The organism is Paracoccus sulfuroxidans, from assembly GCF_007830335.1.
Lineage (GTDB): Bacteria > Pseudomonadota > Alphaproteobacteria > Rhodobacterales > Rhodobacteraceae > Paracoccus > Paracoccus sulfuroxidans.
On record NZ_VLKU01000001.1, the window covers coordinates 335,567 to 515,726 of the forward strand.

Genomic DNA, 180,160 nt, shown 5'->3' on the forward strand with positions numbered 1-180,160 from the left:
GAAGGATATCCGTGTTCGGCAGGCGCTGTCCTATGCGGTCGACCGCGACATCATCGTCGACAAGGTCCTGCAAGGCGGTCAGCGCCCGGCCTATTGGTGGACCCATTGGGCGGTCGAGGGCTTCCAGCAGCCCGATATCGAGATGGCGGGCTGGACGCAGGCCGAGCGCGTCGAGAAAGCCAAGGCGCTGCTGGCCGAAGCGGGCTATGGCCCCGACAACCCGCTGAAGCTGACGATCCAGTACAACACCTCGGACGATCACAAGAAGCTGGCGGTGGCCGTGCAGCAGTTCTGGAAGCAGATCGGCGTTCAGGTGGAACTGGCGAATTATGAATGGAAGGTCCACACCGACCGCCTGCAGAACCAGGACTTCGAGGTCGCGCGCTATGCCTGGTGCGCCGACTATAACGAAGCCTCGACCTTCCTCGATTACTTCCGCACCGGCGGCTACAACAACGGCAAATGGTCGAATGCCGAATATGACAAGCTGCTGGAAGAGGCCAAGACCGCAGCCGACACCGGCCCGCTTTACAAGAAGGCTGAAGAGGTGCTGATCGGCGATATGGCGATGGTCCCGGTCTATCACTACGCCAAGCCCATGATGGTGAAGGCCGATCTGCGCGGCTGGCCCAAGGAAAACGTGATGAACGACTGGTACGCCAAGGACATGTACCGCGTCGCCCAGTAAATCACCCGGCTGGTCGCGCATTTGCGTGGCCAGCCTTCATCCCGTGGAACTTCCCTTGGCACCTGACGGGACCGGAACATGACAGGTTATATTCTTCGACGTATTGCGATTGCCATTCCGACATTGCTTTTGCTGATTGTCGTCTCATTCCTGCTGATGCATGCCGCGCCCGGCGGCCCCTTCACGCAGGAACGCCAGCTGCCCGCGCAGGTGCTGGCAAACCTCAACGCGAAATACGGGCTTGATGATCCGCTGTGGCGTCAGATCATCAACTATGTCTGGGGCATCGTTGCGCATTTCGACTTCGGGCCCAGCTTCGTCTATCCCGACAGGACGGTGAACCAGATCATCGCGGCCGGTTTTCCGGTCACCCTGACCTATGGCAGCATTGCCTTTGTCGTGGCCGTGGCGGTCGGCGTCTCGGGCGTGGCGGCTGCGATCCGGCACAACACCTGGCTGGATTATCTGGCCGTCGGCACCTCGATTGGCGCGCAGGTGCTGCCGAATTTCGTGATGGCCCCGATCCTTGTGCTGATCTTCACGCTGTGGCTGGGCTGGCTGCCGGGCGGAGGCTGGGGCGGCCCGATCTATTGGATCATGCCGACTGTGGCGCTGTCGACCAGCTTCATGGCCTCGATCGCGCGGATCATGCGCTCATCGATGCTGGAGGTGCTGGGCTCGAACCACATCCGGACCGCGCGCGCCAAGGGCCTGCCCGAGCGTGCGGTGATCCTGCGCCATGCGCTGAAGCCCGCGCTTCTGCCGGTGATCTCTTATCTGGGTCCGGCCTTCGTGACGATGATCACCGGCTCGGTGGTGATCGACATGTATTTCTCGACCGGAGGGATCGGCCGCAGCTTCGTCGATTCCGCGCTGAACCGCGACTATGCGGTGATGATGGGCATCACCATTCTGGTCGGCGCTTTGACCATTCTTTTCAGCCTTGTCGTCGACGTGCTTTACGCATGGATCGACCCCAAGATCAGGTACTAGGCCATGATCGATCAAATCAGCATGAAATCCCTTGCCGCCCGCCTCAGCGAGACCGAGGTCAAGGGCCGCAGCCCATGGGCCGACGCCCGCCACCGTTTCCGGCGCAACAAGGCCGCGATGGCCAGTCTGGCGGTGCTGCTGCTGGTGGGTCTGTTTGCGCTGTTCGGCCAGCAACTGGCCGTCTGGTCGAATGAGGAGATTGACTTCGGGATCATCGGGCAGGCCGCGCAGCTGGGGGGCCCGAGCCTTGAGAACGGGCATTATTTCGGCACCGACGATCTGGGGCGCGACCTCTTTTCACGCACAGTGCAGGGCACGCAGGTGTCGCTGCTGGTTGGGCTGATCGGTGCGGCCATCGCCGTCATCGTGGGCACGCTTTACGGCGCGACCGCCGGATATCTGGGCGGGCGCACCGATGCGATCATGATGCGGCTGGTCGATATCATGCTGGCGATCCCCTATATGTTCGTTCTGATCCTGCTCTTGGTGGTCTTTGGCCGCTCGATGATGATGCTTTTCATGGGCATCGGCCTGATCTCATGGCTGGAGATGAGCCGCGTCGTCCGGGGCCAGACGCTGAGCCTGAAGAACCACGAGTTCATCGAGGCCGCGCGCGCCACCGGCGTGTCCACCTGGAAGATCATCCTGCGCCATATCGTCCCGAACCTGCTGGGCGTGGTGGCGGTCTATGCGACGCTGCTGGTGCCGCTGATGATCCTGTCGGAAAGCTTCATCAGCTTTCTGGGTCTGGGCGTGCAGGAGCCCCTGACCTCATGGGGCGCGCTGATCGCCGAGGGCTCGGGCACGATGAACTATGGCACGCTCTGGCAACTGGCCTTCCCGCTTTTCTTCTTCTGCATCACGCTGTTCGCCTTCTTCTTCGTGGGCGACGGGCTGCGCGATGCCCTTGATCCGAAGGACCGCTGAGATGGACAAGAACAGCGAAGGGGATCGCGCATTGCTTCAGGTCTCGGACCTGAACGTCCGCTTCCACACAACCGACGGAGAAGTCAGCGCGGTGAACGGCGTCAGCCTGTCGCTGGCGCGGGGCGAGACGCTGGGGATCGTGGGCGAATCCGGCTCGGGCAAAAGCCAGCTGGCGTTTTCGATCATGGGGTTGCTGGCGCGCAATGGCCGCGCCAACGGATCGGTCCGCTTTGACGGGCAAGAGATCCTGAATGCGCCACCGAAGGTCCTGAACAAGATCCGCGCCGACAAGATCGCCATGGTCTTTCAGGACCCGATGACCAGCCTCAACCCCTATCTGCGGGTCTCGGACCAGATGGCCGAGGTTCTGATGCTGCACCGGGGCATGGGCAAGGCGCAGGCGGTCGCGGAATGTGCGCGGATGCTGGATGCGGTGAAGATCCCCGATGCCAAGGGCCGGATCCGGCTTTACCCGCATGAGTTCTCGGGCGGGATGCGGCAGCGGGTGATGATCGCCATGGCGCTGCTGTGCAAGCCCGACGTGCTGATCGCGGATGAGCCGACGACCGCACTGGACGTCACCGTGCAGGCGCAGATCATGCAGCTTCTGGACGATCTGCAGACCGAATTCGGCATGGCGATGATCCTGATCACCCATGATCTGGGCGTGGTCGCTGGCGCGTGTGAGCGGGTGATGGTCATGTATGGCGGCCGCGTGATGGAGCGCGCCGCCACCGATCCGCTGTTCGCTGATCCGAGCCATCCCTATACGCAGGGTCTGTTGCAGGCGATCCCGCGCGTCGACCAGCGCGGGGATGAGTTGTCGGCCATTCCCGGCAGCCCGCCCAACATGACCTTCCCGCCGCCGGGCTGTCCGTTCCAGCCGCGCTGCGCCTATGCCATGCCCATCTGCGAAGCGCAGATGCCGCCGCTCGATGATTTCGCGCCGGGCCGGGCGCGGGCCTGCCATGCCTCGGTGATGACGGTGCGCGCGGGCCACGCGCCGCAACCCCTGTTACCGGAAGCGGCGGCTGAGGATCAGGCCATCGCCGCCGCATCGGCCGAGGCGCATGCCGCAGGAGGGACAAGATGACCAACGCTCAAGAGCCGCTGCTGCGGGTGCGCGACCTGAAGGTCACCTTCGACATCCGGGGCGCGGGTGCGATGCCCTGGTCCCCACCCCGCCTGCTGCAGGCCGTCAGCGGCGTCGACTTCAACCTGATGCCCGGGCAGACGCTGGGCATCGTGGGCGAATCCGGCTCGGGCAAGTCAACGCTGGCGCGCGCGCTGATCGGACTGGTGCCTGCGACGGGCGAGGCGCGCTGGCAGGACGGGACCAACCTGATCGGCCTGTCACCGCGGAAGATGATGAAATACCGCAATGACATCCAGATGATCTTTCAGGACCCGCTGGCCAGCCTGAACCCAAGGATGACCGTGGGCCAGATCATCGCCGAGCCGCTGGTTACCCATCACCCCGGACTGAGCCGGGATGAGGTGCGCGGACGGGTCAAAGAGATGATGGACCGGGTGGGCCTGCTGCCCAACCAGATCAACCGCTATCCGCATGAATTCTCGGGCGGGCAATGCCAGCGCATCGGCATCGCGCGCGCGCTGATCGTGCGGCCGAAGCTGGTGATCTGCGATGAGCCGGTTTCGGCGCTGGATGTCTCGATCCAGGCGCAGGTCATCAACCTGCTGGCAGAATTGCAGCGGGATCTGGGGCTGGCGCTGATCTTCATCGCGCATGATCTATCGGTGGTGAAGCACATCAGCGACCGGGTGCTGGTGATGTATCTGGGCCGCGTGATGGAACTGGCCGAGGCCGAGGCGCTTTATGCCGACCCGCGCCATCCCTATACGCAGGCGCTGCTGTCGGCGGTGCCGATCCCCGACCCCGCGCTTGAGCGCGCCAAGCGCATCATCCCGCTGGGGGGGGAGCTTCCCTCACCCATGAAGCCGCCCTCGGGCTGCGTCTTCCGCACCCGCTGCGCCCGTGCAGCACCAATCTGTGCCGACGAACGGCCCGAACTGCTGGGCGTCGAGCATCTGACGGCCTGTCACTTCCCGGGCAAATTGACGGATGAGGAAATCGAGCGGGCGATCAGCGTCGCCTGACGCGCATTGGGCCCGGCTTAGCTGGCCGGGTCCAGAAGCCGCGCCATCTCATCGCGGAGCTCGGAAAGTTCGAAGGGTTTGGCGATGAAGCCGTCGGCCCCAAGGGCCAGTGCCTTCTTGCGCTCGACGACGGAACCGCGGGCGGTCATCATCAGCACATGGACGCGGGCCAGATCGCGCTCGGCGCGCAGCGTCCGAAGAATGTCGTAGCCCGAAACGTCGGGCAGCATGATGTCCAGAAGGATCAGGTCGGGGCGGGTGGCACGGACCTCGGCCAGAGCGTTCGCCCCACCGCTGAGGCGCTTGTGGCTGTGCCCGGCGCGGGTCAGCAGGAACTCCAGCGCGACCGCGATATTGTCTTCGTCTTCGACGATCAGGATATGGGCCAAGACACTCACCTCTGTATCGCCTTGGGGTGCCGGGCCCGCGATAAGCAGGCCCGGCGCGAGTTCGATCAATCTGCGAAGATGTCTTTCTTATGCGTGCCGCCCGGAACCAGCAGCGTCCCGATTACCACGGTCGCGCCCGCGATGATGACGGCGTACCACAGACCGGCGTAGATGTTGCCGCTTTGGGCCGAGATCGCGAAGGCGGTCGCGGGCAGCAGGCCCCCGAACCAGCCGTTGCCGATGTGATAGGGCAGCGACAGGCCAGAGTAGCGGATCCGCGTCGGGAACAGCTCGACCAGCATGGCCGCGATCGGGCCATAGACCATCGTCACCAGCAGGATCAGATAGGTCAGGATCGCGATGACCATCAGCTTCTGACCGGTGAAGATGTCAAAGAAGTTGTTGGCCTTGGCGACGGTCGTGTTGTTGGCAGCCACCAGCGGATAACCGGCCTTCTCCAGCGCGGCGTTCACGCTTTTCTCGAAGGTGGATTTGGTGGTGGCCAGCTCCTCGCCCGAAAGCGCCGCCGCGTCATAGGACGGGATCACGGTCTCGTCGATCTTGATGGTGGCGTTTTCGCCTGCCGGAGCATCCACCGTTTCATAATTCACCGACGAGCGTGCCAGCATCGCTTTGGCAATGTCGCAGGCCGAGGTGAACTTGGCCGTGCCGGTCGGGTTGAACTGGAACGAGCAGGTTGCCGGATCAGCCGACACCGTGACCTGATGCTCTTGTGCGGCGAACAGCGCCGGGTTGGCGGTTTTCGTCAGCAGGTGGAACACCGGGAAGTAGGTGATGGCGGCGATCAGACAGCCCGCCAGGATGATCGGCTTGCGGCCGATGCGATCCGAAAGCGAACCGAAGAACAGGAAGCCGCCGGTGCCCAGGATCAGCGACCAGGCGACAAAGACGTTCGCCGAGAAGCTGTCGACCTTGATGACGTTCTGGATGAAGAACAGCGCGTAGAACTGACCCGAGTACCAGACGACCGCCTGACCCATGACCAGACCGAAGAGCGCGATCAGGGCGATCTTGCCGTTCTTCCAGGTGCCGAAGGCCTCTTTCAGCGGTGCCTTGGACTGGGTGCCTTCCTCTTTCATCTTCTTGAAGGCCGGGCTTTCGTGCATCTGCAGACGGATGTAGAGCGAGATCAGCAGCAGGAAGATCGAGCCGAGGAACGGGATGCGCCAGCCCCAAAGGTCGAAGGCGGTGATCATCTTGGGCGAACCGTCAGCGTTCAGGACGGCCTGACCAGCGGCATCCATGACCGGGCTCGGATCCCAGTTCGCGTTGACGTAACCCTGCACCAGCAGGATGACGACCAGCGACAGAAGCAGACCCAGCGTCGCCGTCATCTGGATGAACGAGGTGAAATAGCCGCGACGACCCTGCGGAGCGTGCTCGGCCACATAGACGGCCGCGCCGCCATATTCACCACCAAGCGCCAGACCCTGCGCCATGCGCAGCGCGATCAGGATGATCGGAGCGGCCACGCCCCAGCTGGCATAACCCGGCAGCAGGCCGACCAGGAAGGTCGACAGACCCATGATCAGGATGGTGGCGAGGAAGGTGTATTTCCGGCCGATCAGGTCGCCCATGGCACCGAAGACCAGCGCGCCGAAGGGACGCACGATGAAGCCCGCCGCAAAGGCCAGCAGCGCGAAGACGTTGCGCGTGGCTTCCGGGAATGCGGTGAAATACTGCGCCCCGATGATCGCCGCCAGCGAGCCGTAAAGATAGAAATCGTACCATTCGAAAATCGTCCCGGCCGACGAGGCCAGAATGACTTTCTTTTCTTCGGCGGTCATCGGTCGCGAACGGACCGCTCCTGCCTCTGAGGGGGTATAGGCCATGTAAATCCTCCTGTCGTCGCCGGTTGGTGCAGTCATGGCCGGGCAAGCCGGGGTCGATGCTTCGGAACGCATCCGAAAGCCCATGCACGCATCCGCGGCGGTGTGGACATGTATCAGTGAACCGTCTGGTGACGGGGTCTCAATGACGCGCCCGAAGCCTCCCTAACCCCGGATGCGGTCTTGCTGATGGCGGCATCTTGCGGTGCCGCGTCCGCCGGTCCTTGGACCGGAAAGGGCAAGGCGGGTGGGCCGCCTTGCCCGCAATCTGTCAGGCCCGGTTCATCCGGTTCTGGATCAGCTCATCGACCACGGCGGGTTCGGCGAGCGTCGAGATATCGCCCAGGCTGGCGAAATCATCCTCGGCGATCTTGCGCAGGATGCGGCGCATGATCTTGCCCGAGCGGGTTTTCGGCAGACCGGGGGCCCATTGGATCAGGTCAGGCTTGGCAATCGGGCCGATCTCGGCGCGGACCCAGGTTTCCAGCTCCTTGCGCAGCTCCTCGGTCGGCTCGACGCCGTTCATCAGCGTGACATAGGCATAGATGCCCTGCCCCTTGACGTTATGCGGGTAGCCCACGACGGCCGCCTCGGCGACCTTCTCATGCGCGACCAGCGCCGATTCCACCTCGGCCGTGCCCATGCGGTGGCCCGAGACGTTGATGACATCATCCACGCGCCCGGTGATCCAGTAATAGCCGTCATCGTCGCGACGGCAGCCGTCACCGGTGAAGTAATAGCCGGGATACTGCTGGAAATAGGCCTCCATGAAGCGCTGGTGATCGCCCCAGAGCGTGCGCATCTGACCGGGCCAGCTGTCGGCGATGCAAAGCACGCCCTCCGCCGGATTGCCCTGCTGCACCTCACCGGTCGCGGCATCCAGAACCTCGGGCTTGACGCCGAAGAAGGGCAGCGTCGCGGCACCCGCCTTGGTCTCGATCGCGCCGGGGATCGAGGTGATCATGTGCCCCCCCGTCTCGGTCTGCCAGAAGGTGTCGACGATCGGGCAACGGCCCTGCCCGACATGCTTGTCGTACCAGTTCCACGCCTCGGGGTTGATCGGCTCACCGACCGAACCCAGCACGCGCAGGCTGGAGAGGTCATGCTTCTCGACCCATTCCGGCCCCTGCCCCATCAACGAGCGGATGGCGGTCGGCGCGGTATAGAACTGGTTGACCTTGTGCTTTTCGCACACCGCCCAGAAGCGCCCCGCGTCGGGGAAGGTCGGTACGCCCTCGAACATGATGGTGGTCGCGCCATTGGCCAGCGGGCCATAGACGATATAGCTGTGCCCGGTGACCCAGCCCACATCGGCGGTGCACCAGAAGATGTCGCCTTCCTGATAGTCGAAGACATATTGATGCGTCATCGAGGCATAAAGCAGGTAGCCGCCGGTGGTGTGGACGACGCCCTTCGGCTTGCCGGTCGAACCCGAGGTGTAAAGGATGAACAGCGGATCTTCGGCATTCATCGTGCGCGGCGGGCAGTCGGCACTGGCCTCTTCCATCAGCGCGAGCACGTCGAAATCGCGCCCTTCGGTCCATTTGGTCTGATCGCCGGTGTGCTTGACCACCAGACAGCGCACATCGTCGGCGCAGGCCTCCAGCGCGGCATCGGCGTTCGACTTCAGCCCGGTGCGACGGCCACCGCGCGGCGCGGTATCGGCGGTGATGATCACCTTGGCCCCCGAGTCGTTGATGCGGCTGGCCAGAGCGTCGGGCGAGAAGCCCGCGAAAACGATGGTATGGATCGCGCCGATGCGGGCGCAGGCCAGCATGGCATAGGCTGCCTCGGGGATCATCGGCAGATAGATGACGACGCGGTCGCCCGCCTGCACGCCCTGTGCCAGCAGCACGTTGGCGAAGCGGTTCACCCGGTCCGACAGCTGAGCATAGGTGATGTGGCGCGCAGGCGTCGCCGGATCATCGGGTTCGAAGATGATGGCGGTCTGGTTCGCCCGCTTCGGCAGATGCCGGTCGATGCAGTTCTGCGCGACGTTCAGCGCGCCGTCCTCGAACCATTTGATCGAGACCTGACCCATGGTGAAATCGGTGTTCTTCACCTTGGTATAGGGCGTGATCCAATCCAGCCGCTTGCCCTCACGGCCCCAGAACGCATCGGGGTCCGCAATCGATTCGGCATACATGCGGTGATAATCCGCAGGCTTCAGCAGCGCATTCTCGAACCCGGGGGGAATGGGATGTTTCGTAACGGTATCAATCGACAAAGCTGGCCTCCTCAACTCGCATCTCAATCACTGGGACCGCTGTCCGCGCCTCCTCCAGGCGATTATGACAGGCAGCGGATACCGCTTTCGCCAAAGGTTAATCCCAAATTGGTTTCTGCGTAAACCATTTTTTGAAAAGGATAATTTTGTAAATTTATTCACCGAGTGATGGCCAATTTTGTAAATACTTCACAAATTCGACAGCTCGGGAACCGATCTGTGACGGCTTGCAGGTCGAGGTGAAGCCTGTAATGTCGCCCCATGACCAAGGATCCCTTCAGACAAACCGATGATCACGCACGCGAAATCGCACGCGGCCTTCTGGCCCAGATGCGCCACGCCGTGCTGGGTACGCTCGACCCCGATACCGGCATCCCGCTGTTGACGCGCATTGCCGTGCAACTGGATGGGGACGGGACGCCGCTTGCGCTGCTTTCCGGGCTCGCCTCGCATACGCGGGCGCTGAAGGCCGATGATCGCGCAGGGCTGATGGTGACGGCGCTCGATCCCGGCAAGGGCGATACCATGACGCATGCCCGGCTTTCGGTGCAGGCGCGTGCGCGGCTGGCCCCGCCCGATCCGGAAAGGCGCGCGCGCTGGCTGCAGCAAGACCCGAAGGCCAAGGTCTATATCGACCTGCCGGACTTCAACTTCTGGCGGATCGAGCCGGTCAGCGGCCTGCTGAACGCAGGCTTTGCGCAGGCGTTCAAGCTGCTGCCCTCGGACATGCTGACGCCCCCGACCAGCTGACTCTGGCGGAGGCGCGCTTCCCGATCTTACGGGCTAGCTTAGTCGGGGCTGTCCATGCGTACGCGGATCGACACCGAGCCGCGCGTCGGCACGCCCCAGTTCAGCGCCACCTGCTTGCGGCTTGTGCCCTGCTGGGTCTGGACCCAGGGCATATCAGAGACGCGCCCGCCCGAGTTGTTGATGATCTGGCTTTCGGCAATGACCGATTCCACCTTCCGCGCCCAGCCGTTGAAGGGCAGCGCCACATCCACATTCACCATCCAGCGGTTCGAGCCGGTCGATTGCACATGCGGAATGTCGACGGGGTTCGCGACATAAGCCAGCACGCCGTTGAACATATTGCCCTGAAACTGGACGTTGCGCATGCGGCTGTAGTTCAGATCGGCAAAGGTCGTGTCCACCTTGTCGATGCGGTCGATCTTGTTGAAGAGCGATTTGAACACATTCCCCATGACGCTGAGACCATGGATGAAATGCCCGGTCCCATAGGGCTTCAGCGTCAGCCAGGAAAAGCCCAGCGTCGTATTCGACGCAAGGAAGGTGTTCCCGGTGATCGTCAGCCCGCCAAAGGAGTACTCCTCACCGGCGAAATTCGGGGTCGGGCTGTGCTCATTCGTCCACTCGATCGAGCAGTTGTCGATGTAGTTCCCCGTCACCGTCGTCTGCACATTGGCCTGCGTCAGCACCAGCCCGCCGAAGCGCACGCCCGCCTGCGCGGTGTCACCCTGAAACCAGTGGTTGCCCTGAATGATATGCCCGCCGCCATTCGCGACCAGAAAGTGCCCGAAGCGCATGAAGCGGTTGTGGCGGATCTTGGTGTCGTTGTTGTTGACGTTGATGGCGACCGAGCTGCGGTTCTGCGCCAGCATCGTCATCTCATTCGACAGGAATTCGCAGCGGTCGACCAGCATGCCCTGACAGCCCGTCCCGATCGAGGTCAGCCCCCGGTTTTTCGGCTGGGTGACATAGCTGTCGCGCAGGCAGAACAGCGCGCCGCTGGGGGCCAGCATGATGCCGCTCGCCAGCCCCTCCAGCAGGAATTCGACATCGTTGATGTTCAGCCGGTCGAGCTGCTGCATGCCCGAGAAATCAAGCGCATAGCGGTAGCGCTCAAACGTATAGCTGCGTGTGCCCGCACCCCCGTAAAGCGGCTGCGACAGCGTCAGCGTGCCCGCGCCGAGATTGCGCGCGTTCACATAGACCTCGCGCCCGACACCCGGCCCCGAGATGCGAGAGCCGACCTCGATATTCGCGACATTGCCGACGCCGGTCAACGTGACCGGGTTGCCGGGGTTGTAGGTCCCGGCCGAGGTGACCGTGCGCGTGGTCCACGCCGGACCGTCGACAATCCCGATCTGGCCATTGGCGATCACTCGGCGGTTCGAAAAGACCGATAGGTTCGGCGCGAAATCCGAGGCGGTGATCGGCGCCGTCAGATCGACGCGGCGACCGCAGAGGTCCAGCGTCGTGTGATCGGTATAGCCGAACAGCGCCTGAAGCGCGCGGCGGAAACCTTCGGTCTCATCGCCGAAAGCCTCGGCATAGATCGGATAGTTGAACCGCCCCAGCAGCGCCAGACGCGCCGCACGCGGCATGCGCAGGGTACCGACAAAGCGCACCGGCGCACGCAGGCTCAGGTCCGAGCCGATGAAATAGGTGCCCTCGGGAACCACGATCTCGGCCCCGCCCGCCGCATTGTCTGCGGCGATGAAGGCCGCGCGGTCATCGGTCACCCCGTTCCCGATCGCGCCGAAATCCCGCACATCGACCCAGTCGAGCATCCCCGGCAGGAAGGCCGAGGTCACGTCCTCGACCACGAAATTCTCGATCCGGACCGAGCCGTTATTGTCGCCCAGCAGGTCAAGGCCGAAATGACCAAAGCTCGCCAGCCGCCCCCAGGGCATGTTGACACCGTCGCGATTGCCGGTGCCCACGATGGCCGAAAGCTCAACAACCTCGCCATAGCCGCTGGGCGTGACGGTGGGACCAACCTGCACCACGCCGCCCAGGTTCACCCCCGCCGCATTGCCAGCCCAGGCCGCGATCCGCGCCCGCGGCAGGTTCCCGGCGATCACCTTGATGCGGGTAGAGATGCGCAGATACTGCCCCGGCTGGATAGGCGTCCGCCGCATATAGCGCAGCGAGGTCGTCGCCTGCTGCTTGACGATCTCAAGACAGCTGCCGAAATCCTCATCTGCGGGAACGATGGCGGCATTGGCCGCGCCTTGCCAGGTGGGCGTGCCCGGCAGCCCGGTCGTCTGCGACCAGAGGTTCAGCCCCAGCCGGAACTCGCGGGGCATCAACGCCAGATTGCCTATTGTCATGGAACACATCTCCTCAGCCATGGATGCGGCGCGGGGCCGTCTGATTGGGCAAGGAATGTGTCGGTCTTGGGTTAACCCCCTGTTAACCATGCGCGCGCTGCAACGGCGCGGCGGGCAACAGGGGGCCAGTAACAGCGAGTGTCACTTAGGCTACAAGCTCTCCGGCAAGGGCGCGCTCGATCAGGGCGCGGGTTTCGTCGATTCCGTAAAGCGCGATGAAACCGCCGAAACGCGGGCCCTGATCGGCACCGAGCAGTACTTGATAGAGCGCCTGGAACCAGTCCTTCATCGGCTCGAACTGGTGATCACGGCCGATGGCGAAGACCATGGTCTGCAGCGCCTCGGCATCCGCCGGCTGGTCCCATGCGGCCAGACGCCCGGCCAGATCCTCCATCGCGCGACGCTCTTGATCGGAGGGCGCCCGGAAGGTCCGGGTGGGCGCGACGAAGTCGTTGAAGTAGCGCACTGCGAACTCCGCCGCCGCATCCAGCGTCGGGTTCGTCTCGGGGCTGGCTTCCGGGGCATAGCGGTTGATGAAGCCCCAAAGCCCGCTTTTATCCGTCGCCCCCGCGACCGAGGCGAGGTTCAAGAGCATCTGGAACGGCACCACCATATCCGAGGCAGGCACCTTGCCGCCGTGAATATGCCAAACCGGGTTTGCGAGTTGCTGTTCCGGCGTCTGATCGGGATAGGCCCGCAGCTGCTGGTGGTATTCATCCACCGCTTTCGGGATCACGTCGAAATGCATCCGCTTGGCCGTCTTCGGCTTCTGATACATGAAATACGACAGGCTCTCGGTCGCGGCATAGGTCAGCCATTCGTCGATGGAAAGGCCGTTACCCTTTGATTTCGAAATCTTTTGCCCTTCCTGATCCAGGAACAGCTCATAGGTGAAATGCTCGGGCTTGCGACCGCCCAGAATCTCGCAAATGCCGTCATAGATCGGGGTGTTGGTCGAATGGTCCTTGCCATACATCTCGAAATCGACATCAAGGGCCGCCCAACGCGCGCCGAAATCGGGCTTCCATTGCAGCTTCACATTGCCGCCGGTGACCGGCAGCGTCATTTCCTCGCCGTCGTCATCGTCAAAGGTGATCGTGCCGTTCTTGGCATCGACATGCTTGATCGGCACGTACAGAACCCGGCCCGACTTGGGGCTGATCGGCAGGAAGCAGGAATAGGTCTGCTGACGCTCTTCGCGCAGGGATGCCAGCATGACCTCCATGATCCGGTCATAGCGCTCGGCCGCCAGAAGCAGCGTCGCGTCGAACTGGCCCGAGCGGTAGAATTCGGTCGCGCTGATGAATTCGTATTCGAACCCGAACGTGTCCAGAAAGCGGCGCAGCATGGCGTTGTTGTGGTCGCCAAAGCTCGGGTACTCCTCGAACGGGTCCGGGACCGAGGTCAGCGGCTTCTGGATATTGGCCTTCAGCAGCTCCTGGTTCGGCACGTTCTCCGGAACCTTGCGCATCCCGTCCAGATCGTCCGAGAAGCAGAAAAGCCGCGTCGGAATGTCCGAGATCATCTCGAAGGCGCGGCGGATCATCGTCGTGCGCGCGACCTCGCCGAAGGTGCCGATATGCGGCAGACCCGAGGGACCATAGCCCGTCTCGAACAGGACATAGCCCTTTTCGGGGTCCTTCTTCTCATAGCGTTTCAGCACGCGGCGGGCCTCTTCAAAGGGCCAGGCTTTCGAATTCATCGCGGCGTCACGCAAAGAGGTCATGTCAGTCTCCATCACTTGGACAGTTCCCCGTATTGAAACGCCGCAGAATGGTCAATAATGACCGAGAAAACGCACGGAGAAATGCAGATGTCGGATGACTTGCCCGCCCTTTCGCCCCATGACGCGCTGGTCGCCATCATGATTGCGGTTTCGGCGTCGGACCAGAACCCGCGCACCTCGGAGCTTGTGGCGATCGAGCGGACGCTGAATCACGCCCCGATCTTCGCGGAATATGACATCGACCGGCTGCGCGCCGTGTCGCAGACGGTCATGGCGCTTTTCGAGGAAGAGGACGGGGTCGACGCCCTGTTCGGGCTGGTGCGCCAGACCCTGCCGCAGCGGCTCTTCGACACGGCCTATGCGCTGGCCTGCGATGTCGCGGCTGCCGACGGGCGCCTGCATGATGCCGAGGCGATGTTTCTGGCCGAGCTGCGCCACCAGCTGGACATCGACCGCCTGCACGCCGCCGCGATCGAGCTCTCAGCCCGCGCCCGCCACCGCGTCCTCTAGGGGCTGCGGCGCGTCGGTCGGTTGCGGCGCGGCTGGGACAGCCAAAGCGGGCGCGCTGCGATCATATTGCGCGACCCATGCCTCGATGATCCCCTGCTGCAGACCCTTTGAGCGGCGCGTCCAGCCAATCACACCGTCCGGCAGCTCCTGTCCTTCGGTCGCGGCGCGGCGCTCTTCATCGCCGGTCAGGACGGCGAAGGCCAGCACCCGGCCCTGAGGGCCCTGCGCAAACCCTGAAAGATTCGAGACAAAATTCAGCGTCCCGGTTTTTGCATCAATGGTGATATCGCTGGGGATCTTCTTGCCATCGGCATTGCGCAGCGGGATCGGCTTCATCAGCCCGCGCAACCCCGCCGAACGTGCCGGTCCCGCCATCACCTCGGCCAGCATCCGGGCCGAGACGCGATTGCCCGCCGACAGGCCCGAGTGATCGCGGAAGAGGAATGCCCCCTGAACACCCTTGGCCTGCAGCCAGTCCTGCATCGCCTGCGCCGATGCGCCAATCGTCCCCGCGCCGCTGGCCGCCAGCCCGATGACCTCGGCGGTCAGGTTCGTCGAATAATCCAGCATATCGCGCGCAATCTCGGTCAGCGGCGGGCTCTCATGAGACGCGATCTCATCCCCCGCAGGCAGGTCGGTGATCACCTCGGGCTTCGGCAGCACCAGCCCCTGCGCGCGGCAAAGCGTCTGGAACACGTCACCGGCATAAAGCTCGGGCTTGCGCACCGGCAGCCAGCGGCTTTCCGATTTCCCCAAGGCGCGGCGCGAGATGGACCAGCCCTCGCCATTCTCGCGCGGGACATAGGCGAACAGAGGCGCGCCGCGATCCGTCACCTCGACCGCGACCGTATAGGCGCGCGGAGAGTTCCGTCGCGCCCGCGCCTCGACCGAGGCGCCGCCCTGCCGCCAGTCCAGATGCACGCGGTTGAAGTTCAAGTTGATGCCGGAAAATGCCGGGTTGTAAGGCAGATGCGCCGCCTGACCCGCCGTGATCTCATCATGATGCGGGATCGCGCCGCCCCAGATCGCGAAGCGTTGGGGGGCCGGACGGCCTGCGGTTTTCTCGGCTGCGGCGGTCGCCTTGGCAAGCTCGGCCAGCTGATCGGTGTCCAGCACCGGGTCGCCCCCGCCCGCAAGGATCAGCATATCGCCCGCACGCAGGACGCGCGTCCGAAAGCGGTGGTTCGGCCCCAGCCGGTCGATGGCGTAAAGAGCGGTGACCGCCTTCAGGGTACTCGCGGGCGCGCGCATCTCATCCGCTGCGCGGCTGGCGAGCAGCGTTCCATCCTGAGCATCAAGCACGGCGAAAGACACCGATCCGCCCAGACGCGCATTGGCGATCAGCGCCTCAATATCCGTGGGCACCGCCTTGGCAACCCCGACCCCCGCCCCTGCACCGGTCCGCACCGGACGGGCGCGCGGCCGTGGATCGGCCCGCAGCACCGAAGGCATCAGCGTCGCGGCCAGCAGCCCGGCCATAAGGTTTCTGCGCGTGATCATCTCTGGCCACCCTTCATCTTGGCCGCGCGCAAGCGTGCCGCCCTCAGCGCTGTCGAGGACAGCATGTTCAGCGGGCCGTTTATCATGCACCAGGCCGGAGGCGTAGCCCGTGCCAGTTCACTTGCGCGTTCCTCGGGCAGGCGCGCATCGCGCAGGATCCGTGCGGTGCGGGAACTGCGCGCCGCCATCATCCAGCCCGGGCGAGCGATGACGCCGATGGGCACGCGGGCCGCGATCTCTTGCCAGCGGTCCCAGCGATCAAACTGTGCCAGATTGTCAGCGCCCATCAGCCAGACGAAATTGACCAGTGGATAAAGGCGCTGAAGCGCCGCGATGGTGTCGGCGGTCATGCGGGTGTGCAACTGACCCTCGATCCCCGTCACGATCACGCGCGGATCTTGCATGATGCGGCGCGCCTCATCGATCCGCTCGGCCAGTGGCGCGGGACCGTGCTGCTTCAGCGGATTGCCCGGCGACACCAGCCACCAGACCCGGTCCAGCCGGAAGCGTCGCAACGCCATCTCGGTGATATGGACATGACCCGCATGCGCCGGATCGAACGAGCCGCCCAGCAGCCCGACGGTCATGCCCGGCAGGGCCAAGGGCAGATCATGGCGCATCATGGCCGCGTCATTCCCCGGCACAGGCAGGCGACGGATCGGGTCAGGTCGCGGGACATCCTCTCTCCTGCATGGTGGGACGCGGCGGTGTTGACCCGTTCTAGCCTCAATGCGGCGGCGCCCTCAACCGGCCTTGCGCCGGGGCAGCCATTCCTCACGCCGCAGCCATGCGGCCGACATCGCCCAGAGCGCGACGATCACCCACAGGTCAATGGCCAGTCGCACCGGCAGCCGCGCCGGAGAATCATTCGCCACCGTCATGTCCAGCGCATCCCCCCAGATCGACAGCAGCACGCAGGCGATGAAGGCCCAAAGCCCGCCGCGCCCGATCTCGGCCAGAGCCACGCCTAGCCGGGTGCTGGCCATGCGGTCGAAAATCGGGGCCAGAGGGGCCGCGACCAGCCAGCTCGCCGCAAGGATCGCCGCCAGCCGCACGCCGTCCAGCGACCATTTGTCGATGGGGCCGGTCCAGCTGGTCAGGAACTCATGCAAAGGTTTGCCGATCGGCCCGACGCGCCAGCTGAGCACGACCGCGCTGGACAGCAGCACCACGACCGCCGCCGCCACCGTCACCAGCGTCGCATGCGGTCGCAGACGCTCCATGATCTGGATGCGGAAAGCCCCCATGGCCACCCCGCAGAAGAACAGAAGCTGCCAGCCGAACGGGTTGAACAGCAGGCCCGGCCCCGGTCTCTGGTTCGGGATCAGCGCGTTCAGTTGCTCGGCAAAGATCCAGATCAGCACCGACACCGCCAGCGTCGGCAGCGGCCAGCGCAGCAGCGCCGGAACCATCAGCGGCGCGGTCGCGATCAGCAGCACGTAAAGCGCCAGCACATCCATCAGGTTCGGCTGCATCCACATCAGCGCCACCGTCGCGACATAGCCGAAGGGGTTATTGATGATCCATTTCGAATATTCGGACCAGACCGCCGTATGCTTCAGCTCGAACTGGAACAGCAGCCAGGACAGCAGCGCCAGCACGACCGCGCCGATGATCAGCGCCCGCCAGACCTGAAAGGCGCGCTTCAGAAAGCGCCATTGGGCGGCGCGCAGCCCCTGCCGCGCCTCGACCTTGATCCAGACGAGGCCCACCAGAAACCCCGAGAGCAGAACGAACAGCTCGGCCGCATCAAAGACGACGAAATTCGCCAGCGTGAAGTTCCGCAGGGGCGAGATCGGCATGTGATCCAGCATGATGCAAACCAGCGCGTAACCGCGCAGCATATCCAGCGAAGCGATGCGTTTCATGCAGGCAACTTTACGAAGCTGGCGATCAGGTCGCGATCTTCCAGCAGGGCCAGCTTTTCAGCCGGCGTCAGATAGGAAATCGCTTCGGCGCGATCGGTGGAATGGCGGATCTTGGCCTCGGCGGAGATCGCGTCCAGTCGCTCGGCCACCGGGCGGGCCTGCGTCTGGGCCAGAAGCTGGGTGTGGCGGGTCAACTGCGCCTCGCTGGTGGCGAATTCGGCCAGACCGTCCTCGGGCAGATGGCCCGCGATGCGGAAGCTCAGCGCATTGGCGGCGGTCAGGATTTCCGGTGGATCACGCTCTTCCGGGGTGACCAGCAGGCCCTGCCTGCGCGCCCAGCGACCGAAGACCGGGCTTGAGGACCAGCGCGAGGTAAAGGGCGACAGGATCAGCCCCGCCAGGATCGGCGACAGCCAGACCAGCTGCCAGGGCGAAAACACGGCCAGCACCAGAAGCGTGCCGATGCCCAGCGTCACATGCGGCCAGTGCCGACGGATCACGATGGACCAGGACGGCATTTGACCCGCGCGGACCTGCGCCTCCCAGCCGCTGTCGCGACCGCGCAGGATGTCGAAGATCTGGCGCGTCTGGATCAGCATCTGCACCGGGGCAATCAGCGCCGACAGCACGATCTCGAACAAGGCCGAGGCCAGAATGCGCACCTTCCCGCCCGAGTTCTGCGCCAGCGGACGCCGCCAGGCGCGGATGATCGAGATGAATTTTGGCACCAGCAAGAAGGACATGGCCGCGATGAACAGCCACAGCATCCGCACCGGATCAAAGACCGGCCATTCGGGGAAAAGCTGGTAGGTCTGCGGGAAATAATCCGGACGCGACAGCAGCACATTGGCCGAAAGCGTCAGGCCCACAAGGATCATCGCGAGCCAGATGGGCGACATCAGGAAGCCCAGAATGCCGACAAGGAAATGGATCCGGCTGATCGCCACCAGCCCCTTCGCGCCCAGAAGACGCGAGTGCTGCAGGTTGCCCTGCGCCCAGCGACGTTCGCGCACCGCCATATCCAGCAGCGTCGGAGGGCAGCCCTCATAGCTTCCCCGCAGGTCCCAATCCAGCCGCACCTTCCAACCGGCGCGGCGCAGCAGGGCCGCCTCGACGAAGTCATGGCTAAGGATCGCACCACCGAAAGGCGGGTTGCCCGGCAAGGTCGGCAGGCCGCAGCAGCTGGCAAAAGCCCGCACGCGGAAGATCGCGTTATGACCCCAGAAGTTGCCGCTGTCCCCCGACCATGCGGCAACGCCGCGCGCGATGGCCGGGCCATAGACGCGGCCCGCGAACTGGACCATGCGCGCAAAGATCGTCTGACCGCCCACCAGTATCGGCATGGTCTGCAACAGCCCGATCTTCGGATCGGCGTTCATCCGGTCCGAGAGCGCGCGGATCGTCTGCCCGCCCATGACACTGTCGGCGTCCAGCACCACCACCTGATCGTAGCGGTCGCCCCAGCGACGGATGAATTCGGCGATATTGCCCGCCTTGCGCCCCTCGTTCGAGGTGCGGCGGCGATACCAGACAGGAATTGGAGAAATGTCGCGCAACCTACTGACCGCGCTCATTTCTGCGAAAACCGAGTCCGGATCGCGACTGTCCGACAGCACGAAAATCTCGGTCCGCTCACCCAGACCCACGCGGTAGATGTCGCGCGCCAGTGCCGCCAGCAGCCCGGCCGTATCGGCGGCGTTTTCATGGTAGACCGGCATGGCGATGCAGATGCGGGCGTCATTCGGCCCCACCGCATTCTCGCGGTTCGGGGCCATGAAGCCCGCGATCATCGAGGTGAAGGAAAACCCGACCCAGGTGAAGGTCAGCCCGAACAGCACCAGCAGCACCGATTGCAGGAAGGTGCCGTGCTCGCCGAAGACCTTCTCCATCTCATAGGCGCCGATGGTGCCGATCAGCAGCGCGCCCCCAAAGGCCACCAGCCGCGCGGCAACCGTGCGGGCGGTGGGAAAGGTGAAGGCGGGGCCTTCAGGCACCGGGCCGCGCACACCCTGTTCGGGCATCCCAAGCGGGGCTTCGGGTGGCATGGCGGTGGACAGCGCCTCGGCCTGCCCCACGCCTTCCCACAGATGCTCGGCGTTCAGCGGCATCTGCGTCTCATTGCTGGAAACCTGCGTCGGCTTCTGGCTGGCGGTCTCGAAACCTGTCACGTCGCTTACTCGCGGGTCCAGCGGGCGATCCAGGTCTCGCTCAGCGAGCCTTCGGGGCCGTTCAGTACCGCCGACAGATCCGCTAGGCGTGCGTTTTCGGGGAAGAACTCGAAGGACAACCGCATCCGGCCCTGCTCGGGCAGGCGCACCAGATAGCTGTGGCCGATCTTGCCGGCCGAAGCGCGGATCTGCGCCTGCGGATCCTCGGTGCCAAACAGCGCCAGATCGAAATCGACGATATAGGTACGCGCATTCGCGTTGTTGATAGCCTTGCCTGAAAGCGTCTCGATCACGCGGGAAATCGGTGCACTATCAGGGGGTTCCGGCGCAAATGTCAGAACATACGAGAAGTCGTGACGTTCCCCCACCTTCAGCGGGTCCGAGGGCTGCCAATAGCTGACGATATTATCGTTGAACTCATTCTCGACCGGAATTTCGATCAGCGTGACCGTGCCCTTGCCCCAATTGTCCTGCGGCGCGATCCAAGCCGAGGGCCGCAGCTCATAGCGTGCTTCGGCGTCCTTGTAGGTCTCGAAATCGCGGGAACGCTGCGCAAGGCCAAAGCCCAGCGGGTCATTGTCCATGAAGGCCGACATTTGCAGCGTCGAGGGACCCGACAGCACGCGCCAAAGCCGCGTTTCAGCCCCGGTCAGCATCTGCAGCCCGTCGCTGTCATGCACGGCGGGGCGGTAATCGTCGATGTTCACGCGGTCGGCCGGGCCGAACCAATACATCGAGGTCAGCGGCGCGATACCGACTTTGCTGAGCTCATTGCGCGGGAACAGCGCGACACGCGTGTCGATGGTCGTTTCGGCCCCAGGCGTCACGCGGAATTCATAGGCACCCGAGACCGATTTGCTGTCCAGAAGCGCATGCACCAGAACCGAGCGGTCCTGCGGGCCGGGGCGATGGATCCAGAAGGACCGGAAGATCGGGAATTCCTCGCCCTCGGGGCTGCCGGTACCGATGGCAAGGCCCCGGGCCGACTGGCCGTAAAGCGTGCCGCGCGCCACGGCGCGGAAATAGCTGGCCCCCTGGAAGACTAGGAATTCATCCATCACATCGGGACGGTTCAGGGGCGCGCGCACGCGAAAGCCCGACCAGCCCATATCGCCGATGGTGTCATAGTCGACGCCATTCGGGAACTGCGCCGGGTCGAAATCGAACATATGCGGGTCGAATTTCAGCGGCCGGACGACGCCGTCATCGACCAGATTGATCTCGACCGGTTCGTGGAAGATCGCGCCGGGGGCCAGTAGATCCAGCCAGAAATCGCGACTGCCTGCCCATGGGTCGGCGTCACGGCGAAAGCGGATGCCGCGATACTGGTCATAGTTCAACTCACCAAAGGTGCCGATCAGCTCGGATCGCGGCGCGTCATATGCCTTGCTGGCGTAATCCTGCGCAATGGCGACCAGAGAGTCGAAATCGAACGGCTTCACTTCCTCGGGGACCGGCGGCGCTTCGGGGGCCGGAACCTCGGCAATAGCCGCATCCTGCGCATGGGCCGCGCCAGAGAGGGACGAAATGGTACCGGCTGCACTCATGGCCGCACTGGCAGAAAGAACAAAATCGCGACGCCGCATCAACGTTCCTATCGACAGCTCCAGAGGAGCGGAAACAACGACGGGGTGTGTCACTTAAGTGAAGCACAGGCAAGCCTTTTCAGGCCAGAACGGCCTGACCCCGCCGAAACGTGAGGCCAATATATAGCAAATCGGGCGAAAGCCGAAGCCTTCGCCCGCGCCGCTGTCATTTCGCGCTTATCGGTTGATTTCGCGCATCACCGTTCCCTGCCGATCAAGCTCGACCGTGACCGCTTCGCCCTGCGGGTTCACGGCCTCAGCCAGGGTGCGCGGACCGCGCTGCGTGATGCTGCCGGGCTGGGTATAACCTGCGCTTTCAAGCGCCTGCCGGACGGCACCCTCATCGACCGGAGCTGCCGCGCCCTGACGACCCGGCGCCGGAGGATGACCCTCGCCCCGCTTCCAGCCGTCATGGCCGTGCCCGTGGCCGTCCCGACCGGGGCCGCGATCACCGCGAGGCCCATGATCGCGCGGACCACGCTCATCATCGCCGCGACCAAAGCGCATCAGCGTGCCGTCATTGGCAAAAGCCGCGCGCAGTTTTTCGCCACTGCTGTCGGAGCCAGCCAGCATGACGCCCCGCTCTCCGGTCATCACGCCCTTGATGCTGGCGAACTGGCCGTAGACCGCCTGATCGCGGACGGATTGCGGCACAAGCTGATCGACCAGCGCCTGCGCCAGCACGGCGTCGCCCTTGACGAACATTCCGCGCAGCGCGCCTTTGTCGTCGACGAAGGCACGAAGTTCGCTGCCGTCAGCCTGCTTGCCTTCAACCTTCAGGCCACCGCGCTTGCCGGGCTCGGACCTCAGATCGGTCAGACCGGCGTCACGTAGCACCTGCGGGATTTCAGGGGCTGCCGTGGTCGCCGGTGCCGGAGCCTGCTCGGCAGGCGCACTCGCCTCGGGGGCCGGGGGCGTCGCGTCCTGCGCCAGCACCGCGCCGGGGGCCGCCAGCATCGCAAGAAGGGCAGACAGGGCAATCGTACTCGATAGGTTCTTCTTCATTATCGTTTCCTTTGCTCTCGGGGTCTTTCAACCCTGCACGAATCGCTTTTAGCTGTGCCCCGGCCAACGAAACTCCAACAGGCCATTGGGTTTTCGTTTGGCTTTCCCGCGCTAGCGTCGCCCTTGAACGGAGTAAACATGTCCCGAACCGCCGCCGCCATCCTCTTGTCAGCCGCTATGGGCCTGCCCGCGCAGGCGCAGGGCCCTGATGACTGGCGGTTTGAGATCCCCCCAGAGGCCGCCTTTCCAACCGACCGGAACTATCGCCTGATCCCGCTCAGCCAGGCGGCGGATCTGGTCGGCCAGCGTTTTAGGGGCCGTCTGGTCGCCGCCAAGCTGATGCCGCCCACACCGCCAGAGCTGGCACATGGGGTCGAACTGGTGCAAGAACTGCGGCTGTTGACGCCGAAAAAGGACATCATCCTGATCCGTCTGGACGCCCATACCGGCGATTTTCTTGAGGTCGCGGGCGCCGGGTTGACCGATGCGCGCCGCAAGGAGGCCGGACGATGAAATGCCTGATCGTCGAGGATGACCCGGTTCTGGCCGCGCAACTGGCCGAGGCCATGCAGGACGGCGGCTTCACCTGCGAACTGGCAGCGGACGGGGGTCAGGGCGAATTCCTCGGCGCGACCGAAAGTTATGATCTGTCGATTCTGGACCTGGGTCTGCCGGGAATGCCCGGGATCGAGGTTCTGACCCGCTGGCGCGACAGTGGCATCACCATGCCCGTCCTGATCCTGACAGCGCGCGGCGACTGGACCGACAAAGTCGCGGGTTTTCGCGCCGGGGCCGATGATTACGCGGTCAAACCCTTCCGCCTTGAGGAGGTCGTGATCCGCGCCCAGACTCTTGTGCGCCGCGCGGCAGGCCATGCGCAGGCGGTCATCAAGGCGGGGCCGCTGCATCTGGACAGCCAGCTTGGCATCATCACCCGCGACGGCATGGCGCTGAAACTGACAGGGTTCGAGACGCGGATCCTCTCCTATCTGATCCACCACCAGAACCGGATCGTCAGCCGCACCGAACTGTCCGAACATCTTTACGATTCGGCTGCCGACCGCGATTTCAAATCCATCGAGGTGGTCATCGGGCGTCTGCGCAAAAAGATCGGCGATGGCATGATCGAGACCCGGCGGGGTGAGGGCTATATCCTGCGAGGCCGCAGTTGAGCCTGTCGGAGGTGCCCGCGCCAAGGTCCGCCGGACGCAGCTCGATCCGGGGGCGGTTGCTCGCCTTCGGCGCGCTCTGGACGGGGATTGCGCTGGTCGCGGGCTATCTGGTCATTGTCTCGATCCTTGAAAACTTCATCACCAACCGCTTCGACGCCGAAATCGAGGCCGTGGGCGATGCGCTGATCGCGGGCGCGAGCGCCGATGCCGAGGGCAATCTGATCGCAGGCCCGCCCCCCCTTGATCCCCGCTTTTCCGAGCCGCTGTCGGGCTGGTTCTGGCAGTTGACGCAGGACGGTCGGGTGGTGGCGAAATCGGCGTCCCTGTTCGACAATGTGCTGAACCCGCCGGACACGGATTTTCAGGGCGGCAAGGGCCTTGGCCCCTCGGGCGAGCCGCTTCGTGTCACCCGCCACCGCTTCACCCTGCCCGATGGCAATGGCGATCTGGCCGTGACCATCACCGCCCCTGCGGGCGAGATCCTCGCCAATGTCTCAAACCTCCGTCGCCCTCTGGCAATATCTTTGTTTGTCCTTGGCTTAAGCCTGACTCTTGCTAACCTGCTTCAGGTTTCAGCGGGCCTGCGCAGCCTTGACGCCTTGGGTCGCGACATTCGCCGCATCCGGGCCGGAAAGGCCGAAACCGTGCCCCTGCCCCCGGAATCCGAAATTCGCCCGATTGCCAATGAAATCAACGACCTTCTGAACCAGAACCGCGCTGTTCTGGCGCGCAGCCGCGAACATGTCGGAAATCTGGCGCATTCGCTGAAGACGCCGCTGGCCGCGCTCGACAATACGCTTAGCGTCGATCACCCCGGGCACGCGCTGATCCAGCGCATGGACCGCCAGATCGGCTGGCATTTGCGCCGCGCGCGATCTTCCGCCGCGCCGCGTTTGCTGGGGCATCACACTCTTGTCGCGCAGGTCATCGACGACATTCTGCTGGTGCTGCGCCGCCCGCTGGCCGATGCTCAAATCAAGGTCCAGATCCACTGCCCTCCTGACATCTCCTTCGCCGGAGAGCGGCAGGACCTAGAAGAAATGATCGGTAACCTGACCGAGAATGCCGTGAAATGGACGGCCTCACAGATCCGCATCTCGGTCCGCCCTGCCGATGATCGCAACCTGCACATAGAGATCGAGGATGACGGGCCGGGCATGGATGAGGCCGAGCATGCGATGGCGCTCTCGCGCGGCATGCGGCTGGACGAATCCGGCCCCCCGGGCACCGGGCTGGGCTTGGCCATCGTCGCCGATATCGCGGCCATGCATGGCGGCAAGCTGGAACTGCAGCGCTCCGTTCTCGGTGGGCTTTCGGCGGCACTCACCCTGCCCGCCTGACCGCGCCTAAGGTCATAAAAGAATTTTCAGCCGCCGAAATTTTACTATTTGATAAAAAAACGGACCTGTGTCAGCCTGATTCCATAAGAACAAGCCAGCTCCAGGGAGGTCACCAGATGACCAACAGCCAGCTTACGCCCGGCGTTGCAGCCGGACGTCTGACTTCGCATGCCTACAGCAGTAACTTTGCCGATGTCGCCCCGCCTCTGGACGACAATGAGGCACGGATTGCGGCGGATCGTTGCTATTTCTGCTACGATGCGCCCTGCGTGACCGCCTGCCCGACCTCGATCGACATTCCGCTGTTCATTCGGCAGATCGCGACCGGGACACCGGATGCGGCAGCCATGACAATCCTGCACCAGAACATTCTGGGCGGCATCTGCGCCCGCGTCTGCCCGACCGAGAACCTCTGCGAAGGCAGCTGCGTGCGGGAGACCTCGGAAGGCAAGCCCGTCCAGATCGGCGCGCTGCAACGCTATGCCACCGACCATCTGATGGACGAAGGCGATCACCCGTTCAGCCGTGGCGCACCCACGGGCAAGCGCATCGCGGTGGTCGGCGCGGGTCCGGCGGGCCTTTCGGCCGCGCATCGGCTGGCCGCAAAGGGCCACGAGGTCGTGCTGTTTGACGCGCGCCCCAAGGCGGGCGGCCTCAATGAATACGGCATCGCCAGCTACAAGGCCGTGGGCGATTTCGCCGCGCGCGAGGTCGATTGGCTGCTGGGGATCGGTGGCATCACGCTGGAAACCGGCCGGTCGCTGGGTGCGGGAATGTCGCTTGAAGGTTTGCGCAAGGAATTCGATGCGGTGTTCCTTGGCATCGGCCTGCAAGGGGTGAACGCCCTGCGCGCCGAGGGGGAGGATCGAGGAAACGTCCTTGATGCCGTTGATTTCATTCGCGACCTCCGGCAGACGTCTGACCTGTCCTCACTGCCCGTAGGCCGTGACGTCGTGGTGATCGGCGGCGGCATGACGGCGGTCGATGCCGCTGTTCAGGCCCGGCTGCTGGGTGCCCAGAACGTCACCATCGTCTATCGTCGCGGTCAGGAACGCATGGGGGCCAGTCGCCACGAACAGGATCACGCGACCAGCTCGGGCGTGCGCATCATCTGCAACGCTGCACCCCTGCGTGTGCACGGCAACGGCACGGTCCGCGAAGTCGAGTTCATGCAGATGCAGGACGGCCCGGACGGGCTGACCGATACGGGCGAGCGGTTCCGCCTGCCTGCCGACCAGCTGCTGCGCGCCATCGGCCAGCGTCTTCACGACGCGCCTGCGGGGCTGGAGCTGACCGGCGGCAAGATCGCCGTCGACGCCAATGGCCGCAGTTCCCTGCCCGGCGTCTGGGCGGGCGGGGACTGTGCTGCCGGTGGCGATGACCTGACCGTCACCGCTGTCGCCGAGGGCCGCGATGCGGCCGAAGACATCCACGCGCAACTGATGGGGGCTGACCATGGCTGACCTGCGCTCGAATTTCGTGGGGATCAAATCCCCGAACCCGTTCTGGCTGGCCTCGGCCCCGCCGACCGACAAGGAGGTCAACGTCCGCCGCGCCTTTCAGGCCGGATGGGGTGGCGTCGTCTGGAAGACGCTGGGCAGCGAAGGCCCGCCGGTCGTCAACGTCAACGGCCCGCGCTATGGCGTCGTCTATGGCGCCGACCGCCGCGTGCTTGGCATCAACAACATCGAGCTGATCACCGACCGTCCGCTTGAGGTGAACCTGCGCGAGATCAAATCGGTCAAGCGCGATTACCCCGACCGCGCCCTGATCATCAGCCTGATGGTGCCTTGCGATGAGGAAAGCTGGAAAGCCATCCTCAAGCAGATCGAGGACACCGGCGCCGACGGGGTCGAGCTGAACTTCGGCTGCCCTCATGGCATGGCCGAGCGTGGCATGGGCTCGGCCGTGGGTCAGGTGCCCGAATACATCGAAATGGTGACCCGCTGGGTCAAGCAATATTCGCGCATGCCCTGCATCGTGAAGCTGACGCCCAATATCACCGATGTCCGCAAACCTGCCGAGGCCGCCAAGCGCGGCGGCGCCGATGCGGTCAGCCTGATCAACACGGTGAACTCGATCACCTCGGTCGACCTCGACCTTTTTGCCCCGCAGCCGACCATCGATGGCAAGGGCAGCCATGGCGGCTATTGCGGCCCGGCGGTCAAGCCGATCGCGCTGAATATGGTGGCCGAGATCGCGCGCAACTCGGCAACGGCGGGCCTGCCCATCAGCGGCATCGGCGGCGTGACCACCTGGCGCGATGCGGCCGAGTTCATGGCGCTTGGCGCAGGCAATGTGCAGGTCTGCACCGCCGCCATGACCTATGGCTTCAAGGTCGTGCAAGAGATGATCTCGGGCCTGCGCGAGTTTCTGGACGAAAAGCAGATCAGCATGTCCGACCTGATCGGCCGCGCCACGCCCAATGTCACCGACTGGCAGTATCTGAACCTGAACTATACCACCAAGGCGCAGATCGATCAGGATCTCTGCATCAAATGCGGGCGTTGCTATGCCGCCTGCGAGGACACCTCGCATCAGGCCATCGCCATGGGTCCGGGCCGGGTCTTCGAGGTCAAGGACGACGAATGCGTGGCCTGCAACCTCTGCGTCGACGTCTGCCCGGTCGAGAACTGCATCACCATGCGAGAGCTTGCCGTGGGTGAGATGGACGCGCGCACCGGACGCCCCGTCCAGCCCTATGCGAACTGGACCACGCATCCGAACAATCCGATGAGCCGGGCTGCCGAATAAGGATTTCAGCGGCGGCGCAGGCGTCGCCGCGGAATCCCCTTGCCAGATACGGCGCGCCGGGCTAACCCCACCGCACCGGAGGAGTGGCAGAGTGGTTTAATGCACCGGTCTTGAAAACCGACGTGGGGGTAACTCCACCGTGGGTTCGAATCCCACCTCCTCCGCCAACTTCCGCCTAATAAGTTGATGAAAAACAAAGATTTTTCAATCGGCGGTCATCTCCGTGACAAAATGTCCATAAGCCCCTCAAAACGAGGGTACTACATATAGTGTCAGGACACATCATTGACCGGGGCGGCCGCTTCGCGTGGCGGCGATCGATCCGAGGAATCACAATCCAGATTCCGTTGAGGACGGCGAATAAGAGGGAAGCGATCGAGATCGCCGCTGCCGCGACCGCCGCGTCTTATTCAGTCTTTCACGACATCCTCTCTTCGAGACTGGACCGGAACGCGGGAAAGGGCATTATTGAGCGTGCTGCCGCCGCCGCTTCCGCTCAAATCACTTTAAGAGGCTCATCGATGTTCTTCTTCCCGTTCCCGTTCGAGACTGTTCGCTCATATCGTGAGCAAGGGTTTAGCGATGAAGAGACACGTCGTTTCATCAAAGCACGACCAGAGCGGCCCACGGATGAAGATTTCCAGGGATGGTCAAAACATGACGTTGCCGAATACCTCATGTTTTTGGACGGAGAGGATCTTCCGGCCGCGACCCCGGATTCCGCCCCGGCGTCAGTCGTGATTCACAATCACTATCACGCCCCATCCCCGGATCCCTCTCCCGCCCCGACGACGCCACCGGCCACCGCAACGACGACGCCACCGGCCCCCGTCACCGCCGCGTCCCCGGATCCCGCCCCCGCCGCCTCACCGGCGTCAAAGACGCCCCTGATCCCTTACGCCGAGGATCTCAATGAGCGTCAACTCAAAGGCAATCACATCAACGACGGATCGGCCCGAGATTTCCTTCGTGCGTTGAACCTTTTCGCGGAACTCACGGGGATCGAGTTCGTCGAGGACATCACGCAAGTCAGTCTCACGAAGTTCGTTGACCTCATGCGTGAGATCCCGAAAGATTCACGGAGATCGGAGAAGCAACGCGAGATCCCGATGTTAGAGATCATCCGTGACGCGATCGAGAATGACACGCCGAGGGGCCTCTCCGTGACGACGATCAACAAGAACCTGGTCCACGTCGGGAAACTGATCCGTCACGCGAAAGCGGATGAGAGCGTGAATATCTCGCAACGGATCAACCCGTCGATCGTCCGGCCAAAGGACACGGAGAGCAAGAAGGACAAGCGGGTGATGTTTTCTGGTGATGACATCATCAAGATCTTCAAGCACCGTCTCTTGAACATGTCCGCCGAAAGAAATGAACTCTTCTGGATCGCTCATTGTGCGGCCCTGTCCGGAGCCCGGAAAGAAGAGATTTCTGGACTTGCTCATGACGAGGTCAGGCAAGATCCGGATTCCGGGATCTGGTTCTTCGACATAAAACCTAATGATTTTCGAGGGCTCAAAAACGGGCAATCGAAACGCCGGGTTCCGGTCCATGATGATCTCATCAAGATCGGCTTCATAGACTATGTGAAGAGCCGCCAGAGCAAGCCCGGGCTTCTTTTCGATGTCCGCAAAAAATCAAAGAATGCGGCATACGGAGATTTCTTCGATTATCGATGGAGAAAGGCGATGACCGAGTCGATCGGATCAGGTCACGGGAAAACGTTCCATTCGTTCCGACATTCAGCGACGCAACATCTTCTCGATCAAGAGGTCATCGAGGCGACCCGGGCCGCGATCTTCGGGCATGATTCCGGGATTGAGGGCGGCACATATGGCGGGGACTGGAATCTCGAAACTCTTCAAAGAGCGGTGAATCTTCTTCCATCCGTTCGCAATAAATGAAGAGCAATCAATAGGAGAATACGATGAACGAAAAATACATCAACGCGATACAAGAGGGCGTGAGGGACTCTGTGAATAATCCAAAAGAAGACATCACGAGCGACAAGTTTGAGAATGACTGGATTGATAGCGTCATCGATTCAATCCGCGACACGGGGATGTTCGATGATAACATGACCCATGAAAAATTCATTGACGAAATGGGAAAGGGCGTCAGTTTTGATCTAAAAAACAACAAAAACGTATCCGCTTATCTTCGCATAAGAAATGGCATTGCGACCTTTGGCGTTAACGATCTTCGCCTTCAAGTTCTCGGAGAGCATCATCAAGCGAGAATCGATAACGAAAATGAAGTAATCAAACTCATGAAGATCATCGGGCGTGAACTAAAAGGAATGGAATAGGCCCATTCCATCAGTGAGATAGTTAATCGACCCGGTTCACGGCGTCACCGACTGCTTTGAGCCGGGTCTTACAATCCGCATGAGCCTCATGAAGATCGACGATGTAAACGCCGACGTCTTTTTGAGTATAATCCCCATCCGGCTTCTTCGGAGAATCCTTACATGTAAGGAGATTTTCCGGGATCCGGATCGGTACGACGTTCGGATCTCGTGAGCACCCTGAAAACGCGAGGATGATCATCATCAATGCGATGAGTTTTAAGACGTGTTCAAGTCTCATTTCAGCCTCCCGATAGCGTCACGCAACGCGGGGGCGACCTCACCGTCACGCTCCGCCGGTTCGTTCCGGATCTCATCTCTCATCTCGTCATAAGCCCGGGCCCGATCCGCTTCCGCTTTCGCTACGGCCCGCCACGCCTCTTCGAGACGTGTTTCGATCTCAAACGCGTGTCTGCTCATCTCAAAGATCTGTTCTTCGAGATCATTGATCTTCATGTGCTGAACGAATGTGAAGCAAGCAAGTGCCGCTGAAACGATCAGTGAAATCCTTTGAATCATTGTTAATAGCATACCATAACCCTCCCGCCGCAAAAAATATAAAGACACCGACAAGAATAGTTCGTGCGAGTTCATCGAGATGCTTCATTGCGATTCGTGCTGCTTCACATTTACTCATCCTTGACCTCCCTCTCTTTCGTCTCTTTGAGCGATGCTCCAAGACGACCTTTCAGAAGATCAATGATCGTCCCTTGAAATGCGATCCCTGAAACGCCAATAAGAAACCCTCCGAGAGCCATAGCCGGATCTCCATCAACCCCGAATCCATTCGTCAAGATCGGGGCGATCATGATCGGCCCGAGGTAAACTGCGGAAATTGCTCCCACGACTAAACATAGCAATCCGTTTCGCCAGGAAAGTCGGTTCGTTACCCAGTGAATAATGCCTCCGAGAAGACCTGCTATCGCTGTCATCTCAGCACCCTCCGGAAAGAGTCTCATGCGATCACCGCCTTCTTAATGATAGTTTCATACTCGTCATAATATCCAGCGAGACTCTTTTGAAGTTTCGCGTCCTTATAATCGCCGTTCACGACCCGCCTCATGTCCGCCCTTGTCCTGAAATCCGCGAGTCGCTTGCCGGTGAAGATGCCCTTGATCATTCCGACCGCCGCGATCCGGCCCGCATTGTAAGGATCGAGAGCCTTCGCCGGATCCGAGACCAGATCCACCCCGATCTCTTTTCCAAGCCGATCGTAGTTATATTTGTGCGTGAGTTGTATCGCCCCACGTCCGAACCAGTATTTTCCGGCCGCGTCCTTTCTCCAATACGGGGTTTTCACCCAGGTCATAACGCCGCGGCGAAACGCCGAATCGAGGCGGGCCGCAACGGTTGAATCGGACGGGTTTTGATCAGCGTGAGACGCGAAAACGGTCTCTTTGATCGATGCGAGACGCCCGCCCGCCTCATGATGACATTGACCGAAAATCACGGAGACATGTTCGACACTCGTGACCTTCTGTTTCTCGACCTCATCGAGAATCCCGTTCGCGACATCGACCGTCATTTGATTTAGCCGACCGGCATTGAATTTCGACGCTCTCAATGCGTCAAAGAACTTCTTTCTGTCTATACGCATCAGGGGGCCCCGCGTTTCCATTCGCGGGGGTATTGAGGTCCGAGCATGCGTTTTCGTCAGTGATACGTTGTTTATTTCATTCTATACCGAATAACGAATCCAACGCTTCCGGCGTCATCCCGATGTGTTCAGCACACGCGAGGATGATCGGATCCATTCGAGAGATTGTCACGGCCCCGGCCCACCGGACGCGGTTCTCAAACCGCTCTTCTTCGCTCATCGCGTTGAAGACGGGCATGAAGCCCGGCGGGATCGCCCCGGCCGCCGCTCCGATAGCATCATCCTCACTGATGATTCCGGCCCTGGCACAAGCGACGCAAAACGCCGTCCGCGTCATCGATGTTTGAGACCTCACGAGATCGAGTTCAGTAATCGCATCATATGTGTCGATCCACCCCCACTCTTCATAGTCAAAAACAAATGATGGTCCCGGTGACGGCGGTAGATCAAAAACCGCCTCATTATCGTGATCGACATACTGAGAAGTGAAGTCATACCACCCTTCGACATAACCCTCATCATCACTGATGAGAGGGATTATATCGTCAATCGTCTCGCGAGAATATCGAGCCGTGATTTGACCGGTGCTTGTCTTATAAACCGTTACGTCCATTTCCTGCCTGCCATTATTTATATGATCTAAAAACAAACATATTGATGTTATCGATGTAGAAGTTCGCATTAACCGGAGTCGTGTTCGGCGGGACACCTGTCGTTCCATCGATACTCGTGTACATTACCCGGATCCGGTGAGTTCCGGCCGAGAGCCTTGCCGTCCTCATGAAATCAAGGCTTCTCACGTTCGATGATTGAATCGTGTCTCGCGACCGACTCAATTCAACGCCGTCAATCGTTACCCATGACACGAGCGTTGCTGATGTGTTATTTTTTCTCACTTCGAAATAGCCGCCAAAGATGATAGCCGCTTCTTGTGAGAGGGTGAAAACCATCTCATGTGCGATAGCCCCCGTTGCCCCTCTCACTAAGTTCTTCGTTGCGACTTCATCGATGATGTGATCAGTGATTGCCCGATCCTTAATGTTGATCGTGTCAACCGTGAGATTCGCGATCTTTGCTCCCGAAATCGTTGCGTTAGCGATCTTCGCATTCGTGATGACCGCGTCATTGATTTGAGCCGCACCCGTTATGATACCGGCCGCGGCCATCAGACCGCCGGTTATCGTGTTAGCGGTGATCTTGTCACCCGAGATTGATCCGTCCACGATGAGTTCACCCCGGCCCTTAATCCGGATAATCGGAGTACCCATGAATGAATAATCTCCGCCATACGATGACGGCGGGATGTTGAAATACATCCGGACTTGAGTAGTCCCAGAAGGGGCGAGCAATGATCCGGAGAGCGTTCTCCAGCCAGTCTGTGCTCCATTCGTTGCCGTGCTTGCCGCGACGAGTCCGCCGTCCCTATTGAGAAACTGAAGCACGATCCGGATCTCTGCGGCTCCCGCCGAAAAGACTTGACCCGAATAAAAATACTCCTCTCCCGCTTTTGCGGAAGACGGCTTCGATACGATAACGGTTGCTGTTGCTCCCGCGGCTTCAACGCGAAAGCACCCTTTCGATTGAAGAGCCGGAAGAGCCGGATTAGGAAGATGACTGATGTGAGCGGGAGCGACCCCGGTCCATGATGACGCGTCTTGAATCTGGTCATCCGGTACGAGGTTCGTGAAATCAGTTATCGCCATTTTTGATGCGACAACGGATCCGGCCGCGAGTTGGTCAACGCCTATCGCTCCGGCCGCGACCTTCCCGGCAACGACCGAATTCGCTCCGAGTTTGTCAGTCGTAATAGATCCGGATGCCAACTTCGGTGTCGTGATCGCGTTGTCAGTGATCTGCGTTGCGGTGATCTGCCCAGTCACATCGGAAGCCGATACGGCCGCCGTCCACGCCGTTCCTGTCCATCTGTAAAGTTTGCTATCAGATGAGAGTACGACAAGGCGTCCGATCGTGTTTCCAGACGTAGGCAATGCGGTCACGACGCGAGGTATGCTGATACCTTGAGCGAATGCTGTCTCATCAAGAGCACCCTGAAGATTATCTTGAACGAAGTTCACCCAGGCCGTTCCGGTCCACCTATACAATTTGTTATCTGTTGTGAGATAGACCATCCTTCCGATCGTGTTGCCCGTCATCGGAAGCGTGGACATGTACTCGATCGCCTTCATCCCTGCGTCTTCGAAGAGGCCCCTCACTCCGTCTTCAAAGTCGTCCTCACCGATAAAAACGGCGGGCGTCTTCGCGTATGCCCAATCGCTCCACGTCGAGTCCCGACCCTGAATCTTCGCGAGTGCTCTCACCTCATATTCAGTATCAGGAAGGATCGATGACGCTATGATCGCGTTAGATGTCGAGACGTCAGGCACTGATCCGTTCATGACGACCGTCAAGTTTGATACGAGCCTAACCTCATACGATATCGATGAGTACGGGGCACCCGATGACCAGGACAAACGCAAAGCCGGACGGCGTGCTTTGCCCGAAGAGTCTTTGATCGACGTTCCTTGTACTGACCACCCCCGGACTCCGGAAACGGCGGAAGGGTTGGGCCGCACCGAAGGCGTTGACGGGAGTACACCATCACTAACGGCGTCATAGTCGTAGTCAGCCGGGTCACGCTCACGCAACGCGAGCGTCACGTTCAATGAATCCGGTGAGATGATCATTGATGTGATCTCAAAGAGTTTCGAGATGTATCCGTTCTCGACACTCGTCCAGCCGATCGTTTGAAGCGGCATGAGCGAGAGGGCCCAGGGCCCCACTGTGATGATGTGTCGTCTCTGTCTTCTGTTGTCCGCCGCGTACTCGCGGATCAGTCTCCTCACCTGTTCGGGATATGGCACGGCCGAAAGTTTTAGGTCAGCGAGCAACTCACGCCCATCGTCCTGTGCGATCCATTCCGCTTTCTTGTAAGGCACCGCCTCACGCTCTTCCCATAGCCTGTCCGGATCCGGGTATGACGCGGTCACACCGTTAAAGATCTTCGCGAGACCCTCCGAAACGATAAACTCTCGATCGTCTGAAATGAGAACGTCATCATCTGTTATGCTTGCTGACGTGACGAGAGGAGCACCGACACTGATATTATAGACGCCGCCGCACTCCGCTATCTGTCCGCCGCAAGACTTAAGAATTTCGTCAATGACTTCGAGCGGCTCATCTTCAAATGAGAACTCAATGCCCGCCCGATAACGCTTGTTCCCGTTCGTGAGTTCGTCACACACGTTTGCCGCCGCTCTCCATACCGGGAGCGACACGGCTTCCGCTGGCACGTTAAGGCCCCACGTCCCCGAGCCGCCGGGTAATGGGATACCCTTAAGGATGTTCCAGACCATGTCGACCGGGTTTTCACGATACACGATTGCCGTGCTTCGTGTTCCGGCCATTCGCATTCCGAGAACCGTGAATTTACAATCCGGGAGTCCCGTGAATTTCTCTTGTCTAAACTTAAACGTCACGACTGCGTATGCGACACCAGTCATGATCATAGAAGAATCCCATGGTCTTGATGGATGAGTTCCAAACATCTCGACGAGTTTCGGATCCGCCGCTATCTGCGTCCCATCAAAGATTCTCACGAAGACATAACCATCGAGTTTACCGTCTTCATCGACGACGCGTCTTCCGTAGTTATCTTCTGCGATATATCCGGCCTGGCCCGGGACTCTTTGACGTTCAGCGATCGAGCACTGTCTCCCGTCAACGATCATCGACTCAACACCCTGAATCCTGGTGTCCGCAAGTGCGATGACGTAGACGAGATATTCACTGTCCATATCACCCTTAAAATCGAAAACGTATGGCGGGCATATAGCCGCCCCGCCGGTACAATATCTTCCGAAAATCGTTGTCTGTGATGTGCTCTCACCCGCGACTGTGACGCTTGTCCTCACACCGCCAGACTGAGTCGGCTTCTGGAGTTTTTGTGCGACTTTCGAGAGACCGACCGAAACGGCGGTCTTGAACATGAATGATGCCGCTCCTCCGAGCAAGCCTCCCCCGAATGCTGTTCCAGACCAGAGGGCCCCGATTGCTGCTCCGACCGCCGGCATTATTCACGCCCCCCTTCAATTGAAAAGGCACGTTGAATGTCGTCAAGGCTCACAAAGTAAATGCCTTCCTCTCCGACCGCCGCAACCCGATCACCGACGCAAAGTCCGAGCGGCCCCTCATTTAGAATGACGATGTCACCGACCTGCGTATAAACGACATCAGTGATCTCGTGAAACGTCTTCGCGACGAAGTCACGCTGATCATCAAAACCGGCCGCCCGGATCTTTCTCAAACCCCCGAGTTCGGTTGTGTAACGACCGCGAAAGTCCGATGCCGGATCTTCACCCGTTTGTGCTTCAACGCATGATGCTGTGAAGAGAGCACAATCCTGAACTCCGTACTGGAAAGGAATGTCTCTAACTGAATCTAAATATGAATAGAGACGCGATCTCCAATCTTCTCGACGCTTCATGTGACACTCCGAAATATCATTCGGTGTCTATTGAGGTCCGGGGCATTGTTTTCGTCAGCGTATCACAATAATTTAGCCCCTGCTCCCCATCCTGAATCCCGTCTCTGATTTTTGACCCCAGGCTACTTCGATCGTTCCCGCAATGCTTGCGTACTTCCGTCCGTTGTCGTTCGGGTTTCGGAGTTTCTGTGCTGCGTCCGATTTTTTCAGTGCGAGCGTTTTTGTTCCCGCTCTGTTCTGCGAAACGACAACGACCTCACATGATGCCGACTCACCGATTTGAATATTGATCGTGTCGATATTTCCTCGATATGCGATCGGGAATCGGCTTTCGAGCGGCTGTCCCGCCACAAAAATTCCTGTTATTGGATCAAAGAAAACGAGACGCATTTCGACTGGTGCGAGAGTTGCGTCGTAAGCACGAATGAGATTGATGACGTTCGCGTCAATGATCGATAGAGTGAGCCTCTGATTTTGAATCACGGTCCCCGATTCAAACGTGATCTCAGGAATGCCGACGATCGGCCCGGCTCCCGCGTACGTTCGAGTCTCTGATCCGATTGTGACTGTGAGATCATCTTCATGAGTAGTAATACCCACCGATTCGATAGCACCCGTTTCACGATTTTTCGCTTTAATCCAGATCAGCCATCGCGCTGATATAGCACCCTTTGCGAGATAAGTCCTTGCGTTGTCAGTTATGTCCATACCTTTACTCCTTGATAACTTGAATGAAATCGAATGACATGCCTTCGGCATGTGACGGATTGAAAACAAACTGAGACACGGATCCCGGAATGATCTGTGCGACGATTGAAGGGCGTTGAAAGATCACTGTTGCGTTGTTTAAAGGTGTTCCCGGGCCGCGGATCGGACACATGACCGGAAGAGCGACGAAACCACCGTTGATGGTTGCTATTTGTCTGTTCGTGACTTCGTTGTAATAACGCTTCCCGTTTATACGATACGCGAAACGGTCACCAGGATTCAGGACATAGCCCGGGCGAGCGGCTGTGAGTACGAATGTTGATCCGGACGTTGAGCCCGAAACTTTTGGAACATATCCTTGAGTAAGCGTGCCCTTCGGATCCTCAAGAGGATACTGATTCTTCTTGTCGATCACTTCGAATTTAGCACCGGCATTCATCATAGTATTGACGAGATTCGATTGAATGCGGGCATTCGCATGTGACATTGGAGCAAGTGTGATCCTGCCCTTCCAGAGCCGAGGTCCGTTTTCAGCGGTGAGGATGTCACCGCCGCCCGTTTGTGAAGTGATGAGACTCGCATCAGGATACATTGAGAAGTCTGCGATTTTCAGTTTATCAAAGAAATTGACAAGTGTTGTGTATGCCATTTTATTATCCTCTTGATCGCGGATCAGCACTGTTCCGATTAAACGTGCTTGATGTTTGTTTCTTGTCGTATGACGCGAGTCCGCCCTTCACGATCTGAACCGCGTTATCATTCGCTTGACTGATGATCCTTGCCTCAACACCGTCCGATATTGAGATCTCAACGCGAGAGACGCCGCCCGATCCTTCGACAAGGCGACGAGAGGCGGGGTTGCTCAAAATCTGTGAGCCCCGTGACAAGTTCACGAGTTCAGGCCCTCTCTCGCCGACCCAGGTGAGACCCCCCGCCCAGTTCGACGTCCCGTTCGCGTTCTGCCCGATCCCGCCGAACCATCCCGTAAGCATGTCTCCGATGCCGCCCCAAGACCCGGTCCCTTTCCAGAGCGTGTTCCACGCTGAGTTCGCGAGAAGGTTCCCGAGTTGAGAAAGCAAGTTCTTCGCCGCGTCACGGGCCGACGTTGCCCCGGTGATGAAACCCTTGAACATGTCACCGAAACCCTTATCGAGCGTGTCCACGACTTCACGGAGCCCGTCTTGGGCCCGCTTCAACGCGTCCGTTTCGATCACGAGTTGTCTCACCTGTGCGATCTTCGTCTCATCACCGATCGCCCCGGTCTCCTGTGCTGCCCGATAGATCCGTTCTTGCTGTTCGGTCATCCCGAGCGTTGCCCGATACCTGTCATGCTCTTCGATGAGTTTTGTCATCGCGTCACTTTGCCGATCGATAGTCCGAGCCTGCTCACGCTCTTCGTCAGTCAGTTTCGGTTTACCGACGGATCTCCCGCCACCGCCGGATCTTCCGCCACCGGATTTCTTGGACGAGCCGCCGCCGCCCGCCGCCTTCATGGCTTCACGCTCTTTCTTGCCCGCCTCATCGCGGGCCTTTCCCAGAGCATCCTGTGCCGCGGCCGCCGCGTTCGCCGCGGATTCCTCTTCTCCGAGCATCCGGATAGCGGTCTTATAGGCCGGGCTGTCATACTCACCGGCATATTGAGCGATGATCGCTTTCCGCTTCTCACCGTATTCCGCATTCCGTTGGGCTTGGAGCCCGGCCTTCGCGGCGTCAGCGAGTGACTTCCCTTGTGCGAGTGCCGTCGTCTCGACCTTTGCCGCGGCGGCTTGGATCTGGAAACCGGAGATAGCCGCGAGGCTTGCGTCGATTGCCCGAACCTGGGCGTTCACGGACGCCATGGCGTTCGCGAAAGCGTAGCCCGCGACTTCCGCGTCATACGTTGCGTTAGCGACGTTGATCGCGTGATCCACCGCCGCGGCGGCTTCCGCGTTTCCTTCGACCTGTGCGGCCAGGGCGTTGAGGGTTGCGAGTTCCTGATCCCGAGTTGCCGCCGCCACCGCCTCTTTATAGGTCAGTGACTCTGCCCCATATTGAAGGGCAATGGCGTCAAGATTGAGTTGAACCGTTTTGTTTGCCGTCTCTTCATTGAGACTCGCAACCCGATCTTTGATCGTCTTCGAATATGCGATCCCGGCCACCGCTGAATTATATTCTGCTTCAACCTGTGCTTGTGCGTGCTGAACCGCCTTTTCGGCTTCCGCATTTCCCGCAACTTGTGACGCGAGTAGATTTAGAGCCGACATCTCCCGATCACGATCCGCCGCGGCCACCGCCTCTTTGTAGATCCGAGACTCTTGACCGTATTGCGAGGCGAGGGCATCGAGACCCATCTGAATCTCTTTTTGTGCGGTTGCTTCTTTCAGTTTTTCGAGTTGTTCTGTCAGTTCTTTCGTGAGCACTTTTGACCCGGTAGCCGCGGCCGCGGCCGATCCGGATTCGGATAACGTGGATCCGAGATTCTGGATCATCCAGTTTGTCGAGATGATGTCATCTCTCACCGTCTTGAGTTCTTCTTTTAACTCACCAACCTTATTAGCGGCCCCGCGGTCCCCTATTTGTGCCATGATATTTTGACGGGGAATGTCGTTAAGGATTTGAGCCTCACGCTCAATGAGAAGATTAAGTTTCTCTTGTGCGGCAACACGCTTATCTTCGAGTGTCTCGACCGTCCTCTCCTTATTAGCCGCATCACGTGCGACCTCATAAGCCGCATATGCGTCTTTTAGATCCTGAACCGTTTTCCTCTGTTCTTCCGCTCTCTGCTTCGCTTTCATAAAGCCCATCGTCATGAGTCCGAGTCCGGTGACGATGATCCCTATCGGCCCGCCAAGTGCTGCGTACGCGACACGCAAAACACCGGCCGCGGCCGCCTGTGCTCTCATCGCGATAGCACCGGCCGTCATCCCCGCGATGAAGCGGAGTGAGGAGAGGTTCATGAGTGTCATTGATGCGGCTGTCCCGGCCAGAGATGCGGCAAGGCGTCCTGCTGCGACTGACGCGACTACCCCCATAACCGTTCCGACATTCGAGAGGATCGCGGTGAGTGCCGTTGCGGCCGCGGAAAGGGTTCCGCTCATGAGCCCGCCGATTACTTTCAAGCCCTCACTGTTCTTCACAAAGTCAGCCATTGCGGCCGCCCCATTCTCGATAGCCGGGGCGACGCTTGCGATCATGGACATCCCGATCCCGCCGAGGGCCGTCTTCATCTCTGTGATCGAGGCTTTCGCACGCAAGAGACTGTCCGACGTTGCTTGTGACATCACGGCCCCGGACGCCTTCGCCGCGTCCCCGAGCCTGGTCATTTCCGCCCCGCCGTTCCGGAGAAGAGGGACGAGGGCCGTTGCGTCGTTCGCGATCGCTTCGAGATAGAACGTCATCTCTGCTTGGCTCAATCCCGCTTTTTCGAGGGATGAGACATAGAGTTGAAGAGCCTGCGGGCCCGAGAGGTTGCGGAATGCGTCCGCCGTCACCCCGACCTTTGGAGCGATGTTCTCAAAGAAGTCAGCCATTTCGCCGCCGCCGGTTGACATGTAGTCACCGACCTTGTCGTTCACGTCCTTGAGAATGTCCGCCAGTTTTTCGGAACCGATCCCGACCGACTTCGCCCCCGCTTCCCATCTTTGAAACTCATCGAGTGACGCGTTCGCGACGGACGTGAAGTTCTTGAGTTCGGTTGCGGTTGCGATCGCCTTCGCCCCGAAAGCGGTGATAGCCGCCCCGGCCGAAACGGCGGAAGCCGCGGCCCCGGCGACCACGGTCTTCAACCGCTTTGAGGACGCTTCCGTCTTACCGACCCCGGATGAAAATTCCGCGGAATCGAGGGAGAGGTTGACGCGGAGAGCACCAATGACCGACGCAAGACTCATTTCTCAAACCTCTTCCTTAATGCCCTTAAATTCGCCGCAATCCTGGCGTCCTTCTGTTCCGCCGTCATTTCGGCCACGGCGTGCCTCTCGTCTTTGAGCAAGAAGTCCTCAATGTTCGGAAACTTCTCCGCTCTCTTAAACATTGCCCCGAGCCAGGCGATCTGGATTGCGGCGTTGTGTTCGTCCCGCTTTCTTTCCGCGTATGCCGTCATCCGGAGAAGATATTCCCGAGGCGTGAGCGACCAGAACGAGTCCGGGTCAAAGCCCGCCGCTATAAAAGCGGCGTGGCTCTTTTCGATATTTAGCCCGCCTTCTTTTGGCGGGCTTTCGCGTTTCCCGGTGACACCTCTTTCGGGGCGTCCGGTGACGCGGCCGCAACGACCCTCACCCACGCTTCGGGATCTTCCGAGACGATGTCCCCAGCGTCAAAAACTGAGAGATCCGGGTGATGACGACGCAAGCACGCGAGATAAAAAGCCCGGAGATCAGTCAGTGAGACCGATCCGTCATCGAGAGATTCAAGAACCTCTTGTGCCCTCTTCCCCGCGATGCTTTCGAGTTCAGCAAGAGCGTTGTAATCAAGAACCATCTTGTGTCCTGTCGCCGTTTCGATCTCGCCTTTGAATCTGTTCGCCATTCCTTATCCTTTCTTTTTGAATGTCATTAAGAGGGGCGGCCGGTGCCGCCCCGATTTCGTTACGGGGTTGCGGGGCCGGAGATCCGGAAGGTTGCTTCCGCGGTCAGTGCTTCGTTGACCGGAGCGTTTCGGGTGTAGCCCTTACAAAAACCGAAATACGCGTCACCCGTGCTTTCGCCGGGAAGGACAAACTCGATCGTGACGATTTCGCGAGTTGCGAAAATTTCGGTGAGAAGAGTGTCCGTTCCGGATCCGGGGATCCAGTTCATCGGGATCTTGACTTCACCGTTATCGATGAGCCCGCCGATATATTCTTTCGTGTTGCCCGAATCCATATTCGTGACGTCAATCTCATCAGCCTGAGATTCCGGCCAGGTGATGTCTTTGAGTTCTGCGAGTTTCGTTCGAGTCGCGCCGACGCCCGCTTTTGTGACGTAGACCGATGTTCCGATCCCGATCTGTGCTTGAGTAGCCATATATAATCCTCCAAAGTGAAGCCGCTTCGAAGTGTTATTGAGGTTTGATGGCCTATTTTCGTCAGGGACCGTTTTTATTTTCACGAGTGCCAGACAAAAAACGTTAGTCGTGATCTCTGCTTTTCGTTCTCGATCGTTTGAGACGCGTCACTGTAAAACACGCGATGAATCCGATCTCCCTGGTAACCATCGATTCCTGAAATGACTGAATCACGGGTTGAAGCCATTTCTCCGTATGTCGTTGCGTAAATATCGATCTGGACTCGTGACTGCGTGAGCCCGTCCCGCCCATCCATGTTGTGCGTGCCCGGCGACGAGATGACATTAAGGACGCAAGCCGGATAAGCCGACCCCGCGGGGTTGACACCGAAGTTCACGGGAAGACCCGGGTTCAATGCTTTGATCAAAGTTCGGATTTCTTGTTCCATCATTCGTCTCCCGAGTCCGGGAGATCAACCGCGATCCCGCGTTTCGTCAGAGAAGCGATCGTGTTCTCCCAAGATTTTTTCTTGATGTCTTCGAGCACTTGGCCCTTCATCGAGTCCCATGCCGGGCTCAAAAACGGATCCGGGGCGGTGTGTTCCGTCCCAAACTCGACGAGGTGAGCCTTCGCGGATCCGGCCCCGATAAACATCTCTGCGGCGTGTTTCCCATCGAGTTTCTTTTCGAGACGCCTCTGCGAGCGGGTAAGTTTCGTGCTCACCGTAATCGAGGCTTCCAGAGCCCCGGTGTCATGCGGAGCGTTCGCGGCCGCCGCTTCCGCGACCGGCTTCCCGGCTTCCCGGAGCGTCTTCCGGAGCACGTTCTTCGCGTGTGCTTTGTGAAGTTTTTTCAGGTTCTCTTCGAGGCCCTTGAATCCGGTGATCGTGATTTTACTCATTGACGAGCCCACCCGTGATTTCAGTGAAGACACGGCGGCCGATCTCCTTGACCGCGACGATGTTGAAGACCTTGCCCTCATAACGGACCCGGTCCTTCGTCGTCACATCCGCCCGAAAGCGGATCTTGAAACGGGCGGTGATGTCGGCTTGGACGGATCCCGCGGCCCATCTCTCACCGTCTGAAACGGCGGTGTATGACGACCAGAGCACCGCGACCGGGGCCCACGTCTCGACCTCTTGATAGCCGTCATCGACAAGCGTGCGGCGTTCAAGAGTGACGCGTCTGTCGAGATCACCCGCCCCGCTCATTAGATCAATCCTTCGGCTGGACGGTTGATATGGATGAGCATGTCGAATGCGAGTGGCACTTTTGAGAGAGGTTTATCACTCACGCCCTCTCTGTTTTGATACCAGTTTCCGATAAGCAAAAGAGCGGCGTGTCGGAGCGTGTCTGGATAACCGGGATCATGAGGAATGCCCGTCGTCTTCTCAATATATTCGACTGCGGCTGCGAGAAGCGTGAGGACGTATGCGTCCTCTTCCGTCCCGTCAATCCGAAGATGTGTCTTGATGTTTTCAAGGGTGATCATCGACTTGCCTCACTTTATTTCCGGAGCACCGGATTGTGCCTGATTTTCAGGAGCCTTCCTTGCTCTGCCATTACGAGCGGGGCCTGATAACCGATCAATCTTTCCGCAAGCCGCGGCGATCTCTGCGAGTTCTCCATCAACAGCCGTTCCAGCCGGGATCGTTTCAGGATAAATTTTACCCGGAACGACTACATAAAAATCTTCTTTCAGTTTTGGCATGGCGGAACCTTTCTTTTGAGATGAAAACGGGGGCCGGAGCCCCCGTCTTTTGGTTAGGCTGCGATCGAGAGAAGTTTGATCGCTGCGGTGTCACGAGGAGTTCCGCCCACCCTTTTTGCGGCAACGAATTTCACAAAACCGGGACGGGTGTACGGGTCAACAATCAGGCTCATCCCGGCGATGTCCGTGATCAGATAGCCTCTCGACAAGTCACCAAACGCAACCGGAGTAGCGTTCGCGGCGATGTTTGGCATGTCTTCCGCAATCACGACACGCTTCCCGTGAATCTTGTCAAACTCACCGGCAATCAGTGAAGGCTGATAGAGATACTGCCCGTTTGCGTCTTTGATCTTCGCAAGCGTTGCCAGAGTCCCGGAATTCATCAGCCAGGACCCGTCAGCACGGTATCCGCCGTTAATCCCATAGAAGAGATCCAAGAGCCTATCGTGTGGGTTTGTGCCAAGTCCGTCGGCAACACCGGTCTTGATCAGCCCGAAACCGTTCCCTGAGGACAAGAGTCCCTTGGGCTTGTTCGTGCCATTCCCGCTCACGAATGCCTTGCCTTCACCTTCCGCAAATTTCTTCACGAGAGAAGCGGTCAGCCAGGCTTCGAGTCCAAAGGTTGCGTCTTGGAGAGCGTGCGTTGAGACTTCAACAATCGCGTGCTGTTCACCAAAAGCGGGCGTGATGCGTGCGATGTCCGGAGATGTCGTAACGTCACGATCATCAGTCTCACCGACCCAGACGGTTCCGGCATTAGCTTTGTCGAGCAACTCAACGTAATCAGTGCTTGAAACGGTTACGACGGATGCGAATTCACGGATCGGGCTCACGCTGTTCAGCGTTTCAAGAATGCCGGATGCGATAACGCGAGGGATCGCGACCCCATCAGTACCGGCCACAGTGATCGCCGCGGCTTTCTGCTCACGCTCAACCCGGTCACGCGTAGTGTGAGCCTTCGGATCGCGAAGATAATCGATGAAGGCCGATTTGTGCTCATCAACTTCCGGCTGCGTGCCGAAGTTGCCAGGACGGTTCGCCTTCGTCTCAATCGCCGTCAGGCGGCTTTCAAGGGCGGCTTTCTCTTCGAGTGCCTTCGCCAAATCTGCTTCAATGCGTGAAACGGTAGCCGCGTCAGCTTTCGTCTCAACAGCGTCACGAGTTGCGGCAATCAGTTTGTTGCTGTTCTCGATAGCATTTTTAAGTTCAATATCCATTCCGATTTCCTTTCTGATTATCGGGATTTGAGGAGTTCAGCACGCTTGTTAAGCAATGCCAGAATTTCGCTCTTTGCTTCGTCAGCGTCCCGCTGCTCAGAAAGTGCGTTATAACCGCCAGAAATGAGTTTCTGCGCGTCGTTTCTTGAAAAACCTGAATCTCTCAGTTTTTTTTCAAGATCTCTCTTCGTCATTTCAGACGCTTTAATAGAGTCAATTTTCGCGAGTTCGTTCATAGGGAATGTGACGATGCTAATTTCCCAAAGTTCCGCTTTATGAATTTGCCTAGTGTCACCCTTCCATTCTGCGTCAACTGTGCGATAACCAATCGACAGAGAGTCGATAGCCCCGTCTTTCAATAGAGCGATGACGTCCTTTCCGCGTGCCGTCTCAGAGATAATGCCCGAGACTTTCAGGCCCCTTTCGTCTTCAACGATATCAGCCCAAACCCCGCAAGGCTCATCAGAGTTATGATTCCAAAGCATCTTGACTTTGCGTCCTGATTTCAAACTCTCAGAGAAAGCACCAGGCATCACGACGTCACCCCCGGAGTCCACATTTCCAGAAACAGATCCGTATCCGGAAATATTTCGCCCGGTGTTTTCACCGTTGTTATCAGACTTAAAAGAGATGCTTTTATGTTCCATAAAGTAACCCCGCGTTTCTATTCGCGGGGTTATTGCGGTTCGGGCTTCTCCTTTCGTCAGTCAATCAAACTTTTTTTTCTGGATCTGAAATGGAGTTCATCGCTCCGCGTGACGGTTTGCTGGTCCATTCCTCATTGACTGGATTTAAACCGACTTCACGTCTAACTTCATCGACAGACATCCATGCTGGTTGCCCGCCTGCTCCGAGTGCTTTCGTGAAGTATTCTGCTTGTGCTGCCTGGTCACCCCGCATCAGTTCGATCTCATCAAAGTCAAACCGCATCCCCGGAGTCTGTCCAAGAATATCCCGATCGAGAGCAAGTTCGATCCGCCGACACCAGGGCATGATCGTGTTAATCACATGAGCCCTGAACATCTGTTCAGCACTTGCGTACGTAGCGGCTTTGTCTGCTTGACCGAGCATGATTGGCTGAACACGAAAGACTCGTGCGATCTCTTCAACAAGAAACCGACGGCTCTCGATGTATTGTGAGTCAACGAGAGACAAGGTCATAGGAGTGTAAGACGCTTCTTGATCGAGCACTGCGACCCCACCCGGTCCACCAGGTCCGAAAAGTTTCTGCCACATCTCTCGAAGTGCCGTCCGAGTTTCCGATGTTACCTCACCCTTAAATGACAAGATCCCGGAAGGACGTCCGCCATTTTCAGCGAGAGTCGCTTGTTGGTTTTCGAGTGCTTGCGTGATTCCGATCGCCCTGCGTGCTTTTTGAAATGCGGGGATCCCGCTCACTCCATCAAGACTCACGCCTCTAAACGCAAAGACTTCTTCTTGTCCGAAATACTGAACCCTTCCATTTAGAAATGTCACGCGATAGCGGATGCCGTAATCGTCAGATTGTTCGATCTCCCATGCCCCGGGCGGCACCGGAATTAATTCACTCACTTGCTTTCTGTCATGTGACATGACTTTGATCGAGATTGCCCCTCTTCCGAGGACAGCACAAAAGGTCATCTGTTCGATAAATTCAAACGCGGTCATCCATGAGTTCGGGCGGCGGGTCAGAAGTTGATGAGCCCAATGATCGTGAACGACCCGTGTCCCGTCTTTCGTATCTTTTATAAGCCGAAGTGGCGTCTTTGCGACGTCTTCCGCGATCACGCGTGCGACTGAAAAAACGAGTGACGTTTCTAACGCGTCATCAAGATTAACCGGCCCGCCGGATCTTCCTTGCGTGACTCCGAAAACGGTAGAGAGTAGACCCCGTCCTCCACTGAATACCGTTGCTTTCTTCTTTTCGAATAGACCAAACATTGTGACCCCGCGTTTCAATTCGCGGGGTTATTGAGGTCCGGGCATGTGTTTTCGTCAGTCTTTTGAAATTTAATCTCTGGATATGCGTCGAATGTAGTTTCGGACGGAAAGGTAAACCAGATACCAGATGATAAACTTTAATATCCAAGGAACCGCGTCACCGATAGGAACATCGTAGTTTGTGTAGTTCGCGTCAATAATTAAATCAAAAATTCTCCACTGAAAAATCCAAACAACCCAAGTTGCGAATACACCGATAAGTATCCGTTTTCCAATTTGCTTTGAATGCGTTGATTTTTTTTTCATCTCGTCTCACAACACCAGTAACCCTGCCCCCTCAAGATATGACTTTTTGGAGGGTTCCCCGCCCCCTTCTTGAAGTGTTCCAATCGACATAGCAAGAGCAACGGCACCGTCAATCTTTCGTGTGCTTGTGCTCTTCGTGAGTTTTCGGTTTCCTGCTGGATCTCTCACAACGATCGCGTTCGCCATGCACATCGTGAGCAAAGGGTGATTTCCGTGCTTGATCTGATTTTGAAGAATCATTGTTTCAGTCGTCCGGAGTGCTGGGCTCATTGAAACGAAGCCTTGCCCAAATGGAACGAAGTGTTCCTCAATGAACGCTTCCGTGAAGCCCACATCAAGAAGCGATTTCTTCAAGTGACGGAAGTTGTATCTGTCGAAAGCGATCTTGCGTATGACGCAACGTGAGGAGAGATCCCAGAGATAGTGAGCGACGAAATCATAGTCGATCACACGACCTGGAACCGCTTGAAGATGCCCCTGCTCAGCCCATAGATCATAGGGCACCTTCTCCTTCCGTGCTTTCTCCGAAAGCCCTTCTTGAGGGAGCCAAAACGTGGGAAGAATGTTCAATCTATCATCCTGCGAGCCTGGCGTGCGATATGCCGCTACGAAAGCCGTGAGGTCCGATACTTCCGATAAGTCCAGCCCCCCGTAAATCTCTGCCCCATCGATCGGATCAGGCGTGGCCGCGTTCTCATCCCAGATTGGCTTCGCGATGAAAGGAGAGTTGATCTCGATCCTTTGGTTGAGGATGAGATTGCGGAAGGACGCTTGAAAGGACGGCATTCGCTTCGCATTGTCCGCGGTTGCCTGCGTCTCTTTCTCGTTTTGAAATATCCCGAATGCGGGGTTCGCGGCACGCAACGCGGATTCGCTGAACGGGTCCATCTCCGGGGGGGCGGTGTAGAGATGACATACTGTGTGAGGATCCTCTCCCGCTTTGTCGATCAGTTCGGAAAGGAGATCTCCGTCCTGCGCCGCTTGTGTAGAGATGATGATAGAAAGCGGGTTTGCGTGAGCACCGGATCCAGTCTCAACAGCATCATATAAGTCCGACCTTGGACCGCGAACTTGCCCGAGTTCGTCATGAACGGAGAATACCGGTGAAAGCCCGAGAGCCGTTTTGCTCTCTTTCGACAAAGCGAGATAACGCGTTCCGCGACGCGGGCATGCCATCTCTTTCGTTGACTCTTTAACGGTCACAAAAGCGTTGAGTCTTGGCGACATGTAGATCATCTTTGCTGCGAGTCGGAAGACGACGGAAGCCTGCTCTCGACTCTGTGCTGTTGAGTATAACTGTCCGCCCTGGACGCTTTCTGGCCCGCACAAATGAAGAAGGAGAAGCATAGCGGTGATCGCCGTCTTTCCATTTTTCCTTCCCATCGACAAGATCGCTGTGCGTGTCACATTCTTATTATCATAGACCGCAAGAATGAATTCTTTTTGAAAAGCCAAAAGCCTCACTGGCTTGCCTTGATGAGCCCCTTCGGGTATCCGGCACATCGTCTCAATCCATCGGATATTCCGTTCTCCGCGTGTCTCATTCCTCATCGCGAGACCTCTTATTCAAGCCTTCCTCTTCCCTTCTCTTTCTGTTCTCGTGACGCTTAATCAAACGAGCACGATCATTTATTCTGCGAGTAAGCACCGCTTTCGCATATACTGGGCTCATCCTATCGAGACCGCTCTTTATCGGTTCGACTTTATTCATGACCATGGCTCATCAGGTTCCGCGGGTTTTTGAATTTTTGCGTTAACAGTTGATTGCTGCGTGATACGAAGACGTGTTGCGAGAGATGACATCGCCCGCCCTTCACGCTCCTGAATTTTCAAGAGACGATCATATTGTTCGATCCATTTTTCTGATGTCTCCGGATCCGCTGTGTGTGCTCTAATGATCGCTGAAACTCTTCTGGCTTCACACGCATGACGGCAATATTGAGCGAGTAATTCGTAAGTCTCAGCAAGAAACCAGTCTGCCGGCATTCGATTGACAATCACCGACCAGACATCTTTTTGCTCACGCGTCATCCCGTTAAGTGGTTCGGGACGATCAGGAATGTAGTCGGCGGAAAGTCCCGCTTCTTCGATGCTCTTCTGATCTGATGATTTACGTGCCATGTTCAAAACCCAAAACTTTTTTTCTTCCCGCATTCCTTAAGGAGTGACCGGCCCGCGGTCAGGAACGAAACACCCCAGAGATCGAGACACCCCCGGCCCTGCCCGGCGGACGGCGGTGAGACCGGGTGGCGAACAAAAGGAGAAAAAAACCGCCACCCGATCCGGACTGTTATTGAGGTCCAAGGATCTCTTTTCGTCAGTGAGCCGCAAAAAATTCCGAGGGTTGAGGTCTCCGAGCCCGGCCGAGGGGTTTAGGTCTCCGAGCCCCGCCGTCTGATATCCGGCGTCCGGTCAAAAGGGGTTGAGGTCAACGACAACCTGAGCACGGGGCCAGCACACGGGATACGTGACGGCATAATCAGCAGCACAAACACAAGAGGGACGAGTGATCCTCAACCGTGACGGCGGCGGGATCCTCAACCGGGGACGGGGCGGCGGGCTACTCAACCGGGCGGCCCCTCATTTGTGAAACTTTTTCTCTTCCCAGACATGAAGAGGAGTGACCGGCCCGCGGTCAGGAGCGGAGAAACGAGTTAATACACTGTCCATCCGTCTATGCCGACAGGCTTCACATCTTTGCTGTGACGTTCACCTTGCGTCTTAAATGCGTGACAATCGTCACAAATACACTGAAGATTAACGAGATCATCCGTTCCGCCTTCATGGCGAGGTTTGATGTGATCAACAGCATCAAAAGCACGCGTCCGACCTTGCTTCAAGCATGGGACGCATAGCCCGCGATCCCTTAAGATCGCGAGCCGTCTCTTCTTCTGCCAGGCCCATCCGTAACCCCTGTCAGTTGATGATGTCTTGTGCCATGTCACGTCAAACACCGAAGAAGTCAGATGATGTTAAGCCTTTCCGAGCAAGTGACTCTTTCATCTCATTTATCGCGTGCTTCGACGTTCTGCTCACGTTTTTATATGTGATGCCCGCTGCCGCCCCGGCTTCATATACAGATGAAGGATCATCAAGCATGTGACGATGAGTGATGACCGCTCTTTTCTTTTCGTCGAGTTCGTCGATCGCATCCCACACCACGTTCTTGATCTCGCAATGTATAAAATGATCTGTGATATCAGTTTCATGATCGTAAGAGTGATGTCCTTCGATATACTCTGCCGCCGAAGTCCTCGAAGAAATTGCGAAATCAATATCCTTAACAGTGACGCCATAAATGCGTGCGAATTCCGACTTGGCTTTTCCTCTATCAATGCCCGCCGCTACTTCCGATTCAATATATTTCGTAGCCCTGTTTTGAATAAATCGAAACTTCTTATCGTGTGACTGCGAGACAAGAACGGACAGGGACTTCTCTTGTCTGATTTCTGCGATAACGAATGACATGACATAAGCGTCAAAACCGCCCTTTTCTATGTCATATGAAGTGAGTGCTGTTGCGATAGCGATAGCACCCGCCTGCTCCATGTCTTCTTTTTCCATGAGATTCCGGTCAGAGCCGGAGAGTCGGGAAATCATGGGCTTCAATCTCTTTTGTATTTCAAGGAAGATTCTCTGTGAGTTTGTCTCTTGATACTCTTTCGCGAGATCACTGATTGATTTGTCTTTCATGTCCGTTTTCCTTTTTGTTTCTCCGATTTTTCGGGTTTCGTTTCGTATCATCAACAAACGAAAAATCAACATAAATAGAATAAAAGCACGAAATCCCGATGCTTGATAAAAATGTGTTACATAAATGATACACTAAACAAAAAGGCCCGCCAGATATGGCGAGCCTCATTTTTTTCTTGCGTTTTTAACTATCAATGATATGATGTCTTCATTCATGTAGTCACTGTGTAGCCCGCCGATTTTTCGGCGGGCCTTTTCTTTTAGCGTCGTGCCGATTTTTTGAAAGGAATGACGTTAGCATTTTCGAGTTCGATTGCGTGTCCCGCCTTCACGATCTTGAAGACCTTCCCGCTTTCGGACGTGAAAGCATCACCGATCGACGCGTGCTCCGGTACTCGTGACAAGTCCTCATCGGACATCTCCGTGCCCGCGAGACGCTCACCGTCTTCCGCTTGTGCGATGAAATCGATCGCCCCTCTTGGATCGTTTCCTTCCGCGTATGCCCGCCCGATAACCGTGAAGCGGATCCCGGCCCGATAGACGACCCCGCCGATCTTCACGCTATCAAAGCCCTTCGCGTTCATCGCTTTTCCGAAAGCGGTCACGCTCATTGGCTCCGCCCCGTTCTCCGAGCAATACGTCACATAAGCCGCGTAGATCTCTTTTGACGTCACGCGAGCATTGTCACCCTTCGAGACGCAAGAGGACAAGAAGTCACCCACCGGATCCGCCTCTTCGCGTGTCTTCGAGAGCGAGTCCATCGCGTCGGCGTATTCGGGGAAGCCGTTCGTTGCGTATTCAACGGCTCCCTCGATGAGCCAAGACAAGATCCCGGACGCCTCTTTCTTCAAGCGATCGAGAAGGCCGGTGTCGAGTGCTTGCCAGTGCCCCTTTGGCTCTTGCCCCTCGCCGTTCCAGAAATAGTTCAGGAAACGGATCCGGCGGACGCGAGACCAGACCGCCTGATCGTTCTCCGAGATTTTCGGGAGATGGTTCGTCAGTAGCCAGGGAGTCGCCGTTGTGCGGATGCTCTTTGCGTTCGCGTGAAGACTGCGGACATACGTTTCGGATTCCCCGGTTACCGCCTTCATCGTTGCGGTGTCGAGAACGTCGGACGGGTTGAGTTCCGAGCAAAACGCGATCCGGGATCCGATTAGAGGAAGCCTGTCTGTTGCTTCCGGGGCCTTCCCGTTATGGCGGCAAAGCATCCGGGATTCAAAGCGGCGGACGTAGTCTGGCCCGATCGCCGCGGCGACCGCGTCCATGAGGACGGTCTTCCCGTTTCGTCCGTTCCGGGTCTCGTCCCGATCGTCACCCGTGATGAAGAAAAAGAGCGACCTCTCGTTGTGAGCAAAGAGCGAGTATCCCAGAGCGACTTTGAGGTACGCCTCTTTCGCCGGATCATGACGACCGTTCCGGTCTTTACAAATGTCAGTGATAAACGCTTCCCAGTCCGCCCGGGCGGCCTTCGGGTCATACGTCATCAACGTGACGCCGGTCAGCATGTCCTTCGGATCGTTCGGATAGACCCGGCCGTCCTTGAGGCAAACCGTCCCGTCGGGCGTGTTCAGGAGTTCAGGCTTTCGGTCAAAGTCGGCCTCATCAGCGATCAGCCCCGTTTCGGCGAGCGAGAGTGCCGACTTCATTGCGTTTTTCGACTGGCTCCGCCTTGCGTGCTTGGTCATTTCGGATTTCCATTCGTCACGCTTCTTGCGTCCGTCTTCATCATCAGCCGCCAGGAAGGGGTTATGAGCCTTCTCGACGTCGATCGCGTGGATCATGTCTTCGACACGCTTCATCGCTTCATGGTTCGAGTTACGTTGCCAAGCCACGCCGTTGTAAGCGATCCATGACGCGGATTCGCGGGAGAAGCGGAGAACGTCACCGTGCCGGATCTGGATCCGGTATGCGTTCCCGAGTTCGGTGTGCTCAAGCGTCGAACAAAAGCGATCAACCGTCATCGTGGGTTCGCGATCAAGTGCGTTCTCGAATTTTTCAAAGATATTCATGTGTAGTCTCCGTGTTGGATTTGAGTTTGTTGTTATCTTTGAGACGGGAGGATCACCGTGATGACGCCTGTCTCTTTGTCGTATGCCGAAACGAAAACCGTTTCCGCGTCATCGAAATCGTCGAGCGGGAAAGGGCCGGTATGAACCGCGACACGTCCCGAGATCCGGACGAGTTTCACGAAACCGCCCTTCACAATCGCCGCCGTCTCACGCCTCACGGCGTTCGAGACCTTGCTTGCGTCGAGCGTGCCGCCATTCAAAACGACCTTCTCCCGCGTAGCATCGGCGATCTCCCCGATGAAAACGGGGCGACGAATAACCTTTGAAACCATTTTTTGACCCTTGAACATCGTCACCCTCGCTTTCTTTCGATGATCAATAGATACCCGGGCCAATCGTCGAAATCAACGAAACAAGAAACGAAAGGCCACGATAGTTTATTTGACGAAAAACGAATGTGCGAAATATGTTACAAAAATATAAAGAATGAATCGAAAATATCCTTACGGGGTTGAATACTTTTGAAAATGCTTATGTTTTCGAAAGCGTTGCGAAACGGCCACTGTCAAGATAAAAGTTTGAGCGATTTTCGATGAAACCGGAAATCGGTTTCGCGTGAGCGGTCTCTTCCAGTTTTGAAAACGTCCCCGCACCCCTCAAAAATAATCAATGAGAACGAAGTGATTCGCGTTAGCACCGGATAGAAAGAATGGCGGGGCGGGCTGCAGGACTGTAGGACGGTTTGAAAAAACGTTCCTGGAAACGTTCCTGGTGATTTTATTCAATAAATACAATGATTTGAGCGAAAATCAGGACTGTAGGACTGTTTTTTCACATTTTTATTGATATAGAAAAAAAAGATTATCTTCATAGAACGATCATTTTTGCGGAAAAACGGTCCTACAGTCCTGATTTCTGTTTAAGTGATTGTTTATATTGATATATCTTGCCAGGACGGTTTGAAAATGAACGTTCCTGAACTGTCATGTTTTCGATGAACTGTCCTGCAGTCCGAGCCTACCCTTCTTCATCTTTTCCTTATTTCATTGAAAAAGCCGCCCGAAGGGGCGGCTCTCTTTCTTCTTCATCTTCATTGAGTGATCAGGGGCGGATCCTGAACTCTTCGATGTCTCCGCCCGCCTCTTTGACCTCTTTGAGCCAGGCGGGCATTCGACCGCGGCCGGTCCAAGTCATCGACGGATCTTTCGGATGCCTGAACCTCACGGGCTCACCCGTTCTTTGCGAGATCATCGTCTCCGCTTTCTTCGCGAGAAGTTCGTCAATGTTGAACCCGTGCTTCTTCGCGACCGCTTCGAGTTCTTCGATAGCGTGCTTCGCTTCTCTGTCTCTTGCTTTCGAGAGTGCGTCTTGTGCGAGACTAATGATCATTTCGAGATCAGCACTCGCAAGATCAGGAATCATCTCGACGACTTTTTCCATGAACTCTCCAGCCGCCTCTTCATCTTCCGTGATGTATAGATCATCCGGCGTGTTCGTCATCGTCTTTCTCCTTCGTTTCGTTGAGACTGTCAAAAAGATGATCGATCGTCAACGCTTCACTTTCGTTTCGCCCCGTCACCGTTTTCCGGCCCTTGCCGGATCCCGGGCAATCTCACACCGACGAAAGCCCGGAAGCCCACGAAACACGCTAACGTATAGCCCTTTTGAGACCCTTCCCGGATCCCCGTCATCCTCACAACCCGCCCCGATGAGACACGCTAAAAACACGCTAACGTATAGCCGTTTCACGACCCTTCCCGGATCCTTGATATCCTCAACCCCGGCCCGATGAGGCATCCTCAAAACACGCTAACGTATCGACGCTTTCCTCCCCCACCTGGCCTTCTTCGGCATCCTCACCCCATGCCGGGCGGGATCCTCTCAAACCGCCCCAACGTATCGACGCTTTCCGCCCCTCTCCGGATCCCCGGCATCCTGAACCCCGGCCAGGTGAGACGCCCTGAAAACACGCTAACGTATCGACGCTTTTCGCCCCTCTCCGGATCCCCGGCATCCTGAACCCCACCTGATCGGGAGCCCCTGAAAAACCGCTAACGTACGGGCATTCTATGACCCTTCCGGGGTCTTCGGCATCCTCAACCCCACCTGATCGAGAACCCCTGAAAACCCGCAACCGTATGGCCCTTTTACGGGCCTGGCGGATCCCCGGCATCCTCTCGACCCCGACTGATCGGGAGACCATGAAAACACGCTAACGTATGTGAGTTTTTCGGGCCTTGTCGGATCCCCGGCATCCTCAACCGCCCCGCACAATAGAAAAAGCCGCCCCGGGGGCGGCTCTCTCTCATCTTCATCGAAACTCATCACGACGCGAGAAGACGCTTGTTCGCTTGTTCCATCGCTTGCCGGATCGCGATGAACTCATCATCGACAACGATCCTTCCGCCTCTTTCTGCGACGTAAGCGTTGAAGGTGTCGGTTGTCCGGATCGTTTCGAGAGCACGCTCTTCGATCTTATCCGCGAACTTCGCGAGTTTCGACGCGTTCTTGATCCACGATTTGTTCTTCACGACATGAGCCGCTTGAACCGCGTTCGGGTGAGATCCGGAGAACTCGCTCTTGAACGTCTCGATGATCGCCTTCGCCTCACGCTTCTCTTCTTCCGCTTCCGCTTGACGCTGAAACTTGACTGCGAGAGTTTCGAGTTTCGATCGTGCGTCAATCCAGATCCTCGCGTCCATTTCCGTGTTCAGTGCCCGCTTGACGCCCGCTTCGTGCGTCTTTCCGAACTTCGCGACGAACTCGTTTCGGATGTCCTTCGCCCATTTGACCTGCTTCTCCGATCCCCGGATCAGGTCTTCCGTGATTTTTTCGGCGGGCTTTCTGCGATTCAGGAAACTCTGAAAATCGGATGACGCCGCGAGTCTCGCGTCGGAAGCACCCATGAGCCTTGCGTCCCAAAGTCCGTCTTCAACTTCATCTGCGAATGCTGCGATGTCTTGCGTGTTGTATCTCATGTCTTTTCTCCGTTGGTTTTTTTGTTTCCAGATTCGTTTCTGGCAAGACGCCCTTATGACGAGCAAAACGAAACTCAAACATAAAACGAAAAAGAGCGAAACTTTCTCCCGATAAACGAAAAACCGTGACATTTACGCCACGGTTTCATTTCGTTTCATTTCGTTTTTGAGATCTTCACAAACACGATCCGGATCTTTGCTTATGATATACACCCCGCCCGCCTTTTCGAATGCCGCCTGAAACCTCTTTTGCGTCTCACGTTGAGCACCCCGGGCGGCCTTACACTCGATCGCGACGGATCGCCCGTCGATCGTTCCCAGGATGTCCGCCGTTCCGGGCGGGGCCAACTGGATCCAGCGCCTATCTTCGTTCCGGATCTTCCCCGAGTTGATCCTCATGAAGAGAGATCGCCCCACGAAACCGGCACAAAGGGCGACCAGGATCCTCGACTGGATCTCACTCTCTCTCATGATCTCAAATCATAAACGAAAGGCGATGAGTGAAGATCTCTCAACGCGTCACGACGGCCCCTCTCGTATGCCTCATCCTCACGATCTGCCGCCTCCCATCTTTCAATGATCCGAGACGTCCTCTCTTGTTCGTGTGCTTCGATAGCCTCACGCTTTCCGTGCTCGTATGCCGCCTCTGTGAGTTCTTGCGTGTAAAGCCTGGCCTCCGCCATGAGAACGATGATCGCCCCGGCCATCGTAAGACCGTCTTCCCGGGCCAATCTCTTGACCGCCTTCTCGACGTCCTTTTCCCAGCCTTTTAGGCCGGTCTCTTCGTCAGCGATAAAGTTCAGTGCTGCGTGACCGAGTGTTTCTTCTGCTTTGTCTTTCAGTCTTCTCATGATGTTTCTCCCGTATTGATTACGGGTGTTTATTGAGGTATAACAGAAAATATTCGTCAGCGTTGAGAAATAAATGCTATCTTAAATTTAGTTTAACGTTAAACCAACAATACTTTAACGTTGAACATATAGTTTATTTCGGCCATCCGGAATATGACGTGGCCCTTACCCGACTTTGACGCAACTCCCATCTTTTTGCGGCCCATCCCGACGCAAACTTGTAGCCCCGTGACTTTCCGAGTTTCACAAAGTCTTCGAGAGACCGGCACTCACGCTCTTCCTGCTTTTTGCGATCGGAGAGGGCCCTCTTTGCCGCCTCGAGTTCTTCGGCTTTGATGCGTCGGAGTTCGCCCGCTTTCGCGACCGGGATCCGATCATCCTTCTCGTGCGTGTGTCCGCACAACGGGCAAACCGGAGCCGCTTTGTGAACTCCAAAACACATCTTACAAAGCCGCGTTTTCAGGGTGTCTCCATTCGTTGCTCTTGCGTTTTGATCATCTTTAACGCCGTCCAGGCTCCATTCTCGGATCTCTTCGACGAGCCCGTGACGCAACGTGTTTCCCGAAAGATCCAGGACGATAGCCTCATCCTTTCCGTCCGAGATCCGGAGAACCCGACCGACCATCTGTAAGTAAAGAGCAAGGCTCTTCGTTGGACGCATGAGAAGCACGACTTCGAGCCCCTCAAAATCGAAACCTTCGGTCAACGTCTCTATGCTTGCGACGATCTTCGTTTCACCCGACCTCAACCGGGCAAGGATCCCGGCTCTTTCGTCTTTCGGGGTGTCACCCGTCAGGACTTCCGCCTGGATCCCCGCCGCATTGAAGGCGTCAGCGGTGAGCCCGGCGTGTTTCACGCTCACGCAAAACGCGATGCCGGATCGGCCCGGTGTGATGCGTTGATACGATGAGACTGCGTCACCGCAAATCGTCGATCGTTCGAGTGCTTCCGCGAGTTGATCAGCCGCGTAATCACCGGCCCGTGTCTTGACCCCGGTGAGATCCGGAATGGACGCGGAGTACGCGATCGGCCGCATTAAGTATCCGCGACTGATCAGGTCTTCGATCGACGGCCCTTCAACGATCGTTGAGAACGATCCTTTGAGCCCTTTGCCGTCGAGGCGGCACGGCGTTGCGGTCAATCCCAGGACGCGGGCGTCAGGATACTCTTCAAGCACGCGAGCGTATGAGTCAGCGACGGCACGATGAGCCTCATCAACGATGATGAGATCAGGCTTTCCGACTTTCTCGAAACGACGCGTGAGAGTCTGGATTGATGCGACCTGAACAGGTGCGTCAGGGGTCATCTCTTCACCCGATATCACGAGACCCGTTTCCAATCCGAATCTTTTAAGACGCTCATTCGCCTGATCGATCAGTTCTCGACGATGAGCAAGCACGAGAACGGACTCCCCATCATTCACCGCGTCAGCCGCGACTTGCGAGAAGATCGTCGTCTTACCTCCGCCTGTTGGAAGCACGAATAACGCCCTCTTATTCGTCTTGAACGCCACTCCGATATTTGAAACGGCGGACTGCTGATAATCCCTCAACTTCATCTTTTACTCCGCGATTAACTCGCGAAGTTATTGAGGTTTTATCGGGGAAATTCGTCACCCGCCGACAGTGATCAATGTTGATTATTTAAGAATAAATCAGTGCTATAAGACGAAAGTAAATCACTAAACCTCAATACCTCACCGGATAACGGTGAGGGATTCTCCGGTGATTTACATAACTTATAAGACCACCAACTTAATAAATGGTCATTATTATTTCGGGCAACATTCGACAAATAATATCGATGATCGATATTTAGGATCCGGAATGAGAATCTTGGCGGCTTTGAAAAAATACGGACGCCGAAACTTCATCCGCGAAACATTGGGCATTTATGAAACTTGGGAAGAGATGAACGCGGCGGAGATCGCTTTGATCACACCAGAAGCCCTTGCCGACCCGGCATGTTACAATATCACAAAAGGCGGTCAGGGCTCATACACGAAAAGGACGCAACAAAGACGCCCGATGATCGTGACGATTATCAGTAAAGAAGGCGACGAGATCTCCGGATCTGTCGTTGAGATCTCAAAGAAGATCGGTGTCCCGACAAAGAAAATCTATGATCTCATTCACGGGCACCGCCGCGTCTATCGCGGCTTCACGATCGCGGGATCCTCACCCACCGCTTGCCAAGAATGAGCCGACCCCATAAGGTACGCGAGAGGGATGTCCATACAATATATGGTGTGGACATTTCGTCCATAAACGCAACATCTTGGGGTTGGACATACGGGGTTTAGGTGAGGTTTTTCGCGGCGGCATGGTGTCCCACCTCCTCCGCCAAACCCCTTCTTTTCAATAGTTTGCGCGCCAGAATGCCGCGACCGGATCACTTCGCGGCGGGGCTTGCGCCGAAGATGAAGGCCGCGAAGGTCGGCGAGCCTGCGGCCAGATCCTTGCCAGTCACATAGCCATCGCCGTCGGTATCGGAATTCTTGAACTCCTGCTCGGCATTGGCCATGACCTCGTCGGTGGTCGCGATCCCGTCATCGTCGCTGTCCCAATAGTCGAAGATATCCTCTTTCAGCTTGGTGAAGCTGTCGGCCTTGCCGCGCTCGGCCGCGACGAAGGAAAAGCCGGGGTCCCATTTCATGAACTCTTCCTTGTTCACGGCACCCTGCCCGTTCGTATCCATCGACCGCCAGGCGGTGCGGGTGAACTCGCGGAACTCATCCAGACTGATGCGGTCGTCGCCATCCTGGTCATAGACCTCGGCGATGCGATTCATCACGTCGATTTCCGGTGGCGAGGTCTCCTGCGCGAAGGCTGCACCCGAAAGGCCAAGAAGAACGGCCGCCGCAAGCCACGAAGGGCGCAATTGAAAGTCGTTTGACATCATTACTCTCCGATTTGTGGTGACGCTGGTGGTTCAGGCGGTCAACGCCATGTCCAGAGCCACGGTTCCGATTTGACCCCGCCCGGCAGAGCCGGAAGGGGAGGTTTCAGCCTGCAAAGTCACAGGAATTTTCCGGGCAGTTTCGGGCGGTACATGAACAGCGTGACCAGCGACATCGCGGCCATCAGCAGCCCGAGGATCAGAAACATGTCCGAATAGGCCAGCACGAAAGCCTCGCGCTGAACGATCCCGGCCAGTGTCGCACTTGCCTTGGCCGCAGCCGTCGCCGGATCGACACCCTGCGCCTGAAGCCCTGCGGCAGAGGCCTCCAGCCTCGCCTGCACCGCCGCGTCGCCGCCCTGAACATGCAGGCCGGTCAGCGCGGAATGGACCTGCTCCTGCTTGCGGGTGAAGGTTGCGACCAGCGCCAGCCCCACGGCCGAGCCGACCGTGCGCGTGATATGGACCAGCGAGGCGATCCACGGGATTTCGCGCACCGAGATTTCCTCGGTCATCAGCACCATCAGCGGCACGGCGACGAAGGGCGCTGCGACCGATTGCACCAGCAGCGCGGGCAAAAGCTGTTCGCCGATCCATTGATGCGTCAGGTTGGTCAGCATCAGCGTTCCCGCACCGAACAGGATCAGCCCGAAGGCCAGCAGGTTGCGCGGGTCCAGCCGATACAGCAGCCACGCGACCGGCGGCGTCAGCAGGATCTGCGGCAGCGCCGACAGCCAGAACACCTGTCCGCTTTCCAACGCGCGATAGCCCTGAATGCGGATCAGATATTGCGGGATCAGATATGCCGTCGTCATCAGCCCGATCCGCATCGTGAAGAGCACGAGCAGGCTCAGCCCGATATTGTCACGGGCGAGAAGGCGCGGGCTGACCACCGGATCATGGTGACGCAAAGCATGGACCAGATAGATCGACAGCAGGAACGCAGCCGAGGCCAGCAGCCCGACAATCAGCCCCGAGGCGAACCAGTCGAGCCGGTTCCCCTGATCCAGCGCCGTGACCAGCGCGGCCAGACCAAGGGACAGCGCGATCAGCCCGAAACCGTCATGGCGGCGAAACCGCAGGAACTTGATCGGATCATTCGCGAGACCATAAGCCCCGGCAAGCAGCGTCAGGCTGCCCGGAATGACGTTGATCCAGAACAGATATTCCCAGCTGAGATGCAGCATCAACCACCCCGCGACACTGGCCGCAATGCTGGGCGTCAGGGACGACACCAGCGCATAGAAGGCCAACCCGTAAAGGCGCAGCGGCTGCGGCATGTGGCGCATGACGACTGCATAGGCCATCGGCATCAGGATACCCGCGCTAAGGCCGCGCACCGCCTGCATGCCGATCAGGGTTTCCAGATTGGGGCTGAAGGGCGCGAGGAACGAGGCCACGGTGAAGATCAGCGACCCGATCAGCACACCCCGCGCTGGCGACAGGATCGAGCGCAGCCAGACCGCCGAAGGGATCGCCGCGACCTCGGCCACCACATAGGCGGTCGTCAGCCAGCTTGCCTCATCCATGCCAACCCCAAGCGCGCCGCGAATATCCGCCAAACCGATATCCAGCAACCGCGCGTTCAGCAGCGAGGTCAGCGTGCCCAGCAGCACCGCCCCCACCCCGATCAGGGCGCGCAGGTTCGGCAAAGCGATCTTGGCTGGGGCGGTTGCGGTCGCAGACATGGTGGGCTCCGTTGGTCGGATGGACCGACTGATTGGTTATCGGGCCGCCGCGAGTTGCGGCTGATCCTTGGCAAGCTGGTCGGTATGGACGGTCGCCTCGACCGACATGCCGGGGCGCAGCAGACCCTGAAGCTCGGGATCGGCATCCAGCGCAATGCGGACGGCGACACGCTGCGCGACCTTGGTGAAGTTGCCGGTCGCGTTATCGGCGGGCAGCAGGCTGAAGACCGCACCTGTTGCGGGCGACAGACGCTCAACCTCGCCGGTCAGAACCTTGCCGGGGAAGGTGTCGACCGTGATGCTGACCGCCTGCCCCGGACGGAACTGCGCGAGTTGGGTTTCGCGGAAGTTCGCGGTGACATAGAGTTCCGCCATCGGGACAACCGACAGAACCTGTGCGCCTGCGCGGACGAATTGCCCCTCACGCACGCCGCTGACGCCGACAACACCATCACTGGGCGCGGTGAGTTTTGTGCGGTCAAGCTGGATCGTCGCCAGATCAAGGCCCGCGCGCGCGCTGCTGAGTTCCGCATTGGCCTGCTGCGCTTCTGTCGAAAGGACGTTGATCCGTTCCCGCTCGGCCTCAACGGCGGCCTGCTGTTCGACGATCTGCGCATCGGCGCGCTTGATGTCGGCGACCGCCGCCTCAAGTTTCTGATCGGTGGTCCAGCCACGCTCCTTCAGCGTCAGCTGACGGCGGTTCTCGGCCTCCAGCCGATCACGGTCAGCTTCCAGCGCAGCAAGACCTGCGCGTGCACGATCAATAACCCGGTTCTGCAGCTGAATCTGGCTTTCGATATTATAAATTTGCGCCTCGGCCGCCAGCACAGCCGCACCGGCCTGCTGAACCTGCGCCTGATATTCAGTCGGTTCGATCTGCAGCAACAGGTCGCCCTTCTTCACCTCCTGAAAGTCCGAGACCAGAAGTCTGGTGACGCGACCCTCAACCTCGGCACTGACCGGAATGGTATCGGCATGCAGATAGGCGTTGTTTGTGCTTTGATTGGTCATGCCCGCGACCCAGCTTCCCCAGCCAAGCGGAACCACGACCGCAAGTCCGATCCCCGCCACGATGACTGAGGCCCGCGCCAGCGTCAGCCATGCCCGTTTGCGCGGCTTTTTCGCGACCGGAGCCGGCGCAACGGCGGGTTCTTCGGGTTTCGGTTTGAATTGGACGACTGGCTTGTTCATGGCGCGTTTCCCGGCGGCAATTGGACCGACGCGACACTTCGGGCCGCGACAGGATCGATATAGGCCCGACACTTGCATGACAAAAATGAATTGGTATCATTTGAAAAATGAGCAATATTCATAGCATCGATCTCAACCTGATCCGCGTGTTCGACGCCCTGCTGGAAGAGCAGAACACCACCCGCGCGGGCGAACGGCTTGGCCTCAGCCAGTCAGCGGTCAGCCATGCTTTGGCGAAGCTCCGCCGTGCCTTGGGGGACGAGCTTTTCATTCGCGGCCCGCAGGGGATGCATCCGACGCCCCGCGCGATGGAGCTAGCCGAGCCGCTGCGTTCGGCCCTGAACCAGATCACTACGGCGCTATCTGAACCACGCTTTGATCCGGCGACCAGCGACATGACCTTCGTCATCGCGACCTCGGATTTCTATATCCGGGGCCTCTTCGCGCGGGTGATGGCGCGGATCCAGCAAGAGGCCCCGCATATCCGCCTGTGGCTGCGGCAGTTCAACGATCTCAATCTGGTCGAGGAACTGGACCGAGGCGCGCTGCATCTGGCGATTGGCCGCTTTGGCCGCGTGCCCTCGCGCTTTCGGCGCGAGCCGCTGGAGATGGTTGAGATGGTCTGGATCATGTCGCGGACCCATCCCGCAGCCGGGCAGCCGCTTACGCTGGAGACTTTAGGCCATTACCCCCATGTCGACATCATGCTGTCGGGTCAGGCCTCGCAGGAGGCCGGGATCATGCAGGATCAGGAGGGGCTGGAGCGGAGCTTCGTCACCAGCAACCCGGTGGAACTCGACCGTCTGCTGCGCGATGCGGGCATGACCCGCCGCATCGGGGCGACGGTGCCGCTGATCTCGGCGGTGCCGCCGATCATCGCGCAGACGAATATGGTCGGGCTGGTGCCTAAGGCCCTGGCCGAGGCGGTGGGTGAAGGCCTTGATCTGGTCTGGTCACCCGGCCCTCTGCCGCTGCCGCCCGTCCAGATCGAGACGCTGTCGCACAACACCTATGGCGCGCATCCCTCGGTCGTCTGGCTGCGGGAGTTGCTAGGCGACATGACACAGGGCGGCGAGGACCAGATATAGAAAGACCCACGCCGGGATTGCTCCGGGGCGTGGGTCCAATGGGCTCGGTTTTAGGCGACGGCTTTCAGCAGATCGCCAAGATCGCTCGCCGAAATACCCGCCCCGAAGATCGGCGTGCCGATACCGAAATGGCGGGCGCTGGCCAAAGGTCCAGCATCGACCACGTCAAAGCCAAGCCGCCGGATCACGTCGCCGACGGCCTGCCGCGCGGCGGGATCATCCCCGGCCATGGTCATTGCCCGCCGGTCCGTCGCGCCTTCGGGCCGGGCATCCTGCTCGAATTCGTGATAGCCCATATGGTTGAAGCCGCGCACCAGATGCGCCCCTGCCAGATGGCGCTGAACGACTTCGCTGCTTGACTCCGCCCCGTCGAATTCGGGCAGATGCCCGTCCGTCTGCGGCCAGTAGTTCATTGCATCGACCACGATCTTGCCCTTGAACAAGGCCGGATCGAGGTCGCGATATTTCCTCAAGGGCAGCGCGAGGATGATGATATCGCTCGCCGTGATCAGATCGGCTGCGGTTTCCGCTTTCGCCCCTGGCGCGGTGAACTCCATCAGCAATGCGATTTCGGCGGGCGGTTTGGCGGTTGCGACGCGGACATCATAGCCCGCCTTGACCGCCAGCCGCGCCAGAGCCGTTCCGACACGGCCCGCGCCCAGAATGCCAATAATCGGTTCAGACATTGATATTCTCCTTCTTCTCTTGGCCTGCCAGTTCGGCATCGACCAGAGGTTTCACCCGTGTTCCCAAAAGCTCGATCGAGCGCAGGAAATCCTTATGCGGCATCTGGCCGACATCCATCTGGAAGAACTGGCGCATATCGCCCAGAGCCCCGTGCAGCTTCACAATCCGCTCGGCGATCTCCTCGGGGCCGCCTGCAAACAATGCGCCCGTCCCCTCGACCTCGCGGTCATAGGACCAGCGCGGCGGCGGGGCAAAGCCGCGGATCTTGCCCAGTTGCTCCATCGTGCGGTGCCAATGGGTCCAGAAGAAATCCTTCGCCTGCTGGCTGTCCGCGCCGATATAGCCAGGGCTCGCGACCGAGACCTTCAGCTGATTGGCAGCGATGCCGCTATGCGCCCCCGCCTTGCGATAAAGCTCGGCCAAGGGCGCGAAACGATCCGCCTGACCTCCGATGATCGCATAGGAAATCGGCAGGCCCAGCATGCCCGCGCGCACCGAGGATTGCGGGTTCCCGCCCGTCGCAAGCCAGATCGGCAGCTTGCCTTCGTCCGGGCGCGGCACCACCAGCGCATCATCCAAAGCGGCGCGGAAACGCCCTTCCCAGGTCACACGCGGGTTGTCGTTGATCTGCAAAAGCAGGTCCAGCTTCTCGGCGTAAAGTTCGTCATAGTCGCGCAGGCTGTGGCCAAACAGCGGGAAGGATTCCGTCGAAGATCCACGCCCCGCCGTAATCTCGGCCCGCCCGTTCGACACCGCATCCAGCGTCGCGAATTGCTGATAGACGCGCACCGGGTCGTCCGTGCTGAGCACGGTGACAGCGCTTCCAAGCTTGATCTTCTTGGTCGTCGAAGCCGCAGCCCCAAGGATCACCGTCGCGGCCGAAGCGGGCATTTCATGCGTGTGATGCTCGCCGATTCCGAAGTAATCGAGCCCGACCTGATCGGCCAGTTGAATGGCCTCCAGCAGGTTGCGCGTCGCCTGCGCGGTCGAGCCGAGCCCGCCGGTTGCGGGGTCGATCTGGACATCGCCGAAACTGTAAACGCCAAGTTCCATCTTTCTCTCCTTCCCGCGCCCATGCCTTGAACGGCGGGCCGTTAGCGGTATATTTTCGTAACTAAGGCCAATATTGGCACTGATGATTTTTCCGCAAGAAGGCACATCCATGATACCTGAAGGGCAATCCCTGCTGACCAGTTGCCTGCCCGTGCGCCAGCTTCTCGCGCGCATTGGCGACAAGTGGAGCGTGCTGATCGTCATGGCCCTTTGCGACGGGCCACGCCGCTTCAATGAGATCAAGCGCGACATCGGCACCATCTCGCAGCGGATGCTGACCCTGACCCTGCGCGGGATGGAGCGCGACGGGCTGGTCCTGCGCACCGTCACACCGACGAATCCGCCCCGCGTCGATTACGAGCTGACCGCGCTTGGCCAATCTTTGCGTGCGCCGCTGCAAGAGTTAGGCCAATGGGCGATTGACCATGAGGCGGCGATCAACCTTGCGCAGCAGGACTACGATCTGCGGCAGGGCTCTGCATGATTCCAAGCGTCGCCAGCAACTCACTGGCGACGGCCCGCCCGGCCCGGTTTGCCCCCACGGTCGAGGCCGAGGGGCCGTAGCCCGCCAGATGCACGCGCGGCTCTTTCGCCACTTGGGTCGCGAGCCGCCCCGCCATGATGATGCCGCCATTCTGCTCGCGCAGGTTCAGGGGCGCGAGATGGTCGAGCGCGCTGCGAAAGCCCGTCGCCCAGAGGATGACGTCGACCGCCTCATGCGTGCCATCGGCCCAGAGAAGCCCGGTTTCGGTGATCCGGTCAAACATCGAGCGCGGGTTCAACACGCCGCGCGCCTCGACCTCGCGCAGCGCAGGCGTCCAGGGGATGCCGGTCACAGACACGACCGAGCCGGGGACCAGCCCCTGCCGCACCCGATCCTCGACCATCGCCACGGCGGCGCGGCCCGCATCGGGGGTGAAGTCGCTGTCGCGAAAAACCGGCGGGCGGCGGGTGATCCAGAGGGTCTCGGCGACCTTCGATATCTCGGTCAGGTGCTGCACCGCCGAGATCCCCGCCCCGATGATCGCGACGCGCTTGCCTGCGAATTCCTCGGGGCCGCGATAGTCGCGGCTATGCAGGGTTTGGCCACGAAAACTGTCCGCGCCGGGAATATCGGGGATATTCGGGTTCTCCCAAGTGCCGGTCGCATTGACGATGCCACGGGCGGAAAAACTCGGGCCGTCGGTTTCGACGCGGAACCTCTCGCCCCTCGGGCAGACCACCTTCACCCGCACCGGGCGCAGCACCGGCAGGTCGAACTTTTCCTCATAGGTCCCGAAATACTGGGGCACCGCCTCGGCGGCCTTGGCCTCGGTCTGGCCAGGGTCGACGATATCGGCAAAGGCAAGGCCCGGCAGGTCATGGACCCCGTTCACCGTGCTGAGCGTCAGCGTCGGCCAGCGATGCTGCCACGCCCCGCCCGGCCCCGGATTGGCATCGAGCACGACAAAACCGGTCCCGGCGGGCAGGCCAAGGCGTTGCAGCCAATAGGCAGCCGCCAGCCCCGCCTGACCCGCGCCGATCACGACCACATCGGTCTTGTGGATGATCCGGGCGGGCGCGTTTTGCGTTGTCTGTTCCACAGCCATTCTGTCCTCGCCAGTCGAAAAGGGGGCCGCGTGACGGCCCCCTGAATGTTGGCTTCCCGCCGCCCCGGCGCAAGGCCGGGGCTATGGAAGGGCTTAGCCGTTATTCCGGCCAGCGGTGTTCGCCACATAGCTGGTGATCAGGTTGCGATAATCCGGGATGTGGTTCGAGAAGAGCGCGCCCAGACCATCGACGTCATTGCGCCAGTCGCGGTGCAGCTCACAAGCCGCGCCGAACCAGCTCATCAGCTGGGCACCGGCCTGCGACATGCGATCCCATGCGGCGTCGCGGGTGATCGGGTTGAAAGTGCCCGAGGCGTCGGTGATGACGAAGACCTCAAAGCCCTCTTCCAGCGCCGAGAGAACCGGGAAGGCCACACAGACCTCGGTCACGACACCGGCGACGATCAGTTGTTTCTTGCCGGTCGCCTTGATCGCCTTGACGAAATCCTCGTTGTCCCAGGCGTTGATCTGGCCGGGGCGCGCGATGAAGGGCGCGTCGGGGAACATCTCTTTCAGCTCGGGGACGATCGGGCCGTTCGGGCCATCTTCAAAGCTGGTGGTCAGGATCGTCGGCAGGTTGAAGTATTTCGCCATATCGGCCAGCGCCATGACGTTGTTCTTGAACTTGTCGGGGTCGATGTCGCGCACCAGCGACAGAAGTCCGGCCTGATGGTCCACCATCAGAACGGCGGCGTTGTCTTTGTCCAGTCTCACATAGGGCTTGTTCATGACTTGATCCTTTGACGCCCGGCAATGCGGGCAGGGTTGGCATTTTCCGTCGTGATTGCCGTTCGATATTCCGTCCGGCTGTCTGGGATTGAATTTACATGCAGGACAAATATTCTGTAGCCATCGATATCAGACATCACTGTCCCAAGAATGGCACAAATGACCGAGCCTGACCTCAACGACTTCCGCCTGTTTGTCCAAGTGGTTGATGAGGGCGGCTTTTCTGCCGCCGCCCGCGTGCTTGGGGTGCCACGTTCTCGCGTCAGTCGCCGCATCGCGTTGCTGGAGGATCAACTGGGGGTGCGGCTGATCCACCGTTCGACCCGCGCATTCTCGGTGACCGAGCTTGGGCGCGAGTTTCACCGCCACGCCTCGGCCATGCTGATCGAGGCCGAGGCCGCCCGCGCCATCATCGCCCGCGAACATCAGGAACCGCAGGGGCTGGTGCGCATCGCCTGCCCGCCCTCGATGATCCAGTTTCAGGTCGGACCGATGATCTCGCGCTTTTTGGCGCAATATCCCAAGGTCGAGGTGCATCTGGAAAGCACCAACCGCCGCGTCGACATCCTGCGCGAGGGGTTCGACCTAGCGATCCGGGTGCGGTTTCCACCGCTGGAGGACAGCGATCTGGTCGTGCGCCGCCTTGGCATCGACCACCAGCATCTGGTCGCCTGCCCCGCGTTGCTCGCCCGCGTTCAGGCGGATCTGGGCCGCAAGCTCGCGCCCGAGGATCTCGCGCACCTGCCAAGCCTTGCCTGGGACCAGTATCGCACGAGCCATGAATGGGATCTGATCGGCCCCGAGGGGCGCGAGGTCACCATCGCGCACAAGCCCCGCCTGATCACGCAGGATATGTCCGCGCTGCTGGATGCGGCCGCGAGCGGCGCGGGAGTCGTGCGCCTGCCTGCCGTGGTCGCGCAGAACCGTCTGCAGAGTGGCGATGTCGTCAACGTCCTGCCTGACTGGCAGCCGCGCCCCGGCATCATCCATGCGGTCTTTCCGACGCGGCGCGGCTTGATCCCCTCGGTGCGTGCCGTGCTTGACCATCTGGCCGCCTGCTTTGCCGAGGCCATCGCGCGGATCGAAAAGGCCGCTGATATGCACCATAATCAGGACAATCTGTCCTGAACTCAGCGGATACCGGGGAATCGCGCTGCAGAGTATAACAATGGCATCGCGCAACTGGCTGACGGAGCTTCATTGTCATGCGTACCTCCTCATCCGAAACCAATCTGATCATCCCGCAACTCGACAGCTTCTATCGCAGCTTCGCGGAACCTCTGGCCTTCCTCGCGCTGAGGGTCAGCGTGGGTGCGCTGATGGTGGTCGAGGGCTGGCCCAAGATCAACGACCCGACCGGCATGGCGGGCTTTGTCGAGGCGCTTGGCTTTCATCCCGGCTGGCTCTGGTCCAGCATTCTGGCCGTGCTGCAATTCGCGGGCGGCATCATGCTGATCCTTGGGCTTCTGACGCGGCCGATCGCGCTGGCGCTTGGCTTCATGCTGGCCTTCACGCTGTGGTTCCACCTGACGACCCCCTATGGCGCGACGATCCTGACGCCCGAGGGAATTGCCGCCGTGCAGGCCAATGCGCAACTGTTGACCGGCTCGGCGCAGGCTCCGCTTCTGAACCTGCCCGCTGATGGCGGCGCCTCCTTCCTGCATCAGGTGCAGTTCAAGGCCAACGGATTCTCGTTCCTCTGGACCATCGCGACCTTCGTCTTCGCGGCCTATGGCGCGGGCCGGATCTCGGTCGACCGGATGCTTGGGCGCGAGTTCTGAGGGCAAATCCGCGCTGTGAGATCAATCCTCATCCAGCGCCTGAAAACTGGTAGCCAGATGGTCGATCAGCAGGCGCACCGCCGGCAGTAGTCCGCGCCGGGACGGAAAGACGGCGTGGATGATCTCGCGGCGCGGTTGCCAATCGGGCAGCAAATGGATCAGCGCACCGCTGGCCAGTTCCTCGCGCACCATCAGGATCGGCAGTTGCAGCACGCCCAGCCCCGCCAGCGCCGCGTTGCGCAGCGCGATCATGTCGGTGGTGATCAGGCGCGGGCGATGTTCGATCACCGCCCGCTGGCCGTCCGGCCCGAACAGCTCCCATTCGTGAACCAGCGCGCTGCTGCCGACGCCAAGACTGGGCCAACCCGTCAGATCCTCGGGGCCGTCCGGCAACGCCTGCCCCGCAATCAGCGTGGGGCTTGCAACCAGACATTGGCCGCGATCGGCCAGCACGCGCATCACCGCCTCGCTATCCTCGATCGGTGGGCGGCGGACCCGGATCGCGATATCGACGCGCTCGCTTAGCACATCGACCCGCCGGTTCGTGGCCTCCAGCACCAGCGTCACCTGCGGATGGCGCTGCATGAACGCGTCCAGCATCCGGCTGACATGGGCCTGCAACAGCGCAACCGGGACCGAGATGCGGACAATGCCGCGCGGCTCGGCCTGCAAGCGATCAATCGAATCCTGTGCCGCCTCTGCCTCGACCAGCATGGCCTTGCAATGTTCGAAATAGACCTCGCCGATCTCGGTCAGGTCGAAATGGCGCGTCGTGCGCTGGATCAGCCGCACGCCCAACCGATCCTCGAGTTGCGCGATGCGGCGGCTGAGCAGTGATTTCGGTACGCCCAAAGCTCGCCCGGCAGGCGCGAAGCCGCCATGCTCGACCGCCTGCACGAAGTAATAGAGGTCGTTCAGATCCTGCATTCATCGTTCTATAAATATAACGATCAGTCGCGTAAAGGCAGGCTACAGCCCAACTGGCATCAAATCTAAGTTGTTTCGGGAAGGGCCAAGCCCCTGCAACACCAGATACGGAGATTTCAGATGTCCACCCCCGCGAACTTTAACGGCCAGCGTCCGGTCATTGACCCAAATGATGCCGCGATGCTGCTGATCGACCATCAGAGCGGCCTGTTCCAGACCGTCGGCGACATGCCGATGCCGGTCCTGCGCCGCCACGCCGCAGCACTGGCCAAGATCGCCACGCTGGCGAAACTGCCGGTGATCACCACGGCCTCGGTGCCCCAGGGCCCGAACGGCCCCCTGATCCCCGAGATCCACGAAAACGCCCCCCACGCCCAATATGTCGGCCGCAAGGGCGAGATCAACGCCTGGGACAACCCCGAATTCGTCGCCGCCGTGAAGGCCACCGGCAAGAAAACCCTGATCATCGCGGGCACCATCACCAGCGTCTGTATGGCGTTCCCGGCGATCTCGGCCATCGCTGACGGCTACAAGGTCTTCGTGGTGGTCGACGCCTCCGGCACCTATTCGAAGATGGCCGAGGAGATCACCCTGGCTCGCATGGTGCAGGCCGGTGCCGTTCCGATGGACATGGCTGCCGTGGCCTCGGAGCTGCAAAAGACCTGGAACCGCGACGACGCGCAGGAATGGGCGCAGGTCTATACCCAGATCTTCCCGAACTATCAGCTTCTGATCGAAAGCTACGTGAAGGCGCAGGAGGTTCAGAAGAACGGCGAGATCCTCGACTCGCAGCGCAAGTAACGCACACGGGCGGCAGAGCGATCTGCCGCCTTTCTCATATCGGAGAGTTTCAGATGATCACCTTCATCGCCCTGTTCATCGCGGGGATTGTTGGCGGTTTGCTTTTGGGCATGATCGGCGTCGGTATGGCGCTGGTCGCGGTGCCGGTTCTGACCTTCGCGCTGCCCCATCTTGGCGTCCCCGAGGCGCTGTCGCCCACGGTCGCGCTGGCGACCTCGATGGGGATTGTGACCATCGGCTCGATCAGTTCGGTCACCGCGCATCACAGGCTGGGCAATATCGACTGGCAGGCCTTCCGCCTGATCGTGCCCTTCAGCCTGATCGGGGTGTTCCTCGGCTCGCTTCTGGTGACGCGCCTGCCTGCGGATATGCTGCGGCTGATCTTTGCGGCCTTCCTGATCTTCGTCGCCCTGCGGATGCTACTGGCGCGCAAGGGGGGCGAGCAGCCGAAGCCGGTCTCGGTCCTGACCTATCGGCTTTCGGGTGCAGCCATCGGCTTTGCGGGGGCGCTGATCGGCGCGGGCGGTGGCGTCTTCATGGTTCCCTTCCTGACCGGGCGGGGCTGGAAGATGGTGCGCGCCGTCGCGACCTCGGCCACAATCGGCCTGCCGGTGACGGTCTTCGGCATGATCTTTCACGCGCTGCGCCCGCTTCAGGGGATCGACGCCCCGATGCTGGGCTCGGTCCATGTCGCGGCCCTGCTGGGCATCGGTTTCGGCAGCGTGATTGGCGCCCCTTTCGGTGCGCGGATCGCCAGCCGCCTGCCGGGCGACATCCTGAAGAAGGGCTTCGCGGTCGTCCTGCTGATCCTTGCGGTCGGGCTGATCCGGGGCTGAGCACTGGTGCCCGCAACCCACCCACGCCCGCACTTGATTTCACCTTTTTTCGCACGCCTAATGGTCGAAGGCAGAGCCCGCGCAAAGCGGGCCGCAGCACGGCAACAGGGGCGCAGCGATGACCGAATTCCCTCTCTGGATCACGAATGCCGCACGGGTCGAGGTGTCGACGTCATTCGGCGCGCTGACCGCCGTCGTGGCCGAGCCTGGCCCGCCCGCTGTCGGCACGGTGCTGCTAGTCCACGGCCGCAATGGCGCGCCGGGCCAGCCCCAGATCGCCGAGATCGCGCGGGCCTATCTTGCGCGCGGCTGGCGCGTCGTCGCGCCGGAACTGCCGAACTCATCCGCCACCGCAGGCTCGGGCCCGCCCGAGCAGGTGACTTTCACCCGGCACACGCGGGCCGCAGCCGAGGTCTGGGCATGGGTGGCGGAGGAGTGGCCGGATGCCCCGCGCGCGCTGGCGGGCCACAGCATCGGTGCCTTTGCTGTGGCGCAACTGGCGGGGGACAGCCCGGATGCGCATCATGTGCTGGCGGTCTCTCCACCGATGTCGGGGCGGGTCCTTTACCTCTCGCGCGAGGCCATGGGCGGGAATGCCATCGAGCTGGTCCGGCAAGAGGCCCCCGACTATTTCGCCGAAATGGCGACTGCCGATGCCGAACCCGCGCTGAAACGGACCCTCGCACCCCTTGCGGTGGTGACCGGGGCCTCGGACGGTCTGGTCCCCTTGCGCGACGCGCGCGCCTATTTCACCGCCGCGCCGAATGGCCGCTTCTTCGCCGCCCTGCCGGATGAGCATCATTGCCCGGCGGGGGAGGCTTGCGGGGGTATGCTGTCTGCCGCGCTCTCGGCCCTTGGTGCCTAGGGTGGCAGGACCCGATCCGGACTGGATCACGCGGCAGCGCCTCGCCTCGGCCCGCGCCATGCGCAACGCCTGTTCGGCCACCCATCTCAGCCGCCATCGACCGGGCTTTGGCTGGGTGGTGCGGCCCGCACCGGGCTCGGTTCTGGCTTCGCCACGTGTGGCGGAATGGAATCCGGAGCCTGACTATTTTCACCATTGGGTGCGCGATGCGGCCATCGTACTGAAGGCCGTGCCTTTGGCGATTGAGGCTGACCCGGCGGCACGCGGATTCTGGCTGCAATTCATCGCCGATTTCGTGAATTTCGCGCTGACCACCACCGATCCGAACCGCAAGGGCCCGGCATCGAACCCCTTGAACCTCTCAGCCCGGCCGGGGTTGCAGCAATATCTGCGCCCTGACGCCGAATTGGCCGCTTTGACCGGGGCCGCATGGCTGGAGGAGCCGCGATTCGCGCCTGACGGCGGTCCGGATCTTGAACGATGGAGCCGCCCTCAGGATGACGGCCCGGCGCTGCGGGCGTCGGCGCTGATGGCGGTTCTGGACGCCCTACCCGAGGCCGCATCGCCGCAGGCCGAGGCGCTGATTGCACGCGACATTGACCACACGCTGCGCACCGTCGGACGCGCCTCGATTGGACCGTGGGAGGAGGAGCCGCCGCGCCGCACCACCTTCACCCTGATCGCGCAATGGGATACGCTGTCGCGTGCGGCAGGGCGGTTGCAGCGCCGCGAGTTGCAAGACGCTGCGGATCGGCTGACGGAGCTGATCCAGACCGCTGCCGATACCACGACCGGCGGCTGGCGCGAAAGCCTTGAGGCACCCGAGGGGCGGCTCGACAGCAGCACCTGTCTGGCGATCCTGCATGCCGGGCGCAGCGACGGCCCCTTTGCACTGAATGCGCCCCGCACGCGTGCGACGATGGCGGCGCTCGAGGCACAGTTCGACGGCCTCTATCCGATCAACAGGACGACCACGGCCACGGCCATCGGGCGCTGGACCGAGGATGCCTATTTCGACGGAAATCCCTGGTTTCCGACGACGCTTGGCTTCGCCTCGATCTGCTATCTGATCGCTGCAGAGACGGGCGATATGCAGGCACTGGAAAAGGCGGAAGGCTGGATGGCGCTGATCGAACACGTCGCCCCCCACCCCGAAGGCCCCCTGCCCGAGCAATTTGATCGCAGCACCGGCGCGCCGACCTCCTGCCTTGATTTGACATGGTCGGCGGCGGCATTTCTTGAGGCGGCGGATGCCCGCGACCGCGCGCTTCAGGCGATGGCGGGAGCAAGATAGGGCGCGGTAAAGCCAAGGGCACGCAAGCCGCGCTGCACCTCGGGGCGCGAGGCCACGAGCCGCCAGAGCAGTCCCGAGCGGTGGTTTTCCAGCGCGATGACAATGGGGGCCTGATCGATGGCCAACCGGCTTTCCGCCGCCCAGTCATGCGCCAGACTGAAGGCATCGACAAATCCGGCCTCGCCCCAGATCCGCTCGCCCAAACCGTCATGCATGCGCCGCAGGACCGGCATGGCCTCACCCGGCGCGAAGGGGAATGAAGCCAGCGCCGCCGTGGGGGTGATGACCCCGGTGTCATCCGTCGGCGAATGGGCGACATAGCCCAGCGGATCGTCACTGGCCGTCAGCCCCCAGAGGTCGGGGCCATAGCCCTTCCAGCCATGCGGGTTCTGCAGACAGTGCTGGCGGTTGACCAGCGCATGCGCGCGAGCCTGCGCGCCGTAATCAGCATAGGCATCGCGAAGCCCGCGCGGATCAATGCCCAGAAACGGGTATTGCGACAGAAACAGCGGGCCGCCCCAATCCGGCCCCAAGGGCAGGACCGTGCCGCCATAGTCGCGCCCATTGCGGAAGGCGGGCGCCATGGCCCAGCTTTGGTGATAGGAGGCGGCGGGGATCGGATGGCGACGCGCGCCTGCGCCCAGAACGAAGACCGGAAAGGCCTCATTCCAGCCCCGGATCGGCAGCGCATCGGGACGCCAGGGACGGTCGGGATGGCGGTGCCACATGACCGCGCCATCCTCGCGCACATGGGACGCCCAGTTCACCTCATCGATCAGGGTCTGGATGCGAGCGACGAGCCAGGGCTCATCGCTGAAACAGGCGGCGGCACCCAGAAGGCCCAGGACCAGAAACGCCGTCTCGACCAGATCGCCCGCGTCGTCACCCGGCGAAAACGCCATGGCCTTGCCGGTGCTGCCGTTCATGAAATGGGCAAAAACGCCGTCGAAACGGTCGGCACGCTCAAGGAAACCCACCAGCCGCTCAAGCCGGTCGAGAATCTCGCGGCGCGGACGCCAGCCGCGTTCGACCGCGACGGTTTGTGCCAGCAGGCCAAAGCCGGTGCCGCCGGTGCAGACGGTCTCCCGCACGTCATAGCCCTGAGCGCCCGCGCTGCGTTCGCGCGCCATGCCGCTGACCGGATGGCTCCAGTCAAGGAAATAGCTGGCGGTCGCCTGTGCCACGCGGTCGCGCAGCGCCGCATCGTCCAGACCTCGGATCAGCTGAGCCATGTCACCTCGACCATCTGGGTATCGCGACTGTTGGGGCCGACGTGCAGCTGGATCAGCCCCGGATCCCGCACCCATTCGGCCGCCTCAAGCGAGGGGGCCAGCGGATAGTGGAACCTGTCAGCCGTCAGTCGGAAGGTCAGCGTCCGGCTTTCGCCGGGGGCCAGCGTCACTTGCGTGAAATCGATCAGCTTGCGCCCGGGCCGGGTCACGCGGGCGACAGGGTCGCTGGCGTAAAGCTGGACCGTCTCGATGGCCTTACGGCGGCTGGTGTTGGTGACGGTCACCGACAGTTCGACGGCCTGCGTGGCAGGAAGCGCATGTTGCGACAGCGTGGGCGCGCCATAGGCGACGGTCGCATAGCCCAGCCCGAAGCCGAAGGGGAAGCGCGGCAGATCATCGGGCATGTCCAGCCAGCCGGTCAGGAATTTGGCGAAACGGCCGGGATAGGGCCGCCCCGTCGGCTCGGCAGCATAGGTCAGCGGCACCTCTCCGGGGTGGCCGGGCAGCGAGATCGCCAGCCGCCCGGCAGGCTCGGCCGCGCCGAAGATCAGATCGACCACGCCTTCGGGACCGGCCACGCCGCCATGCCATGCATAAAGCAGGGCGTCGGCCTGTTCTGCCAGCCTGCCGATGGCCAGAGGTCGACCGGCGAAGACCACGACCAGCAGCGGCTTGCCCAACTGCGACAGCGCCTCGATCAGGCGGCATTGCGAGGCGGGAAGATCCGGCGAGAGCCGTGAGGAGGATTCTCCCGCATGCTCCTTGGCCTCACCGACTGCGGCGATGATGACATCGGCGCCCTCGGCCACCCGGATGGCCTCCACCAGCACCTCGGCCTCATCCCTTGGGTCGTCGGTGACCGTGACGCCGTGGACATTCAGGCGCTGGCGCAGCCATGGCTCATCGACGATATTCGCGCCCCATGCGACGGAGGGCGCGCGGCCGCTGACGGCGGTGACGGCCTCCTCCAGCGTGACCACATCCTCAGCGCGACCCGAGACGGCCCATGTCCCCAGCATATTCGCGCGATCCGCCGCGAAGGGCCCGATCAGCGCCACCCTTGTCTTGCGAGACAGCGGCAACAGGCCGTCGTTCTTCAACAGCACCGCCGAGCGTGCCGCCGCCCGCCGCGCAAGCTGGCGGCCCTTGTCCCGCGCCGGGGCCTGGGGCGCATCCGTGATGCCCGCATAGGGATCGTCCAGCAGGCCCAACTGTGCCTTGAAGGTCAGCACGCGGCGGCAGGAGGTGCGAACAAGCGCCTCAAGCTGTTGGGCCGTTAAGGCAAGCCCCGCGTCGGGCGCGTCGAGACCGTCGCGGAGCAGCGCGGGGAGTTCGCGCAGATAATCCTCACCCACCATATCCATGTCGACGCCCGCGTGCAGCGCGCGGGCCACGCAGATCGCCGCATCCCCAAGGCCATGCGCGACCAGTTCCCGCACGCCGGTATAATCCGAGACCACGAGCCCCTTGAAGCTCTGCCCCTGTCGCAGCCAACCCTCGATCATCGGGCGGTTCGCGTGCATCGGCAGCTTGTTCACGGCATTGAACGCCACCATGACGCTGGCGGCACCCGCCCTGACGCCAGCCGCGAAGGGCGGCAGATAGGTCTCCAGCAGATCCTCCCACGCGAGGCTGGCGTTGTCATAGTCGCGGCCGCTGTCGGGCGCGCCATAGGCCACGAAATGCTTCAGACAGGCCGCGACCCGGCCCGGAGTGCCAATGCCCGCCCCCTGAAAACCGCGCGTCATCGCCTCGGCAATGCGCGAGGCGACATGCGGGTCCTCGCCCGGGCCTTCCGCGACACGGCCCCAGCGGGCGTCGCGGGTGACGTCGATCATCGGGGCATAGACCTGATGCAGCCCCTCGGCTGCGGCCTCGGCCGCCGCGAAGGCCGCGCATTGCTGGATCAGCCGCATGTTCCAGCTGCAGGCCTGCGCGATCCCCAGTGGGAAGATGGTGCGATGGCCGTGAATGACATCCTCGGCAAAGAACAGCGGTATGCCAAGGCGCGAGCCCTTCAGCGCGCGTTCCTGCATCGCGCGGACAGTGGCCAGCGATTTCGTCCCGAAGATCGCCCCCACCTGCCCCGCATCCAGACGCCGCGACAGCGAGGTCGGCTGTTGCGCCCCGGTCACCAGCCCCTCGCCCGCGGGCAGCAGGTTCAGCTGTCCGATCATCTCATCCAGCGTCATCTGCGACATCAGCGCATCTACGGCAGGGTGACTGTCCAAGCGTCGCTCCTTGACGGATTGTTGTTAGTTATTCCGCCGCGTGGCGGGTCACGTCGAAGACGCCCGCCTGAACTGGCCTGAGCTGGCCCTGACCACCGCGAATATCCAGGATTGATGCATAGAACGGCACTCCTTCAGGGTCATGCGGCAGGCTTTCTCCGTGCAGGACGGCGATGGTAACGGCAGCGGGCAGGCATTCCCGCAGGACGGCATGAAATTCGGCCGCCGCCTCCGGGTCAAGCGCCGCCGTGGCCTCATCCAGCAGAAGGACCTGCGGCCGGGCCAGAAGGATGCGCGCCAGCACCAGCCGCTGCTTCTGCCCGCCCGAAAGGACATTGCGCCAGTTCTTGCCCTGATAAAGCTCATCCTCAAGGCAGGGGATGAAGGCCCCAAGGCCCGCCCGCGAAAGCGCGGCGGCGGCGGCGATGTCGCTATGCTCCTCGGGGTGGTCGGGATAGGTCGCCAGCGCCTTCAGAGACATGCGGTCGGGCAAATCAGGCTCTTGCCCGGCCATGAACATGCGCGCGCCCTGCTGCAGCGCCACCTCGCCCGAGCCATAGGGCCAGAGACCCGAGATCGCCTTCAAGAGGCTGCTTTTCCCGCAACCGCTAGCCCCGCTGAGACAGATCCGGTCGCCGGGATAAAGCCGCAGCCGCGCCACCGACAGAAACACCGGCGCATCATGGCCGCGATGATGCAGCCGCAGATCCTCCAGCGCCAGCACCGGCCCGCTTTGAATACGGCTGCGGCGGAACTGGCTGATCCCGGTTTCGGCATAGAATTCATGCCGCGCCCGCACCCGCTCGATGGCCGAGGCCAGCTCATTCAGGCGGCGGGAATTGGCCTTCAGCGTGGCAATGGCGGGCATCACGTTGATGAACCATGAGACATCGCCGATCAGTTCGGCCGTCAGCTCGCTGCTGGCGACGAAATCGCGGAAGCTGAGGGTGTTGGCCATATAGGCCGGCAGCGCGGGCAGATAGGCCAGCAGGCGCGCCGAGAGGAAATTGTAAAGGCTGCTGAACAGCATCATCCCGGAGGCCAACCAGTTCTGCTTGCCCCATGTCTGGTCAAGCTGAGCGTAAAGCTGGCGATTGATGCGGCTTTGCGCGCGCTCTCCGCGCGCCGTTGCAAGCTGGCTGACGCGGTTGAACATGCTGCCCCATTCGCCCCGCCATGCGCCGTCGCGGCGCTGGCGCTGGATGCTGAGCCGCTCGATGATCCGGCCGAGTTTCCAGGCGATGAAGGTGACGCAGGGCACATAGACCGCCACCAGCGCAAGGCTGAGAAGCGCCGAGCCATTGTCGCCCGGCACCAGATTGATGTGCCCCGAGAGCGCCGGGCCGAGGCTGTCGGCCAATGCTGCATTCGCCTGCGCGCCCCAGCGGTCGAGGAACGGCACCGGCTGGCTGCGCTCCATCAGCGCCGAGAAGACGAAATAGATCGAGGCAACCGCCCCCCAAAGCCCCATCGCCAGCCCGATGATCCCGCCGTAAAGCGCGCCCGTGCATTCGTCGACGCGCTGATCGATGGCGTCGGGCATGCGCGAATTGTCCCCGCTGGTCGAGCGGTCGCTGCTGAGGTCAAGGGCAATGCGTTCATCGGCCAGGATCGCGTCGTTGAACTGGCCCGCCAACCAGCCGCGCGCCCGCCGATGCAGGGTCGAGGACACGAAATGCCGCGCCGCGACGCCTGTCGTCCGGGCCAAAAACAGCGCCAGATATGTGGCCGCCGCCAGCAGGATCACCCGGCCGGGGTTCACGGCACTCTCCATCGTGTGAAAACCGGCCAGAGAGGCAAGGAAATCGGCGCTGGCCAAAGCGACCCAGACGCTGGCCTTGCTGAGGATCGTGGTCAGGCCAAGGACAATCGCCGTCAACAGCCACGCCTCGCGCCAACGCTCGGACGTCCAGTATGCGCTCAGAAGTCCCCAGAAACCAACGAAACGCTTCACCTGCCCTGCCTCATCAGTGTCAGGCGCAGACACGTCTTCCCCGGCAACGCGAGGTCATCCGCGAGCAGCAGTCCCGACATATTTCCGATTTTTTCCGGTCGGCCTGATCGTTCGTTGACGATCCGCGACCGGGTGACAATTCCAGCATGCTACAGAAAACATCGGCGGTAAATCGCCGCATGCGATTATGGGGCTGTACTATTCGTTAGGATCAGCTGTCGTGAGCGACCTGAATCCCCTTACAAGCGGTCAGGGTGATTCGGAAGCGCCTTTTGCCTTGGTCAGCGCTTGGCCTTGGCGGCACTGGGCAGAGCACAAAAACCGCCCCAAATACAGGGCGTTCCGGGAATTGGTCGCAGAATCTGATCCCGCGCCCGCGTTTGAAAACCGGCAGCCCAGACGCCCCTAAACGAGGCGCGGCCAGCAGCCCCGGATCGTTGCCCCGATGCCCCAGAGCAAACAGAAAGAGCCCCGAGACGGCCGATTTTCCGCGTGACGGTGCGTCACGACCGCTATCCGGGAATGATCTCGAATTTGCGCACGTCGATCATGCCGCGATCGGTGATCTTCAGGGCGGGGATGACCGGCAGGGCCAGAAAGCCCAGTTGCAGGAACGGCTCCTCCAGGACGACGCCAAGGCTTTGCGCCGCCTCGCGCAGCGCGGCCATGCGGTCGCGCACCTCCTCATAGGGGGCAGTGCTCATCAGCCCGGCAATCGGCAAGGCGATCTCGGCCAGAACCTGGCCGTCCAGAACGACGACGAGACCGCCCTCAAGCTCGGTCAACCGGTTCGCCGCGATGGCCATATCGGCGTAATTGGCACCGACGGCGATGATGTTGTGGTGGTCATGGCAGACGGTCGAGGCGATGGCCCCGCGCTGCATCCCGAAGCCGCGCACGAAGCCATTCGCGATATTGCCGTTCTTGCCGTGACGCTCGATCACGGTGATCCGCATCAGATCGCGCGCGACATCCGGGGCCTTGTCGCCATTCTCGATGGCGATGTCTTCCTGCAGATGCTCGGTGATGATCTTGCCTTCGACGATGCCGATGACATCGGTTGCGCTGCGATTGCCGGTGGTGCGGAAATCATCCGCCGTGACTCGCGGCGCCTTGACCGAGTTCCGTCCAATCGGCTGCTGATCGGGGCGTGCAGCGAAAGCCGCGTCATCGACAACCCGACCGCCAGCCAGCACCAGTTGCGCATGGCAGCCCTCAAGGCTGTCGATGGCGACAATGTCCGCCCGCAGGCCCGGCGCGATCAACCCGCGATCCTTCAGCCCGAAGGCCTCGGCCGCCGAAAGCGAGGCCGCGCGATAGGCGGCCAGCGGCGAGGTTCCAAGCTGGATCAAGGTGCGGATCATGTAATCCAGATGCCCGTATTCCGCGATATCCAGCGGGTTCCGGTCGTCGGTGCAGAGGCACATATAGGCGCTGGTCACGTCGTTCAGCACCGGCTGCAGCGCGTGCAGATCCTTCGACACCGAGCCCTCGCGGATCAGCACCCGCATCCCCTTGCGCAATTTCTCCAGCGCCTCTTCGGCGGTCGTCGCCTCATGTTCGGTGCGGATGCCGGCGGCGATATAGGCGTTGAGGTCCAGCCCGGTCACCTGCGGGCAATGCCCGTCGATATGCTGGCCCGCGAACAGATCGAGCTTCGCCATTGGCCCTGCGTCGCAATGGATGACGCCCGGATAGTTCATGAACTCGGCCAGCCCGATCCCTGAAGGGTGACCCATCAGGGGGCGCAGATCCTCGGCCTCGATCCGCGCGCCCGAGGTCTCCATATCGGTCGAGGGCACGCATGAGGACAACTGCACCCGCAGGTCCATCAGCAGATGGCGCGAGGCGTCCTGAAACCAGCGGATGCCGGGGGTGCCGATGACATTGGCGATCTCATGCGGGTCGCAGATCGCCGTGGTGATGCCGCGCGGCGTGACGCAGCGGTCGAACTCATGTGGCGTGACCAGACTGCTTTCGACATGCAGATGCGTGTCGATGAAACCCGGAACAAGGATCAGACCAGAGACGTCGATTTCGCGCTTGCCCTGATAGGTCGCGCAGGTGCCAACAATACAATCGCCGGTGATCGCGACGTCACCTTCCAGCAGCGCGCCGGTCACCAGATCGAAGACGCGCCCGCCCTTCAGCACGACATCCGCAGGCTCTCGCCCATGCGCGGTTGCGATACGTTTTTCAAGGGCTTCGGTCATGACGGGTCCTTTCGGGTGCTACGCCTGCTGCCCCGACAGCATTAGCGCATCCACCGCCGTGGTCCAGTGGCTCAGGCCCCGCGATCTCTTTCATTCTTGGCCCAGAGATAGCCGATAAAGCCGCCCTTGATCAGCCGCAGCAGAACCAGCGTCAGCACGGTTGAGATCACGCCAACCCAAAGCAGCAGCACCACCGGCTCGGGCCGGAACAGCACCCAGCCAAAGCCGATCATCGGGATCAGCAGCAGCATGACCACCGTCATGGTGAAGAAGGCCGGGCCGTCAGCGGCGCGGTATTCGCCGATCGGCTCGCCGCAGTTGCTGCACCGGGGCACGAGCTGAAGATATCCGGCAAAGACCTTGCCCTGCCCGCATTTTGGGCAGCGGTTCATCACGCCACGACGAATGGCCTGGCGGGAGTCGCGGATTTCCTCTGACATCTGGCGTCCTTTCGCGATTTTGACCGTTGTTTCGCGGCGCCTGACCCGACCGGTGCGGGTGCCACGGAGAATCAACGCCTTCGCCGCCACTTGGTTCGCTGGCAATCCGCATCCGACGCGGCTAATTTGCGCGCCATGAACGCTCCCCTCACGCTTGCCGCCTGCGCCGTCGACGTCCTGACGACGGCAGATCCACTGGAAAAGACCCGCCGTTCGCGCGCCCATGCGAAAGCCTGGTTTAATGCCCGCGCCGCCGGTCAGCCCATGCCCATCGGCAAGGCCAGCCCGCCGCTTCAGCCTGCGCGGCCCGCCAAGCCCGATCTGCTGGCGCCGCGCGACGTTCCGCGCCGGCGCCCCGGCACGCCGCAGGGCCGCATCGCGCTTCTGCACGCGGTCGCCCATATCGAGCTGAACGCCGTCGACCTGCATTGGGACATCATCGCCCGCTTCACCGACACGCCCATGCCGATGGGCTTCTATGATGATTGGGTCAAATCTGCCGATGAGGAATCGAAGCATTTCGGCCTGATGAGCGACTGCCTGATTGCTGAGGGCAGCTTCTATGGTGCACTGCCCGCCCATGCCGGGATGTGGCGCGCGGCCGAGGATACCGCCGACGATCTGATGGGCCGCCTCAGCGTCGTGCCGATGGTGCTGGAGGCGCGCGGGCTGGATGTCACGCCCGGCATGATCGAGATCTTCCGCAAGGCCGGTCAGACGGATGCCATCGCCGCACTTGAGACGATCTATGCCGAAGAGGTCGGGCATGTCGCCTATGGCTCGAAATGGTTTCATTTCCTTTGCGGACGGCATGAGCTTGATCCGAAAGAAACCTTCCACGCCCTGGTTCGCAAGTATTTCCACGGCGCGCTGAAGCCGCCCTTCAATGAGGAAAAGCGCGCCGAGGCGGGCCTGCCGCCCGATTTCTACTGGCCGCTGTCGGAAGACTTGACGGGCGCGTCCGAATGAGGTCGTGCGGCGTCACGCGCGGCTTGACGCTATGCGCCGACCTGCCCTAGTAACGAGCCGTGCTGGGGGCCTGTAGCTCAATGGTCAGAGCAGGGCGCTCATAACGCCTTGGTTGGGGGTTCAAGTCCCTCCGGGCCTACCACCCGCGCGAAATAATCAATTTATTTCAATGGACTTCCGGAAATATGGACCACGCCACCTTTGGGCATGGTCCACATTGGCATTTCTTGCTCTCGGTGTGCAGCGATGAGCCGCGGTATTACAGCTTCGTCTGAGTGCCAAACATCCCCCCTCTTGAGAAGACGCTGCCGCATCAAGGACACCAAGCGGTGCGCCGTCGAGCCCACTTCACTCACCCGAATACGCCATAACGTTGCTGTAAGGTGGCACGCCTATTGGGCCTAGCACTGGCAAACCGAAGAGGCCCCGCGTGTCGCCCCACAAACCCACTGAAGAATTGGCATATCAACTCGGCGTCGCTCTGGCATTCAGCTGCGCGATTGGGCTGTCAATGGCTTTTGTTGATGTTCCCGCCGCACATCTTGCTGCGACCCATGGCACATTTGCTCACTGGGTTATGCGTAAATTAACGCTTCTTGGCGATTCGGGCTGGTCGATCCCCATGGCGACAATCTCAACCTTTGCTGCGATAGCGGTGGGCGAGTCCGTGCCAAAGTGGCAGGTCCAGACTTGGCGCAATGCCAGCCTGTTTGTGTTGATCAATCTGTGCCTCTCGGGAATAGCCTGCATCGTCCTGAAGTCGCTTGTCGGCCGGTTGCGCCCAGATGCAGCCGATCTGGAAAGCAATCTGGTCTTCAGTCACTTTAGCCACTCGGCGCACTGGGCAAGCATGCCCTCGGGACACACAACCACTGCGATGACTGTGGCGTTCTCGCTGGCTGCATTCTTCCCACGCCTGCGTGCTCCCTTGATCACCATAGCTGCGCTGGTCGGTCTCAGCAGAGTGGTTCTGGGTGTCCACTGGGTTAGCGATGTCCTGGCTGGAACCTGGCTGGCTTATATCACTGTGACAGTGACCAGCCTGAAAAAGCCAAGATCGAGCCCTTTCCTTTCCGCGCGCAGCCGAGACTGACGGCCTGATGCGATCCGCTCGACTTGGGATAGCCCTGCCCGACGCCTCGGTCAGCAGGTCGAGGCCTGCCAATACGGGTTTGGCACCCCGCCGTCGCGCATAGAAAAAGGGGCGGTAAACCGCCCCTTTCTCATCATCTTGCAGTTCGAAACAATCAGGCTTTGCTGACGGTGTTCGAAGCAGCGGCGGTGGCTTTCTTCACCGCAGCCTGGGTCTCGCGGGTGGCTTTTTCGGCCACTTTCTGAGCGTCGGCGGCAATGTCCTTGCCAGCGGTCAGCATCAGGTCAACGGTGTCCATCTGGACTTTCTTCGCGACTTCAGCGAAGGCCGCGATGTGCTCGGCGGCCAGTTCGGCCGAAGCGCTGGTGAAGTCCTGAACGGCTTTCGCGTACTCAGCCGGGTCTTCTTTCGAAGCAGCCAGCTCGCCGAAGCGGGCGATGGTGTCTTTCGCCCACTGGGCGGTGATCTCGGTCGAACGCTCGGCGGCGGCCAGGCTGACCTTGGCCAGCTTTTCGCTCAGAGCGGACTGGGATTTGAAAGCTTCCTGGAAGGACGAGGTGTCAACCGGGAACTTCGCGAGGAATTCTTGGGCGGTCTTGGTGAAATCAGGGGTCTTGGCCATTTTGCTCTCCATTGTCAGCAGAGACTTGGGAGGATTGCTAGCTCTGCCATATCGCACATTTCGTAGCCCCTATCTACACGCTGCGGCGCAGCAATTCAAGTCCGAAATGCTGCGCCGCAGAAAATTTTTGTTCTTTTTGTCAGAGGACCGGTTTCAAGGCCGTTCGTGCACGTAAATGCCCGGTGCAGGCCCCATTCCCTCGCCCGGATCGCGCGCGGGAACCGTCGGACCGGAATATCCGGCCAGCCATTGACCCCAGCGGCCCCACCAGCTTCCATCATGCCGCACTGCAGCATTGCGCCATGCCTCATAGCCCTTCTCGAACCCAGCATCCGAAGTGTAGTGGCCGTATTTCTTCTTGCTGGGCGGGTTGATGATGCCCGCGATATGGCCGGATTCGGACAGGATGAAGGTCTTGTCGCGCGAAGCCATCATCGAGACGCCGCGCCAACTGTCGCGCGCCGGGGCGATATGGTCGGTCTCGCAGGCGATGGCACAGATCGGCAGGTCGAGATCGCGGATGTTCAGCTGCTTGCCAAACAGGGTGAAACCTTCGCCCACGAAGGCGTTCTGCTGACAGAGATTGCGCAGATATTCGCTGGCCATGCGCCCCGGCAGGTTCGTGCCGTCACCGTTCCAGAACAGCAGATCGAAGGCCGGAGGCGCCTCGCCCAGCATATAGCTGCGAATCGCCGGGCCCCAGACCAGATCATTCGCCCGCAGGAAACTGAAGGTCCGGGTCATCAGCTTCGACGAGAGTATCCCGGTATGCGAGATCTCTTCCTCGATCCCCGAGACGAAATCGTCCTGTAGATAGGCGGTGAATTCCCCCTGATCCGAGAAATCCGTCAGCGTGGTAAAGAAGGTCGCCGATTTCACCCGGTCGTCGCCGCGCTGCTTCAGCAAGGACAGCGTCAACGACAGCGTGGTCCCGGCGATGCAATAGCCGACGGCGTTCAGCTGATCCTCACCCGTGAGGTCCTGCATACGGTCCATGACTTCCAGATAGGCATTGACGTAATCGTCCATGCCCGTGTCGCCATAGCTGTCGTCGGGGTTCTTCCAGGCCACCACGAACAGCGTGAAGCCCTGATCGACAATCCATTTGATCAGGCTGTTCTGCGGCTTCAGGTCCATGATGTAGAATTTGTTGATCCACGGCGGAAAGATCACCAGCGGCGTCTTGTGCACGCTTTCCGTCGTCGGCGCGTATTGGATCAGCTCATAAAGCCGGGTCCGCGCGACCACGGTGCCCTTGGTGGTGCCGATGTTCTCGCCCACGCGGAAAGCATCGCGATCCGCCAGAGAGACGATCATCTCGCCGCCGTGCTGCTCAACGTCGCGGACCAGATTCTCAAGCCCCTGGACCAGGCTTTCGCCCTCGGTCTCCAGCGCCTTTTCCAGCGCGTCGGGATTGGTCGCCAGAAAGTTGGTCGGCGCCATCATGTCGATGATCTGACGGGTGAACCAGTCGACGCGGCGACGGTCGGTCAGGCTTTCAATGTCCAGCTCACGCGAGGCCTTCTCCATGGCGCTGGCATTGATCTGATACTGGCGCTTCACGAAGTTGAAGAACGGGTGATGCTCCCACAGCGGGTTGGCGAAGCGCCGGTCGCTGGGCCCCTCATCGGGCGGGCTGGTCAGGGTGCCGCGTACCATCGCCGATTGCGCATCGGCGAAATGGCGCAGCGTCTCGCCCCAATAGCTGACCTGCTGTTCGATGATGCGACCGGGCTGTTCGGCCAGCTGCTTCAACCAGGCATTGGTCGCGGTGGTAAACAGGTCCGGACCCGGCCCCTCGACGCCCGGCGCCTTCTGCTTGCGCTGCGCCATGGCGACGGCCAGCCGCTGGGTCAGCGATTCGATCCGGTCGATATTCGCCATCAGTTTTTCAGGCAGATGGCTGTTCACGCCAAAAGCGGCCTCAAGAAATGCGGCCGTGCTGCCGGTCGCCAGATCGGCGCGGTCTGCGTTCGCCTCATGGGGGCTGGGCGCAGGCTGTTGGGCGGGCAGAGGAGCCGCCGCTGCCTCGGCCGGGACAGGTTTCGGGGCTTCAGTTGCCGGGGCAGCCTTGTCAGCGGCAACAGGCTTGCGACGACCAGTCGTGCGCGTGTCGGCGCGGGCGGTGACGCGGGCACGGGCCGAGGTCGCGGATTTCGCGGAAGCGGCTGATTTTGCGGCGGCTCTTGCCGCAGGCTTTGCTGCAGCTGCATTCTTCGCAGGCGCAGCATTGGCCTTTGATGACCCGGCCGAAACCGTCTGCGCCTTCGCTCCTGCACGGGCCGAAGCCTTCGCTGCAGGCTTTCTTGCGGCCTTCGTCGGCGCAGTTTCCGGGCTTCCTTCCGAGGACTTTCCAGTACGGCGAGAGGCGCTCTTGGCGGGGGTTTTTACAGGCTCGGCCGAGGCGGCGGCTGTGACATTCTTCGCCCGGTTCGCCGCGCCTGCATTGTCTTCATTGCCCGACATAATTGACAATCCTCCCTAACCATAAAATCATTATGCTTACCCGGACACGCAGGTAAAGCGCTGTCCTGCGCGGCGAGCCAGTAAAATGAATAGGTATCCATGAAGACTTACAAGGGCGCGAAGGGCATCATCTCCTACGATGCGATGGAGACGATCCGCAACACCAGCGAATGGATGGGCGCCAGCGCTCGGGCCATGGCTTCCTATCCGGCATTCGCCTTGATCCCGCATCCGGTCTTCAAGCTGATGTCGGCCTGGGGACGGGTGACCGAGCGCAGCTTTGCGCGCATGGTCATCAAGCCGGACTGGGAAATCCCGCCGATCGTCTCCGAGGGCGGTCAGGACCATATCGTCTATGTCGAGACCGTGCTCAAACGCGATTTCGGCGATCTGATTCATTTCCGCGTTGCCCGCCGCGCCCCCATGCCGCGCAAGGTGCTGCTCGTCGCCCCGATGTCGGGGCATTATGCGACCCTGCTGCGCTCCACCGTCACCTCGCTACTGCCTGATTGTGAGGTTTATGTGACGGACTGGCACAACGCCCGCGACATCCCGGTCAGCTGCGGCAAGTTCGATGTCGAGGATTATACGAAATACCTCGTCGACTTCATCCGCCACATGGGCCCCGACACCAATGTAATCGCGATCTGCCAGCCCGCGCCGCTGGCGCTGGCCGCGACCGCGATCCTGGCCGAGCAGGACCCCAAGGCCCAGCCCAGCTCTCTGATCCTCATTGGCGGCCCCATCGACCCCGATGCCGCCGCGACCGAGGTCACCGATTTCGGCAACCGCGTCACCATGGGCGAGCTGGAGCATATGATGATCCAGCAGGTCGGCTTCAAATATCGCGGCTGTGGCCGGATGGTCTATCCGGGGCTCGCACAGCTCAGCTCGTTCATCGCCATGAATGCCGAAACCCATGCCAAGGCCTTCATCGACAAGATCTTTGCCGAGGCGCGGGGCGAGGGTTCGGAAAGCGACCGCCACAACGTCTTCTATGACGAATATCTGGCGGTCATGGACATGACGGCCGAATTCTACCTCTCGACGGTCGAGCGGATCTTCAAAGGGCTCGAGATCGCGCAGAACCGCTTCTCGGTCGATGGCAGGCCCGTGGACCTGACGCTCATCAAGGATGTGGCGGTGATGACGGTCGAAGGCGCGAATGACGACATCTCGGCGCCTGGCCAATGCGTCGCGGCGCTCGATCTCTGCACCGGCGTCCCGCCCGAGAAAAAGGTCCAGCACCTCGAGCCCGGCGCCGGGCATTACGGCATCTTTGCAGGCAAAAGCTGGCGTCTGAACATCCGCCCGCTGGTTCTGGACTTCATCGACGAACAGTCGCGCGACGCCAAGCCCGAAAGCCCGCGCCGCCGTCGCCGTGGAGGCGCCAGCCTGCCGCCCAGCGACCGCCATGACCCGGCCGAATCCGATCAGAAGATCGCGGTCTGACCGGCTCTTGCACTGAATGAAACGGCGGTCGCCTCGCAGCGGCCGCCGTCGCCATTTGTGCGAACGCTTCAGCGTCCGCTGACCTCGTCGATGGCTGTGACAATGGCCGCCAGACAGTCCGGCGTTGAGAAGCGGTGATCCGCCCCCTTGACCAGCAACAGCCGCATATCGGGCCCCTCCGCATGGTTCAGTAATGCCGTCGCCCAATCGACAGGCACGTCTTCATCGGCGGTGCCCTGCAGGAAACGCACCGGGAAGGGCAAGGACAGCGGCTGGTTCATCACCAGCTGGTCGCGCCCCTCTTCGATCAGACGGCGGGTGATGACATAGGGCTCATCGCCATACTCACTCGGCAACTCAAGCCGCCCGTCCCGCAGCAACCGCTCGCGCGCCTCGGCATCGAACCCCGCCCAGAAGCCTTGCTCGGTGAAATCCGGCGCAGCCGCAATGGTCACCAGCCCCGCAACGCGTTCAGACATCGCCCGCGCCACCAAAAGGCTGATCCAGCCCCCCATCGAGGACCCCACCAGAACCTGCGGCCCCTCGGTCAATTCCTCGATCACGGCACGCGCATCCAGAAACCAGTCGCCGATGGCGCCGTCCTCGAACGCGCCTTCCGACTCGCCATGACCCGAGTAATCAAAGCGCAAAAACGCCCGCCCCTCACGCCGGGCCCATTCCTCCAGAAAAACCGCCTTTGTCCCCTGCATGTCGGATTTGAACCCGCCCAGGAACACGACGCCCGGCCCCTGCCCCGGAACCCGGTTGAAGGCGATCCGCCGCCCCTCTCTTGTCTTCAGAACTTCCGTCATTCTTTCATGCCCAAATATCCTGCGGGGGAGTCGCGCCTGCGCGACGGGGGCGCAAAGCCCCCACTTCACGCAACCTCCCCTCATTGACATCCCCACGCAAGCGCGTCAAACCGCAGCCACCATAACCCGCAACCGGGCGTTCCGTGGGCGCCAAACTGACGAGGAGGACAGACATGTCCCAGATTTCCCTGACCTTTCCCGATGGCAATTCGCGTGACTATCCGGCTGGCGTGACCGCCGCTGAAGTCGCCGCGTCGATTGCGCCCAGCCTGGCGAAGAACGCGATTTCGGCTCAGGTCGATGGCAAGCATGTCGACCTGCAATGGCCGATCACGGCCAGCGGCACCATCTCGATCAACACGATGAAGGACGAAGGTCCGGCGCTGGAACTGATCCGCCACGACCTCGCCCATATCATGGCCCGCGCCGTGCAGGAAATCTGGCCCGATGTGAAGGTCACCATCGGCCCGGTCCGCGATGCCGGCTGGTTTTATGACTTCGACCGCGCCGAGCCCTTCACGCCCGAAGACCTCGGCCAGATCGAACAGAAGATGAAGCAGATCATCGCCGCCCGTGACGCGGTCAAGACCGAGGTCTGGAACCGCGACCGCGCGGTGAAATATTACGAAGACCGCAATGAGCCCTTCAAAGTCGAGCTGATCAACCGCATCCCCGAGGGTGAGGATCTGCGGATGTATTGGCACGGCGACTGGCAGGATCTCTGCCGCGGTCCGCACCTGCAGACAACGGGTCAGGTTCCGGCCGATGCCTTCAAGCTGACGCATGTCGCGGGCGCTTACTGGCTGGGCGACGCCTCGCGCCCCATGCTGCAGCGCATCTATGGCATCGCCTTCCGCAACCGCGATGACCTGAAGGCGCATCTGACCATGCTGGAAGAGGCCGCCAAGCGCGACCACCGCAAGCTTGGTCGGGAAATGGATCTCTTCCACATGCAGGAAGAGGCCCCCGGTCAGGTCTTCTGGCACCCGAACGGCTGGACGATCTACACCACGCTTCAGGACTATATGCGCCGCCAGCAGCGTCGCGGCGGCTATGTCGAGGTGAACACGCCGCAAGTGGTGAACCGCAAGCTGTGGGAAGCCTCGGGCCATTGGGAAAACTATCAGGAGCATATGTTCATCGTCGAAGTCGACGAGGATCACGCGCGCGAAAAGACCGTCAACGCGCTGAAGCCGATGAACTGCCCCTGCCACGTCCAGATCTTCAACGTCGGCCTGAAATCCTATCGTGACCTGCCGCTGCGCATGGCCGAATTCGGCTCGTGCAACCGCTATGAGCCCTCGGGCGCGCTGCATGGCATCATGCGCGTGCGCGGTTTCACGCAGGATGACGCGCATATCTTCTGCACCGAAGATCAGATCGAACCCGAGACGAAGAAATTCATCGAATTTCTGTCGATGATCTACAAGGATCTCGGCTTCGAGGAATTCCGCGTCAAGCTGTCCACGCGCCCCGATCACCGCATCGGCTCGGAAGAAAGCTGGGACATCGTCGAGGGCGCGCTGGCCGCCGCCGTGACCAAGGCGGGCTACAGCTATGAGCTCAGCCCCGGCGAAGGCGCGTTCTATGGCCCGAAGCTGGAATTCGTGCTGCGCGACGCCATCGGCCGCGACTGGCAATGCGGCACGTTGCAAGTCGACCCGAACCTGCCCGAGCGGCTGGATGCGAATTACATCGGCGAGGATGGCGCGAAACACCGCCCCTATATGCTGCACCGCGCGGTGCTGGGCTCGTTCGAGCGCTTCATCGGCATCCTGCTGGAAAGCTCGGCCGGCAAGCTTCCGCTGTGGCTGACGCCCCGGCAGGTGGTCGTCGCTTCGATCGTTTCGGATGCGGATGATTACGTCCATGAGGTCGTGCAGACCCTGCGCCAAGCGGGCCTTCGCGCCGAGGCCGATACGCGGAACGAGAAGATCAATTACAAGGTCCGCGAGCATTCCGTCGGCAAGGTTCCGGTCATCATGGCCATCGGCATGAAAGAGGTGGCCGAGCGTACGGTCTCGATCCGCAGGCTGGATCAGCAGGGCAGCCGCACCATCTCGCTTGACGAAGCCGTGGAAACCTTGTCGAAAGAGGCAACTGCACCGGACCAGCGATAATCTGCCTATCTTTTAGGATAGGTTGACGCTGCGTAAGTGCAATCCACGCATTCACGCTTGCGTTTTTAGGCGAATCGTTATCCTCTCTTACGCGTGAGCACTACTTTCTACCGCCTCGCCTCTCATGGGCAGCTGGACTTACTGGAAGGGGCTGCACGGCCCGGAGCAATCTCGCTTCGGGAACACTTGAAGGAGAGACGGTAATGGCTACCGGCACCGTAAAATGGTTCAACGCCACCAAGGGCTATGGTTTCATCGCGCCGGATGATGGCGGCAAAGATGTCTTCGTTCACATCTCGGCAGTCGAGCGCGCGGGCCTTACCGGCCTGAACGACAACCAGAAGATCGAATATGAGCTTCAGTCCGGCCGCGACGGCCGCAGCTCGGCTTCGGACCTGAAACTGCTCTGAGGCAGTTCACCCCCGGAATTTCATGGCGGCCCGTGCCAGCGGGCCGCCATTCAAACTTTGTTGCATCTGGACAGGTTCCTTTCAGCGCGTTTCATTGACGCCTGATTCCGGCAAGCCCCGGAGCAGAGGGACTGAAAGGACAGCAATGAATCTGGCCGAACACGTGCTCACCGCAGGGCTGGGAACCCCGGACAAACTGGCCATGTCCATCGTGGGTCTCAGCCGCGCGGATCGCTGGTCCTATGCGCGGCTGCGCCAGTCCGTGCTGGGAACCGCCACCGGCCTCTTGGAAGCGGGCCTGCGTCCCGGCGACCGGCTGCTGATGCGTCTTGGAAATACGCCCGCCTTTCCCGTGACTTATCTGGCAGCCATCGCCGCAGGGATCGTTCCGGTCCCGACCTCGGCCATGCTGACGGCGCGCGAGATCACCTCGCTGGCCCGCGTGGTCCGCCCCGCCGCCATCGTGGCCGACAGCGGGGTGGCGCTGCCGGACGACCCGGCCCCGGTCATCCCGGCTGAACAGCTTGGTGAATTCGCGTCCCTGCCCCCGGCCAGCTTCCAGCAGGGTGACCCGGACCGGCTGGCCTATATCGTCTTCACCTCGGGCACCTCGGGCAAGCCGCGCGCGGTCTGCCATGCCCATCGCGCCATTCTAGCGCGCCGGATGATGTTTCAGGGCTGGTATGGGCTTGAGCCCACGGACCGGCTGCTGCATGCGGGCGCGTTCAACTGGACCTTTACGCTCGGCACCGGCCTCATGGACCCCTGGACCAAGGGCGCGACGGCGCTGATCCCCGCCGATGGCACCACACCCGAGCAGATCCCGCTTCTGGCCTCGCGCCACGGGGCCACGCTGATCGCCGCGGCGCCGGGCGTTTTCCGGCGCATGCTGCGGGCCGATTGGACGCCCTGGCAGGGGCTGCGTCACGGGTTGACGGCGGGCGAGCGCCTCGACCCCGCGCTGCGGCAGGATTGGCAGCAGCGCACGGGCAGCGACCTGCATGAGGCGATGGGCATGTCCGAATGCTCGACCTTCCTGTCGGGCAGCCCGGACCGCCCCGCGCCCCACGGCACCGCAGGCTTTCCCCAACCCGGCCGCCGCATCGCCATCCTGACCGAAGAGGGCACCGAGGCCCCGGTCGGCGAGGCGGGGGAGCTGGCCGTCCACCGCTCGGATCCCGGGCTCTATCTGGGCTATCTGGACCAGCCCGAGGACACTGCCGCCCGCTTTCACGGCGACTGGTTCCTGACCGGCGATCTGGCGCAGGCCTCGGCGGACGGGGCCATCACCACGCTGGGCCGTGGCGATGACATGATGAATGCGGGCGGCTTCCGCCTCTCGCCCGGCGAGGTCGAGGATGCGCTGGCCCTCGTTCCTGGGGCCGGAGACATCGCCGCGACCGAGATCCCCGTGGCCAATGGCGCCAGCGTCATTGTCGCCTTCTGGACCGGCGAGGCCACGCGTGCGGTGATGGAAGCGGCGGGCGCGGCCAGCCTTGCGCGTTATAAACAGCCGCGCGAATACATCCATCTGGACGCCCTGCCCCGCACCGCAACCGGCAAGATCAACCGCCGCGCGCTGCGCGAGGCCCATCGCAAGGACCGCGTGGAATGACGAATGGCTGGGAAAGCTCGGCGGCCGCATGGATCGCCGATCAGGGCGAGACGGGCGATTTCTCGCGCCGCTTTGTGCTGGATGAGCCGATGCTGGCGCGGGTCCGCGGGCGCGGATTTGCCAATGCGCTGGACGTCGGCTGTGGCGAGGGGCGGTTCTGCCGCCTGCTGCGCGACGAAGGCGTCGCCACGACCGGGATCGACCCGACGCCATCGCTGCTGGCCGCCGCCCAAAGCCGCGACCCGAAGGGCGAATATCTCGAGGCCGGAGCCGAGGCGCTGCCCTTTCCCGACGACAGTTTTGATCTGGTGGTCAGCTACCTGACCCTTATCGACATTGAGGACAGCACGCGCGGCATTCAGGAAATGGCCCGCGTGCTGCGGCCGGGCGGCGCGCTGCTGATCGCCAATCTCAACAGCTTCAACACCGCAGGCGGCTGGATGCGCAGCGACGGTCCGGTGCAGGGGTTCCGGCTCGACCACTATCTTCAGCCGCGCGCCGAATGGGTCAGCTGGCGCGGCATCCATATTCGCAACTGGCATCGCCCGTTCCGCGACTATATGCAGCCGCTGCTGGCCACCGGCCTGCTGCTGCGTCATTTCGACGAGCCAGAACCCCATGGCGACACTGCGACCGCCAACCGCTTTCGCCGCGCGCCCTATTTCCACATCATGGAATGGGAAAAGCCCGCAGCCCGCGCCACGACAGGAGAGCCCCGATGACCGCCTCGGTCCGCCTTGATATCTTCGCCGATCCGGTCTGCCCCTGGTGCCTGATCGGCAAGGCCCAGCTGGATCGCGCGCTGGAAAGCCGCCCCGATCATCCCTTCGCGATCACCTGGCACCCCTATGAGCTGAACCCCGGCCTGCCGCCCGAGGGCGTGCCCTATGTCGATTACATGCTGGCGAAGTTCCGCAACGAAAAGGGCATCATCGAGGCCATGGGTCCAGTCATGCAGGCCTCTGAACGGCTAGGGCTTTGGATCAACCCCGCGCTGATCGAGCGGATGCCGAACACCCGCAACGCCCATCGGCTGATGCATTGGGCGGGGCTGGAGGGTGTGCAGACCCCGGTCATGTCCGCCCTGATGCGGGCGCATTGGCGCGAGGGGCGCAACATCTCGAACCCCGATGTGCTGGTCGAGATCGGAGAGAAGGCCGGGATGAAGCCCGAAATGATCCGCCGCCTTCTGGCCACCGATGCCGATCTTGATCAGGTCGCGATCCGCGAACGTCACGCGGCAGAACGCGGCATCACTGCAGTGCCTACCTTCATCATCGCCGATCAGCACGCCATCTCGGGCGCGCAACCGGTCGAATTGTGGCAGAATGTCATCGACGAACTGACGGGGCAGCCTCCGTCAAACTGACCGGCCGCGTCGAAGATTTGGCGCCGGATCGGGCGCCAATAGCTCTGGCTTTCTGGGTCAGGGAGGCTTATTTAGTATGCCTCCCCTGACCGCAGCCAAGGATATAGTCATGACCCGTTTTGCAGCCCCTATTGCCGAGCAGATCTGGGACATGAAGTATCGGCTGAAGGACGCCGAATCGAAGCCGGTCGATCTATCGATCGAAGATAGCTGGCGTCGCGTCGCCCGTGACCTCGCCTCGGTAGAAAAGAACCCCGAGCATTGGGAAGACCGCTTCTACACCGCTCTTGAGGATTTCAAATTTTTGCCCGCAGGCCGGATCCTTGCGGGCGCGGGCACCGGACGCTCGGTGACGCTGTTCAACTGCTTCGTCATGGGCACGATCCCCGACAGCATGGCCGGCATTTTCGAGATGCTGAAAGAGGCCGCGCTGACCATGCAGCAGGGCGGCGGCATCGGCTATGATTTCTCGACCATCCGCCCGCGCGGCGCGGTGGTGAAGGGCGTAGCGGCGGATGCCTCGGGTCCGCTGAGCTTCATGGATGTCTGGGACGCCATGTGCCGCACCATCATGTCCGCAGGCTCGCGTCGGGGGGCGATGATGGCGACGATGCGCTGCGACCACCCCGATATCGAACAGTTCATCGAGGCCAAGCAGGACAGCGCACGGCTGCGCATGTTCAACCTCTCGGTCCTTGTCACCGATGATTTCATGGATGCGGTCAAGGCCGACGGCCCCTGGGATCTGGTCTTTGACGGCAAGGTCTATCACACGGTGAGGGCGCTGGATCTGTGGAACCGGATCATGCGCGCGACCTATGATTTTGCCGAGCCGGGCGTCATCTTCATCGACCGGATCAACAAGGCCAACAACCTCAACTATGTCGAGACCATCGCGGCCACGAACCCCTGCGGTGAGCAGCCGCTGCCGCCCTATGGCGCCTGCCTGCTGGGCTCGGTCAACCTTGCGCGGCTGGTCGAAGCGCCGTTCACCGACAAGGCACGGCTGAACCCCGAGGCGCTGGACACGCTGGTGCGGACCGCCGTGCGGATGATGGACAATGTCGTCGACGCCTCGCGCTTCCCGCTGCCGCAGCAAGAGGCCGAGGCGCATGCCAAGCGCCGCATCGGTCTGGGCGTGACCGGCCTTGCCGACGCCCTGCTGATGCTGGGCCTGCGCTATGGCGCGAAAGATGCGGTCGAGCAGACGCGTGTCTGGATGAAAGCCATCGCACGCTCGGCCTATCTGGCCTCGGTCGATCTGGCCAAGGAGAAAGGGGCCTTCCCGCTCTTCGAGGCAGACGCCTATCTCACATCGGGCTTCATGCAGCGGATGGATGCGGATGTGCGTGACGCCGTGCGCGAACATGGCATCCGCAACGCCCTGCTGACCTCGATTGCCCCGACCGGCACGATCAGCCTTTACGCGGGTAACGTGAGCTCGGGGATCGAGCCGGTCTTTGCCTATGCCTATACGCGCAAGGTCCTGCAGAAGGACGGCTCGCGGACCGAGGAAGAGGTCGTCGATTACGCCGTGCAGATGTGGCGCGACCTGAAGGGCGACGCGCCCCTGCCCGACTATTTCGTCAACGCGCAGACGCTGGCTCCGCTGGATCACGTCGCCATGCAGGCGGCCGCGCAGGAATGGGTCGACAGCTCGATCTCGAAGACGATCAACTGCCCCGAGGACATCAGCTTCGAGGCGTTCAAGGACGTCTATATGGCCGCCTGGGATCAGGGCTGCAAAGGCTGCACGACCTATCGCCCGAACGACGTCACCGGCAGCGTCCTGTCGGTCAGCGAAACGAGCGAAAAGGCCCCCGAGGCCGATACCGGCGCCGATGTCGTCTATCTGACCGAGCCGCTGGACCGGCCCTCGGCGCTGGAAGGCGCGACCTACAAGCTGAAGTTCCCCGGCAGCGAGCATGCCATCTACATCACCATCAATGACGTGGTGCAGGCCGGACATCGCCGCCCGTTCGAGGTTTTCATCAACTCGAAGAACATGGAGCATTACGCCTGGACCGTCGCGCTGACGCGGATGATCTCGGCCGTGTTCCGGCGCGGTGGCGACGTGTCCTTCGTCGTCGAAGAGCTGAAAGCGGTGTTCGATCCGCGCGGCGGCGCATGGATCGAGGGGCGCTACGTGCCCTCAATCCTCGCGGCCATCGGCGGCGTCATCGAACGCCATCTGATCGCCACGGGCTTCATCGCGGGCGAAGGCATGGGGCTGAAATCCGACCCGAAAGCCAATGTCGTCGCCATCGGAGAGACGCCGCGCGGCCCCGCCTGCCCCTCCTGCGGACAGTTCGGGATGCGCATGATCGAGGGCTGCATGACCTGCCCCTCTTGCGGTCATTCGAAATGCGGCTGACCGCCGTTCGAGTTTGATTTCTGCCAGATCATCGCCACCTGCCCTCCGAGTGAAGGCAGGCGGCGAATCATTTTGACGCGCTGCAGGACGGGCCGATCGTGCTGCCGGATCATCCGGGCGACGAAACCGGGTTTAGCACAATTCAGACTGAACGCTTTTGTTTATGAATATCTTTCTGCACTTGCATAATAAATTTCAGGAACGAGGTTCTTTCATTTGGCAGGATCAGAGGGAAATCTTACCGCTCCTGTTCCGGTGTTACCAATAAGCGTCATCTATTCGTCGTAAATTCAAGGTGTTCCGCCGGGTTTTCGGACATTCCGATTTCGCCACCGAGTCGCGGCATTCAGCGCATCGAAAATGCTGCAACAGCAAAAAGCCGCTTAGGATCGCAAAACGCGCTTTTCGCGTTCACGCTACCTGTGCTAGAAAACGCCCATTAGAATATAATACCTTGATATATTAGTTGGTTCAAAATTTTTTGCTCACGGGGGTATTCCATGAGAGTCCTTGTTGTTTCAGGTCACCCTGACTTGAACAGATCGCGCGTGAATGCCGAATTCCTCGAACAATTGTCCGAGAGTTCTGCGACCATTCATCGCCTTTCAGAAAATCATCGTCACTACGAATTTGACATTGCTCGTGAGCAGGATCTTCTTCGCAGACATGATCGTATCGTGTTTCTGTTCCCTCTTTACTGGTATTCTGTCCCTGCATTGATGAAGAAATGGCTGGACGATGTGTTCCTGCCGGGCTTCGCCTATGCCAGGGGCGGCGACAAGCTTGCCGATAAAGAGTTTCTGGTGGTAACCGCCGTCGGCGCACCCGCCGAAGGCTATCGTGCAGGTGGTTTCAACAATTACACCATCGACGAATTGTTGCGCCCGATCCAGCAAACGGCATTCTATGTCAAAGCGCGCTATCTTCCTCCGATCTCGGTCTATGAATCCGTGTTCATCGAGGATGCCGCCATCAAGACCGAGGTCAAGAGCCTGCTGCCGCGCATCATCGGCGCGCAGGAACGCCCTGATGAGGTCTATGAAAAGCTGCTGCTCAAGGCGGAAGCTGCGCAGATCGAACTGATTTCAGCCTGACCGAAAGGGAATGTCATGACCAGCCGTTGCAACGAAACAGGTGCATTACTGGCTGATCAGCGTGACAGGCTGAATTTCTATCATCAGGATCAAACCTGGATCGACGCGCGTATGAACGCGCTTGATGCCTATCACGCATTGACCTCCTATAACCCTGCGCCGTTGCGGCTGTCATTCTGGCTTCGCGACGCCATCGGCAGGATATTCGGCCTGGAGCCAATTACGGGCTTCAAAGGGGCCGGTTCTTTTGCCGAGGGCAAGCCGGGGGACAAGATTGATTTCTTTGAGGTTCTTTACGCTTCAAAGGATGAACTCGCCGTGACCTCCCGCGACAAGCATTTGATTGTCGTGGTGTCGATTTGCCTTGATGCGCCAGTCGGTGATTTGCGCCGGTTGAGCCTCGTGACTTCGGTCAAGACCCATAACCTTCTGGGTCGGGCCTATATGCTTCCGGTCGGGCCGGCGCATGGGATTATTGTCCGCAAAATGCTCGGTCACATTTCGAATAAAAAGTTTGGTGGTTCAAATCATGACACAGCATCCGATTACTCCAAAGATTCTTCATAAAGACTGCACCGAAGACGTCCTGCTGAAGAATTTCGATCTGATCCTGCCTGCCCTCATCGGCCCCGAGGAAACGGTTGCGCTGAAATCCGGCCTCGCATTCGATGAGATCGGGCTTTTGAACAAGGCCTATCGGTCGCTCGGTGATCAGCTGTTCCTGCGCGCGGCCCCTACGCATATTCCGCTGGATGCGGTTGAAAGCGCCGACAGTTTCCAGTTCGATCTGTCGCAATTCTATGAGAATACCGGGCTGGAATGGCGCATTACGTCCAGCACTCTGCCCAGCAATATCGCGCAATATTTCGCGCGCTTTTCCGAGGCAGACAATCTGTCAACCGAACAGCGGATGCGGTTGGCAACCCTGATGGCCACGCGAATTGAAAACGGTATCTGCCCAATCAACCGCTATGACGTTCTGAACGATACGACGAATTACTTCTTCTATCGCAAATCGCATGAGCATGTTCCGGGGCTGATGCTGATCGAAATTGCCCGTCAGGCGATGTATCATTATTTCTACAATCACAGCGGTTATGCGCGCGGTGATGTCTCGATTTCGATCTCCAGCCTCGAGGTTGAGTTCTCGAGCTATGTCGAATCCGCCTATGATCTTGAGGTGGTCGTCACCCAGACGCAGATGCAGGCCCGCAAGCAGCCGCGTTTCGTCGACAAGACGGCGTCGTTTTACCAGAATGGCCGGCTCGTCTCGCGCGTGCGCCTGCAGGGCGGTGCGATGAAGATGAAGCTTTTCAAGCGGATGCGGACGCTGAAGTTCCCGTCCGGGCATTGGTTCCTGCCCTCGGCCCGGGTGCAGTCCAGCGCCTTCGTGACCGATGTCGCGGGCACCTTGCAGAACGTGCGGATCGAGGCGCTTTCGATGTCCGCCGTCCGTCTGGCCAGCGCGCCGAATGTGCAAGACGATCTGCGCAGTCTAACTTTCCACGTCGAGGGGCATGGCTTCCTGACCCTGCCTCTGGTGGGTCCGGGTCAGGACTGCGCCGATGGTCAACACGAGATCTCTTTCGCAAATCTCTCGGCCGAGCAGCGCTATGACCTGCAGGAAACCATCAAATGTCATTGTTTCTTCACCGAAGACGCCTCGGTCACGGTTGAGCCCGCCAAACTCGCCGCCACGGCCTGACGCGATGGGCCATGGTCGCTATCCCTTCGCCCTGTCTTCGCTCCGTCTGGGGCGGAGCATCCGGCTGCGGAACCGCATCTTCTTCGCGCCTATGGGGATCGATGTCGCGCATCCCGACGGCACCGCATCCGAAGAGATGGCGGCCTTCTATCGCGGCATCATCGGCGGCGGGCCGGGGATGGTGGTGCTTGGGAATGCCTCAGTCGATGCGGGCACACGCTTGCAGGAACGCGGCCTTTGCCTTCACGACCGGCGGCAAGCCCAGGCGCTGGCCCCGCTGCTGCGCTATGGTCAGGATCGCGACTGCCCGGTCGTCGTGCAGCTTCAGCATTACGGCGCGCAGGGCAGCGTGCGGATGGGCGGTGGCGCGCTCATGTCGCCCAGCGGCGTGCCCTGCCCGCGCATAGCCAAGGCCGATCCCGACTATCGCACCGTCGCCATGACGATGGACGACATCCGCGCCGTGCAGGCGCAGTTCGCCCGGGCGGCGGCGCTGGCCCAGCAGGCGGGGGCGCGGCTTATTTCGCTGCAGGCGTCGAACGGCTATCTGCTAAGCTCGTTCCTCTCGCCCCATACCAATCGGCGGCAGGACGAATATGGCGGCGATGCTGCGCGCCGCATGCGTTTCCTGCTGGAGGTGATCGCCGCAATCCGCACCGCCGCGCCGGGGATCGAGATTTCCGTCCGGCTTGGCATCGACGATTGCCTGCCCGAGGGCGGCCAGCGCCCCGATCTGCTGCTGCCCTGCCTTGTGATGCTGGAACAGGCAGGGGTCGCATCGCTTGAATGCTCGATGTCGATCGGCCAGACCTTTGCCTCGATGCTGAGCTATTCGCCCGAGGCCAGCCAGCGCCTGCAGGATGGCGTGGCGACAATCCGCAAGGGCACCGGTCTGAAGCTGGGATTTGCAGGCTTCGTCGGCAGCCTTGAGGCGGCTGAAGAGGCGATGCTCGCCACCGGCGCCGATCTGATCGGCATGACCCGCGCGCTATTCGCCGACAATGATCTGGTCGCGAAGGCGGCCGCCGGAGACCCGGGCATTCACCGCTGCCGCTTTGACGGCAACTGCTTTCGCGACAAGGGCAATCCCCGGCTGGACCGGGTCTATTGCTGCGTCAATCCGAAATATCTCCGCCCTGCGGAAATCGTTTATTCATAGGTTCTGCATGTCTTTCGCAAACAGGAACGCGCTGGTCACCGGCGGCACTCAGGGGATTGGCGAAACCATCGCGCATCAACTGGCGGCCTTGGGCGCCCGGGTGATCATCACCGGACGTGATGCCAAACGCGGCGCCGAGGCCGCCGAGCGCATCGGCGGACGCTGCCGCTTCATCGCCTGCGACATCGCCGACCCCGCCGAAGTCGAGCGCATGTTCTCGGACGTCGAGGCCGAGGGGCCGCTGCATGTCGCCGTGAACAACGCCGGCGTAACCGCGCCCCGCGCGCCGGTGCGCGATCTGGACCTCGACGCCTGGCGGCGCATCATCGACATCAACCTGACGGGCACGCTGCAATGCCTGCGCCACCAGCTTCGGCTGATCTCGCGCCAGCCGGGGGGCAGCATCGTCAATGTTTCCTCCTGCGCGGGTGTGCAGGTGATCGCCGATCAGGCCGCCTATTCGGTCAGCAAGGCCGGGATCAACAGCCTGACCCGCGTCGCTGCCATCGAGAACGCCACGCAGGAGGGCGACCGCCATCCGGTGCGCGTCAACGCCATTGCCCCCGGCCCGACGCTGGGCGGCATGAACTCGGCCGAGCGGCTGGCCGCCAACCCCGAGGCCACGCGCCGCAAGCTGGCCGTGACCGCGATGAAGCGCATGGCAGAGCCCGAGGAAGTCGCAGGCACCGCGCTGTTCCTGCTGAGCGATGCGGCCAGCTATATGACCGGTGCGGTCCTTGATGTTGACGGCGGCTTCAGCGCCGGGAAATTCTGATGCGCGGCATGCAGACGATCCTCATCACCGGCACCAGCAGCGGCATCGGCCATGCGCTGGCGCGGCTATACCTGCAACGCGGCCATACCGTCTGCGGTGTCTCGCGTCGCGGGCCGGGTGCGCTGGCGGATCATCCGCGCTTTCATCACGTCACGGCCGATCTGACGCAGTTCCAGACGGTCGCCCCCGCGCTGGTGCGTCTGGCGCAGATGGCGGGCACGCTGGGCTTTGACACGATCTTCGCGAATGCGGGCAGCTTCGGCCCGCCCCCGCGTCTGGCGCATCTGACGCGCGCCGACGCCTTCATGGAGGTGATGGCGCTGAACGTGGGCGGCGTGAAGGCCACCATTGACGCCTGCATCTCGCTGCCCTCAAGGCCGGGACGGATCGTCGCTTCGGCCTCGATTTCGGGCGTGCGGCAGCGTGCGGGAATGCTCAGCTATGCGACCTCGAAAGCGGCGCTGAACGCGCTCTTGAGGGTCTATCAACTGGAGAACCCCGACATCCAGTTTCTGCCCATCGGGCTTTGCAACGTCTCGACCCCGCTCAGCGCCGTGCTGGCCGAGGCCGGGCCGGAACTGGCCGAACTTTGCGCCCTGCGCGAGCGGGCCACTCAACCCGGCTATTTCGTTTCACCCGAAGAACGCGCGCAGGACATCGCCCGCGTCCTTGACCATGGCGCGGCGCTTGACCTTGCGCCCGCCGAATTCCGTGAAATCCGCGATCTGCTGGCAGAGCTGCAGCGCGCGCATCCAACAGAAGGACACCTGTCATGACCCCCGAGAGCTATGCCAAAATCGTCCGCGCAGGCGCGATCTATGACATCGTCGCGACGGCCGCGCTGGCCATTCCGCCGATGGCCTATATCGTCCTGCAGATCGTCCAGTGGCTGGACCTGCAACTGGGTTTCGGGACCGAGTTCCTGCCCGTCGACCCGACCTCGATGTTCTTTCTGAACCTGGCCGGATGTTTCGTCATCGTCTGGGCCGTGGCCAAACTGCGCAACCCGACGCCCGAGATGGGTCGCCTCGACGCGCTTTTGCGCTTTGCGCTGGTGGCGCTTCAGCTTTGGAACGTCGCGCAGGGTGCCACGCCGATCCTGCTGGGGATCGCAGCGGTGCTGCTGATCATCGGCATTCTGGAACTGCGCCAGCCCGCGCCCGAGCTGCCCCGCGCGACGCCCGTCACCTCAAGCTGACGGCCCTTGCGGCGGGACCAGCCGGTCCCGCCCCTTCGCCCTGAAAGGGATACGATGACCGTGCCTGCTGACAACACCGTCCCGCGCCGCCGCCTTCGGGGCTGGCCATTGCTGAGCCTCATTGCGCTGCCGGTGTTCGCCGCCGCTGGCGCTTTCGCGCTTCACGAGGCGCGCGGCGCCACCGACGCCCGCACGCCCGCCGCGCCGATTGCCTCGGTGATCACGGTCAGGGTCACGCCCGAGGCCGCGCAGCAGTCCCGCCGTCTGGTCGCCATCCTGCGCCCGATGAGCGAGACCCCCTATGCCTTTCAGGTCACCGGCCGGGTCGAGGCGCGGCTGGTCGATGTGGGCGACCGCGTCAGCCAGGGGCAAGAGATCGCGCGGCTGACGCGCACCGATTTCGACCTGATCGTCCAGCAGAACCGGGCCGAGGTGAATGCCGCGCGTCAGGCGCTGGAAACGGCGACCTCGGACGAAAAGCGCGCGACCTCGCTGCGCGAAAGCGGCGTCGCCTCGATTGCGCAACTCGACGCCGCGCGCAGCCAGCTGCAAGAGGCGCGCGCGCGTCTGGATCGGTCCGAGGCGCAACTGGACATCGCCACGAACTCGCTGGGCTACACCACCTTGCGCGCGGGGTTCGACGGCATCGTGACCGAACGCGCGATCGAGCCGGGGCAGATCGTCGCCGCAGGCCAGACCGTGCTGGGCGTCGCGCGCACCGAACGGCTGGAGGTCGAGGTGAACCTGCCCGAGCCGCTTTACGCCGCCCGCGACCGCATTCAGGGCAGCTTCACCCCCTGGGTCCGCCCTGCCGAGCAGCTGCCCGTCACCCTGCGCGAGGCAAGCCCCGCCGCCGATCCCACGACCCATACCCATCGCACCCGCTTTGCCCTGCCGCCGGGCGCGCTGGCGGATCTCTCTTTTGGCAATACCGGCTGGCTGACACTTGCCCTTCCCGATGAGGTGGAAGGCAGTCTGCTGCGCCTGCCCTCGGCCGCGCTGTTTGATCCGGGCACGGGCACAGGCCCCTCATTCTGGCAGGTGACGGATCAGCAGCGCACCGCCGCCATCCCCGCCGCCGTCCAGCGGATCGAAGGCGACACGACCCTCGTGCGCGCGCAGATCGACGGGCCGCTGAATGTGGTTGCCGTCGGTGCCAACCGGCTGGCCGAGGGGCAGCAGGTCCGCCCTGCGCCCCGCACGCCCCAGTAAGCCGGACAGATCGCGATGAGTTCTTTCAACCTTTCCGCATGGGCCGTCCGGCATGGCGCGCTGCTGGGCTTCTTTGTCGTTGTCCTGTGCCTTGCGGGGCTTGATTCCTACCTGCGCCTTGGCCGCTCGGAAGACCCCGATTACGCGATCAAGGTGGTCAATGTGGTGGCGACATGGCCGGGGGCCTCCGCGCAAGAGATGCGCGATCAGGTCGCCGACCCGGTCGAGGAAAAGCTGCAGACCATCCCCTATTTCGACCGCATCGACACCTATGCGACGCCCGGCTATGTCGCCATGCAGGTCTGGGTCAAGGACTATACCCCACCCGCTGAGGTGCCCGAATCCTTCTATCAGGTGCGCAAGAAGCTTCTTGACATGACCGGCACCCTGCCTGCGGGCGTGCAGGGTCCGGCGGTCGATGACGAATTCGGCGATGTCGATTCCATCCTACTGGCGATGAAGGGCGAAGGCGCCAGTTTCGAGGATCTGGAAAACGTCGCGGATGATCTGCAGATCGCCCTGCAGCGCCATAATGAGATCAGCAAGATCCGCACCTATGGCAAGCAGGAACGACAGATCTTCGTCGAATATGACGATGCGCGCCTCGCCACGCTGGGCGTCCCGCCCGAGGCGATTGCGGGCGCGCTGACCGACTTTTCGGTCATGCACAACCCGGGCACGCTGGACAACGGCCAGCAACGCCTGCGGCTGTCCTTCGCAGGGGCCGAGGGCTCGGTCAGCGTAATCCGCGCCCTGCCGATTGTCGTGGGCGATACAGTGTTGCGGCTGGATGACATCGCGACGGTGCGCGCGGGCACGCAGTCCCCGCCCCGGCAGATGGTGCGCCATGACGGCGAACCCAGCGTCGTTCTGGGCGTGGTGATGGCCAAGGGCCAGAACCTCAGCCGCATCGGCGGGATCGTCGATCAGACACTGTCTGAAACGCCCGTTCCCGCAGGCATCGAGATCACCCGCATCGCCGACCAGCCCAAGGTCGTCGATCACGCCATTCTTGAGTTCATGCGCGCCTTTTTCAAGGCGCTGCTGATCGTGCTGGCGGTCTGTTTTCTGGTCCTCGGCTGGCGCACCGGCATCGTGGTCGCGCTGTCCGTGCCGGTGGTTCTGGCCATCACCTTCATCGCCATGCGCGCCATGGGGATCGAGCTTCACCGGGTCTCTCTCGGCGCGCTGATCATCGCCTTGGGCTTGCTGGTCGATGATGCGGTCATCGCCATCGAAAGCATGCTGCGCGGGATCGAGGCCGGAAAGGCCCGGCTTGAGGCCGCCGCGATGGCCTGGACCTCGACCGCCTTTCCGATGCTGACCGGCACGCTGGTCACGGTGATCGGCTTCATGCCGGTTGGCTTCGCGCCCTCCTCGACCGGGGAATATCTACAGTCGATGTTCTGGGTCATCGCGATTGCGCTGATCGCCTCATGGGTGGTCGCGGTCACGGTCACGCCCTGGCTGGGCACGCTGATCCTCAGCCCCCATCACGCCCCGCCGGGCAAGGGCCGCATGGCCCGCATTCAGGAGCGCACGAATGACGCCCTGCGCCGCATCGTCAACTGGAGCGTCGATCATTCGCGCAAGGCGATCCTGACGATCCTTGCGCTGTTCGTGATCTCGGGTCTGGGCTTCGTGACGGTGCAAAAGCAGTTCTTCCCGATCTCGGAACGGGTCGAGCTGTTCGTGCAGTTGCGCCTGCCTCAGGGCAGTTCGATCAATGAAAGCCTTGAGGCCGCCGTCGAGGTCGAACGCTTCCTGAAAGATGACCCCGACGCCACATCCGTCGCGACCTATGTGGGCCAAGGCCCGCCCCGGTTCTGGCTGGCGCTGAACCCCGCCCTGCCGAACCCCGCCTATGCCGAATTGGTGGTGCTGGCCCGCGACCTAGAGGCCCGCGAACGCCTGAAGACGCGGCTGGAGGCCGCGATCAGCGACGGGCTGGCCGGTGCCGCGCGCGGACGTGTCATCCGCTTTTCCTTCGGACCGCCCGTGGCCTATCCGGTCGAATACCGCCTGTCGGGTCCAGACCCGCAAGAGCTGCGCCGCATCGGCGACGAAATCCGGCGCACCATGGCCGCCGATCCGCGGCTGGTCGACCCGCATATGAACTGGAACGAACTCGCGCCCGGGCTGCAGCTGCAGGTCGAACCCGACCGGATGCGCCTTCTGGGCCTGACCTTCGCCGAGCTGTCGAAGCGCGTCGGCATGGCGATCGAGGGTCACACCGTCGCCACCTTGCGGCAGGGCGATCAGTCGACCGGCATCGTCATGCGGGCCGAGGGCGCGCAGCACGACGACCCGGGCCGGCTTCAGGACATCATCGTCGCGACCGTCGACGGACGCCCGGTGTCGCTGTCGCAAGTGGGCCGCGTCATCGTCACGCAGGAAGAACCGATCATCTGGCAGCGATCCCGCGAAGAGACGCTGACCGTCGCCGCCGATGTGATCGACGGCGTGCAGGGCCCGGATGCCAGTTCCGCGATCTGGCGGCAACTGGCGCAGATCCGCGCCGATCTGCCGCCCGGCTACCGTCTGGTGCAGGGCGGCGCGTGGGAGGAGTCGATGAAGGCCAATGACTCCATCGCCAAGATCTTTCCCGGTGCGCTTCTGCTGATGATGGCGGTCATCATGGTGCAGGTGCAAAGCGCCTCGCGGCTGGCGCTGGTTCTGATGAGCGCGCCGCTGGGCATGATCGGCGCCTCGCTGGCGCTGAATGTCGCGGGTGCGCCCTTCGGTTTCGTGGCGCTTCTGGGGCTCTTGGCGCTGTCGGGAATGGACGTGCGCAACTCGGTCATTCTGGTCGATCAGGTGGACGCGAACCTGCGGCGCGGCATGGCTGTGCGCGCCGCCATTGTCGAGGCCACCATCCTGCGCGCCCGCCCGGTCGCGCTGACGGCGGCGGCGGCCGTGCTGGCGCTGATCCCGCTGTCACGCTCGCTTTTCTGGGGGCCGATGGCGCTGACGATCATGGGCGGGCTTTGCCTTGCCACCTTCATGACCATCGTCTTTCTGCCCGCGCTTTACGCCTTCTGGTTTCGCAAAAGCATCCGCCAGCAAGAGGCGGCCCCGCCGACCGGGACCGCCGTTCAGACCGCCTAAGCCGCGCTGACGCGCCAGATGATGTCGCCGACGTCATCGGCCATCAGCAGCGACTTCCTGTCGGGTCCGATGGTGACGCCCACCGGGCGGCCATAGGCCAGCTTTTCGTCCTCGGACAGGAAGCCCGTCAGGATGTCGCGCGGCAGGCCCGAGGGCTGGCCGTCGCGGAAGGGCACGAAAATCAGGCGATAGCCGCTCAGCACCGCGCGGTTCCAGGACCCGTGCTGGCCGATCACCATGCCATCGGGGAAGCCGGGCAGCGTCCCCTCGGGCATCCAGCACAGGCCAAGCGAGGCGGTATGCCCGCCAAGCGCATAATCCGGCGTGATCGCGCGGGCGACCAGTTCCGCGTCCTGCGGCACGCGGTCATCGACTGTCTGGCCCCAATAGCAATAGGGCCAGCCATAGAAGCCGCCGTCCTGCACCGAAGTCAGATAGTCGGGCGGCGTCTCATCCCCCAAGCCGTCCCGCTCATTCACCACGGTCCAAAGCGCGCCGGTGTCGGGCTGCCACGCCATGCCCACGGCATTCCTCAGCCCCGAAGCGAAGACGCGGCTCTCGCCGGTGGTCAGGTCGATCTCCCAGATGGTGGCGCGATCCTTTTCGGCCTCCATCCCGTGATCGCCGATATTGCTGAGCGAGCCCACGCCCACGTAAAGCCGCGTACCATCGGGGCTGGCCAGCAGGCTGCGCGTCCAATGCCCGCCGGTGCCAAAGCGGGTCAGGCGCTGGCCTTCGCCCACCGCCTTGCCATCCCGATAGGGGAAGGCCATGACGCCATCGGTATTGCCCAGATAGAAGGTGTCGCCGACCAGAGCCATGCCGATGGGCTGGCGCTGGCCCTGCAGGAAGGTCTCATGGATCTCGGCCACGCCATCGCCATCGGCGTCCCGCCACAGCGAGACGCGGTTCGCGCTGGTCCCGATGGCCTTGGCGCGTCGCATGGTGGCATGGGTCGCCCGAGCCAGCAGGCCGCGCGGTGGCGGCGGCTCTTCCTTCGACTCGGCCACCAGCACATCGCCATTCGGCAGCACCTCGATCCAGCGTGGGTGATCCAGCCCCGAGGCAAAGGCATTGACCCGCAGGCCCGGCGCGGCCTTGGGCAGATGCCCCGGCGCCCAGCCCCGCGCGGTCGGCATCTTCAGCGTCATGATGCCCTGCGCGCGCGCGGCGGGAATGCTGGGCGTCTGCCCCACGGCCTGCTGGTCCGGGGTCTCGGCCCTGCGGCGGCGGACCATCACGCCGCCCACCAGTTCGACCGCCTTGGCCATCAGATCCATGTGAGGCTCCTTCCTGTTTCTGTCTGTCGTCACGCCTGCGCCCCAAGGCGTCAGGCCACGCCCATCCCGCCGGGATGGTTCTGCAATATCACCATGGTCGAGGTTTCCGCGACCGAAGGAATGGCCTGCAGCACATCGCGGATGAAGCCGCCAAGTGCGTCGATGTCGCTGACCATGACCCGCAGCATGTAATCGGCATCGCCCGTCACCAGCAGGCATTCGGTCACCTCGGGGCGCGCCGTGACGACCGAAAGGAACTCATCCGCGCTTTCCGGCCCGTGCCGCGTCAACCGGACCGAGATCAGCACGCTGACCGTGCGCCCCAGAGCTGCCGGGTCGACCAGCGCCGCATAGCCCCGGATCACCCCGGCCTCTTCCAGCCGCTTGATCCGCCGCCCACAGGGCGTGGCCGACAGCCCGACCCGCGCGGCCAGCTCCATTACCGGGATGCGGCCATCGCGGGACAGGATCTCGACAATCCGGCGGTCAATGGCATCAAGCGCGATCAAGCAGCTTTCCTCTACACTACGGGTGAACTTCGCGTTATTCCTGCATATAATCCGGTCGCAGCGCAAGTCTTTGCAGGGACTTCATCGCAGACAAGGGCTAAAGTGCCGGGGCAGTTTCAACCTCCCCGAGTCGCCCATGTCCCGCCCCGCCTTCGCCAGCTGGCTTTCCCAGACCAATGACGTCACCCAGACCTTTCTGAACGCCGGTCAGATCCCCGATCTCATCAATCTGGCGGGCGGCTTGCCCGATCCGTCGATCTGGCCGGTCGAGGAGCTGGCGCAGCTGGCCCACAAGGCCGTTGCAGAGCACCCCGAGGCCGTGCTGGCCTATCCCCCGATCGAGGGCTTTGCCGAGCTGCGCCACCTGATCGCCCAACGCTTCAGCACGGGCGGGCTGACACTGACCCGGCAGAACGTGCTGATCACCACGGCGGGCATGCAGGGGCTTGATCTGGTGGGCAAGGCCCTGCTGGATCAGGGCGGGCTGATCGCGGCGCAAAGCCCCGCCTATCTGGGCGCGCTGGACGCATGGCGGCCGCGCCTGCCGAGCTACCGCCCGATCCGCCTGCAGGATGAGGGCTTCGATCCGGTCGCAGCACTTGACGGGGCGCAGTTCTGCTACTGCGTGCCGAACTTCTCGAACCCGACCGGCAGGCTGGTCGATCTGCCCATGCGGCAGGCGATGGTCGAGGCCGCGCAGCAGACCGGCACCTGGCTGGTCGAGGATGATCCCTACGGCATGCTTTACTATGACGGCGCGCCCCTGCCCCGCCTGCTGGAGCTTTCGGCGACCGGCAAGCCCGGACCCTATGACGGTCCGGTGATCTATCTGGGCACGCTCTCGAAGGGCCTCGCCCCCGGGCTGCGGCTGGGCTGGGTGATCGCCGCGCCCGAGATGATCACGGCGCTGATCACCGCGAAGCAAGGCTCGGACATGTGCACCACCGGCATCAGCCAGCAGATGGCCATCGACGCCTTCAAGACCGGCCTGCCCGAGCGCATCCTGCCGCATATCCTTGACCTTTACGGCAGTCGCCGGAACGCGCTTTGCGCAGCGATGGCGGAACATCTGACGCCCTGGTTCGACTGGCAGGTGCCGCAGGGCGGCATGTTCGTCTGGGCGCGCGCTAAGGACCCGGCGCTGGATACCGACAAGCTGCTGAAGGTGGCACTGTCGCATGGCGTCTGCGTCACCCCCAGCAGCGTCTTCGACCCCGAGGGGCAGGACCGCGGCGCGATCCGGGTGAACTTCACACTGAACCCCGCCGAGCGTCTGGCGGAAGGCACGCGCAGGCTGGCGCGCGCTGTCGATGCACTTTTGTCAGGGAAGGCCTGAGATGACCGTCACGATCCACACCCCCACCATCGCCCCGATCGACGACAGCCTGCTTCAACGCTGGCGCGAGGTTCCGGTGCCGGTCGCGGTCGATCTGTCGCCGGACGAATACCAGATCAGCCCCGAGCTGCGCCCGCTGCTGCCGCCGGGCCAGCAGCCCCGGCTGTTCGGCCGCGCCCTGACGGTGCGCTGCGCGCCGCCGGATTTCGGTGCGGTCCTGCATGCGGTCGGGATGATCGGCCCGGGCGAGGTGCTGGTGATCGAGGCCGCTGGCCAGGCCGAGCATGCGATGATCGGCGATGTGCTGGGCGGGCATCTGCACCGCATCGGCGCGGCGGGCATCGTCTGCGACGGCCCTGTCCGCGACGTCGGCAATCTGGCAAAGATGAAGGGGCTCTCGGTCTATTCCCGCTCGGTCACGCCGCGCGGCCCGACCGGTGCTGCGCTAGGAGAGGTGAACTGCCCCGTGAACATCGGCGGCGCGACGGTCAATCCCGGCGATCTGATCCTGGGCGATTGCGACGGGCTGATCGCCATTCCGGCCACAGCACTTGAGGGCCTGATCCGCCGCATGGAAGAGAAGGTCGCGCTGGAAGAGACCTGGGTTGCACGGCTGGCCTCGGATGAGCCGGTGACCAGTATTTTTGGACTGGTCTGAGCCGCGCAGCCCCTCCCCTCAAGCTTCGGGACTTTACAATTCAGTCGGCTACGTCCTTGTTAGGTAAGGGAGAGGAACCTGCCAAACATCATGAGTCGCCTGTCGAATATCCGTTATTGTGTCCAGTCGCGCCCGGCATTTGCCAAAGGGGCGCGCGAAAGGCTATGTCCTGTTCCGACAGCCACCCTTCGGATATCGCCGAACGTCTGAGCCGAGCAGTTGGGAGAATCGGATCATGGCGACGCCACTTGACACTTTCGCCCGCGAACGCGGCATCAAGAATTTCATGGTCTCGTTCACGGACCTTTACGGCGGGCAGCGCGCCAAGCTGGTGCCTGCCGGTGCGATCTCGGGCGTGCTGGAGCGTGGGGCCTCCTTCGCAGGCTATGCCACATGGCTGGACCTGACGCCCGCCCATCCCGACATGCTGGCCATTCCCGACCCGAATATGGTGATCCAGCTGCCTTGGAAGCCCGAGGTCGCCTGGATCGCGTCCGACTGCGCCATCGGCACAAGGGCGCTGGAGCAGGCCCCGCGCAATGTCCTCAAACGCATGGTGCAGCAGGCGGCAGAGGCCGGTCTGCGCGTGCGCACCGGCGTCGAGCCCGAGTTCTTCCTGCTGTCGCCCGAGGGCGACCGGATCGCCGATCCTTTGGACATCGGGGTGAAGCCCTGCTATGACCAGCAGGCCATCATGCGCCGCTATGACGTGATCGCCGAAGTCTCCGAGCATATGCTGAACCTCGGCTGGGAGCCCTATCAAAGCGACCATGAGGACGGCAGCGGCCAGTTCGAGATGAACTGGAAATACGACGACGCGCTCAGTACCGCCGACAAGTTCAGCTTCTTCAAGTTCATGCTGAAATCGGTCGCGGAAAAGCACGGGCTGCGTGCAACCTTCATGCCCAAACCCTTCCCCGGCATCACCGGCTCGGGCTGTCATGTGCATATCTCGTGTTGGTCGCAGGATGGCGAGACCAGCGCCTTCGCCAGCGCCAGCGATGAGCTGGGCCTGTCGCCGCTGGCCTATCATTTCATCGGCGGGCTGATCCGGCATGCGGGCGCGCTGACGGCGATCTGCAACCCGACGGTCAACAGCTACAAGCGCATCAATGCGCAGCGCTGCTCCTCGGGCGCGACCTGGGCGCCGCAGTCGATGACCTGGAGCGGGAACAACCGCACCCATATGATCCGCGTGCCGGGACCCGGCCGGATCGAGCTGCGCCTGCCCGATGGCGCCGCGAACCCCTATCTGTTGCAGGCGATCATCATCGCGGCGGGTCTCAGCGGCATCCGCGACAAGCTGGACCCCGGCCCCCGCAGCGATGTCGACATGTACCGCGACGCGCATGAGGTGCCCGACACCGAACCCTTGCCGCGCAACCTTCTGGACGCGCTGCGCGCCTATCGCGACGACGCGCCCATCCGCGCCCTGATGGGCGAAGAATTCTCGAAAGCCTATCTGAAGCTTCGGGAGGTCGAATGGAACTCCTACATGCAGCATTTCACCCGGTGGGAAATCCAGCACACTCTGGATGTCTGAGACTGGCCATTTCGCCAGCGTGATCAGCCGCGACGCAGGCCGATCCCCCTCCCCCAGGCCGGGCACGAACGGAGGATGACATGGCAAAAATTGACGACATCGGCGGCCCCGACGGCCTGCACGCGCTGGTCAACCGCTTCTATGACCTGGTCGAGACCGATCCGCGCGGTGCCGATCTGCTGAAGCTGCATTTTCGCGGCCATGGCGTCGCCCATGCCCGCGTCGAGCAGGTGGATTTCATGCTGGGTTTTCTGGGGGGACGGCGTATCTATCAAGAGCGTCACGGCCATATGAACCTGCGCGAGATCCATGACCATGTCGCGATCCGCAAGGAGGATGCCGAAAGCTGGCTGACCTTGATGGATCAGGCCCTGGACGATCTGGGCCATGGTGGGCCCGAGTTCGATACGTTGCGCGCGGCCCTGCGTCGGGCCGCGCTTGTTCTTGTCAACCGCGAGGATTAAGAGCGCGGCCGCGATTTGGTCGGGTCGTAATGCGACAGCGTCACGATCTCGGCCGGCAGGCGTTTCTGCAGGTGATCGAGCTTGCCGATCTCGACCGCCGTGCCGACCTCGGAATGCGCCACGTCGACCCGCGCCAGGGCGATGTTCTTGCCCAGAAGCGGCGAACGCATGGACGAGGTGACCTCACCGATCTGCGCGCGACCGATATGGACCGGATCGCCGTGGCCCACGTCGACATCGCTGTCGATGACCAGACCCACCATCTTGCGCGACGGGTGATCCTTGCGGCGCTGCAGGGCTTCGCGGCCGACGAAATCGTCCTGCTTGCCCTTCAGCGGCACGGTGAAGCTGATCCCGGCCTCGAACGGATCGGTCTGATCCGAGAAGTCGTAACCCGCAAAGATCAGACCCGCCTCGATGCGGACCATGTCCAGACCCTGCAGACCCATGGGCTTGATGCCCAGCGGCTGCCCGGCTTCCCAGACGGCGTCGAAGACCTCGCCTGCGACATCGGGGTGACAGAAGATCTCGTAGCCCAGCTCACCGGTGTAGCCGGTGCGCGACAGGACGACCGGAATGCCCAGCTCGCCACCGATCCGGCCGGCGGTGAAGTGGAACCATTGCAGGTCCTTCGCCGCGGTCTTGTGCGGTGCGGTCCAGATGATCTTCTCCATCAGCTCGCGCGAGTTCGGACCCTGCACGGCAATGTTGTGCAGCTGGTCCGTGGACGAGCGGATCATCACCTTCAGGCCAAGCTCTTCGGCCTTTTCGCGCAGCCAGTCGCCACCGACATCGGTGCCGCCGATCCAGCGGAAATTGTCGCGACCCATGCGATAGACGGTGCCGTCGTCGATCATGCCGCCGTGGGGATAGCACATCGCGGTATAGACGACCTGGCCTTCGGCCAGTTTGCGCATGTCGCGCGTCACGCAATAGTTCATCAGGGCTTCGGCATCGGGGCCGGTCACTTCGAACTTGCGCAGCGCCGAGAGGTCCATGACCACGACTTTCTCGCGGCAGGCCCAGTATTCGTTCTGAAGCCCGGTCGCGGGGAAGGAGTCAGGCAGCCAGAAGCCTTTGTATTCGACGAAGTTGTCGGTCAGCTTCGCGAAGCGATCGTGGAATCCGGTCTCTCTGGTCAATTTCGGCTCCGCAGAAGGGGAAGAACGCCAGGCAACGCCACGCTGGAAGGATTCGTTGCCCGAATAGGTCCGGACATGGATGTCCGACAGGTGCCAGCCATTGGCCGGCGAGGTGTCATCCGGGCAAGCCGAAGTGACGCAGAGGATGTCGGTCATCGCCTCCATCAGCACATAGTCGCCGGGGCGCGACCAGGGCTCATCGGCATACATGACGCCATGGTCGTCGATGCCGGTGTTGAAGAAGAAGTTGACGGCCATCCAGCCGGGGCGCTTTTCGATCCCGTAGGGGTCCAGCGCCCGGTTGAAGTTATCCGAGCAGTTCACATGGCCCGGATAGCCGATATCCTCGTAATACTTCGCATTGCAGGCCATGGCGAAGGCGTCATGGCGGCCGCAGGTGTCCTGGATGATGCGCACCAGCGGCTGCAGATCCTGGTCGAAGTATTTCGCATGCAGACCCGGGATCGGGTAGGCATGGCCCTGAACCGTGCGCGTCGTCGTCACGTCCAGAGGATGGGTCAGCCCGCGATCGACCTTGCGCAGATCGAAACACTGGAAGTCGGTGCACTGACGGCCGTCAACATCCATGATCTGGATGAATTCGCCCTTCTTGACGACATAGGACTGCGCCGTCGCCGAATGCACGCGGATATCCTGCAGCGGATCGGCCAGCGGATCGGGCAGATCGAACCCCAGGCGCGTGCCCGGAAGTGCGGCCTTCACCATGACCGTCAGCGGCGTCAGGGTATCTTGCGCGTCCGGCTCCATCCGGGGGCCGGGCGCGGCAATGATGACCAGTCCGTCACGTTCGGCGGTCAGCGTGACCGCGTCACCTGCGGGGCTGCTGCTGTCGAAGAATGCGGCCGAACGCAGTTGCTGCAGGTCGATCCCGCGCCGGGTCAGCCCGGTCGCAAGCCGCCGCAGACTGGGCGCACGCGAGCCCAGAAGCGCCTTGAGGCCCGCCGCCTCGCCCGTGGCCTTCAGGCCAAGAACGCCCGGGTCCACCTGACCATGCGGCGAGGTGGTCACCACCTCGGCCACCTGTCCCCCTTCCGGGTTCTGGATGGTCACCTGATCTCCGGTCGAGATGGGGAACAGGATCGCCCCGCCCCCCTCGACATGATAGCGCTGCATGCCCGGCCCCAGGGACAGAAGCCCCGGGGTCCGAATGCCGCTGGGCCTTGGTGGGCCGCCACCAAAACGCGACAGAATGGTCATTGCATCAACTCCAATGCATCAGTTCTTCAGATAGGCTTGAAGCGAGTCGTCCAGAGCGTCCTTCCACGGCGTATGGTGCGCGGGCGCCATCGTGCCGGTGATCACCGAGCGATACGAGTGGTTGCGGAAGCCCATGATGTCGTCTTTCTTGTGCTGCTTCCACTCATAGAAAGCTTCACAGGCACCGTCGACGTCGAAGCTGGGATAGTCGGTCAGCGCGATCAGTTCCTTGACGTAATCGCCCTGATACTTGATCGCATATTTGACGTCATCATCGGCTTCTTCACGCTCGACCCGCTCGACCACATCCGCCAGCAGGACGGATTTGTCGGTCGGAACCTCGATGCGGCCCATGATCACGTCACGGGCATACCATGCCTGCGCGTCGAACATGTTGAAGGTGAACCACTGGTCCTGCATGCCGACATAAAGCAGCTTCGGGTTATGCACATAGACGACGCCCTTGTAGAGGTCGTTCGTGGCCAGCCGGTTCGCCGTCTTCAGACGCAGATCGTCCGGCAGGAACGGGAAGTAGTGCTTGTAGCCGGTGCACAGGATGATCGCGTCGATTTCGCGCGAGGTGCCGTCCTTGAAGTAAGCGGTGCGGCCATCCACACGCTCAAGCAGCGGCACTTCCTGCCAGTTCGACGGCCATTTGAAGCCCATCGGTTCGGTGCGGTAGGACACGGTGATCGAACGCGCGCCATATTTCCAGCACTGCGAGCCGATGTCCTCGGACGAATAGCTGGTGCCGATCAGCAGCAGGTCCTTGTCCTTGAATTCGCGCGCGTCGCGGAAGTCATGGGCGTGGACGATGCGGCCGTTGAAGTTCTCGAAGCCGGGGAAGTAAGGCGTGTTCGGGGTCGAGAAGTGGCCGCTGGCGACGATGACCCAGTCGAACTCTTCCTTATAGACGCGGTCGTCCTGCATGTCGTGGACGGTGACCGTGAACTTATCGGTCGCGGCGTCGTAATCGACCCAGCGAATGACCGACGAGAAGCGGATCCATTTGCGAACGCCAGCCTTCTTCACGCGGCCTTCGATATAGTCGAACATGACGGCGCGCGGCGGATAGGACGCGATCTGGCGGCCGAAATGCTCCTCGAAGGAATAGTCGGCGAACTCCAGACCCTCTTTCGGGCCGTTCGACCAAAGATACCGGTACATCGAGCCATGCACCGGTTCCCCGTTTTCATCGACGCCCGTGCGCCAGGTATAGTTCCAGAGGCCACCCCAGTTGCTCTGCTTCTCGAAGCAGACGATTTCCGGGATCTCGGCACCCTTTTCCTTGGCGGACTGGAATGCACGAAGCTGAGCCAATCCCGAGGGGCCTGCGCCAATGATCGCAACACGTTTCTTCATCTATTTCTCCCTTGATCTGGACGCGGGGGCAGCTCCTCCTTCTGCCCGCCGCTCTGGTTGGAAACAGCGTATGGCTTCATTTACCTGCGGTAAATAAATATTCATACGGCCATTAAGTCTTACCCCATGCGCTGCGAAGCAAAGCTTCCCGGGCTGGCGGGGAACACCACGGTCTTGTCTTCATTCATGAATACGCGCTTGTTGATATGCGCATGGATCGCACGGGCCAGAACCTGGCTTTCCACATCACGACCAAGTGAAACATAGTCTTCCGGCGACTGTGCGTGGGTGACGCGAATGATGTCCTGTTCGATGATCGGACCTTCATCCAGATCCGCAGTCACATAGTGCGAGGTCGCGCCAATCAGCTTCACGCCGCGCTGGAAGGCCTGCTTGTAGGGGTTCGCGCCTTTGAAGGACGGCAGGAACGAGTGGTGGATGTTGATGATCCGGCCCGACATCTTGCGGCACATCTCATCCGAGAGGACCTGCATATAGCGCGCCAGGACGATCAGCTCGGCGCCGGTCTCTTCGACGATGCGCATCTGCTCGGCCTCGGCCTCGGCCTTGTTCTCTTTGGTGACGCGGATGTAGTGGAAGGGGATGTCGTTGTTCACGACGACCTTCTGATACTCCATGTGGTTCGAGATCACGCCGACGATGTCGATGTTCAGCGCGCCGATCCGCCAGCGGTACAGCAGGTCGTTCAGGCAGTGGCCAAAGCGCGAGACCATGATGATGACCTTGGTCGCGATGGCCTCGTCGATGAAGTTGTACTCCATCCCGAATTTCTCGGCGATCGGCTGGAACGCGTCCGTCAGGTCCTGGATCGAGGCGCCGTCTTCGCTGGCAAAGCTGATGCGGGTGAAGAACTGGTTGGTCTGGGCGTCGTCAAACTGGGCCGAGTCGGTGATGTTGCAGCCGTTGTCAGCCAGAAAGGTGCCGATCGAACCCACGATGCCGCGCGTCGTCGGACAGGTGACGGTCAAGGCGTAGTTTGTCATGAATTTGCTCCGGTAAGTTCAAGTCTTCAGGTCAGGTCAGCCGGCGCGGGCAGGCCGTTCATGCGGCAGCAGGCCGTCACGGTATTGGCCAGCAGGCAGGCAATGGTCATGGGTCCGACACCGCCGGGAACCGGGGTGATGGCGCCCGCACGGGCCGAGGCGCCCGCGAATTCGACGTCGCCGACAAGGCGGCCCTTGCCGTCTTTCTCGACGCGGTTGATGCCCACGTCGATCACCACGGCGCCGGGCTTGATCCATTCGCCGGGCACCATCTCGGGGCGGCCCACGGCGACGACCACGATATCGGCGCGGCTGCATTTCTCGGCCAGATCATCGGTGCGCGAATGTGCCACCGTCACGGTACAGCCGTCTTCCAGCAGCAGGCCCGCCATCGGCTTGCCCACAATGTTCGAACGGCCGATGACCAGCGCATTGCGGCCCGAAAGGCTGCCCAGCTGATCGCGCAGCAGCATCCGGCAGCCCAGCGGCGTGCAGGGCACCAGCGCATCCTGCCCGGTCCAGAGCAGGCCGACGTTGGTGGTGTGGAAACCATCGACGTCCTTTTCGGGGCTGATCGTGCGGATCACCAGATCCGAGTCGAGATGCTTCGGCAGCGGCAGCTGCACCAGAATGCCATGCACCGTCGGGTCGTCGTTCAGCTTCCTGATCAGCGCGACCAGATCGGCCTCGCTGGTGTCGGCGGGCAGGCGATGCTCAAAGGACTGCATGCCGACCTCGACGGTCTGCTGCGCCTTGTTGCGGACATAGACCGCCGATGCGGGGTCTTCACCGACCAGCACCACGGCAAGGCCGGGCTGCAGGTTGTGGTCCTGGCTCAATGCCGCGACATGTTTGGCGACCCGGGCACGCAGCCCCGCGGCGAAAGCCTTGCCGTCGATGATGCGTGCAGGCGATACGGCCTGGTCGATAGACGTGTCCATCCAATATGCTCCTTCGGATCAGGGCATGTGCTGTTTTCTGATAAGGACTGGCGGTTCTTCAGCCCCGCACCAGCTGGGCGCTGATGCTAATTGGTATCCCAAGCGACCAGCCGGTCGCATAAGGTGTTGAACGCAAACGGATGTTTGGGCTGCTTGCCGTCCCTGAAACCATCCCGGGCAAGGTGATTTCTGGGCGTGTTCTGCAAGTGATCATCCGCATCGTTTCGTCGATTTCATCAAACTTGCAGATTTCGACGGATTGTAATTGCCTGAAAATGACATTTTAACACCTGTTCATGACAAAATCCGCGCCGATCCTGCAAACAAGCCGCGCCCGGCGCATCGCCTTCATCCTGGTCGAGGGCTTTCCGCTGCTGCCCGCCACCGCCGCGATCGAGCCCTTCCGGGCGGCAAACACCATGTCGGGCGATCTGCTGTATTCGCTGCAATTCGTGTCGCTTTGGGGCAATCGCGCGACCTCGTCGCTGGGCGGCAGTTTCGAGACGAAGCCCTTCACCGAATCCCGTCAGGACATGGACATCGCCTTCGTGGTGGCGGGCGGAAACCCCCTGACTTTCTATCACCCCGAACTCAACGGCTGGCTGCGCCGGCTTGATTCGCGCGGCGTGGCGCTTGGCGGGATTTCCGGCGGCGCGGCGATTCTTGCGCGGGCTGGGCTGATGTCCAACCGCCGCTTCACCGTGCACTGGGAATTGTTCGACGCGCTGCGGGCCAGCGACGAATCGCTGCTGCTGGAGCAGCGCCTGTTTGTGATCGACCGCAACCGCTACAGTTGCGCCGGGGGCATCGCGCCCCTCGACATGGCGCATGCGATGATCGCCTCGGAGCACGGGGCGGAACTGGCGCAGCGCGTCAGCGACTGGTTCGTGCACACCCATGTCCGCATGGCCGAGGACCCGCAGCGCGTGGGTCTCGCGCAGCGCTACCGCACCAGCCACCCTGCCCTGCTGGCCGCGATCGAGTACATGCAAAGCCATGTCGCCGATCCGCTGAGCCTTGGGCAGATCGCCTCGCTGGCCGGAATTGGCGAGCGGCAGATGCAGCGCCTGTTCCAGACCGAGCTGAACATGCCCACGATCCGCTTCTATCGCCAGCTGCGGCTGAACAAGGCCGAGGAGCTTTTGCAGCGCACCACCCTGCCTATCGCCGAGATTGCGACGCTGACCGGATTTGCCAGCCCCGCCCATTTTTCGCGCTGTTTTGTCGAAGAGTTTGGCCATTCACCGCGCAAGGCGCGCAACCGATCTGGCCAAGAGGATTGATTCCGGCCAAAATCCAAGATCAAAGTATGATGCTGGTTTCGCCCGCCGTCAGGCAGGGCTTGATGCCGCGATCAAAATTATCCTGTAATATCACTCGTATGAATAATTTTTTCACAATTCTCTTGATCCGAGAAGTGAAAGCAAACAGGCTGTTACGCAACTTCAGTCATACTGGGAGGAATGACATGACGAACTCGTGGAGGTTTTCGGCTCTTGCGGATCGCCACCGGGCGATGGGCTCGGAGCTTGAGGACTGGAGCGGTATGGGCACCGCCTGGTCCTACAAGACCGGGGATGCGGAAGCCGATTACTTGGCGATCCGTACCAAAGCCGGGCTGATGGATGTTTCGGGCCTCAAGAAGGTCCACGTTGTCGGCCCGCACGCCAGCCACGTGATTGAACGCGCTACCACCCGCAACGTCGAAAAGATCATGCCAGGACGCTCGTCCTATGCGGCCATGCTCAACGACGCGGGTAAATTCGTCGATGACTGCGTTATCTATCGCACCGGTCCGGATGCCTTCATGGTGGTCCATGGCGCCGGTGCCGGGCACGAACAGCTGACCATGGCCGCAACGGGCCGCGACGTGGTCATCCTGTTTGACGATCACCTGCACGACCTGTCGCTGCAGGGGCCGCTGGCCGTGGACTATCTGGCCAAGCACGTTCCGGGCATCCGTGACCTCGCTTACTTCTCGCATATCCAGACCACGCTTTTCAAAAAGCCGGTCATGATCTCGCGCACCGGCTATACCGGCGAGCGCGGCTACGAGATCTTCTGCCGTGCGCAGGATGCGGGCGAAATCTGGGACACGATCGTCGCAGAGGGCAAGGAAATGGGGATCATCCCCGTCCGGTTCAGCACGCTGGACTTGCTGCGGGTGGAAAGCTACCTGCTGTTCTTCCCGGGCGACAACTCGGAAACCTTCCCCTTCGACAACGAAGCGGCAGGCGACACCCTGTGGGAGCTGGGCCTCGACTTCACCGTTTCGCCGGGCAAGACCGGCTTCCGCGGTGCGGAAGAGCACTATCGCCTGAAGGGCAAGGAACGCTTCAAGATCTGGGGTCTGAAGATCGACGGCACCAAACCGCCGGAAAACGGCGCGCCGGTGTTCCACGACGGCAAGCAAGTCGGCGTCGTGACTCAGGCTATGTATTCGTCGCTGAACAAGCACAACGTCGCCATCGCCCGCCTGCCGGTCAATCTGGCGGTGGAAGGCACCAAGGTGACGATCAAGTCGAGCGAGCTCGGAGATGTGGGCGCAGTGACCGCATCGATGCCGTTCTATGACGTCGAGAAGAAGCGTCGGACCGCCAAGGGCTGACACCATCTGACGAGGTAGGAAGATGAAGATGACAACGACGAAGTTTGAGCCTTCCATCACAACCCGCCCCGTCTATGGAATTCTGGAACCTCAGCAGGGTTCTGCACATCTGATGATCGCGGATGGCGAAGGGGCAGGAGCAATCCTTGATCTCTTTGCCAGGGCGGGGCAGCAGGGCATCGACCTGCGCCCCTCCACGCATCTCATCTATGTCACCGCTGCGAACGGCACCGATCTAAGCGACGAACTTTCCCGCCTTGGCGTGGCGAAGTTCTACCATGGACCGACGCTTGCAGCGGCGATGTCCCGCATCACGAAGGCTTTGACCGACGCGAGCATGGGACTGCAGATTTACCTTGCCGGAACCGAATCCCTGATCGGGGTCGCCCAAAGCGAGGCGATGAAGGCCGGTTTCCCGCATGACGGCATGCAGACCGAACATCGTGGGTCGCTGGCCCGCCGGGTTCAATGCGTGCATTGCAAGGGCATCACAGAAAACGTCAAGACAGACCCGTATGTCTGCAGCCATTGCGGACTGAGCCTTTACGTGCGCGACCACTATTCGCGCCGGATTGCGGCATTCCAGGGGGTCAATATCGACGCCGAGGATCCGGGTCAGGTCCCTGACATGGTGGAGAAATTTACATGAGCGCAGGAGCTACCAGATTTCCCGCCATCGTGGCGGAAGTGACCGAGATCAACAATCTGATCAAGACCTTCCGTTTCGTGCGCGAGGACGGCGCGGAAGTGCCGCCCTTCTCCGGGGGCAGCCATATCGTGGTCGAGATGGACGATGACGGCACCCGCCGCCTGAACCCCTACTCGCTGATGAGCGATCCGGCTGATACCGGCGGCTATTCGATCTCGGTGCGGCGCGAAGATGGCGGTCGCGGCGGCTCGCGCTTCATGCATACCCGCGTGAAGCCCGGCATGACCATGACTATCAGCTATCCGGTCAACCTGTTCCCGATCGACGGGCGCGCGAAGAAGCATCTGCTGCTTGCAGGCGGCATCGGCATCACGCCTTTCATGGCGCATATGGCGCAGCTCTCGGAACGCAACCAGATCTTTGAATTGCACTATGGCGCCGCCAGCCGGGCCGTCGGGCAGTTCGGGGACCGGCTGCGCAAGCATTACGGCGACCGCATTCATCTTTACTATGATGATGAAGGCACGATGATGGACCTGCCCTCGCTGCTGCGCGGTCAACCGGCGGGCACCCATCTTTATGTCTGCGGCCCCAAGGGCATGATCAACGCCGTCATGAAGATCGCCCGCGAGGCAGGCTGGCCGCGTGGTGCGCTGCATTCGGAAGAGTTTCTGGCTCCGCCCGTGGGTCTGCCCTTCGAGGTCGAGCTGGCCAATTCCGGCAAGACCGTCCAGGTCGGCGCGGCGCAATCCCTGCTGGAAGCAATCGAGGCGGCGGGCGTCAACGCGCCCTATCTGTGCCGTGGCGGTGCCTGCGGCCAATGCGAATGCGAAGTCGCGGCCGTCGACGGCGAGATCGAGCACAATGACCACTGGCTGACGCCCGAAGAAAAGGCATCGAACAGCAAGATCATGCCTTGCGTTTCGCGCTTCAAGGGCCAGCGGCTGGTTCTGAACCTGTAGGGGAGGAGAACCCATGGGAATTCAATTCAACGACGAGACTTTCCACAAGGACTACACCTACCGGAACTCTCCGGCAGGCATCAAACGCTTCCCGTTCCCCTTCCCCGAAGACGATTACATGTATTCGGTGAACATCGAGCCGCACGTCCCCGGACGTGAGGGCTCGGTCTTCGAACATACGTTCGACGTCGACGAGCATTACGTCTCCGAGATGCGGGACCGTGCTCGGGTTCTGGCGGATGACCCGCTGCGCTGCCAGTCGCTGCCCCATATGACGCTGGCAGGCTGGGACCTGCTTGAGCTGATCATGGAAAGCAAGGCGCGCGACTATCCGGACATGTTCCAGCTGACCAAGAATGGGGATCGCTGGCACTGGGTGAACAAGCCGCTGGGCATCGACGACACGTTCACCTTCCTGGATGAAACCACCCTTCCCTATGGGCCGATGGAATACATCACCCGTCAGGCGCAGGGCGATTTCACCCTGCAGGATCAGCGCGACGACAACCTGTGGATCGAGGCCGGCATGGTCACCAGCCAGGCCGACTGGTCGCTGGATTTCGACATCGGGATGAGCTTCCACGAATGGCACGCGCCGGTTCCGCTGGCGGGCGGCATGGGCATCTTCGACCGGGCGCTGAAATTCCTGCTGAAGCTGCAATATGGCGCGCCGGTTCGTCGCTTCAACTGGACGATGACGGTTGATCCCCTGCTGGATACCAGCCCGGAAAACTATCACAAATGGGGCCCCAGCAAGGCGACGCTGACGCCCGATACGGTCGGACGCCGCCAGCATCTGCGGGTCGAGCTGCAGACGCTCTATCGCCTGCCGCGCTCGAACGCGATCGTCTTCCCGATCCGCTGCTATCTGATCAGCTTCCAGGATCTGGTCACGGTGCCGAAATGGGGTCGCAGGCTGCACCGCGTTCTGCAAACGCTTCCGGAAGAACTGGCCGAATACAAGGGCTTCGCCCGCAATCGCCAGATGCTGACAGATTGGCTGGCGCAATATGACGACGGCAGCCCCACCTCGCCGGGCTGGTGGGCCGACTGATCGGCCCTAACCTCTCCCCAAAATGACAGCGCCCCCGAAATTCGGGGGCGCTTGCATTTTCAGGCTCTCTGTCAGGCCTGCTGGTAAGAGATCACCGACAGATAGCGGGCCGGAAGCTTCAGCAATTCCTCGGGTCCATGGCGTTCATCGGCATCGAAGAACAGGCTGTCGCCAGGACGCAGGTGAAACAGGTTGTCGCCGTGGCGATACAGAACCTCACCCTCGAGGATATAGAGAAGCTCGATCCCGTCATGCTGGAAGACCGGGAACACATCCGATTTCCCGGTCAGCGTGATCAGATAGGGCTCGACCACCACGCCTGAATTGTTCGCGCCGATATGGCCCAGAAGGTGATATTGGTGATTGGCGCGCGTGCCGCGCCGCTCGATCTCGACATGCTCGCCCGCGCGGACGTGCTGCACCTCGCGCCGTTCTTCATAAAGCCGGAAGAACGCGGTCAGCGGTGTCGAAAACGCATTCGCCAGCATCTGCAATGTCGTCAACGAAGGCGAGGTCACTCCGTTTTCGATCTTCGACAGCATTCCGATCGACAGCCCGGTGCTTTGCGAAAGCTCGGCCACGGTCATGTTGCGTTGCTGTCGAAAGCTTCTGACCTGGCGGCCGATTGCAACCTCAAGAATGCGTTCATTGATCTCGCGAACGCGATGAGGATCTTGCTGCAGCACGGCGTCTCCCTGGAAAGAACCGCCCAGCATGGTCGCCCCCCCATCGTTGTTTCTGATAGGTCAGCTTGACAGATAAGAACCCAGAATCAAATAAAAATGCGATAAAAACGGGGGGTGTCGCAGGGCCGTGACCGCTGTCCGGGCGATGTGCCAAAAAAAATGGCCGCCCCGTGATCGCAGGCCGCCATTCAATCGCAGGTCGATCACTTTGCGCAGCCTCAGACCGCGCGAAGTGTCGTGTCAGTTGCTCAGAACCTTGTCGAAAACCGTCTTCAGCCGTCCAACCGTCGCGTCGACATCCTTCAGCTTGTCGAGACCGAAGAGGCCCAGACGGAAGGTGCGGAAACCATCGCCCTCGCCGACCTGAAGCGGGACGCCCGCCGCGATCTGCATGCCTTCGGCAGCGAACTTCTTGCCGTTCTGGATCTCGGGGTCGTTGGTATAGCTGACCACGACGCCTGGCGCCTGGAAACCTTCCGCCGCGACTGAGCGGATGCCGCGCGCGGCCAGCTCCTCACGCACCGCGCGGCCGAGTTTCCACTGCGCGTCGCGCGCTTCTTCGATGCCCAGTTCGCGCAATTCGTCCATGGCATCGCGCATGCCGATCAGCGCATCGGTCGGCATGGTCGAGTGATAGGCATGCCCGCCATCCTCGTAAGCCTTCATGATTCCACGCCATTTTTTCAGGTCCAGCACGAAGCTGTCGCTGGTCGTCTGCTCCAGACGCTCGGCACCGCGCGCTGAAAGCATCACCATCCCGGCCGAGGGCGAGGCCGACCAGCCCTTTTGCGGGGCCGAGATCAGAACGTCGACGCCCGTCGCCTTCATGTCGACCCAGATCGTCCCCGAGGCGATGCAGTCCAGAACCATCAGCGCACCAACCTCATGCGCGGCATCGGCCATGGCCTTGATGTAGTCATCGGGCAGGATCATCCCGGCCGCAGTCTCGACATGGGGGGCGAAAACGGCATCGGGCTTGGTTTCGCGGATCTTGGCCACGACCTCTTCGATGCGGGCCGGCGCGAAGGGCGCATCGGCCTCATTGCCCGAACGCTTCGCCATCATCACCGTCGTTTCGCGAGCAAATCCGCCGGTCTCGAAAATCTGGCTCCAGCGGAAGCTGAAAAGCCCGTTGCGGATGATCAGCGCATGGGCGTCATTGCCGAACTGACGAGCCACCGACTCCATCGCGGCGGTGCCGCCACCGGCGACCAGAGCCACGGATTCGGCGTTGTAGATTTCCTTCAAAGTGCCAGAGATATCCCGCATAGCCTTTTGAAAGCGCTGCGACATATGGTTCAGAGAGCGGTCCGTGAAGACGACCGAAAACTCAAGCAGACCGTCGGGATCGACGTCAGGACGCAGTCCGGGCATGGGGTATTACCTTCCAGTTTTTGCAATTCGCTAGGCCGGAGGCTAGCCCAGCTTTTCTGCGCGTGCCAGTCGTTCAAATGGCTCAGAACGCTCAAGAACTCTTGCCCGAAAAGCGCTGCCACATTACCTTGGCAGGGAACAATCAACAGGCAACGCATGCGTATCGGCATCTTGAAATGCGGCCAGTCACCCGAAGCTCTTCGCGGTGAACTGGGCGATTATGACACCATGTTTGAAAGGCTTCTGGCAGGCCGCGATTTTCAGTTCGTCAGCTATCACGTCGAGGCCATGGAATTCCCCGAAAGCGTCCTTGATGCCGATGGCTGGCTGCTGACCGGCTCGCGCCACGGGGCCTATGAAAAGCACGGCTTCATCCCCCCGCTTGAGGATTTCATCCGCGCCGCTTACGCCGCGCATGTGCCGATGGTGGGCATCTGTTTCGGCCACCAGATCATTGCCCAGGCGCTTGGCGGCAAGGTCGTCAAGTTTCCCGGCGGCTGGGCGGTGGGCCCGCAGGATTACGAATTCGACGGCCAGAAGGTCGTGCTGAACGCCTGGCATCAGGATCAGGTGGTTGAGCGTCCGGCTGGCGCGCAAGTCATTGGCCAGAACGAATTTTGTGACAATGCCGCGCTGGTCTATGACGACCGCGCCTTCACCATTCAGGCCCATCCCGAATTCGACGACCGCTTCGTTCAGGGCCTGATTGACACCCGGGGCAAGGGCAATCTGCCCGACCAGCTGCTCAGCAGCGCCGAAACCCGCATGCAGGGCGGCGGCCAGTCGAGCCCGCTGGCCGACCGGATCGAGCAGTTCTTCAAGCAGCCCCGCGCCGCGCGCGCCTCGCAGGGTGCCGCATGAAGGATGGTTGGCTTGCCGCAACTCCGGCTGCGGCGCAGGACTATGTCGCCGGGCGTCGTCTGGACGAAATCGAATGCATCGTGGCCGATATCGCGGGCGTCGCCCGTGGCAAGGCCATGCCTGCATCGAAATTCGCCCATCAGGAACGCTTCTATCTGCCGAACTCGATCTTTCTGCAGACGATCACCGGCGAATGGGCCGACAACCCGACCGGCGCCTTCACCGAACCCGACATGATCCTGACACCGGATTTCTCGACCACGGCGGCCGCGCCCTGGACGGCGGATGTGACGCTGATGGTCATTCACGACGTCAGCGATCAGCAGGGACGCCCAGTCCCCGTCGCGCCGCGCAATGTGCTCAAGCACGTCGTCAGCCTTTATGAGGCGAAGGGCTGGCGGCCGATCGTCGCGCCCGAGATGGAGTTTTTTCTGGTCGCGAAGAACACCGACCCGAACCAGCCCATCATCCCGCCCATGGGCCGCACCGGCCGCAGAGCCGCCGCGAAACAGGCCTATTCCATGTCGGCGGTCGATGAATATGGCAAGGTCATCGACGACATCTATGACTTCGCCGAGGCGCAAGGCTTTGAAATCGATGGCATCCTTCAGGAAGGCGGCGCCGGTCAGATTGAGATCAACCTCAATCACGGCGATCCGGTGCATCTGGCCGACCAGATCTTCTTCTTCAAGCGCCTGATCCGCGAAGCGGCGCTGCGCCACGACTGTTTCGCCACCTTCATGGCCAAACCCATCGAGGATGAGCCGGGCAGCGCCATGCACATCCACCACTCGATCGTGGACATCAAGACCGGGCAGAACATCTTCTCGGACAAGAAGGGCCGCGAGACACCCGAGTTCCTGCACTTCATCGCAGGCATGCAGAAACACCTGCCCGCCGTGGTGGCGCTGCTGGCCCCCTATGTGAACAGCTATCGCCGCTATGTCCCTGATTTTGCAGCACCTATCAACCTCGAATGGGGCCGCGACAACCGCACGACGGGCCTGCGCGTGCCGATCTCGGGACCCGAAGCGCGGCGTCTGGAAAACCGGCTCGCCGGGATGGATTGCAACCCCTATCTGGGCCTGGCCGCCAGCCTCGCCTGCGGTTATCTGGGGCTGATCGAGAAGGAAAGCCCGCGCGCCGAATGCCTGGGCGACGCCTATATGTCCGAGGATGAGTTGCCCTATAATCTGGGCGATGCGCTCGATCTGATGGCCGACAGCCAGCCGATCCGCGACGTCCTTGGCGCAGAATTCATTGATGTTTATCAATCCGTTAAACGCAATGAGTTCAAGGAGTTTCTACAAGTCATCAGCCCTTGGGAACGTGAGCATCTGCTGTTGAACGTATGAACCTGCTGTTCTCGAACGACCGGCTGGGGGCCTATCCGCCCAGCCTCTACGCGGCGACCACGCCGACCCTGCCGCCATTCCCGCAGCAACGCGGGGAAGAGCGCGCGGATGTCGTGGTGGTCGGCGGCGGCTATACCGGTCTTTCGGCAGCCCTGCATCTGGCCGAGGCGGGCTTCAGCACCATGCTGCTGGAGGCGCATCGTGTGGGCTTCGGCGCCTCCGGGCGCAACGGCGGCCAGCTGGGTTCGGGCCAGCGGCTAGAGGTTGATGAGCTGGAAAAGATGGTCGGCAAGCCCGGCGCGCGTGCGCTTTGGGACATGGCCGAAGAGGCGAAGGCGCTGACCCGTGATCTGGCCGCGCGCTCGGGCGTCGCCGTGCATGATGGCGTGGCGCATGCCTATCGCAAGCCCTCCGAGATTGATCACTCGCGCCGCATGATCGAGCGCCTCGCCCGCGACTATACCTATGACCGGGTCGAGTCGCTCGACCGCGAGGCCTTCCGCGCCATTCTGCCATCGGATGCCTATATCGCCGGAGAGCTGGACCATGGTGCCGGGCACCTGAACCCGCTGGCGCTGGCGCTTGGCATTGCAAAATTGGCCGATCAGGCCGGGGCGCAGATCCGCGAACTCAGCCATGTCCATGCCATCCGCCACGCAACCCGCGCCGGTGAAAAATCCATCGTGCAGACCGCGAAGGGTCGCGTTCTTTGCGATCACGTCATTCTGGCGGGCAACGGCTATCTGGGTCATCTGGACATGCAGGTGGCCGCGCGGGTCATGCCGATCAACAATTTCATCGTCGCGACCGAGCCTCTGGGCGCGCGCACCGCTGAAGTCCTGCGCCGCAACATTGCCGTGCATGATACGAAATTCGTTGTGAATTATTGGAGACTGTCCGAGGATAATCGCCTGATTTTCGGTGGCGGAGAGAATGTCAGCTACCGCTTCCCCAAGGACATCGCGGCGAAGGTGCGCAAGCCCTTGCTGCAGATCTATCCGGGGCTCGCGGATGTGGCGCTGACCCATGCCTGGGGTGGCACGCTGGCAATCACCATGAATCGCATGCCCTGTTTCGCCCGGCCCGCGCCGAACTGCCTGTCGGCCAGCGGCTATTCCGGACATGGGCTGGCGCTGGCCAATCTGGCAGGCAAGCTGATGGCGCAGGCGATTGCGGGACAGGCGCAGGGTTTTGACGCCATGGCTGCGCTGCCCAGCCCTCCGTTTCCGGGCGGCACCATGCTGCGCTGGCCGATGCTGGTTGCCGGGATGAGCTGGTATTCCCTGCGTGACAGACTGGGGGCCTGAGCCCCCTTTACGTCAGGTCAGATGCGCGGACGGATCGCGGATGCGCGAGACCTGCGCCACGTCGGATTCCGCCTCAAGCGCGGTCAGCAGCGTGTGCAGATGTTCACGGTCGCGCAATTCGACCTCGATCCGCAGGCGATAGAAGTCGGGCTTGCGATCCACGAATTCCAGATCCGAGATATTCGCGCCCTGCAGCCCGATCAGCGTGCAGATGCGCCCCAGAACCCCCGCGTCATGGCGGATCGTCAGGGAAAGCTGCGTCGAATAGGCGGCCGGATGCTGGCCCTCGCGCCATTTGAGGTCAACCCAACGGTCGGGGCTGTCCTCGAATTCAGCCAGAACCGGGCAGTCGATGGCATGGATCACCACGCCCTTGCCGCGATAGGTGATGCCGATGATCCGCTCGCCCGGAAGCGGGTTACAGCAGGGCGCGCGAGTGAATTCCTGATCCGCCTCAAGCCCGGAGACAGACTTCTTGGCGTCAATTTCACTTTTCTTTTCAGCAAGTTCCGGATAAAGAATCGAAAGCACTTCATGTGCCGAAATCTCGGCGCTGCCGATGCGCGCCAGCAGTTCATCCGTGTCCGGAAGCGCCATGTTGCGCGCGGCGGTGCGCAACGCCTTGTCGCTGACCTTGCGGCCAGCATGTTCAAAGGCCACCCGCATCAGCTCAGACCCCAGCCGGATAAAGCGGCCGCGATCTTCCTCGCGCAGCGAGCGGCGGATGGCGGCCTTGGCCCGTCCGGTCACCACGATATCCAGCCAGGTGGGCTGCGGACGCTGGCCCGAGGCCGCAATGATATCGACGGACTGGCCGTTCTTCAGCCGCGTCCACAGCGGTACACGAATACCATCCACTTTGGCGCCGACACAGGAGTTCCCCAGCCGCGTATGGATCGCATAGGCGAAATCCAGCGGCGTCGCGCCCTTCGGCAGCGAGATCACATCGCCCTTCGGCGTGAAGCAGAAGACCTGATCGGAATACATCTCAAGCTTCACATGCTCGAGGAACTCGTCGTGATCCTCTTCGCCGAAACGCTCGGTCAGGCTGGCAATCCATTCGCCTGGGTCGACGGCGAAGGGGTTTTCCGTGCGCACGCCATCGCGATAGGCCCAATGGGCCGCGACACCGGCCTCGGCGACCTCGTGCATCTGCCGGGTGCGGATCTGCACCTCGACCCGCTTGCCATCACGCCCCGAGACCGTCGTATGGATCGAGCGATAGCCGTTGGCCTTGGGCTGGCTGATGTAATCCTTGAACCGGCCCGGCACGGCGCGCCAGCGGTGGTGGATCGCGCCCAGAGTGCGGTAGCAGTCACCCTCGGTCCGGGTGATGATGCGGAAGCCGTAGATGTCCGAAAGGCGCGAGAAGGACAGCTGTTTTTCCTGCATCTTGCGCCAGATGCTGAACGGACGCTTGGCCCGGCCATAAACGTCGGCCTCGATCCCCTCGCGCTCCAGTTCAATGCGGATGTCCGAGGTGATCTTGGAAATCACATCGCCCGAATCGCGCTGCAGCGAGACGAAGCGACGGATGATCGAGTTGCGCGCCTCGGGATTGATAACCTTGAAGGCCAGATCCTCAAGCTCTTCGCGCATCCATTGCATGCCCATGCGACCGGCCAGCGGCGCATAGATCTCCATCGTCTCGCGGGCCTTCTGGACCTGCTTTTCGGGACGCATGGACTTGATCGTCCGCATATTGTGCAAACGGTCGGCGAGCTTCACCAGAATGACGCGAAGATCGCGCGACATCGCCATGAAAAGCTTGCGGAAATTCTCGGCCTGCTTGGAATGTGCGCCAGAGAGCTGAAGGTTCGTCAGCTTGGTCACGCCATCGACCAGATCGGCCACCTCTTGCCCGAACTGATGCGAAATATCGGTCCAGGTCGAGCGTGTGTCCTCGATCGTGTCGTGCAGAAGCGCGGTGACGATGGTCGCATCATCCAGCCGCATCTCGGTCAGGATGGCGGCGACGGCGACGGGATGGGTGAAATAGGGCTCGCCCGAGTGGCGGAACTGCCCCTCATGCATGCGGCGCCCATATTCATAGGCTTCGCGGATCAACCGCGCATTGGTGCGCGGGTTGTAATTGCGGATCAGCGCAACAAGGTCTTCGACATCAATCATTTCCGCCGAAGACCTCGCGCGTTAGTTGCGGCCCTGGGCTTCCATCATCATGCGAAGCATCCGCTCTTCCGATTCTTCGTCGGCGGGCTTCGGACGATCAACCTCTGCACCCAGCAGAAGCGCCATTGCGTCTTCCTCGGGCTCATCGACCTCGATCTGGGTCTGGGTCGATTCGATCATGCGCTCGCGCAGCTCGTCGACCGGCTGGGTCTCATCCGCTATTTCGCGCAGCGCGACCACAGGGTTCTTGTCATTGTCGCGGTCGATGGTCAGCGGGCTGCCGGCCGCGATTTCACGGGCGCGATGCGCGGCAAGCATCACCACGTCAAAACGGTTCGGGATCTTGTCGACAACGTCTTCGACTGTAACGCGGGCCATCGGTCACCTTTGATTGGAATTTGACTGCGGGCGGAAGAGGATTATCTGTGCATTTTCCGGGGGAATGTCAAGGACGCTCGGGCAGCATCCCGGTAAATGCCCCCTCAGGCAGCTGATCGCGCATCTCCAGCACCGAAAGGCCAAGGCGCGGGTGGACCCAATCGGGCGCGATCTCGGCCAGAGGGCCCAGAACGAAGCCGCGGTCCTGCAGGCGCGGATGCGGCAGGATCAACTGTTCGGGCGCGGTACGGGTCTGCTCCTCGGGCGGCAGGGCGCGCCAGCGGTCCTGCGTGGCATCATCGGGGTGCACCTGATCGCCCACCGCCAAAAGGTCGATGTCGATCCCGCGCGAGGCCCAACGGCCACCGTCCCGGCTGCGGCCCAGATCGGCCTCGATCCGGTGGAATTCCTCCAGCAATTCCTGCGCCGGGCGGTCTGAACGCAGTGCCATCGCCGCGTTGACATAGTCGGGCCCGCTGCCCGCCGGATGCGCAGGCGTGTGCCAGAAGCGGCTGATCGCGGTCACCGTAACGCCCGGAAGTTGTGCGATTCGGGCGGCGGAGATCCGCAAACTCTCGTCCGGCGAACCTGCCGAACTTGGCAGGTTTGCACCTAGGGCGACGAGTACTAGATTTGTGGCTTGACTATACTTCTGGGACATTTGGAGGGAACGTGTTTTACAAGGACGACCGGCTGGCGCTCTTTATAGATGGCTCAAACCTATACGCCGCCGCAAAGTCATTGGGCTTTGATATCGATTACAAACTGCTTCGGCAAGAATTCGAACGCCGTGGCAAGCTGATCCGCGCATATTACTATACCGCATTGCTGGACAACGAAGATTACTCGCCCATCCGCCCTCTGGTGGACTGGCTGAACTACAACGGCTTCACCATGGTGACCAAAGCCGCGCGCGAGTACACGGACACGATGGGCCGCCGCAAGGTCAAGGGCAACATGGATGTCGAGCTGGTGGTCAACGCCATGGAACTGGCCCCGCGCCTGGACCATGCGGTGCTGTTCTCGGGCGACGGCGATTTCCGTCCGCTGGTCGAGGCATTGCAGCGTCAGGGCGTCCGCGTCTCGGTGGTGTCGACGCTGCGCAGCCAGCCGCCGATGATCGCCGATGAGCTTCGCCGTCAGGCCGACAACTTCATCGAGCTTGAGGCCCTGCGCGAAGTGATCGGGCGCCCGCCGCGCGAAGGCGGTCAGGCCCCCGAGGCGTAACGCAGGGGCCATCCGGCCCCTGCCGGTGGCATTTCTGCCACGCCCTCTTTTCCATCCGGTCACGGAGGGAACCCGAGGCCCATCAGGTCGGTTTTCCCGCTGCCAAGGCAAACGGAACCGATTGTGACTGCACAAGCCAGACTGTCGCCCGACTTCCACCCCATGCATGATACGGCGGTGGTCGTGGCGTGCGACGCCAACTATCTGCCCTATGCCGCCACGCCCGCGCTGGCGATGGCTGCACGTCCGGGGCGGGACTTCGACGTGCTGATCGGCGGTCCTGATCCGCTGGAACTGCCGCAATCGCTGCGCGACACCGGAATCGGCCATGTCGCGGCCAGCGATCCGACCCTGCGCGAGGCTTTGCCGCTGGATGCCCGCCGCTCTCTGGCGACCTATATGGAGCTGTTTCTGGGCAGCGGCCTTGCCGGGATCTATCGCCGCATTCTGGTTCTGGATGCCGATATTCTTTATGAGCGCGGCGATCCCGGACGTCTGATGCGGGCCAATATGCTGGGCTGCGCCGTCGCTGCCGTGCGCGACAACAAGCAATGGCGCACGCCCGGCCGCAAGGTGTCCGAGTTCCGTGCGCTTGGCGAACCGGCGCATCCCTATTTCAACGCGGGCGTCGTGATGATCGACACCGCCACCTTTCTGGCGGCCGACCTGCCCGCCCGCGCCGCCGATTTCGCCCGCAACCATCTGGCCGGACTGGGGCGCGATCAGGCGCTGATGAACGGTGTCCTGAAGGGCGACTGGGCCGAGATCAGCCCGCATTGGAACTGGCAATACACCAGCGCCTCCGCCCAACTGGCCGAGATTGCCGATCCCTGCCTCGTCCATTTCATCGGCACCCGCAAACCCTGGTCGGACGCCTCGATCGGGGTCGTGCCCATGCGGATGCGCGCGGCCTTCTCGGATGTGCTGCTGCGCCATTTCCCCGATGCCCCGCCGGTCACGCAGGCCGAGTTGCGGCACTGGCCCGAAGCCTCCACGCTGCGCAAGGCGCTGTTTCGGCAATGGCGCGCGGCGGGGGCGATGACGCGCTACCTCAACCGCTTCCCAGACGAATACACGCTGATTTCGGCGCGCGGTTAGCGCTCGGTCAGCTTCAGCTCGATCCGGCGGTTCTGGGCGCGGGCCTCGGGGCTGTCGCCTTCAGTCACCGGACGGGTGTCGGCAAAGCCCGTCGCCGCCAGACGGTTCGCCGGGAAGCCCAGATCATCGACCATATAGCGCACCACCGCCAAAGCGCGCGCCTGGCTGAGTTCCCAGTTGTCGCGGTAGCGCCCCTGCCCCGACAGCGGCTGGCTGTCGGTGTGGCCATCGACGCGGATGATCCAGTCGATCTCGGGCGGGATCTCGGTCGCGACATCGCGCAGCATCTGGGCCACGCGCGCGATCTGCGCCTGCCCTTCGGACGACAGCGTCGCCTCACCAGTCGGGAACAGCACCTCGGAGGAGAAGACGAAGCGGTCGCCCACGACCTTCACCCCTTCGCGTCCCTCAAGGATCTGCGACAGGCGTCCAAAGAACTCCGAGCGGTAGCGGGCCAGATCCTTGGCCTCCGCCTCGGCCTTCTCGCGGGCCTCGGTCTCCAGCGCCAGACGCTTGCGCTCTTCATCGGCGGCGCGCAGCAGGGCAGTGTTCAGCTGCCGCCCCAGATCCTCGACCTTCAGATCGGCCTCTTGCTGCTGCGTGTCGGCGGCATTCAGCACCGCCTGCAGGCTGCCAAGCTGGGTGTTCAGCTGCGCGACCTGCTGGTTCAGCAAGGCCACGCGGCGCTGATCCTCGGTCGAGAGCGCCTCCTGATCCTTCAACTGCCCCTGCGCCAGCGCCAGCAGCGCCGCCTGACGCTCGGCCTCGGTCGCCTGAGTGTCGGCGCGCTCGGCCAGTTCCTTTTTCGCGGCATCGGCTGCGGCCAGCAGGGTCAGGGTTTCTTCCGCCTTCTTGCGCTCTTCCTCCAGCCGCAGGTTCATCGCGGTGATCTCGGCATCGGACCGGCTCAGCCGGTCACGCAGCGCTTGCGCCGCGGCGGCATCGGCCAGACGGCGGACCTCGGCCTCGGAGAGCTGCGCGGTGCTGTCCTGCAGCTTGTCCTCGGTCGCCTTCAGCGCCTCGCCGGTCTCGGCATTGCGGCGGCGCAGATCAGCAATCATCGCCTCCAGCGCCTCGCGCCGGGCGGCGGCCAGCCGTGCAGCCTCGGTCTGGGCGTCGATCTCTTGCCGGGCACCCGCGATCTCTTGCTCCGAGGCGCGCAGACGCTCGCGTTCGGCCAGCAGATCACGGTCCAGCGTCTCCGCCCGCTCATCCGAGATCGCCAGCGCATCCGACAGCTGCGACACCTGCCCGCCCAGGCGGTCAAGCTCGCTGTCCTGCGTGGTAATCGTGTCGCGCATCACCGATTGCAGCACCATGAAGATCGTCAGCGCAAAGATCAGCACCATCAGCAGCGCGGACAAGGCGTCCACGAAGCCCGGCCAGACATTGCTGGAAAAGCGATCCCCACTGCCGCGGCTAAGCCCCATCGCGGCGCTCCATCCGCTGGATTGCCGCCGTCAGCGCCGCCAGATCCTGCCGCAGCTCGGCCACCATACGCGCATTGCTGGACGAGGATTCCTCGACCAGCCGGCCCAGCTGCACGTCGATGGAGCGCAGGCGCATCCGCGCCTCGCCCCCGTCATCGGCCTCGACCGGCTCGGCGCCCTGCGCAATCAACCGCTCCTGCCCGTCAGCCAGCCGATTGAGCGCCTTGGTCAGCGCGGCCGAGCGGGCCACCGTCGCCTCGCTGTCGGCCAGAATATGGTTCGTCAGCCGTTCAACCCCCTGCGCCATGGCCAGCGCGCGCGCGTCTGCGGCCTGCCCTTCAGCATCGCGACGTTCATCGCGGCGGGCATAGAATTCCTGCAACTGCCCCATCTGCATCGCGACCTGATCCAGAAAGCCCGCGATGGTCGCGTGATCGACACCGCTCTCGGAATCGCCGCCCGCCATGCCGATGCGGGTAAAGCTGGTCAGCCACTCCTCCAGCTCGCGATAGAAGCGGTTCTGGCCATGGGTCACGAACAGCTCCAAAAGGCCCACCACCAGCGAGCCCGCGAGGCCCAGAAGCGAACTGGAGAAAGCCGTCGCCATCCCGCCCAGCTGCGCCTCAAGCCCGTTCATCAGCTGGGCAAAAACGTCGATGCTGGTCTGGCCTTCTTTCGGGGCCAGATGGCGAATGGTCTCGACAATCGCCGGGATGGTCGTCGCCAGCCCGTAGAAGGTCCCCAAGAGGCCAAGGAAGATCAACAGGCTGGTCAGATAGCGGGTGATGTCGCGCGCCTCATCGACCCGCTGCCCCACGGAATCAAGGATCGAGCGCGCCGACCCGGTCGAGATCACCCCGCCAATCGGCCCCCGCGTCCCCAGAAGGGCCGCCAGCGGTGCCAGCAGGCGCGGCGCGTCGTCGGTCTCCACCTCGGGGCTGGCGGCAAGGCCGCTTTCCAACGCGTTGCGGCGGCGCTTGGCAAAGCGCTCGATCCAGCTGACCGAGGTGATCAGCTGCGCCACCTGCCACAGGCAGGTCAGCACGCCCAGCACGAAGACGCCCAGAATCAGCCCGTTCAGGAACCGGTTCGCCGAGAAGATCGACAGGATGCGGCCATAGGCCAGCCAGCCGCCGACGGCGACCAGCGCCATGACGATCAGCATCAGGACGATCTGCCTGACAGGTTGCGAGAATTCTGGCTGCGAGGGTCCCGCATCGGGCGCCGCTCTTCGGCTGGCTGCAAGGCGCTGGCGGCTCTTGCGTTGGAAGTCTTTGTTTTCGCCGTCGAAGGTTTCGGCGTCGTCTTGGGACACGGTTGCTCCCCCGCTCCGTCATTTCGCTGGCAGCTTATGCGGAGGAACGCGATCTGCCAAGCGCTGCGGTCCGCGCGGCGGCGCTCAGCCCCGCATCAGGTCGCGCACATGGCGCGCCAATTCGTCCAGATCGGGGTCCTGCATCCCCAGTTGGGTCAGGTGATCGGCGGTATTGAACAGATAATCGGCATTGGGCCCGCGCCCGCCCACCGCACGCGAAATGATCCGCGCCTGCTCATCAAGGCTCAGCGCGCCGATATATTGCTCGTGATCGCGGCGCATCACATAGGTGATCGCCTGCACCTGACGCCCGTCCGACAGCAGGATCGGCAGCACAAGTTCGTGATAGGCATTCGTCGCGAGTTCGCGGGCGCGCAGATCGGTATGGGTGGCCTGCCAATCCGCGCCGTCGACCCGCAGCGCCAGCCCCTGACAATGCGCCCCGGGCTTTTCATCCAGCGCCAGCACCAGCCCCGGCGCCTCCAGCGTGCCGCGAAACACCACCGAGGTCATGCAAAAGCTGCGCGCATAGCCGTCGATGCGCCCACCCACGGCCTCGGCCACCGGGAATCCCGGATCCCACATCAGCGAACCGTAAGCGAAAACCCAGTGTTCACTCGGCTTTAACGAAGCCATCCTACAACGTCCGCATGCCCTTTTCCTTGGGGGTAACTTAGGTCAGGATGGCCGACGTTCCAAGGCGGGAACCTTGCTGATGAGGCCCTGATGCGTCGATTGCTGCTGTTCGTGATCTTTCTTGCCGTGATTCTGGGCGGTCTGTGGCTGGGTGGTGAGACCCTGCTGGCCCGTATGATCCGGCAGAACATGCAGGATCAGGCGATGCTGCAGCTGCAGGATGTGACGCCGCTGCGTGATCCGGGGCGCTTCGGCGTGCGCGGAGCGCAACTGACGATTGATTCGGATGGTCGCAAAATCACCTTGCCAGAGCTGACGGTCTGGGCGCCCCTGAGCCGCCTCAACAGCCTTCACCTCAGCCTGCCGCCCCGCATCGAGCTGGCCGTTCTGGACCAGCCGCAAGAGATCGGCTTGGATGACGCCGGCGCCAGCGTGACGGTCGCGCCACTGAACGGCATGGCGATCCGGCAGGCGACGGCGCATTCCGGGCCGGTGACGCTCGGCGGTCAGCCGCTGGCCGAAGCCGCCGATCTGGACGTATCCCTGTCGCGGCTGGGCTATGCCGTCCCGCGCGGGGCCGCCACCAGCTATGACGTGAAGATTGACCTGCAGAAGGCCGACCCCCGTGTGCTCACCCCGGTCGAGATCCCCGAAGGCACGCTCTCCATCACGGGCGCGGGCCGGGTCTGGCTCGACCGCATCCTGACGCCCGAGACCCTGCAATCGGGCCGCCATCCGCTGCCCGTGGGCTTTCGCACCGATGGCATGCATATCAGTTTCGCGGATCTGGACCTGCGCCTGATGGGCCGCGTGCTGCGCGATGCCTCAGGCTATGCCGAGGGCGAGGTGATGATCTATACCGCAGACGCCCCGGCGATCCTTGATCTGGCGGTCCAGCAGAACCTGCTGAAGCCCGGCGCGGCCCAGATGATTGGCAAGGCGCTGCAACAGCTCTCCGATGACACGCCCGACACACAATCCGAGTCCGAGCGTACCCTTGCCGATACCGGCCTCAACGCCGGGCGCGTGGCGCAACCGGATCTCGACCCGATGCATTTCCCCAAACCGGCAGAGGGAGAGCTGCGTCTGCCGCTGACCTTCAAGGGCGGCAAGACAATGCTGGGCCCCCTGCCCCTTGGCCCCGCACCGCTCTTTGCGCAGGCAGAGGGTGCTTAGGTCTCAGAGCTGTCAGGCTTGGCCTGACGCCCGAAGTCCGCAGCAGAGGTGTCCTGCCCGGCCTCGATGATGCCGCGACGGATCGCCCGCGTGCGGGTGAAATAATCATGCAGATGCGGACCATCGCCCATGCGGATGGCACGTTGCAGAACGAACAGCTCCTCGGTGAAGCGGCCCAGAATGTCCAGAACCGCGTCCTTGTTCTGCAGGAACACATCGCGCCACATGGTCGGATCGCTGGCGGCGATGCGGGTGAAATCCCGAAACCCCGCCGCCGAGTATTTGATGACCTCGCCTTCAGTCACGCGCTTGATGTGATCGGCCACGCCCACCATCGTATAAGCGATCAGGTGGGGCGTATGGCTGGTCACGGCCAGCACCAGATCGTGATGCGCAGGCTCCATACGCTCGGTGTTCGCGCCAAAGCCGCGCACCAGATCCTCAAGCCGGGCAATGGCCGCCGCGTCAACCTCACCCTCGGGGGTCAGCAGCCACCAGCGGTTGCGGAACAGGCTCGCAAAGCCCGAACGCGGCCCGGAATGCTCGGTCCCCGCCAGCGGATGGCCAGGGATGAAATGCACGTTCTCGGGCAGATGCGGACCAACGGCGGTGATAACCGCCTGCTTGACCGAACCGACATCGGTCACCGTCGCGCCGGGCTTCAGATGCGGCGCAATCTCCTGCGCTACCTCGGCCATCGCGCCCACCGGCACGGCCAGCACAACCAGATCGGCACCCTGAACCGCTTCGGCAGCAGTGGCCACGACCCGGTCGACCAGCCCGATCTCCTCGGCGGTCGCGCGCGTCTCGGCGCTGCGGGCATAGCCCACAACCTCGCCCGCAAGCCCCGCCTCGCGCATCGCCAGCGACATGGATCCGGCGATCAGCCCCAGCCCGATCAGGGCCACCCGGTCATAGATCACGCTCATGCCTCGGTCCCGCCTGCGCGCTCGGCCATGAAGGCCCCGATGACATGGGCGATGCGACGGCAAGAGGCTTCATCGCCCACGGTGATGCGCAGACAATGCGGCAGACCATAGCTCGCCACGCGGCGCACGATCAGCCCCTCGGCCTTCAGGAATGCGTCGCAGGCCTCGGCGGTCGGAACATCGGCAAAGCGCGCCAGAATGAAATTCGCGCAGGAGGTGTCAGAGGGCACGCCCTTCTCCATCAGCGCCTCGGCCAGCCAGGCCCGCATGCGCGAATTCTCGGACTGGCTGCGCTGGAAATGTGCGCGGTCGCGCACAGCCGCCTCGGCCCCCTCCAACGCGGCGGTCGAGAGGTTGAAAGGCCCCCGGATCCGGTTCAGCACATCGACGATCTCGCGCGCGCCATAGCCCCAGCCGACCCGCAGCCCGCCCAGCCCATAGATCTTCGAGAAAGTCCGCGTCATGAACACATTCGGCAGCCGCGTCGCCAGTTCAGCCCCACCATCGTAATCGCCGCCGACATATTCCGCATAAGCAGCATCAATGACGATGATGGCCTGAGGGATCGCGCGGGCCAGCCGCTCGATCTCGGGCAGGCCGATCATCGTGCCGGTCGGATTGTTGGGATTGGCCAGAAACACCAGCCGCGTCCGCTCGCTCGCACCCGCGATCAGCGCATCGACATCCGTCACCCGATCCCGCTCGGCGACCTGAACAGGCGTCGCCCCCGCCGCATGAGCGCTGATCCGGTACATGAGGAACCCGTGCTCGGTGAACAGAACCTCGGTCCCCGGCCCTGCATAGGCCTGACACAGGAAATGGATGATCTCATCCGAGCCGACACCGCAGATGATCCGGTCTGGATCCAGCGCATGCACCTCGGCAATCGCCTGGCGCAGCGCAGCATGGTCGGTATTCGGATAGCGATGCATGGAATGCGCGGCACGAATGACCGCCTCACGCGCCTTTTCCGAGGGGCCGAACGGGTTCTCGTTCGAGCTCAGCTTGACGACATTCTCGATACCGGCCACCTTCGAAGCCCCGCCCTCGTAAAGTGCGATCTCCATGATGCCCGGCTGAGGTGCAATGTTCGTATCGGTGTTCTGCGACATGTCTGGCCCCTTGCAAGCCCGGTCGTATTAGCCAATGCCGCAGGCCTTGGAAAGAACCCGCAACACGCGCGGATAAGACCAAAGCCCCGACTTCTTCGTTGTCCAAATACCCAAAAATCCGACCGCACCCACAGGCGATGCCTGCGCCCGTCAGATCACTGGCCCTCGGCCTCCAGCGCCTTTTTCAGCTCGGGCAGGAAACGCCCGGTATAGTCCTCGCGGATCAGCGGCCCGGCAAAGCGGTAAAGGATCTGCCCCTCACCATTGACGATGAAGGTTTCCGGCGGCGCGGTGACGCCCCAGTCGATGGCCGAGCGCCCGCGCGGATCGGTGGCGATGGCGTGATAGGAATCGCCATGCTCGGTCAGAAACTGCAGCGCCTGCGCCTCGGGGTCCTTCAGGTCGATGCCATAGACCGGCAGATCCTTGGCCAGCTCGGCAATGGTCGGATGCTCGGCGCGGCAGGGCGGGCACCAGCTGGCCCAGAAATTCACCAGCTTCACGCCCGGCTGGCGCAGCATCTCATCGGTCAGCTGCGTCTTGCCCTCCAGCGTTGTCTGCGGCACCACAGGCGCCTCGCGCCCGACCAGAGCCGAGGGGCCGATGGCGGGATTGTCCCGTTCGGTTCCCCAAAGGAACATGGCGGCAAGCCCTGCAAACAGCAGCGGCGGAATGGCGATCATGGGCGAAAATCTAGCCACGCTTTTCCTGCTCCTCTAGGGCCCGGCGCGCGCGCGCATTGGCGGCGATGGTCTGCAAAATGATCCCGGCCAGCAGCAGGATGCCCGCGCCATAGGCGCTCAGCACTGTCACGGTGTATTTTCCAAGGTCGATCATGCACGGTTCTCCCGGGCCAGAAGGGCGGCCAGACGGCGGCGGCGGATCTCGGTCCGGGTGCGGATCAGAATCAGCGCCACGGTCAGAAGAAAGAAGCCCAGCATCGCCAGATAAAGGGGATAGCGATAGGTCGCCGACATCCGCTCACCCGAGGCGACCGAAAGCGACGCGCCCTGATGCAGGCCCTGATTCCAGAACAGCACCGCATAGCGCGACAGCAGCGCAAAGACCGAGCCCACCAGACACAGCACACCCGTCAGATCGGCGGCACTGTCGGGGTCCTCGACCGCCTCCCAAAGCGCGATATAGCCCAGATAGAACAGGAAGAGGATCAGGAACGAGGTCAGCCGCGGATCCCATTCCCACCAGGTTCCCCACATCGGCTGGCCCCAGACCGCGCCCGTGATCAGCGCGATCAGCGTCATCACCGCGCCGACCGGAGCGGCGGCCTTCGCGGCCAGCGCACTGACATGGTGGCGGCGCACGATCCAGATCAGCGAGGCCACCAGCATCATCATCCAGCAGTTGATCGCCATCAACGCGGCAGGCACGTGCAGAAACAGGATCTTGACGGTCGAGCCCTGCTTGAAATCGTCGGGCGTCAGGAACCCCCAGATCAACCCGCCGAGTGTACAGATGGCCGCCCCGCCCACGACCCAGGGCAGGACCGCGCCCGAGGCGCGCATGAACTTGACGGGGTTGGCGTATTCCCAGATCGACATGGCTCTTCCCTAGCTTGCGCCGCAGGGGCTCTCAAGCCCTCTCACCGCAGATTGACCCGAAGGGCCGAGGCGGCGGCGAATGGCACCAGCGCCAGCACAGCCAATGTGATTGCGGCCAGAAAGACCAGCGGCGTCCACGGGTCCAGCCCTGCGGCACCGCGTCGCACCGCCTCGGCCCCGAAGATCAGCGTCGGGATGTAAAGCGGCAGGACCAGCAGCGACAGAAGCAGCCCACCGCGCCGCAGGCCCACGGTGACCGCCGCGCCAAAGGCCCCCAACACCGAGAGCGCAGGCGTGCCAAGCGCCAGCGACAGCACCAGCCAGACATAGCCCGGCCCCGGCAGATGCAGAAGGATGCCGAAGACCGGCGCCGCCAGCACCAGCGGCAGACCGGTGGTCAGCCAATGCGCCAAGGCCTTGCTGGCGACGACGCCCTCAAGCGGCAGGGGCGCGGTGGCGAGCAGATCCAGACTGCCGTCCTCATGATCGAGCGCAAAGATGCGGTCCAGCGACAGAAGGCAGGACAGCAAGGCCCCCACCCAGAGGATCCCCGGCGCGATCAGCGCCAGCGTCCCGCCCTGCGGGCCGACACCGAAAGGGACCAGCGTGCAGACGATCAGAAAGAAGGCCAGCGCCAGCCCGAAGCCGCCTCCGGCGCGTGTCGCCAGCCTCAGGTCGCGGATCAGCAGGGCCTTCATCCGAAAGCCTCGTTGAACCCGGCGGCGCGGCCGGTCCCGCTGCGCGTGGCGGCAGCCTTGAAAGGGGTCAGGTCCAGCACGCGGGCCTCGGCCAGTCCCAGATCGATATGGGTCGCAATGACGGCCCCGCCACCTGCCGCCAGATGCCCACGCACCATCTGCACGAAAAGTCCGACAGAGGCTGCGTCCAGCGACACCGTCGGCTCATCCATCAGCCAGACCGCGCGTCCGGTGACCATCAGCCGCGCCAGCCCCAGCCTGCGTTTCTGCCCGGCAGAAAGCGCATGCGCGGGACGCGCCGCAAGCTCGGTCAGGTTCATCAGCGACAGGGCCTGATCGATGCCGTCGCCGCCAAAGACCTCGGCCCAGAAGCGAAGGTTCTCGGTCACCGTCAGAGCCGATTTCAGCCCGTCGGCATGGGCCGCATAGGCGGTGCTGTCGGGATCTGCCGCGATCTGCCCGTCGACGGCAGGCTGCAGCCCGGCCAGCGTGCGCAGCAGCGTCGTCTTGCCCAGACCGTTCGGCCCGCGCAGGATCAGCGCCTGCCCCGGCTCCAGCGTGAAATTCAGATTCTCAAGTGTGCGAAGCCCGCCCCGCGCGACCGCAAGCCCTGAAACGGACAGCAGCGTCATAGCAGCAGCAGGGCACAGCCGACCCGTCGGCCTTCCGAAAGCGTCACATTATAGCTGCGCGCGGCTGAGGGCGTGCTCATCGGCTCGACCATCACGCCCTGCGCCTCAAGCGCATCGACCAGATCGCGCGGCGGGAAGGCCACGTCCGCACCCATACCCAGAAACAACACGTCGATCTGGCCTGCCAGCGCCATCAGGGGCGCGCGGTCATCCAGCCCGCCCCAGGGAGTCAGCCCGGCGCCGGTCACGACCAGCGCCTGGCGATAGATCTGTCCGCCCACGCGGAAGAAGCCCGGCCCGTAACCATCGACCGGCAGGGCATCTCCGAACTCCGAGGGCGTCATCATGGCCATCAGGGGGTTTCCTCGAAGGGCGTGATGTCGCTGCCCTCTTTCGGTTTCGCCCAGTCACGCTTCACGCCCAGCCACAGAACGATGTTCTTGGCCATGTAGACGGTCGAGTAACAGCCCACGATCACCCCCCACAGCATCGCGAAGACGAAGCCGCGGATCACGTCGCCGCCCAGCCACATCAGCGCGCCAAGCGCCAGAAGCGTGGTCACGGCGGTCATCACCGTGCGCGACAGGGTCTCGTTGACCGTGAGGTTCATCACGTCGATCAGCGGCATGGTCTTGTGCTTGATCAGGTTCTCGCGCAGCCGGTCATAGACCACGACCGTATCGTTCAGCGAATAGCCGACGATGGTTAGCAGCGCCGCGATGGTGGTCAGGTCGAACCGCAGTTGGAACAGCGAGAAGATCCCGATGGTCAGCAGCACGTCGTGGATGATCGACAGCACCGCCCCCACCGCGAACTGCCATTCGAAGCGCAGCCAGATATAGATCATGATGCCCAGCGTCGCCGCCGAGACCGCCTTGATCGCGGTCCAGATCAGCTCGGACGAGACCTTCGGGCCCACCGACTCGACGGCGGTGAACTTGACCGAGGGGTCGACGTTCTTCAGCGCGGCCTCGATCTCGTTGAGCTGCTCAGGCGTGACCGAGCCTGCGTCATCCTCGACCCCGATGCGGACCATGGCAACGTGCTTGTCGGTCCCGAAGGACGGGTCGAAGACCTCGGTGATCGAGACATCGGCCAGATCAAGCCCGTTCAGCGCCTGTCGGTATTCGCCGACGTCGAAGCTTTGCGTGCTTTCGGTGCGGATCGTGGTGCCGCCCTTGAAGTCGATGCCGAAGTTCAGCCCCATGAACAGCACGACGATGACCGAGGCGATCATCAGCACAATCGAGATGCCGAAGGTCAGCCACTGCCAGCGGAAGAAGTTGATGTTCGTCTCATCAGGGACAAGTTTTAGACGGAATGCCATATGTGTTGCCCCTTACAGAATCAGTTCTTTCGGCCGACGCCACTGCACCCAGATCGCGATCATCAGGCGCGTCAGATAGATCGCGGTGAAGACCGAGGTCACGATGCCGATGGTCAGCGTGACGGCGAAGCCCTTGACCGGGCCCGAGCCCAGGAAGAACATCACGACCGCCGCGATGAAGGTGGTGACGTTGGCGTCGATGATCGCACTCATCGCCTCGTTGAAGCCATTGTCGATGGCGCGCACGACACGGCGGCCCCATCGCAATTCCTCGCGGATGCGCTCGAAGATGATGACGTTGGCGTCGACGGCCGTCCCCACGGTCAGCACGATCCCCGCGATGCCGGGCAGGGTCAGAGTCGCCCCCATCATCGACATGACCGCAAGGATCAGGATGACGTTCACGATCACCGCAATCGAGGCGAAGACGCCGAAGAGGCCATAGCTCGCGATCATGTAGATCACGACCGCGACAGTGCCCACGATCGAGGCGATGCGGCCAGCGTCAATCGAGTCCTGCCCCAGTTCCGGACCGATGGTCCGCTCCTCAAGGAAGTCCATCTTGGCGGGCAGCGCACCTGCACGCAGCAGCACCGCAAGCTGGGTCGAGCTGTCGATGTCCATCGAGCCCGAGATCTGCCCCGAACCCGCAGTGATCGCCTGCCGGATCACCGGCGCCGAGATCACCTGATTGTCCAGAACGATGGCGAAGGGCTGGCCGATATTGGCCGCCGTATAGGCCCCGAACCGCTTCGCACCCTGCGGGTTGAAGCGGAAATCGACGGCCGGCATGCCATTCTGGTCAAAGCTCGGACGCGCGTCGGTCAGGTCCTCACCGGTGACGACCGGCGATTCTTCCAGCGTGTAGAACACGCCCGGCTCATCCAGCGAGGGCACGACGATATTGCCGACGCCCGGACGGGCGTTCGGATCGGTCCCGCGCCCGACAACCGGGTTGAAGGTCAGCTTGGCGGTGGTGCCGATCAGCGATTTCAGCTCTTCAGCCGAGCCGATGCCCGGCACCTGGATCAGGATGCGATCCTTGCCTTCGCGCATGATGGTCGGTTCGCGCGTGCCGACCTCATCGACGCGGCGGCGCACGATCTCCAGCGTCTGCTGGATCGTGCGATCATCGGTCGCGGCTTTTTCGGCATCCGAAAGCTGGACCGTCAGGCGGTTGCCGTTGCCGGCCACGGTGATGTCGGTCTGGCCTGCACCGGTCAGCGAGGCCACCGGCGTCGCCAGTGCCCGCACCAGCTGGATGGCACGCGGCATTTGATCGGCATTGCCGATCTCGACGACCAACTGGCCCTCGGGCGCAGTGACGCGGCGAATCGAGCCGATGGTGGCGCGGTCTGCCGACAGCGCGTCGCGCACTTCCGGCCAGAGCCCGTCCATGCGGGCCTTGTAGACCTCCTGCACGCGGACTTCGCCCAGAAGATGCGCACCGCCCCGCAGGTCAAGGCCAAGATTGACCAGCCCCGAGGGCAGCCAGTTCGGCCAGCGCGCGATATCGGCGGTGTCTTCGGGCGTCTCGACGCCGTTGCGTTCTACCGCGGTGACGGCATCGTTATGCGCCTCGACCCGTTCATAGAAGAGGTTCGGCATGGCGTACAGCAGACCAAGGGCCACGACCCCCAGAATCAGCACACGCTTCCAGACGGGAATGTCCAGCATGTTTCAGGTCAGCCTCAGCTGTTGGCAGCGACGGGTGCGGTCCGGTTCACAAGGCCGGTCACGGTCGAGCGGATGACGCGCACGCGCACGCCCTGGGCGATCTCGACCTCAAGCTCGGCATCGCGCACGGCGGTGACCTTGCCGACCAACCCGCCCTGGGTGACGATTTCGTCGCCCTTCTTCAGCGCTTCCACCATGGCCCGGTGTTCCTTCATCCGCTTCTGCTGCGGCCGGATCATCAGGAAATACATGATCACGAAGATCAGAACCAGCGGAACGAACGAGGCAAGGCCAGCGGCCCCGGAGGACGCACCAGCGGCCTGCGCATAGGCGGGAGTGACGAGCATAAGGTTTTCCCTGTGCAGTTGGAGGTCCGGGCCAGCCGCCCGGCGAATTCGCGGCACCCTAAACGCGCGACGGGCCGAACGCAAGAAATCGGCGCGGTTGCGATTGCCGCAGCTTGTCGGGCTTCGTGGACAATCGCCCCATCCTGTGGCAAGCGCAAAGCCCGGCGCGGGACCCGAGGCGCCGACATGGCCCAGACGCCTTACCAGCCGGAGACATGACGCATGGCACAGGAAATTCCCCTCAAGCACGCCGAACGGGATGCGACCGGCATCGAGCGCCTGTTGAAGATCATGGCCGCGCTGCGCGACCCTGAGCAGGGCTGCCCCTGGGACATCGAACAGGATTTCGCCTCGATCGCGCCCTACACCATCGAAGAGGCGCATGAGGTGGCCGATGCCATCGCCCGCGAGGCCTGGGGTGAGCTGCCCGGAGAGCTGGGCGATCTGCTGCTGCAGGTGGTCTTTCACGCGCAGATGGCCGATGAGGCCGGGAAATTCGACTTCACCACCGTCGTCGATGCGGTCTCGGACAAGCTGATCTTCCGCCACCCGCATGTCTTCGGCGACGAATCCCGCGACAAAAGCGCCGAGCAGCAGATCAAGGACTGGGAGGCGATCAAGGCCGTCGAACGCGCCTCGAAGGCCGAAAAGGGCGTGCTGGATGGCGTGGCACTGGGCCTTCCCGCCCTGACCCGCGCAATCAAGTTGCAGAACCGCGCCGCGCGGGTGGGCTTCGACTGGCCCGGCGCGACCGAGGTTCTGGCCAAGATCCAAGAGGAAACGCAGGAGCTGGTCGAGGCCCGCGACAGCGGCGATCACGCGCATTTGACCGAGGAATTCGGCGATCTTCTGTTCGTCATGGCCAATCTGGCGCGCCATCTGGACATCGACCCCGAAGAGGCGCTGCGGCTGGCGAATGCCAAGTTTACCCGCCGCTTCCAGTCCATCGAGGCCGCGCTTGCTGCCGACGGCCGCCGCCCCGAAGACAGCGATCTGGCCGAGATGGACGCGCTTTGGGACCGCGCCAAAGCGGCTGAGCGCGCCTAGGCGCGGGCCGGATGCTGCCCGTCCATCCCGCGCTTTCGGATGTGGTGGTGACCGGCATCCTGCGCGATCTGCCGGATCGGGCGGTCTATGCCGTCGACCATCAGGGACGCCCGGCCTTCCTGAAACTGTTCCGCCAGCCGGACAGCGACCGCAAGGTCCAGCGTATGCAGGCCAATCTACAGGCCTCGGCCGAGCGGCTGGGGCAAAGCCGCAATGCCGTCGCCCTGCCCCTGCTGGCCCTGCCCGAGATTGGTGCCGTTCTGCTGGAACGCGCGACGGGTGAGGCGCTGTCGGTGCATCTGGCGGGCGCTGGCCCGGCGCGGCGCGCGACGCTGATTGCGCGGGCGGGCGAGTGGCTGTCCGCGCTGACGCCCGACCGCCAGCGCAGCGGCTTCAGCCCGCGCTTCTGGCTGCAATCCCTGATCCGGCGACGGCAGGAGGCCGTGCCGGGCGATTGGCTCGATGCCCCGCTGATCGACGGCCATCTGGCCCGGATGCGGCAGATGCTGCCGCAACTGCGCACCTGTCAGGTCGAGCGTGCGGCGATCCACGGCGATTTCACCCCCGACAACCTGTTTCTGGATGACAGCATCCCGCCCGATGGCCGCCTTTGCGCCATCGACATGCAGGGTGAAACCGTCCTGCCGGTGGCGCGGGACGTGGCGCGCATGCTCGTCTGGCTGGAAAGCCGACGCGAGCGCCCCGCGGGCCAAACCACCGATGGCATCGCGACGGCAGATTACCTCGCGCTGACCTCGGTGCCGGGGCTGCTCGCCACGGATCAGCAGCCGATCCTGCGCTTCATGATCGGCGAGTTGATGGCCGCCTACTATCTGGATGCCAGCCGCCAGCCCTCGCGCCGCGCGGCACTGGCCCGCGCGATGACTGATTGGGCGCGAGGCTAGGCCGCGACCGGCTGGTCGACGGCCTCCATGGCCAGATCATAGACCGCCAGCGCCTCGGCAACAGTCTCAGCCCGCGACGCCCCTTCAGAGAGGATGCGACGCCAGCCCCTTGCCCCCGGCTGGCCGTGAAACAGGCCCAGCATATGTCGCGTGAACTGGTGCAGCCTGCCGCCGCTTTGCAGATGCGCCTCGATCACCGGGCGCATCGCCCGCGCGGCCTCGATGGGCGTTTGGAACGGGGGCTCTTCGCCCCAAAGCCGGTCGGCCTCGCCCAGAATGCCCCAGGGCTGGTGATAGGCCGCGCGCCCGACCATCACCCCATCCATCAGGGGCAGATGCGCGCGCACCTCCTCCATGCTGGCGATGCCGCCGTTGATCGACAGGTGCAGGTCGGGGAAATCCTGCTTCATGCGGTGCACAAGCGGATAGTCCAGAGGCGGGATTTCCCGGTTTTCCTTGGGCGACAGCCCCTGCAGCCAGGCCTTGCGGGCGTGAATGGTCAGGCGACGAACGCCCGCGTCCCGCATGCGCGCGATGAAGGCGGGCAGCACCTCTTCGGGGGTCTGGTCATCGACGCCGATGCGGCATTTCACCGTCACCTCGACCGGGCTGGCGACGATCATCGCCGTCACGCATTCGGCCACCAGTTCGGGGCGAGTCATCAGCACCGCACCGAAACAGCCCGATTGCACGCGGTCGCTGGGGCAGCCGATGTTGAGGTTGATCTCATCATAGGCCCAGTCTGCGGCGACGCGCGTGGCCTCGGCCAGCAGCGCGGGCTCGGACCCGCCCAGTTGCAGCGCCACCGGGTGATCGCCCGCGTCATAATCCAGAAGCTTCGCCCGGTCGCCATGCACGACGGCAGGCGCAGTCACCATCTCGGTGTAAAGCAGGGCCCGGCGTGACAGCATGCGGTGAAAGACGCGGCAGTTGCGGTCGGTCCAGTCCATCATTGGCGCGACAGACAAAAGGGCAGGATCAAGGGGCTGGGACATGGGATCGGCTGGCCCCGTCGGGCCGCATCAGGGAAGGGAAGCCGCAGCCATACAGCAGTTCGGGCAAAAGCGCGAGACCTCGCTTTCGCGGTCGCCTCTGCCGCGTGACTTGCGTAAGAACGGCCTCGGATCTGGATGAAAAGCCCCAACATGTCGCCGACCGCCCGTCGCCTTCTGACCTTTGCCCTCGCCGCTGCGGGGGGTGCGCTGTTTCTGGCGCTGCACCTGCCTTTGCCGATGCTGCTGGGGCCGATGCTGGCCTGCCTGCTGGCCTCGCTTGCGGGCGCGCCGCTGATGGGCGCGGGGAAGCTCGGCATCTTCATGCGCACCTTTCTTGGTGTCGCGGTCGGGTCCTCGATCACGCCCGAGGTCGTCTCGCAACTGCCCGACATCGCGGTCTCGCTGGTCTTCGTGCCGCTGTTCATCCTGCTGATCGCACTGGTCGGCTATCCGCTGTTTCGCCGGGTCTTCGGCTTTGACCACGCCACCGCCTGGTATGCGGCCATGCCGGGCGGGCTGCAGGACATGCTGGTCTTTGGCGAGGAAGCGGGTGGCGACATCCGGGCGCTGTCGCTGATCCATGCGACGCGCGTGCTGGTGATCGTCACCGTCGCGCCGGTGGTGATGGGCTGGTACTGGCAGGTCGATCTGTCACAGCCGCCCGGCGCGCCGATCTCGGCCGCGGACTGGCGCGACATGGTGCTGATGGTCGCCTGCGGCTTCTTCGGCTGGCGCATCGCCGAGAGGTTGGGCCTGTTCGGAGCCTCGATCCTGGGGCCGATGGTGCTGACGGCGATCCTGTCGCTGGCGGGCGTCGTCGACCACCGCCCCCCGGCCGAGGTCATCCAGGCCGCGCAATTCTTCATTGGCATCGCCGTGGGCGTCAAATATGCGGGCATCACCTGGCAGGAGCTGCGCATCGACGTGACGGCGGGGCTGGCCTATTCGCTGCTTTTGGCGCTGATCAGCCTGATCTTCATTGAGGGCATCGTCCTGCTGGGCCTGGCGCCCGCGCTCGACGCCTTTCTGGCCTTCCTTCCCGGCGGTCAGGCAGAGATGGTCGTCATCGCCATCATCGCTGGGGCCGATCTGGCCTATGTGGTCAGCCACCACCTGCTGCGGATCAGTCTGGTCATCACGCTGTCGCCTCTCGCCTCACGGGTTCTGGACCGCAGGCGCTAGGCGGCCAGCAGGCTCTCGACCCCTTGCGCGACCGCCAGCAGATGCCGGTCCGTCCCGCCCCGCGCCATCAGCATCAGCCCGACCGGCAGGCCCGCGACCGGCAAGGGCAGAGAGACCGCCGTCAGGTCGAACTGGTTCGCGATCTGGCAGTTGCGCAGCAGCAGCCATTCGACGGCGGCGGCAAAATCCTCGTCACGTTCAAGGTCGCGGATCAGCGGGGCGGTGATCGGCACCGTCGGCATCAGCACCGCGTCGACATTCCGCAGCCGCGCGTCCATCTGCGCGATCAGTTGGGCGCATTGATCCAGCATCCAGTCATAATGCGCGGCGGGATAGTCCAGCCGCCGCGCCAGCCATTTCGCGATCCGCGATTGCGCGACCGCGCCCTCGTCACGGAGCCAATGCGCGTGGATGCGCGCGGCCTCGATGGCTGCGAATGAGGCATCGGCGGTCACCTCCAGCATCCGGGCCAGCAGATCGTCGATGGGGCAGTCGATGAAGGTCGCGCCCGCTTCGCGCAGGCGCGCGCAGGCCGCGTGAAAGGCGCGGGCCACGGCGGGCTCCATGCCCTCGGTCAGACGGGCGGGCGGCAGGGCCAGACGCATCGCGCCGGCTGGGACAGACAGCAGCGGCGCGGGATCATCGGCCGCCAGCACGGCATCGGTCGCGGCCAGCTCGGCCACGCTGCGTGCCAGTGGGCCCAGCGAGTCAAGCTGCGGGGCCAGCGGGAAACACCCCTCCAGCGGGACGCGCCGCGCGGTCGGCTTAAACCCCGCCACCCCGTTCAGCGCCGCCGGAATCCGGATCGAGCCGCCGGTGTCCGAGCCGATGGCGATGTCACAAACGCCCAGACCCACTGCGACGCCTGCGCCCGAGGATGACCCGCCGGGGATGCGCAGCGGATCGCGGGCGTTGCCGGGCGTGCCGAAATGCGAATTGATGCCGTCGCAGGTAAAGCAATACTCATCGAGCACGGTCTTGCCGATCACCACGGCCCCGGCGGCACGCAGCCGCGCGACCACCGGCGCATCCGCAGCCACGCGGGGCGTTTCGCCGCGCTGGCCCGATCCGGCGAGGCTCTGCTCTCCCCTGACGTCCAGAATATCCTTGACCGAGACCAGCTTGCCATCCAGCGGCCCCAGCGTTTCCCCGGCAGCGTGACGGCGGTCCGATGCCTCGGCCTCGGCCAGCGCCGAGGCGGTCATGACCACCCGGAACGCGCGCGCAGGCCCGTCGGGGTCCTGCAAATCCTGCAGCTTCTCTTGCAGTCGGGCTGTCACCGCTTTGGTCATCCTGAGGCCTTCCCTTCCAACTCCGGCCCGAGTGATCCGCACAAGCCTGTGAAGGGTCAAGCCGCCGTCATGCAATTCGCCGCCTGCCACGCGAAGTCGAAGCTTGATAGCGCCGGACTTTCGTGGAAGCATTCCGGGGGAATTCTTGTCGCATCGCGGACTGGTGGCGCTGTGCTTCTCTGGACCAGATTCGGGGTTGTACATCGCTGATCAAGCTGATGTTAACGCCCAAAGGCCGCAGCTATCCGGAGTACGTCCATGTCCGCGCTTTCGCGCCACATCGCTCTTACCTTGTGCCTGCCGATCTCGGCGCTCTTGCTTGGCACCACCGCAGCACTTGCCCAGCAGCAGGACGCGCCGCCGCCGGTGGTCACGGTCGTGACCCTGCATGCCGAAGAGGTGCCGATCACCACCACCCTGCCCGGCCGCGTTCTGGCCTCAGCCGAGGCCGAGGTGCGCCCGCAGGTCAATGGCATCGTGAATGAGCGGCTGTTCGATGAAGGCAGCCGGGTCAGGGTCGGCGATCCGCTGTTCCGCATTGATCCCACGACCTATCAGGCGGCGGTCGCGCAGGCCGAGGCCGGGCTGGCGCGCGCCAAGGCCGAAGCCGCTGCCGCCGAGCGTGAGGCCCAGCGGGTCGGCGCGCTTCTGGACCGCCGCGTCAGCAGCGAGCAGGCCTCGGACAATGCCATCGCCGCGCGCGACTCGGCGGTTGCAGCGGTCAAGGTGGCCGAAGCGCAGCTGCAGACCGCGCAGATTGAACTCGACCGCACCACCATCCGCGCCGAGCTGGAAGGCGAGATCGGCCTCTCGCAGGTCAGCCAGGGCGCGCTGGTCACCGCCGGTCAGGCCACTCCGCTGGCCGTGATCCGCAGTCTGGACCCGATCCATGTCGACGTGACGCAATCGGCAGCCGAGATCATCCGCTTCCGCCGCGATATGGCCGCAGGCGGCGACAAGACGCGCGCGAATGGCAAGGTCACGCTGCGGCTGGCCGATGGCAGCGATTACAGCCATGAAGGCAAGCTGACCGCAGCCGAACCTTATGTGAATGAGACGACCGGCGTGGTCACGCTGCGGCTGGAGTTCGACAACCCCGACGCCATCCTGCTGCCGGGCATGTATGTGCAGGCCGTGGTCGAGCAGACCATCGCCAAGGACGTGATCCTGGCCCCGCAAGAGGGCGTCAGCCGCGACCGTCGCGGCCAGCCCATCGCGCTGGTCGTGAACGCCCAGAACCAGGTCGAGGAACGGCAACTGACCGTCCTGCAAGACCATGGCAACACCTGGGTTGTTTCGGAAGGTCTCAATGACGGCGACCGCATCGTGGTCGAAGGCGTCCAGCGCATCGGCGCGGGCATGCCCGTCACACCCGAGGAACGCGGCGCGGCCCCGGCAGCGGGCGCTGAAGGCGCGGCTCCGGCTGATGCGACCGCTCCTGCGGAAGGTGAAGCCCCTGCGGAGGGTGCAGCCCCTGCAGAAGGCGCGGCTCCGACCGAAGGTGCCGCTCCAGCAGAAGGTGGGGCCGCAGAGGCGGCCCCCGCGGGCGAAGCTCCGGCAGATGCGGCCGCATCGCCTGGTGCTCCGGCAGCTGAAGCCCCCGCACCCGATACCCCGACCGAGGCCGCCCCTGCGGATGGCCAACCCGACAACGCCACCAACTGAACCGACCGATTGAAAAGAGTAGCTCATGGCACGCTTCTTCATTGACCGTCCGGTCTTCGCCTGGGTGATCTCGATCCTGATCATGGGTCTTGGTCTTCTGGCGATCCGAACCCTTCCGGTCGCGCAGTACCCGCAGATCGCCCCGCCCTCGGTGTCGATCCGGGCCGTCTATCCCGGCGCCTCGGCCGAAACCGTCGCCAATACCGTCACGCAGGTCATCGAACAGCAGATGACCGGCCTCGACGGGCTGCGATATTTCAGCTCAAGCTCCAGCTCGGCGGGGATGTCGACAACCACCCTGACCTTTGAGACCGGCACGGATGCCGATATCGCGCAGGTGCAGGTGCAGAACAAACTGGCGCAAGCCACGGCGCTTCTGCCCGAACCCGTACAGCGGCAGGGCGTGACGGTTGAGAAATCGGCCTCGGGCTTTCTCATGGTCATCGCGCTCATCTCGGAAGATGGCCGCTATGAAGAGGTCGACCTGGCCGACTACATGATCTCGAATATGCTGAATGACCTCAGCCGGATCGAGGGCGTGGGCAGCGTGCAGGTCTTCGGCGGCCAATATGCCATGCGCATCTGGCTGGACCCGTCGAAACTGGCCGCCTATGAGCTGACGCCCGGCGATGTCGTCGCGGCGGTGTCGTCCGAGAACGCGCAGATTTCGGCCGGGGCCTTCGGCAGCGAGCCTGCCGTCGATGGCCAGATGCTGAACGCCACGATCACCGCGCAATCGCTGCTGTCGACGACGCAGGATTTCGAACAGATCGTGCTGCGCGCCGAACCCGATGGCGGCTTGATCCTGCTGAAGGACGTCGCCCGGGTCGAGATCGGGGCCGAGGATTATTCGATCGAGGCGCGCTATAACGGCAAGCCCTCCTCGGGCATGGCGATCAGCCTGGCCTCGGGCGCGAACTCGCTGGATACGGCAGAGCGGGTAAAAGAGCGGATGCAGGAATTCGCCCGCTTCTTCCCCGAAGGCATGACCTATGTCATCCCCTTCGACACCACGCCTTTCGTGCTGATCTCGATTGAATCGGTGGTCAAGACGCTGATCGAGGCCATCGTGCTGGTCTTCTTCGTGATGCTGCTGTTCCTGCAGAACTGGCGCGCGACGCTGATCCCGACGCTGGCGGTGCCGGTCGTCATCCTGGGCACCTTCGGCATTCTGGCGGCCTTCGGCTTCACCATCAACACGCTGACCATGCTGGCCATGGTGCTGGCCATCGGCCTGCTTGTCGATGACGCCATCGTCGTCGTGGAAAACGTCGAGCGGATCATGGAGGAAGAGGGGCTTTCGCCCCTTGAGGCCACGCGCAAATCCATGGACCAGATCACCGGCGCGCTGATCGGGATTGCGCTGGTTCTTTCGGCGGTTTTCGTGCCGATGGCCTTCTTCGGCGGCTCGACCGGGGTGATCTATAAACAGTTCGCCATCACCATTGCGTCCGCCATGGGCCTGTCGGTGGTGGTCGCGCTGTCGCTGACGCCCGCGCTTTGCGCCACGCTGCTGAAAAACACCCATACCGACAAGAAGCGCGGCTTCTTCGGCCCGTTTAACCGCTTCTTCGACTGGCTGATCCATGGCTATGGCAACACGGTCAAATGGATCGTGCACCGGCCCTTGCGGATGCTGCTGATCTATCTGGGCCTTGGGGCGGTCATGGTGCTGCTCTTCGTGCGCACGCCCACGGGCTTTCTGCCCGATGAGGATCAGGGCATCATGTTCGTGCTGATCCAGGGGCCGACCGGTGCCACGACCGAGCGCACCAGCGCCGTCGTCTCGCAGGTGCAGAAGTATTTCGCCGAGGCCGAGCAAGAGAATGTCGACTCCTTCTTCGGCGTGACCGGCTTCAGCTTCGCCGGTCAGGGCCAGAACATGGGCATCGCCTTCGTGCGTCTGAAGGACTGGAAAGAGCGAACGCGGCCGGACCAGTCCGTGCAGGCCATCGCCGGGCGGGCCTTCGGCGCGCTCAGCCAGATCCGCGATGCGATGGTGTTCCCGATCGTGCCACCCTCGGTCATCGAGCTGGGCAACGTCTCGGGCTTTGACTTCTATGTGCAGGCCCGCGGCGGCCAGTCGCATGAGCAGTTGCTCGACGCGCGCAACCAGATGCTGGGCATGGCCGCGCAGGATGACCGGATCGCCTCGGCCCGTCCGAACGGGCTTGAGGATGCGTCGCAGTACCGGCTGGACATCGACTGGCGCAAGGCCGGGGCGATGGGCGTGTCGGCGACCGATGTGGGCTCGCTGCTGTCGGTGGCCTGGGCCGGGCGCTATGTGAACGACTTCATCGACCGGGGCCGCATCAAGCGGGTCTATGTGCAGGGTGAGCCCTCGTCACGCGCCGTGCCGACCGATATCGACCGCTGGCGCGTGCGCAACAGCTCTGGCGGGCTGGTGCCCTTCTCGAACTTCGCGGACGGGGTCTGGAGCTTCGGCCCGCAGGGTCTGGACCGCTACAACGGCGTGCCCTCGATGCAGATCCAGGGCAGCCCCGCGCCCGGCGTCTCATCCGGTGAAGGGATGGCCGCGATCAACGAGCTTGCCGCCAATCTGCCCCCCGGCTTCAACGTCGCCTGGACCGGCCTCTCGCTGGAGGAACAGCAGGCGGGGAACCAGACCACGCTGCTTTACACGCTGTCGCTGGCGGTCGTCTTCCTGTGTCTGGCCGCGCTTTACGAAAGCTGGTCGATCCCCTTCGCGGTGATGCTGGCCATGCCGATCGGCGTGGTGGGCGCACTGACAGGGGCCTGGCTAGGCGGCTTCGACAACGGGGTCTTCTTCCAGGTGGGCCTGCTGACCGTCATCGGCCTGACCGGCAAGAACGCGATCATGATCGTGGAGTTTGCCCGCGAACAGGTCGAGGCGGGGGCCGATCTTTACGACGGCGTCGTCGAGGCGGCACGTCAGCGTTTCCGCCCGATCCTGATGACCTCGATGGCCTTCTCTCTGGGCGTGCTGCCGCTGGTGCTGTCGACCGGAGCGGGGGCCAACGGGCGCAACACCATCGGCTCGACCGTGCTGGGCGGGACGATCTCGGCCACGGTGCTGGGGGTGCTGTTCGTGCCACTGTTCTTTGTGATCGTGCGCCGCGTGCTGGGGCGCACGCCCCTTCAGCGCACGCCCAGCGTCGCCAGCTGAGGCCAAGAAGTCCTTGATCCCAAACCGGCGCGCGTCCCTGACCGCGCCGGTTTTTTCTGTCCCAAGGGCCCCCGCGCTTGAAGGGTCGCGGCCCCGCGCCTAACCTGACGCCAGCAACAAGGGACCTTTGCACAATGTCTGCGACCAGCAGCCCCGATCTGACGGCCCTGCCCCGGCTTGCCGCTGCGCCCCAGGGCGACGCGGCAAGATCGCGTGTAGGGCTGCGCACGGTCGCCTTCTGCGGCTCGTTTCTGGCCTGGCTTGCGATGTTTCTGGTCGTCATTCTGGCGCTTTTCCACAACGCCCGCCAGTCGGCCGAGGCCGAAACCGACGCCGCCTTCCGGTTGGCCAGCGCCTCGACCCTGATGCGGCTGCCTGTGGTCTTCGAGCGGCGCGACGTCATGGCCGAGGCCGCCGTGATCGCGACCGAGACCGACGGGCTGCGCCATGTCTCGGCCGTGCTGACGGATGTGGCGGGCAAAGAGGTGACGCTTCCGCATACGGCGCTGGACCAGACCTCCGCGCCGCCGCCCGCATGGTTTGCGCGCCTGCTGACCCCGCCCATTCAGGAAGAATTCGTCCCAATCCGGCAATATCCCAATGTGCTGGGGATGATCACCATCCGGACCGACCCCAGCGACGTGATTGCCCAGTCCTGGCAGAACTTCTGGCTGGTCTTGCCGCTGCTGGCGGTGACCGCGCTGGTTTCTCTGGCGATGACCATGACGGTGACGGCGGTGGTACTGCGGCAGTTGCGGCTGATCGGTCACGCCATGCAGCGCATGGGCGAAGGCGATCTGGCCCCGCACGCACCGGATTCGCGGCTGACCGAGCTTGCAGAGCTTTCACGCGGCATCAACGCGCTGGCAAATTCGCTGGCCGCGCAGCGGGCCGAGAACCGGCAGCTGCAGGGCCGCATGATGTCTCTGGCCGAGGATGAGCGCGCGCGCATCGCCTCGGACCTGCATGATGAGATCGGACCGCAGCTTTTCGCGCTGCGGGCGGCGACGGCGCAGGCCAGCGGCGCGGCGGTGCATGTCAGCGGCACGGGCGCGGTCGAACTGGCCGAGGCGCTGGCCGCCGTCGAGCGTCATTCCTGCGCCATCCGCGAAAGCGCCCGCGCCGCTATCGACAACCTGCGCCTCGCCCCTGTCGAGGGGGCAGATCTGCACGAAACGCTGGCCGAGCTGGTCCTTGATTTCACCGATGTCGCGCCTGAGGTCGACATCCGCCTGAGCGTCGGGGAGGTGCCGCTTGCAGATGAGGCCGTGCAGATCGCCATCCACCGTTTCGTGCGCGAAAGCGTGTTGAACGCGCTGCGCCACGCCCAGCCCACGCGCATCGACGTCGCGCTGTCGCAGGACGCGACGGGTACTGCCGTGATCCGGGTCACCGATGACGGCACCGGCCCCTCGGGCAAGGGACCGGGCATGGGGCTGACCGGCATGCGCGACCGGGCGACGGCCTTGGGTGCCATCTATCTTCCGCCCCGCCGCGAGGGCATAACGACCGTGACCGAACTCAGGATACCAGCACCATGACCGAAGCCATCACGCCCGAGATCTCTGCCCGACCACTGCGGGTTCTGATCGTCGACGACCATCCGGTGGTGGCCGAGGGATGGGACCGCATCACCCGCGGCCGCCTTGATTGCGAGGTGATCGCCGCCGCCCGCCCCTCGCAGGGCTGGCGGGCATGGCGGCGCGACGCGCCCGATGTGATCGTGGCCGATCTGACCATGGGCGACAGCAAGCTGGCCGGTCTGCGGCTGGTCGAACGCCTGCGCCGCGCGGGGGCCAAACAGCCGGTGCTGGTCTTTACCATGCACCGCAGCCCGATCATCGCGCGCCGCGCGCTGCAGGCCGGGTGCAACGGCATCATCCACAAGGATTCCCCCTCGGCCGAGATTGGCGAAGCTTTGGCCGAGGTCGCGCGCGGCGGCAGCTATGTCCCCGCCGACATTGCCCGCAAGATCGCGCTGATGCACCAGCCGGGTGCCGAGGGCTCGGGCCCGCGCCTGACCCCGCGCGAGACCGATATCCTGCGCAGCATCGCCGAGGGCCTTTCCTATCGCGAGATCGCCGAGCGGGCGAACATCAGCTACAAGACCGTGTCGAACGTCAGCCAGACGCTGAAGGACAAGCTGGGCGCGGGCAGCTTTGCCGACCTCGTGGTCAAGGCGATCCGTCACTTCGAGGAGGGCTGAGTCCCTTGGCCCGCCGCCCCGGCAGCGCGCCCCCCCAGATCGGAACGCGGATCCGGGAACGACGGCTGTCGCTGGGGCGCAGGCAGTCCGATATTGCGCGCGGCGCGCAGATCTCGGCCGCCTATCTGAACCTGATCGAGCACAACCGCCGCCCCGTCAGCGATGCGCTGCTGACGCGGCTGGCCGAGGCGCTGGCGACCGATGTCAAGGAGCTCGCCTCGGACCGAGAGGAGCTGGTCATCGCAGCCCTGCGTGAAGCCGCAGCCCGCATTGACCTGCGCGGCCCTCTGCCTGCCGAGATCGAGCGGATCACCGAATTCGCCGCCCGCTTTCCGGGCTGGGCTTCGGTGCTGGCCGCCACGCTGCGGCTGGCCGAGGGGCTTGAGCGCAAGCTGGTCTCATACTCCGACCGCATGTCGCGCGACCCCTATCTGCTGACCACGCTGCATGAGGTGCAATCGGCGGTTACGGCGCTGCGCTCGACCGCCTCGATTCTGGCCGAAACGCCGGATATCGACGATCAATGGCGCAACCGCTTCCACACCATCCTTGATCAGGACAGCCTGCGCCTGTCGCGCACCGCGCAGGCGCTGGTCGCCTATCTGGACAGTTTCGAGGATGAGATCGTCCCCATGTCGCCCCGCGAAGAGGTAGAGGCATGGATCGCCGCCGGTGAGCCGAACCCGGCGGAGGCCCCGGAGCTCGCCTCGGACGTGGCTCGCGCCATCGCGCAGGAGCTTCAGGCCGAACAGACCCGGGACAGGGCGGCGCTATCGGATGCCGAGCTGGGCGGGATCGTCGACCGCGTGGCGCGTGACGGACGCCCCGTCGATCCGGCCGATATTGCGCGGCTCTTGAACAAGCCGCTGGACCTCGTGCTGCGCCGTCTGGGCATCTTGCGGCCCGGCCCTTGGCATGACGCGGGGCTGATTGTCTGCGACGGCTCGGGCGCGCCGACGTTTCGCCATTCTGCGCCGGGTTTCGTGCTGCCGCGCCCCGGCGAAGGCTGCCCGCTTCTGCCGATCTTCGAGGCGCTGGCGCAGCCGCAACTGCCCGTCTCGCGCCTTCTGGAGACCCCCGAGGGTGAGCGGTTCGCGGCCTGGGCCATCGCCGACCGGCACATGCCCATGGGTTTCGACGGCCCCAGCCTCAGCCGCGCGCAGATGCTGTTCGCGCCCGCGCCCCCCGATGACGCCCGCCGCGCCCTGCCGATCGGCCCCGCCTGCCGGATCTGCCCGCGCGCGGGCTGCCCGGCCCGCAACGAGCCTTCGATCCTTGGTCCGGTCTAGACCTTTGGGCCTTTGACAATCGCCCCGTCGCACGCTCATCTGGGCATTCAGAGGGAGGCCGCTGTGAAGCCCGGCATCGACGTATTGCTGATTGAGGATGAACCCAGCATCGCCGAGGCGATCCGCTTCATCCTGTCCCGCGAGGGCTGGCGCTGCGCGCAATGGTCGGAAGGCTCCGAGGCGATCCAGCAGATCCTCGGCCTGCGGCCACGGCTGGTCATTCTGGACGTCATGCTGCCCGGCCGCGACGGGTTGCAGGTGTTGGCCCAGCTTCGCGCCACGCCCGAAATCGCATCGACGCCCGTGCTGGTCCTGACCGCGCAGGGTGGCCCGCTGGCAGCCGAGGGCGCGTCCATGGTGCTGGCCAAGCCCTTCGCCAATGAAGACCTGCGTCAGGCCGTGCGCAGCCTGATGCCAGCCGGGCAGCCCCGCGCATGAGAGGGCGCGTCCCCGAGCATTTTCTGGAGCGCGGCGCCTATCGCCGTCGCCGCATCGAAGAGGCCGCGCGGATGGTGCCGGTGGTCTTCGCCCTGTTGACGCTGCTGCCGATGCTGTGGCGGCCCGCGCAGATGAGCTTCAGCTTCGGCGCGGTCTGGCTGGTCAGCGTCTGGGCCATCACCATCCTGATCAGCGCGATCCTGTTTCGCATGCTGGGCCGAAGCCAGCCGGATCCGCCTTCCGCCGATACATCCCTTGCGACGGAGCCTGCGGATGACGCCTGAGATTCTGGGCGCCATTGCCATCGCCTATGTCGCCTTCATGTTCGTCCTTGCCCATGCGGCGGACCGCGCCAGCATCGCCGGGCGCTGGCGCTGGATGGACAGTCCGGTGGTCTATACGCTGTCTCTGTCGGTCTATTGCTCGGCCTGGACCTTCTATGGCGCGGTCGGCTACGCCAGCCGCTCGGGGCTGGAGTTCATCACAATCTATCTGGGCCCCAGCATCGTCTTCGCCGGCGCGTGGTGGGGCCTGCGCCGGCTGGTGCGGGTGGCGCGCATGCACCGCATCACCTCGGTCGCCGACCTCATCTCCAGCCGCTATGGCAAATCGCCCTGGATCGCCGTGCTGGTCACGCTGATCGCGGTCACCGCCGCCACGCCCTATCTGGCGCTGCAGATGCAATCGGTCACCATGGCGCTTGGTGCCTTTGCCGAGCCGGGGCAGAAACTGCCCGGTGCCATCCCGCTTTGGGTTGCCATCGGACTTGCGGCCTTCGCGATCCTGTTCGGCACCCGCAATCTGGCCGCGGATGAGCGTCACCACGGCGTCGTCATAGCCATCGCGCTGGAGGCCGTGGTCAAGCTCGCCGCCTTCATCGCCGTGGGCTGCTATGTGGTCTGGGGGCTGGCCGACGGGCCTGCGGATGTGCTGGCGCGCATCGACCGCTTCTCGACCACAGAGGCCGCCAAGGGCTGGATCATCCAGCCAGAACGCTGGGCGGTGCTGATCGTGCTGGCGGGCTCGGCCGTGGTCGTCCTGCCGCGCATGTTTCAGGTGCTGATCGTCGAGGCAGGCGACGACGACCGCCTGCGCCATGCCGGATGGGCCTTCCCGGTCTATCTGCTGGCGCTCTCGATCTTCGTGCTGCCCATCACGGTCATCGGGCGCGACCTGCTGCCCGCCCAGTCGGACCCCGACCTGCATGTGCTGAACCTGCCGCTGTCGCAGGGCAAGGACGGGCTGGCGACGCTGGTCTTTCTGGGCGGCTTTTCCTCGGCCATGTCCATGGTCGTGGTCAGCGCCATCGCCGTCTCGACCATGGTGGCGAACCACTGGTTCGTGCCCTTCTGGCTGTGGCTGCGCGAAATCCCGATCACCCGGCGACCGCATGACGCGCCGCGCCGCGACGACCTGCGCAGCCTCATGCTGAACGCCCGCCGGCTGGGGATCATCGGCGTTGTGGGCTCGGGCTGGCTTTATCACCAGATGTCGGGCGGAGCCTCGGCGCTGGCCGCCATGGGGATCGTGGCCTTCTCGGGCATGGCGCAGGTCGTGCCCTCGCTGCTGGCGGGAATGCTCTGGCGCGGGGCGACCCGACGTGGCGCGCTGGCGGGGATCAGCGCGGGCGCGATGATCTGGTTCGTCATGGTCTTCCTGCCCTCGCTGGGGCTTCTGGGCCAGCCGCAGCTTTGGGCCGGGATCGACCCGTTCGCAGGCTCGGTCGCCATCGCGCTGTTCGTCAATGTCTCGCTGCTGATCGTCATTTCGCTGTTCGATTTCCCCCCGCCTGCCGAGCGGCTGCAGTCATTCTCCTTCGTGAACGGTGTCGCGCCGGACGCCGCGCCCGCCGACCCCGCCCAAAGCGCCACGGCCGAGGCGCTGCTGGCGCTCGCCAGCCGCATCTGGGGCACGGAAACGGCGCTTCGCCAGTTTCGCGACGCCGCCGAAGAGCAGGGGAAATCGGGCTTCCTGCCCGACCTGACCTCTCGCTTTGTCAGCCAGTTCGAGCGGGCGCTGGCAGGCACCGTGGGGGCAGCCACGGCCTCTGCCCTGACCTCACGCGTCCTAGGCCGAGGTGCTGTCACGGTCGCCGATCTGATGGATGTGGCGGGCGAGACGCAGCGGACCAAGGAAACCAACGAGCGGCTGGAGCTGGCCTCGCACGAGCTGGCAAGAACTGCCCGCAAGCTTCAGGAAAGCAACGATAAACTGACCGCGATATCATCGCAAAAGGATGCCTTCCTCGGCCAGATCAGCCATGAGCTGCGCACCCCGATGACTTCGATCCACGCCTTCTCCGAGATCCTGAAAGAGCCCGACCTGCCCGGCTCCGAGCGTGAGCGTTTCGCGGGCATCATCCATGATGAGGCCGGGCGGCTGACGCGGCTTCTGGACAATCTGCTGGACCTCAGCGTGCTGGAGGGCGGGCAGGCGCGCCGTCATGCCGAGGTCGTCAACCTGCATGACCTGATCGAGCGCGCGGTGACGCTGGCCGAAATCTCGGCCCCCGGTCGCCCCGCCCAGATCGAGCGTGACCCGCTGGCCGAACATCTGCCGGTGATCACCGACCCGGACCGCCTGCTGCAGGTGCTGATCAATGTGCTGGCGAATGCGCGCAAATACTGCGACGCCCCCCAGCCGATCATCGAGATCAGCACCCGTCGCCATCCCGACGGCCGGACCGAGATCGACGTGACCGACAACGGCAGCGGCATCGCCGCCGATCGCCAGACCCTGATCTTCGAGAAATTCGCCCGGCTGAATGAGGCCTCGCGCATCCCCGGCGCGGGCCTCGGCCTTGCGATCTGTCAGGAGATGATGGGTTTTCTGGGCGGCACCATCGCCTATATCCCCGGTCAGGGCGGCGCTTGCTTCCGCCTGATCCTGCCGCATTTGCCGCCCACCGCGCATCATCCGCAGTAAAATCGCAGCCATAAACCTTTTGGCAATCTTCCTGCACCAATCTGAGCCAAGGCGACAGGTGAGCGATTCGAGTTCAGGATGGAAAGCGGCGACAGGACAGAGGAGATGCGGCCGGACAGCGCATCACCGCCTCGGGTCGATGCCCCGCCGGGCAGCGTCCTGCGCAGGCTGTTGATCAAACCTCGGCCAGACCCGGTGATGGAGCATCTGCCCGTGATCGCTCCGGTCTCGGGCAGCCCGGAAATCGCCATTCAAAAGCTGGCTGCGGTCACCCTTGGCCGGGTGGCCGAGAAACTGCTGCATTTGCCGGTCTTTGCCCAGCAGGTCCAGATCCGTGAGGTCTCGCCCGCCGAACTGCCCGAATTGTTTCCCGAATGGTCATTGTTCGCCATCGTCGAGGGGCGCAGCGACTCGCTGGGGGTCATGGCGCTTTGCCCGCAGTTCCTGACCTCGATCATCGAGATGCAGGCAACCGGGCGCGTGTCATCGCGCGCGGTTCCGGCGCGACGGCCGACGCGAACCGATGCCACGATTGCCGCGGAATTCGTGAACAGCTTTCTGGGCGAGTTGGGGCGATACCTGCCTGACCCGCAAGAATTGCCGGATTTCGCCTCCTATCGCTATGCCACCTATCTTGATGATCCGCGTCCGCTGGGGCTGATGCTGGATGACATCCCCTTCTCGCTGCTGTCCATGGAATTTCGCGCAGGTGCCGGGGGCCAGCGTGACTGCACGCTGCATCTGGCCTTGCCCGCCCGAGCGCAGGCCCATGCCGGGTTTGCGCTGCAACTGCCGCAGATGGAGGAGGAGGAGCTGGCTCCGGTCCCAGCCCCGCCCTCGCCCGAGCTATCGGAAGCTCTTGCCTCTGCCGTTCAGCACGCCCCTGTTGATCTGGTGGGCATTCTCGCGCGCCGCAAGCTCAGTCTGCAGGTGCTGCGTGGCCTGACCGCCGGGTCGCTGATTCCCCTGCCCGGCAAGTCGATTGACCAGATCCGGCTTGAAACACCGGGGGGACAACTGATCGCGCAGGGACGCCTGGGCGAAGCCGAAGGACAATATGCCCTGCGTCTGCGTACGGAGACGGGCGGCGAGGATGGAGTCGATGCACAGGATACCAGCCCGCCTGCGCCCCCCTTTGCCTTCGCGCCAGAACCTCCAATGGCCGATCTGGCCATGCCCGACGCCTTCCGCGACGCCCCCGACCCCACCGAGCCTTTGGCGGAACTCATCAATCTTGCACCCATCGACTAAGCCTCGAAGCGTCACCCCAGACCCGATGGAACGCACCCGAGAAGCGGGCAAAATGCCGCTGATGTCAGTTAGCACTTGAAAATCTGGCCGTCCCGCCGCATGTAGCTTGCGCCTGCAACAATGCGGGTTTCCCAAACAGGAGAAAACATGGCCAAGGAAGAATTGCTCGAATTCCCCGGCGTCGTGAAGGAACTCCTGCCGAATGCGACATTCCGGGTCGAGCTTGAAAACGGCCATGAGATTATCGCACATATGGCAGGCAAGATGCGCAAGAACCGCATCCGGGTTCTGGCAGGCGACAAGGTGCAGGTCGAAATGAACACCTATGACCTGACCAAGGGGCGGATCAATTATCGCTTCAAGTAATGGTGTGGGAGCCGTTCTCACACCCGCGCCCGATGACCGTAAGCCTCGGGTCATGGGCGACATGACGGATGCGCCGCAGCTTGTGCTTGGCTCGGCCAGTCCGCGCCGGTTGGAGCTTCTGGCCCAGATCGGCATCACGCCGCAGAAGATCATCCCCGCCGATATTGACGAAACGCCGCGGCCCAATGAGGCCGCGCGGGATTACGTTCGCCGCATGGCACGCGAGAAGGCGCAGAAACTGCGCCCCGCGACCGATGGAGTGATCCTCTCGGCCGATACGGTGGTGGTCGCGGGCCGCCGGATTCTGGGCAAGCCCGCCGATCCGGCCGAGGCCGCGCGCTTTCTGCACCTACTCTCGGGGCGACGGCACAAGGTGATGACGGCGGTTGCTGTTGCTGCCGGTGACCGCCTGCATGAGCGTCTGGTCGAGACGACCATCCGCTTTGCGCCCCTCTCGGATCAGCAGATCAAGGATTACGTCGCCAGTGGCGAATGGCAGGGCAAGGCCGGAGGATATGCGATCCAGGGCCGCGCCGGAGCCTTCGCGATCTGGATGCAAGGCTCGTTCAGCGCGGTCGTCGGCCTGCCGCTGGCGGAAACGGCAGTGCTGCTCAAGCATGCCGGAATCAAGGGACAGACAGAATGAACGGACGCCAGATCGTCTTGGGCCAGGTATTTGGCCGTGACGCGGCTGCTTTGATGCAGGATGGCCAGCTGGCCGATCTGATCATCGACCCGGCCGGGCTGACGCCACTGACGCCCGGCGCGATCTGCCGCGCCCGCGTCGACCGGCTGGTGAAAGGCCAGGGTGGTGTTTTCCTGCGCCTGCCCGAGGGCGCGAAAGGCTTTCTGCGCGACCGAAACGGCCTGCGCGAAGGGCAATCGATCCTCGTCCAGATCACCGGCGTGCCTGAGGATGGAAAGGCCATTCCCGTCACCTCGCGCCTGCTGCTGCGCGGCCGGCATCTGATCGTGTCGCTGGGCGCGCCGGGCGTGAACGTGTCGCGCAAGCTGCGCGATCCCGAACAGCGCGAGATGCTGATCTCGATGGGAGAAGAGGCGATCTCCGGGCTGGAATTCCCGCCCGGGATCATCTTCCGCAGCGCCGCCATCGCTGCCGATCCGGAGGACATTGCCCAGCAACTCGCCGAGCTGGTCGAGCTGGCAGAGGCGCTTCGCTCCGACGTCGAGGGCCAGCCCGAACTGCTGCTGGATGCGCAGGAGCCTGCCGAAACCGCCTGGCAGGAATGGGGTGAGCAGGAAGGCGACGCCGTCGATGACGGGGCCGATGCCTTCCACCTTTCCGGCGCCGAGGATGCGGTCAGGGCACTGCTGGGCGCTCGCACCGATCTGGGCGGCGGCGCCTGGGCCGAGATCGAGGCCCTGCGCGCCCTTGTCGCCATTGACGTCAACACCGGCAGCGACCATTCCCCCGCCGCTGGCCTGCGGGCCAATATCGCGCTCGCGCGCGATCTGGCGCGGCAATTGCGGCTGCGGGGCCTTGGCGGGCAGATCGTCATCGACTTCGCCCCCATGCCCAAACGCGACCGCGGCACGGTCGAACAGATTCTGCGCGCCGCCTTCAAGGCCGAATCGTCCGAAACGGTGCTGATCGGCTGGACGGCGATGGGGCTTTATGAGCTCAGCCGCAAACGCGACCGGATCCCCCTGGCCCGGCTGGCCGCGAATGAGGCAGATCCGGCATGAGAAAATGTCCCATCTGCGGCAAAGAACCGGTGAAGGAATACCGCCCATTCTGTTCGCGCCGTTGTGCGGACGTCGACCTTGCCCACTGGCTGCGGGGCGATTACCGCATTCCGGTCGAGGATGAGACGCCAAGAGACGACGAGGCGTAGTTTTTCTGTTTTTCGGGCTGGACACCGTCAATCGTTCACCGTAATAACCCGCCTACCCCGACCGATGGTCGAAGGCCCGGATAGCTCAGTTGGTAGAGCAGCGGATTGAAAATCCGCGTGTCGGCGGTTCAAATCCGTCTCCGGGCACCATTCCTTCCCCTTGAAATCGCTGAATATCCCGACCCGCCCCACGCCGGGTTTGACCGTTGTTTTCCGGCCCCTCATTCGGATTGCGCTGGTTGACAAGGTTCTGCACCTCGATATGTTTCGCAAGCCATATCGGAGGGGATCTTGGAACATTCAGCACAGCCCGCGCATGCGGCGGGCGCATCGGCGAAGCCGGGCTCGGACCTGCGCCCGCATGAGGTGACGACCACCCTGCCTCCAGAGCATGATGCCGGGGTCTGGTTCATCGGCAGGGTCCACACGCCCTGGAGCGACCGAAGCGAATGTCCCCGCAAGGGCGAGGCCGCCGATGGCGCGCTCTGCGAAATCCGGCTGGACCCGCGCTGGCAAGAGGCGCTGGCGGGCGTCGCGGGCAAGGCACAGCTTCAGATCCTCTACTGGATGCATCTCGCGCGCCGCGATGTGCTGCGCCAGAACCCCGATTTCGGCGACCGCTCGATCGGGACATTCGCGCTGCGCTCTCCCCTGCGTCCCAATCCCATCGCCTCCTCGGTCGTGACGCTGGAGCGGATCGAGGGCACGAGCCTGTTCGTGCGCGGCCTCGACTGCGTCGACGGCACGCCGCTGATCGATATCAAACCCGTCTTCTGCTTTGACGAAGAACCCAAAGGCCCATCCGATGCGCATCATTCGTGACCTTCTTGCCGCCTCGCTGATTGCGATTGCGCCCATTGCCCCGGCCTTTGCCGAAAGCATTCAGGACGCCTCGGGCCGGGTGGTCGAACTGGCCTCCGATCCGGCCCGCATCTTTGCCGCAGGGCCGCCCGCCGATGTGCTGCTTTATGTGCTGAAGCCGCAGGCGATGCTGGGCTGGGTGCGCGCCGTGCCGGAAAACGGCCTGCAATATGTGCTGCCCGAGGTGCGCGACCTGCCCTCGCTGGGGCGGCTGACCGGCAAGGGCGATACGCTGAACCTTGAAGGGTTGCTGGCGGCCGGGCCGCAGATGGTGCTGGATTACGGCAATATCAACCCGACCTATCTGGACCTTGCCAAACGCGTCGAGGACCAGACGGGCGTAACCTATGTGCTGCTGGACGGCGCCTTCCAGAAGACGCCGGACACCCTGCGCGATCTGGGCGCGGCGATTGGCGTGGCCGCGCGGGGCGAGGAACTGGCCGCGAAGGCCGAGGCGATCATGGCCGAGACTGACCGGCTGGTCGCCTCGATCCCCGCCAAGAAGCGCCCCAAGGTCTATCTGGCGCGCGGTCCTGAAGGGCTGGAGAGCGCGGCGAAAGGCTCGATCCATTCCGAGATCATCGAGCGCGCGGGCGGGATCAATGTGGCCGAGGGGGACAGCAAGGGGCTGATCACCGTCTCGCCCGAACAGCTGCACGCCTGGGCGCCCGAGATCATCATCACCGTCGACCGCGATTTTGCCGCCAATGCGACCAGCATGCCGGAACTTGCGGGCATTCCCGCCATCGACAACAAGCGCGTCTATCTGGCCCCGCAAGCGCCCTTCGGCTTCATCGACGCCCCGCCCTCGGTCAACCGGCTGCTGGGCCTGCGCTGGCTTACTGCGAAGTTTCACCCAGAACTCGCCGGAGAGGCCCTGCCTCAGGCCGTGCGCGACTTCTATCACGACTTTTATCAGGTCGATCTGAGCGATGAGCAGTTGAAGGCTCTGCTGGGTGCGTGAGCGAAACTGGACCCTGCCGCTGGCCGGGGTCCTGATCGTTGCGCTGGTGCTGGGGATCATGATCGGTCCCTATCCGCTGTCTGCGCGCCAGATCCTGCAGGAGCTGCTGGGTCAGGGCGGCGGGACCGGGGCGACCGTCTTCTGGAACATCCGCCTGCCCCGCGTCCTTGCGGCGGCGCTGGTCGGGGCCGCGCTGGCCGCCGCCGGGGCCACCTATCAATCGGCCTTTCGCAACCCTCTGGTCTCGCCCGATATTCTGGGCGTCTCAGCCGGGGCGGGTCTGGGCGCGGTGCTGGGCATCTATCTGGGCCTGCCCGTTCTGGCGATCCAGCTTCTGGGCTTCGGCACGGGGCTGGTCACGGTTGCGCTGGTCGTCACGCTGTCGCTGATGATCGGCGGCTCGGTTCTGGTCATGGTGCTGTGCGGCATTGCGCTTGGTGCGCTGGCCGGTGCAGGGATTTCGCTGATCAAGCTGATGGCCGACCCCGACAACCAACTGCCCGCGATCACCTTCTGGCTGATGGGCAGCCTTGCGGGGGTCAAGCGCGGCGATCTAATGGCGGCCGCGCCCGCGATCCTTCTGGGGCTGCTGCCGCTGGCGCTGCTGCGCTGGCGGATCGGACTTTTGTCGCTGGGCGATGACGAGGCCCGCAGCCTTGGGGTCGAGGTAGGGCGGCTGCGCATGCTGGCGGTCGCGGGCGCGACACTGGTGACGGCGGCGGCGGTCTCCATGGCAGGGGTCATCGGCTGGGTCGGGCTGATGGTGCCGCATATGATCCGCCTGCTGACCGGCCCCCGCTTTGACCGGCTGCTTCCGGCGGCAGCGCTGGCGGGCGCGGCCTTCATGGTGCTGGTCGACGCCTGCGCGCGGACCATGGCGCGGCAAGAGATCCCGCTGGGCATCCTGACCGCGACGCTGGGCGCGCCAGTCTTCATCGCGCTGCTGGCGCGGGGGGCACGGCAATGGCGGCAATGACGCTGATCGAGGCGCGCGGGCTGGCCATCGGCCATGGCGGGCAGCCGATCCTGAAAGGCGTCGACCTGAGCCTGCGGGCCGGCAAGGTCCTGTGCCTGCTGGGGCCGAACGGGGTCGGCAAAACGACCCTGTTCCGGACGCTGCTGGGGCTGATCCCGGCACTATCGGGCACGCTGGCCCTTGGCGAAGAGCCGATCACCCGCCTGCCTCGCCACCGCATCGCCGCGCATCTGGCCTATGTGCCGCAGGCGCAGGACCTTCCCTTCGCTTATGTCGCGCAAGACATCGTGCTGATGGGCCGCAGCGCGGCGCTTGGTCCTTACTCCTCACCCTCCGCGCAGGACGTGCAACTGGCGCAGGCGGCGATGCAGCGGCTGGGCATCGCTCATCTGGGCGCGCGCGATATGACGCGGCTTTCGGGCGGGCAGCGGCAGATGGTGCTGATCGCGCGCGCACTGGCGCAGGGCGCCCCCGCCATCGTCATGGATGAGCCGACGGCTAGCCTTGATCTGGCGAACCGCCGCCGGATTGGCGATCTGATCCGCGTTCTGGCGGGTGAGGGAAAGGGCATCATCCTCTCGACGCATGACCCCGATCAGGCGGCGGAATTGGCCGATGAGGTGCTGCTGCTGGGCCCCGGCGGCGTGCTGGCCTCTGGCCCCGTTCAGCAGACCATGACCGCCAGCGCGCTCTCGACGCTATACGGCACGCCCATCCGGCGCGAGACGCTCAGCGAGGGCGCGATCCATTTCCGCGCCCTGCCCGGCCTGCCTTCGGACGATTGAGGCTTGCACTCGGCGGAAGGTCGCTGTTGTTTCGCAAATCGTTGTGTTTGATCATACATAACGATTCGCGACAGCACGAGGCGAAAAGCCCGCGCAGAACAGGGACTGAGGAATAATGTCATATCTTAAACGACTTGCCTGGGCAGGTTGCGCCTTGCCATGCCTGATGACCGGATGGGCCATGGCGCAGGACGAGGCCCAGCCGACAGTCAAGGACGGCGTCTTCGTGCTGGGCACGATCGTCCTTTCGGGCAAGGCCGATGCCGATCAGGAGGTCAGCACCACCACGACCGTCACCGCCGAAGAGTTGCTGCGCACCAACCGCCAGACGCTGGATGATGCCATGCGCACCCAACCCGGCGTCAGCGTCGGCAACACCGGCGGCAGCCGGAACGAACGGCTGATCTATGTGCGCGGCTTCGACCGCATTCAGGTGCCGCTGTCGGTCGACGGCATCCGCGTCTATCTGCCTGCCGACAACCGGCTGGACTTCGGCCGCTTCCTGACCCCGGATCTGGCCGAGGTGCAGGTGCAGAAGGGCTATGTCTCGGTGCTGAACGGCCCCGGCGCGATGGGTGGCGCGATCAACCTTGTCACCCGCAAGCCCAGCAAGCCCTTTGAGGGCGAGGCCCGTCTGGGGCTTGAGGCTGGCAATCGCGGCGATCTGACCGGGCGCAGCGCCTTTCTGTCCTTCGGCACCAAGCAAGAGCAGTTCTATGCGCAGGGCAGTTATATGTGGCGCGACAGCGACGGCTATTACCTGTCGAAGGACTATCGCCCGACGCCCCAGCAGGGCCGCGGCTTGCGCGATTATTCCGACAGCCGCGACACGCGCCTGAACCTGAAGCTGGGCTATACGCCGAACGCGACCGACGAGTATGTCCTCAGCTTCACCCGTCAGACCGGCTCGAAAAACGCGCCCTATAACGTCGAGCAACCGGTGCGCGGCATCACGCCCGAGCCTCTGCCCGAGGGCCAAAGCTTCCAGCGCGACTGGAGCTGGCCGACCTGGAATCTGCAAAGCCTCGCCTTCTATTCGCATACCGAGATCGGCGGCAGCGGCTATCTGAAGACCAAGCTTTACTACAACACCTTCGATAACGTGCTGAAAGCCTATGACGACCATACGCACAGCACGCAGACGCAGCGCCGCAGCTTCAACAGCACGTACGACGATTCCGCCTATGGTCTCAGCCTTGAGGGCGGCGGCGATCTGGGCGCGTCGAACACCCTGCGCGCCGCGCTGCATTATCGCCGCGACCGGCATGACGACATCCAGCTGTCGCGCCCCGACGAGAATGACGAGCGCGATCCGACCAAGCGCAGCGATGAGGAGACCTGGTCGCTGGCCGTCGAGAACACCTGGCGCGCCAATGACCGGCTGACGGTGGTTGCGGGGCTCAGCTATGACCATTCTCGCGTGATCGAGGCCAGCCGCACCGATGAGGATATGGGCCTGCCGACCGGCAGCTCGCATGCGGTGAACTGGCAGATCGCTGGCTATTACGCCGCCGATGTGGGTGATTTCCACGCGAGCCTGTCGCAGCGCACGCGCTTCCCGACGCTTTTCAACCGCTACTCGACCCGCTTTGGCACGGCCGTGCCGAACCCCGATCTGAAATCGGAACGCGCGCTGACGGTCGAGCTGGGCTATAGCGGCGATCTGGGCCCGGTGGCGCTGGATGCGGCCATCTTCCACAGCCGCGTCAAGGACATGATCCAGTCGGTTCCCGTCGGCACCGAGCTGAGCCAAAGCCAGAACGTCGGCGATGGCCGGATCAGCGGTCTGGAACTGGCCGCGCGCTATGAGATCAGCCCCACGCTGATGCTGTCGGCGAACTACACCTATATGCACCGCACGATCAGCGATCCGGTGCGCGATGGGCTGCGCTCGACCGATATTCCGCGCCATGCGGCGAACATCCGGCTGGATTGGCAGGCGCAAGAGAACCTGACCATTTCGCCCTCGATCGAGATGAGCAGCGCGCGCTGGTCGGAAAGCGCCGTGCAGCCGCGTGACCCGACCGAGGTCGCCTATTCGAAGGTGCCGGGCTTCGGGCTGGTCAATCTCGACATGGATTGGCAGGTCACCGAGCGCGCCAATATCGTCTTCGGCATGCGCAATATCCTCGACAAGAACTATGAGCTGGTCGAGGGCTATCCCGAAGCCGGGCGCAGCGTCTTCCTGACCTCGCGCGTGACGTTCTAAGCCAGAAGAAGCGCCGCGATCCTGGGGATCGCGGCGTTTTCCAAGTCAGGCTGTCTGGCGGCGCCCCATCATCCGCGCCATGTCCAGCATCCGGTTCGAAAACCCCCATTCATTGTCATACCAGCCAAAGACCCGCGTCAGCCCGCCGCTGACCGAGGTCTCGGGCCCCGCCATCACAATCGACTCAGGCCGTGCGCGCAAATCGCTGGAGACCAGCGGCCGGTCGGTCCAGCCGATCACAGGCTGGCGCTGGCTGGCGGCCAGCAGGGCGGCGTTGACCATCGCGGCGTCGACCTTTTGCGCCAGCACCACCGTCAGATCGATGCAAGAGACGCTGGCCGTCGGCACCCGGATCGCCCGCGCCGAAACCTTGCCCGCCAGATGCGGCAGGACCTTTCCGATCAGCCGCCCCGCGCTGGTCGTCGTCGGCACCATCGACAGCGCCGCCGCCCGCGACCGCGCCGGGTCGCCGCGCGGCTTGTCGACCGTCGGCTGGCTGCCGGTATAGCAATGCACCGTCGTCATCTGCCCCGAGACCACGCCGAATTCCGTATCCAGCACCTGCAAAAGCGGTGCCAGCGCATTGGTCGTGCAGGACGCGTTCGAGATGATGCGCTGCCCGGCCAGCGCCGCATCATTCGCGCCGATCACCAGCGTCTCATCCGCCTCATCCGAGGGGCCCGAGATCAGCACGGAGGCCGCCCCGGCCTCCAGCCCGCGCTCGGCCAGCGCACGTGAACCTGCCATGCCGGTGCATTCCAGCACGACATCGACGCCTGACAGATCAAGGCTGCGCAGATCGGAGCTGGAATGGAACGGAATGCCGCGGCCATCGACGATCAGGCTTTGCGGACCAGTCGCCACCTGCCCCTTCCACGGGCCGAAGACGCTGTCATATTCGAACAGATAGGCGCAGTTCCCCAGATCCTCGATGTCATTGATCAGCACCAGCTCCAGATCGTCATGGCTGCCCTGCGCCATGCTGCGCAGGATCGAGCGCCCGATCCGTCCGAACCCGTTCAATGCGAGCCTTGTCTTGCGTTCCGTCATCCCTGCCCCCGAACCTCGCCTCTCCTCGGCGCGGGGGACTGTGCCCCCAGTTCTGCGGCGGTGCAACCGGTGTCGGATCTGCATTTTTCCCGGGCAACGCGCCCGGTTGAGCGGCAGGACGCTACGTCGCAGCCAGACTGCGACATCTTGTAGCTGGCCCGGACGTTGACCTCATCTGATGGTGGACCCACATCCATTCCGACAAAAGCGCGGCGATAGGGGGCGCCGCCACACGGACGAAGGAGAAGACAGATGTCAGGGTTCCATCTGCCCATTCAGGCGGCCGACCGGCTGCTGGTCGAACGTCAGGGCAAGGAGTTTTCGTTGCGCGGCATGACCGAGGGCGACCGCGACCAGCATCTGGCCCATTTGATTCGCCTGTCCCCCGAAAACCGCTATTCCCGGTTCCAGCGCGCGATGAGCGATGCGGCGCTGGCGAATTACTCGGAAGGGATCGACTGGCACAGTACGCTGGCCTTCGGTGTTTTCGAGGGTGACACGCTGCGCGGCATGGCCGAGCTTTTCCCCTTCGAGGATGGCAAGGGCGGCGAGGTCGCCGTCTCGATCGAGGAGGACTATCAGCATTACGGCCTTGGTCGCCTGCTGGTTCTGGCGCTGCAATTGATTGCACGGCGCATGGGCATGCGGACGCTGCGGCTGATCTATCAGAATGAAAACGACGGGATGAAATCGCTGCTGGATGCGATGGGGGCCTCGGCCCAGCACAGCCCCGATGGCGCGATGGGCGTACTGTCGATTCCTCCGGCCCAGCCCTGAGGCGATTCTAGGGCGTTTCCGCCCTCGCGGGCAAGTGGGGCGGAAACCCCGCAATTTTCCTCATACTTAAGCACGGACGACTTAAGTCTGGCCCGGCCATCCGCCGCCAGTTTAGGTCTTGCAACCAACCCTCTGATCACAATCGCTTTAAAAACTTGCGGCAGATTGCCGCACCGAAATCCCGGCCGCCGCGTTCCCTTCCAGTGGATTTTTTTTCTTTTTAGGAAGGGGAAACCGCGCCACTCTTCGCCCTGCAATAAAAGGGGAGGAAGCGAGGCATGACAGATTTTCCGCAACCCACAGCTAACCGGCCAGCCGGGGGCGCCGAGGGGTCCCAGGCGGCGTCTGGCCAAAATGAAATGGTCAGGTCGCTGTCCTGGCAAGGGGCGTTCTGGGTGGCCGCCGGGGTGCCGCCGCTGGTCCTGTTCTCGATTGGCGGGATCGCGGGCGTGGCGGGCAAGGTGGCCTTCGTCATCTGGATCGTCTCGATGACCATGGGCTTCCTGCAGTCCTTCACCTATGCCGAAATGGCGGGGATGTTCGGCAATAAATCGGGCGGCACCTCGGTCTATGGCGCGACCGCCTGGATGCGCTATTCGAAGCTGATCGCGCCGCTTTCGGTCTGGTGCAACTGGTTCGCCTGGAGCCCGGTCCTGTCGCTGGGCTGCTCGATCGCCGCCGGTTACATCCTGAACGCGCTGTTTCCCATCCCCGACATCACCAGCCCGCAGGTGGCCGAGTGGATCGCCGCGCATGCCAATTCGATTGCCGCGACCGATCCGCGCGTCACCGAATGGCTGGCCGCGAACCCCGCTGGCACCAGTGCCGACGCGATCCGCGCGCTGCTGAGCACCGACGCCGTCGCCGCTCTGACGCCTGCCATCCGCACCTGGGAGGCCTTCAGCATCCAGCTTCCGGCACTTGGCACGCTGCATTTCAACTCGACCTTCGTGGTCGGCGTGCTGATCATGCTGACCATGTACACGATCCAGAAGCGCGGCATCGGCACGGCTGCGGGCGTGCAGAAGGTGCTGGCCATCGTCGTGCTGCTGCCGCTGCTGGCGGCGGGCCTGATCCCGATCTTCACCGGCTCGATCAACTGGAGCTATGTCACGAATATCGTGCCCCCGGCGGCGGCCTATTCTGCGGTCGATGGCGCATGGAACATCGGCGGCTGGACGCTGGTGCTGGGCGGGCTCTACATCACCGCCTGGTCGACCTATGCGTTCGAGACCGCCGTCTGCTATACGCGCGAGCTTCGCAACCCCAAGACCGACACGTTCAAGGCCATCTTCTATTCCGGCCTGCTCTGCATGCTGTTCTTCATGCTGATCCCCTTCGCCTTCCAGGGCGTCTATGGGCATGAGGGGCTGCTGGCCCCCGCCATCGCCGATGGCAGCGGCATCGGCGCGGCTCTGGGCGGGATGATCTCCTCCTCGGGGATCGTGATCCACCTATTCGTGCTTCTGATGATCCTCGCGCTGATGATGTCGATCATGACGGCCGGAGCAGGCTCGTCGCGCACCCTCTATCAGGGCTCGCGCGATGGCTGGCTGCCGAAATACCTCAGCAAGGTGAACGAGAACGGCGCACCGGTGGGCGCGATGCGTCAGGATCTGGTCTTCAACACGTTCCTGCTGGCGCTGGCGTCGGATCCGGGCGGCTATTTCTACGTCCTAGCGATCTCGAACGTGGGCTATCTGATGTTCAACTTCCTGAACCTCAACGCAGGCTGGATCCACCGCATCGACTCGCCGCATTTGGACCGGCCCTGGAAAGCGCCGAATGTGCTTCTGGCCTTCAACACCTTCTTGGCCTTCGTGAACGCGATGCTGCTGGGTGCAGGCGCCAAGGTCTGGGGCTATTCCAACGCGCTTTGGGCGGGGCTGATCTTTGCCGCGATGATCGTGCCGGTCTTCGCCTATCGCCATTGGGTGGTCGACAAGGGCCGCTTCCCGCGCGAGGCGATGGAGGATCTGGGCATGGACCCCGACGGCGACCTGCCCCCCGGGCGCGCCGGCATCCTGCCCTATCTGGCCCTGGCCGGAGGGGTCTCGGTGGTCCTCTTCTCGAACTGGTTCTTCGTTCCGGCCTGAGCCTGAGTGACGCGACATGAAATGGGGCGGCGCATCGGATGCGCCGCCCTTTTGCTATTCGCCCTTGTGGTGTGCCGTCTCTTTAGCACGCGAAAGGTTCAGCAAACCGAGGCGCCATTCGTCGCAACCCGACGAAGTCGGCCTTGCGGAATCGGATATAGAGGAAATTATGGTGGGCGGTGAGGGACTCGAACCCCCGACATCTTCGGTGTAAACGAAGTCGGGTATCCCCAACCTGTTGATATATGGAGCTAAGCGCGCGTTCTATCGAACTCGTAACGCCAATATATCCAAGGAACGCCAGCGCATCCCGGTTCAGCGAACCGAAGCGCGTTTCTTTTCTGGCTGCTGCAATCCCCTGAAACCCCAGGAGGATGGAATGAGCGAATTGGAACACGACACCCCCACCGCCCACGCGGGCGCACGTCAAGATTCCACCCCAGAGCAGGCCGCGCCGGAGCTGCTGCCGTGCCCGTTCTGCGGGGATGGCCAGATCGAGGACTGGGGCGAGGCCACATGGAGCCGCCCCACGAAAGGGATGCTTTGCACTTGCTGCGGAGCGCGCGGACCACGCGTCATGATGGAGAGAGGCGAAGAATACGACGCCTTTGTCGGACGGGTCAAAGCGGAGTGGAACCGTCGGGAAGCCGCCGACATGGCCGAATGCGCGGCGTTCTTCACTGGGTATGATGCTGGAGAAGGGGATGGCTGCGCCGATCTCGCCGCCCCCTCTGCGCCTGCCGAGGTCGAGGGGCTGGTGCTGCCAAAGATGTTCGGCGTGTGCCAGCACTGCATCGACTACGGAAATGCTGAGGAAGCAGGACACCACTTGGAAGACCTGCGTTGGGACGGTGAAGTGTGGTCTTGCGAATATTGCTGGAACCCTGACGAGAGCGAAAGCTGGGCCGATGCACCGAAAGCCGCCACCGCCCTGACCGCGCAGCAAGCCGAGAACGAGCGGCTGCGGGGAGAGCGGCAGGCACTGGCAGAAGCGATCTGCGGCGGTGAGGATTTCCCCGGATTGCTCGCGGCGACCTCGGTTGACGCGCTTGTCGATACGGCGCGCAGAGAGCATCGCTGCCACCGTGAAACGATTGATGCACGGTTGAAGGCAGAGTCCGCCATCGCCCACCTGACCGCCGAACTGGCCGAGGCGCGGGAGAAGAACGGGGCGCTGATCGAGAGGGCGGCGGACATTGCTGATACCTACCGGGACTCCTGCACTCCTGGCGGCATGCAGGCGATCAGTGACACGATAGCTTGCTCCATCCGCGCCCTCGCCACCGAAGCCGAGACCATCGCTCTGGCCGAGATCGTCAAGAAGGCCGTGGACGCAGAGACGCGGGATATGCGTAAGGCGCTGGAAGACCTCTTGAAAGCGCATGAAAGCGGATGGCCGGATAAGCAGGATTGGGGTGCCGGAGACCGCGCCCGCGCAACCATCGCCCGCCTCGACCAGCGCAAGGAGGCGGGCGCATGACGGAGTTCGCATATGGCTTTATTTTAGCCTCAACAATCTTCCTTCCGGTGCGCCTAACTTTAGGCGTATTCACGATCGCCTCATGGGACCGAAATGGTTTCAGGTGGGTGATGAAATGGAAAAGGTTTGACGAATGACCACCGCCTCAACCGCCACCCCCAAGCATGTAAGCGGCACGATCAGGACGCTGGAGTGGGTGCGCGCCGACTTGAGTTGCTGGGGCGAGAACGCTTCGGCTGGCCTGATAAAGTACAATCTCACATGGACCTACCGAGACGACCCGGAAGTGTGGTTCCGCGTGATCAGGTACCCGGACTGCAAGGTGATCTATGAAGGCGGCAACGAAGATGCGGCGTATGCAGCCGCTCAGGCCGATTACGAGGACCGCATCCTCGCCGCGATCCAGGCCGACCCCGAGCCGCAGCCGGTGGCGTGCAAAACGTGCAGCGACTTTGGCCTCCATGAGCACGCCCTCCAACCCTGCCGTGACTGCACCCAGTCCAGCGCGGGCACGGTGAGCGTCGAGGCGGCGGCGCGGGTCAAAATCGCGCTGAACGAAATCCGAGAATTGAACATGACGGCCACCGATGGGGACCGCCACCGATGGGCGAACTCCGATCTGATTGACCAGACTGTAACGGAGGGGCTTGTCGCCCTGCGCGCACTGGCGGGGGAGCGGGGATGAGC

166 protein-coding genes and 3 tRNA genes (1 of these 169 only partly in view) are annotated in these 180,160 nt (G+C 62.5%); 84 read left to right on the top strand and 85 right to left on the bottom strand.

The annotated features are described in order from the left end of the window. From IQ24_RS01655 to IQ24_RS01675, 5 genes are all read left to right on the top strand, one after another. Positions 1 to 688, top strand: the 3' portion of a protein-coding gene (locus IQ24_RS01655) for a peptide ABC transporter substrate-binding protein (protein WP_145395966.1). 917 nt of this gene lie to the left of the window's left edge; only the last 688 of its 1,605 coding nucleotides appear in the window; its start codon lies off the left edge, out of view; the stop codon is at positions 686 to 688. 78 nt (positions 689 to 766) lie between these two features. Beyond that, complete coding sequence (oppB, locus tag IQ24_RS01660; protein WP_145395967.1) at positions 767 to 1,681, top strand: oligopeptide ABC transporter permease OppB; 915 nt, start codon at positions 767 to 769, stop codon at positions 1,679 to 1,681. Positions 1,682 to 1,684: 3 nt separating this feature from the next. Next, the gene (locus tag IQ24_RS01665) at positions 1,685 to 2,608 is read left to right on the top strand and encodes an ABC transporter permease subunit (RefSeq protein ID WP_145395968.1); all 924 of its coding nucleotides are present in this window, start codon (positions 1,685 to 1,687) and stop codon (positions 2,606 to 2,608) included. 1 nt (position 2,609) lies between these two features. Next, complete coding sequence (locus tag IQ24_RS01670) at positions 2,610 to 3,701, top strand: oligopeptide/dipeptide ABC transporter ATP-binding protein (RefSeq protein ID WP_145395969.1); 1,092 nt, start codon at positions 2,610 to 2,612, stop codon at positions 3,699 to 3,701. Beyond that, positions 3,698 to 4,726, top strand: coding sequence for an oligopeptide/dipeptide ABC transporter ATP-binding protein (locus IQ24_RS01675; protein ID WP_145395970.1), 1,029 nt, complete (start codon positions 3,698 to 3,700; stop codon positions 4,724 to 4,726). Before IQ24_RS01670 ends, IQ24_RS01675 begins: the two co-directional genes overlap by 4 nt. A 17-nt stretch (positions 4,727 to 4,743) precedes the next feature. Here the strand turns inward: IQ24_RS01675 and IQ24_RS01680 are convergent, their stop codons facing one another. From IQ24_RS01680 to acs, 3 genes are all read right to left on the bottom strand, one after another. Further along, complete coding sequence (locus IQ24_RS01680; protein ID WP_145396134.1) at positions 4,744 to 5,115, bottom strand: response regulator transcription factor; 372 nt, start codon at positions 5,113 to 5,115, stop codon at positions 4,744 to 4,746. A 65-nt stretch (positions 5,116 to 5,180) separates the two neighbouring features. Then, on the bottom strand, positions 5,181 to 6,968 hold the full coding sequence (locus tag IQ24_RS01685; protein WP_199756452.1) for an MFS transporter: 1,788 nt from the start codon (positions 6,966 to 6,968) through the stop codon (positions 5,181 to 5,183). A 268-nt stretch (positions 6,969 to 7,236) separates the two neighbouring features. Continuing rightward, the gene (gene acs, locus IQ24_RS01690) at positions 7,237 to 9,186 is read right to left on the bottom strand and encodes an acetate--CoA ligase (protein WP_422386253.1); all 1,950 of its coding nucleotides are present in this window, start codon (positions 9,184 to 9,186) and stop codon (positions 7,237 to 7,239) included. A 267-nt stretch (positions 9,187 to 9,453) separates the two neighbouring features. Between acs and IQ24_RS01695 the strand changes: the two genes are divergently transcribed. Next, a complete protein-coding gene (locus tag IQ24_RS01695) occupies positions 9,454 to 9,942 on the top strand; it encodes a HugZ family pyridoxamine 5'-phosphate oxidase (protein WP_145395972.1) in 489 nt (162 codons plus the stop codon). Positions 9,943 to 9,980: 38 nt separating this feature from the next. Here the strand turns inward: IQ24_RS01695 and IQ24_RS01700 are convergent, their stop codons facing one another. Together IQ24_RS01700 and IQ24_RS01705 are read right to left on the bottom strand one after the other, a co-directional pair. Next, positions 9,981 to 12,275 (bottom strand): glycosyl hydrolase family 28-related protein, encoded by a 2,295-nt coding sequence (locus tag IQ24_RS01700; RefSeq protein WP_145395973.1) that lies wholly within the window; start codon positions 12,273 to 12,275, stop codon positions 9,981 to 9,983. A 136-nt stretch (positions 12,276 to 12,411) separates the two neighbouring features. Then, a complete protein-coding gene (locus IQ24_RS01705; RefSeq protein ID WP_145395974.1) occupies positions 12,412 to 13,992 on the bottom strand; it encodes a lysine--tRNA ligase in 1,581 nt (526 codons plus the stop codon). An 87-nt stretch (positions 13,993 to 14,079) separates the two neighbouring features. Here IQ24_RS01705 and IQ24_RS01710 point away from each other — a divergent pair, with 87 nt between their 5' ends. Beyond that, positions 14,080 to 14,502, top strand: coding sequence for a tellurite resistance TerB family protein (locus IQ24_RS01710; protein ID WP_145395975.1), 423 nt, complete (start codon positions 14,080 to 14,082; stop codon positions 14,500 to 14,502). Here the strand turns inward: IQ24_RS01710 and IQ24_RS01715 are convergent. From IQ24_RS01715 to IQ24_RS01740, 6 genes are all read right to left on the bottom strand, one after another. Further along, positions 14,473 to 16,002, bottom strand: coding sequence for a D-alanyl-D-alanine carboxypeptidase/D-alanyl-D-alanine-endopeptidase (locus IQ24_RS01715; protein WP_242007863.1), 1,530 nt, complete (start codon positions 16,000 to 16,002; stop codon positions 14,473 to 14,475). The genes IQ24_RS01710 and IQ24_RS01715 overlap by 30 nt on opposite strands. Further along, positions 15,999 to 16,622: a nicotinate-nucleotide adenylyltransferase gene (locus IQ24_RS01720; RefSeq protein WP_145396137.1), complete on the bottom strand. Its 624-nt coding sequence runs from the start codon at positions 16,620 to 16,622 to the stop codon at positions 15,999 to 16,001. The genes IQ24_RS01715 and IQ24_RS01720 overlap by 4 nt, the downstream gene beginning before the upstream one ends. Before the next feature lie 123 nt (positions 16,623 to 16,745). Continuing rightward, positions 16,746 to 17,870, bottom strand: a complete 1,125-nt coding sequence (locus IQ24_RS01725; protein ID WP_145395976.1) for an OpgC domain-containing protein — start codon at positions 17,868 to 17,870, stop codon at positions 16,746 to 16,748. Beyond that, complete coding sequence (gene mdoH, locus IQ24_RS01730) at positions 17,867 to 20,038, bottom strand: glucans biosynthesis glucosyltransferase MdoH (RefSeq protein ID WP_242007864.1); 2,172 nt, start codon at positions 20,036 to 20,038, stop codon at positions 17,867 to 17,869. Before mdoH ends, IQ24_RS01725 begins: the two co-directional genes overlap by 4 nt. A 5-nt stretch (positions 20,039 to 20,043) precedes the next feature. Continuing rightward, positions 20,044 to 21,585: an OpgD/OpgG family glucan biosynthesis protein gene (locus IQ24_RS01735; protein ID WP_242007865.1), complete on the bottom strand. Its 1,542-nt coding sequence runs from the start codon at positions 21,583 to 21,585 to the stop codon at positions 20,044 to 20,046. A 216-nt stretch (positions 21,586 to 21,801) separates the two neighbouring features. Continuing rightward, positions 21,802 to 22,629 carry a hypothetical protein gene (locus tag IQ24_RS01740; RefSeq protein ID WP_145395978.1) on the bottom strand — a complete coding sequence of 276 codons (828 nt, stop codon included), beginning with the start codon at positions 22,627 to 22,629 and terminating at the stop codon, positions 21,802 to 21,804. Positions 22,630 to 22,767: 138 nt separating this feature from the next. Here IQ24_RS01740 and IQ24_RS01745 point away from each other — a divergent pair, with 138 nt between their 5' ends. The 8 genes from IQ24_RS01745 (at position 22,768) to IQ24_RS01780 (ending at position 30,206) form a co-directional block, all read left to right on the top strand. Continuing rightward, positions 22,768 to 23,142, top strand: coding sequence for a PepSY domain-containing protein (locus IQ24_RS01745; RefSeq protein ID WP_145395979.1), 375 nt, complete (start codon positions 22,768 to 22,770; stop codon positions 23,140 to 23,142). After that, complete coding sequence (locus tag IQ24_RS01750; protein WP_145395980.1) at positions 23,139 to 23,801, top strand: response regulator transcription factor; 663 nt, start codon at positions 23,139 to 23,141, stop codon at positions 23,799 to 23,801. The genes IQ24_RS01745 and IQ24_RS01750 overlap by 4 nt, the downstream gene beginning before the upstream one ends. Continuing rightward, complete coding sequence (locus IQ24_RS01755; protein ID WP_242007866.1) at positions 23,798 to 25,141, top strand: ATP-binding protein; 1,344 nt, start codon at positions 23,798 to 23,800, stop codon at positions 25,139 to 25,141. The genes IQ24_RS01750 and IQ24_RS01755 overlap by 4 nt, the downstream gene beginning before the upstream one ends. A 116-nt stretch (positions 25,142 to 25,257) precedes the next feature. After that, the gene (locus tag IQ24_RS01760; RefSeq protein WP_145395981.1) at positions 25,258 to 26,604 is read left to right on the top strand and encodes an NAD(P)-dependent oxidoreductase; all 1,347 of its coding nucleotides are present in this window, start codon (positions 25,258 to 25,260) and stop codon (positions 26,602 to 26,604) included. Continuing rightward, positions 26,597 to 27,895, top strand: coding sequence for an NAD-dependent dihydropyrimidine dehydrogenase subunit PreA (gene preA, locus IQ24_RS01765; protein ID WP_145395982.1), 1,299 nt, complete (start codon positions 26,597 to 26,599; stop codon positions 27,893 to 27,895). Before IQ24_RS01760 ends, preA begins: the two co-directional genes overlap by 8 nt. 77 nt (positions 27,896 to 27,972) lie before the next feature. Next, positions 27,973 to 28,062, top strand: a tRNA-Ser gene (locus tag IQ24_RS01770). A 102-nt stretch (positions 28,063 to 28,164) separates the two neighbouring features. Further along, positions 28,165 to 29,802, top strand: a complete 1,638-nt coding sequence (locus IQ24_RS01775) for a site-specific integrase (RefSeq protein WP_145395983.1) — start codon at positions 28,165 to 28,167, stop codon at positions 29,800 to 29,802. 23 nt (positions 29,803 to 29,825) lie between these two features. Further along, entirely contained in the window at positions 29,826 to 30,206 is a 381-nt protein-coding gene (locus IQ24_RS01780) for a hypothetical protein (RefSeq protein ID WP_145395984.1), read from the top strand. A gap of 22 nt (positions 30,207 to 30,228) precedes the next feature. Here IQ24_RS01780 and lysC read toward each other — a convergent pair whose 3' ends face one another. The 30 genes from lysC to IQ24_RS01930 all read right to left on the bottom strand — a co-directional run bounded on the left by lysC (position 30,229) and on the right by IQ24_RS01930 (position 58,234). Next, a complete protein-coding gene (lysC, locus tag IQ24_RS01785) occupies positions 30,229 to 30,486 on the bottom strand; it encodes an Rz1-like lysis system protein LysC (protein WP_145395985.1) in 258 nt (85 codons plus the stop codon). Next, positions 30,483 to 30,839: a hypothetical protein gene (locus IQ24_RS01790; RefSeq protein WP_145395986.1), complete on the bottom strand. Its 357-nt coding sequence runs from the start codon at positions 30,837 to 30,839 to the stop codon at positions 30,483 to 30,485. Before IQ24_RS01790 ends, lysC begins: the two co-directional genes overlap by 4 nt. Before the next feature lie 35 nt (positions 30,840 to 30,874). Then, the gene (locus IQ24_RS01795) at positions 30,875 to 31,204 is read right to left on the bottom strand and encodes a hypothetical protein (RefSeq protein ID WP_145395987.1); all 330 of its coding nucleotides are present in this window, start codon (positions 31,202 to 31,204) and stop codon (positions 30,875 to 30,877) included. After that, positions 31,201 to 31,842: a glycoside hydrolase family 19 protein gene (locus IQ24_RS01800; RefSeq protein WP_158637462.1), complete on the bottom strand. Its 642-nt coding sequence runs from the start codon at positions 31,840 to 31,842 to the stop codon at positions 31,201 to 31,203. The genes IQ24_RS01795 and IQ24_RS01800 overlap by 4 nt, the downstream gene beginning before the upstream one ends. 76 nt (positions 31,843 to 31,918) lie before the next feature. Beyond that, on the bottom strand, positions 31,919 to 32,455 hold the full coding sequence (locus IQ24_RS01805) for a hypothetical protein (protein WP_145395989.1): 537 nt from the start codon (positions 32,453 to 32,455) through the stop codon (positions 31,919 to 31,921). 13 nt (positions 32,456 to 32,468) lie between these two features. Beyond that, a complete protein-coding gene (locus IQ24_RS01810) occupies positions 32,469 to 35,828 on the bottom strand; it encodes a fibronectin type III domain-containing protein (RefSeq protein ID WP_158637463.1) in 3,360 nt (1,119 codons plus the stop codon). Between the two features lie 83 nt (positions 35,829 to 35,911). Then, positions 35,912 to 36,325 (bottom strand): DUF6950 family protein, encoded by a 414-nt coding sequence (locus tag IQ24_RS01815; RefSeq protein ID WP_145395991.1) that lies wholly within the window; start codon positions 36,323 to 36,325, stop codon positions 35,912 to 35,914. Between the two features lie 72 nt (positions 36,326 to 36,397). Further along, a complete protein-coding gene (locus IQ24_RS01820; protein ID WP_145395992.1) occupies positions 36,398 to 37,033 on the bottom strand; it encodes a hypothetical protein in 636 nt (211 codons plus the stop codon). Positions 37,034 to 37,037: 4 nt separating this feature from the next. Further along, positions 37,038 to 37,682, bottom strand: a complete 645-nt coding sequence (locus IQ24_RS01825) for a hypothetical protein (protein WP_145395993.1) — start codon at positions 37,680 to 37,682, stop codon at positions 37,038 to 37,040. 4 nt (positions 37,683 to 37,686) lie between these two features. Next, a complete protein-coding gene (locus IQ24_RS01830; protein WP_145395994.1) occupies positions 37,687 to 40,899 on the bottom strand; it encodes a coiled-coil domain-containing protein in 3,213 nt (1,070 codons plus the stop codon). Continuing rightward, complete coding sequence (locus IQ24_RS01835; RefSeq protein WP_145395995.1) at positions 40,896 to 41,111, bottom strand: hypothetical protein; 216 nt, start codon at positions 41,109 to 41,111, stop codon at positions 40,896 to 40,898. The genes IQ24_RS01830 and IQ24_RS01835 overlap by 4 nt, the downstream gene beginning before the upstream one ends. An 89-nt stretch (positions 41,112 to 41,200) precedes the next feature. Further along, positions 41,201 to 41,536 (bottom strand): hypothetical protein, encoded by a 336-nt coding sequence (locus IQ24_RS01840; RefSeq protein WP_145395996.1) that lies wholly within the window; start codon positions 41,534 to 41,536, stop codon positions 41,201 to 41,203. A 59-nt stretch (positions 41,537 to 41,595) separates the two neighbouring features. Then, positions 41,596 to 42,012 (bottom strand): phage tail tube protein, encoded by a 417-nt coding sequence (locus IQ24_RS01845; RefSeq protein WP_145395997.1) that lies wholly within the window; start codon positions 42,010 to 42,012, stop codon positions 41,596 to 41,598. 427 nt (positions 42,013 to 42,439) lie between these two features. Continuing rightward, complete coding sequence (locus tag IQ24_RS01850; protein ID WP_158637464.1) at positions 42,440 to 42,892, bottom strand: HK97-gp10 family putative phage morphogenesis protein; 453 nt, start codon at positions 42,890 to 42,892, stop codon at positions 42,440 to 42,442. Next, the gene (locus tag IQ24_RS01855) at positions 42,885 to 43,202 is read right to left on the bottom strand and encodes a phage head closure protein (RefSeq protein WP_145395999.1); all 318 of its coding nucleotides are present in this window, start codon (positions 43,200 to 43,202) and stop codon (positions 42,885 to 42,887) included. Before IQ24_RS01855 ends, IQ24_RS01850 begins: the two co-directional genes overlap by 8 nt. Then, positions 43,202 to 43,483, bottom strand: coding sequence for a head-tail connector protein (locus IQ24_RS01860; protein ID WP_145396000.1), 282 nt, complete (start codon positions 43,481 to 43,483; stop codon positions 43,202 to 43,204). The genes IQ24_RS01855 and IQ24_RS01860 overlap by 1 nt, the downstream gene beginning before the upstream one ends. A gap of 9 nt (positions 43,484 to 43,492) precedes the next feature. Beyond that, positions 43,493 to 43,702 (bottom strand): hypothetical protein, encoded by a 210-nt coding sequence (locus tag IQ24_RS01865; RefSeq protein ID WP_145396001.1) that lies wholly within the window; start codon positions 43,700 to 43,702, stop codon positions 43,493 to 43,495. Between the two features lie 53 nt (positions 43,703 to 43,755). After that, entirely contained in the window at positions 43,756 to 44,919 is a 1,164-nt protein-coding gene (locus IQ24_RS01870; protein ID WP_145396002.1) for a phage major capsid protein, read from the bottom strand. A 17-nt stretch (positions 44,920 to 44,936) separates the two neighbouring features. After that, positions 44,937 to 45,566: an HK97 family phage prohead protease gene (locus tag IQ24_RS01875; protein WP_145396003.1), complete on the bottom strand. Its 630-nt coding sequence runs from the start codon at positions 45,564 to 45,566 to the stop codon at positions 44,937 to 44,939. 64 nt (positions 45,567 to 45,630) lie between these two features. Next, the gene (locus IQ24_RS01880; protein WP_145396004.1) at positions 45,631 to 46,839 is read right to left on the bottom strand and encodes a phage portal protein; all 1,209 of its coding nucleotides are present in this window, start codon (positions 46,837 to 46,839) and stop codon (positions 45,631 to 45,633) included. A 312-nt stretch (positions 46,840 to 47,151) separates the two neighbouring features. Further along, positions 47,152 to 48,648 carry a terminase large subunit gene (locus tag IQ24_RS01885; RefSeq protein ID WP_199756453.1) on the bottom strand — a complete coding sequence of 499 codons (1,497 nt, stop codon included), beginning with the start codon at positions 48,646 to 48,648 and terminating at the stop codon, positions 47,152 to 47,154. A gap of 204 nt (positions 48,649 to 48,852) precedes the next feature. After that, positions 48,853 to 49,266, bottom strand: coding sequence for a hypothetical protein (locus tag IQ24_RS01890; RefSeq protein ID WP_145396006.1), 414 nt, complete (start codon positions 49,264 to 49,266; stop codon positions 48,853 to 48,855). 533 nt (positions 49,267 to 49,799) lie between these two features. Further along, on the bottom strand, positions 49,800 to 50,099 hold the full coding sequence (locus IQ24_RS01895) for an HNH endonuclease (RefSeq protein ID WP_145396007.1): 300 nt from the start codon (positions 50,097 to 50,099) through the stop codon (positions 49,800 to 49,802). Next, the gene (locus IQ24_RS01900) at positions 50,092 to 50,838 is read right to left on the bottom strand and encodes a sigma-70 family RNA polymerase sigma factor (RefSeq protein ID WP_158637465.1); all 747 of its coding nucleotides are present in this window, start codon (positions 50,836 to 50,838) and stop codon (positions 50,092 to 50,094) included. The genes IQ24_RS01895 and IQ24_RS01900 overlap by 8 nt, the downstream gene beginning before the upstream one ends. A 260-nt stretch (positions 50,839 to 51,098) precedes the next feature. Next, positions 51,099 to 52,847, bottom strand: coding sequence for a DNA primase family protein (locus IQ24_RS01905; RefSeq protein ID WP_145396009.1), 1,749 nt, complete (start codon positions 52,845 to 52,847; stop codon positions 51,099 to 51,101). Positions 52,848 to 52,879: 32 nt separating this feature from the next. Continuing rightward, complete coding sequence (locus tag IQ24_RS01910) at positions 52,880 to 53,203, bottom strand: hypothetical protein (RefSeq protein ID WP_145396010.1); 324 nt, start codon at positions 53,201 to 53,203, stop codon at positions 52,880 to 52,882. 745 nt (positions 53,204 to 53,948) lie between these two features. After that, complete coding sequence (locus IQ24_RS01915) at positions 53,949 to 54,347, bottom strand: H-NS histone family protein (RefSeq protein WP_145396011.1); 399 nt, start codon at positions 54,345 to 54,347, stop codon at positions 53,949 to 53,951. A gap of 824 nt (positions 54,348 to 55,171) precedes the next feature. Beyond that, entirely contained in the window at positions 55,172 to 55,825 is a 654-nt protein-coding gene (locus tag IQ24_RS01920) for a hypothetical protein (protein ID WP_145396012.1), read from the bottom strand. Positions 55,826 to 56,292: 467 nt separating this feature from the next. Then, positions 56,293 to 56,676, bottom strand: a complete 384-nt coding sequence (locus IQ24_RS01925; protein ID WP_145396013.1) for a hypothetical protein — start codon at positions 56,674 to 56,676, stop codon at positions 56,293 to 56,295. A 133-nt stretch (positions 56,677 to 56,809) separates the two neighbouring features. Next, positions 56,810 to 58,234 carry a DEAD/DEAH box helicase gene (locus IQ24_RS01930; protein WP_145396014.1) on the bottom strand — a complete coding sequence of 475 codons (1,425 nt, stop codon included), beginning with the start codon at positions 58,232 to 58,234 and terminating at the stop codon, positions 56,810 to 56,812. Between the two features lie 268 nt (positions 58,235 to 58,502). Between IQ24_RS01930 and IQ24_RS01935 the strand changes: the two genes are divergently transcribed. Beyond that, a complete protein-coding gene (locus IQ24_RS01935; protein WP_145396015.1) occupies positions 58,503 to 58,877 on the top strand; it encodes a GIY-YIG nuclease family protein in 375 nt (124 codons plus the stop codon). 190 nt (positions 58,878 to 59,067) lie between these two features. Here the strand turns inward: IQ24_RS01935 and IQ24_RS01940 are convergent, their stop codons facing one another. From IQ24_RS01940 to IQ24_RS01950, 3 genes are all read right to left on the bottom strand, one after another. Beyond that, positions 59,068 to 59,574 (bottom strand): EF-hand domain-containing protein, encoded by a 507-nt coding sequence (locus tag IQ24_RS01940; RefSeq protein WP_145396016.1) that lies wholly within the window; start codon positions 59,572 to 59,574, stop codon positions 59,068 to 59,070. A 119-nt stretch (positions 59,575 to 59,693) separates the two neighbouring features. Beyond that, the gene (locus IQ24_RS01945; protein ID WP_145396017.1) at positions 59,694 to 61,262 is read right to left on the bottom strand and encodes a DHA2 family efflux MFS transporter permease subunit; all 1,569 of its coding nucleotides are present in this window, start codon (positions 61,260 to 61,262) and stop codon (positions 59,694 to 59,696) included. Between the two features lie 36 nt (positions 61,263 to 61,298). Next, positions 61,299 to 62,453, bottom strand: coding sequence for an HlyD family secretion protein (locus tag IQ24_RS01950; RefSeq protein WP_158637466.1), 1,155 nt, complete (start codon positions 62,451 to 62,453; stop codon positions 61,299 to 61,301). Between the two features lie 107 nt (positions 62,454 to 62,560). Here IQ24_RS01950 and IQ24_RS01955 point away from each other — a divergent pair, with 107 nt between their 5' ends. Then, positions 62,561 to 63,541, top strand: a complete 981-nt coding sequence (locus IQ24_RS01955; RefSeq protein WP_145396019.1) for a LysR family transcriptional regulator — start codon at positions 62,561 to 62,563, stop codon at positions 63,539 to 63,541. Positions 63,542 to 63,591: 50 nt separating this feature from the next. Here the strand turns inward: IQ24_RS01955 and IQ24_RS01960 are convergent, their stop codons facing one another. Both IQ24_RS01960 and IQ24_RS01965 read right to left on the bottom strand, forming a co-directional pair. Then, the gene (locus IQ24_RS01960) at positions 63,592 to 64,227 is read right to left on the bottom strand and encodes an NADPH-dependent F420 reductase (protein WP_158637467.1); all 636 of its coding nucleotides are present in this window, start codon (positions 64,225 to 64,227) and stop codon (positions 63,592 to 63,594) included. Continuing rightward, complete coding sequence (locus tag IQ24_RS01965; protein ID WP_145396021.1) at positions 64,220 to 65,281, bottom strand: LLM class flavin-dependent oxidoreductase; 1,062 nt, start codon at positions 65,279 to 65,281, stop codon at positions 64,220 to 64,222. Before IQ24_RS01965 ends, IQ24_RS01960 begins: the two co-directional genes overlap by 8 nt. A 109-nt stretch (positions 65,282 to 65,390) precedes the next feature. Between IQ24_RS01965 and IQ24_RS01970 the strand changes: the two genes are divergently transcribed. Then, complete coding sequence (locus tag IQ24_RS01970; protein ID WP_199756454.1) at positions 65,391 to 65,765, top strand: winged helix-turn-helix transcriptional regulator; 375 nt, start codon at positions 65,391 to 65,393, stop codon at positions 65,763 to 65,765. Here the strand turns inward: IQ24_RS01970 and IQ24_RS01975 are convergent. Both IQ24_RS01975 and ycaC read right to left on the bottom strand, forming a co-directional pair. Beyond that, positions 65,719 to 66,870 (bottom strand): flavin-containing monooxygenase, encoded by a 1,152-nt coding sequence (locus tag IQ24_RS01975; protein WP_145396022.1) that lies wholly within the window; start codon positions 66,868 to 66,870, stop codon positions 65,719 to 65,721. The genes IQ24_RS01970 and IQ24_RS01975 overlap by 47 nt on opposite strands. Positions 66,871 to 66,963: 93 nt before the next feature. Beyond that, positions 66,964 to 67,599: an isochorismate family cysteine hydrolase YcaC gene (ycaC, locus tag IQ24_RS01980; protein ID WP_145396023.1), complete on the bottom strand. Its 636-nt coding sequence runs from the start codon at positions 67,597 to 67,599 to the stop codon at positions 66,964 to 66,966. A 159-nt stretch (positions 67,600 to 67,758) separates the two neighbouring features. Between ycaC and IQ24_RS01985 the strand changes: the two genes are divergently transcribed. After that, a complete protein-coding gene (locus IQ24_RS01985; RefSeq protein ID WP_199756455.1) occupies positions 67,759 to 68,727 on the top strand; it encodes a LysR substrate-binding domain-containing protein in 969 nt (322 codons plus the stop codon). A 77-nt stretch (positions 68,728 to 68,804) separates the two neighbouring features. Continuing rightward, positions 68,805 to 69,380, top strand: coding sequence for a DoxX family protein (locus IQ24_RS01990; RefSeq protein ID WP_145396025.1), 576 nt, complete (start codon positions 68,805 to 68,807; stop codon positions 69,378 to 69,380). A gap of 21 nt (positions 69,381 to 69,401) precedes the next feature. Here the strand turns inward: IQ24_RS01990 and IQ24_RS01995 are convergent, their stop codons facing one another. Further along, a complete protein-coding gene (locus IQ24_RS01995; RefSeq protein WP_145396026.1) occupies positions 69,402 to 70,307 on the bottom strand; it encodes a LysR family transcriptional regulator in 906 nt (301 codons plus the stop codon). 120 nt (positions 70,308 to 70,427) lie between these two features. On the opposite strand from IQ24_RS01995, the gene IQ24_RS02000 reads away from it, so the two are divergent. The 4 genes from IQ24_RS02000 (at position 70,428) to IQ24_RS02015 (ending at position 74,103) form a co-directional block, all read left to right on the top strand. After that, a complete protein-coding gene (locus IQ24_RS02000) occupies positions 70,428 to 71,108 on the top strand; it encodes a hydrolase (protein WP_145396027.1) in 681 nt (226 codons plus the stop codon). A gap of 53 nt (positions 71,109 to 71,161) precedes the next feature. Beyond that, positions 71,162 to 71,944 (top strand): sulfite exporter TauE/SafE family protein, encoded by a 783-nt coding sequence (locus tag IQ24_RS02005; RefSeq protein WP_145396028.1) that lies wholly within the window; start codon positions 71,162 to 71,164, stop codon positions 71,942 to 71,944. A gap of 118 nt (positions 71,945 to 72,062) precedes the next feature. Beyond that, the gene (locus IQ24_RS02010; RefSeq protein ID WP_145396029.1) at positions 72,063 to 72,809 is read left to right on the top strand and encodes an alpha/beta hydrolase; all 747 of its coding nucleotides are present in this window, start codon (positions 72,063 to 72,065) and stop codon (positions 72,807 to 72,809) included. Position 72,810: 1 nt separating this feature from the next. Next, positions 72,811 to 74,103, top strand: a complete 1,293-nt coding sequence (locus tag IQ24_RS02015) for a glycoside hydrolase family 15 protein (protein ID WP_158637468.1) — start codon at positions 72,811 to 72,813, stop codon at positions 74,101 to 74,103. Here IQ24_RS02015 and IQ24_RS02020 read toward each other — a convergent pair. The 5 genes from IQ24_RS02020 to IQ24_RS02040 form a co-directional block, all read right to left on the bottom strand. Beyond that, positions 74,079 to 75,335 carry a glucoamylase family protein gene (locus IQ24_RS02020; RefSeq protein ID WP_145396031.1) on the bottom strand — a complete coding sequence of 419 codons (1,257 nt, stop codon included), beginning with the start codon at positions 75,333 to 75,335 and terminating at the stop codon, positions 74,079 to 74,081. The genes IQ24_RS02015 and IQ24_RS02020 overlap by 25 nt on opposite strands. Then, complete coding sequence (locus tag IQ24_RS02025; RefSeq protein WP_145396032.1) at positions 75,323 to 77,566, bottom strand: glycoside hydrolase family 3 N-terminal domain-containing protein; 2,244 nt, start codon at positions 77,564 to 77,566, stop codon at positions 75,323 to 75,325. The genes IQ24_RS02020 and IQ24_RS02025 overlap by 13 nt, the downstream gene beginning before the upstream one ends. Positions 77,567 to 77,594: 28 nt before the next feature. Beyond that, entirely contained in the window at positions 77,595 to 79,520 is a 1,926-nt protein-coding gene (locus tag IQ24_RS02030) for an ATP-binding cassette domain-containing protein (RefSeq protein ID WP_158637469.1), read from the bottom strand. Positions 79,521 to 80,032: 512 nt separating this feature from the next. Next, on the bottom strand, positions 80,033 to 81,733 hold the full coding sequence (ade, locus tag IQ24_RS02035) for an adenine deaminase (RefSeq protein WP_145396034.1): 1,701 nt from the start codon (positions 81,731 to 81,733) through the stop codon (positions 80,033 to 80,035). A gap of 71 nt (positions 81,734 to 81,804) precedes the next feature. Continuing rightward, a complete protein-coding gene (locus IQ24_RS02040; RefSeq protein ID WP_145396035.1) occupies positions 81,805 to 82,173 on the bottom strand; it encodes a DUF983 domain-containing protein in 369 nt (122 codons plus the stop codon). Positions 82,174 to 82,308: 135 nt separating this feature from the next. Here IQ24_RS02040 and IQ24_RS02045 point away from each other — a divergent pair, with 135 nt between their 5' ends. From IQ24_RS02045 to IQ24_RS02055, 3 genes are all read left to right on the top strand, one after another. Further along, positions 82,309 to 83,142: a ferritin-like domain-containing protein gene (locus IQ24_RS02045; protein ID WP_145396036.1), complete on the top strand. Its 834-nt coding sequence runs from the start codon at positions 82,309 to 82,311 to the stop codon at positions 83,140 to 83,142. A gap of 66 nt (positions 83,143 to 83,208) precedes the next feature. Further along, positions 83,209 to 83,284 (top strand) — tRNA-Ile (locus tag IQ24_RS02050). Between the two features lie 288 nt (positions 83,285 to 83,572). After that, positions 83,573 to 84,235: a phosphatase PAP2 family protein gene (locus tag IQ24_RS02055; protein ID WP_145396037.1), complete on the top strand. Its 663-nt coding sequence runs from the start codon at positions 83,573 to 83,575 to the stop codon at positions 84,233 to 84,235. 154 nt (positions 84,236 to 84,389) lie between these two features. On the opposite strand, the gene IQ24_RS02060 is transcribed toward IQ24_RS02055, so the two are convergent. Together IQ24_RS02060 and phaC are read right to left on the bottom strand one after the other, a co-directional pair. Next, positions 84,390 to 84,857, bottom strand: a complete 468-nt coding sequence (locus IQ24_RS02060) for a Phasin (protein ID WP_145396038.1) — start codon at positions 84,855 to 84,857, stop codon at positions 84,390 to 84,392. Between the two features lie 153 nt (positions 84,858 to 85,010). Beyond that, on the bottom strand, positions 85,011 to 87,323 hold the full coding sequence (phaC, locus tag IQ24_RS02065; protein ID WP_145396039.1) for a class I poly(R)-hydroxyalkanoic acid synthase: 2,313 nt from the start codon (positions 87,321 to 87,323) through the stop codon (positions 85,011 to 85,013). 99 nt (positions 87,324 to 87,422) lie between these two features. On the opposite strand from phaC, the gene phaZ reads away from it, so the two are divergent. Continuing rightward, entirely contained in the window at positions 87,423 to 88,775 is a 1,353-nt protein-coding gene (phaZ, locus tag IQ24_RS02070; protein WP_145396040.1) for a polyhydroxyalkanoate depolymerase, read from the top strand. A gap of 68 nt (positions 88,776 to 88,843) precedes the next feature. Here the strand turns inward: phaZ and IQ24_RS02075 are convergent, their stop codons facing one another. Then, positions 88,844 to 89,587, bottom strand: a complete 744-nt coding sequence (locus IQ24_RS02075; protein ID WP_145396041.1) for an alpha/beta hydrolase — start codon at positions 89,585 to 89,587, stop codon at positions 88,844 to 88,846. Positions 89,588 to 89,760: 173 nt separating this feature from the next. Here IQ24_RS02075 and thrS point away from each other — a divergent pair, with 173 nt between their 5' ends. The 15 genes from thrS to IQ24_RS02150 all read left to right on the top strand — a co-directional run bounded on the left by thrS (position 89,761) and on the right by IQ24_RS02150 (position 107,726). Continuing rightward, a complete protein-coding gene (thrS, locus tag IQ24_RS02080; RefSeq protein WP_145396042.1) occupies positions 89,761 to 91,707 on the top strand; it encodes a threonine--tRNA ligase in 1,947 nt (648 codons plus the stop codon). 203 nt (positions 91,708 to 91,910) lie between these two features. Then, the gene (locus IQ24_RS02085; protein ID WP_036743973.1) at positions 91,911 to 92,117 is read left to right on the top strand and encodes a cold-shock protein; all 207 of its coding nucleotides are present in this window, start codon (positions 91,911 to 91,913) and stop codon (positions 92,115 to 92,117) included. 145 nt (positions 92,118 to 92,262) lie between these two features. Next, entirely contained in the window at positions 92,263 to 93,732 is a 1,470-nt protein-coding gene (locus IQ24_RS02090) for a class I adenylate-forming enzyme family protein (RefSeq protein WP_145396043.1), read from the top strand. Next, a complete protein-coding gene (locus IQ24_RS02095) occupies positions 93,729 to 94,454 on the top strand; it encodes a class I SAM-dependent methyltransferase (RefSeq protein ID WP_145396044.1) in 726 nt (241 codons plus the stop codon). The genes IQ24_RS02090 and IQ24_RS02095 overlap by 4 nt, the downstream gene beginning before the upstream one ends. After that, entirely contained in the window at positions 94,451 to 95,101 is a 651-nt protein-coding gene (locus tag IQ24_RS02100; protein ID WP_145396045.1) for a DsbA family oxidoreductase, read from the top strand. Before IQ24_RS02095 ends, IQ24_RS02100 begins: the two co-directional genes overlap by 4 nt. 109 nt (positions 95,102 to 95,210) lie before the next feature. Continuing rightward, the gene (locus IQ24_RS02105; protein WP_145396046.1) at positions 95,211 to 97,475 is read left to right on the top strand and encodes an adenosylcobalamin-dependent ribonucleoside-diphosphate reductase; all 2,265 of its coding nucleotides are present in this window, start codon (positions 95,211 to 95,213) and stop codon (positions 97,473 to 97,475) included. Positions 97,476 to 97,975: 500 nt separating this feature from the next. Next, complete coding sequence (locus tag IQ24_RS02110) at positions 97,976 to 98,569, top strand: NAD(P)H-dependent oxidoreductase (protein WP_145396047.1); 594 nt, start codon at positions 97,976 to 97,978, stop codon at positions 98,567 to 98,569. A 15-nt stretch (positions 98,570 to 98,584) separates the two neighbouring features. Then, positions 98,585 to 99,136, top strand: coding sequence for a DUF2867 domain-containing protein (locus IQ24_RS02115; RefSeq protein ID WP_145396048.1), 552 nt, complete (start codon positions 98,585 to 98,587; stop codon positions 99,134 to 99,136). Next, positions 99,099 to 100,274, top strand: a complete 1,176-nt coding sequence (locus tag IQ24_RS02120) for an AfsA-related hotdog domain-containing protein (protein WP_158637470.1) — start codon at positions 99,099 to 99,101, stop codon at positions 100,272 to 100,274. Before IQ24_RS02115 ends, IQ24_RS02120 begins: the two co-directional genes overlap by 38 nt. A 4-nt stretch (positions 100,275 to 100,278) precedes the next feature. Then, positions 100,279 to 101,433, top strand: a complete 1,155-nt coding sequence (locus IQ24_RS02125; protein WP_145396050.1) for an oxidoreductase — start codon at positions 100,279 to 100,281, stop codon at positions 101,431 to 101,433. Between the two features lie 7 nt (positions 101,434 to 101,440). Further along, positions 101,441 to 102,208 carry an SDR family NAD(P)-dependent oxidoreductase gene (locus IQ24_RS02130; protein WP_145396051.1) on the top strand — a complete coding sequence of 256 codons (768 nt, stop codon included), beginning with the start codon at positions 101,441 to 101,443 and terminating at the stop codon, positions 102,206 to 102,208. After that, complete coding sequence (locus tag IQ24_RS02135; protein WP_145396052.1) at positions 102,208 to 102,984, top strand: SDR family NAD(P)-dependent oxidoreductase; 777 nt, start codon at positions 102,208 to 102,210, stop codon at positions 102,982 to 102,984. Before IQ24_RS02130 ends, IQ24_RS02135 begins: the two co-directional genes overlap by 1 nt. Beyond that, complete coding sequence (locus IQ24_RS02140; RefSeq protein ID WP_145396053.1) at positions 102,981 to 103,406, top strand: hypothetical protein; 426 nt, start codon at positions 102,981 to 102,983, stop codon at positions 103,404 to 103,406. The genes IQ24_RS02135 and IQ24_RS02140 overlap by 4 nt, the downstream gene beginning before the upstream one ends. A gap of 54 nt (positions 103,407 to 103,460) precedes the next feature. Next, positions 103,461 to 104,618, top strand: coding sequence for an efflux RND transporter periplasmic adaptor subunit (locus IQ24_RS02145; protein ID WP_145396054.1), 1,158 nt, complete (start codon positions 103,461 to 103,463; stop codon positions 104,616 to 104,618). 15 nt (positions 104,619 to 104,633) lie between these two features. Further along, positions 104,634 to 107,726 (top strand): efflux RND transporter permease subunit, encoded by a 3,093-nt coding sequence (locus IQ24_RS02150; RefSeq protein WP_145396055.1) that lies wholly within the window; start codon positions 104,634 to 104,636, stop codon positions 107,724 to 107,726. On the opposite strand, the gene IQ24_RS02155 is transcribed toward IQ24_RS02150, so the two are convergent. Further along, positions 107,723 to 109,006 (bottom strand): PQQ-dependent sugar dehydrogenase, encoded by a 1,284-nt coding sequence (locus IQ24_RS02155; RefSeq protein WP_145396056.1) that lies wholly within the window; start codon positions 109,004 to 109,006, stop codon positions 107,723 to 107,725. The two genes, IQ24_RS02150 and IQ24_RS02155, sit on opposite strands and share 4 nt — an antisense overlap. Before the next feature lie 50 nt (positions 109,007 to 109,056). Beyond that, the gene (locus IQ24_RS02160) at positions 109,057 to 109,515 is read right to left on the bottom strand and encodes an Lrp/AsnC family transcriptional regulator (protein WP_145396057.1); all 459 of its coding nucleotides are present in this window, start codon (positions 109,513 to 109,515) and stop codon (positions 109,057 to 109,059) included. 136 nt (positions 109,516 to 109,651) lie between these two features. Between IQ24_RS02160 and IQ24_RS02165 the strand changes: the two genes are divergently transcribed. The 4 genes from IQ24_RS02165 (at position 109,652) to IQ24_RS02180 (ending at position 113,516) form a co-directional block, all read left to right on the top strand. Beyond that, positions 109,652 to 110,851 (top strand): aminotransferase-like domain-containing protein, encoded by a 1,200-nt coding sequence (locus IQ24_RS02165; RefSeq protein WP_145396058.1) that lies wholly within the window; start codon positions 109,652 to 109,654, stop codon positions 110,849 to 110,851. 1 nt (position 110,852) lies between these two features. Further along, positions 110,853 to 111,509, top strand: coding sequence for an RraA family protein (locus IQ24_RS02170; protein WP_145396059.1), 657 nt, complete (start codon positions 110,853 to 110,855; stop codon positions 111,507 to 111,509). Between the two features lie 235 nt (positions 111,510 to 111,744). After that, complete coding sequence (gene glnT / locus IQ24_RS02175; RefSeq protein WP_145396060.1) at positions 111,745 to 113,052, top strand: type III glutamate--ammonia ligase; 1,308 nt, start codon at positions 111,745 to 111,747, stop codon at positions 113,050 to 113,052. An 80-nt stretch (positions 113,053 to 113,132) separates the two neighbouring features. Continuing rightward, a complete protein-coding gene (locus IQ24_RS02180) occupies positions 113,133 to 113,516 on the top strand; it encodes a globin domain-containing protein (RefSeq protein WP_145396061.1) in 384 nt (127 codons plus the stop codon). Here IQ24_RS02180 and IQ24_RS02185 read toward each other — a convergent pair. The 4 genes from IQ24_RS02185 to folD form a co-directional block, all read right to left on the bottom strand. Continuing rightward, positions 113,513 to 115,876, bottom strand: coding sequence for a trimethylamine N-oxide demethylase (locus tag IQ24_RS02185; RefSeq protein ID WP_199756456.1), 2,364 nt, complete (start codon positions 115,874 to 115,876; stop codon positions 113,513 to 113,515). The two genes, IQ24_RS02180 and IQ24_RS02185, sit on opposite strands and share 4 nt — an antisense overlap. 18 nt (positions 115,877 to 115,894) lie before the next feature. Next, a complete protein-coding gene (locus tag IQ24_RS02190; protein ID WP_145396062.1) occupies positions 115,895 to 117,238 on the bottom strand; it encodes an NAD(P)-binding domain-containing protein in 1,344 nt (447 codons plus the stop codon). A 119-nt stretch (positions 117,239 to 117,357) separates the two neighbouring features. After that, positions 117,358 to 118,242 (bottom strand): formyltetrahydrofolate deformylase, encoded by an 885-nt coding sequence (purU, locus tag IQ24_RS02195; protein ID WP_145396063.1) that lies wholly within the window; start codon positions 118,240 to 118,242, stop codon positions 117,358 to 117,360. 26 nt (positions 118,243 to 118,268) lie between these two features. Beyond that, complete coding sequence (folD, locus tag IQ24_RS02200) at positions 118,269 to 119,183, bottom strand: bifunctional methylenetetrahydrofolate dehydrogenase/methenyltetrahydrofolate cyclohydrolase FolD (RefSeq protein ID WP_145396064.1); 915 nt, start codon at positions 119,181 to 119,183, stop codon at positions 118,269 to 118,271. A 296-nt stretch (positions 119,184 to 119,479) separates the two neighbouring features. Here folD and IQ24_RS02205 point away from each other — a divergent pair, with 296 nt between their 5' ends. The 5 genes from IQ24_RS02205 (at position 119,480) to IQ24_RS02225 (ending at position 124,456) form a co-directional block, all read left to right on the top strand. Beyond that, a complete protein-coding gene (locus IQ24_RS02205) occupies positions 119,480 to 120,466 on the top strand; it encodes a GlxA family transcriptional regulator (protein WP_145396065.1) in 987 nt (328 codons plus the stop codon). A gap of 185 nt (positions 120,467 to 120,651) precedes the next feature. Beyond that, positions 120,652 to 121,791 carry an aminomethyl transferase family protein gene (locus IQ24_RS02210; RefSeq protein WP_145396066.1) on the top strand — a complete coding sequence of 380 codons (1,140 nt, stop codon included), beginning with the start codon at positions 120,652 to 120,654 and terminating at the stop codon, positions 121,789 to 121,791. A gap of 28 nt (positions 121,792 to 121,819) precedes the next feature. Next, the gene (locus tag IQ24_RS02215; protein ID WP_145396067.1) at positions 121,820 to 122,440 is read left to right on the top strand and encodes a dimethylamine monooxygenase subunit DmmA family protein; all 621 of its coding nucleotides are present in this window, start codon (positions 121,820 to 121,822) and stop codon (positions 122,438 to 122,440) included. Further along, positions 122,437 to 123,402, top strand: coding sequence for a PDR/VanB family oxidoreductase (locus IQ24_RS02220; protein WP_145396068.1), 966 nt, complete (start codon positions 122,437 to 122,439; stop codon positions 123,400 to 123,402). Before IQ24_RS02215 ends, IQ24_RS02220 begins: the two co-directional genes overlap by 4 nt. Before the next feature lie 13 nt (positions 123,403 to 123,415). Next, on the top strand, positions 123,416 to 124,456 hold the full coding sequence (locus IQ24_RS02225) for a heme-dependent oxidative N-demethylase family protein (protein WP_145396069.1): 1,041 nt from the start codon (positions 123,416 to 123,418) through the stop codon (positions 124,454 to 124,456). 71 nt (positions 124,457 to 124,527) lie between these two features. Here IQ24_RS02225 and IQ24_RS02230 read toward each other — a convergent pair whose 3' ends face one another. Both IQ24_RS02230 and IQ24_RS02235 read right to left on the bottom strand, forming a co-directional pair. Continuing rightward, positions 124,528 to 125,172, bottom strand: coding sequence for a helix-turn-helix domain-containing protein (locus IQ24_RS02230; RefSeq protein ID WP_145396070.1), 645 nt, complete (start codon positions 125,170 to 125,172; stop codon positions 124,528 to 124,530). A gap of 210 nt (positions 125,173 to 125,382) precedes the next feature. Further along, the gene (locus tag IQ24_RS02235; RefSeq protein ID WP_145396071.1) at positions 125,383 to 126,516 is read right to left on the bottom strand and encodes an aminotransferase class V-fold PLP-dependent enzyme; all 1,134 of its coding nucleotides are present in this window, start codon (positions 126,514 to 126,516) and stop codon (positions 125,383 to 125,385) included. A gap of 156 nt (positions 126,517 to 126,672) precedes the next feature. Here IQ24_RS02235 and IQ24_RS02240 point away from each other — a divergent pair, with 156 nt between their 5' ends. The 3 genes from IQ24_RS02240 to IQ24_RS02250 are packed head-to-tail and all read left to right on the top strand — an operon-like array spanning position 126,673 to position 130,039. Further along, positions 126,673 to 127,377 carry a type 1 glutamine amidotransferase gene (locus IQ24_RS02240; protein WP_145396072.1) on the top strand — a complete coding sequence of 235 codons (705 nt, stop codon included), beginning with the start codon at positions 126,673 to 126,675 and terminating at the stop codon, positions 127,375 to 127,377. After that, positions 127,374 to 128,732, top strand: coding sequence for a glutamine synthetase family protein (locus IQ24_RS02245; RefSeq protein WP_145396073.1), 1,359 nt, complete (start codon positions 127,374 to 127,376; stop codon positions 128,730 to 128,732). Before IQ24_RS02240 ends, IQ24_RS02245 begins: the two co-directional genes overlap by 4 nt. After that, the gene (locus tag IQ24_RS02250; protein ID WP_145396074.1) at positions 128,729 to 130,039 is read left to right on the top strand and encodes an NAD(P)/FAD-dependent oxidoreductase; all 1,311 of its coding nucleotides are present in this window, start codon (positions 128,729 to 128,731) and stop codon (positions 130,037 to 130,039) included. Before IQ24_RS02245 ends, IQ24_RS02250 begins: the two co-directional genes overlap by 4 nt. Positions 130,040 to 130,051: 12 nt before the next feature. Here the strand turns inward: IQ24_RS02250 and IQ24_RS02255 are convergent, their stop codons facing one another. The 3 genes from IQ24_RS02255 to folK form a co-directional block, all read right to left on the bottom strand. Next, complete coding sequence (locus IQ24_RS02255; RefSeq protein ID WP_145396075.1) at positions 130,052 to 132,169, bottom strand: RelA/SpoT family protein; 2,118 nt, start codon at positions 132,167 to 132,169, stop codon at positions 130,052 to 130,054. Between the two features lie 21 nt (positions 132,170 to 132,190). Then, positions 132,191 to 132,547, bottom strand: a complete 357-nt coding sequence (gene rpoZ, locus IQ24_RS02260) for a DNA-directed RNA polymerase subunit omega (RefSeq protein ID WP_145396076.1) — start codon at positions 132,545 to 132,547, stop codon at positions 132,191 to 132,193. Between the two features lie 67 nt (positions 132,548 to 132,614). Next, complete coding sequence (gene folK / locus IQ24_RS02265; protein WP_145396077.1) at positions 132,615 to 133,208, bottom strand: 2-amino-4-hydroxy-6-hydroxymethyldihydropteridine diphosphokinase; 594 nt, start codon at positions 133,206 to 133,208, stop codon at positions 132,615 to 132,617. A gap of 11 nt (positions 133,209 to 133,219) precedes the next feature. Between folK and IQ24_RS02270 the strand changes: the two genes are divergently transcribed. Together IQ24_RS02270 and IQ24_RS02275 are read left to right on the top strand one after the other, a co-directional pair. Further along, positions 133,220 to 133,774, top strand: a complete 555-nt coding sequence (locus IQ24_RS02270; protein ID WP_145396078.1) for a LabA-like NYN domain-containing protein — start codon at positions 133,220 to 133,222, stop codon at positions 133,772 to 133,774. 123 nt (positions 133,775 to 133,897) lie between these two features. Beyond that, complete coding sequence (locus tag IQ24_RS02275) at positions 133,898 to 134,872, top strand: glycosyltransferase family 8 protein (RefSeq protein ID WP_145396079.1); 975 nt, start codon at positions 133,898 to 133,900, stop codon at positions 134,870 to 134,872. Here IQ24_RS02275 and IQ24_RS02280 read toward each other — a convergent pair. The 3 genes from IQ24_RS02280 to IQ24_RS02290 all read right to left on the bottom strand — a co-directional run bounded on the left by IQ24_RS02280 (position 134,869) and on the right by IQ24_RS02290 (position 138,253). Then, positions 134,869 to 136,302 (bottom strand): peptidoglycan -binding protein, encoded by a 1,434-nt coding sequence (locus IQ24_RS02280; RefSeq protein ID WP_145396080.1) that lies wholly within the window; start codon positions 136,300 to 136,302, stop codon positions 134,869 to 134,871. The genes IQ24_RS02275 and IQ24_RS02280 overlap by 4 nt on opposite strands. Beyond that, complete coding sequence (locus tag IQ24_RS02285) at positions 136,292 to 137,617, bottom strand: biopolymer transporter ExbB (RefSeq protein ID WP_242007867.1); 1,326 nt, start codon at positions 137,615 to 137,617, stop codon at positions 136,292 to 136,294. The genes IQ24_RS02280 and IQ24_RS02285 overlap by 11 nt, the downstream gene beginning before the upstream one ends. An 84-nt stretch (positions 137,618 to 137,701) precedes the next feature. Next, the gene (locus tag IQ24_RS02290; RefSeq protein ID WP_145396081.1) at positions 137,702 to 138,253 is read right to left on the bottom strand and encodes a gamma-glutamylcyclotransferase; all 552 of its coding nucleotides are present in this window, start codon (positions 138,251 to 138,253) and stop codon (positions 137,702 to 137,704) included. A 90-nt stretch (positions 138,254 to 138,343) separates the two neighbouring features. On the opposite strand from IQ24_RS02290, the gene IQ24_RS02295 reads away from it, so the two are divergent. Next, positions 138,344 to 139,429: a DUF2125 domain-containing protein gene (locus IQ24_RS02295; RefSeq protein WP_145396082.1), complete on the top strand. Its 1,086-nt coding sequence runs from the start codon at positions 138,344 to 138,346 to the stop codon at positions 139,427 to 139,429. Here the strand turns inward: IQ24_RS02295 and IQ24_RS02300 are convergent. The 11 genes from IQ24_RS02300 to yajC all read right to left on the bottom strand — a co-directional run bounded on the left by IQ24_RS02300 (position 139,426) and on the right by yajC (position 147,710). After that, on the bottom strand, positions 139,426 to 140,358 hold the full coding sequence (locus IQ24_RS02300; RefSeq protein ID WP_145396083.1) for a prephenate/arogenate dehydrogenase family protein: 933 nt from the start codon (positions 140,356 to 140,358) through the stop codon (positions 139,426 to 139,428). The genes IQ24_RS02295 and IQ24_RS02300 overlap by 4 nt on opposite strands. After that, a complete protein-coding gene (gene hisC / locus IQ24_RS02305) occupies positions 140,355 to 141,470 on the bottom strand; it encodes a histidinol-phosphate transaminase (protein ID WP_145396084.1) in 1,116 nt (371 codons plus the stop codon). Before hisC ends, IQ24_RS02300 begins: the two co-directional genes overlap by 4 nt. A gap of 155 nt (positions 141,471 to 141,625) precedes the next feature. Beyond that, entirely contained in the window at positions 141,626 to 142,171 is a 546-nt protein-coding gene (locus IQ24_RS02310) for a DsbE family thiol:disulfide interchange protein (RefSeq protein WP_422386250.1), read from the bottom strand. Further along, entirely contained in the window at positions 142,164 to 142,307 is a 144-nt protein-coding gene (ccmD, locus tag IQ24_RS02315; RefSeq protein ID WP_145396085.1) for a heme exporter protein CcmD, read from the bottom strand. The genes IQ24_RS02310 and ccmD overlap by 8 nt, the downstream gene beginning before the upstream one ends. Continuing rightward, on the bottom strand, positions 142,304 to 143,029 hold the full coding sequence (locus IQ24_RS02320; RefSeq protein WP_145396086.1) for a heme ABC transporter permease: 726 nt from the start codon (positions 143,027 to 143,029) through the stop codon (positions 142,304 to 142,306). The genes ccmD and IQ24_RS02320 overlap by 4 nt, the downstream gene beginning before the upstream one ends. 41 nt (positions 143,030 to 143,070) lie before the next feature. Beyond that, positions 143,071 to 143,727 carry a heme exporter protein CcmB gene (gene ccmB, locus IQ24_RS02325; RefSeq protein WP_145396087.1) on the bottom strand — a complete coding sequence of 219 codons (657 nt, stop codon included), beginning with the start codon at positions 143,725 to 143,727 and terminating at the stop codon, positions 143,071 to 143,073. Continuing rightward, the gene (gene ccmA, locus IQ24_RS02330) at positions 143,724 to 144,359 is read right to left on the bottom strand and encodes a heme ABC exporter ATP-binding protein CcmA (protein WP_145396088.1); all 636 of its coding nucleotides are present in this window, start codon (positions 144,357 to 144,359) and stop codon (positions 143,724 to 143,726) included. Before ccmA ends, ccmB begins: the two co-directional genes overlap by 4 nt. Next, on the bottom strand, positions 144,356 to 144,712 hold the full coding sequence (locus IQ24_RS02335; RefSeq protein WP_145396089.1) for an Mth938-like domain-containing protein: 357 nt from the start codon (positions 144,710 to 144,712) through the stop codon (positions 144,356 to 144,358). The genes ccmA and IQ24_RS02335 overlap by 4 nt, the downstream gene beginning before the upstream one ends. Next, the gene (secF, locus tag IQ24_RS02340; protein WP_145396090.1) at positions 144,712 to 145,686 is read right to left on the bottom strand and encodes a protein translocase subunit SecF; all 975 of its coding nucleotides are present in this window, start codon (positions 145,684 to 145,686) and stop codon (positions 144,712 to 144,714) included. Before secF ends, IQ24_RS02335 begins: the two co-directional genes overlap by 1 nt. A 12-nt stretch (positions 145,687 to 145,698) precedes the next feature. Next, complete coding sequence (secD, locus tag IQ24_RS02345; RefSeq protein ID WP_145396091.1) at positions 145,699 to 147,363, bottom strand: protein translocase subunit SecD; 1,665 nt, start codon at positions 147,361 to 147,363, stop codon at positions 145,699 to 145,701. Between the two features lie 14 nt (positions 147,364 to 147,377). Beyond that, positions 147,378 to 147,710 (bottom strand): preprotein translocase subunit YajC, encoded by a 333-nt coding sequence (gene yajC / locus IQ24_RS02350; protein ID WP_145396092.1) that lies wholly within the window; start codon positions 147,708 to 147,710, stop codon positions 147,378 to 147,380. 222 nt (positions 147,711 to 147,932) lie between these two features. Between yajC and mazG the strand changes: the two genes are divergently transcribed. After that, entirely contained in the window at positions 147,933 to 148,757 is an 825-nt protein-coding gene (gene mazG, locus IQ24_RS02355) for a nucleoside triphosphate pyrophosphohydrolase (protein WP_145396093.1), read from the top strand. Between the two features lie 11 nt (positions 148,758 to 148,768). Continuing rightward, complete coding sequence (locus tag IQ24_RS02360; RefSeq protein WP_145396094.1) at positions 148,769 to 149,662, top strand: phosphotransferase family protein; 894 nt, start codon at positions 148,769 to 148,771, stop codon at positions 149,660 to 149,662. Here the strand turns inward: IQ24_RS02360 and dusA are convergent. After that, on the bottom strand, positions 149,659 to 150,657 hold the full coding sequence (gene dusA / locus IQ24_RS02365) for a tRNA dihydrouridine(20/20a) synthase DusA (protein ID WP_145396095.1): 999 nt from the start codon (positions 150,655 to 150,657) through the stop codon (positions 149,659 to 149,661). The genes IQ24_RS02360 and dusA overlap by 4 nt on opposite strands. 150 nt (positions 150,658 to 150,807) lie before the next feature. Between dusA and IQ24_RS02370 the strand changes: the two genes are divergently transcribed. Then, positions 150,808 to 151,839, top strand: a complete 1,032-nt coding sequence (locus tag IQ24_RS02370; protein WP_145396144.1) for an AbrB family transcriptional regulator — start codon at positions 150,808 to 150,810, stop codon at positions 151,837 to 151,839. Here the strand turns inward: IQ24_RS02370 and IQ24_RS02375 are convergent. Then, complete coding sequence (locus IQ24_RS02375; RefSeq protein WP_145396096.1) at positions 151,836 to 153,131, bottom strand: amidase; 1,296 nt, start codon at positions 153,129 to 153,131, stop codon at positions 151,836 to 151,838. The genes IQ24_RS02370 and IQ24_RS02375 overlap by 4 nt on opposite strands. 258 nt (positions 153,132 to 153,389) lie before the next feature. Between IQ24_RS02375 and IQ24_RS02380 the strand changes: the two genes are divergently transcribed. The 19 genes from IQ24_RS02380 to IQ24_RS02470 all read left to right on the top strand — a co-directional run bounded on the left by IQ24_RS02380 (position 153,390) and on the right by IQ24_RS02470 (position 174,070). After that, the gene (locus tag IQ24_RS02380; protein ID WP_145396097.1) at positions 153,390 to 154,796 is read left to right on the top strand and encodes an efflux RND transporter periplasmic adaptor subunit; all 1,407 of its coding nucleotides are present in this window, start codon (positions 153,390 to 153,392) and stop codon (positions 154,794 to 154,796) included. 25 nt (positions 154,797 to 154,821) lie between these two features. Then, on the top strand, positions 154,822 to 157,944 hold the full coding sequence (locus IQ24_RS02385; protein ID WP_145396098.1) for an efflux RND transporter permease subunit: 3,123 nt from the start codon (positions 154,822 to 154,824) through the stop codon (positions 157,942 to 157,944). Positions 157,945 to 158,078: 134 nt separating this feature from the next. Continuing rightward, on the top strand, positions 158,079 to 159,485 hold the full coding sequence (locus tag IQ24_RS02390) for a sensor histidine kinase (protein ID WP_242007869.1): 1,407 nt from the start codon (positions 158,079 to 158,081) through the stop codon (positions 159,483 to 159,485). Next, the gene (locus IQ24_RS02395; protein WP_145396099.1) at positions 159,482 to 160,150 is read left to right on the top strand and encodes a response regulator transcription factor; all 669 of its coding nucleotides are present in this window, start codon (positions 159,482 to 159,484) and stop codon (positions 160,148 to 160,150) included. Before IQ24_RS02390 ends, IQ24_RS02395 begins: the two co-directional genes overlap by 4 nt. Before the next feature lie 5 nt (positions 160,151 to 160,155). Next, positions 160,156 to 161,439, top strand: a complete 1,284-nt coding sequence (locus tag IQ24_RS02400; protein WP_242007870.1) for a helix-turn-helix transcriptional regulator — start codon at positions 160,156 to 160,158, stop codon at positions 161,437 to 161,439. A 63-nt stretch (positions 161,440 to 161,502) separates the two neighbouring features. Next, positions 161,503 to 161,877, top strand: coding sequence for a response regulator transcription factor (locus tag IQ24_RS02405; protein WP_145396100.1), 375 nt, complete (start codon positions 161,503 to 161,505; stop codon positions 161,875 to 161,877). Further along, positions 161,874 to 162,161 (top strand): hypothetical protein, encoded by a 288-nt coding sequence (locus IQ24_RS02410; protein WP_199756457.1) that lies wholly within the window; start codon positions 161,874 to 161,876, stop codon positions 162,159 to 162,161. Before IQ24_RS02405 ends, IQ24_RS02410 begins: the two co-directional genes overlap by 4 nt. Then, positions 162,151 to 164,802 (top strand): ATP-binding protein, encoded by a 2,652-nt coding sequence (locus IQ24_RS02415; RefSeq protein WP_145396101.1) that lies wholly within the window; start codon positions 162,151 to 162,153, stop codon positions 164,800 to 164,802. Before IQ24_RS02410 ends, IQ24_RS02415 begins: the two co-directional genes overlap by 11 nt. 105 nt (positions 164,803 to 164,907) lie before the next feature. Continuing rightward, positions 164,908 to 166,053, top strand: coding sequence for a FliM/FliN family flagellar motor switch protein (locus IQ24_RS02420; RefSeq protein WP_158637471.1), 1,146 nt, complete (start codon positions 164,908 to 164,910; stop codon positions 166,051 to 166,053). A 147-nt stretch (positions 166,054 to 166,200) separates the two neighbouring features. Further along, a complete protein-coding gene (gene infA / locus IQ24_RS02425; protein WP_145396103.1) occupies positions 166,201 to 166,419 on the top strand; it encodes a translation initiation factor IF-1 in 219 nt (72 codons plus the stop codon). Positions 166,420 to 166,480: 61 nt separating this feature from the next. Further along, entirely contained in the window at positions 166,481 to 167,065 is a 585-nt protein-coding gene (locus IQ24_RS02430; protein ID WP_145396147.1) for a Maf family protein, read from the top strand. Continuing rightward, positions 167,062 to 168,126, top strand: coding sequence for a ribonuclease E/G (locus IQ24_RS02435; protein WP_145396104.1), 1,065 nt, complete (start codon positions 167,062 to 167,064; stop codon positions 168,124 to 168,126). The genes IQ24_RS02430 and IQ24_RS02435 overlap by 4 nt, the downstream gene beginning before the upstream one ends. Then, a complete protein-coding gene (locus tag IQ24_RS02440) occupies positions 168,123 to 168,275 on the top strand; it encodes a DNA gyrase inhibitor YacG (RefSeq protein WP_145396105.1) in 153 nt (50 codons plus the stop codon). The genes IQ24_RS02435 and IQ24_RS02440 overlap by 4 nt, the downstream gene beginning before the upstream one ends. 74 nt (positions 168,276 to 168,349) lie before the next feature. Then, positions 168,350 to 168,425: transfer RNA gene (locus tag IQ24_RS02445), tRNA-Phe, on the top strand. Between the two features lie 141 nt (positions 168,426 to 168,566). Next, positions 168,567 to 169,097, top strand: coding sequence for a tRNA (N6-threonylcarbamoyladenosine(37)-N6)-methyltransferase TrmO (gene tsaA, locus IQ24_RS02450; RefSeq protein WP_242007871.1), 531 nt, complete (start codon positions 168,567 to 168,569; stop codon positions 169,095 to 169,097). After that, positions 169,081 to 170,100, top strand: coding sequence for an ABC transporter substrate-binding protein (locus IQ24_RS02455; RefSeq protein ID WP_145396106.1), 1,020 nt, complete (start codon positions 169,081 to 169,083; stop codon positions 170,098 to 170,100). Before tsaA ends, IQ24_RS02455 begins: the two co-directional genes overlap by 17 nt. Continuing rightward, on the top strand, positions 170,093 to 171,076 hold the full coding sequence (locus IQ24_RS02460; protein WP_277872846.1) for a FecCD family ABC transporter permease: 984 nt from the start codon (positions 170,093 to 170,095) through the stop codon (positions 171,074 to 171,076). The genes IQ24_RS02455 and IQ24_RS02460 overlap by 8 nt, the downstream gene beginning before the upstream one ends. Continuing rightward, entirely contained in the window at positions 171,064 to 171,861 is a 798-nt protein-coding gene (locus IQ24_RS02465) for an ABC transporter ATP-binding protein (protein ID WP_199756458.1), read from the top strand. Before IQ24_RS02460 ends, IQ24_RS02465 begins: the two co-directional genes overlap by 13 nt. 181 nt (positions 171,862 to 172,042) lie before the next feature. Then, a complete protein-coding gene (locus IQ24_RS02470; protein WP_242007872.1) occupies positions 172,043 to 174,070 on the top strand; it encodes a TonB-dependent receptor plug domain-containing protein in 2,028 nt (675 codons plus the stop codon). Between the two features lie 45 nt (positions 174,071 to 174,115). On the opposite strand, the gene IQ24_RS02475 is transcribed toward IQ24_RS02470, so the two are convergent. After that, positions 174,116 to 175,120 carry a type I glyceraldehyde-3-phosphate dehydrogenase gene (locus tag IQ24_RS02475; protein WP_145396108.1) on the bottom strand — a complete coding sequence of 335 codons (1,005 nt, stop codon included), beginning with the start codon at positions 175,118 to 175,120 and terminating at the stop codon, positions 174,116 to 174,118. A 252-nt stretch (positions 175,121 to 175,372) separates the two neighbouring features. On the opposite strand from IQ24_RS02475, the gene IQ24_RS02480 reads away from it, so the two are divergent. The 4 genes from IQ24_RS02480 (at position 175,373) to IQ24_RS02500 (ending at position 180,158) form a co-directional block, all read left to right on the top strand. Beyond that, positions 175,373 to 175,897, top strand: coding sequence for a GNAT family N-acetyltransferase (locus IQ24_RS02480; protein ID WP_145396109.1), 525 nt, complete (start codon positions 175,373 to 175,375; stop codon positions 175,895 to 175,897). Positions 175,898 to 176,256: 359 nt separating this feature from the next. After that, positions 176,257 to 177,993, top strand: coding sequence for a trimethylamine N-oxide permease (locus tag IQ24_RS02485; RefSeq protein WP_199756459.1), 1,737 nt, complete (start codon positions 176,257 to 176,259; stop codon positions 177,991 to 177,993). A 379-nt stretch (positions 177,994 to 178,372) separates the two neighbouring features. Further along, positions 178,373 to 179,473 carry a Lar family restriction alleviation protein gene (locus IQ24_RS02495; protein WP_145396111.1) on the top strand — a complete coding sequence of 367 codons (1,101 nt, stop codon included), beginning with the start codon at positions 178,373 to 178,375 and terminating at the stop codon, positions 179,471 to 179,473. 133 nt (positions 179,474 to 179,606) lie between these two features. Then, positions 179,607 to 180,158 carry a hypothetical protein gene (locus IQ24_RS02500; protein ID WP_145396112.1) on the top strand — a complete coding sequence of 184 codons (552 nt, stop codon included), beginning with the start codon at positions 179,607 to 179,609 and terminating at the stop codon, positions 180,156 to 180,158. Positions 180,159 to 180,160 lie beyond the last annotated feature (2 nt).

What these genes read in the sequence shown, in the direction of transcription:
- IQ24_RS02225 (WP_145396069.1), top strand. Translation starts at nt 123,416, where the DNA reads ATGGGAATTCAATTCAACGACGAGACTTTCCACAAGGACTACACCTAC.
- phaZ (WP_145396040.1), top strand. Translation starts at nt 87,423, where the DNA reads ATGAAGACTTACAAGGGCGCGAAGGGCATCATCTCCTACGATGCGATG.
- IQ24_RS02320 (WP_145396086.1), bottom strand. Translation starts at nt 143,029, where the DNA reads ATGTCGATCTGGGAATACGCCAACCCCGTCAAGTTCATGCGCGCCTCG.
- IQ24_RS01685 (WP_199756452.1), bottom strand. Translation starts at nt 6,968, where the DNA reads ATGGCCTATACCCCCTCAGAGGCAGGAGCGGTCCGTTCGCGACCGATG.
- IQ24_RS02440 (WP_145396105.1), top strand. Translation starts at nt 168,123, where the DNA reads ATGAGAAAATGTCCCATCTGCGGCAAAGAACCGGTGAAGGAATACCGC.
- IQ24_RS01710 (WP_145395975.1), top strand. Translation starts at nt 14,080, where the DNA reads ATGTCGGATGACTTGCCCGCCCTTTCGCCCCATGACGCGCTGGTCGCC.
- IQ24_RS02415 (WP_145396101.1), top strand. Translation starts at nt 162,151, where the DNA reads ATGACGCCTGAGATTCTGGGCGCCATTGCCATCGCCTATGTCGCCTTC.
- IQ24_RS02020 (WP_145396031.1), bottom strand. Translation starts at nt 75,335, where the DNA reads ATGGCTCAGCTGATCCGAGGTCTGGACGATGCGGCGCTGCGCGACCGC.
- IQ24_RS02385 (WP_145396098.1), top strand. Translation starts at nt 154,822, where the DNA reads ATGGCACGCTTCTTCATTGACCGTCCGGTCTTCGCCTGGGTGATCTCG.
- IQ24_RS01750 (WP_145395980.1), top strand. Translation starts at nt 23,139, where the DNA reads ATGAAATGCCTGATCGTCGAGGATGACCCGGTTCTGGCCGCGCAACTG.
- IQ24_RS02090 (WP_145396043.1), top strand. Translation starts at nt 92,263, where the DNA reads ATGAATCTGGCCGAACACGTGCTCACCGCAGGGCTGGGAACCCCGGAC.
- IQ24_RS02300 (WP_145396083.1), bottom strand. Translation starts at nt 140,358, where the DNA reads ATGAGCGTGATCTATGACCGGGTGGCCCTGATCGGGCTGGGGCTGATC.
- IQ24_RS01955 (WP_145396019.1), top strand. Translation starts at nt 62,561, where the DNA reads ATGAGCAATATTCATAGCATCGATCTCAACCTGATCCGCGTGTTCGAC.
- IQ24_RS02235 (WP_145396071.1), bottom strand. Translation starts at nt 126,516, where the DNA reads ATGCCCGGACTGCGTCCTGACGTCGATCCCGACGGTCTGCTTGAGTTT.
- ccmD (WP_145396085.1), bottom strand. Translation starts at nt 142,307, where the DNA reads ATGATCGACCTTGGAAAATACACCGTGACAGTGCTGAGCGCCTATGGC.
- IQ24_RS02410 (WP_199756457.1), top strand. Translation starts at nt 161,874, where the DNA reads ATGAGAGGGCGCGTCCCCGAGCATTTTCTGGAGCGCGGCGCCTATCGC.
- IQ24_RS02170 (WP_145396059.1), top strand. Translation starts at nt 110,853, where the DNA reads ATGACCGTCACGATCCACACCCCCACCATCGCCCCGATCGACGACAGC.
- IQ24_RS02135 (WP_145396052.1), top strand. Translation starts at nt 102,208, where the DNA reads ATGCGCGGCATGCAGACGATCCTCATCACCGGCACCAGCAGCGGCATC.
- IQ24_RS02220 (WP_145396068.1), top strand. Translation starts at nt 122,437, where the DNA reads ATGAGCGCAGGAGCTACCAGATTTCCCGCCATCGTGGCGGAAGTGACC.
- folK (WP_145396077.1), bottom strand. Translation starts at nt 133,208, where the DNA reads ATGTCCCAGAAGTATAGTCAAGCCACAAATCTAGTACTCGTCGCCCTA.
- IQ24_RS02155 (WP_145396056.1), bottom strand. Translation starts at nt 109,006, where the DNA reads ATGGATCTGATGGCCAAGGCGGTCGAACTGGTGGGCGGCGTGATGGTC.
- yajC (WP_145396092.1), bottom strand. Translation starts at nt 147,710, where the DNA reads ATGCTCGTCACTCCCGCCTATGCGCAGGCCGCTGGTGCGTCCTCCGGG.
- IQ24_RS01845 (WP_145395997.1), bottom strand. Translation starts at nt 42,012, where the DNA reads ATGGCTACTCAAGCACAGATCGGGATCGGAACATCGGTCTACGTCACA.
- IQ24_RS01860 (WP_145396000.1), bottom strand. Translation starts at nt 43,483, where the DNA reads ATGATCACCCTTGAAAACATCAAGACACATCTTCGGATTGACGGGACG.
- IQ24_RS01700 (WP_145395973.1), bottom strand. Translation starts at nt 12,275, where the DNA reads ATGTGTTCCATGACAATAGGCAATCTGGCGTTGATGCCCCGCGAGTTC.
- IQ24_RS01830 (WP_145395994.1), bottom strand. Translation starts at nt 40,899, where the DNA reads ATGAGTCTTGCGTCGGTCATTGGTGCTCTCCGCGTCAACCTCTCCCTC.
- IQ24_RS01985 (WP_199756455.1), top strand. Translation starts at nt 67,759, where the DNA reads ATGACCGAGCCTGACCTCAACGACTTCCGCCTGTTTGTCCAAGTGGTT.
- IQ24_RS01790 (WP_145395986.1), bottom strand. Translation starts at nt 30,839, where the DNA reads ATGAACTCGCACGAACTATTCTTGTCGGTGTCTTTATATTTTTTGCGG.
- IQ24_RS02095 (WP_145396044.1), top strand. Translation starts at nt 93,729, where the DNA reads ATGACGAATGGCTGGGAAAGCTCGGCGGCCGCATGGATCGCCGATCAG.
- IQ24_RS01865 (WP_145396001.1), bottom strand. Translation starts at nt 43,702, where the DNA reads ATGCCAAAACTGAAAGAAGATTTTTATGTAGTCGTTCCGGGTAAAATT.
- IQ24_RS01875 (WP_145396003.1), bottom strand. Translation starts at nt 45,566, where the DNA reads ATGGAACATAAAAGCATCTCTTTTAAGTCTGATAACAACGGTGAAAAC.
- IQ24_RS02390 (WP_242007869.1), top strand. Translation starts at nt 158,079, where the DNA reads ATGTCTGCGACCAGCAGCCCCGATCTGACGGCCCTGCCCCGGCTTGCC.
- glnT (WP_145396060.1), top strand. Translation starts at nt 111,745, where the DNA reads ATGGCGACGCCACTTGACACTTTCGCCCGCGAACGCGGCATCAAGAAT.
- IQ24_RS02130 (WP_145396051.1), top strand. Translation starts at nt 101,441, where the DNA reads ATGTCTTTCGCAAACAGGAACGCGCTGGTCACCGGCGGCACTCAGGGG.
- IQ24_RS02480 (WP_145396109.1), top strand. Translation starts at nt 175,373, where the DNA reads ATGTCAGGGTTCCATCTGCCCATTCAGGCGGCCGACCGGCTGCTGGTC.
- ycaC (WP_145396023.1), bottom strand. Translation starts at nt 67,599, where the DNA reads ATGAACAAGCCCTATGTGAGACTGGACAAAGACAACGCCGCCGTTCTG.
- IQ24_RS01940 (WP_145396016.1), bottom strand. Translation starts at nt 59,574, where the DNA reads ATGTCAAACGACTTTCAATTGCGCCCTTCGTGGCTTGCGGCGGCCGTT.
- IQ24_RS02360 (WP_145396094.1), top strand. Translation starts at nt 148,769, where the DNA reads ATGCTGCCCGTCCATCCCGCGCTTTCGGATGTGGTGGTGACCGGCATC.
- IQ24_RS02205 (WP_145396065.1), top strand. Translation starts at nt 119,480, where the DNA reads ATGACAAAATCCGCGCCGATCCTGCAAACAAGCCGCGCCCGGCGCATC.
- IQ24_RS01990 (WP_145396025.1), top strand. Translation starts at nt 68,805, where the DNA reads ATGCGTACCTCCTCATCCGAAACCAATCTGATCATCCCGCAACTCGAC.
- IQ24_RS01780 (WP_145395984.1), top strand. Translation starts at nt 29,826, where the DNA reads ATGAACGAAAAATACATCAACGCGATACAAGAGGGCGTGAGGGACTCT.
- IQ24_RS02295 (WP_145396082.1), top strand. Translation starts at nt 138,344, where the DNA reads ATGCGTCGATTGCTGCTGTTCGTGATCTTTCTTGCCGTGATTCTGGGC.
- IQ24_RS02185 (WP_199756456.1), bottom strand. Translation starts at nt 115,876, where the DNA reads ATGACCATTCTGTCGCGTTTTGGTGGCGGCCCACCAAGGCCCAGCGGC.
- IQ24_RS02190 (WP_145396062.1), bottom strand. Translation starts at nt 117,238, where the DNA reads ATGAAGAAACGTGTTGCGATCATTGGCGCAGGCCCCTCGGGATTGGCT.
- folD (WP_145396064.1), bottom strand. Translation starts at nt 119,183, where the DNA reads ATGGACACGTCTATCGACCAGGCCGTATCGCCTGCACGCATCATCGAC.
- IQ24_RS02420 (WP_158637471.1), top strand. Translation starts at nt 164,908, where the DNA reads ATGCGGCCGGACAGCGCATCACCGCCTCGGGTCGATGCCCCGCCGGGC.
- IQ24_RS01820 (WP_145395992.1), bottom strand. Translation starts at nt 37,033, where the DNA reads ATGGACATAACTGACAACGCAAGGACTTATCTCGCAAAGGGTGCTATA.
- secD (WP_145396091.1), bottom strand. Translation starts at nt 147,363, where the DNA reads ATGCTGGACATTCCCGTCTGGAAGCGTGTGCTGATTCTGGGGGTCGTG.
- IQ24_RS02470 (WP_242007872.1), top strand. Translation starts at nt 172,043, where the DNA reads ATGGCGCAGGACGAGGCCCAGCCGACAGTCAAGGACGGCGTCTTCGTG.
- IQ24_RS01930 (WP_145396014.1), bottom strand. Translation starts at nt 58,234, where the DNA reads ATGAAGTTGAGGGATTATCAGCAGTCCGCCGTTTCAAATATCGGAGTG.
- IQ24_RS01760 (WP_145395981.1), top strand. Translation starts at nt 25,258, where the DNA reads ATGACCAACAGCCAGCTTACGCCCGGCGTTGCAGCCGGACGTCTGACT.
- IQ24_RS02215 (WP_145396067.1), top strand. Translation starts at nt 121,820, where the DNA reads ATGACAACGACGAAGTTTGAGCCTTCCATCACAACCCGCCCCGTCTAT.
- infA (WP_145396103.1), top strand. Translation starts at nt 166,201, where the DNA reads ATGGCCAAGGAAGAATTGCTCGAATTCCCCGGCGTCGTGAAGGAACTC.
- IQ24_RS01815 (WP_145395991.1), bottom strand. Translation starts at nt 36,325, where the DNA reads ATGAAGCGTCGAGAAGATTGGAGATCGCGTCTCTATTCATATTTAGAT.
- IQ24_RS01795 (WP_145395987.1), bottom strand. Translation starts at nt 31,204, where the DNA reads ATGAGACTCTTTCCGGAGGGTGCTGAGATGACAGCGATAGCAGGTCTT.
- purU (WP_145396063.1), bottom strand. Translation starts at nt 118,242, where the DNA reads ATGACAAACTACGCCTTGACCGTCACCTGTCCGACGACGCGCGGCATC.
- IQ24_RS01945 (WP_145396017.1), bottom strand. Translation starts at nt 61,262, where the DNA reads ATGTCTGCGACCGCAACCGCCCCAGCCAAGATCGCTTTGCCGAACCTG.
- hisC (WP_145396084.1), bottom strand. Translation starts at nt 141,470, where the DNA reads ATGTCGCAGAACACCGATACGAACATTGCACCTCAGCCGGGCATCATG.
- IQ24_RS02465 (WP_199756458.1), top strand. Translation starts at nt 171,064, where the DNA reads ATGGCGGCAATGACGCTGATCGAGGCGCGCGGGCTGGCCATCGGCCAT.
- IQ24_RS01900 (WP_158637465.1), bottom strand. Translation starts at nt 50,838, where the DNA reads ATGAAAGACAAATCAATCAGTGATCTCGCGAAAGAGTATCAAGAGACA.
- IQ24_RS02375 (WP_145396096.1), bottom strand. Translation starts at nt 153,131, where the DNA reads ATGACCAAAGCGGTGACAGCCCGACTGCAAGAGAAGCTGCAGGATTTG.
- IQ24_RS02125 (WP_145396050.1), top strand. Translation starts at nt 100,279, where the DNA reads ATGGGCCATGGTCGCTATCCCTTCGCCCTGTCTTCGCTCCGTCTGGGG.
- IQ24_RS01835 (WP_145395995.1), bottom strand. Translation starts at nt 41,111, where the DNA reads ATGACGGCATACGCGGAAAGAAAGCGGGACGAACACAACGCCGCAATC.
- ccmB (WP_145396087.1), bottom strand. Translation starts at nt 143,727, where the DNA reads ATGAAGGCCCTGCTGATCCGCGACCTGAGGCTGGCGACACGCGCCGGA.
- IQ24_RS02075 (WP_145396041.1), bottom strand. Translation starts at nt 89,587, where the DNA reads ATGACGGAAGTTCTGAAGACAAGAGAGGGGCGGCGGATCGCCTTCAAC.
- IQ24_RS02000 (WP_145396027.1), top strand. Translation starts at nt 70,428, where the DNA reads ATGTCCACCCCCGCGAACTTTAACGGCCAGCGTCCGGTCATTGACCCA.
- thrS (WP_145396042.1), top strand. Translation starts at nt 89,761, where the DNA reads ATGTCCCAGATTTCCCTGACCTTTCCCGATGGCAATTCGCGTGACTAT.
- IQ24_RS01925 (WP_145396013.1), bottom strand. Translation starts at nt 56,676, where the DNA reads ATGAGAAGACTGAAAGACAAAGCAGAAGAAACACTCGGTCACGCAGCA.
- oppB (WP_145395967.1), top strand. Translation starts at nt 767, where the DNA reads ATGACAGGTTATATTCTTCGACGTATTGCGATTGCCATTCCGACATTG.
- IQ24_RS02370 (WP_145396144.1), top strand. Translation starts at nt 150,808, where the DNA reads ATGTCGCCGACCGCCCGTCGCCTTCTGACCTTTGCCCTCGCCGCTGCG.
- IQ24_RS01740 (WP_145395978.1), bottom strand. Translation starts at nt 22,629, where the DNA reads ATGAAGAAGAACCTATCGAGTACGATTGCCCTGTCTGCCCTTCTTGCG.
- IQ24_RS02110 (WP_145396047.1), top strand. Translation starts at nt 97,976, where the DNA reads ATGAGAGTCCTTGTTGTTTCAGGTCACCCTGACTTGAACAGATCGCGC.
- IQ24_RS01695 (WP_145395972.1), top strand. Translation starts at nt 9,454, where the DNA reads ATGACCAAGGATCCCTTCAGACAAACCGATGATCACGCACGCGAAATC.
- IQ24_RS01885 (WP_199756453.1), bottom strand. Translation starts at nt 48,648, where the DNA reads ATGTGCCGGATACCCGAAGGGGCTCATCAAGGCAAGCCAGTGAGGCTT.
- IQ24_RS01705 (WP_145395974.1), bottom strand. Translation starts at nt 13,992, where the DNA reads ATGACCTCTTTGCGTGACGCCGCGATGAATTCGAAAGCCTGGCCCTTT.
- IQ24_RS02245 (WP_145396073.1), top strand. Translation starts at nt 127,374, where the DNA reads ATGAAGGATGGTTGGCTTGCCGCAACTCCGGCTGCGGCGCAGGACTAT.
- IQ24_RS02335 (WP_145396089.1), bottom strand. Translation starts at nt 144,712, where the DNA reads ATGGCCATGATGACGCCCTCGGAGTTCGGAGATGCCCTGCCGGTCGAT.
- IQ24_RS01855 (WP_145395999.1), bottom strand. Translation starts at nt 43,202, where the DNA reads ATGAGCGGGGCGGGTGATCTCGACAGACGCGTCACTCTTGAACGCCGC.
- IQ24_RS01920 (WP_145396012.1), bottom strand. Translation starts at nt 55,825, where the DNA reads ATGAGATACAACACGCAAGACATCGCAGCATTCGCAGATGAAGTTGAA.
- IQ24_RS02380 (WP_145396097.1), top strand. Translation starts at nt 153,390, where the DNA reads ATGTCCGCGCTTTCGCGCCACATCGCTCTTACCTTGTGCCTGCCGATC.
- IQ24_RS01905 (WP_145396009.1), bottom strand. Translation starts at nt 52,847, where the DNA reads ATGAATATCTTTGAAAAATTCGAGAACGCACTTGATCGCGAACCCACG.
- IQ24_RS02100 (WP_145396045.1), top strand. Translation starts at nt 94,451, where the DNA reads ATGACCGCCTCGGTCCGCCTTGATATCTTCGCCGATCCGGTCTGCCCC.
- IQ24_RS01675 (WP_145395970.1), top strand. Translation starts at nt 3,698, where the DNA reads ATGACCAACGCTCAAGAGCCGCTGCTGCGGGTGCGCGACCTGAAGGTC.
- IQ24_RS02150 (WP_145396055.1), top strand. Translation starts at nt 104,634, where the DNA reads ATGAGTTCTTTCAACCTTTCCGCATGGGCCGTCCGGCATGGCGCGCTG.
- IQ24_RS01890 (WP_145396006.1), bottom strand. Translation starts at nt 49,266, where the DNA reads ATGGCACGTAAATCATCAGATCAGAAGAGCATCGAAGAAGCGGGACTT.
- IQ24_RS02455 (WP_145396106.1), top strand. Translation starts at nt 169,081, where the DNA reads ATGCGCATCATTCGTGACCTTCTTGCCGCCTCGCTGATTGCGATTGCG.
- IQ24_RS01950 (WP_158637466.1), bottom strand. Translation starts at nt 62,453, where the DNA reads ATGAACAAGCCAGTCGTCCAATTCAAACCGAAACCCGAAGAACCCGCC.
- ade (WP_145396034.1), bottom strand. Translation starts at nt 81,733, where the DNA reads ATGACCGAAGCCCTTGAAAAACGTATCGCAACCGCGCATGGGCGAGAG.
- IQ24_RS01935 (WP_145396015.1), top strand. Translation starts at nt 58,503, where the DNA reads ATGAGAATCTTGGCGGCTTTGAAAAAATACGGACGCCGAAACTTCATC.
- IQ24_RS02435 (WP_145396104.1), top strand. Translation starts at nt 167,062, where the DNA reads ATGAACGGACGCCAGATCGTCTTGGGCCAGGTATTTGGCCGTGACGCG.
- IQ24_RS01915 (WP_145396011.1), bottom strand. Translation starts at nt 54,347, where the DNA reads ATGACGAACACGCCGGATGATCTATACATCACGGAAGATGAAGAGGCG.
- IQ24_RS01665 (WP_145395968.1), top strand. Translation starts at nt 1,685, where the DNA reads ATGATCGATCAAATCAGCATGAAATCCCTTGCCGCCCGCCTCAGCGAG.
- rpoZ (WP_145396076.1), bottom strand. Translation starts at nt 132,547, where the DNA reads ATGGCCCGCGTTACAGTCGAAGACGTTGTCGACAAGATCCCGAACCGT.
- IQ24_RS02395 (WP_145396099.1), top strand. Translation starts at nt 159,482, where the DNA reads ATGACCGAAGCCATCACGCCCGAGATCTCTGCCCGACCACTGCGGGTT.
- lysC (WP_145395985.1), bottom strand. Translation starts at nt 30,486, where the DNA reads ATGAGACTTGAACACGTCTTAAAACTCATCGCATTGATGATGATCATC.
- preA (WP_145395982.1), top strand. Translation starts at nt 26,597, where the DNA reads ATGGCTGACCTGCGCTCGAATTTCGTGGGGATCAAATCCCCGAACCCG.
- IQ24_RS02230 (WP_145396070.1), bottom strand. Translation starts at nt 125,172, where the DNA reads ATGCTGGGCGGTTCTTTCCAGGGAGACGCCGTGCTGCAGCAAGATCCT.
- IQ24_RS01735 (WP_242007865.1), bottom strand. Translation starts at nt 21,585, where the DNA reads ATGAGTGCAGCCGGTACCATTTCGTCCCTCTCTGGCGCGGCCCATGCG.
- dusA (WP_145396095.1), bottom strand. Translation starts at nt 150,657, where the DNA reads ATGTCCCAGCCCCTTGATCCTGCCCTTTTGTCTGTCGCGCCAATGATG.
- IQ24_RS01995 (WP_145396026.1), bottom strand. Translation starts at nt 70,307, where the DNA reads ATGCAGGATCTGAACGACCTCTATTACTTCGTGCAGGCGGTCGAGCAT.
- IQ24_RS02240 (WP_145396072.1), top strand. Translation starts at nt 126,673, where the DNA reads ATGCGTATCGGCATCTTGAAATGCGGCCAGTCACCCGAAGCTCTTCGC.
- IQ24_RS01800 (WP_158637462.1), bottom strand. Translation starts at nt 31,842, where the DNA reads ATGCGTATAGACAGAAAGAAGTTCTTTGACGCATTGAGAGCGTCGAAA.
- IQ24_RS02500 (WP_145396112.1), top strand. Translation starts at nt 179,607, where the DNA reads ATGACCACCGCCTCAACCGCCACCCCCAAGCATGTAAGCGGCACGATC.
- mazG (WP_145396093.1), top strand. Translation starts at nt 147,933, where the DNA reads ATGGCACAGGAAATTCCCCTCAAGCACGCCGAACGGGATGCGACCGGC.
- IQ24_RS01870 (WP_145396002.1), bottom strand. Translation starts at nt 44,919, where the DNA reads ATGGATATTGAACTTAAAAATGCTATCGAGAACAGCAACAAACTGATT.
- IQ24_RS01965 (WP_145396021.1), bottom strand. Translation starts at nt 65,281, where the DNA reads ATGGAACTTGGCGTTTACAGTTTCGGCGATGTCCAGATCGACCCCGCA.
- IQ24_RS02485 (WP_199756459.1), top strand. Translation starts at nt 176,257, where the DNA reads ATGGTCAGGTCGCTGTCCTGGCAAGGGGCGTTCTGGGTGGCCGCCGGG.
- IQ24_RS02255 (WP_145396075.1), bottom strand. Translation starts at nt 132,169, where the DNA reads ATGATTGATGTCGAAGACCTTGTTGCGCTGATCCGCAATTACAACCCG.
- IQ24_RS02085 (WP_036743973.1), top strand. Translation starts at nt 91,911, where the DNA reads ATGGCTACCGGCACCGTAAAATGGTTCAACGCCACCAAGGGCTATGGT.
- IQ24_RS01840 (WP_145395996.1), bottom strand. Translation starts at nt 41,536, where the DNA reads ATGGCGAACAGATTCAAAGGCGAGATCGAAACGGCGACAGGACACAAG.
- IQ24_RS02060 (WP_145396038.1), bottom strand. Translation starts at nt 84,857, where the DNA reads ATGGCCAAGACCCCTGATTTCACCAAGACCGCCCAAGAATTCCTCGCG.
- IQ24_RS02165 (WP_145396058.1), top strand. Translation starts at nt 109,652, where the DNA reads ATGTCCCGCCCCGCCTTCGCCAGCTGGCTTTCCCAGACCAATGACGTC.
- ccmA (WP_145396088.1), bottom strand. Translation starts at nt 144,359, where the DNA reads ATGACGCTGCTGTCCGTTTCAGGGCTTGCGGTCGCGCGGGGCGGGCTT.
- IQ24_RS02250 (WP_145396074.1), top strand. Translation starts at nt 128,729, where the DNA reads ATGAACCTGCTGTTCTCGAACGACCGGCTGGGGGCCTATCCGCCCAGC.
- IQ24_RS02430 (WP_145396147.1), top strand. Translation starts at nt 166,481, where the DNA reads ATGACGGATGCGCCGCAGCTTGTGCTTGGCTCGGCCAGTCCGCGCCGG.
- IQ24_RS02280 (WP_145396080.1), bottom strand. Translation starts at nt 136,302, where the DNA reads ATGGGGCTTAGCCGCGGCAGTGGGGATCGCTTTTCCAGCAATGTCTGG.
- IQ24_RS01960 (WP_158637467.1), bottom strand. Translation starts at nt 64,227, where the DNA reads ATGTCTGAACCGATTATTGGCATTCTGGGCGCGGGCCGTGTCGGAACG.
- IQ24_RS02475 (WP_145396108.1), bottom strand. Translation starts at nt 175,120, where the DNA reads ATGACGGAACGCAAGACAAGGCTCGCATTGAACGGGTTCGGACGGATC.
- IQ24_RS01850 (WP_158637464.1), bottom strand. Translation starts at nt 42,892, where the DNA reads ATGAGTAAAATCACGATCACCGGATTCAAGGGCCTCGAAGAGAACCTG.
- IQ24_RS01670 (WP_145395969.1), top strand. Translation starts at nt 2,610, where the DNA reads ATGGACAAGAACAGCGAAGGGGATCGCGCATTGCTTCAGGTCTCGGAC.
- IQ24_RS02045 (WP_145396036.1), top strand. Translation starts at nt 82,309, where the DNA reads ATGAACGCTCCCCTCACGCTTGCCGCCTGCGCCGTCGACGTCCTGACG.
- IQ24_RS02290 (WP_145396081.1), bottom strand. Translation starts at nt 138,253, where the DNA reads ATGGCTTCGTTAAAGCCGAGTGAACACTGGGTTTTCGCTTACGGTTCG.
- IQ24_RS01715 (WP_242007863.1), bottom strand. Translation starts at nt 16,002, where the DNA reads ATGATCACGCGCAGAAACCTTATGGCCGGGCTGCTGGCCGCGACGCTG.
- IQ24_RS02210 (WP_145396066.1), top strand. Translation starts at nt 120,652, where the DNA reads ATGACGAACTCGTGGAGGTTTTCGGCTCTTGCGGATCGCCACCGGGCG.
- IQ24_RS01720 (WP_145396137.1), bottom strand. Translation starts at nt 16,622, where the DNA reads ATGCGCCATGATCTGCCCTTGGCCCTGCCGGGCATGACCGTCGGGCTG.
- IQ24_RS02105 (WP_145396046.1), top strand. Translation starts at nt 95,211, where the DNA reads ATGACCCGTTTTGCAGCCCCTATTGCCGAGCAGATCTGGGACATGAAG.
- secF (WP_145396090.1), bottom strand. Translation starts at nt 145,686, where the DNA reads ATGGCATTCCGTCTAAAACTTGTCCCTGATGAGACGAACATCAACTTC.
- IQ24_RS02005 (WP_145396028.1), top strand. Translation starts at nt 71,162, where the DNA reads ATGATCACCTTCATCGCCCTGTTCATCGCGGGGATTGTTGGCGGTTTG.
- IQ24_RS02115 (WP_145396048.1), top strand. Translation starts at nt 98,585, where the DNA reads ATGACCAGCCGTTGCAACGAAACAGGTGCATTACTGGCTGATCAGCGT.
- IQ24_RS02495 (WP_145396111.1), top strand. Translation starts at nt 178,373, where the DNA reads ATGAGCGAATTGGAACACGACACCCCCACCGCCCACGCGGGCGCACGT.
- IQ24_RS01725 (WP_145395976.1), bottom strand. Translation starts at nt 17,870, where the DNA reads ATGAAACGCATCGCTTCGCTGGATATGCTGCGCGGTTACGCGCTGGTT.
- IQ24_RS01975 (WP_145396022.1), bottom strand. Translation starts at nt 66,870, where the DNA reads ATGGCTGTGGAACAGACAACGCAAAACGCGCCCGCCCGGATCATCCAC.
- IQ24_RS01745 (WP_145395979.1), top strand. Translation starts at nt 22,768, where the DNA reads ATGTCCCGAACCGCCGCCGCCATCCTCTTGTCAGCCGCTATGGGCCTG.
- IQ24_RS01805 (WP_145395989.1), bottom strand. Translation starts at nt 32,455, where the DNA reads ATGGACGTAACGGTTTATAAGACAAGCACCGGTCAAATCACGGCTCGA.
- IQ24_RS02145 (WP_145396054.1), top strand. Translation starts at nt 103,461, where the DNA reads ATGACCGTGCCTGCTGACAACACCGTCCCGCGCCGCCGCCTTCGGGGC.
- IQ24_RS01810 (WP_158637463.1), bottom strand. Translation starts at nt 35,828, where the DNA reads ATGTTCAAGACCGCCGTTTCGGTCGGTCTCTCGAAAGTCGCACAAAAA.
- IQ24_RS02140 (WP_145396053.1), top strand. Translation starts at nt 102,981, where the DNA reads ATGACCCCCGAGAGCTATGCCAAAATCGTCCGCGCAGGCGCGATCTAT.
- IQ24_RS01970 (WP_199756454.1), top strand. Translation starts at nt 65,391, where the DNA reads ATGATACCTGAAGGGCAATCCCTGCTGACCAGTTGCCTGCCCGTGCGC.
- IQ24_RS01880 (WP_145396004.1), bottom strand. Translation starts at nt 46,839, where the DNA reads ATGTTTGGTCTATTCGAAAAGAAGAAAGCAACGGTATTCAGTGGAGGA.
- IQ24_RS02010 (WP_145396029.1), top strand. Translation starts at nt 72,063, where the DNA reads ATGACCGAATTCCCTCTCTGGATCACGAATGCCGCACGGGTCGAGGTG.
- IQ24_RS01825 (WP_145395993.1), bottom strand. Translation starts at nt 37,682, where the DNA reads ATGGCATACACAACACTTGTCAATTTCTTTGATAAACTGAAAATCGCA.
- IQ24_RS02180 (WP_145396061.1), top strand. Translation starts at nt 113,133, where the DNA reads ATGGCAAAAATTGACGACATCGGCGGCCCCGACGGCCTGCACGCGCTG.
- phaC (WP_145396039.1), bottom strand. Translation starts at nt 87,323, where the DNA reads ATGTCGGGCAATGAAGACAATGCAGGCGCGGCGAACCGGGCGAAGAAT.
- IQ24_RS02040 (WP_145396035.1), bottom strand. Translation starts at nt 82,173, where the DNA reads ATGTCAGAGGAAATCCGCGACTCCCGCCAGGCCATTCGTCGTGGCGTG.
- IQ24_RS02120 (WP_158637470.1), top strand. Translation starts at nt 99,099, where the DNA reads ATGACACAGCATCCGATTACTCCAAAGATTCTTCATAAAGACTGCACC.